Here is a 230,686-nt window from a genome sequence, read left to right on the forward strand (position 1 = left end):
ACAAGCTTCCAAAGTATACTCCAGTACTGCCGGTAACAGCATGGCATTGGACACCCCGTGGGGAACATGAAACAAAGCGCCTATGGGACGGGACATACCATGCACCAGACAGACTGAGGCATTGGAAAAAGCAATGCCTGCTTGCATATCCTGTCTCTGGCTTCCAAGTCCTCTCCCTGCTGATATGCACGGCGAATGGATGAGCTGATCAGACGGATTGCCTCCAAGGACAATGTGTCTGTCAGCGGCTGAGCCCTTCTGGAGAGATAGGCTTCTATGGCGTGACACAAGGCATCTACCCCGGTAGCTGCAGTCACCTTGGGAGGTGAAGTCACAGTCAAGAGCGGATCAACAATGGCAACAGCAGGAATAAAGGCCGGATGCTTGATCATCATTTTGACATCAGCAGTGGTGTTGGTGATAACCGTGACACTGGTCACTTCCGATCCGGTACCAGCTGTAGTCGGAATGGCAATAAACGGAACAGGGTCCTTTGTAATCGGTTTTTGCCCTCCCACATACTCACCAATATATCCGCCGTTTGTAGCCACCACAGCAACCGCTTTGGCAGTGTCTATGCAGCTTCCCCCACCAACCGCCACAATGAGGTCACAGTTCTGTTCCTGCAGCATCTGCAGTGCTTCATCCACATACACATCTGTTGGTTCTGTGTTGACACCCATATAAGTGACATGGGCTGCTCCAGCTTTTTGCACATAAGTGACACAACGCTCCACATGGCCTATTTTTTCCATCACTTCATCACTAATAATGAGCACTTTGGAACCAAGACAGGGCACAACATCCTTTAATGTGGACAAAGCCCCTTGTCCGTAGTACACCTCTGGCGGCAGGCGAAACTCGGCAAAGGTACTGAGCTTTAGGTCCTTTTTGGACACCACATTCCCCTCTCCTTCCAGTTTGTAATGCCGTTATTCACTTGGTTCTCTTAAAAAATTCCTTTTATGAACACAGCAGATCAAGACTTTCCTGGTTAATCCCGCTTGACGACATAGCCAGCTTTCTCCCTGTCCCAGGCATTGCCGATCCCCATTTCCTTCAGTTTAAATTTTTGGATCCGTTCCGTGGCCGTTTTGGGAAAGGCGTTGGTGAACTCAACATAGCGGGGGACCATAAAATAAGCCATCCGTTCCTGGCACCAATCTAATAATTCTTCAGGTGAAAGCTGTTCTCCTTCCCTGACAATCACAAAAATTTTGACATCTTCTTCGCCCAATTCAGAAGGAACACCGACCGCTGCCGATTCCAGTACTTTGGGGTGCGTATTCACTACTTTTTCAATCTCCCAGGAAGAAATGTTCTCCCCGCGGCGGCGAATACATTGTTTGATCCGGTCGACGAAGTAGAAGTAGCCTTCTTCATCTTGATATCCCCGATCTCCAGAGTGAAACCATCCTCCCGCCATAGCCTCACAGGTGGCCTCAGGATTCTTGTAATAGCCCTCCATTAGTGTATGAGGTTGGTCTGAGCGGATGAGAATTTCCCCGACTTCTCCCGGAGCGGCCTTTTCTCCCTGGTCATTGACCACCTGCATCTCGATATAGGAGAGAGGCCGGCCGATTGAAGGAGGCCTGTTGGCCTGAAGAGGATTGGCCATACAAAATCCAGCCGTTTCAGTCAAACCATAGCCCTCAACGATACGTAAATCAAACCTCTTCTCAAAATAGGACCAAAATTCTTTTGGGGTGGCGGCACAGGCGGCCAACCGGACCGGATTGTCCCGGTCGTCTTCATTCTCCGGCTGCTTACACAAAATGGTGATCATGGAACCCAAGGCATTAAACATTGTGGCCTGGTGGTAACGGATATCCTGCCAAAAACGGGAGGCGCTGAACCGTTTTTCCAAGGCAATGGTGGCGTTAACGGAGATAGAGCCCAGCACTGTGGTGGTGTGGGCATTGACATGGAAAAGGGGCAAGTTGGTAAACAAAATGTCCCCAGGCCGCGCACCTATCATTTCCCGGGCAAATGCTTCTCCAGCATTAACATAGGCATGGTGGCTTAACATCACTCCTTTGGGCAAACCGGTCGTGCCCGATGTATAGAGGATGCTGTTCACATCCTGACCACGAACAGCACAGGTTCGTTGCGGCTGGAGATCCGTTGCGGTTAGCTCCTGCCACTCCAGGACAGGACAAGCATTGTTAGACTGAGTGGAAAGCAATTTTTGCCCCTGTTCATCTGCACCAGCCAGCACGATTTTAACCCCTCTTAAACTTTCAGGCAACTTGTCTAAGATTTTAGCCTGATACTGGGGATGGGCGATGATCAGCTTGCAATCGGAATGATCAAGGATGTAGCGCAACCCTTCTCCCTTAAGGTGCACATTAAGGGGCACTTTGACTGCCCCAAGGGAAGACAGTGCAAACCAGATATCCAAGTACTCCGGACAGTTGTCCAGCATCAGACACACCGTATCCCCTTCTTGTATCCCTACTCTCTCCAACCCTGCTGCCATCCGGTTTACCCGGTCATATAATGAGGCATAAGTGATCTGTTGATCTTTAAAGCGGAGATAGATTTTATCCGGACTTTTTTCAATCTGTTGGAGCAAAAATTGATAAAGATTCATTTCCACAACCTCCTCCCTGCCTGTAACGATGTATACGCTTGGTCACTTTGGTTCATACCAAGGTTTCTTAGTTTTTCAACACATCGGGCAGCCACAAAATCAACTCAGGGAAGATGATCGCCACTGCCAGCACCAGCAGGATAATGACGACAAACGGCAAAACCCCTTTGTAAATGGTGGAGAGTTTGACCGACGGTGGCACAATGCCTTTAATGTAAAACAACGAATAGCCGAAAGGAGGAGTTAAGAACGAGGTTTGAAGCATTAAAGCAATACAGGTGACCACCCATAGCATATTAAAGTCGTACGCATGCAACAGAGGTAAAAAGATGGGAAAAACAATCATCACAATGCCGATCCAGTCGATGAACATGCCCAGTACAAAGGTGACCATCAGCATCAGGATAAAAACGCCCCAGGCGTTTAACCCGAAGGCCTCCACCAGTCCCTGAATCAGCTGATCACCACTGAGGGCCAGAAACATGGAAGCAAAAGCATTGGCTCCAACTAAGATAATGAGCACCATAGCTGTCGTCTTGGCTGTATCATATACAGCCTCGCTCAACATGTTAAAACTAAATTTGCGGTACACCATGGTCATCAATAGGGCGACGAAGGCACCCACACCAGAGGCTTCAGTCGGGGTAGCCACACCGGAAAAGACGGAACCCAACACTGCCACCACCAAAATAATAGGCGGGATCATGTTGACCAGACTGCCCTTGATCCTTTGCTTGATTGGGACGGCTGCCGCTTCTTCGGCGGATAATGCCGGTCCATATTCCGGTTTGCGCCAGCAAATAAACAGAACATACAGGCAATAGGCAAAAGCCAGAAGCAGTCCGGGGATTAACGATGCTTTAAACAGATCACCAACGGAAACTTGAGACTGAGCTCCCATTATAACCAGCATGATACTGGGCGGAATGAGGATCCCCAACGTCCCTCCAGCTGCCACCACCCCTGTTGAAAGGCGTTGGTCATAACTGTATTTAAGCAACACATGAATACCTAATAAGCCCATGGTGACGACTGAAGCACCAACCACGCCAGTGGTCGCGGCAAAAATAGTAGAAACCAAAATTACGGCCAAGGCGATTCCCCCTCTCACCCTGCCCAGCAAGTAGCGCAGTGATTCAAACAGTCCCTCAGCTATATAGGAGCGGGCCAGCAGATTGGCCATCAATGTAAACAAGGGAATGGCCACCAACGTATAATTGTTCATGGCACCAAATACACCATTAACAAACACATTAAGGGTTTGTGGGCCCCAGCCGATCAAACCAAATATCACGGCCAGCCCTCCCAATACAAAAGCAAGGGGATGACCGGTTGCTAAACCCACCATTAATCCAATAAACATGAAGATGAGAAAAAGGATCTCCAGACTCATACTGTTTCCCCCTTGACCAGGATAACGATCCGCTTTAATACCTCAGAGATGCCTTGTAAGAGCAGCAAACCGAAAGCAACAGGAATCACCGTTTTGAGCGGATAGACGGGAGGGGAAAACAATGAACTGGAAGTCTCTTTGATCGCCCAGGATTTGGCGGCATAATCCATGCCGATCCAAAAAATACCGACCACAAACGGGAAGAAAAACAGCACATAGGTGCACAAATCCAGCCAGGCCCTTGTTTTAAGTGGAAATTTTTCATATATAATATCTACGGATACCATACTCTTGTGCAGCAGGGCGTAAGCTGCCACAATCATGAAATGGAAGCCGTAAACCATGGTAATGGTTTCGTAGGTCCAAATCGTGGGCGAATTTAACACCCGGCGGCTGATCACTTCAAATACAACCAGGAACGTTAAGACAAGTACAGACCAGGCACCTATTTTTCCAATCCAGTCATTAACCGTGTCGATGATGTGTATCACCTTTTTGATCCCATTCATGTCACTCTCTCCTGACTTGTAATGTCTTTTCAAGTGATTCATGTGGAAGAGACGGGCCCAAAATAGCCCGTCAATCTTATCACATTTAATCGTTATTCAGCATGGAGCCGTAATTGCTGCCAAAGCCCCATGGTCCTTGGAATTCACGGTAGTTGGCATATGTTCTCAAATATGCTCGCTGGCTTTCCAACACCCTGGAAAAATCAGGGTTTTCAGCAGCCAGTTCCTCATATATACGTTGAACAGCCTCTTCCACACGCGCCAAATCTTCCTCCGGATATTGGTTAACTGTGATGCCGTGTTCTTCGATCATCTCGTTGGTTTTCACTGCATCCATATAGATCGCTTTCATCGAACGTTCCAACATGGTTGTTTTAGCTGCTATCTGAACAATCTCTTTCAAATCATCAGGCAGTGAGTCCCATGCATCCTTATTGATCATCACGCCAAACACCGCTGCTGTTTGATGCCACCCTGGTGCCGCCCAGTACTCTGTCACCTCATGAAGATTAGCAATATTGTCCGCCCATGGTGTGGCAAACTCTGCTGCATCAACTACCCCTCTCTGCAGGGACTCATAGATTTCATGGGCTGGAAGATTGACAGGATTGCCTCCAAATTCCTGTAACAAACGCTGCTGAATCAAGCCAACAAAACGGATGTTCATACCGGCGATATCATCAAGACTTTCAACAGGCACGTTAGAGCGGATACCTGACTCCATGCCATGGACTGTGTGAGGAAAGTAAATGGTATTATGCTGACCATAGATGTCATGATACATGTCCAGTCCCCCTGCCTCATAGATCCATACCATGAAGTCAATGCCGTTTAATCCCACAGCATGAGAGCCAAGAAGATCAAAGGCGGTGTTCCGGCCGGACCAGTAGTTAGGCCAGTCTCCTCCCATCTCTACAGTGCCATCACTGACCATATCCAACACCTGATTGGCTTGGGCCAGCTCACCCACTTGATGGAGGTTGATATTGATCCGGCCGTTACTCAGCTTGTGAACCAAATCAACAAAATGCTGGTCCTGTTCATAGTGCACAGATCCTGCCGCCCAGGTGGTGATCATTCTCCAGTTAAATGTTTCACCACCGTTATGGTCCTTCTCCTCAGAATTTGTTGGATTAGTACTCGCCGATTCGGACTGCTCCAAGCAGCCTGTGGTCAACGCCATCACTGCTAATAACAGGATAATCAGGTAAGCCAATCGTTTGATCATAAATATCCCCCTTTTGGCATTTTGTTAGTTCAATATTAACCAATATTTAGAATTAACAGAAATTTATAGATGCACCTCCCCGTGGTTATGAGTTTATTGAAAGGGGGCAAGGACGGCTCTACTGAGCCGTATAACCCCCGTCAATCACCACCGTCTGACCGGTTATTCCTTGTGCTTTTGAGCTGGCCAGAAAGAGGGCATGATGGGCAATCTCCTCCACCTGTAACAGCCTTTTTTGAGGAACGAGAGGATAAATCACTTCCTCCAGCACTTCATCCAGGGAAACCTGACGCGTCCGGGCCAAGTCTTCCAATTGGTTGCGGACCAGTGGCGTATCCACATATCCTGGACACAACGCATTGACCGTTATGCCGTGTTCGGCCCCTTCCAGGGCAGCCACTTTGGTCAGTCCGATCACACCATGTTTGGCACTGTTGTAGGCCGCCTTTCCAGCGAATCCAATCAGCCCGTTAATCGAGGCAATATTAATAATGCGGCCAAACTGTTGTTTTTTCATCATGGGAAACACATATTTGATGGCCATAAACGGTGCAGTTAACATCAACCGGACCATTTTTTCGAATGTCTCTGTGGGGAACGATTCAATGAAGGAGACGTGCTGCATCCCCGCATTGTTGATCAGAATATCGACTTGTCCATACGTTTCTACTGTATGTTCAAGCGCCGCCTTTAATTCGTGCTCTTCACACACATTGCAAGTGATACCGAGGACTGAGCAACCTTCTTTGGCCAGCCGGGCTGCTTCTTCCTGCGCTTTTGCCCCGTTAATATCACTGATCATGACACGGGCCCCGTGACGGGCAAAAGCTTCAGCAATAGCCAAGCCGATACCACTTGCCGCTCCTGTAATAAATAAAACTTTGCCTTTCACATCACTCAACATCTTTTCCCCTCTCTTCTATATGGAATATGCACTTAGTGTCATCACATGTCTATAAACCCAATGAGAATAAGAGGATGGCCAAGATCACTCCTAAGAGCGGTGTAATGACCGTCACAGCTGCAACTGCCGGATAAGCCTCTTTATGAGTCTCCTCACAGATGGCCCGGATCGTGGTGACCACATAACCGTTGTGGGGCAGTGAATCCAAGGCGCCGGAGGAGATCGCCACTACGCGGTGCAGCTGATCAGGATTAACGCCCATGTCCAAGTAAGTGGGCGCCAAGATGGGCAAAGCAATGGCCTGGCCGCCGGAAGCAGATCCGGTCAGTCCGGCAATGACACTGATGGCAATGGCCGCACCAATGAGCGGGTCGCCGGGCAGGTGGGTGATGGCATCTACCGCTATCTGAAACGCTGCCGACTCCCTGGCCACCGAACCAAAACCGACCACAGCTGCCGTATTGGCAATGGCCACCAAAGCACCGAGCGTACCCGCCGAAGCTGATTCCCATACGTTTTTTAAGTAGCGGCGGTTACATAGCCAAGTGGCGATCACACCGCTCAATAAGGCCAGAATGAGCGCTGAATGTTCCAGGGAATCATGAAAGATAAAGGCGACGACCAGGACCACAAGCAGAGGTATGAGTCCCATCACAGGCTTGGGAAGGTGATCTTGATCGACCTTGGGATCATTAGGCCGTTCTTCAAAACTTTCTCCCCTAGCCACTGCTTTAGCTATCATTTTCTTCAGCCACCAGTAGCCAAAAACAGCCATGAACACAGCTACAATTAAACTGACTTCCCAGGCAGCATAAGGGCTGGTCCCCAAGTAAGGAATAGGGATCCAGTTTTGAATCTCCGGTGAACCAGCCGATGTCATCGTAAACGTGACGGATCCGAAAGCAAGAGCAGCAGGGATAAACCGCCTAGGCAAATTGGCCTGTTTAAATAATCCCAAGGCCATAGGGTAGACGGAAAAAGCCACTACGAACAAACTGACTCCGCCATAGGTTAAAATCGCGCAGGCCGTTACAACTGCTAAAACGGCATACTTCACGCCTAAGCGGTCAACCACCCATTTGGCGACACTGTCGGCTGCTCCCGCATCTTCCATCACCTTCCCAAAAATAGAACCCAGCAAAAACATAAGAAACCATGAAGCAACAAATCCAGAAAAGCCTTGCATATAACTGCCAACCAGACTTGCCTCTCCCTCCTCCGCCAATTGGGGAAACAAAGGGATACCGCTGAACACGGCCAGAAATAAGGCACACAACGGGGCTGCGATGAGCAGATTCATTCCCCGCATCGTTAACAAAATAAGTAAAGCTAATCCGCCAATCAGGCCAATCATACTCAGCATGAGTTCAACCTCCTACTATCATCTACTATCATGACCGAAACCGTTTACAAAACATAAAGCAAAGTTGGTGCCAATTCTAATCAATTTGCGGTCAAATCTTAGAAATATACTGACAATACCAGTAACGCCTTAGATCTGAACATACGGACTGAGGTTTTATACAGACGATTTTAAGTTTGTCCACCGGATAAAAATTCCGATATTTTATACTATTTGTCTAATTTTTTGGAATGAACGCTGAACAGCATAAAAATATCCACCCTCACAATCTACATGACAGGTGGATATGAGCTGGCAAGAACAGCCAATGCTAGTTTACATCTGTTGTTAGTTTGGACCGGGTCACTCCCTGTTGTACTTATTCAATTTTGCATATATACTTGATTTACTTATACCAAGTCGTTGGGCCGTGGCCAGTTTATCATTCCCCTCCTCAGCCAGTACACGCTGAATAATTTCCGCCTCCTTCTCTTCCAACAGTTCCTTTAAGGTTTTGGGAGCCACATGCTGACCGGAGGAAGGACCAGACTGTTTAAGCAATAAAGGCGGAAGGTCCATTTCTGTGATCTGCTCTCCCTTCTTCACATATAGAGCTCGCTCCAGTACGTTGCGCAACTCGCGGACATTCCCCGGCCAGTCGTAAGCCATCAACAAGCGTTCCGCCTTTTCTGATATGCCTGTTACTTTAATGCCCGTTTCTTTTCTCAGCTCCTGCAAAATATGTTTTACCATGAGCGGAATATCCTCTTTCCGCTCCCGTAAAGGCGGAATCTCCAAGGTGATCACATTTAAACGGTAATAGAGATCTTGACGAAACTTCCCTTGGGCCACAAGTTCCTCCAGATTTTTGTTCGTGGCGGCAATCACCCGTACATCGACAGGCTCAGGCACGTCTGCTCCCACTGGCTCAATTTCTTTCTCCTGCAAAACCCGCAGCAATTTGACCTGCATGTTTAACGGCATTTCACTGATTTCATCCAAAAAAATTGTTCCTTTATGTGCTAAAGCAAACTTTCCTTTTTTCCCCGTTTTCCGGGCGCCGGTAAAGGAGCCTTCTTTGTAGCCAAACAGCTCCGATTCAAACAATGTTTCAGGAATGGCGGCACAGTTGACCCGGATAAAAGGGCCATAAGCTCTCTTGCTCTCCTGATGAATGGCATGGGCAAAGAGCTCCTTCCCTGTTCCGCTTTCCCCCACAAGCAAAACTGTGGCCGGGCTGCTGGACACATTGCGGGCCAATTCCTTTACCTCATTCAGTTGGGGACTTTGGCCAATAATTTGGTTAAAGGAATATTTGGCCCCAACTCGCCGGTTTAATTCCCTTTTATAGTGTTCCAGTTCAGTTTTCAGTTTTTCAAATTTAGCATTCATGGTAAACAAATCATCCACATCTTGAAACAATACTTTACCTACGGCGGCCACCACTTCCCCTTTGTTGTTTTTGATCGGAATGCGATGGGCAATCATCTGTCCGCCTTTGATATGTTGGACTTCAGTCAGTTCGGGAACACCTGTTTTGACTACGATATGCATCCTTGTATTTTCGATTACTTCAGTGACATGCTTGCCAATGACCTCATCGATAGTTGTGCCCAGGAATGAGGCATACGTTTCATTGATAGAGGTAATATAACCTTCTTTGTCCACCATGACCACACCTTCATAGGCATGTTCCAGGGCGGTCTTGTACAAATCCAGCTCTTTTTCTGCTTCTTTTACTCTATTGGTCAGCTTAATAAGTAGACGGTGAATCCATCCGTAACGTTTGATGTGCATAGGGTCACCCCCACTCAATCTCCCAATGGTTTATCTTGTCAAACCATACGAAAATGCGCAAAACTCAGTAAAATATTATATCATGATCCGAGACCACCAACTACCTGCCCCCATCCATACAATGCTATGTCTCAATCCATAAATAAACGGCGCTCATCTCTCCAGATTGCACTGAGAGATATACGCCGTTATGAGTTCCAATGGTTATAAGCTAAAAACTGTCTATCCCTCCAACAGCAGCGTTTCGGGATCTTCCAGCAACTCTTTCACCTTGACCAAGAAGCTGACCGCTTCTTTTCCGTCCACAATGCGATGGTCATAAGAGAGGGCAATATACATCATGGGGCGGTTTTCCATGTGCTCATCATCAACAGTGACAGGACGGGTTTGGATTTTGTGCATGCCCAAAATACCCACCTGCGGGGGATTGAGAATCGGGGTGGACAGAAGAGAGCCGAACACCCCGCCATTGGTAATGGTAAATGTCCCTCCCTGCAAGTCCTTAATGCTCAGTTTGTTTTGACGGGCCTTATCTGCGAGCGAGGCAATCTCCCGTTCGATTTCCGCGAAGCTGAGTTTGTCGGCATTGCGCACTACAGGAACCACCAGACCCTCATCGGTGGAAACAGCGACACCGATGTCATAATATTTTTTGACCAAGATCTCGTCCCCTTGAATCTCTGCATTTAACAAGGGGAATTTTTTCAAGGCACCGATGACTGCTTTGGTGAAGAAAGACATAAAACCCAATCTGACCCCGTGTTCTTTATAAAAGGATTCCTTGCGCCGTTTACGCAGTTCCAGAATGGCGGTCATATCCACTTCATTAAAGGTGGTGAGCATGGCAGCTGTTTGTTGCGCTTCAACCAAACGCTTGGCAATAGTCTGCCTGCGGCGGGACATACGGATCCGTTCCACCGGTTTGGCTTCATCTGTTACCAGTTCTGTGAATGGTACGCTTTCCGGTTGAATCGGTTTTTGAGCCGGTTTCTCTGTTCCGGCCCTCTCCTGTCCGTCCTCTGCTCTGGCTGATGCTTTCTCTTGGTTGTTAATATCTGCTGCATGGATCCGGCCTAAGGGATCAAGGCTTTCAACTTGTCCCAGATCAATACCCTGCTGGCGTGCCCACCGGCGGGCAGCAGGCGTGGCCAGACGCTTCCTGCCGAGGGTTCCCTCCCGGTCTTCAGGCTTCATTCTTCCGACCTCTTCTTTTACAGCTGGTCCTTCTTCAACCTGAGCTTCTTCCGGTACGCCATCCGGGCCTTGATCCTCTCCAGCTGCTCCTCTATCCAGGCGGGCAATCACTTCGCCCACCGTGACTGTATCACCTTCTTGTTTGAGACGCTCCCGCAAGATACCATCATGCTCAGCGTTGATTTCCAAATTGACTTTATCTGTTTCCAGCTCAAGCAGGATATCTCCCTGCTTGACCGGATCCCCTTCTGTTTTGAGCCACTTAACTATGGTTCCCTCACTGATTGATTCGGCCAGTTCAGGCACTTTGACCTCCATTATCCCGGATACCTCCCTCAGTTTGAATAAACAGGTTGATCTGTGCTTGTTTGCTCTTGCCGTTTGTTTAGCGTTTCAAGGCCTGTTGTACAATCCGTTCCTGCTCTTTCTTGTGGGCTTCATGTAAACCTTCTGACGTGCTGGAGCGGTCCGGACGCCCGATGTAAAGGACAGGAATCTCCCCCGCCAACTCCAAGAGATGAGGCTCCATATAACGCCAAGCCCCCATATTGCGCGGTTCTTCCTGCACCCAGACGATCTCTTGCAATCCCTGGTAACGTTGAATGATCTTTTGGATGTCTTGTTTGGGAAAAGGATAGAGCTCCTCTACACGCACAATATGCAGCCAATCCATGTTATCCTCTGCTTTCTCCAACTTTTCCTCTAACTCCACCGCAATTTTGCCGCTGCACAAAATGAGGCGCTCGACACGGTCAGGACGTTGACCCAAGCCTGGCTGTTCTAGTACGGGGTAAAACCTGCCCCCACTGAAGAACTTGGGGAGAGAGGCCGCCCGCGGGTTGCGAATCAGGCTCTTGGGAGTCATAATGACCAGCGGCCGCTCTTCTTCACGCCCTGATAACAGGGCTTGACGGCGCAAAAGGTGGAAGTATTGGGCCGCTTTGGTCACGTTAGCGACAAACCAGTTATTTTCGGCGGCCAATTGCAAGAAACGTTCCAGCCGGGCGCTGGAATGTTCCGGACCCTGCCCTTCATAGCCGTGCGGCAAAAGCATGACCAGATTGGATCGTTCACCCCATTTGGCCCGGCCAGCCGATATAAATTGGTCAACTATCACTTGGGCTACATTGGCAAAGTCACCAAATTGGGCTTCCCACAGGACCAAGGTATCTTGGGTAAATACACTGTAGCCATACTCAAAGCCCAGCACCGCTGTTTCAGTAAGTGGACTGTTATAAATGGCAAACGAAGCGCGGGCTTGGGGTATAACATGGAGAGGAGAAAGGGATTCTCCCGTTTTGCTGTCATGCAAAACCAAATGGCGGTGGGCAAACGTGCCCCGTTCCGTATCCTGACCGGTTAGCCGGATCGGAATACCGTCATGCAGGATCGTGGCAAAAGCCAGCGTCTCAGCCAGTGCCCAATCCACTTTGCCGTCATCAGCCAGGGCATTGGCCCTCCGTTCCAGAATCCGTCTTAATTTCGGATAAACCGTAAATCCTTCGGGCCAGTTCAGCAAATCACGGTTAATCGTCCTAAGTGTATCCAGCGGGACACTGGTGTTAATATCAGGCAGGGATCCGCTCAACACTTCCGGTGGATCCAAATCAAGAGGTTCAGCTTCCTTCTTATACTTAGCCCGTTGATAAGCCGCTTCTAATCTCTCCACAGCCTTGTTTTCCTTTGCTTTGATAAGATCTTCTGTGACCAATCCTTCCTTGATCAAGGTCTGTGCGTATTGCACACGGACGCTGGGATGGTGCTGAATTTTAGCATACATTTTGGGCTGGGTCACCGCCGGATCGTCAGCCTCATTGTGTCCAAAACGGCGGTAACCGATCAAGTCAATCAGAAAATCCTTGTGAAAACGCTGGCGGTAGGCGTAAGCCAGCCGGACAGCAGCCAAACACGCTTCAGGATCATCAGCATTAACATGGACAATGGGAATCTCAAATCCCTTGGCCAGGTCACTGGCATACTTGGTGGACCGGGCATCCCGTTCTTCGGTGGTGAAGCCCAGACGGTTGTTGGCAATAATGTGAATCGTGCCACCTGTATGATAGCCGCGCAGCTGACTTAAATTTAGAGTCTCCGCCACAATCCCTTCGCCCGGAAAAGCCGCGTCGCCGTGAATCAGAATAGCAAACGCTTTGTTGACATCCTGCTCGGGGTAGCCCCTCTTTGTCCGTTCTTCCTGTGCAGCCCTGGTGAAGCCTTCAACCACTGGGTTCACAAACTCTAAATGACTGGGATTATTAGCCAAGGTCAACCGTGTCCAAACCACATTATCCTCCCGGATGGCCCGTTTTCCTCCCAGATGGTATTTCACGTCTCCGGTCCAGCCGTAGTTTATGCCGACCGAACCCTCAGACGGCACCAAATCTTTGTTGGGGGAATGATGAAACTCGGAAAAAATCAGCTCATAAGGTTTGCCCAGTACATGGGCCAGCACGTTCAGCCGCCCGCGGTGGGCCATACCGATCATGACGTGCTCAATACCGCTGTGCACGCCTTGGCTGATCAGCTCATCCAACATGGGCACCAGCGCATCCAACCCTTCAATGGAAAAGCGCTTTTGCCCTACAAATTTGCGGTGCAAAAATTGTTCAAACACTTCCACTTCAATCAATCTGTTCAGCAGCGCCACCTTTTCTTCACCAGTCAGTGTCTCATGTGCCCGGCCCGTTTCCACCCAGCGGCAAAGCCACTTGCGTTCTTCAGGATCATGAACATGGGTAAATTGGTAAGCCAGGGATTCAGTATAGACTTGCTTCAAGTGGTTAAGGGCATCCCAAGCTGTTTCCATCCTGTCCGGCGCTTCTGGCCATACGGCGGCTGCGGGCAACGCGCGCAGATCTTCTTCAGTCAGGCCGTAAGCAGATGGATCAAGCAGGGAAACGTGCTCCGTCTCTCCCTCGTGCAACGGGTCAATTTTGGCTTCCAAGTGGCCGTATGTACGAATATGCTGGGCCAACTGCATGGCAGCTACCGCTTTTTCCATTTGGTATGCACTTGTTTGTGGCGACCCTCTTTCTCTTTTCCTATCCCGTACGGGCTGATGACCGTGGTCAACCGAAGGTGGCGGTCCCCACTGTTCAAATAAGGTTCTCAGCTCTGGTTCAGCTGAGTCAGGATCATCAACGTACTGTTCATATCGATCGTAAATATAACCCAGATTCACCCCAAATGCCCGTTCCCAACGGCGTCGATTCTCCATATCCTCAGCAGGCATCCCTAACACCCTCCGCTATTTCAGTTTCTTACAATAAGATACCCTTATCCTGTTTGGTGTAAACAGCCGTTTTAAGTTTATACACCTTGTTTAGCCCACTCCGATTCCTAAAATACAAAGATTAAGACACATAAACTCCGGCAAAGCATGACATATTAATATAAGCTTCACTTTTCTAGAAGGTGTTCAATGAACATGAAAAAAATCATTTTCTTAATGGTTGACTCACTGATGCCTGCTATCCTGGAAAAAGGCTTTCAAAAACGAATCATTCCCGCCCTTCAGTTTTTAAGGGAGCGTGGGCAATACCGTGCCGATTGTGTCACTGTTTTTCCCACCATGACCGCCTCTGTGGACAGCTCCCTGGCCACAGGCGTGTACCCCAATGTACATAAAGTGCCAAGTTTAATTTGGTATGATCCTGTACAAAAAGAGATTATTAATTACATCAATGGTTATAAGTGTGTGTCCAGATTGGGCTTGGGCAAATGTGCTCGAAATGTACTGCTCAATTTAAATGAAAAGCATTTGAGCCGCAGCGTAAAAACCATTTTTGAAGAACTGGCCGGACTGGGATTAACCTCAGCCAGTATTAACCTGATTATTCACCGCGGCTTAGCCAGTCACAAACTGCACCTGCCTGTTTATATGAAATGGATCTCAGGAATTAAAGGTGAACCAACCGTAAGCGGGCCCGAGATTTTGACGCTTGGTGCAATCGCTTACCCTGCCCTCTTGCAACATAAGCTAAAAAGCTATGCCATTGGTTTGACCAAATTATGCGGAATCAATGACGACTTTGCCATTGATGTCAGTGCCGAGCTGATCAAGCAAGGAAAACAGCCTGATTTTATGCTGATTTATCTTCCTGATAACGATCATAAAATTCACAAAAAAAGCCCTCAACATGGTGAACTGCCGCTGATTCAAGTTGACCAGCAGTTACAAAAACTGTTAAATGCGTACGGATCATGGGAGAAAGCTTTGCAAGAGAATATTATCATCGTCAGCAGTGACCATGGTCAAACACATGTGGGTACAGAGGAAGATTACAATATTGATATGGATCACCTGTTACATGATTATCGTGTTTTGCAACTTGGAGAAGAGGTAAGCGACGATCACCATCTGGTGGTCTGCAACAATGAACGGATGGCCTACCTTTACCCCTTGCAACCCGGGATTGATAAAAAAATTGTCGCGTTATTGAAAGCAGAAGCCCGTATCGATCTCATCGCCTGGAAAGAAGACAATCAAGTTGTTGTCATGGAAGGCGGTTCAGGAAGAGAAATGAGCTTTAAGCCCAATGGGCCTTTTGTTGATCCTTATGGGAGCACTTGGACTCTAACGGGGGATTTGGCCGTGATGGACATAAGCTTAAAAGGACAAAAGATCGAATACGGCGACTATCCCGATGGACTGGCCCGGCTATACGGTGCTCTGTTCTCACAGGATTTTCCGCTGATTGTCATTACCGCCCGGCCGAGATTTGAATTTAAAAGCCGATACTATCCCACGCATAATAACGGCGGCAGCCATGGCTCCCTGCACAAATGGGACTCCCTCATACCCTTGATTGTTGCCGGAGATGAATCAGGGAGTTCGCTTCCCTCCAGACTTGTCGATTTCAAAGGATACATTCTCAACTTGTTCAAATCCCATTATTTTCAATAAGAAAAAGCACACCTGAGGGGGTGTGCTTACATCGGTCTGCCTGTTATAATTTAACCCGTTGCAACCTCAAGGCATTCAACACAACGGAAACGGAGCTGAAAGCCATCGCCGCCCCGGCCATCCAAGGTTGCAAAAGACCGGCTGCAGCCACAGGGATAGCTGCGGTATTATAGCAAAAAGCCCAGAATAAGTTTTGTTTGATGTTGCGCATCGTTTTGCGGCTCATGAGCAAAGCATCAACCACGCTGTTCAAATCCCCCCGCATCAGGGTAATGTCCGCTGTTTCCATGGCGATATCTGTACCGGTACCGATGGCCATGCCGATATCCGCCACAGCCAAGGCAGGAGCATCGTTAATTCCATCGCCCACCATGGCCACTTTCTTCCCTTGTTGTTGCAGTTTTTTAACTTCATCAGCCTTGCCTTCGGGCAACACTTCGGCCAGCACACGGTCAATGCCCACTTGTCTGGCAATGGCACGGGCCGTCCGTTCATTGTCTCCCGTGATCATCAGCACTTCCAGGCCCATCGCCTTCATGCGGGCCACGGCCTCTCGAGATGTTTCTTTCACTCTGTCGGCAACGGCGACAATCCCGGCATAGGTGCCATCAACGGCCACCAGCATGGCGGTTTTCCCTTCCTGTTCAAGCTGTTCCAGCTGCCCTAAGGCCGGGGAGACGTCAATATTATGTTTAGCCATCAGGCGGCGGGTACCGGCTAACACCTGATGCTGGTCTACTTCCGCCGTTATTCCGTATCCGGGAACCGCTTCAAAAGCTTTAGGATGGGTTAACTTAATATTTCTGTCCATAATGCCTTGCACAAGGGCCTGGGCCAGAGGATGTTCGGAGGGTTTTTCCGCCGAACCGACCAGCCTTAACAGCTCCTCCTCACTGAGTCCGGCATCATGGTTCACCAGTACATCCGTCATTTCCGGTTCACCCTTGGTCACGGTGCCCGTTTTATCCAGGACGACAGTCGTAATGGTTTGGGTTTTCTCCAGATGTTCACCGCCCTTGAACAAGATGCCGTGTTCCGCTGAACGGCCCGAACCGGCCATAATGGAAGTCGGAGTGGCCAGCCCCAGGGCACAGGGACAAGCGATCACCAGGATAGAAATGGTGGAAATCAGGGCGCTGCCCAGCTGGCCGGGTGTCAGGATCAAGTACCAGAACCAGAACGTGAGAAAGGCAAAGATCACCACAATGGGCACGAAGATGCCGGAGACCTTATCCACCATGCGCTGAATGGGCGCTTTGGAACCTTGCGCCTCTTCCACGACCCGCACAATTTGGGCCAAGGCCGTATCTTTACCCACTTTGGTGGCCTTGATTTTTAGCGTGCCGTTTTTGTTGATCGTGGCCCCGATCACTTCGTCTCCCTCTTCTTTGTCCACCGGGATGCTTTCTCCAGTCAGCATCGATTCATCCACTGCGGAACGGCCAGCAATCACTTCCCCGTCTACCGGAATTTTTTGACCGGGTTTAACCAAAATGATGTCACCCACAACGACTTCGTCCACCGGAATCTCAATCTCCTGCCCGTTACTGATCACCAACGCCGTTTTGGGCTTAAGGCCCATCAGCTTTTTGATGGCCTGGGAGGTGCGGCCTTTGGCTTTTGCTTCAAAATATTTTCCGAGTAAAATCAACGTAATAATGATGGCTGAGGCTTCGTAATAAAGGTCCACATGATGAGCCCCTGTCCTCAGCCAATCGATGGATAAATACAGGCTGTAAAAATAGGCGGCAGATGTCCCCAAGGCCACCAGCACATCCATATTGGCACTTTTGTTGCGCAGCGCTTTATACGCCCCCTTGTAAAACTGCCAGCCGATCACAAACTGTACCGGAGTGGCCAAAGCCCATTGCACCCACGGGTTCAAGAGCACATCCGGCACCCAGATAAAAGCTGTCCATTCCCAATGGCTCACCATCGACCATAAGAGGGGGAGTGAGAAAACAGCCGCCCAGACAAACTTGCGAAATTGACGGCCGGTCTCCCGGTCCTGTGCTTGGTCCGCACCAGTCCGATCTTCTTTTAAGCTCAGCTTAAAGCCAAGCTGATCAATGCGTTTGATCATCTCCTCCGGGGTAACCTCAGCGGGGTTGTAGGCCACAGCAGCCCTCTTCAGGGCAAAGTTTACGTTGGCTTGAAAAACGCCTGCCATTTTGTTTAACGTTTTTTCAATGCGGTTGGCACAAGCGGCACAAGACATGCCTTCGACCTCAAATTCAACCTTTTCTTTTACTATAGCGTATCCCAGCTGTTCAAGGCGTGCTTCCAGACGGGACAGGTTGACATGTTGTGGATCATACTCTACTGTCGCCTTTTCCAAAGCCAAATTCACATGGGCAGTTTGTACCCCGTCAAGTTTGTATAATGCTTTTTCAATCCGGTTGGCACAAGCGGCACAGGACATGCCTGTCACTTTAAAACTGGTCTGCCGTGTTTGGGTCACAGCTGCCACCCCCGTTTCTTTACTCTGTTTATACCCTTATAGGGTATCATTCAACCCAAAAGGAATCGTGCTACCTTTTCCGTAACACGATTTGCCCGAAGCCGAAAACAGTCCAGCTTTTCTATTAGACTCTCCTACGATACCACATCATATCCCTGGTCATCGATGGTTTGCTTAATTTTTTCCACACTGACGACGCTGTCGTCAAATTTAACCTCAACCAGACCCTGATCCAGATTGACTTTTACCCCAGAAACGCCCTCTAACGCCCCGACACTCTTTTCTACAGCAGATACACAATGGGAACAAGACATACCTTCTACTTTGAGTGTGACTTCTTTCATCATTGTCTCCTCCAAAGTTTGGTTTGGTGTTAGTGTCGATTGTATGGAATCCAATCATTCACCATTAATATAGAATACCCCTGTATTGTATTCAAGAAAAACCGAAATCACACTTATTGATCCCCTTGTTATTTGATTAACTTGGAGATGGTTTTCATAAATTCTCCGGTCACTTCTTGATCGCCTTCTTTGAGCCGCTCCATCACACAGGTTTTGATATGGCTTTCCAGCAGCAATTTGGACACCGAATGGAGAGCCGATTGGACGGCAGCCATTTGATTCAGAATGTCATCACAATACACATCCCGCTCAATCATGCCTTTGATACCCCGGACCTGCCCTTCAATCCGGTTCAGGCGGCGGATCAGGTTTTCTTTCAATTCAGCCGGTGCCCGTCCCTGGCGCCCGCTCTCATGGCAGTCTGACACTTCGTGATTGTGTTTTAAATCCGTCATCTTTCTCACCTCACTAATACTATACCCATGTATGATGAAAATCACAAGGGCAAGCGCCGTAAAAGTTAAGCACTATACCCCCTCGACAATTCTTGCCACCCTTTTGTGGGCCTCACGTATAACCTCTCTTTCGTCAATGGTTAAGAGTTTCCTGTTCTTCATTAAAATTTTTCCATTCACAATGGTCGTATCCACATCCGAACCGTTGGCAGAATAGGCCAGCAAAGAAGGAATATGGTGATGTGGGACAAGATGAGGCTGGTTCATATTAATCAAAATGATGTCCGCTTTTTTACCCGGCTCCAATGTTCCAACCTCTTTGTCAATGCCCAGCAGCTTTGCTCCCTCAAGCGTGGCCATTTTTAACACCGTCTGGGCATCCAGCACAGTGGGGTCAAAATGTTCGGTCTTTTGCAATCCAGCTGCTATTTTCATTTCTTTAAACAAAAGGTTGGTTATCCCCCCTCTATTGGGGGGATCAGTTCGATCCGGTCCCCATCATGCACCTGTTCATCCCAGTCCATAAATTCTCCATTGCGGACCAGAAAGCAAACCTCCTGTTCGGGAATGCCCAGCGAACGGATGATGCTTTTGATGCCATGACTGTCTGTTTTCAGCTTTACCCACCGCTTATCATCCCCAAAAGGCTCCCCTTGCTGCAGATAATGTTCCAAATGCCCATAGGCTCTGAGATAAATAAGCATCCCGATCCCTTCTTTGCCAATGACTCTGTTCATGTTTTACCTCACATCGCACGCTCTGTCACGGTGGTAAATACATCAGCCTTGCTCAATGGAGGTGACTTCCCTGGCAGCGCTATCCCGTGCCCATAAAATACCCAATTCGGTCAGTTTGCCGTTTGTGGGTACACCTTGTTCATCCCAGCCCATCATCTGGTAATAATAGCGGATGGCCTGCCGGAAGTCCTCTTCCGAGGGGGCTTTGCCTTTAATATACCCTGCCTTAAACGGCTTGAAAAACCGCTTGGGCAGACGGTCATCCTCCGCTGTAAATCCTTCCCGTAAATTAAAGAGACGCGTTAGCGTAGCGGCCCGTTCGCCTACTTTCATCAATTCCCACACATTGGTGTCCCAGCCCGTGACGCCATTGGTCAACTCCACAAGATGATCAATGGTCCAGGGTAAAAACTGGCACACCACCGCACTGTTCATATAATGGCGCCAATTGGTAAAATACACCAGCATGCGCATCTTCTCCGGGCCGATATCATCGGCAGGAACTGGCTTAAAGGCACCTAACGGTTTGAAAAAGTCCACGTTTTTGGCTGTTCCCGTATCGTGCAGGTTGTGGCAATGATCGGCTCCAGTCGGGGAAATGGCGTAGCCGACACCCATCCCCTGCTTCAAGCGGGGTTCATGCATGGGTAACTCCAGACCTTTGATATGCAGAGCAAACTCCCCTGTCCCGCCGCCAATCTCATCAGCAAAGCGCATGCTGCCTTCAGCCAAGAGATCGCCAACACCTTCCCTCCGGCATATTTTCTCGCTCAGGGTCAACAGGGCTTCGGCATTGCCCCAGGTCAGCTCAATCCCGTCGGTATCCGCTGTGGTGATGATGCCTCTCTCATAGGCTTCCATGGCACAGGCAATGGTCACACCCAGCGAAATGACATCCACTCCGTAAGCATTGCACCGCTCCGTCGCTTTCATCAGAGCAGCCAGATCGCTAATGCCCAGGTTAGAACCGATCGCACTCAAATGTTCATACTCTGCTCCACCAAATCGGCCGTCCACCTGATGTTCCTCCGACTCCACCACCCGTTTGCAACGGATGGGACAGGCGTTACAGGTATCGTCCTTCACTTTAAACTGGCTGTGCATCGCCTCGCCGGAAATCTGTTCAGCATATTCAAAGGAAGGATCCCTGAAATTGCGGGTAGGCAAGCCGCTGACCCGGTTTAACGGTTGTACAACCCCTGAGGTGCCCATCTTGTGAAAGCCCTTGGTCAGCTCGGCATGGTTCTTGCCCATCCAGGCCGCCAGCTCCTTCACCCTCTGAGGATTGCTCATCTTGGGCATTTGCTTGCCCTTGACCACAATGGCTTTCAGTTTTTTGGAGCCCATCACAGCCCCCATTCCGGTCCGTCCCACCATGCGGTTGATGTCATTGACCACTGTGGCATAGCGGACCAGGTTTTCCCCGGCAATACCGCATTGGCATACTTTAGCCCCCCGGCCATGCTTTGCTTTTAAGTATTGATCTACATAAGCCGTGTCTTTACCCCAAAGGTCGCTGGCATCATGAATCGTCACCTGTCCATCCTCAATGGCAATATAGACAGGTTGCTCTGCCTTGCCTTCCACAATCACGGCATCGTACCCTGCCCGCTTTAAAAAGGAGCCCCAAAACCCGCCTGCTTCACCGTCACCATACGCTCCTGTCAAAGGGGACTTGGCCCCCACACTGTTGCGTCCCGCTCCGCCAAACGGTTCACCGGTCAGCGGTCCGGCGGCAAAAATCAGCTTGTTGTCCGGTCCCAATGGATCAATCCCAGGCTCCAACTCCTTGTACAAGTAATAGGCAATCAGGCCTCTGCCGCCGTGATACATCCGGTACCAGGCCTCATCCGGCCGGTCGATGGAATGAGTCCCCTGCGTTAAATTGACCCGTAATATTTGACCGTTAATTCCTAAACTCATACCCTGCCCTCCCTTTGCTTTCTTGTTATATGTATTCGCAACCATACACCCTTTTTCCTTTTTTTCGCCTAACTAAAGTTTTTAATAGTTGATTTTAAGTAAAATTATGTTAAAATAAACACGGTTTGTGGTAAATACGAACTTTTTAAACAACCCGTCTTTTTATTGTTCGTCTTTATCTTTAACGTGAGGTGATTGCCCATGTATGATGTCATTATTGTCGGGGCCGGACCGGCCGGGATCTTTGCAGCCTATGAGCTCACCTTGAAAGCACCAGGAGCCAAAGTGCTGCTTATTGATAAAGGACTGGATATTTATGCCCGGCGCTGTCCGATTTTGGAGCGCAAAATTAAAAAATGCCCGCCAGCTACAGCGAAAAAAGACTATGCCGGCTGTTTGCCCGCCTGTTCCATCACCAATGGATTCGGAGGGGCTGGCGCATATTCAGATGGAAAGTTTAATATCACCACTGAATTTGGCGGTTGGTTAACCGATTATTTAGATAAACGTATCGTATATGACCTCATCACCTATGTGGATGAAATTAACCTGAAGCATGGTGCAACCACATCCATAACAGACCCAACCAGTGAAGCTGTCAAGGAAATTGAGAAAAAAGGATTGGCAGCAGGCTTAAAATTATTAAGGGCCAACGTTCGTCATTTGGGAACGGAACAAAACCTGGAAATACTGAAGAGTATCTTTGAGTATTTAAGCGATAAAATTGAGATGCGTTTCAAAACAGAAGTGGCAGACTTGCTGACTGAAGAAGAAAACGGCAAGCTGAAAGTGAACGGCATCATTTTGAAAAAGAACGGCGAGGAAATCAGAGGCAGACACGTGCTCATTGCCCCAGGGCGGGACGGATCAGCCTGGCTGGCTGACCTGCTCCGCAAACGGAATATCAGGATGAAAAATAATCAGGTAGATATTGGCGTACGAGTGGAAACCTTAAACACCATTATGGAAGAGGTCAACACCCACCTGTATGAAGGTAAGTTTATCTATAACAGCTCAGTGGGCACAAGAGTGAGAACGTTCTGCAGCAACCCTTCCGGCCATGTGGTGGTAGAGAACCACAGCGGTGTCATGCTGGCTAATGGACACAGCTACAGAGATGAAGCGCTTGGTTCAGAGAACACCAACTTCGCTCTCTTGGTTTCCCATGAGTTCTCTGAACCGTTTGACAGACCAAACGAATATGCCCGACGTATTGGAACATTAGCCAATGAGTTATCTGGAGGATCCATCCTGGTGCAAACCTTTGGAGATATCATGCGAGGCAGACGCTCCACTGAGAAACGGATCAAAGAAGGTTTTGTGGAACCTACACTGAAAGAGGCTGTTCCCGGTGATCTGACCAAAGTACTGCCTTATGCCACAATGAAGAGCATTATTGAAATGATTGAAGCGTTAAACCATGTCACTCCGGGACTGGCCACTGAGCACACCTTGTTGTACGGTGTGGAGGCCAAATTTTACTCAGCCCGTCCCTATTTAACTGAGCACCTGGAAGTGGAAGAAGTTAGCAACCTGTATGCTGCTGGAGACGGCGCAGGGTTGACCCGGGGACTGGCCCAAGCATCTGCTTCAGGGGTTTGGGTTGCCCGCCATATCGTAGAGAAGCTCAATACTTCCTCCTCAGTACACATTGTTGCTACAAATTAACACCCTTATTCTACTGGGAAATGGTCATACTAAGTGACGGATGAGCTTTACCAACCTGGTTAGCTCATCTATTCCAACGGCGAAAAGGAGTGCATCCCGGTGGCTAAAAACCGTAACAACCAGCGGAACAGAAACGAGCGAAACATCAACATTCGTGACGTTGTTCCGGTGGAAGAGTTTGCTGGAGAATATGAGGGTGCTGAAGCAGTAACCAATCGCAGAAAAAATGAGCCAGAAGATTACAACTTAAACGAGTACTGCTAAATTCGCCGTTATATTGAGGGGGCGGCCTTTTATAGGCCGTCCCCAAGTTATTAATTAGCTATCTGAGTAAATCTCTCACTCCCTTTCACGAATATACTCAGTCATGCTAAAATATTTAGTAAGACGAAAAAACTTCAACAACAAAACTGTGTAAAGGAATGTGAGGCGATGAACATGCTGTTTAGCCCCTATACCATTAAGAACGTGACCTTTAAAAACCGGATCGTCATGTCTCCGATGTGCATGTATTCTTGCATGAAAGGGGATGGAAAAGTAACGGACTGGCATCGTGTCCATTATACCAGCCGAGCAGTGGGCCAGGTTGGCCTGATTATTGTGGAAGCCTCTGCCGTTACCCCCCAAGGGCGTATTTCTGTGCATGACTTGGGGGTCTGGAGTGACGAGCATATTGAGGGTTTGGAGGAATTGGTCCGCTTGAGCCATGAGCACGGCGCCAAAATTGGCATCCAGTTGGCCCATGCCGGACGCAAAGCTACCGTTGATGGTCCGATTATCGCTCCGTCAGCTATTCCGTTTAATGATAAGTTGGAAACCCCTCAAGCAATGACGGCGGAACAAATCAAAGAAACCATTACCGCATTTCAACATGCTGCACGCCGGGCCAAAGCAGCTGGGTTTGACGTTGTGGAAATCCATGCTGCTCATGGATATTTGATCAATGAATTCCTCTCTCCTTTGAGCAATAAGCGCAATGATACATATGGGGGTGACCGTGACTGCCGTTACCGTTTCCTGCAAGAGGTGATTGAAGCGGTTAAACAGGAGTGGGAAGGTCCACTGTTTGTGCGCATTTCGGCTAGTGATTATCATCCGGATGGATTAGATATTGAGGATTACGTTTATTATGCCCAAAAAATGAAAGCACAAGGCGTGGACCTGATTGATTGCAGTTCCGGTGGGGTTGTGCCGGCTAAAATTAATGTTTACCCGGGATATCAGGTGCCTTTTGCAGAAAGAATCAAAAAAGAGGCAGGGGTAGCCACCGGAGCGGTAGGCCTGATCACCAGTGCTTTACAGGCAGAGGAAATTTTACAAAATGAACGGGCCGACCTAGTTTTTCTGGCTCGTGAACTGTTACGTGATCCCTATTGGCCAAGACGGGCCGCACAGGAATTAAACGTGGATATTGAAGCCCCCCGTCAATATGAACGGGGCTGGTAAAACTCACAAGCCATACTTTAATCTATTTTGGGTACCTTATGAAAGGGGGAATTCTGAAGGGAGGATCATCATGCCTTACGGTGCCCATGAAGCGATGGAAGCCCATGAAATACTAAGCGATACGATCAACATGATTGACCACTTCGCCATGTATGCCACTCAATGTCAAGATGCTGAACTGGTACAAATCCTGAACCGGCACATTGACCAAGCCATTCAGCATTATAACAACCTGGTGGAATATACCCATGATTATTCACAGGTACCTAATACAGCCACGCACACCCGATCACCTGTCCAGCCAGGTCAAATTCACTATGGATTGACCAACCCTCAACAAAAAGCACCACAGCTGCGGATGAGTACCATGTCCACCCAGCAAATCGCCCATGCCGTTTTATCTGCGCATAAAAATTCGGCTAAAAATCACATGAGTGCCGCTCTGGAATGTGCCGATCCCAATGTCCGCCAGCTGATGGTCGACGGGGCTGTAGCCTGCGAGCAAGCCGCTTATGAAATTTTCCGCTATATGAACCAAAAAGGATGGTACCAAGTGCCCACCCTTGACAATCATACGGCCAAAACGATGCTGCACAGTTACAAGGCTGTTCAGCAGCCGCAGCCTCAAATGTAATCATCCCCCATCCCCCAACAACAACTGTTGGGGGATTTTCAGGTGGTAGTCCGCTGGATCAACCCACTTTTGAAATGGCCAGTCTACTTGCCACTGGTTTGTCAATTTTTTCAGCTTTTGGCGTACGGAGTCAGGCAGTGGGAGTGCAATAAACAGACGTTTTGTAACCCTTGTCTTTTTTCCAAGTGACTCAATGCTTCTTATCATCATGTGACAACTCTCTTTTCTGCCCAAGCTTCTACCCAAGTGACAAATTGTCTAAAATGGTTCACATATGTTGCAGGGATTACTCCTTGCTCACGCATACGTTCTTCATCCCCTTTGTAGGCCACGAAATCGATACCTGCTGATTGAGCCGCTTTACCATCAATCCATGAATCTCCCAGCATAACCCAGCTTTTTACCTCAGGAAAACGTTGCTTCACGACTAGAAGACCGCTTGGTGCCGGTTTTAGCACCTCCATTTGATCCCTCCCTATAACAGTGTCCATATATGGGAGGATACCGGTTCCTTCTAAAGCTAAGGAAGCAGAAGCATAGGCATTATTGGTTACGACTGTCAAGATGATCTTTTTCTTTTTCAATTTAGCAAGCCCCTGCTTAACTCCCTGTTCCAATTGCACATTCTTCATCCCTAATGTTTCATGCTTAGTCACAATATTAAATATTTCCTGTGTTAACCGGTCTTTTTCGTCCGGGTTTTCGACCAGGCTTTTGCCCCTTTCAATCACCTGAGCCGGTGTGATTTCCCGTTCATAAATCGCTCTTGTGCCAATCTTGTTCTCCAGCAGAAAGCTAACGATTTCCTCTCTCATCGCTTTGAAGTTAATGCGGGATTGCAAAAGCGTATTATCCATATCAAACATAATGCCCAATTGCACGTTTATCTCCCTCCGCCACTCCTCTTTTCCACATGCCATCCTCTCCTTTTACTATAACAAATCTCCATCAAAATACCCATATCTTTCCTTAAGACTATCTTTTTTGCTGAAAGAGTGATATACTATAAATACTAGTGTCAGAATTTTTATGATTCATATTTTGATTGGAGGAGATCATATGCCATTAGAAGGAAGAGCTCTGTTATTTGTGGGACCGGACGGATCAGGACGTTTTACACTAGCTAATGCCATCGGTGTCACGTTAAATATACCAATGGTCACCTCCTATACGACCCGGCCTAAGCGGCCCCGTGAGACGGATGGAAAGGAATATCACTTTGTATCTGAGGACAAATTTAAAGCCATGCAGGAAGCGAATGAATTTATTGAAGTGGTCCAATCGGACGATTTTTACTACGGGATTCGTAAAGAAGATTGCCAGCAACTCTTGGAAAAAGCGGGCAGTTTCTTCGCTATCCTGAGTCCTGAGGGCTGTGAGATTTTCAAACGGGAATTTACCAATACCTTAACCATATTCGTCTATGCTGACCGGGACACTGTTGTGCAACGGCAAATTGAGCGGGGAGATGACCCGGAAACGATCAAGCGTCACTTAAGCCACTATGAAGAAATTATGGCCTATAAAGACAAATGCGACATTGCTATTCCCAACTATGACTTGGCCAGCACCGCCCAGGAACTGACCAACCGGATTGAAAAGTTTCTGGGCATTGAACACCATCCTGACAGCAAGTATTAAGCCAGCAAATACTACACAGCCAATTACGAACAGCGGATGCGGGAGAGTGGTTCTCAGCCATTCTCCTTTTGTGTGTACGACATAATTAAGGAGCTGAAGCACAAGATGTCTCTCCAACCTATCTCACCGCATGAACGCATTAAAACATTAGATATCATCCGTGGTTTTGCCTTACTAGGGATCCTGGTTGCTAACATGGCTTTTTTTGCTTCTCCCATTATCTATATACACATGGCTGCCGTTGATTGGTGGGAAAAAGCATGGGATAAATGGGTACTGTGGGTGATTCAATTTTGTGCTGAAGCGAAGTTTTTCACCATGTTTTCATTATTGTTTGGGTTAGGTTTTATTTTATTTATGGAAAGGACCGAGGCGAAAGGCTATTCAGTTGTACCTTTGTTTAGCCGGCGCCTGGTCATTCTGCTGTCAATCGGGATGATCCACGCTTTTTTCATTTGGGCGGGCGATATTCTCCTGCTTTATGCCGTCCTTGGTTTTGCCCTGCTGCCCTTTCGTCATATGTCTTCTAAGCAGGTGCTCACTTGGGCCATTGGTTTGTGGGCTGTGCCGTTGATTTTGATCACCTTGCTTTTTGCCCCCGGTTTGGGTGATGAGTTCGCTGATCCCCTGTGGGAAGAAACGGCCTACCGTTATATTGAACGTTCCATCGATGTTTATAGCAGCGGCAGCTTTTTAGACATCACTGCTCAGCGTTTTTTTGACTATCTGTTTCTGGGCATCAATTCTTTCCTCATCATTCCCCTTGTCCTGGCCATGTTTCTGATCGGTGCCTATGTGGGTAAGCGGCACATTCACCACAAGCTGGATCAACACCAGGGGCTTATCCAACGCACTTGGTGGTATAGTTTGCTCATTGGCGTGCCTTCTGCCTTGTTACAAGTTTACAGTTCTGAGCAAATGCTGACCACCGGACTGATGGTCTATCAATGGCTCTCTGTTGTCAGTGTGTTTATAGCTGGGCCAGCCTTGTGTTTTTTCTACATCACATCACTGATATTACTTTCCCAACATCGGTCATGGCAGCTGCGCTTAGCCTTTTTGGCGCCCGTAGGCCGTATGGCACTCAGCAATTACTTGTTGCAATCCATTGTATGTACCACTCTGTTTTATAGCTATGGATTTGGCCTCTATAACCAAGTCGATCCGGTCTTGTGGGTTGTCATTGTGGCTGTTCTCTATCCCCTGCAAGTGTGGTTTAGTCATGTATGGTTAAGCCGCTTCCGGTATGGACCGGTGGAGTGGTTGTGGCGTTCTCTCACATACCGCTCGTGGCAGCCTCTTAAGCAGCCTTCTAATAAGTAAAATCGATAGGTTGTGGTACATGAGATCGGGATCTGCCAGGCAGGTCTCGTTTTTTTATGACTATAGCCACATTTTACAAAAAGTCTGTTATATATCAAAAATTAATATTGCATTTTTGTAATATAACACATATAATAAAAACAACACAGGAAATCATGACACCTCAGAGGAGAGGAGGAGAGAAACCAGATGATCAAGTTTGAGCGCAACATCTCTGCCAAAACTTGTCCACACTGTCGTCAAGAATTTCATGAACTGTATGATTCTTATACCGAAGCTTGTCCTGAATGTCAGGTTGAGCACAAAGGCGTTTTAGTTCAAACCGAAGGTGGATGGGTGTGGCAGTTATAACTCCCATTGTCACACTGGTTGTTACTTAACCATGGAATGATGTGTATCACCTCAATTGTTTACTCATACTTTCACCTTTTTGTATGGATCAGGCTTTAAACAGAGCCTGTTTTTTTTTGGTAAAAAAACACTTTCCCGCAGCAAGGAAAGTGATGTCAGGTTTTGTTAAATATATGCTTCACTAATCTTGGCGGATACCAGCCGACAAACAGACAGCCGACCAGGGCAATGCCCATCGTAACAATTAATGGATAGCCAGTAATCATGATGGGGCACCACATGATCACAGCTTGAATACCAAGCAAAACACGCAACAACCACAGAAAGCTGCTTAATGCAAGATCCTGGGAAAGAGGAAACAGCTGATGCCAAAACTGATGTTGATGGTGACCCCATACAGCCTGCAACTGGGTTGCTGTGGCAAACAAAAACAAAGCGTAAACCACCCCCAGCACCCATCCTTCACTTAAAACATAGATAAACAGTATTCCAACGGCTGTCAAACGCACGTAAATTCCCAAATAGTCTTGGGCCCTGATGAACGTTTTCAGATATAAATAGCGGAAGGCATTGTTTTGCTGAAAGGGCAGCCATGCCGTGACATCACTTAACCAGGGCCGTTTCTTGACCCGTGTTCCCATATGCGGGACATCCACAAAAGACTGACAGAAGGCATAAAAGCGGCTCTTTTGTTTCTTCTCCAGTTCCAACAGGCGCATCCACTGATAGCCAAAGCTGTGAACCACCTGCCGTTCGTACAGAAAAAAAACAATCACCACGAGACCAAAGAGCAACAGCAACCCATACGGTCCCTGGTAAAACCACCATAGCAGAAAACCAAAGCTAAACAAGACCCTCAATCCCCGGTGCAAGGCCACCTTCCGCTCGTCAACATGACGTAAGAGAGCCCAATGGGATCCGAAATTCCACCCTTTTAAAATAAAAGGAATCAGAAAGTAAGCCCAAACCGGCTGCCCGGGCAGAGCCACAGTATCCCGCCAGATGGGGTAAAGCAAGATGGCGGCCACAATGACGGCAGCGAGTTGCAAAATCAGATTATAACGATAAGTATGCCGAAAATAGCCATCCATCTGTGTCTGGACAGGGGTTAAAAAAATCAGATCAGCCTCATGCAAAAAATGGCGTTGCGGAGCCCGGGTTACAAGCCAGCCAAATAGCAAAGCATAGATTAAACCCATGGGCAGCCAGTCCGGGATCCAAGCCACAATCTGGTCATAGTAAATCATGCCGATGATTAACAGCACAATGACCGTAAACAAGAGGCCGCTAGAAGCGATCAACTGCCAATAGCGGATCGCTTCGGTAATAAATGCTTGAATCCTTTCTCTCGCTATTTTTCCGACATCAAGTGACATCGCCTGCTCCTGATCCGGTCTCGATGGTGTGCTGCCAGTGTTTTGGGAAAAAACTCTTGTTTTGCTCATACTTGATCAACCTCAGTCAGTACAAGATAGATATCATCAAGGCTTGCCGTGGGCATGCCGCTGATTTGACGCAAGTTGTCCAGCGTGCCTTGGGCCCGGATGCGCCCCTCATGAATAATCACAAACCGGTCACAGTAACGCTCGGCCGTAGCTAAGATATGGGTGGACATCAGGATCCCTGCTCCCTCCTGCTTGCAAGCGACCAGCCACTCCAGCAAAGACCGGATGCCCAAAGGGTCCAGTCCCAGCAAAGGCTCATCGACAATATAAAGTTTAGGCTGAACGAGAAAGGCCATCATAATCATGAGCTTCTGTTTCATGCCCTTGGAGAATTGTGTGGGAAACTGATGCTTTTTCCTCTCCATGCGGAATTCTTGCAATAAAGGCTCCACACGCTTTACAAATGTGGAGCGCTCCAAACCATAGGTCATCGCGGCCAGCTCCAAATGCTCCCATAGAGTCAGCTCTTCATAATAGATCGGCGACTCGGGGATATAACTGTATAACGAGCGGTAACGATCAGGATCATCCCGCAACTGACAGCCATCAATCACAATGGTTCCCTGGTGAGGGGTTAGTAACCCCAGGATATGTTTGATCGTGGTACTCTTTCCTGCTCCGTTCAGCCCGATAAGGGCCACAATTTCCCCTGCATTAATGTCAAAGCTGATATCATGTATCACGGGTTTCGTTGCTGTGTACCCTCCTGTGACGTGATCCACTTGTAAAAGAGGACGCATGCTTCATCAACCTTTCCCTGAAGTTCCTACCCTCTATTGTTTCTTATTTTTGCCATATTGACAAGTCACCATGTTGAGGCCAAGTCATTTATCATCCCCTTATGTATATATAGCAAAAAAAAAGCCGCAATTCCGTTGAGAGCAGGTTTATTTACGGAACCGCGGCTTAATTAATCAATGATTAACAACAGGAGACCCTTTAGCGTCAGGAAATCTTAATTTCCTGCATCAATTTGTGGTAATCCACCGGGCCATCTTCCAGCAGGTGACAAGCAGCCTGGTGCTGTCCGTTTAAGTTGTGCATCGGCGGCGCTTCTGTTTTGCAGCGGTCCATCACAAATGGACAGCGGGTGTGGAAGCGGCAGCCCTGGGGCGGATCGATAGGGGAAGGCACGTCTCCTTTCAGGATGATACGCTCTTTTTTAACTTTCGGATCAGCTACCGGAATGGCAGATAACAACGCCCGGGTATAGGGATGCTGCGGATTGTCAAACAGCGATTGCTTATCTCCCATCTCCACAATTTTACCCAGGTACATGACAATGATACGGTCAGAGATATGACGGACCACACCCATATCATGGGAAATAAACAGATAGGTCAAATTAAATTCACGCTGCAATTTTTTTAACAGATTAAGAACCTGAGCCTGTACGGACACGTCTAAGGCAGAGACAGCTTCATCACAGATAATCAGCTTAGGTTCAACGGACAAGGCACGGGCAATGCCAATACGTTGTCTTTGACCGCCGCTAAATTCATGGGGATAACGATCAATTTGATCAGCATTTAAGCCCACCATTTCCATTAATTCGACGACACGCTGGCGCCGCTGGCTGCGCGGCACTACATTTTGGATGGCCAACGCTTCTTCCAGAATTTGACGCACCGTCTGCCGTGGATTAAGGGAAGCGAACGGGTCTTGGAAAATGATTTGCATGTCCTTGCGTTTTTTGCGCATCTCTGCTTTGCTTAGTTGTAGCAAATCCTGTCCCTGAAACAACACTTTCCCTGCAGTTGGTTCTTCCAGGCGAAGGATGGCCCGCCCTGTAGTCGATTTGCCACATCCTGATTCTCCGACCACACTGACTGTCTCACCCTCATTGACATGGAAGCTGATGTCATCTACCGCTTTCACATAGTTCACGGTGCGGCCGAAAATACCACCTTTGATGGGAAAATATTGCTTCAGATGTTCAACTTGAAGTAATGGTCTCTTCGTCATCACTTGGCCACCTCCTCCTGTTTATCCCACTTCTCCGTATACATCCAGCAGCGCACCAGATTGCCGTCTTCCATGGTTTTTAATTCGGGCAGATGATCGAAACACATCGATTTGGCATGGGGACAGCGGGGGGCAAAGCGGCAGCCCTTGGGCATATTGAACGGACTGGGTACAGAACCTTTAATAACAGTCAGTTCCTCCTGGTCCTCATCATGCCGGGGCAAAGCGTTGAGCAATCCGACGGTGTAAGGATGCTTTGGATTTTCAAACAATGATTCCACATCGGCATACTCTACCACTTTACCAGCATACATGACGGCCACTTTATCGCACATCTCAGCCACAACCCCAAGGTCATGGGTGATCATCATAATCGTTGTGCCCAGTTCCTCCTGCAGTTTCTTCATCAGTTCCAGGATTTGAGCTTGAATGGTGACGTCCAATGCCGTGGTTGGTTCATCAGCGATCAATAGCTCGGGACTGCAAGCCAAAGCAATGGCGATCATCACCCGCTGGCGCATCCCACCGGACAATTCAAAGGGATATTGCTTAGCACGCTTTTCGGGAGAGGGAATGCCGACCAGTTTCAGCATCTCAATCGCTTTTTCCCACGCCGCTTTTTTGCTTTTCTTTTCGTGGATGCGGATTGTCTCCGCAATCTGATCTCCTACGGTATACACAGGGTTCAGAGATGTCATCGGTTCCTGGAAGATCATGGAGATATTTTTCCCCCGGATATGCCGATACTCCTTATCCGATTTCTCAAGCAGATTTTCCCCTTTAAACCAGATTTCCCCGCCCACGATTTTGCCGACTGGCTGAGGTAACAGACGCATAATAGACAAAGAGGTAATACTTTTACCACAGCCGGATTCCCCGACGATCCCCAATGTTTTTCCTTTTTCAATGGAAAAACTGACACCGTCAACGGCTTTTACTTCTCCTTCGTCCGTAAAGAAGGAGGTCTGCAAATTCTTCACTTCCAAAATGGGGGTTCCATTATTGACGCTCATCCCTGTTCACCGTCCTTTACTAGTTCAATTCCACGCGTTTATTCAACAGGCGATAGGTGATGTCTACCAGCAAGTTAACGGCCACAAACAAGACTGAGGCAACCAACACTGTTCCCTGCACCACCGGGAAATCACGTGCCCCTATGGCATCAATCATTAAACGCCCCATACCGTTTATGGCAAAGACAACCTCAGTTAGAACAGCCCCTCCCAGTAATGTGCCAAACTGCAGACCGACAACCGTCACAACGGGTATTAGGGCGTTGCGCAAGGCGTGTTTATAAATGACAACCGCTTCTTTTACCCCTTTGGCCCGGGCCGTGCGGATATAGTCCTGGTTAATCACTTCCAGCATGCTGGAACGGGTCATGCGGGCAATGATGGCCGCGCCACCTGTTCCTAAAGTAATAGCAGGCAGAACCATATGCTTCCAGGTCCCCCAGCCGGCAACAGGGAACCAATTGGTTGTAATTCCAAATATATCGATTCCGATTCCAAACCAAATAATCAACATGATACCAAGCCAGAAGTTAGGCATAGACAAACCGAATAAGGCAATCAACATCACCGAGACATCCCAAATGGAATAACGTTTCACAGCTGAGATAATACCGGCAATGAGTCCGATAAAAATACTTATGGCCATACTGACTACAGCAAGTTCAACAGTGATTCTGAACCGGGAGTTGAAAATCTCCTCCGTCACCGGCCGGCCGGAACGGATTGATGCGCCCAAATCACCTTGAATGGCATTACCCAGATACTTAAAATATTGGATATGCAAAGGATCATTTAATCCCAGACGCTCCCTCATTTGCTCTACCCGCTCAGGAGAAGCACTTTCTCCGGCCATAATCTGAGCGGGATCCCCAGGAATGAGGTGCATCAGCAGCAAAACAATCAAGACAACACCCATCAAAACTGGTATGGTTTGTAAAATCCTGCGGACAATATAGATAAACATTTTGTACACCTCGTTACTCAGTTTTTCATTCTGGGATCAAGGGCATCTCTCAAACCATCGCCTAACAGGTTAAAAGCCAGCACAGAGACTAAGATAGCAATTCCAGGGAAAGTTGAAACATGAGGGGCATCCCAAATATAGTTTCTTCCTCCGGACAACATGGCTCCCCATTCAGGTTTGGGCGGCTGGGCTCCTAAACCAAGGAAGGACAGGCCGCTGGCAACCAAAATAGCTGTAGCAATATACAGGGTAGCCTGAACGATAATCGGGGACATCACGTTGGGCATAATATGCTGGAAAATAATCTTTCCATCTCTGGCTCCCAGGGCCTTAATGGCATCAATATACTCCAGTTTGCGCACGGCCAATGTAGAGCCCCGTACAATCCGTGCAAAAGTGGGCACCGCAAATATTCCCACGGCAATGATGACATTGATCAAATCAGGTCCCAAAGCACTGACAATAGCCAGAGCCAAAAGAATACCGGGAAAAGCAAGCAGCACATCCATAATGCGCATAATCAAGGAATCAATCCAGCCGCCGTAATACCCGGCAACAATACCTAAGATCACACCGAAAAAGGCCCCGATGAGTACGGAGACAAAGCCCACATACAAAGTGATTTGCGTGCCATAAATAATCCGGCTGTAAATATCCCGGCCTAAATGGTCGGTGCCCAGCCAATGCTCAGCAGAGGGTTTGGCCAATTTATTTTGCAAATTTTGTTCCAAAGGATTGTGGGTGGCAAAAAATGAAGGGAATAAAGCAATAATGACCAGAATCATGATCATAATGCCTCCGACCACAGCGGCTTTATTTTTACTTAATTTTTTGAAAAACACTTTCCAACTCCTGAATGTGGTATGTCCAACTTTAGGAGGGTGGGGACTTTGGGCTGCCGTGCCGTTTGCCGAACCAAGCTTTGGTTGACTCATGCGTGTTTCACCCTTTCTTGAATTTAAGTATGACACATCGTAGATATATTCGATTATTTTTCCTGTCTGCACTGGTTTACCCCTATACATGATAAAAAGGGTTGCACTTTTATAAGATACAACCCTTTTTATCTTTTATTGGGTTTATGCAAGTATTATCTGCTTGTTAAGATATTATTCTTCAATGGTTACTTCTCTCAGTTGCATGATATTGTCAGGGGAATGCCAGTAACCTTTGACATTCGGAGCTAATCCAATCAACCACTCCGGATGATAGAGATAGATCATTGGTGCTTCATCAACCAGGTACTCCTGAATATGTCTATACAGCTCTATACGGGTATCCGGGTCTGTTTCTTGGCGGGCTTGGTCAAGCATGGCATCCACTTCTTCGTTAGTGTAGAAAGATCTGTTACCAGGTTCCCCATGATTGTTGGAGTGGAACAAAGCATAAGTACCATAGTCCGCATCATAGGTGACAGTGCCCCAGCCCAGAATGAACATATCATGTTCACCATTCGCTGTTTTTTCCAAGTAAGCACCCCATTCTAACACTTCGATTTCAGCATCGACACCAATTTCTTTTAACTGGGCTTGAACCACTTCCGCAATGTCTTCCCTGACTTGGTTATCGTTAGTCCAAATAGTCGTTTTAAATCCATCCGGATAACCGGCTTCAGCCAGCAATTCCTTCGCTTGTTCAGGATTGTATTCCAGCTGGCTTACACCATCATGGTAGCCAAAAACATCTGGTGCAAGGGGGCCTACAGCCGGAATGCCGGCTCCTCCAACAATCCCGTTAATGATTTCCTCTTTGTTGATCGCCATGGAAATAGCTTTACGCACACGCACATCATTGAAAGGTTCTTTTTGCGTGTTAAAGCTGATATAGGTTAAGCTTACGCTGTCAACATGATAGAGTTCCATGTTAGGAGAAGCTTCTACACGGGAAACATCACTCGGTTGTACAGGTTCGGCAATATGTATCTCTCCTGTTTCTAACATAGCCAGACGGGTGGAGTCTTCTGGTACAACCATAAAGGTGATGCTGTCTAGCTTAGGTGGTTCACCCCAGTAATTTTCGTTCTTCTTCAGGACGATTTCCTGACCAGGCTCCCAGCGCTCCAGGACAAACGGACCGGTACCAACCGGGTTGGTGGCAATGGTGGTTTCACCGTTTTTCTCGGCTTCAATAGCCGCAGGGCTGATCATTTGTCCTGCAGAATGTGTAAAGTGAGCCAGCATAGGTGAATATGGATACCATGTTTTAATTTCAACCGTGTATTCATCAACCACGTTTACACTCTCAAGCCATCCATTTTTTTCAGGATTATTTTCGAAAATAAAGGCACGCGGAGAGCCCAGGTCTTCATCCAGAAGGCGCTCCAGGTTGACTTTTACAGCTTCAGCATTAAACGGTGTTCCGTCACTAAAAGTAACGCCTTCACGCAGTTTGATATGCCAGGTCACCTCGTCTACCTGCTCATAGTCCTCGGCAAGCAAGGGTTGAATTTCCCCATTTTTGTCCCGGTAGAACAACGTTTCATAGATGTTATGGGCTACGTTGCTGGATGGATTGTCAGTGGCTCCATGCGGATCCAAAGACACAGCGTCAGACAAAATGGCAATCTTCAAATCTCCGCCAGCTGCCGGTGTTTCAGAGGCTTGATCTTCACCTGTTCCTTCGGTGTCCTCAGGAGCAGGCTCCTCACCGCCGCCACAGGCAGCCAACACTGTACTTACAGCAAGGACAAGCACAGCAAGCAACAGCCATTTACGCTTAAAATTCATTAAATTACCCCCCTAAAATTTTTGTTTATAATTTTGTGTACATTTGACACAAACAACTATAATTGATATCAACCCAATTTGCAAGCGTTTTTTTTCGGTTAATTTTGACAATGTCTACATAAATAGCACAATTCGACAATATTATTGTTTTGAAAAAGTTATAAAAACGGGCCTTCTGTTTATAGGCCCGTTTGTTGCATCTGGGGTGGAAAGACGTTTTCTTGTTGCATTATTTTTTCGATGATAGGGTAATAGGCTGTATAAGTATTCCTATCAAAGTAGGCATCACCGGTTCGACGCACTAAGAAGTCCTCAGCGTAAACCACCATTTCATGATGTACGGCATAGTACAGTTCGGCCCAGAGTAAGGGGGGAATATGGGACTGATCCTGCAGCTGAGTTTCTCGTTCTGCATTTTTTATATACTGAAAAATATGTCCGATATTGCTGCCGTAACGCCGAACAAGCTTTTCCGCCTGCTCTTTTTCGACATGATGTTTGGTGAGCTCCTGGATATGCTGGTCAACAAAGTCCGGCCAGCTTTCCGGTCCCCCCACCTTCCCGCCAGACAGCACCTGGGAATCCGTTTGGCAAGGGGCAAACGAGCGCCCTGTTTCCTGTTCAAGTTCCCGGACAACCAAGTCAACGACCCGTTCCGCCATTTTGCGAAACCCGGTCAGTTTGCCTCCCGCAATGGTAATCAGACCAGATTCGGAACGGAAGATTTCATCCTTGCGGGATAGCTCCGACGGGGACTTGCCTTCTTCGTGTATGAGTGGCCTGAGTCCGGCCCAATGGGATTCCACATCGTCCCTGGTAAGCCCGATGGTGGGAAACATGGCATTGGCCGCCTCCAGCAAATAAGTGATATCTTCCTCACTAGTGGGCGGGTCAGCCAAATCACCTTGATAATCGGTGTCTGTCGTGCCAATATAGGTTTTGCCATCCCGTGGAATGGCAAACACCATGCGCCCGTCAGGCACATCGAAGTAAACCGCTTGGCGTAAGGGGAAGCGGCTTTGGTCAACCACGATATGCACCCCTTTTGTCAGGTGCAAGCGTTTCCCTTTGAGAGAGTTGTCTTTTTGGCGGAGATGATCGACCCAAGGCCCCGTGGCATTGACAATTTTTGAAGAATGGATGATGTAAGCCTTTTCCTCGACTCGGTCCGTCACGGTGACACCAATGAGCTGGCCTTGATCATAGATAAACTCTGTGGCCTCAGCATAGTTGACCGCCAGCGCCCCCTGTTCCACTGCGGTCTTAATCACTTCCAGCGTCAGGCGGGCATCATCTGTGCGGTACTCCACATATAAGCCGCTGCCCTTCAGGCCGTCTTTTTTCAACAGCGGCTCCCGCTCCAAGGTCTCTTCCTTGGTCAACATGACTCTCCGTTCACTTTTCTTAACTCCGGCCAGCCTGTCATACAGCCACAGGCCGAATGAAGTGGCTAAACGGCCATATGTCCCCCCTTCAACCAAGGGCAACAGCATCGGCTCCGGAATCACCACATGGGGTGCATTGTGATACAAAATGGCTCTCTCTCTGCCCACTTCCCTGACAAGTTTGACCTCCCCCTGCTTTAGGTAACGCAAGCCTCCATGGATCAGTTTGGTGGAACGGCTGCTTGTTCCAGCCGCAAAATCCTGCATCTCGATAAGCCCTACTCTAAGTCCACGCAAAGTTGCATCCAAAGCAATGCCACAGCCGGTAATTCCCCCGCCAATGACCAACAGGTCTAACGGTTCCCCAGCCATGCGCTTCAATATAGCAAAGCGGTTGTATTTGGAAAAAGCCAGTTTCTCTTTGCCCATGCTTGAACCACCTTTCTGTTTTTCTTGTCGGCAATTAAAAAAGACCGCAAAAACCACTACATATTCTGTAGTGATTTTGTGCGGTCTTCTCCAGTTCTCTGACCCTAATTATTAATATCAATATAAGTATAGCACAAATTTTGAGACACAAAAAGATACGCAATCACGCAGTTAAAAATATTACCATTAGAAGATTAGATCACTCACATCAAAATCTTACTGAGGAGAATCATCGTAAAATTTACGGATCCTCCCGTTTCTGTTATTGGCCAAGGGTATTGAGAGCCGTTACTTAAAGGTCTAAGTTCCATAACTTAGGATCACCAACGGAAGTAGCCAGTGCCCCGGCCCGCAAAGCTTCCAAAATCTCCTCTTTTTCTCTGATCAGGCCGCCTGCAATTAAGGGAATGGGCAGCTCTTCCGTTAATTCATAGATCACTCTGGGCATCAACCCGGGCAGTACCTCTATCGCATCCGGCTGACAGGCCCTGACCAGTTCAATCCCCCTCTTCAAAGCGCTGGAGTCAAGCAGAAAAATGCGCTGGATGGTCAGCAGTCCCTCTTCTTTGGCCGCTTTGATCAACTGATTGCGGGTGGTAATAATGCCATCCGGCTGCCATTCTCTGGCCACATATTGGATGGCACTTTTGTGATTGGACAGGCCTTCGATAAAATCCAGGTGAATAAATACTGGCATGCCAGCTGATTTCAGCCGGTCTACATAGTCCTTGATCGTCAGCAGATCACCGGTTAAGAGAAAGGCAATGTTGGCCTCGCTGTCCACCGCTTCTTCAATCAACTCCGGCTGATGAATGGAGGCAATCACTTGTGATTGAACCATATCCACAATAGGAGAATTCACGTCCATCCTCCTTTACAGTCCGATACCCCCTGTGCAGGGAGGCATTTTTCTCATTTCATCATACCCTATTCCTCATCTTTTTCCCAGTTCATGGTACGCTTAACCGCTTTTTGCCACTTTTTATACAGCGCATCTCTTTTTTCAGCGGACATGAGTGGTTGAAACGTCGTATCCGCTGGGGCATTGTGTATGATTTCAGCTTTGCTCCAAAAATCAACTTCAAGGCCGGCTAGATAAGCTGCTCCCAAAGCGGTTGTTTCGGTGACCTTTGGCCGCTCTACATTGACGCCCAATATATCGGCCTGAAACTGCATCAGGAAGTTATTGGTCACCGCACCGCCGTCCACTTTAAGGGCCTTTAGCTTCAAACCGGCATCTTTTTGCATGGCATCCAGTACATCTTTGGTTTGGTAGGCCAATGATTCCAACGTGGCCCGGATAATATGTTCCTTGCGCGTGCCCCTTGTTAAGCCAAAGATGGCCCCTCTGGCGTACATGTCCCAATAGGGGGCACCCAGTCCGGCAAAGGCTGGTACCACATACACCCCGTCCGTGTCATCCACTTTAGTGGCATAATACTCTGAATCCGGTGCTGAGTCAATAAGTCTAAGTCCGTCCCGCAGCCATTGGACCGCGGCGCCAGCAATGAAAATACTGCCCTCCAAAGCATACTCCACTTTCCCGGTAATGCCCCAGGCAATGGTCGTTAACAATCCCGATTGGGAAGTGACAGGGGTTTCACCGGTGTTCATTAGCATGAAGCATCCTGTGCCGTAGGTGTTTTTGGCCATCCCCTCTTCAAAGCAGGTTTGACCAAACAGTGCTGCCTGTTGGTCCCCCGCTACACCGGCAATAGGAATCTGGGCTCCGCCAAACGTAGACGGGTCTGTCACTCCATATACATGGCTGGACGGTTTCACTTCAGGTAAAATCGAGCGCGGGATGTCCAGTTCGTCCAACAACCGCTCATCCCAATTCAACTGCTTAATATTATACAACATGGTGCGGGAGGCATTGGAGTAATCAGTCACATGTGCCTCTCCCCCGGTCAGTTTCCAAATCAGCCAGGAATCGATAGTACCAAAGAGGAGATCCCCCGCCTGTGCTTTCTCTCTCGCTCCTTCCACATGATCCAGAATCCACTTCACTTTGGTTCCGGAAAAATAAGCATCGATAACAAGACCTGTATTTTGTTTAATATACTCTTCCAGCCCTTTTTGTTTTAGTTCATCACAGATATCGGCCGTCCGCCGGTCTTGCCAGACAATGGCATTGTAAATGGGTTTGCCGGTGTGTTTGTCCCACACCACTGTGGTTTCCCTTTGATTGGTAATGCCAATGGCAGCCACCTCGTAGGGTTTTATGCCTGTCTTTTCCAGTACCTCTCTGGCCACGCCGCTCTGCGTGCCCCAGATTTCCATGGCATCATGTTCTACCCAGCCTGGCCGGGGATAGATTTGTTCAAACTCTTTTTGGGCAATGTCCACAATTTGACCTTGTTTGTCAAACAGGATGGCCCGGGAGCTGGTGGTCCCTTGGTCAAGGGCTAAGATATACTTTTTTTCCATTTTATTCACTCCTCGCTAAAAATAGTTCCGTCTTCCACTATCATTTGCTTTCTATCTTCTTCACGTGAAGCAAGAAACCTTTTTACAACCTGTCTTTTTAGAAAATTTTATGTATGAGTACGAAAGTTCCATGTATCATAATCTCTATGGAAACTCCCCCTTCTGCCCCTATCAAACAAAAAAGAAGACCAAAAAACCACACTCTTCCCACCAAAGAGTAGTTGTTTTGGTCTTCTCCTTATCTCCAACCAGGTATAGATTTGTCTACAGTTTATGATAGGCGGACAAGTTTGTCAACATTTTTTGAAATTTGCATCTTACTGATTCGCCCGTCTGTAATTCTCCAGTTCCCGGTTGATCTCCTCATTGGCCCGGTTTAAAGCTTCCAAGGGGTCGTCCCCATTGTGTACACTTTCAATGGCGTTGACCACCCGTTCCCGGGCTTCCGGAAAGACCCCAATTAATGCGCCTTGAGTGGCCGGGGTCAGCTTGGTGTTTTGCAACTGCTCCACTGCGGTCAAAAATTGGGGATATTGCTCATAGACCTCCTGCAACACCGACTCATTATGAGCTGCTTTGGTGATAGGGAAATAACCTGTGCTGGCTGCCCACTGAGCCTGCACATCAGGCTGGGCTGCATATTTGATAAACTCCCAAGCCGCTTCCTGTACCTCTTCAGGAATGTCAGCCATCATCCACAGGGAGGCACCTCCAACCACTACCCCATGAGGCTCTACTCCGTCAGGTACTGGCAAAAATGCCGTCCCCACTTCAAAGTCAGCGTTATTGACGTTTCCGGATGTAGAAGCGGTAGAATCCAAATACATGGCCACCGTCTGAGCCAGGAAAGCGGCGCGGTGATCATCCCAATCCCGCCCATAATTGCCCAGTGTGCCGTCTTCTCTTAAGTCAGCCAGCCATTGAAACCAGCGCTGCCCCTCTTCCTGATTAATCAGGGCCTGGGTTGGCTCCCCGCTGCGCCCATTATCATTATCCACATATAGACCTCCTTGATTGGCAATCATTTGCTCCGTAAACCAGCCATGGCTAATCACCGAAAAACCATCCACCCGGCCGCCGAAATGCTCTTTAATCACCTTGGCCGCCTCTCTCACCTCATTGTACGTCCGTGGCGGGTTCTCAGGGTCAAGCCCTGCTTCCCTGAACATATCCTTGTTAAAAAACATAATCGGGTTGGAGGTGTTAAAGGGCATGGAGTATAGCTTGCCATCCACCTGATAATAAGCCAAAATGTTTTCCTCAAACTGGCTGACATCAAAATTGTCCCGGTCAATAAATGTTTGCATCGGCTCAATATAGCCACTCTCAATCATATATTTGGTGCCCACTTCAAACACTTGCACCAGAGCAGGAGCTTCAGAGGTACCGACCACTTGCCTTAATTGGGTTAAAGATTCCTCATAACTTCCCTGATAGACGGCATTAACATAGACTTCATCCTGGCTCTCGTTAAAGCCAGCCACTACCGCTTCCACTGCTTCACCCAGGTTGCCTCCCAAAGCGTACCAGAAATCAACAACGATGCGGCCATCATCCGTTGTTTTCAGCTGACCGGTTGACGAACTGCACCCGGACATGACCAGCACCAATGCCAACGCCAGTAATAAGAAGGCTGATGCCCTCTTGTGTTTTAACATTTCCTTCACCTTTTCTTCCCCCTTGTGCATTTTTGAAAAAAATGTATAAGCTCACCATCTATCCTTTTAATGCCCCTGACATCAATCCACGGCGGATGTGTTTGATGCCCAGGAACAATAAAAGCAAAGTAGGCAATAAAATGATCACCACGCCGGCCATGACCATATTCCAGGCTGTAGAAGCTTCTTGGGAAATCATCATGCGGATGCCGATCTGGACCGTGCGCACATTTTCATTGCTGGTCACCAACAGCGGCCATAAATACATGTTCCATGTGGTCAAAAAGGCATATATAGCCAAGGCACTCAACATAGGTTTGGACAATGGCAAGGCAAATGACCAATAAAAACGGAAACGGCTGCAGCCATCAATTTGCGCTGACTCATAGAGCTCCTTGGGCAAGGTCATAAAATGCTGGCGCAACAAAAAGATGCCAAAAGCCGTCGTTAGAAACGGAACAGTCAGGGCCAGATACGTATTGAGCCAGCCCAGATTAAGGATCGTGACAAAGTTGGGAATCATAGCTGCCTCCCAGGGTATGAGCAGGGTGGAAATAAATAGAAAGAAGAAAAAGTTGCGCCCTTTGAAGGGAATAAAGACGATGGCATAGGCAGCCAGACTGCACAACAGTAACTGCCCTAGAGTGACTATGGACGATACAATAAAGCTGTTAACCAAAAACTTAAACAGCGGGATGGTGCCAAAGGCCTGAAGATAACTGTCAAGGCTAAACCGGGACGGGATATAATGTCCGCTGTACAGCTCAGCCGTACTTAACAAACTGGCCAGTAAAGCAAACAGGATAGGAAAAAAGAGCACGAAAGCCGATATGCTGAGTAAAATATAAACAATGACTTTTCGTATCATTGATAATGCACCTTCTTTTCACCCACTTTAAACTGCAGTACTGTAAATACCAGGATGATGAAAAACAGGAGAATCGCCTGGGCACTGGCAAAGCCAAAGCGGGAAAACTCAAACGCCTCTTTGTAAATCGAGTATACAATGATATTGGTGGCCTCATTGGGGCCCCCGCCTGTTAAAATATGAATCTGCCCAAAAGACTGAAAAGCATTAATAAGCGTCACCGTCACCACAAAGAAAAGCGTCGGTGACAAGAGAGGAAGCGTAATTTTAAACAACTGGGCAAAATAACCGGCTCCGTCTATGCGTGCACTTTCATACAACTCTTCTGATATATTTTGCAAGCCGCCGAGCAGGATAATAAAGTTAAAGCCTACATTCATCCATACCGTGGTCACGGCAACCGAGAGCAGTGCCCATTCCCCGGATGTCAGCCATGGAACCGGAGCCAGTCCTAGGAAAGCAAGTATATTATTAAACACACCAATGCTGGGATGGAACATAAACAGCCAGATGGTTGCTCCTGCAGCCACGGATACACCAAGTGTAGACGAAAATATGACTCTGAAAAATTCAACCCCCTTTAACCTTTCATTGGCGATAACCGCTAAAAACAGAGCGAGCAGCACACCGGTAGGAACCGTATACAAGACGAACTTCAGAGTTTGGATCATGCTGTGTTGGAAATTGGGGGACTGGATCAAGTGCATATAATTTTCCAGCCCGATAAAAGCCACTGTCTCCCCGCGGGGATTGGTGATGAAAAAACTGTAGTACAACGTTTTAAACATAGGGTAGAACAAAAACACGCCCAAAATAATAAGTGCTGGAGACAGGTACATGAGTCCCTCAGCGAAAAGCCGCCACTCTTGTGTGTGCATTTTCCTATGCTCCACAGCGGGATGTCTCAGTTTAGGCTGAGGAGACTGAAAGAAACGAAACGTCACTGACTCACCTCCCCATTTGGCTTATCCCATCGGGACTTGTTTTCAGTACATAGGTATTCTACAGCGCAAATATTAAGAACATTTTAATTTCCGGTTAAAGCCCTGTTAATTTTTCCTGCATTGGATAAAAATAAAAAAGACCAGGCCACACATGTGAAGGTCATGTGATCTCCTGGTTTTCCCGGCGGTTGAACAGGTTGTTCACGTTGACCGCTAATTGACAAGCCAGTTCCCTTGGCGTCAGGCGCTTTATGTCAGCCACTTTTTCAACCACAGGCTGCAAAAGCAAGGGCGTTGTTTCCTGCCCCTCAAACGGTCCGGCAAAAGGCCATGGACCGTCCGTTTCCACTACCAGATTCTTTTTTGGCACAAGCTCAACCAGCCGCTGATCCCGCTTTCGATAGCACACCTCAGGCGTCACAGAAACATAGTAGCCGGCTTTGACAATTTTCTGAATCATCTCTTGCGGCGCTTTAAGCCAGTGAAAGTGTGCCTTTGACACGTTTTCCTCTTGTAACAGCTCAAAGACAGGTTGCACCTTATCATGGACCGCGTGCAAAAGCACAGGAAGATCGAACATTTGGCTGTGTTGCAAAAAAAGCCTAAGCAGCTCCGTATACCCTTCCAGCAGCGGATGCCCCATCTTGTTCAAAGTGTAATGGGGCAAGCCAACTTCACCAAAGGCTGCTACCCACCTTCGCTCTTGGCGGACCAAGCTAAACAGCTCACACAGTTCCTTCTCGGTGGGAAGAGGCTGTTCAGGATGATAGCCAACTGCCGCAAAGACAAAGTCCGGATAGGAGTGCTTCAGTTCCAGCGTACGGTAAGCGGAGGCCAGGTCAGTAGAGACAGCAACTACACTTCTAACACCGGCTAACTGCCAGTGGTTAATCATATCATGGAGCTTCTCTTTTCCGTAACGAAGCAAATATTGATCCAAATGCAGATGGGCATCAATGTACTTGCTTCCCATCCCTGTTCACCTCAAGCTTTGGTGCTATGTTTTGGTTGGGAACTAATATCCCCGTTTGACATCAATGACATTGCGCATGGCTTCCGTATCTGGATAGCGCTTTAAATTTTCTTCAAAGATAGCCAGGGCCCGGCGCATGTAATGGGGGGAGCGGCCCGACACGTGAGGCGTTACGATGATGTTTTTCTCCGACCAGAACGGATGATGATCAGGTAAAGGTTCCTCACTAAACACATCCAGGACAGCCCCGGCTATTTTGTTACTGCGCACCGCCTGAAGCAACGCCTCTTCATCCACCACTTTCCCCCTGGCAATATTAATCAGATAAGCGCTGGGCTTCATCCAGTCCAATTCAGTATGACCTACAGCATGCTCCGTCTCCGGGGTAAGGGGCAGCAAGGCAACAACAAAGTCACTTTCCCTAAACAAGATCTCCCTTTCCGCCATGGTGAGCAGTTGATCCACATAGCCGGGACAGGGGGCTTGGGAACGGCGTACAGCAAGCACACGCATACCGAACGCTTTGGCCCGCTTGGCAATTTCCTCTCCAATCGCCCCCAAACCGAGAATACCGATCGTTTTGCCATAGGCCTCATCCACCCGGACCGACCTGCCCCACTTTCGCTCTTTCTGTAAGTCATATAATTGATAATGGCGCCGGACAAGGGTTAAAATCATGGCCATGGTATACTCGGCCATCTGAATGCCGTGGATTCCCCGGGCGTTGGTCACCAGGATGTTCCGCTCCCCAATCCGTTCAAAAGGCATCTTTTCCAGCCCCGCACTAAGCACCTGGATCCATTTCAAGGCTGGCAGCTCGTCAATCAGCACCGGTGTCAAGTCCTCTCCGTATGTAAGCAGCACTTCGGCCTCCTGTTTCGCTTCAGCTGTAACTTGATCCATTCTGTCAAAGAATGTGAACTGGTGCTGGGAAAAGACAGATTGCAAGCGTTCTTGGTGCTTGGAGCTGATCTTGGCGCTGGAGACGATTCTCATGGCGTTCCCTCCCAAGTTTGGAGTCAATATAAAATATCAATCATTTGCCAAATTATTGACTAATCAGTCGCATTCCTCTATTCTCTTGATTCCTAAAGTGGCTGCCAAATGATTTAACTCTGCATACACCTCCGGTGATAGGGGGATACCTTCTTTGATTCGCCGGGTAGCAGTGATCCTTTTTCTCTCCCCTGGAATATAGATTTGGTCTGCTCCTTCTCTTAACGGGATAGCCTTAATTTCATCGCTCATTTGGGAGATGCGCTTCAGGTACTCATTATAGTGTAAATAATGGCTCACGTTGGAAAGGAGGATAAAATGACCCACATTGGCCTCACCAGCATGTTGTTCATAGATAGACTGTACATAGGGGCCAAAGGCAGCTCCGGTCAAAATGCCAGCCAATATTTCCATGGATAAGGCCAAGGCGTAACCTTTTGCTCCCCCGAATGGCAGCACAGCCCCTTTTAGTGCTTCAGCTGGGTTGGTTGTCTCTCGACCCTGCTGGTCAATCGCCCATCCTGTGGGGATTGTTTCTTTGTTTTTGTTGGCCAGGATGATCTTACCCCTGGCCACTATACTGGAGGACATGTCAACGATGACAGGAGGGCCGTCAGTTGGAAAACCGAAGGCGATGGGATTGGTTCCAAAATACGGTTCCCGGCCACCCCAAGGGGGGATACCCTTGGGCGAGTTAGTCGTCAGCATGCAGAAGAGGTGGTGCTGGGTTGCCAATTTGCAGTAATAACCGGCTTGCCCAAAATGATTACTATGCCGAATAGCAATGGCCACCAACCCGTGCTCCTTGGCCTGAGGCCATCCGGTCTCTACCGCCTTGTAAGTCACCACCTGTCCCAATCCGTTATCTCCATCGACTAACATCACATTTCCGTTATGGTGAATCGTTACCTCCGGATGCGGATTGATGCGACCCTCTTTTAAGCGTTGAATGTAAATAGGAAGGCGTGAGATACCGTGGCTATCCAGCCCGTCTAAGTTAGCGTCAACGATAATCTCACTGGCAATACGGGCATCCTCTGGCTTAAAACCTACACTCATAAATGCGTCATGACAAAACTGCCTGGCTTGATCTGCGTCAATCAGGATCAAACTCATCCCTCCTTACCAACAAGCTTCCCCTCTACTCAGACGAACGGGGGCCTTTTAATGGTGGATCAAGTTCATTGTTTAATGTTTCTTCTACACTGTTTAAATGTTCATACATTAATCTTCGAGCCTCTGGTGGATCGCCTTTGTAAATGGCCTCTGCTATCAGTTGATGTTCTTTTAGCGATCGTAAGGGACGGCCAGGAATCTGTAAGGTGTGCATGCGCGCAGTTTTTAAAAGACCCATTAAATGCTTCATTACACTCAGATAAACGGCATTCCCGGTGCTTTCCGAAATGAGGTAGTGAAAGTTATGGTCAGCCTGCTCTAAGTAATCGATATCCACTTCTTCATAAATGACCGTGTCATAATTTTCCTTTGTTGTTTTTAAAATCTTCTCTTTCATCCGGGGTGTCGCCCGTTCAGCAGCCCAGTAAGCCGCTTGTGTCTCCAATACCTTGCGCATTTCAAACAGATCACTAACCGAATCCTGACTGTTAAAAAAGGTTTCGAAAATGTCTTGCATGCGGTCCTTGGGATCTTTGACAAAGACTCCCTGACCGTGCTTAATGTCCACAAATCCCAAACCGGACAAAATCTTAAACGATTCCCTGATCGTCGGCCGGCTAACATCCATGAGCTGGGCCAGTTCTCGTTCCGGCGGAAGCTTATCCCCTGGTTTTAACTGTCCGTCAAGGATTAACTGTTTAATGTGGTTGACCACTTTACCTGTATAATTCAATTTATCATTTTTAATTGATTTAAACATGTTCTCACCTGCTATCTTATTGAGCATATGGACGGCTGTCCCCTCAGCTCCTTCAACACCTCTTCTGCCACTAAGCGGGATGTTCTCTCCTGCGACTGTTCTGTTAACCCTGCCACGTGGGGGGTTAGGATCACGTTGTCTAAGGCAAAGAGGGGATGGTCCTGCTGTGGAGGCTCCTGTTCAAGTACATCAAGAATACCAAACGCCTGGTGATGATGATTTAAAAATGTACTTAAAGCTTGTTCATCGACCACCCCTCCCCTTGATGTGTTAATCATGGTTACCGTTGGTTTCATTTTACTAAACTCGGCATGTGAAATCATATCCCTTGTTTGGGGCGTAAGCGGCACATGAATACTAATAAAATCACTGTGAGCTAACACGTCCTCAAATGAAACTTTCTTAATTCCTGCTTCAGCGTAGGGGTAATCATAGGGACCAACAAAAGGATCATACCCCACTACCTTCAGCCCCAGCGCTTGCGCCCTGACCGCAATTCTTAGACCAATTTCACCGACACCAATCAGCCCCAGTGTCCGGCCGTAAATTTCGGAGCCTGTAAAGCACCGACGATTCCACTGGCCTTGTTTAACGGCTTCTGTGGCAGCTAGCAAAGGACGGCAGACCGTTAGCAAGCCAGCAATGACATATTCCGCGACTGATATGGCGTTGGCATTCTTAGCATAGACCACGGAAACATCCGCTTCCTTTGCCGCCCCGATATCAATATTGTCAAGGCCGACGCCAAGACGACCAACCACTTTTAGCCGGCTGGCATGGGCTAATAATTGACGGTCAACCTGCGTTTGATTGCGGACGATTAGCGCATCAGCATCCTTGATTTCACTGAATAATTTTTCCCGGTCCTTCCACAAATCAGGGTTATAAACCACTTTAGCTTCCTGACGCAATAATCGAATGCCTTCCGGCCAATTGAGCTCCGCAATGACAACCTTCATAACATCCCCCTTTTTTTACCATTGGACCACATACCTCAGGATAGATAACAGGGAGCTAATGGTTGCATTAGCTCCCTCTTGCCGCATCAGCCCCTTGAATTTGAAACTTAGATGCTGACCCCTGTACGGTGAATAGCAAACCCGGTATACTCTTTCAAGATTTCTGATTTGGTCAATTTTCCGTTGCAGGTCTCTAACACCTCGTCGTAGATGAGATCACCTGCCGCTTCTAAGCTGAGATCACCGTTGAAAATATCGCTTAGATCGAGTTCGAGGGTATCCTGCATGGCTTGATAGGAGTTCACATTACTGGTAATGCGTATCGTAGGCATGATCGGGTGATTAATGACGTGACCGCCTCCTGTACTGAAAACGAGCACCTGGGCCCCAGCAGCAGCGATGCCAGTGATCGATTCACTGCCATGTCCCGGGGTATACATGACATACAATCCAGGGTCTTTGGCCGGCGCCTCAGCATAATCAATCAGATCCATAATAGTGGCTGACCCGCTCTTTTGATAAGCTCCCAGGGACTTCTCCTCAATTGAACTCAACCCTCCCACGATATTATCCCCAGTCGGCTGTGAACCGCGAATATCCTCTCCGCTCTCCAAAGCCCGCCGTTCAAAGTGCTGAATAGCGGCAACGATTCTCTCGCCCACTTCCGGGGTGACTGCCCGCTCCCGTATGTAGTCCTCAGCTCCCATCAGTTCTGTAACTTCGGCTAATATTGAGCGTCCCCCCTGAGCGATGATTTTGTCTGAACAAAAACCAAGGGATGGATTGGATCCTAAACCAGATGTAGTATCGGATGTACCGCAGTTGAGGCCGAAAAGAAGGTTGGAGATGGGAACAGGTTCCCGTCTTAACCTGGAGATCTGTCTCTTGATCAGCATCGCTTTTCTGGTGGCTTCCGCAGTGGCCGCAATCGCTCCTCCAGCATGGCGTATATTGACTACTTCGACTGGCTTGCCAGTCTGGCTGATTTCATGGGCGATTTCTTCTGCCGTACACCCTTCTTCCCGGAAATGATCAATGACCACAACACCGCCCACATTGGGGTTTTTACCCATACCCACCAGTGTTTTAAAGGTGGTTCTCAAGTCGGGCTTCACTTGACAGCGGCCCAAGGGGTGGGTGATGGCAATGGCGCCTTCAATGGTATTAGCCACCCTTTCTGCTGTTGAATTGGCGTAAACCGTCCCCGATAAAATGAGCAGATAATTACGAATACCGGCACTGCCATCAGGTCTGACATAACCAAAAAATTGATCCATTATTGGGATACCTCCTTTTCTTTCTCGCTCTTATACCGGTCTCCTCTTCCCCGGTTACTCTCCATGTTGTGAATATGCACGTGTGCCCCTTGTTGAATATCTTCCGTTGCCGTCCCAATGCTCAATCCATACTTCAAAATCTGTTCCCCTTTTTTAATGTCTCTCACAGCGATTTTGTGTCCATAAGGGATATCGCTTTGAATTTTGATCAGTTCTGTCCGGTCACCAATACGAACCTCGATGCTTTGACCCGCCCGTACATTGTCGCTAATCACTGTACCCGTATTATCCTCAGGCTTAATCACATACACTTTTTTCCCCATATTATCCCTCCTACACCGTTTCTCTTAGTGGTCTTACCTCTTACCAAGGTGTTTTAAATGTAGCAGAGAATACACCATTTCGTCAATATATTTATTTTAAATTTTTATAACATTTTGTTATTATGTTTATTAATAAATGGGATAAAAATAGATCATATTTAACGGCTTAAGGGGCTGATCTGATTGAACTATGAACATATAAAAACGTTTCTTATTGTGGCTGAAAAGAAAAGCTTTACCAAAACAGCCCAACTTTTACACTTGTCCCAACCTACCGTCACCGCTCATATCAAGGCACTGGAGCGACACCTGAATACAACACTGTTTGAACGAAACACCAAATCAGTGGCGCTCACACCCGCTGCAAAAATCTTATACCGCTATGCCAAAGAGATTATTAAACTATGTGAACTGGCTGAAAATGAGATCCTCAACATGAGTCAAACCATACAAGGCAGATTAACCATTGCTTGCAGTCTGACGATTGGAGAAAATATTCTGCCGCTTGTGTTAAAGGAACTCAAACAAAACTTTCCCTATCTCCAACTCAATGTAGACATCACCAATACCACCCAGATTATACAAAGAATTAAAGCTCATACATTGGATATTGGTTTAATTGAAGCGCCTGTGGACGATCCCTCGCTGATTCTAGAGCCTTTTATGGAGGATAAATTGGTCCTTATCTCTAGCCCGAACTATTTTGAAATAGCTAAATGTTATGTCACCAAAGATGAGATGACCCAGCTCCCCCTTATTTTACGTGAGCAAGGGTCCGGTACCAGAACTGTAATGGAAAAACACCTGGCCCAAGCCGGTGTGGAGCTTGAAGATTTAAACATCATCTTGGAATTGGGCAGCACAGAGTCGGTCAAGTCAGCTGTAGAATCCAATCTGGGCGTGTCAATCTTATCAAGAACTGCGATTAAGAAAGAATTAAAATTAAATCTGTTAAAAGCCTACCCAATTAAAGACCTTTCCTTCTCTCGCCATTTCTATATCGTTTATCATCGGGATACGGTACTGAAACCAACGGATCAAGCCTTGATCCAAACCGTGAAGGCCCTAAACAAAATAGAGGAAGATGCCTCTCCCTCTAAATCACCAACCCCTTAGGCACGGGGACGCGTAAAAAGATGCTAAAGGCAAGATAAATAATAAACATGACTGTACTTGACACGATAACAGGATAGAGCAAGGCCTTCATATTGACCCTTAAGCCGTTAAGATACCAGCTGATCAGGATCAGAAAGAGGGCACTGGTTGTATAGAAACCGATTTGGGGCATGAGGACAACATAGGCGATAAGGGCACTCATACTGATCCATCCTTTTTTTATGTTTCCTTTCTCATCTGTTGCTCCCGGGTCGTCTGGCTCGTCGTGGTAGTATCTGTTAAAGAACAATGCTTTGGCAAGCAAGATACTCCCTAGCACAAACAGAATAAGGATAACAGCTTTTGGGAAAATATCCGCAGGGGGTGTCAATGTTTTGGTATTGATATAAAAAGCGATGGACAAACCTAACACAATGAGCGCAACGATCATATCCTTCTTCCGTTCTCGATCATGCATGGCTATCCTCCTTTACGAACTCCTTACTAAGCACCCATTCGGGTCCCCTCTTCCCCCTGTGCTTTACGTTGAACCCGATTGACGAAGATGGGGGCAAAGATAGATAGAATAGTGAGAATAATAAGGAGAATGGAGATCGGGCGTGTGAGGAAGAGTTTAAAGGCACCGCTCACTGAGTCTGCAATAATCACCGATAACACAAACCCTTGCTCGGCAATCACACCTAAGATCAGCCCTAATACTATAGGACCGGCCGAAATACCTACCTTAAAAGCAAAATAACCTAGTATGCCGCAAGCCAGCATCACATAGACGTCTAATACACTATTCCGAATCGAGTATGAACCAATGACGGCTAAGACAACAATAATCGGAGCCAAATAATGAACCGGAACGGTCAAGGCGCGCACAAAATAGCGGGTTCCCCACAAACCGATCATTAAGAGAAGGAGATTGGCAGTAATTAAACCCAACATAAAGGTGTAGGCAATGGTTCCTGCTTCTTCAAACAACGCCGCCCCTGGCTTTAAGCCATGGATAAGCAGTCCCCCTAATAGGACGGCCGCCACTGGACTTCCAGGAATCCCTAGGGTTAGCAACGGAATGAGAGAAGAACTAACAGTAGCATTATTAGCCGACTCACTCGTCACCACGCCATCCACATTACCTTTACCAAAAGATTGTGGCTCTTTTGAGAAACGTTTGGTCTCGTTATAAGCAACAAATGAGGCCACATTTCCCCCGGCTCCCGGCAGCATGCCGATGAACGTTCCGATAAGGGAACTCCGCAATAAGATCACTGGCTTCTTGAGCGTCTCCACAATCGTTCGTTTATAGATCCCTTTTTTAGGCTGATATTGAGTGATGTACTTATCATCTTTTATAATTAAGCGAATCACTTGCGGAATGGAGAAAAATCCGATCATAGCCGGCAAAAGATTAATGCCTTCGATCAAGTTGCGTATGCCAAAGGTAAAGCGGGGATAACCTGAAACAGGGTCTATGCCGATTAGGGCCAGCAACAATCCCAGTGCACCGCCGATCAACCCTTTTAGTAAGGACTTGCCTGCTAAGCTCCCTATGATGGTCAACCCAAAAATAGCCAACCAAAAATTCTCCGGTGGTCCAAAACTTAAAGCAAATGTAGCCAGTGGTTGGGATAAAAAGATAAGAAATAACGTGCCGATAATACCTCCTATCACAGAAGCCACCAACGCTGTAACTAGGGCACGGTCGGGTTCTCCTTTTAACGTCATGGGATAGCCGTCAAACGTCGTGGCGACAGCAGCAGGTGTTCCAGGGGTATTGATGAGGATTGCTGAATTAGCTCCACCAAACATGGCTGCAGTATAAAGTGCCCCTAAGGCTAAAAGTCCGGTAGCCGGGTCCATCCCGAACGTCAAGGGGACGAGCAGGGCCACGCCCATCGTTGCTGAGAGCCCTGGCAGAGTTCCGATGATGATCCCCCCGACCACTGCTAGAGACATGACGAACAAATTACCAATAGAGAGGCTGTTAAGCAGACCTTGAATGATGCTATCGATCATCAACTTTCCTCCCTTCTGAAACCATGTGATCTGTGATGTGTTATTTCATTTAAAGCCGGTCAGCCAAACACATGCGACCGGCTTATGAATGATCCTCAAAAATTAGACGTCAAACTCTTGCTATTAATTGATTTCGTTAAATTGTTCAAGAATACTCTCCGCTTCTTGCTTCTGTTCTTCTATTAATTTGGCCCATTCATCTCCAGACAGAAAAGCAGGAGGCAATCCGGCATTCTCCATTCCTTCCAAATATTCTGGCAAGTCAGTGATCTTCTCTAATGCCTCATACAATTTCTCGTAGGCTTCCCTTGGGCTTCCTTTCGGCATGGCTAAGCCGCGGTCAATGGCAGCGACAAGATCAATACCCTGTTCTTTAAACGTTGGCGCATCCGGCAGCCACTCGTGGCGCTCTTCAGTTGCGACTGCCAATACTTTGAATTGCTGAGGTTCCTTGGCTACATCCCCTACATTGCCCATGATGGCATCTACATGTCCCCCCAGAAGAGCAGCCACCTGGTCAGCCGCACCCTGGAAAGGAGTGGGATTTACTTCAACTCCTGCCCTGTCCATGAACATTAATGTGGTTAAATGGTCCCCTGTTAATGTTCCGGTCATTCCTACAGTTAAACTGCGCGGATTTTGTTTGAGGTGGTCAATGAACTGATCTAACCTATCAAATTCACTATCGGCCCGAACAGCCAAAACTTGAGGATCAGAGACAAGACGAACCAGAATGTCGAAGCTGTCTGTGTCAAACTCTGTTGGTCTTCCCAAAGGCTGCAAAATGATATGTGGTGTATTAATAGCCCCGATCGTATATCCGTCCGGTTTGGCTTTGGCCAGCTCGGTAAAGCCAACCTCCCCTCCTGCTCCTGTTTTGTATTCAATGACCATGTTGGTTTCAAAGTAGTCCGTCCACAAACTTTCGATCAACCTTAAATTAACATCCGTGGTTCCACCAGCAGAAAAGGGATTGATCGTGATGATATTACGGTTCGGATAATCTTCAACAGATGTGGATGAACTACACGCAGACAAGAACAAAGCCATCATCAATGTGATAGAGAGCAAAACAGAACACTTTTTCATAAGAACCCCCCATTTTCTTCATTGATCACTTTTAATACCCAACTCTGCCAGCACATGCTCCATATTTTTCTTTGCTTGAGCTTTGATGTTTCGATATAAGTTATTACCATGGCAATCGATGGACACGATCAGCGGGCCAAAATTTTTAACTCTAAACTTCCAGATGGCTTCAGGCATCAGATCTTCCCACCACACCTCCTCAATATCTTCAATCTGCAATGTTTCCAAAGCAGCTGCTCCTCCAATGACGGTCAAATAACACCCTTTTAAATCGACGCAAGCCTGACATCCGTCTTCCAAGAGGCCTCCTTTTCCAGCAATGGCCTTTAATCCGTATGTTTTGAACAAGCCTCTTGTAAAGCGATCCATCCTGTAACTGGTGGTGGTGCCAACACAAATTTTTTTATATTTACCGTTTTCTAATTTTTTGACGTTAGGAGCTGTGTGCAAGCCAATGGCACCTTTTAATTGAGCAATGAGATCTGGAGGCAGTTCTACTTTTTGATCAAATAAGCGGATCAAGTTGGCATCCCGAATACCGAAAATATGACCATCGATGCTGACTGTGTCACCCGCCCGTAATGTTTCAATCAGTTCATCCGCAAGGGGAGACTGGATATGATAGTGAGCCATTTTGTGGCACCTTCCTTATTCTTAATAGGTAATAGACACTGCTTCTCCCGGACTAAATGTCGCCCTTCTTCTCCTCGCCGGCCAGCACATCATATTAACGGCCACAGGATTCATGGTCATATGGGTGTGAGCCTCTTCAATATGAACGGCAAGCGCGGTGGTACTCCCGCCCAATCCGTGGGCTCCAATGCCCAGTTGGTTGATTGCCTCATATAATTCATCTTCTAACGCCCTGACATGAGGATCGGGATTTTGGGAGCCTACTTCACGCACGGACGCTTTTTTGGCCAAAGCGACGCACAGGTCAGCCGAGCCACCTATGCCGATCCCCACAATAGTGGGGGGACAGGGATTGGCACCTGATTCAAACACACATTCCAACACAAACTTTTTAATTCCGTCGCTCCCTTCAGCCGGAGTCAAGCATTTTAAGTAGCTCATGTTTTCCGATCCCGATCCTTTAGGGACGTTTAAAATCTCGACTTGATTTCCCTGGACAAACTCATAATGAATAACGGGAATCCGGTAGCCGGTAGAAGTGCCCGTATTTTTACGGGTGAGGGTATGACAAATGCTGCTTCGCAACGGATGCTCTAATGTGGCCCGTTCGGTCCCCCGACGAATCGCCTGCTCCAAACGCCTGCCATCGAAGCGAACTTCACTTCCAATTTTGACAAAGTAGATAGGGATGCCAGTGTCTTGGCAAATGAGCATATGATGTTCGTCGGCCTTATCAACATTCTCAATCAGTGTCTTCAGGATTCTTTTGCCGCTATCCAATTCCTCCCGTTTGTACGCATTCTGCAAGGCTTCTCTCACATCCGGCGGTAAATCTTTTAAAGATTCAATATATAACGTTTTGCATACTTCCTCCACATTTTGATAAAATGAATCGTCAACATCCCAAACCTCACTGTAATCTTGCTGGTCGGCTAAGATCATCCTGTCAGTCACCCCTCCTCACCTCAAGGTTATTCAATGATATATTCTCCATTCCCAATTCGCATTCTGTTTTGCTTTACTTCTCTTATCTCGTATCGTGGCTCCCCGTCATCTCCTTGTTGAACAAAAATATTTTTTAGCCAGTTCTGATCATCCATTTCAGGAAAATCCTCACGATAATGAGATCCTCTGCTTTCTGTCCGCAGCAGTGCACTGGTGGTGACCATCTTGGCAATCGTGATCAAATTTTGGACATTGAGCGCTTCTTGCCAAGCCAGATTGTATGCCCTCGGACCTCTGATAGAGATTCGCCGTACTCTCTCTTCTAATTCCAGCAATTCTCTCTGTGCATCCTGCAAATCTTTTTTGGTGCGCACCAGTCCAACTTTTGTCCACATTAAGTCCTTTAATTGGTGTTTGAGTTTAAAAGGATTCTCGCCATTCTTTCTATTGAAGGAAGAGAGTACCTCTTTTTCCGTATCTCTGACCTGTCCTGCCCATACTCTTGCCGTTTTGTTCAGGTTAAGAACATAATCAGCCGCCGCATCTCCTGCTCGGGCACCGAACACAATGGAATCAGCAACTCCATTGCCTCCCAAACGATTGGCACCATGTACGCCCCCTGCATCCTCTCCAGCCACAAATAAGCCAGGGAGATGAGTTTCACAGTTAATGGTGATCTGAACACCTCCCATATGATAATGAGCAGACGGGGATATTTCTACGGGCTCCGTGCTCAAATCACGTCCAACATCTTTACACCTTTCAACCATCCCAGGGAACATCTTTAGTACATTTTCTCTACCCAAATGAGAAACATCGATATATACGCCTCCCAAAGGGGTTCCCCGACCCGCCATGATCTCCATGTAACAGGCTCTGGAGACACGATCCCGGGTGGAACGTTCCATTCGTTCCGGATCGTAGCGATTCATAAACCGTTCTCCCAAGGCGTTATACAAATATCCTCCCGCCCCTCGGAGCCCTTCTTCCAAAACCCCGCCATTTAATCTTGAATTTTCAGCTAATAATCCGGTCGGATGAAACTGCATCATTTCCATATCTAAAAAAACAGCTCCTGCTCTGTAGCACATGGCCATCCCATCACCTGATTTTTCCATACTCGGTGTGGCCATCCTATACATGGTTGCTGCTCCACCCGTTCCGACAATCACGGCTTTGCTGCGGACGACCAACAACTCACCCGAGCGGATATCCAGCATCAGGCACCCCGCAATACAACCACTATCTACATCGACTAGCAACTCAAGGGCTCTTACTTCATCCCATGTTGCCACATTGGCTTTGGCAAAGAGCTGATCTCTCAAGCGGGAGGTAATCTCAATCCCAGTTAAATCCCCCCGGTGGACGGTGCGGTCAAATGATTGGCCAGCAAAAGGTTTTTGGTGAATGGTGCCATCCTCATTTCTGTCGAAAAAACACCCCATTTTGTTTTCTAATTCGAGGATACGCTTAGGTGCATCCTCGACCAAGACCCAAGCCAAATCTTGATTGTTAATCCCTGCCCCTCCTTTAATCGTATCGGTGAAATGTTTATCCAGGGAATCATCGGGATGGAGAACAGCATTGTATCCCCCCTGAACCATACGCGTGCATCCGCTTTTGCCGATCAACCCCTTTGCAGCCATAATGATCTTTAACTTGGGAGAGACATCAGCCGCATGATGGGCGGCAAACAACCCCGCCCCTCCACTTCCTAGAATTAAAATGTCCGTCTCAACATGCTCCACACACCATCACCACCTTTCCAACAACGGATTATAACACCATGAAAAAGAAGGAGAGGGCAAACAGAAAGGTGCCAATGATTGTAAAACTCATAAAAACGTCACGATTATCTTTGACCCACCCTATGTCAATGCACATCACTCTAATCCCGTACAGGGCATGAAAGATCACCGCAAATAACAAGATGGCATCGATCAAGGGACTGATGTGTAGAGCAGCGATAACGCTCCCGCCAGGAAGTTTACCGATCATGGCATAGCCGCTGTAAATTTTTAAAGGAAGTAAGATGAGCAGCATTAAAGCGGTGATCCTTTGAATAAGCCAAGCAATGTATCCCACAAAAGGTTTCTGACTGATTTTGAACTCCCTACCCGTCTCAACAGATGTCCTCGATCTGGGTGACACCATCGAACCCTGATTCCTCCTTTCACCTAGATTAAGACCCTTACCATTTTAGACCCAAAAAACGACGGATCTGTTTTTCCTTTAACTTTTGAATGGTTACCATCGGTTTGATCCCTTTAGGACACACTTCCACGCATCCCCCAAAAACATGGCAGCCAAAGGCTCCATCGTCTCCACTAACCAGATTGAGCCGTTCTTCTCTGGCCCCGTCACGTTCATCTGCAATGAGATTATAGGCTCTGCTGAGAGCGGCAGGACCGATATAGTCCTCTCCCCGCATGGTAATGACGTCACAAGACTGGTAACACAACCCGCACGTAATACAATCCTGATTCTCATCAATGATCTCTCTCCGACCGGATGAAGGCAGAATAATGGCAAAATCATTTCTCTCTTCCTTAGGAACAAAATAAGGCATAATTTTCTGCCAACTTTTAAAAAACGGATCCATATCAACTGCCAAATCTTTAATGACAGGCATGTGACGAAGAGGGGCAACAACGGTTTCCGTTCCCAAATGTTCAATCTTTGTCCGGCAGGCTAGACGCCCACGTCCATTAATCATCATGCCACATGTTCCACACATCCCCAATCTGCAAGCGCACCTGAATGATAACGTTGGATCATGTTCCTCCACAATGACAAACAGAGCATCAAGGACCGTCATGTTTTTCTTTACGTCAACCATAAATTGGTCATAATATGGAGCCTGCTCTTCCTGTTCAGGATTGTAGCGCCTGATGCGAATGGTGGCTTGAAACAATGGTATCACCCACCTCAGAAAAGGTATGACCTCTATCCTTTTTTTACTTTGATCCTATTGATATTTTAATAAGTTGTCAAGGAAAATATGTAAAATTAAGATTTTTCTATTATTTGTTTTCGTAATAAATAGGATAGTAATAATGAAATTCTAATTCGTTCTATTCACTGCTAAAATGAGGTATGACCAATCTGATATGAAGGAGCCGCTCATCTTGTCTCTAACCTTATTTCTCATCGGTTTGATCAGTGGCGTTGTCACTGGTTTACTTTCTATTGGGGGAGGCATTATCCTGATCTCATTTCTGATCATCATTCCCCCCTTAATACTTAAAGAAACGTTTACCATGCAAACGATCGCCGGGTTTGCGATGCTGCTCGCTTTTTTTTCCACTCTTTCCGGATCGATTTATTATTGGCGAGCACGACTGATTGAGCGAAATGTGGTCCTTTTCCTGGGTGTTCCCTCTTTTTTTGGGGCGATGCTTGGGTCCTTTCTGTCCGAATATACACCAGAGAAAATCTTAAAAATCATCTTCATCATCCTCGCTGTGGGAGCAGTGATCATTTTACAGATTTCCCAGAATCCAAATCATGCTGATCAGCGTTTCCGTTTTCAACCCTATTCGGCTGTACTGACCGTTGGGGCAGGCATCGTGATCGGGGGGATCGGGGGGTTAATCGGACTAGCAGCCGGGTTTATCTATGTCCCTTTCATGACCTATTTTTTTAAATTCCCTATTAAAAAAGCTATCGGCTCCAGTCTGAACACCTGTTTTCTGTTGGCTTGTGGTGGTTTAGCCATTAAATTTGGCGTTCATTCCATCGCCCTTGGGTTAGGATTCAGTCTCGTTTTGGGCGGCATCATCGGTGCCCAGCTGGGAGGCATTATTGGAAAATTTCTCTCCCCTCTGATCTTGAAAGAAGTGGCCACATTACTTATTTCCTTAATCTGTATCAAGCTCATCTATGATTTATTCCAATTATAGACAATCAAGGAGTGAATACTGTTGACCTTCTCTTATAGAATTCTACCGGGCGTTGTATTATGTTTGCTTATCATGACCGTGGGAGAATTATTCTCCCGCTGGATCGGATATGGATTAAATCTCTTACAAGGACTAACCACCGACAATCCCAGCCCTGTATCCGGCATCTTCATCGCCATTTTATTAGGATTGGTGGTTCGAAATGTCCTCGGCCTACACGAGTTTTTCAGAGATGGAGTCCTATTCTCAATCAGATATATTTTAAGACTTGGCATCATACTACTAGGTATTCGCTTAAGTTTCTACGATGTAGTCAAATTAGGAATCTGGGGCATTCCTATTATTGTCTCTTGTGTGGGGGTGGCTTTGTTCATCACATTGTGGATGACCCACAAGATGAATCAATCCAGCCGTTTGGGCACCTTGATTGCGGTAGGAACAGGTATTTGTGGCGTAACGGCTATTGTAGGAACCTCGCCGGGGATACGCGCCAATGATCGTGAAGTCGCTTATGCCATTGCCAATATTACACTGTTCGGGATTATTGCTATGTTTATATATCCTTATGTTGCTTATATACTCTTCCAAAATGATCCAATTAAAGCAGGTCTTTTCTTGGGAACGGCGATTCATGAAACTGCTCAGGTTGCAGGGGCAGCTTTAATCTACAACCAAATGTTTGCCCAATCTCTGGTCATCGACGCCGCCACCATTACCAAACTGACTCGAAATTTTCTGTTGCTTGCGGTTGTACCATTGATGAGCTTCTACTATGTAAAAAAATTAAAAGACCGAAGAGAATCAGAAGGAACTGAGACTAAATGGTATCAGCTCATTCCTCTGTTCGTCCTCGGTTTTTTGGCCATGGCCATTGTGCGGAGCATTGGGGATGCGGGAGCAGCAGCCAATGGTTTAGCCTTCGGTCTCTTGAACGAGAACCGGTGGGTCACGCTGTGGACCACCTTAAGCACGCTGGGGTCCAAGTATCTGTTGGGCATTGCCATGGCAGGCATTGGCCTTTCCACCAGCGTCCATGTTTTTAAAGGACTGGGAATTAAACCTTTTTATATCGGTATGATCGCAGCTCTCACTGTCAGCATCATCAGTGCTGTCCTGATCTATTTCCTTGGTGACTTTATCCGCCTCTAAGCGATATTTTAACGCTTCAAATATTGATCCAAATGCAGATGGGCATCTACATATCGGGCTTGCACAAGTGTTTTCCTTCCTTTCAGGCTGTTTTAAAACGGAGGAACAGATAAATGCCGGACAAGATCATCATTCCGCCCCCTATTTGGGTTACGCTTAGCGTTTCTCCCAGGATGAGATAAGCCAGGATAGAGGCACCAATCGGCTCAAAAAGTACCGTCACTGAAATGACAGAGGCGCCTACCCATTTTACGGCCCAATTGAAAATAGAGTGGCCCAGCAAGGTAGGAAACAGGGCCAAGGCCAGAAACAGCCACCAGTCGCCAGCAGGATAATCAAGGAAGGGACTGTTCTGGGCCATAACATAGGCCAGGATAAACAGAGCTGCTGCCCCATAAACTACATAAGTATAAGCCATAATAGACAAACACTGCCGCAAATGCTGCCCACACAGCCAGTAACCTGAGACCATAGCAGCTGCCAATAACGCAAGGGCATTGCCCACAATTGCTTCCCCACCAAAGCGGAAGTCTCCCCAAAAGATCAGCACACTGCCACCAATGGCCAAAATTCCTGCGGCCAAAGCCTTGATCGTCATTCGTTCCCTAAACAGTACATAAGCCCCTGCAAAAGTGAACAAAGGTTGTAAGGTGACCAGCACCACCGAACTGGCCACCGAAGTGTAATTCAAAGATTCAAACCACAACACGAAATGCAAGGCTAAAAACAAACCGCTGACAAGCAGATAGACCCATTGCCGCCTCTCTAATCTTTTCAATTCCTTAAAATAAGGGAACACAAATGGGGTCATCAACACCACAGCTAAAAACAAGCGGTAAAAGGCCACAACCTCAGCCGGTGCAGAGGACAGCTTAACCAAAACAGCTGCGGTCGAGACAAACACAGCCCCCACGATTAATCCAAAATAGGGCGGAAATACTGGTCGCTGTTGGTCCATTGTTCTCTCTCCTACCATGTGTACCTGTTTAAATATTCAGCCTAATGTTAGTCTTTAGACTAGACTAGGATCGTTGTGTATGCCGCCATTGTTTCCACTGAAAGTAGATAGTGCAACCGATACAATAACCGGCCAAGGCAAATGCGGCGGCCACCATTACCATACCGGCCGGGATCCAGCCACTCCAGTGACCAGTGGTCCATAGAATACCTACGGCCAGCCCCAGAAGGATAGTGGCGATGCTCTGGTTAAAACGCTGCAATTCCGCCGCTTCCTGTTCAGCAGCCGCCAATCGGTTCTTAAGCAGCGGTTTGGTCAAGACGAAGACTACATTGCCCTTGGGACCAAACAGCAAGGCCAGCAATGATATGATGAACAATAGCGTCAACAGGAGCTGGGATTGCAACAGGATAGCCAACAAAATTCCTCCGACCATCACCCACTGATTGGCTCGGACCAATGGAACCGGAATGCCTTGTTTCATGAAACTCCCTCCTTATGGATATGATATTAGATTCACTTTATCATCATTATAACAGGAAACTTAAAAACTCTCTCGGCAACGGCCGAAAGAGCTTTTTCACACACCCCTTTTGTTAGATTAATTTGTATTTACCTTCTCATGTCCCTCTAATTGGTCTAAAGCCTGTTCAACTTTGGTGACCATTTCCGCTACACGAGCTTCGGAGAGATCAAACGTAATCCCAGCTTGCTGATAAATCTCTGGCAGGGGTTTGGAACTGCCCAAACCCAGCGCCTGTTTAAAGCGGGTTAAGGTGGCTTGGGGATCCTGCTGATAATCAGCCCACAATTCCAGCGCTCCCAGTTGGGCGATGACATATTCAATATAGTAAAACGGCACCTCGAAGATATGTGGCTGTAACATCCAGCGCACTTCCAGAATCTCCTCCAACCCTCTAGTATCCACCCCGTGGTAGCTCATTTCCTGAGCCAGCTCCCGAAACTTGAGCTTGCGTTCCTCAGGGGTATGTTCCGGGTGTTCATACATCCAGTGCTGAAACTGGTCCACCACCATGGCCCACGGAAAAAACGAGATAATGTTCTCTAAATGTTCCCGTTGAGCCTTGTGCAACTGTTCCGGATCCTTATAAAACACATCCCATTCATTCATCGTCAACAGTTCCATGCCCATGCTGGCCAATTCAGCTACTTCCTTGTCAGCTGAACGGTAACTGTCCAAAGGCTGTCTCTGCATCAGATAGTTGTGCACGGCGTGGCCACCCTCATGAATCATGGTGGTCACATCCCGCCCTGAGCCTGTGGCATGCATAAAGATAAAAGACAAACCAGTCACAGGCAGCTGGGAGCAAAAGCCTCCGGGAGATTTTCCTTTCCGGTTTTCCAGATCTAGCAATCCTTCTTCATCCATTTTTTTCAGTACAAAGGAAAACTGTGGATCCAAGCGTTCAAAAATCTTAATGGTCCCCTCAATCAGCTGGTCCACATCTTCAAAAGGCTTAAGCGGCTGATGGCCCGGCACCATGGCCGGAATATCCCAGGGCTTGTAGTCCGCCAAACCAAGTGCTGATTGATGCTCCTGCTGCAAGCGGCTGACAGTGGGTACCACATGTTTTTTAATGGCCTCATACAGACGGTGGCTATCTTCCGGGGTATAATCAAAACGTTCATATTTGCGGTAGATGTAGTCTCGGTAGTTGTCAAAACCGGCATTTTTGGCAATTTGCTGGCGTAGCTCGATCAGTTCACTCATTAACCCATTCAATTTCCCTTCTTCCTTTAATACCGCCTCCCACATCGCCCGCCAAGCTTTTTCCCTTATGTCTCTTGGGGCATGCTGCAGAAGGGTCTGCATCTGTTGAAAGGTACGCTCTTCACCCTCCCACTCCACAGTCAGACTGCCAATAATTTCATTATACTGCTTAACCAACTGGCGTTCTTTCACTTCCAAAGGAATGTTTTCTTCTTTAAAAAGTTGGACTGAATTTTGGCGGGAGCGAATCAGCTCTCCATAGCGCTCCTTGTCCAACTGATTGAGATAAGGACTGCCCACAAACTTTTCATCCAGCAAAAAGCTGTAGCGTTTAATCATGGGTAGCAGTGTTTCATTTAAATAATCATATTGCTCTTTGGCTTCGGCATCGCTATGGTCACGCTTAAAACTGATGTGAATTCTTGCAGCCAGTTCCCCGACTTCTTCACTTAAGGCGCTCTCCTCTTGCAGCCACGCTTCCAGTTCTTCCACCGAGTTGATGTTTTTCTGCAACAATCCTTTTAACTTCTGTTCCAGGCGGTGTTTGTCCAACAGGGGATGCTGTTCATCCGCTTTTAGTTCCAAGGCTAACATATGGTCCATCATCTCGACAGGCAAGACATATTCGATGGCCGGCTGATCATCAATGAACATCGTATCCACTCCTTTATCAGCAAAAAAAGCCGCACTGGGCGACTCTTGGTTTCTTGTTATTTTTCCTCCACAGGAAACTTTTATACAATTTAAAGTTAAAAATGAGTAATACCCGCGGGAACTAATATCCGCGGGTCACATCAATCACATCCTATTAAGGCTCTTTGTAAAATTCTTTGGTGGGCTCCATGACGATTTTCATCACATCTTCCAGCATGACGTTCAGCCGCTGTTCCGCTTCCAATAATTTGGAAATCGTTGGATTGAGTTGAACTGTATTAAACAGCTGTTGAATCTGTTGCTTTTCCTGTTCGGTAATTTGCTGTCCTTGCATCTGTTTCATATGTAATTCAAGTTGTTTTTGGCGAAAGTTTTCGAACATACGTTTGATTGTTTCTTCTGCGTTCACCTGTGCCTGCAAAGATTTTAAGGTTTGAAATTCATTGCTTTCCTTTACAGCTTGGGCAAGCTGATGGGCCTGATCATAAACAACAGTCATCATTAATACCTCCTATAAAGATGTTACTAACCATCATATCAAACTTTTTTTAATGATGCATGAAATGAGATCATCTCTTTTTGTTGGGACCCAGTGGCCCAGTTCATCTACCAGTATCTCTTCCAGTCCGGGATAAAAACAGGTTTAGCGTCACATTAATAAGGTTAATCATTACTTGTCGGCCTCAGAACCGTAGTCAAACGTCTCAGTTGAATAAAGGAGTGAAAGAATGAGTCAATCTAAACCGCGATTAGGCTATGTCTTTTATATCTCAGTTATTATCGTTACTATTTTTGTAGCCTGGGGATTTATCCGCCCCAGTCATTTGGCGGAAACGGCCGGTAACGCCCTTGCTTTTGTGACACGGACCTTTGGCTGGTTTTATTTGTTTGCCACCTTTATCTTTCTTGTCTTTGCCCTATACCTGGCTTTTGGACCGTACGGACGAATAAAGTTAGGCAAAAAGGATGAAGATCCGGAATATAACTATTGGACATGGTTAGGCATGCTGTTCTCAGCCGGGATGGGTATCGGCCTGGTCTTTTGGGGTGTAGCTGAACCAATGTATCATTATATGTCCCCTCCGGAAGGGATTGAGGGTGAAAGCATAGAAGCGGCTAAGGCCGCCATGCGTTATTCTTTCTTCCATTGGGGATTACACCCGTGGGCCATCTATACCATTGTGGCTCTGGCCTTGGCCTATGCCCAGTTCAGAAAAGGGGAATCTGGTTTAATCAGTTCCACCTTCCGTCCTCTTATCGGTGACCGGGTGGACGGCCCCCTTGGCAAAGGGATCGACACTTTGGCGGCCATCGCCACTGCGTTTGGGGTAGCTACTTCACTCGGTTTGGGAACATTGCAGATCAACGGTGGTTTAAGCCATGTTTTTGGACTGCCCAACAACACGACCGTGCATTTATTAATCATTTTGGTGGTCACCGTTTTATATATGATTTCCGCCTCTACTGGCCTGAACCGGGGAATCAAATATTTAAGTAATGTGAACATTTCTCTGGCCGCATTATTACTTTTGTTTGTCTTGCTTGTCGGCCCCAGTATCTTTATTTTGGAAACGTTCACGACCACAACCGGAAACTATCTGGGCAGCATCATTCCCATGAGTTTCAGACTGACTCCCTTTACTCAGGGGGAATGGGTTGGTGCCTGGACGCTTTTTTACTGGGCCTGGTGGATCGCCTGGGCACCTTTTGTCGGTACCTTTATCGCCCGTGTTTCGCGGGGACGGACCATTAAAGAATTTGTATCGGGGGTGCTCTTGGTGCCAACGCTAATCGGAGCGCTATGGTTTGCCACTTTTGGGGGATCCGCCCTTCATTTGGAAATGTTTGAAGGGGTGAGCATCACACAAGCCGTCTCCCAAAGTGTAGAAGGCGCCCTGTTTTTTACCTTGGAACAGTTCCCTCTGGGATTATGGCTCAGTATCTTGGCCACTTTGCTGATTATTACTTTCTTTGTCACATCAGCTGATTCTGCTACTTTCGTCTTGGGCATGCTCACCTCAAAGGGAGCACTTAACCCCAAAGTTTCAACCAAGCTCATTTGGGGAATCTTGCAGTCTGGCATTGCCGCTGTCCTGTTACTCAGCGGCGGCTTAAATGGTTTGCAAACCGCATCAATTGTGGCTGCCTTGCCTTTTGCCGTTATCATGCTGTTCATGGTTCTCTCCCTGAACAAGGCTCTGAAGGCCGAATTGCGTGAAGAACGACGTCGCGAAAAAATGCGTATTCGCAAGTTAGAACAGCTGATCGAGGAAGAACTGGGTATAGGTCCCACCGATATAGACACCTATAAAAAAGACAAATAAAATCTATAAATCAGGGATCCCGCCCAAAGGGGATCCCTTTTTTGAACGGTGTAACCGGATTAGATTTAATCCTCATCTGTCTTTTATTCTCTTTCGCAGGTGTCATCATCTCGAGACTCCCGCGACTGTTGCTCCGTTTCCTCCTCGCTTCTGTCCGGTGTGTAGAAATATTCATTTACTTCCCAGGACTCCACAATGTGCCAGGCCCGGTGAGGCGGATAGCCGCGGCCCACCAAATAAGCGATGGCTGCCACTTCCCGCATGGCATGGGCCACTGATGTGACTTTCGCCTCCTTTAACCCGTATTGAACCAATGGTTCCACTGTACTTAGAACATGATGTTTCATATCATATGGATCATATGGAGCCGGCAATACTTCTGGTGGATGCATCACTCCATCTGGAGGCATATACCCCGGATAAAAGGCGGGATACAAATAAGGACTGGGGACTTGGGGAAAATGATGTAAAACATGCTCATGATATGGATTTTGATACAGATCGTTCACATCTGCACTTCCTTTCCTCATTTAAAATGACACTGTCATTCTATGCATCAACCCACGTTCAAGGTTCCAATTTCTCTTTCCTTTCATTCCCCTCTGGGCAAGATATGATAAAATAAGATAAACAAAGCATGGAAACAAATCAGACAGGAGGATGCAACCATGACCAAAACACTTCCCCCTGGTCAAATGGAAACAAAGAAGTGGCCGATCCTGCATGAAGGAGACGTATATCAATTTAATGAAGAGACATGGCGCTTCAAATTATTTGGTGAGATAAGAGAAGACGTGATCCTTACCTTTAAAGATGTGATGGATCTGCCCAAAGTGATCACCACTGTTGACATGCATTGTGTCACCACTTGGTCCAAATTCGACACCACCTTTGAGGGGATTCCCTTCCGTGAATTTGTGAAGTTAGCCGACTTGAAGCCCCATGTGCGCTATGTGCGTATTTATGGATACTTAAATGGTGATCCTCTCGGTTATTCGGCCAATCTGCCCCTTGAAGCCTTGCAAGGAGATGATGCCCTGTTTGTTTACCGTTGGAAAGATGCAAAAAATGATTGGCAAGACATTTCTCCCAAGCATGGCTATCCTTTACGCTTTATTCCACCCGCCCAGTTTTATCTGTGGAAAGGCTCCAAGTGGGCTACGGGCATTGAGTTTATGACAGAGAACAAGCCTGGTTACTGGGAAATCAGAGGGTACCACATGAACGGCAATCCATTTAAAGAGGAGCGTTTTGCTGATCCTGCCAGCCTGCCTAGCGGTTATGGCGGAGCCAATGAATGGCAAGATCAATAAGTAGGGGGATTTCGCACGGTGGACATCCTGACGGTCACCCTTTTGGAACGCATCGGCATGCTGCTGATCGCCGCTTTTATTATTACTCGCATGCCTTCCATTAAGTATCTCCTGGAACGGGAGCTAAATTGGAAAACAGCTGCTACCTACTCCCTCTTTTTCGGTTTGTTCGGCATCGGAGGCGTCTTGGCCGGGGTCTCCATTTATGACGGACAGATTATTCGTCCCTTGTGGTTACCCACGTTTGATCAACATGTGGCCTTGGCTCACTCAGGAACTGTGGGCGTCGTGATGGCCGGTTTGCTGGGTGGCCCGGTTGTCGGTCTGGGAGCAGGGGCTCTGACCGGCTTATTCCTCCTCTTGATGGGAGGAATAAGCGGTCAAGCCTACGCCATTGCTGCCCCTTTTGTTGGTTTGTTGGCCGGAGGGGCCGCCCGCTTTTTCTCTGAAGAGCGGATCATCTCCCCGGCCAAGTCACTTTTTATCGGGATGTTCGCTATCATTTTAACCATGTGTTTTATTTTGGCGTTTACCACACCCAGTGATCAGGCCATCAGCCTCGTCAATCAAATCGGGATCCCTATGGTTATTGTCAACAGCTTGGCCATCGCTGTTTTCACCATCATGATACGTGCTGTCTTAAACGAGAAAGAGCAGGCCCAGGCCATAGAAACGGAACGGGCATTAAAAATTGCTGACAAAGTGCTGCCTTATTTGAAACGGGGACTGAACTATGAAACGGCGCACACCACAGCACATCTGTTGATGAATGAACTGGAGCCTGCAGCCGTTGCCGTGGCTAACGATCACAAAATATTGGCCCATATCGGGCTCGGTGCTGATCATCATACCCCCAATTCTCCTTTGAGCACGGCTGGGGACAAAATGGCTTTATATAACGGCCATGTCCAGGTGATTTCGAACCAGGCTGAGATCAATTGCACGCACCCGCGCTGTCCTTTGAAAGCTGCCATTTTAATCCCCTTTCATCAATCAGGAAAGATGGCCGGCTTAATCAAGTTGTACTACAAACGCCCCCAACAGATCCGTGCCGTGGATATTGTCCTTGCCCAGGGACTGGGAAGATTGATTTCCAATCAATTGCATCTAGCCGAAGCAGAACGAATGAAAGAGTTGATCAGGGATGCTGAACTGAGACAGTTGCAGGCCCAAATTAACCCCCATTTTTTGTTTAACACACTGAACACCATTGTTTCTCTCATCCGTATCAACCCAGCTCAAGCTAGAACAGTCACACGGCAGTTGGCCCAATATATGCGCATCAATTTAAACATCTTATCCCAGTCCCTCATTCCTATTGAGCAGGAACTGGAGCACTTGCAAACTTATCTGGACATCATCCTTGTCCGTTTTTCCGATCAACTGCAAATTGAAGTCAATACTGATCCGAACTTGTCCCATGTCTATCTGCCCCCCTCCACCTTGCAACCCCTAGTTGAAAACAGTATTCGACACGGATTGAAGAATAAAAGGACTGGGGGAAAGATCATGATCCAAATTAAAGAGCAACAGGATCATGTCTATGTCTGTGTTGAAGATAATGGGACTGGTATTCCCCATGATGTGATTGACCGTTTGGGAAAGGTGCCCATGTCCACCGGTACGGGCAACGGGATCGGTATTTATAATGTCAACCAGCGGCTGATCACCTTGCTGGGTGAGGGGTCTGCTCTCTGTATTCGCAATAAACCGGATGAAGGATGCCAAATCTCGTTTGCCATTCCCCATAGCATTGAAAAGACTGCAGACCCAAAACTGGTCAGGACTGGAGGTGTAAAGCATGTCCATTAAGGTGATGATCGCCGAAGATGAGAAGCTTGCCCGGGAAGAGCTGGAGTATTTGCTCAGCTCATACAATGATCTAGAGCTTATACCGAGCGTGACCAATGGCAAAGATTTGCTTGAAAAATATGAAGAGTACTGCCCAGACGTGATATTTCTAGATATTCAAATGCCTGAATTAGAAGGTATGTTTGTCGCCAAACAACTGCGGGCCCGTGAACATCCTCCGCTTATTGTCTTTACCACAGCATATGAACATTATGCTGTTGAAGCTTTCCGCCTGAAGGCAATCGATTATTTGCTGAAACCCTATAGTGAACAACGCTTGGAAGAGGCCATCAATCGCATCCGGACCGAAATTAAGCGCTTGAGGGAACAAGCAAAAAAGGAAGCCACAGCGCCAGAAACCAAAACCTCTCCATCTAGAGAGATCCAGCGGATAGGCAAGCTGTTAATTGATGATGGTGAGCGCTTATCGGTGGTGGATCCCGCCTCCATCCTGTATGTGGTCCGGGAAGACCGCTTGTTAAAAATTCATACGGCCACCAAAATATACACCTCTAAACTGACATTGCAGGAACTTGAGGAAAAATTAGCTCCCTACAACTTTTTCCGGCCCCACCGCAGTTATCTGGTCAATCTTAACTTTGTGGAAGAAATTACACCCTGGTTTAACGGGGCCTACAACCTGACCCTGCAGCACCGCCAGAAAACCAAAATTCCGGTTAGTCGCACTGCAGCAAAAGAGCTGTTACAACGCTTGCAGATGTAATATTGGCCTGCCTTAGCCCAACCGTTTCCATTCGGAAACGGTTTTTTGCATTTCAGGCGACTAGCCAAACATTTCAGACCACAACCTCCACGTTATTCGAAAATTCCCAATAAAATAAGAACAACAACATCGGAAAACGCTTTCATTGTACACCTTTTTACGGAGGGAGGACCATGATCTATCTGTTTTTGATGATTACCGCCACCTGCTTGTTCCTTACCTTTAAATTAAAAAAACCATTGCTCTTAACTGTTCCATTTTTGACGATCTTCATCTATGTTACGGTTCAAATTGCCATGGTACCACTAGGCTTTTTTGAAACGCTGAAATTTATCATGAGTTTGCGTTAATCATTCATTGTAGGGAGGTGCTGTATGTGAGAAAAATGGATAAAGCCGTAGCCGATGCCTATTTCCGTAAAAGAACCCGGCATATTCTCATCTATTTGGCCATCTGGTTTATCGTCTCCTTCGGCGTCGTGCTGTTTGCTGAACATTTGACTCACTTTACGTTTAACGGTATGCCCTTTCATTACTTTATGGGAGCACAGGGGTCCATCCTGGTGTTTATTCTCTTGCTCTTTGTCAATGCCATTGTCAGCGACAAGGTGGACAAGGATTTTGGCATTGATGAAACAGAAAACAAACGCATTAGTGCTGGCAAAACATTAGATCATTAATTGAACCGCCAAAAGGGGGGAATGTTTCATATGGACGCGCAATTTTGGGTCTCGCTTGCTCTTATTTTAGCTTCATTTGCCCTGTATATCGGTATTGCTGTTTACAACCGTTCACGCCAAACATCTGACTTTTATGTCGCCAATCGCGGGGTACCACCTGTATGGAACGGGATGGCTATTGCTGGGGACTGGATGAGCGCCGCTTCGTTTATCGGCATGGCCGGTACGGTGATGATCCTGGGTTACGACGGTTTGGCTTATATCATGGGCTGGACCGGAGGATATTTGCTGCTGACTTTCCTTCTGGCTCCCCAATTGCGTAAGTACGGTCGTTACACGGTGCCCGAATTTATTGGTGATCGCTTTGACAGTCATACGGCACGTATTATTGCTGCTGTGGGCACGATGATTATCAGTTTTGTTTATATCATTGGGCAACTGTCCGGGGCCGGAGTGGTCATCGGCCGTCTGTTCGAGATTAACACCGCCATCGGCACCATCATCGGGGTGATCGTCATCACGATTTACGCCACTTTTGGCGGAATGAAAGGCATTACCTGGACCCAGGTGGCCCAATACATCGTGCTTATTGTTGCTTACCTGATCCCGATTATTTTTATTTCACTGCAAATGACTGGCAACCCTTTGCCCTGGATGACTTACGGTGAGATTGTCTCCAAATTGGGCGAATTGGACCGGGAGCTGGGTTTGAGTGAATACTTTGCTCCCTTCAAGGAAACAAACAAAATGCAATTTGTTGCTCTTTTGTTCTGTTTGATGGCCGGAACAGCCGCCCTTCCCCACGTCATTGTTCGGTTCTATACGGTTTCAACCATGAAAGCCGCCCGGTGGAGCGGGGCTTGGGCTTTGGTGTTTATCGGTTTGTTGTACTTGTCCGCGCCGGCTTACGCTGCCTTTTCTCGCTTTATCCTGATGACACAAGTTGCCGGACGGCCGATCGATGATTTGCCGGCTTGGACCCAGTCCTGGATTGACACTGGCCTCTTGCAACTGATTGATACAAACGGAGACGGGATTTTGTACTGGGAAGAAATTGTGATTAGCAATGACATGGTGGTGATGGCCACACCTGAAATTGCCAATTTGGGTGTCTTCGTCATCGGTCTGGTCGCCGCAGGGGCCATGGCAGCTGCCCTGTCGACAGCTGGAGGACTGTTGATTGCCATTTCTTCCTCCTTTGCCCATGATATTTATTATCGCTTAATTAACCCGCAAGCCAGTGACAAAAAGCGCTTGTTTGTAGCACGCTTGTCTATCGCCATTGCCACCATTGTGGCTGGTTTGGTTGCTCTTGACCCACCGGGAGTCATCACCCAAATTGTGGCTTGGGCCTTCTCCCTGGCGGCAGGGACGTTCTTCCCCGTACTGCTCCTGGGCGTATGGTGGAAACGGGCCAATGCTAAAGGGGCGATCGCCGGCATGCTCTCCGGATTGATTATCACCTTGAGTTATATCATCGCCGCTCGTTATTTCGGGTTTAGCCTGTTTGGTGTCATTGACACGGGGGCAGGGATTTTCGGTGTCCCGGTTAACTTGCTGGTCACCTACTTCGTCTCTAAAATGACAGCCGAACCGTCCAAGAAGATTCAGGAAGAGGTTATGGATTTACGTTATCCTGAGCAAATGACCTATAAAGATGGTGAAGTGTGGATCCATGACAGCGCCAAATAACCAACATCACACCCTTGCGGCCGCCCATGTTCGTCACCACCCCCTGTTCAAGGGGGTGGATGACGCTGCTTTTGAACAATTATACAGCCGCTGCCAGCTATTATCCTTTGAGACACATGAGATCATCCTTCATTCCAAGACCGAGCGGGAAAGCTTACTCTTGATTTTAAACGGCACAGTTGAGGTCTTCGTCCAAGGGGCTGCTGTAGGGAAAGAGGAAGTTTTGGAAATTTTGCAGACCGGAGATCTGATCGGCCTTTCCTCCATTGCTGATTTTCTTGGTGAGCCGGTCCATATCCAAACTCAGCACAATGTGGGAGTACGGAGCATTGAGCCCACCCAATGTTTGGACATTCCTTTTGATGTTCTGGAGCAGTGTTGGGAAGATGAAGAGATTCGCAATTACATGTTACGGCAGCTGGCCGTGCGCTTAAAAGATGTGTACGCCTCCCTGGCTGAACAAGTGTATTTGGCTCAGCGCTGGGGAGAAAGCGAACCCTTTGTCAGAAGAGTACATGACCTGATGTCCTCTCCCGTGATTTGCGCCCAATCGAGTGATACCATTCAACATGTGGCCCGGAAAATGATCGACAACAACGTCAGTTCGGTCGTTGTTTTGGAAGAGACACGTCTGGCAGGAATTATCACCGAAAGTGATCTGGTGAGGCAAATGGGCACGGAGATAGGTAACACACAGACACAGCCATCAGCCAGATCATGGATGACCCCCAACCCTGTCACTGTAAACAGTGATGACTACTACTACGAAGCACTGGCCTTGTTTTTAACCGAAAACATTAAACATCTTCCTGTGATCAAAGATGGCCAGGTTGTGGGCATGCTCACCTTGTCCGATCTGATGCGCAAGAAAAACCGCGGCTTATTTGATTCCATACAAACGATTGAAAAAGCGGATATTGCCCATCTTGGTCGCATTAAAGAGGCTATTTACTCCGTGTTTGCCAACTTACTACGAGATGACTTGCCGGTTACCCATATTCTGGAGGTTCTGACCACCTTATATGACCGGCTTGTCCAACATTGCCTCCAACTAGCAAGTGAAACATTAAAACAAAAAGGCTTAGGAGGGCCCCCTGTCCCCTATTGTTGGCTGCACATGGGCAGTTCGGGGCGAGCCGAACAGTTTATGTTGACGGACCAGGATCATTTTCTGGTCTATGCTTCCGTTGATCATCTCGATGAAAACGACCGCCATCAAGCCGCCAACTATTTTTCCCACTTGGCAGAAACCGTTGTCGATTATTTGCAACGGGCTGGCTTTGCCAAATGCAAAGGAAATATGATGGCTACCAACCCTGATTGGAGAGGTCCCCTTTCATACTGGCAACAAACCTTGCGCCAATGGGCATTGCGAGCAACTAACAACACCTTAATGCAGGCCCATAACTTCCTAGCATTCCGTATGGTACAAGGAGATCAACACCTTTATGAACAATTTTTGCAGTTAATCAAAGAGGAGTTAAAACCTTCTAGCATTTTTCTCTACCGTATGGCGGTATTGGAAAAAGAACACTCTGTACCCACCTTGGATCATCCTCTCCGTTCTCTGTTACGTCTGGGCAAAAAAGAGATTGATTTAAAAAAAGAAGCTTTATTTCCTTTCCATCATGCTTTGCAAATTTTGGCCCTTCATCATGGCCTGTATGAAGGAACACCGTTAGACAAGATGGAACATCTGGTTGGCAAAAAAGTCTTCACCCCTTCTTTTAAAGAGGAATTGCTTTATGCTTATACCGGAGTGATGAAGATCCGCATGGAGCATGCCTGGCACCAGTTTAACCAAAAGCAACCGGTTAGTTCCAGACTTCCTGTGAGCCAACTAAACTATCGGGAAAAAGAAGACTTACGCCGCGCGTTAAAAACAATTCGTTCCTTACAACAACAAATGTTTATCCATTTCGGGATGTGAGCATATGTTTTGGAAGCGAAAAAAATTACCCTTCAACTTCATACAGCCCATTCCCCTGTCCACTCCTATTGACCAGCTTTCCTTTGTTGTTCTGGATACGGAAACGACCGGGTTGGACGTTCACCGTCACGATCGCTTGATTGAACTGGGAGCCGTCTTGGTGAAGCACAATCAGGTGACGGATCGTGTGTTCCACCGCTTTGTCAATCCTGAGCGGGAGATTCCACCCACTGTGCAGCAGCTGACGGGAATTAAGCCCGAAGTGGTGCAAGGTGCTCTCCGTTCCATCGAGGCCATTGAACAGTTTTTCCGTTTCCTTGAACAGTACGGAGGTGCAGGCTGGGTGGGGTTTCACCTTCGTTTTGATTTGACGGTGCTGAGGCATGAACTGAAACGGCATCACTGTACGTTTGAAACCCCGCAAGCCATTGATTTGCTACACCTTATCCGTTTATTACACCCCACAGCCGTCAAACAATCGCTGGAAGATTATGCCCGGGATTGGCAGGTTCCTCTCTTTGCGCGGCACACCGCTGTGGGAGATGCCTTGACCAGCGCCCACCTTTTTACCCGGCTGATGCAACAATTACCCCAGCGCGGCATTCAAACCTGGGGTGACTTAATCCGAGCTGTTGAACGGGGGCAGGAACAGTTTGCTTTATAAAACTGTTCATACAGTCGGTTTTGAATCATACACTGAATTAAGACAAAATAGTCAAGCTTGCCAAGCTGCTTCCAGGGAGAGGAACAAGGAGAATGGAAATTGTAAGAACATACACTATGCTAACAATCGGTGGCCTGCTGCAGGGGATTGCCATGGCCATTTTTTTGTTCCCCCACGCCATTCCCTCCGGTGGAGCAGCAGCCATTGCCGTTCTAATGCAATACTTGCTGCACATTCCGTTTGAATTTACCCTCTGGCTGGTCAATTTTTCTTTACTGTCTGTGGCAATCAAATGGCTGGGCTATACCAGTGCTATTCGTACCATGTATGCGGTCTCTGTTGCTTCAATCACCATTAATCTGTCCTATGCCTATCTCCATTGGGCTAATGGCTATGTTTGGCTGGACTTGCTGTGGGGAAGCATGATCTTTGGTTTGGGTGTCGGCCTGTTACTACGTCAGCGGGCTTCCAACGGCGGCATGGTGATTTTGGCCCTGATTATTTCAGTTTATAAGGGCTATCCGCCTGGCAAGGTCATGTTTTGGATCAACTCTACCATATTTTTGATTACCGCTGTGGTCATTGAATGGAAGATCATTGTTTTAGCTCTCCTGTGCCAATGGCTGTCCACCCGTATCATCGACTTCATTTACAAAGCCGATATGATCAGGCGCTTAATGGCCTTTCTCACCGTTCTCGCCTGGCGAAGGCGATAGGCAAGTGGTCTGATTCAACTGACCTCTCCTAATTATTTTTCCTCCCACAAGGGACAATATATATTCCCCTTCTGTTCTGCATATCTTCAAACAGAGGAGGGGGAAGCATGATGAAAAAGCTCATCTTGTTCGTGTTGCTCAGCACATGTCTAATGGTCAATTTGACGGGCTGTACAAGGGAAACTGACGTAGAAGCATACCCGAACAAACCCATTCAATTGATTGTCTCCTATTCTGCCGGGGCAGCCACGGATACACAAGCCCGGATTGTAGCCAAATATGCCAGCCAGTATCTGGGTCAAGAGCTGGTGATTGTCAACCGACCGGGCGGTGGTGGCCAAGTAGGATGGAACTATTTTGCATCTGTGGAGCCGGATGGATATATACTGACTGCCTATAATTTGCCCCATATCATTACGCAACCCATGATTGGCGAAACATCTTTCCAGCTGGACACGTTTGAGCCTATTGTGAACTGGGGGTGGGACCCAACTGTTTTTGCCGTCAGACATGACAGCCCTTACCAAACATTAGATGCTTTGCTTGAAGCTGTCCGCCAATCTCCCGGCACGATCACGATCGGACATGCGGGAAAGTTTGTCGGTCAACACCTGGCTATTTTATTACTGGAGCAGGAGGCAGCGATCCATTTTGAAGATGTAGCCTATAACGGAGCAGCCGATGCCTTGGCAGCTTTATTGGGCGGTCATATACAAGTCGTGGCTGGCAATTTGTCCGATATGTACCGTCAGGGTGATGAGGTGCGCATTCTGGCCATTGCCACGGAAGAACGTCACCCGTACGCCCCAGATGTGCCCACCTTTACTGAACTAGGGTATCCAAGTGTAAAAATGAGCACGGACCGGGGGATCGCAGCCAAAGCAGGCACACCTGCTGAGGTGATTAACAGACTGGAAGAGAGTTTCCTGCAACTGCTCCATGATGAAGATTTCCAAGAAGAAATGGCCCAGGCGGGGGCCGACTTGCTGATTATGAACCGTAACGACCTTCTGCAAGAGTTTAAACAGCGCCAAGCGTTATATACAGATCTGTTGGAAGGCATCACCACCCGCTAAACACGCCTGCAGGCAGCGGTACACGAATGAAAGCGCCAAAAACCAGATAAAGAACAAGAGTAAACGAGGCAGAGACAACCATAATCCTTAGAGAGTTGGCCTTTCTATTTTTATTTTTGCGCAGATAAACAAACAGCGGGACAGAGACCATTAACAACAGCACTTGCATATAAAAGCCCAGCACTGGGGTTAAGAGGCACACCAAGCTAATAAACATTGTAAATATGACAAAAGTCAACTGATGCTGCCTGCGTGGTTTTTGCCCTACCAGTTCTGTTTGACCAGTTGTTTCCCTCATGCTTTTTGCACACTCACATCCCGCCAAAATGAATAACGCCAAAAGTGTCATCATAGGCAATAGGGACAATTCTTTGGGCAAACGGATCACATACAAGAGACTAACCAGGATCAATATCAGAGCAACAGCCCATCCTATTCCCCTTCCCCGCCGCAAGCTTCTTTTGGCCGTCTCAACCGTCCAGGATACCGGAACAGCCCGGACAGCGTGGGTGACGGGCCTTTTATTTTGCCGTGCTTTCCAGACGGACAAGGCAATGGTCAGTACGATGAGGCTGATCAGAAGGACATTCCACATTCCGCTGACAAAATACAAGAAAGCCGACCCTTCCGCCCTGCCAATTTGCAAGCCTTGTAACAGGCCCACTTCGGCAATAGGGCCCAGAATAAACCCCAAGGCAATAGGGGCTGGAGAAAAGCCATATTTGGCCAGCACATACATGACCAGGCCAATGATGACCATGGCATACACATCAAAGAGGTTGTTTTGCGTGGCATAGGCCCCAATGATGCTGAAGGATAAAATGACTGGCGCCATAAAATAATGGGGAATGCGCACCAATTTACTCACTACGCCTATGGTAAGCAAGCCCAGCGCAAGCAACACCGCTTGGGCCAGAAGCATGCCATACAGGAACGAATAGGCTACCGGCGCGTGTTCCACAAATAAACTTTGTCCAGGCCAAATGCCGTGAATCAGCAAGCCGCCCAAAAAAATAGCCGCTGTGGGAGAGCCGGGAATACCCAAAATAAGCAAGGGAACGAGTGATCCACCCACCATGGCATTATTGGCACTTTCGGCACTGATCAAACCTTCCTTGTGCCCTGTACCAAAGCGCTCACTGTTACGGGAAAAACGCCGGGCTTCGTTATAAGCCACCAGACTGGCCACATTGCCTCCCGCTCCGGGCAAAATGCCCACAAAGGCACCGATGGTACTGCCAATTCCCAGTGCCTTTGGATGGCGCCACACCGCTTTGAAAGATTGCCACACAGAAGACGGCCCCGTTTTCACCTTATCCTTTACTTGTTCCCCATACCTTATCAATCCTTCAATCAGACGTAGTGCTTGGGGAAAAGCAAACAACCCAATGAGCATGGTCACCACATGAATGCCCCCCACAAGTGCATCCATACCAAATGTAAAACGGGGTGTTCCGGTAAACACACTGATCCCGATCAAGGATAGCAAAATCCCAATCCCTCCGCCGATTAATCCCTTGCTCAGGGAGCCTGGAGAGATGGCTGCAATCACCGTAATACCAAACACGGCTAGCCAAAAACTTTGTGTCGGCCCAAACTGCAAAGAAAATACAGCCAGTTTAGGTGCAAACAAGAGGAGCAACACCATCCCAAACATCCCGCCAATGGCAGAAGAGATGGTAGCCAGCTCTAAAGCTTGCCTGGCCTTGCCAGCTTTGGCCAGCGGATAACCGTCCAAGGTAGTGGCAATGGAAGCCGGTGCACCTGGAACATTAAACAAAATGGAAGGGATGGCCCCGCCATAGACACTGCCGCAATAAATGCCTCCCAAAAGCAGCAAGCCATAAGCAGGCGGCAGAGAAAACGTAAACGGGATACACAAGGCAACCCCCATTGTCGGGGTTAAACCGGGCAAAGCCCCAACTAATATCCCCAACAAGACACCCAGTCCAAGGATGAGGATAGATTCCACTTCCAGAATGTACAGGAGATACTCCATTGTCACCAATCGCCTCTTTCTGTATCATTCTGGAATAAAGTATTCCGTCATACCGGGAAAGGTGCCTATTCATTGCTCACTTTCTTCCAAGTTAATTTCTTTTCCCCCAACAAATAAAGTCACATATACATCCAAATCGGGCTTGAGTTTGGACATTCCTTTAATATACGGTTTAATGACATCTTTAAAGTCTTCCCTAACCCCTTCGGTTTGGCATTGTCCCAACACATACATTTTCTTCTCATCAACAACAAAGGTCAAATACCCCACTGCTTCATTTTTGTGATTGACCACATTTAAGATGTGGACATCTTCCTTAACCAGCTCCGGTGAAAGGTAAATTTCCATAGCGTTTTTTCTCCTTTCGCCCTTACTCTACAGGCTGCATTTTTTTAAACAATGAGTCCTTGGTTTCCCCAGCGGGATCTGGGGCTGCCACGCGGACCGTAAGTAAAATCAGCAAGGCTGTCAACAAAGTCAAACCAGCTGTTGTCAAAAACATGCCTGTCCGTGACCAGCCCATTAACCATCCGAAAACAGGGGGACCTGAAGCAACCCCCAGAAAGCGGACGGATCCGTACAATGAAGTGACGAATCCCCGTCGGGCCTTACCTACCGCACCGGTAATAAAGCTGTTGAGACAAGGCAAGACCAGTCCCGTGCCCACACTGGAGAGCAGCAAAATCCCGATAAAGGCATACAAATTGGTAAAAAAAACGAGCAAGGCAAAGGATATCGTCATCAAGACAAGTCCGGCCACAATCAAATTTTTCATGAGCTGCTGGTTTTTCTTAATCAAACTTCCGGTGATATACGCCGTGGTTAGCATAACTAAAAGCGGAATGGCCAATACGCCTCCTTTTAACACCCCATTAACCTGATACGTCTTTTCCAATACATCGGATAAGTAAAAGAGAATACCGAACAAAGTAAACAAACAGACAGCCCCGGCCAGGTAGGCACTGAGCAGCCAGCGTCCCTCATGTTTAAAGATGGTGAGCAATCCTTTCAGATACTGACCGAAGGGAAGGGCCGCAGCCTTTTTGGCCTGTTCTTGCACAAAAATCCAGGTTAAGACCAGGGAGATTAAGCCGAATGCAGGATAGGCAAAAAAAACGGCATACCAGAAGATAAGCGCCAACGACGCGCCCAGGATGGGGGAAATAACTTTTCCAAAAGCATTGGAAGCCTCAACTAAACCCAATACTTTGCTTTCCTGCCCTCCTTTAAACAAATCCCCTGTCAAGGCCATAGCAATCGGCGTGGTTCCTGCTGCGCCAATGCCCTGCATAATCCGTCCGGCCAAAATCCAGGTGTAAGCTTGCTCCGAAAACAACACTGGGGCCATTCCAGCCACAACGCCTCCCAAGGCATACAAAATTAAAGCAGGAATAATGACTGCTTTGCGCGAAAAATAATCAGACAAATATCCAAAAAAGGGGATGAAGATGGCTCCCGCTACGGAAAATACCGTAATGGTCAGGCTCACTTCAAATTGGGTGAGATCTAATGCTGAACGCATCTGTGGTAAAATAGGTATTAACATGGAATTGCCAAGGGTCATGATCATTGGAATGGATGCAATGGCCAAGGTGGTCCATCCAGTCGGTTTTTGCTTAGCCAAAAGAGGATGCTCCTCCCTGTATCATTGTTAGACCTCCATATTTTTCGCTAAGACCATGATCCCTATTCGTCAGGTGGGGATTGTTCACTTGAAGGGGGTTATGCGGTGTGATTGAACAGAAAAAACGGTGGCAAATAGGCTTAACCTTATTTTTCTTTTTCTATTTTATCTCCCTGCCCATGTTAACCTCCCTGGCCCCGACCGTGATGAACATCACGGTTGTGGGACCACTGACCCTGGCCTGGCTCTTGGCTTTATCCCAATTTATTATGATTGGGAGCGTGGCTGTTGTGTATTACTGCCTGATGAAACGTTTGGAAAGAGAAGTGGATCGCCCATGACGCTAAGTACCTTTGTCTTTTTCCTGGCCATTATTGTTGGCACACTGCTCATTACCTATTGGGCTGCCAGGCAGACATCGTCCACCCATGACTATTACGCAGCAGGCGGTCAGTTAACCGGGGTGCAAAACGGGCTGGCTATCGCCGGTGATTATATCAGTGCCGCCTCCTTTCTGGGCATCTCAGGTGCCATTGCTTTATACGGCTTTGACGGATTTTTTTATTCCCTTGGTTTTTTAGTTTCTTACCTTGTCTTGCTCATCTTAATCGCAGAACCGATCCGTCATCTGGGGAAATTTACATTGGGAGACGTGATTGCTGCCCGGTTTCCAGAGCCGTCTTTACGGGCCTTAACAGCCATGAACACCTTATTTATCTCCATCCTGTACATGGTGGCCCAACTGGTGGCGGCTGGTGCCCTCCTGCAACTGCTCCTGGGCCTCGAATACACTTCTGCTGTGATTATTGTGGGCGTGCTGATGACCATCTACGTGGTCTTCGGCGGTATGATGGCCACCTCTTGGGTGCAAATTGTAAAAACTGTTTTGCTTGTTACCGGAACTTTGATGTTCTGTCTTATTATTTTGTCCCGCTTTGAGTGGGACATGCTGAGGATGTTCATCCTGGTGACAGAGGCCACCCCGCTGGGAGAGCAATTTCTGCACCCGGGGAATATGTTTACCGATCCCATTGACATGCTCTCCTTAAATCTCGCTTTAATCTTCGGTACCGCTGGCTTGCCTCATATTTTGATCCGCTGTTTAACTGTTAAAGACGCCCCTGCTGTGCGCCAATCTGTCATTTCAGCCACGTTGGTGATGGGCTGCTTTTATTTGATGACCATTGTACTGGGATTGGGTGCTGTCCTGGTGGTTGGCTATGAACAACTGGTCAGCATTGATCCTTCGGGCAATATGGCCGCACCCTTGTTGGCCTATGCCTTAGGCGGCGATTTCCTGATGGCCTTTATTGCGGCCATTGCCTTTGCCACCATCCTGGCTGTGGTGTGCGGCGTGGTCATTGCTGCTTCAACGGCGTTTGCCCATGATTTTTACCGGCATGTCTTGTGCAAGGGGTATGCAACCGAACAAACACAAATGTGGGTGGCCAAATGTGCCGCCATCGGCGTGGCCACCCTCTCTATTGTGCTATCAATTGGCTTGCAAAGTCTAAATGTGGCTGTTATCGTCTCACTCATTTTTTGCATCGCTGCTTCGGTTAACTTTCCCGTGTTGCTGCTAACCATTTTTTGGCGTAAATTTACGGTCGTTGGTGCTGTTAGCGCTATTGTTACCGGGCTGATCTCTTCCGTAGGACTGATGCTGTTAAGTCCCAATTTTAGTGACCTCTATGGCGGACTAGGCAGCAGAAGTTTGATGCCCCTGAACAACCCGGGGATTATAACCATCCCGTTAAGCTTTGTTGCTGCCTATATGGGTTCTAAACTGTCACCCCATTTGGCTGATGAGGACCGTTTTGAATCGATCGCTTATCTGGCCCAAACCGGTGTCAAACAGAATCGTTCTTAACCCCATGATTCTCACCGTGTAGGGAAGCCTGATCCTTAAAGTACAGCGAGTCCTTGTTCCGTCCCGGCGCCGACAGGCTTACGAGCTTTAATTTTTCATCCACATAGCCGGTACCCAATAAAACACCTGCTACAATAAAAATAAAGCCAAACAGTTGACTGGCAAAAATGGGCTCGCCTAGAAACAGAAAAGCGCTGATCAAAGCAAAAAAAGGCACCAAATTGTTAAAAATCGCTGCCTGACCAGCCCCGATTTTGTCAATCGCTGCATTAAATAACATGTGGCCCAGACCGGTGGCAATAATGGCCGAGGCAAAAAAGATCAGCCAAATCCACCATGATCCTTGGTTGAAGGTGCTCAAGCCTTGCGGTTCCACCCAGAAGCTTAAGGCCAATAACATCACAGAACCCACTAATAACATGACAGCTGTCATTTCCTTGGCCGAGAGGGTGGCCGTCACTTTTTTGATTAAAATAAAGCTGAACGCCTGGGAGACCATCGCCAGCAAAACCAACAGATCTCCAGTGGCAATCGAGCCCATCCCGCCATTGTTGTGCAACACCACGCAGGCCACCCCAATAAATCCGCAAACAATACCTAACAGCCTCAACAAGGTTAACCGGTCGTGCAGAAAGATCATGGCCAGAACAGATGTGGTCAGGGGAAGCAATCCCAAAATAAGGGCAGCATTGGAGGCGGAAGTTTGGGCCAATCCCACAGCAAGGAGCGCATGATGGACCACAACCCCCAGTACAGTGGCCAGCAAGGTATAACCCCATTCCTTGTGGTTTAACCGACGTAACTCTTTAAGAAAATAGAGCACTATCACTAAGGAAACGCCAGCCACAAAAATGCGCCCAGCCTGCATCGTGACCGGAGCAAAGGTTTCCACCAATAGCTTGAGGCCCACAACATTAAGTCCCCAAATCAGCATCACCACAACTAAAAAAACGTATGTGAACACCCGTGACAGTGTAATCCCTTCTTTCACTTATAGTTTGAGACGATAAGCACCCCGCCAATGATAAAGATGGCACCAATCAATTGCACCAGCGTATAGGTTTCACCAATCAACACGGCAAAGATCCCAGCAAAAACAACAATAAGATGCAAATAATTGGACGCCCGGCTGGGACCGACACGGATGACGCCTTCATTCCAGCAGGTGAAGGCGACCAGTGTCGGGAAAATGGAAATATACACAATCCCCAGCCACATGTCAAAGGTGAGTGATCCCCACTGAAAAGGGGAGCGAAGTGTTTCCCACACATAGAAGGGACTCAAGATCAAAAGTCCAATGACCATCGTCACCATAAAGGTGGCCTGTTTGGGCAAATCAGCACCCCATTTTTTCATTAACACGGAATAGATGGACCAGGACAAAACCGCCGCTAAAACAAATAAATCGCCCATGTTAAACTCCAAGGACACAAGGCGTTCCAACTGCCCACCGGAAATCACCCACACCACGCCAGCAAAAGAGAGCACAACACCAACATATTGCCATGCTGACAGACGGTCCCGCAGAAACAAGACAGACAGCAAGACAATGAGAAGCGGTGCCGTTGAATTAACCAGTGTGGCATTGATCGATGTGGTATACTGCAGGGCGATGTACAACAGGGTATTAAACCCAGCAATGCCTGTCAAAGACAGACAGAACATCAGCAGCCAATGCTGCTGGAACAACCGGTAATGCCGCCTGAGCTCTCGCCAGGCAAACGGCAAGAAAATCATAAAGGCCAGCAGCCAGCGGACCATAGAAAAATGAAAAGGAGGGACGGTCTGTACGATGACCCGTCCCAACACAAAATTGCTGCCCCAAAATAGCGGGGCCAAAACCAGCAGCACATAAGGATGATGTTCCAAATAGGCAACAGATTGGCGGACTACCTGTCTCATCGTGCCTCAGTCCTTGGGAAACACGTCGCTGATCATATCCCATTCATGAATTTCACAATCCCGGGCACCGTGAAGTACGTACGGGTCGTTTTCCGCATAGCTTTTCGCTTCCTCTAATGACGCTGCTTTGTAGATGACCAATCCTCCGGCACCATCGGTAAAGCGGCCCATGGCTATGATTTTACCCTCTTCTCTTAATTTTTGCAGATAAGCCAAATGTTCAGGGCGGTAAGTTTGGCTTTTTTCTTGATCTTTCATCGGCAAAAAGACAGCAAAATATTTCATGGCAGCTTTCACTCCTTATGATAACAGATTATTTTTTCCCTGGATAAATTTATACATGCTGGACATATCTTCTTTGGCATAGCCGCTCTCTTTGGCTTCCCTGAGCAGCTCATTGACCTGCTGGCCAACGGGCAAGGTGAGGCCCTTTTTCTGGGCGAGCTCTTGTACCAGATTAGTGTCCTTTTGGAGAAGCTCCAGGGCAAAACCTGGATCGTAATGATCCTTCTCAATAAATTGGGTATAGTGACGTTCAAAAATGCGGCTTTGGGCATAACTGTTATGTAGGATGTCAAACACCTTTTGCTGATCTAACCCTACCGCTTTAGCCAAGACCAATGCTTCACTGACAGCTTGGGTATGGATGCCCACCACAAGCTGGTTAATCAGTTTGACGGCGGAACCGGAGCCGCTTGGGCCCAAATAATAAATGTGTTGACCCATCACCTCAAGCACAGGCTTTACTTTATTAAAAACCTCTTCTTTGCCACCCACCATAATGCTTAACGTTCCCGCTTCTGCACCCCAAGGTCCCCCGCTAACAGGGGCATCCAAAAAGTCGATCTCTTTCTCTAAAGCTGCCTCATAGATGTTCTGGCTTAGATCCGGAGATACGGTGCTGAAATCAATGGCCACCAATCCTGGATGACCGTTGGCCAGGATACCATCTTCGCCAAAGTACACCTTTTCCACATCAGCCGGCAAAGGCAGGCAAGTCATGATCACATCCACTGTTTGGGCCAGTTCGGCCAGGGAAAGGCCCACCTTGCCTCCTGCCTGGGCAAACAGTTCTTCCTTTCCTTTGCTGCGGTTCAAACCATACACGGTGTCATACACTTTGGCCAAATTTTTGGCCATAGGCAAACCCATATTGCCTAACCCTACATACGCCAGTTTCACGAGCATCCCCCCTTAAAGACAAAGTATCTTGCTGCAATTTCATCTTAAATCTTTCGACAAAGGTTTCGTAAAATCCTTCCTGGACTTACTAGATATGCAGCGCCTTTCTATTGAGCTTAAAAACAGAAATATCGTGCTTTGTTTTTCCTTTTACCGTTATTTCACTTAAGATTTCTCCTACGACACTGCTGAACTTAAATCCGTGACCAGAAAAACCGGCAGCAATCATAACATGATCATGTTCAGGGTGTTGGTCAATAATAAAATGCTCATCAGGTGTTTTCGTATAGATACAGATTTTCCCGTCAATGAGAGCGCCTGATGCATGGGGCATAAATGTTTCCAGAAAACTTCTCAGGTCACTTTCATCACTATCATCAGCACCGAAAGTCCGGTTTATTTGATCGGGGTCAACGCTTTGGCCACCATCATGTCGACCTAGTTTTACGCCTGAACCGTCAATGCTTGGGAAACCATAATAAAGTTTATCGGGAAGTGCAAAGAAAAATGCTGGAAACCTCTTGGAATCATAAAAAGATTCATCCGCCTTAAACCACCCAAAAGCTTTGCGTACCGGTTGCAAAGGTAATTCTAACTCAGGAAGCAATTTTCCTGTCCAGGCTCCAGCAGTAACAATGAGTTTGTCACTATGAAATGTGCCGTTATCCGTCATGACGGTCACACCGTCTTTGTACATTTTTATATCGTGGACAGCGGTATCGCACAATAAGCTGCCCTTGTTTTCCAACGTCAAATCACGATAGGCTTGTATACATTTCTCACTGTACAAAATACCTGAAGTCGTTTCCAAACAACCGACATAGTGCTCCGGAATTTGTATACCGGGCCACCTCTTTTGCACTTCGTTCGCTTTCAAAATTTCCAGGGGCAAGTTGTACGTTTGGGCACTCTCAATCGTTTCCTTGATGAATGGGGAGAATACTTCTCCTATACCTAATACACCTGTATTAATAAACAACTCCTGTTGACTTTCCTGTTCGAGTGCATACCATAGCTCCTGTGCTCTTAATGCCAGGGCGACATATTGTCGTCCTTCACCATATGCGTGACGTATGATTCTTGTACTGCCATGATGACTACCTTGATGATGGGGAGGATTAAAAGAATCAATGAGTAATGTTTTTATACCTTGTTTTGTTAAATAGTAACCAGCAGCTATTCCCATAGATCCTGCCCCAACAATGATGACATCGTATAATTTCACAGTTTGTGCCCTCCCTTACCAAATGAATGTAGCTGTGTCACGCTATGAGCTTCAGGTCTTGATAGACTTGATGCTCTCCAAGATATCAAGACTCTGACATTTTCTATCTCAGCCTCTTTTTCCCGCCTATCCTTATCCTGTATGTGATCTATTTTTCTATTATACCAAATAATCGTACAGTTTCTAAGAGACAGAAGGCAGGATGATGAGGTACTTAACGGCAATTGTTAGCTCTCAATTTTTCTGTTGAGGTACTCTTCCGGTGACCCCACATACTTACCTTTGTTCATGTTGATCATGAAGTAGATCCCCAAGAACCACCAACAGACAATGATTAACCACTCGTAGGGCCACACTAAAGCGGAAGGCATGCCAGGCAAATAGAGCACAATAAACCCGAAGCTCAACACAAGGGCAATCCAGCCAATCACTGTAGAACGGCCGGCTTTAAACGGGCGCTCCATGTCCGGTTCTTTCTTGCGCAAGGCTAGAAAAGCCAGCGCCACCATGAAATAGGCCATAACAATGGCTAATCCGCCCGCATCCACCAGCCAGGCCGGAAGCATACCCGACTTAGCCATAGCATAAATGACGCGGCTCCCCCCAATGATAAACGCATTCCGGCTGGCCATAATGCCGGCTATACCACCCAGGATCATGATTTTGGCAAACAGTTCAGAAGCGAACACTGACCCCATGGCATCAGCAGTGGCCAGCGATGCATTTTCCAAGCTGGCTGGACTTAAGGCCATACCGACCCCGAAAATAATGGCTAAATACCACACAACAGCACACAATACTGCCACAATTAAAATTTTACCAATCGACTTAAAAGGAATATTCATTTCTTCAGCCGCTTGCGGGATCACGTCAAAACCGACAAACATGAACGGGGTCATAATGGCCACGGCCATGATTCCGGCCGCTCCTCCCACAAACAGAGGCTGCAAGTTAGCAACATCCCCGCTGACCGAGGAACCAAAAATGAGCATCAATCCAACCACAGCTAAAATTAAAGTGAGCACCATCTGCACGATGGCTGCCGGCTTAATGCCCATGTAGTTTATTACGGTTACAAAAACAGAGCCGGCCATTCCCACAATGACCCAGGAAAAATAAACATCCCAGCCTGTAATAGCCCACCTGATAATTCGGAAAAAGATACTCCACTACGGTGGGCAAGGCCACTGCTTCAAAGGATGGCCCCCAGGGTTCCCCCGGAAAGGATCCAGGTTCCCGACAGAACCACCCAGCCCTAGCCAATCATGGCCCCAAAGGCCAGAAACAACACATCAGCCCGTGTCAGCACACGGTTAGACTGAGCAGTTTGTTTAGACATACTGCTTCCCCCCTGCAGCCGCGGCAATACTCTCCTCCAGAATCGACAGCCCTTCCTGCAGCTCATGTTCTCCGGGAGCCACCTGACACAGTTTCTCTGCCAAAGCAATATAAGGCTCATACATCATCACATTGAATCCGGTATGGATATACCGGTCCACTTGGGCATGGAGCGCTTCATTCACCTTCGGGTGACAGTGGCCTACATTTAAGGTGCCAATTGCACCGAGGCAAACTTGTACCAGTACAACCGGTCAATCCAGTAAGGATGGCAATTTTTCCAATATTGGCATCATTTTTGCTAGTTAGTGAATAGAAAATTTCCGTCAGGAGGGATAGCATGAACCGTTATACCCAAATAATTAATCCGATTCCGGGTCCTAAAGCAAAAGAATTGTTAGATAAGCGCAACCGCTATGTAGCCAGGGGTGTAAGCAACAGTGCGGTCACCTTTGCAGCCCAGGCCGAAGGGGATTTAATTACCGATGTGGACGGCAACCGGTTTATCAATTTTGCTAAATTTATTAAAAAGTGCCCTTAAGAACTTTCCTTTTTATCTTTCATCTTCTCTTCACCGGATCAATTTCCATTTATAATCAACTGTTCTTCTCTTACTAATATTAGGGGTTAGTAACAGATATGTCTATTTTTATTCGCCATTCCACGTCAATGTATATAAATCAGTTCTCCGATCATCTGACATACTGTAAAAAGAAAACCGAAGCTTTTGTTGTTCTGCAAGATTAATACTAGAAACAATAATGCTCCCATCCTGATCATCAGCTTGGTGTAATAGAGTCCCATCAGGATAGAAAATAGCTGATTTGCCAAAAAAACGAAGACCGCTTGATTCACCCACATGATTACATGTGATGAGGTATGCCGTATTGTCTATTGCTCTGGCCATGGAAAATCTATAATAGGCTTGGTCATAAGGAAGCTCCCATGCACTGGGAGCTAACAACACATTAGCCCCCTTTTGTACAAGCAGCCGAGCTAATTCCGGGAAAGCCAAGTCCCAACAAATCATAAGCCCAAGGTTTCCTATTTCGGTTTTAATGGTGACAAGACGTTGTCCCGGGTCAAAAAAATCTTTCTCTAACGGAGTCAAATGTATTTTTTGATAGGTGGCCAACCTTTCACCGTTGGGACTAATCACATTAAATGAATTATAGATCTGTTTTTTATCCCCTCTGGGATCGTCTCCCCTCTCAACAAATCCATAACCTAAATAAACATGGTGTTTCCTGGATAAATCTGCCATAAAATCATAAGCCGGTCCTTCTGCATTCTCTGCAAGCTCATGTAACCTTGGTGATAAAAAATATCCGGTTACAGCTAATTCGGGAAACAAAATGAAATGGACATGAGGATATTTTTGTTGACAACGACGGACTAAAAGTCGCATCTTGTTTAAATTTGCTTGGATATATCCATTGGTAAACTCAGTTTGAATTGCAGCGATATTGGTTAATACTTGCATTCATCATCACTCTTCCCTGTCTATACAATATTAGACATGCTTATCCATAGGTTGATCAAACTGCTTTTCACTTGAATAGCCGAGCTTCATTAATCCCCAATAGGCCAGTCCAGACACAAAGAACGTTAAAATGGTTGAGCCGATATTCAACGGCTGAATATATGTGAAAAATAAAGCAAACAAAGCACCAATCACATATGCAATGTAAGAATAAACATTAAACCCTTTAGTATAACGATAAATTCCTTGTGCGTCCGAAGCAATATCCCTAGCATGATAATTTCCTTTCTTAATAATAAAGAAATCAACCAACACAATGGAAAAAATTGGGATATACATAGTAGCAATAAACAATACAAAATCAAAGAAATGGGTCATTAATAACTCCTTCAACAAAGCACCTAAAACAGTGATAACTCCTAAAAAGATAGCTGGCTTCCAAAATATCATGTTAGGGAAAATGTTTAGAAATGACATATTAGCACTATACAAAGCCATAACATTGGTCGAGACAACGGAGAGAAAGACAACAATTGCGGCAATAAGCCCAAACCCGTGTGCAGCCAACAAAACGGTTGGATCATACGTTTGTTCCAAGCCTTGTAAAATACTAAAACCACCAACAGTGGCACCAAGTCCCATGGCAATGATAGAAGATAACAAATAACCTACATATGTGGCAACCATGGCACGAGTTTCCGAGTTGGCATTACGGGTATAGTCACAAACAGAAGACATCCAAGAAAAGGCAGTAGCAACAACAATATCAAAGGCTATAATGGCTGTGATCTCGGGGTGCTTACTCACTTGCATTTGAATTAACGAATGCACGTCATATGTTGTAAATAATTTATAAAAGACTGAAAATGATAGCATTAACATGGCAATGGATATCAATCGTTGAGTAGTATCAACACCACGAATACCGTAAATGGTAATAAGAACGACCACTACCTGTGTTATGATCGTAAACAGGTTGACGTTGCTGTAACCCGTTAAAGAATTGATGGCATAATTTAAACTCAACCCAGCCATATAGGCTTGAATCCAGCTCCATCCTACTAAGACTACGGTGTTTGCTAACGCAGGTAAAAGCGCCCCTTTTTGGCCGAATGCTGCACGGGTAATCACCATGGTAGGCAGACCTGTTTTGGTACCGACGAATGTTACCTGTTGAATGAATACCAACCTGGTGCCGTCAGGTTTGAATTGGTATTAACGTGTTTATATTCAACATAACAGGCCAGACCATGGGGACCCAGTTCCCTTCCTAATCCACTATGTTTGAAACCTCCCCAAGGCGCTTCCACGTACGGAGTGTGATAACCATTAATCCAAATCGTCCCTGCCTGGAGCTGTTGAGCAATTTTTTTCGCTTTCTTTAGATCTTGGGTCAAAATGCCTGCTGCAAGCCCATAGCGAGTCCCATTCGCCAAACAAACCCCTTCCTCCTCAGTGTTAAAGGCTTGAACAGTACAAACGGGACCAAAAATTTCTTCCTGGACTACTCTCATATTTTGGGACACACCCACAAAAACAGCAGGTCTAAGATAATATCCAGGCAAGTCATTAATGCCTTCCCCACCAGTTAAAAGAGTTGCTCCTTCTTTTCGGCCCCACTCTATAAAGTTTTGTACATGATTGAAATGAGCTTGGCTGATCACAGGTCCCAATTCGGTTTGTTCCTCTAGCGGAGACCCAATGCGAATGGCTTTGGTTTTTTCCACAAATTTTTTAATGAATGAACCAAAGATTTGGTGGTGAACAAGAATACGTGATGCTGCCACACAAACTTGTCCTTGATTAAAAAATGCGCCAAATATGGCCCACTCTACAGCATCATCCACATTAACATCATCGAAGATAAGGAGCGGTGACTTCCCTCCTAATTCCAAAGAAATGCGCTTCAATGATTGTGCGCACTCCGCATAAACTCTTTTTCCTGTTTCTACACCTCCGGTAAAAGAAATTTTTCTTACGAGGGGGTCTTGCACAATAGCCCTGCCTACCTCTTCGCCACCAAGAACAAGGTTAAAAACGCCATTCGGAAGGCCAGATTCATCTAAAAGTTGGGTGAATTTCAAAATACTCAACGGTGTGATTTCGGCGGGCTTAAAAATAACTGTATTCCCAGCAGCCAATGCTGGAGCGATTTTCCATATACCCAATAATAATGGAAAATTCCATGGAACGATCAATCCACAAACTCCAATTGGTTCTTCAGTAATTTTGCTTACAGTGCCATCATCCATTTCTTTCGTCCACACTTGACGTTCCTTAACAAGATTTGCATAATAACGCAAACATTTAATCGAATCCTCAACATCCAAGCGAGATTCTCGTATTGGCTTCCCTGTATTTTCTGTTTCAAGCCGGGCAACTTCCTCTGCATCTCGTTCCAACTTGTTGGCCACATCTTCCAAAATGGCCACTCGACAGGACATATCTCTGGCCCACATGCTGTCATAAAAGGCTGAATGAGCAGATCGGACTGCTTCATTAACCTGTTCACGTGATGCTTCATGTACATGGGTCAATACTTTTTTTGTAGCTGGATTGATCAATGTTCGTCTTGGGCCCAGCCCATGCAGCCATGTCCCATTTATATATAGATCTAACATTTTTTGACTTTCACTACCTTTATCCCTTATTCTTCTCATCTTATATTGCTTTTTGCTTCTGTTTTTGAACCGCAGTATCAGCTTTAAGCCGGCGATTAATGGCCACCAGGGTGATCATTTCATACATCACATTGGCGGCTGCTGCAGCGGTAATTTGGCTGGGATCAAAAGCCGGCAGCACTTCCACACAATCAAAACCGACAATGTTTAAACCTTTCAAGCCCCGGATTAAGTGCAGCCCATCCCGGACAGAAGGCCCTGCCACTTCTGGGGTTCCTGTTCCCGGTGCATACACGGGATCAAAAAAATCAATATCAAAGGTGACGAAAACAGGACGATCCTTCACCCGTTCATGAATAATGTCCACCATCTGCCCGACACCCAGTTCAAACAATTCTTCACTGGAGTACACAGCGAAGCCCAACTCGCGGGCGACCTCCAAATCAGTGGAATCATATAAGGGACCGCGGATCCCGATCTGGATGGAAGCTGAGGGATCAATAATCTCTTCTTCCACAGCACGCTTAAAAGGTGTACCGTGCATATACTTTTCACCGAAATAGCTGTCCCAAGTATCACTGTGGGCATCAAACTGGATCAAAGCCAATGGGCCATACACTTGAGCTGCGGCGCGCAACTCAGCCAAGGTAATGGAATGATCACCTCCCATGGCAATGGGGATAATGCCTCTGTTGAAAATGGGCAGCATCTGCTCCACAATACGCTCATAGGATTGTTTAATGTACCCTGGAGCAACGACAAGGTCTCCGTAATCCACTCCGGAAACAAGATCAAAGATGGCCGTGTTTTGCTCTACGTTAAAGGGCCTGAGCAAGATGGAAAAATCCCGGATGGCCTGCGGACCGAACCGGGCCCCAACCCGAAACGAAGCACCGGTATCAAAGGGAATGCCGGTTACAACAAAATCCATATTATCGTCCAGCTCTTCTTTGTAAGGCAGGCGCATAAAGGTGCGCGGTCCTGTAAAGCGGGGGGATTGGGATGAATCTTTTGGTTCATATAAAGCCATGAACAGTTCCTCCTTTCAGCTCTTAAACATGCAAATTACGTGCCAAAATCATTTCCTTATGCCATACTTTTTTAATTTTCTTACTACAGAAGGCTGGCTTATGCCCAGTACACGGGCCATTTCTACCGTTGTACGGCAGGTTTGGCTGGCCTTTAACAACAGTTGCTTTTCCACTTCTTCCAAAATAGCCGGCAAGGGTTTGTGCTCAGCCAGCATATGCTCAACACCCATGAGAACAGGATCGGTCTGAGGACGCCGGTAATTTTCCGGCAGGTCTTCTAGCTTAATAATAGAGGAAGAGGAGGTTACCACCAGCCGTTCAATCAGATTCTCAAGTTCGCGCACATTACCTTTCCAAGGGTGATCCAACAGTTGTTGGACTACTTTTTCATCCACTTGGCGATAACGGCCGTGCTTACGACTATACTTATCCACAAAAAAACGGATCAAAGCTAAAACATCCTCTGGACGTTCACGCAACGGGGGGATATGAATAGGCACAACATTAAGACGGAAAAAGAGGTCCTGCCGGAACTGTTTTTCTTTCACAGCCTGCTCCAGATCCCGGTTAGTGGCCGCAATCAGGCGAATGTCTACGGAGATTGGCTTACGCCCACCTACTCTGTAAAATTTTTGCTCCTGAATAAATTTAAGCAGCTTTACTTGTAATAAAGATGGAAGCTCTCCCACTTCATCCAGAAACAAGGTTCCACCATGAGCCAGCTCGGCAAAACCGGGTTTCCCTTTACTTTTGGCTCCCGTAAATGCACCTCCTTCATAGCCAAAGAACTCCGCCTCAAACAAAGACTCTGGAATGGCGCTGCAGTTTACTTCAATAAACGGGCCGTCTTTACGCGTACTGTGTTTATGAATCCAACGGGCAATAGCAGATTTGCCCACACCCGACTCCCCTAGCAACAAAACCGTAACATCTACTTCGGCCACTTTCTTCGCTGCTTTTAGCACTTGCATCATGGCTGTGCTTTCCGCCACCAAACCATTTACTCGCAGCGTTTGATCCCTTAACAGGGCCAGCTCACTTTTCACCCTGGCCATTTCTTCTTCCATTTCATCCAGATGTTCCTTAATTTTGATCAGTTCCGTCACATCATAGGAATAGCTGACCACGTAAACAATCTCACCGGTGGGATGAAAGACTGGAATGCCTGTCACAAGCAGCTTCTTGCCGGTGCGGCTGGTTTGCACCAGCGTCACTTTTTCCTTTCTTTTCAACACTTCCGGTGTGATTGCCGGCCTGAACACCCCTTCTTTCTCCAGATCATACACATTGCGGCCAATCAACCGTTCCGAATCGATTCCGTACTGGGCTCCGCATGCTTGACTCACTTTTACGATTTTGCCAGTCGTATCTGTCACCAATAAATCTTCCTGCAATGAATGCAAAATAGCTTCTTCCATATTCCACTTCTCCAGTCCCCTATCCTTAAACTCCTCTTTCAGCTCCATGGGCCGCCCCCCTTTTATTCAAAATTGAATAAGATTAATCTCTGGAGTGTTATTAGACTTATTTTAGCATTTATAACACTTTTTATTCATTATTAAATAATTATTTATTTCTGAATAAAATTAATAACAGTATTTTTCATTTAAATACAAACCATGATAACAGTATTAATAGATACAAAAAACTGTCCCGTCACATATGCAGAGGGACAGTTCCTTTTTGGCTTGTAAGGTCTTTCAACACATCTAGGCAGGTTGGATTTGTATTTGAGTTTTCATTGCCAAGTAAAGGATCATCGCTTGCTCAAAATGGCTTGGGCCAAGTGTAGTGAGCGCTTTAATTTTTTCTATTTCCAGAGGGGCGGAATGAAAGGTATTAAGTCGGTTCAAATCTGTCGAACCGATAAACCACACTCATGGGGCCACTTTCTGACGGAGATCAGCGATAGTCAAGTTAACTGAGATTTGCTCGGGATCGGTACGGATATCGACAACGGACGGATAATCCGAAGCTAAAGCTTCTAGCAAACTCTGTTCAAATTCCTCAAGCGTCGTCACAGTAAAACCTTTTGCACCAAGCGCCATCCCCAGTTCTGCAAAATTGATCATGTTTAATGAAGTCCCTATCACCCGTTTGGGATAGTGTAATTCTTGATGCATGCGGATAGTCCCATACATGCCGTTGTTAAAGACTAAACTGATGACCGGAATGTGATAACGCACCGCTGTTTCCAATTCCTGCACCGTCATCATCATCCCGCCATCCCCTGATAATGAGACCACTGTTCGGTTGGGGTGAGCGAGCTTGGCGCCAATGGCTGCTGGCAAGCCGTAGCCCATTGCGCCGGATGTGGGGCCAATATATGTTTTTTTCCTTTTAAATTGATAAAAACGATGCAACCATCCGGCAAAGTTACCCGCATCATTGGTCAGAATCGCATCAGGGGGCAGATGAGTTTGCAGCACTTCCATTATGCGCTCATTGGTCAACGTCCCCTGTGGTGAAGAGGAAGGGAAAGCTGCAACTTGCTCGTAACCGGTTCTCAGTCGGCGTGCCCAATCACTGTAATCATTGAGCACCTCCAATTCAAGGAAGGCATTTAACGCTTCCCTAGCATCAGCCGCAATCCCCAAATCAGGGGGATATACCTTGCCCAGTGTCTCTGCCGATATGTCCACATGAATCAACAACTGCTCTGCTGAGATCAGGGTATAATCCTGGGTGGTCACCTCCGACAGCCTGGTGCCCACGGCGATGATCAGATCCGCTTCTTTCACCCTTTGCAAGATGACCGTTGGTGTACCCAGCCCCAGATGCCCTGCATACAATTCATGTTGGTTGGGAAACACATCATGACGTCTAAAAGCAGCCATCACAGGAATGTGCTGCTTTTCGGCGAAATGTTGTAAAGCCTCCTCTGCATTGGCACGAATCACGCCTCCACCGGCAATGATCAGCGGCTTTTTGGCGTCCGCCAACATCCTGCCCACTTGTTCAACTTCCACAGCGGAAGGAGCCGGGCGAGGGCAAGTGACCCTCGGAAAAGTTGCTAGCTGGATTTCTGCCATTAGGATATTTTCCGGGAGTGAGACCACTACCGGCCCTGGCCTGCCTGTTTGTGCAACACGAAAGGCCCGGCCCACGAGCTCTGGTACACGCTTAGGATCCGTAATTTCCACCGTCCATTTGGCAATATGCTTGAAAAACTGGTCTAAATCCACTTCCTGAAATCCTTCTCTGCCTCGGAAGCGGCTGTCTACCTGTCCGAGAAAAACAACAAGTGGCGTGGAATCCTGGAAAGCCGTATGGACACCAATGGCCAGATTGGATCCGCCTACACCCCGGGTGGCCATCACCACCCCCGGTTTGCCGGACGCTTTGGCCCATCCTTCAGCCATAAATGAGGCCCCTCCCTCATGGCGGGCCGCAATCAGCTCTATAGCTTCCTCATCATAGATGGCATCCAAAACAGGCAAATAGCTTTCTCCCGGAACACAAAACACTTTAACAATCCCTTCATTTTTGATCATCTTGACAATCGCTTGCGCTGCTGTTATTCTATGTTGGGTCTTTGATTTCACTGGTTTACATCCTCCTTTCCTAATTGCTTAATGCGCTGGGCAGCTTCACGTAACCGGTCTGTGGGTACAGAGAGCGAGAGGCGGAAGAATCCTTCCCCCCGTGGCCCAAAAGCATTTCCCGGCGTGACGACGACACCTGCTTCTTCCAGTAATCTTGTCGCAAATTCTGTTGACGTGAATCCTTCAGGCACCTGGGCCCAAATAAAAAATGTGGCTTGTGGTTTGACCGCTTGAATACTAACCTCCTTTAATGCGGTTAACATTTCTTCCATACGCCTCTCATAGATAGCGTTATTTTCCTTAACCACGGAACGGTCACTTCTAAGAGCGAGCGCAGCCGCTTTTTGAATGGGGATAAACTGGCTTGTGTCCGTATTGCTTTTAATTACCGCCAGAGCTTGAATCATGTCTTTGTTGCCGACGACATAGCCAATGCGCCAACCCGTCATATTAAAACTTTTGGACAACGAGCCAAATTCAACAGCAACCTCTTTGGCCCCTTCAGCCTGCATGATGCTCGGTGCCCGATAGCCAGCAAAAGTGACCAATGAATAAGCGCTGTCATGGGCAATGGCCACTTGCTGCTCCGTGGCAAAGTTGACCGCTTCTCTGAACACGTCCAATCCAGCCACAGCAGCTGTAGGATTGCTGGGATAGTTAAGAAACATTAGTTTGGCTCTGTGCAGCTTCTCTTTGTCAAGCATCCAAAATTGGGGCCGGTAACCGTTTGCGTGATCTAAAGGCAATGACAGACATTGTCCGCCTGCCAGATAAGCGGCCGTGCGATACACCGGGTAGCCCGGATCCGGAACGAGCACTACATCTCCCGGATCAATCACAGCCGGCAAGAGATGGGCGATCCCCTCCTTGGAACCAATTAAAGCAAGCACTTCCGTTTCAGGATCAAGCATCACCCCGTACTCCTCTTCATAGAAGGCTGCGACAGCCTCGCGGAACTCAGGCAAACCTTTATAAGGCGAATACTTAAAGTTTTGAGCGTCGGTCAATTCCTTCTTTAATTTATCGATGACAAATGCAGGCGTAGGCAGATCTGGGGCCCCAATGCCTAGATCAATCACATCAACGCCCTGCCTGAGTAAGCGCTCTTTTTTCTCTTGAAAAACGGAAAACAGATACGGCGGTAACTGACGCACTCTTTGCGAAACCACCTTGCGCAAATGCCTCTTCCTTCCCGTTTTATTATTTAAAATAATATTCTAATAGCTAATGTAATTTAGATTATATAGCATTAGCAGGTTAATTTTAACTATATTCAATATAATAATTTTTTATACAAATCACGCAGGTTCTCGTTTCATTTAGGAAATCAACCAAACAATTAAACGTGGCTCTTGTTATTATTATTCTCCAAGCAAATAAGTTGTTCTCTTGGCAAGAGTGTGATAATTTAAACAAAAGACTAGAAGGTAAGGAGGATGCCAGATGGCAGAAGTGACTTTTAAAGGCCAACCGGTCACGTTGTTGGGCAACCAAGTGAAAGTGGGGGATCAAGCACCCGATTTTACCGTACTAGATAATAATCTTAATGAAGTGACACTTGCTGACTCACAGGGCCTGATTATGTGCAAGCCCTGCAAGCCGTGCGGAGTTTGTTGTAGATAACCGTGTGCTGAAAAATGATTAGTAGAATAGAGAATTGAAATTTTCTGGCGACCGCAAGGTCGCCGCATTTCTTTCAGCTCCCCGATCACTGTAGCCATCAACATCCATCCACACTGAAAGGCGGGGATCTATGCCCCGCCTTGTCAAGTGAAAGGAGACTATCTTCCATACTTTAAAGTCCACAAGGTATCTTTTTTTGAATAGGCAGGTTTTCAAACGGCACCCTGCTGTTTAGGTGTGTGAATAGAACGCTGAAAGAGAATGACAATCACCACCAAAGCAATGGCAATTAGGTCCAGTTTCACATTGGCCGTGATCAAGAGCAATGAAGCGGCAAATAACAACAGGCGTCCATACCAAGCCACGTTGCCGCCAAAGAACCAGGCTTGAACAGCGGCAGACAGGAGATAAACCCCTGCTGTAGCTGTCAGGGCAATAAAGAGTGTCTCCACCCACGACTCACTTTGCAAGAGCAGTTGAGGGCTGTAGAAGAACATAAACGGTACAATAAACGCAGCCAGTCCCAGTTTAAAGGCTTGAACGCCCGTTTTAAAGGGATCCGTTCCCGAGATGCCTGCTGCCGCATAGGCTGCCAATGCAACTGGGGGTGTGATTGCCGATATGACAGCGTAGTAAAAGACAAACATATGGGCAAACAACGGATCGATTCCAATGCGAATCAAGCCTGGTGCGACCACAGAGGCAGCCACCGCATAAGCAGCTGTGGTGGGCATGCCCATACCCAGCAGAATAGAAATACCCATGGCAAAGATTAACGCCAGGAAAATATTATTATCGGCAATAGACAACAGCACTGAACTGAAACGCAAGCCCACACCGGTTAGTGCGATCACTCCGACAATAACACCGGCACAAGCAACAACGGCAATCAATTGAATGGCATTTTTCATGCCCAATTCAAGTGCATGCAACACCTTTTTCAGTCCCATACGGGTCGAAGGATGCAACCAACTGACCACAAAACAGGACAGAATGCCAACGGAGCCTGACAAAATAACGGAATAACCCTTGACCAGCATATAGATGAGAATAAGTACCGGGGCAAAAAGATACGCTTTCTTGGCTATCTCCTTTATTTTGGGCAGCTGATGGCGGGGCAAGCCAGTCATGCCCTGCTTCCGTGCTTCGAAATCTACCATAAAGTAAACAGAGATGAAGTAAAGCAGAGCCGGTATGGTAGCAGCCAGAATGACTTCCGAATAGCGGATGCCAAGGATCTCTGCCATCAAGAATGCACCGGCGCCCATAATTGGGGGCAAGAGCTGCCCTCCCGCTGATGCCGTTGCCTCCGTGGCTGCGGCAAACTTGGGTTGGTAACCCACCCGTTTCATCAAAGGGATGGTGAGTGACCCCGTCGCAACAGCATTACCAGCGGAGGTACCGTTCATCATGCCCATTAAACCAGAAGAGAACACGGCCACTTTGGCCGGCCCACCACGCAATCCTCCGGCAACGGCAAAGGCCACATCCATGAAGTAATTGCCAACACGGGACATTTGCAAAAATGCACCAAAAATAATGAATAAGACAATATATTTGGAAGAGACGTCCAATGTTACGCCAAATACACCGTCGAGGCCATAGACATAGGTGACAAAACGGTCAAAGCGATAACCCGAATGATTGAGAATGCCAGGTAACCAAGGACCGATCAACACATATAAGACAAAGAGGCCAGCTAAGAGGGGCAACATCCAGCCACTGGTCCGCCGTGTCAACTCAAACACCAGTAACAGACCAGTTAAAGCAACAATAAAATCCATCGTTGTCGGTGCTACCCCGAACCTGAACAAAATTTGATTTAAATTGGCAAAAATATAGTAACCAACAAAGATCGTGGCCAGAATCAACACCCAGTCCACCGGATGCACTTTATTTTTTGCTCCCCGCCATCCGGGAAACAGCAAGAAACCTAATACCGCTCCAAACACCAGGTGAGTGCTGCGGAATACCCATGGATCAATGGGATGAAAGTTTAAAATATAAAGATGAAATAAAGCCCCGGCGACAGCAATGGTAAGGAAAAGGTAACGCACCCAGCCCGTAAGCTGCCTCCCGTTAGACGGTCCTTCTGTTTCTTCCACTTGGTCCGTGTTGATTTTGCCCTGCCCATCCAGAAGCTCATCATGTGGTTGCTTCTTGTTATCCATCTGTCACACCTCTTCATTAGTCTTTCAACGCATGGTTTAGTAAATAACCTACCCCGCAGCAGGGTAGGTTGTATTTTTGTTACTCATTCCATTCAGGTGGATAAACCGACTCTGGCAAGTCAATGCCAATTTCTTCGTAGTAGCGGATGGCACCCACATGAAGGGGCACCTCAGTGTTCAACAAAATCGCTTCTTCTACCGCTTCTTGGGCTGCAGAGTGCGTTTGCGCCAATTGTTCTATATTCTCATGATAGGCCTTAACAAAATCATAGATAAAATCGGCATTCATCTCTTTGTGGGCAATACCAAAATTATACATGGCAATTGTCTCAACATCCTGGTCTAAGCTGTCATAAGTATCTGCAGGAATGCTATATTCATAGAAGTAAGGAAATGCCTCAATCACAAGGTCACGTTTTTCTCCATCAATTCCAAAAATGGTGATATCTCTCTGGGCTTCAATCTCAGTTACAGCTGCAATAGGGATACCCGCAGCAAAACCGATAATATCCAATTGACCGTCAAGCATTTGGGAAGCCATATCGTTGGCACCAGCCTGTACATTCTGGGTATCCAGTCCCAGCAAGTCATGGATCATTGGCAAGTATGTACCGGAAGTTCCTCCAGCAGGTCCTACACCCACGCGCTGTCCCTTAATATCATCCAATTGTTCCACACCTGCATCAGCCAATGCCCACCAATGGAACGGTGTGGAGTACATCGGGAAGATGATGCGAACGTCTTCATGTTGCTGTCCGCCTGTCCATTCTCCAGTTCCGGTATACCCTTCATAGGCAGGTCCTAAGGTCACTAAGCCTATTTCCTGGTCTTTAGCTTGGACCAGCTGCATGTTGTGTACCGGACCACCGGTCACTTCCACATTGGCTGTCACACCCAAATGCTCTTCAAGTAAAGTAGCCAGGCCGCCACCGTAAATAAAATAGGTTCCCCCTTGAGAGGCTGTCCCAATAATGACCGAAGAAGGATAGTCCTTTTCTTGTATTTCACCTTCTTGGGCCCCCTCATCAGGGTTCGTATCCGCACCACAGGCTGCTAAGACAATAAACACAAGTCCCATGATGCCAACAAACCACCATTTCTTGTACATTCTTTTTTCCCCCTTTTACTTCTCTAAACATTTTTATTGATCCGCGTTTTTGAAACGCGGGAGTGAAACCACATATTGTTTTCCATACTTGTCTTCATAGTACTGGTAGACAGGCTGCAGATGTTGCCGCCAAAGTTCTCTGTCTTCTTCATCCAAATAGGTGATCTGAATACATTGACACGCTTCGATTTCCTGCAGATTCTGCTCATTCATTTCTTTGGCCACCTGATGCTGCCATTCAGTGACCTCTTCCAGCGTTGTCAGGATCACATCTTGGACCTCTTCAGGCAACCCCTCCCAGAACGCACGGTTAATCAACACAAGATAACCAAGATAGCCATGGTTGCTAATCGTGATATAGTTCTGTAAATAATGGAGATTGCGGCTTATAATATTTGACAAAGTGTTTTCCTGACCATCAATGTGTTCATGCTCCAGCAATTGAAACACTTCATTAAAAGCATAATTTTCAGCCTCCGCACCTATCTGGCGAAACTGTTGGTAAAGCACCTCGCTGGGCATGATGCGAAAGCGCAACCCGGCCATATCTTCAGGTGCCTGAATAGGACGCTGGCTGTTAGTGATGTGCTTAAAACCGTTATCCCAAACAGCTAGTGTCTTTATTCCCTTCGCTTCTAATCGGGCAAAAAGCTCTTGTCCAACAGGGCCTTGAACATAGTCAAATACCTCCTCCACCTGGTCAAAGGCGAAAGGAAGATCAAGCACTTGCCATTCGGGAACCAGTTCACTCAGTTTTGAGATGGCCGGCGCAATGATTTGCACATCTCCTTGGAGCAGTGCATCGATCTCTTCTCCATCCTTATACAAATAACTATTGGAAAAGACCTGCACCTCTACATACCCGCCAGTGCGTTCCTTAATCAGTTCAGCAAAACGTCTGGCCGCTAGTCCCTTGGGTGTTTCTTCCCCCACCACATGGGAAAAACGAATAACCAAGCGTTCTTCTTCACTTAACTGTTCATGATCCTCAGGATACTGCTCACTGGCACAAGCATCCAGTATCAAAATGAGGCAGATAAGCACACAGACCGTAAGCGTCCGTTTACGAACATTCAGCCGGGATTGTAACAGATTTGTCATAATATCACGCTTTCTTGTTGAGTATTATAACGCTTACATGTCGGAAAACAATAAATTGTTCATATTGGTTATTTTGGCCTTTTTGATCTTTCGGTGGCTGGCTGTTTTTTAAAAGTGTAGTAATGACTGGGACGTCCAATATTGCCATAATGGATGTGCACCTCAGCTTGTCCTTCCTGTACCAGGAAATCAAGGTAGCGGCGCACTGTTACTCTGGCCATCCCTAATTGATTACCTATATCGGTGGCTTTGACAGGAACATTTTGTTTCTCTAAAACAGACACAATTTGTTTCAATGTCACTTCACTTAATCCTTTAGGGATTTCCTCCAGTCCGGTGGCCGTCATTTCCCCTTTTGTGGGTTGAGCCGGTTTCAAAGCGTCAATCTCTTCTTGACTCAGGTCTGTGACTTGATTTAGTTTAAGCCACATGTTGCGGTAAGTCTCAAGCGCTGCCTTGAACCGTTCAAAGCGGAACGGCTTGACTAAATAGTCGATAACCCCATAGCGGAACATCTCTTTCACAGTAGAGACATCTCTGGCAGCTGTAATCATAATCACATCGGCAGCAAGATTTTCCTGGCGCATCCAGGTTAAAACCTCTTTCCCGGGAAGGTCAGGCAAATAGTAGTCCAACAGAACCAGATCCACACTGAGATGTTTCAACCTATCCATCGCTTCTTCCCCTGTGGTGGCACTATCAACCAGCCTGAAGTTCTCCACTCTTTCCAAAAACCCCTTATTCACTTCCAATACCATAGGATCATCTTCTACAATAAAAACCTTAATCATGCCACTCACCTTCTGTCCGCTTAATCTCAACCTTGACCGCTGTCCCCTCTCCCACTTGGGTATCAACAGTGATGCTGCCCTGGTGTGCATCAACAATTTGTTTGACTAAGGCCAAGCCTATCCCTCGGCCCGTCGCTGCCTTGGTGCTGTATCCGTACTCAAACATGGACTGCTGCTCTGCCTCAGACATCCCTTTTCCTGTATCGCTAACCTCAACCACTAGCTGCTCTCGGTCTCCACTAACCTGGCACCATACTCTCTTTTCCCCCTCGCGTCCCGCACAGGATTCAATGGCATTATCCAGCAGGTTGCCTAAAATGGTGATCACCTCTCCTGCCTTTAATCCTCGGACAAGTTCTTTTAAATGGCTGGCCGGGTCAAGTTCAAAGGTGACACCGGCTTCCCTGGCCTTGGAACGTTTGCCCAGCAACAGGCCTGAAATGGCGTAGTTGCTGATATGATTTCGAATCAAACGGGCAAGATGTTCCTCATCTTCCGTTTCATCTAAGATGATATTGAGCGCTTCCTCCGTACGTCCCAGCTGAATCAGGCCGGCTATGCTGTGCAAACGGTTCATATACTCATGATTTTGGGCACGCAGGTCATCCACCAGGGATTTGATGCCTGTCAATTCTTCAGCCAGGCGATGGGCTTCAGTATGATCAGTCATGGTCAGCACCGCTCCGGCAAATTGATCTCGCACATAGATAGGGTGCAAAGAGACGAGATACATTGTCCCCTGCACCATCGCCGGCTTATGAATAAAAGAGCGGTTCAAGTGATCCAAAGTCCCCAGCCAGTTATGCCGAAACAATTCCCTTAGCTGGCCCGTAGACGTCTGCTCTGGCACACCCGTATACTCCTTGGCTAGTTTGTTCATAAACTGTATTTGCCCTGTCTCATCAGTAGCAATGATGCCCATATCCATCGCCTGCATCACCGCAGAACGCTCCTCAAATAACTTGGCAATTTCATACGGTTCCAGGTTATAGGTTTGCTTTTTGATATTGTGGGCAAGTAAAAAAGAGCCGGCCAGTCCGATAAGCAGCCCCCAAACCAGCGACCACAGTAAGTCTCCTTGATACTGTTTGAGCAACGACTGAAAGGTTGGGGTTAAAATACCGACCACGGCAACCCCAACCTGGCGAATGCCTTCCTCATCCATAATAGGCACAAAGGCGCGTATGGCATAACCCTGTACCCCTTGTGCCTTGGATGTATATTCATGTTCAGACAGTGCCGCCCGTTCATCTCCGCCCTCAAAGACAGTACCGATCAAACTTTCTGAGGGGTGGGAATAACGGATGCGGTTCATATCGATGATCACGATGTAGTTTACATTGGTGGCCAGCCTGACCCGCTCGGCAATGGGCTGGATGATCTCTTCGCCCCCCGGCTGCCCCACGTTGTCCCTGATATCAGGAAGTTGGGCCACCGTCCGGGCGATGGCAATGGCACGTTGTCCCAGTTCCTTTTCAAAAGCAGAAGAAACACTGAATAACATAAACAATCCGCTGGCCAGTACGGAGAATAAAACAAGCGAAAATGACAAAATCAACATTTTGGTCCGCAGTGAAATGTTCTTTTCCATATAACACCACATCCATCAGATACTGGAACCAGCTAAGGATTGCGCACCATAGACTCCCATTCAGCATACAGCCTCTGGTAATAGCGTAAGTTCTCAGGATCCTTGGCCCTGTCTTTCAAACGTTGTTCATGTTTAAGAGCATTCTTTCTCATCCGCTTCAAAATACGTTTCACCTTTTTCAGGTGCTTTTTCCACTGTTTATCAGGCTTATGCTCCTTCAAGCAAACGGCAAATTGATCAGAGAGAGGGATCGATTGATACTGAACATAATATTGTTTAAACAGGGTATGTTCAAACTGGGTGATGATCCGTTCCACTTCCTGATCGATTTCAGGATCAATAAACTGCTGTTCCCGCTTTTTTTTGCCCAGATCAATGGCTTCCAGATCAAGCTGATAGATTTGATCCTGACAATCAAGAACCTGACGAACGGCTGCCTGGGCTTGATCGATCATCTCTCTCAAGCTATGATCCTCCGGTTGGAACATTTCCAGGGCCTCAAAGTGCTCGATCACGCCATTAAACTTACACATATCCTGTTCGACCACGTCTCCCCATTCTCCCTGAAACCGTTTAAACAACAGATTATACCTGTTAAAAGCCCGGTTAATCCGTACCGCATCCTCACGGTGGATGGCCCTGCCTTCATCATCAATGACCAAAAATCCGCTGACATGGGCTGCCCCCTTTCTGCGGGGAAAAAAATAGGCCGTTCGGAAAGCTTTGCCCTTTTCCTTATACTCATAGCTGAAGAAGCGGTACTCCTCATTCTCTTGCCTATATTGATCCACTGTGGGATGGTTAGCATCTTTGAGCATGCTCACTGTCTGACACCTCAACTTTTTTAGTACCCTTGTTCTTGGCGCTGGTGATTCACTTCATTTTTCTTCTTATAAGCCTGTTCAATTTCTTCCCAGGAAAAACCTAACCGCTGCCCTAAATCAATGACCGATTGAAAGAGCGCCTGATAGGCTTGTCCATCCTCTGTTTGCGCAAAGCGTGTGATACAATCGAATACCTGGTGAAATGCTTCCACCTCAGTCACAGCGATGTTTCTCTTTTCGATGCGGACCAGTTGGTCAAACCCTTTCTCCAGCCCGATCGACAAAACAAAGTGCAGGGCATCCACATACTCTTCCAGGATGATGTCTCGTGGCGAAGGGGGTTTGATGCTCCAAAATTTAAAGCAACGGGTTTCATTAGCCAGCTCCCCCAGCTCCACTTCCAGGGCTAGAATTTTTTTGGGAATCAAATTTTGGTGAAAAAGACCATGTTTTGCTATGATTTTGTCATCCAATTCTTTCTGAATCTCAAATAATGGCTGCAAGTTGACCACGGTCAGTGCCTCCCGTTTTTGATCTTCATTTTAACATACAACAAACCACGGCTGTACTGCTTGAGGCGTTCTTATCATGCCAAACTCTTTCCAGCTCTTTTGGACACAACAGGCAAAATAATATCAACTGTCGTACCTTCATTCACTTTGCTACAAATTTCCAGACGCCCTTCATGCACTTCGATAATTTTGTGACTCACCATTAAACCCAGGCCGGTCCCTTTTTCTTTAGTAGAATAGAAAGGCTCGCCAAGCATGGCCATACGCTCTTCCGGAATGCCGCAGCCTTGATCTTTGACACTTATCAAAATGTGGTTGTCATCATAACGCTGGATGTCTACGATCACTTGCCCACCATCCGGCATTGCTTCAATGGCGTTTTTCAAGATGTTGATAAACACTTGCTTGAGTTGATTTTCTTCACAATATATGAGGGGAATATCATTTTCTGATCGGGTTAAAATTTCAACGTTGCTCAATATCGCTTGGGTATTTAATAAGGTGATGACGTGATCGAGCAACCCTTTTACATTTTTTGGTTGAAAGTTTAAAGCTTGGGGTTTTTTCGCTAATAACAAAAATTCACTGACAATCAAGTTAATCCGGTCCAGTTCTGAAAGCATGATAGAATAATATTCTTCTTTTTTACCATACCCCGATTGTAACAATTGTACAAAGCCCTTGAGCGACGTTAACGGATTACGGATTTCGTGGGCTACCCCAGCGGCTAGCTCCCCCACAACGGCCAGCTTTTCAGATTTAAGCAGCCATTCCTCTGATTTTTTGCGCTCTGTAATATCATTGGCCACAATAAGCGTAGCAGGCTTTCCTTTATAACTGATCCGTGTGGAAGTGATTTCCGTAAAGATCACCTGTCCGTCAAGTCTTTTCACCTTGCGTTCACGCTGGTGACTGGTCACCCCTTCATTCAGTACCTTGTACCTGATTCTTTTCACGTCCCTCTTATTGTCGGGATGTACAAACTCATAAATGGATTTGCCAATAATCTCTTTAGGATGTGAGCCTCCCAACAAGTTCACACCAGCATCATTAAGAAATACGATCTTGTCATCCACGGTAACGCCAATCCCAACCGGACAGACATCCAGTAATAACTGCAAGCGCTCTTTGGTCTCTGTAAGCTCTTTTGCGGCCTTCTTTCTTTCTGTTATATCCCGGCCGATCACCACAAGCCCCTTGCGACTACCATCCGGATTAAATAAAGGGACTCTAATAACATCGAAGATTTTGGCCGGCCCATCAGGCTGGGGGATCACTTCTTCACAGCGGACGATGCTTTTTGTGCGCCATGCCTGTTCATCTGATGCTTCACAACCCAACAGCACTTCTTTGAAAAAAGGACTGTACTCAGCCAGCTCAGTATCTTTTTTACCCTTATAAGGGGTGTCTTTAAGTTGGAAAAGCTCCAGGCCAAATTGATTCACTTCAAGCCATCTTCCTTCTCCATCTTTAAAGTTAACAAAGTCAGGCATAGCGTTAATCAAGGTACGTAACTGCTGTTCATTCTGTTCAAGCTGCTGCCTTAGAGGGTCTTTTGTGATCCTGAAATGGGTCAGGGTTATGATGACTAACCAGTTTAACATGGTCGACAGCACCAAGCCAGGCAGATGCCCCTCAGGCCATTCTGTTTTTAATAGCACCAGCTCCACACCATATTTCAAAACACTAAAAGACAAAGCGGTTAACACAGCCACTTTCCAACTGGGATAACTGATGACGATAGCAATAGCGGGTATAACCAACAGCGTCCATAAAAAAGGCTGGTGCCATACCAGGTTAAAAATAATGGTGGACAGCAAAGTAATGCCGACAAATAAGTGGGTATAGGCTTGATTTACCATACTATAATAACTCCTATCTCTTTTTCCTGCGTGGTCTCCACTCATATTAAAGATAACATATTGGCCCTGATTTGTAGCGCTGTGTGATTTGAACAAATATTATGTGAAGCATTCCCCATCATAGAACTACGATTCATTTGAGTCACCTTCTTTACTATACGACTAAATGTACCCATGGTACAATATAATAGAACATTTGTTCAGGAAGGTGGAGAAAGAGATGAAACCGATTATTACCGTGCAGGTGCAGGCCTTTCTGAATCAGTACAAAAATAAGGACTTATTTCTCCATTTGGAGACCACTAGCGGTACATATGCCGCTCAACAATATGAAAAGCGAGTGGTACCAGGGGCTTATATCCGTAACGGACTGATCCGGTATCAGCAAGGAAAAATTAAGGGGAACGGCCCATACCGGGTAGGATTAAAGATGAAGCTGGGCTGGATCTATGCCGAAGGTCTAACTCACTTCGAGATTAACCACCAGGGACGTTTACTGCTTGCCGGCTACGATTCTGTGGGAAACCTGACTGTTGCTCTGCAATTGAGCGAAGAACCGTTTGAATTGTGATTTTTGGAAGGGAGGTCTAGTTTTGGCCCAAGGTGAATTACATAAGGAACGTCATGTGGCTGTCATTTTCCCACACCCTGATGATGAGTCCTTTGTGGCTGCCGGAACCATTGCTTTACTGAGCCAAAATGGCATACCTATCACTTATATTTGCGGCACCCTTGGAGAAATGGGGCGCAGAATGGGCAATCCCATTTTAGCCAATCGTGAAACATTGCCTCAACTCCGCAAAAAAGAATTGGATAAAGCGTGTGCGATTTTGGGCATTGAAGATGTGAGACTATTAGGATTACGGGACAAGACCCTTGAATTTGAGGATGAAACATGGCTGATCAGTAAAATCAGCAACCTGTTGAAGGAGATACAACCCTCTTTGGTGATTACCTTTTATCCGGGTCATGCCATACATCCCGATCATGATGCACTAGCTTACGCTGTGGTCAAAGCACTCGCCCGGTTTCCGGCTGAAACTCGTCCGGGCGTATGGTGCCAGGCCATTTCGCACCAGCGGATTGAAGCGCTTGGCCAACCTGATGTCGTGATTGATATTAGAGCTGTGGCAGATAAAAAGATCGCAGCGATGAAGGCTCACTTATCCCAGACCAAGGAGATGATGAAAGAGTTGGAACAAAAGATCGCAGCGGAGGAACCTGAAGCTTTGCGCTGGGTCCAGTACGAGGAGTTTTGGACGTATCGAGTTTAGATTACGTTCTATGGTGTGCTTCTAAGTAGAGCACACTTTTTTTAATAATCTTGTCAAGTGATGCTGAGTATACATCCTGATCTAAACCAAGTGAATAATCTGCAGCGGAAGATTAATACTAAGAAAAGCTGCTATCGCAGCCTTAACAGATGCCTGTTAAATGAATGGAGGTGAGAAACATGGCTAAAATCGCGGTGGAAGATAGTTTGGGCAATGTTAAGCAGATTCTCCAAGAAAATGGACATGAAGTTGTCTCTTTAAACGGAGGGAATGTCCCTGACTGTGACTGTTGCGTTGTATCCGGGCAGGACGACAACGTCATGGGCATGGAGGAACTAGCAACCGAAGTTTCCGTCATCAATGCAGAGGGATTAACAGCTGAGGAAGTATTGTCAGCTGTCAGTGAACGATTGAACCGGAAATAAGTTGTTGAACCGGCCCAAGAGGATGTCTCAGCGATATCCTCTTTTTTATGATGGTCACTGTTTAAGTGTAGAGGCAGAGTCGTTTTCCAATACCATTTTTACAGTATCGATCAGTTTCTCAACTGCTTTGGTCAACACCATTTCCTTACGATAAACAAAACAGGTCGTCACTTTGCCATACTCAATAGGTATGGCGTGGCAAACCAATGTTTTAGGAGCAGTGATACGCTGAATGACCGATTTAGGCAAGAGGGAGACACCTAATCCAGCATGAACACAACCTATAATCGCTTCCAATGAACCAAACTCCATGATCTTGTGAGGCATAATATTTTCCGCATGCAACCATTGCTCCAGCTTTTTTCGATAAGAGCAACCTTGCTTAAAAACAAGAAGCGTGTTTTTTTCCAGACTACTATATGCATAACGATCTTCATCCGTAGAAACGGTATCTGTGGATCTTGGGCTGATCAGAACCAATTCTTCTTCAATGATTGCTTGTTGGGCAAGATCAGGATGACGGATCGGGCCCGCCACAAATGCCCCATCCAGTTCATAGTGCAACACTTTTCTAACGAGCTCTTCAGTTGGACCGGTGGCTAACAACAAATCAACCTCTGGGTAGCGGGAATGAAAAACTGATAGAGCGTCTGGTAAACGGACCGCAGCCGTTGTCTCCATGGAGCCGATCGTAATAGAGCCCCGGGGGACATCTGAATCGGTGACTACTTTCTCCGCTTCATGAACTAAATTCAGAATTCTCTCCGCATAGTTAACCAGCTGTTTACCTGACAGGGTTAACGTCACTCCATGGCGATGACGGTAAAAAAGAGGCGTTTTAAAATGAGACTCCAGCCTTTGTATTTTGGAGGTCACTGTGGATTGAACATAGCCCAACTCCTGAGCAGCCCGGGAAATGCTCCCCTGTTTTGCCACAGTTTTAAAGACAATAAGGTCTTGAATATCCATTTTTCCCCTCCTTCCATGCACATGGTGGCTTTTATAATGTTTATATCGATATTATCGATATAAAAGATTTTATATTATCATTTTACTTAATATATTATCATTTGTTATGTTGGAAATGAAGTGAATATTTCTACTCTTTTGTAACAGGAGAGAGATGATCATGAACAATAAAGCACCTCCTCTATTGATACTGGCCGGGGGAATGGCCGCTCTTATGATCGCCATGGGGATTGGGCGTTTTGCTTATACTGCCATTCTACCACCGATGCAGTCCGGTACCGGACTGACGGATGACATGGCAGGCTATCTGGCCTCAAGTAATTACTTAGGTTACCTTCTAGGTGCATTGGCAGCCGGATTATTAGCTGGAAGACGTCAGACCTTTTTTTACTTACTTTTTCTTCTGGTCAACATTGCGACGACTATAGCGATGGGTATGACAAGCCATTATGGATTGTGGCTGTTTATCCGTTTTCTGTCAGGGCTGACCAGTGGCATCGTCTTTGTTATAGCTTCCAGTCTTGTTTTGGATTTTCTGACTCAGAACCAGCGTTTGTCTTGGTCAGGGCTGTTTTACAGCGGTGTAGGCATGGGGATTGTGCTCAGTGGATTATTGGTTCCTGTGCTTGACCTCTATTTTGGATGGCAGGGCGCTTGGATCGGCTTAGGTGTCTTGGCCCTCGCCTTGAGCAGCTTAACTGTGACAGCACTGCGAGGAACAGTGTCTGCCAAAAGGGAAGGGACAGGGAGACAACTTCAAACACCTGCCAAACACCCAACCAAGATAATCCTGCCCTGGCTGATTGCCGCTTACGGATGTGAGGGCGCTGGTTATATTGTCAGCGGCACGTTTCTGGTTGCCCTGGTTCAGAGCATGCCTGAACTTTCCTCTTTTTCTGCTTTAATCTGGGTGTTTGTAGGGATTGCCGCCATCCCGTCTTGCTACATTTGGGCCTTCTTGGCAACAAAATGGGGCAATCTCAACACAGTGCAACTCGCTTTCTTCACCCAGATGATCGGTGTTGCCTTGCCCGTTTATGTCCCCACCTTTTTTGGTATCCTTAGCGGTGCCTGCTTGTTTGGCGCAACATTTATGGGCATTACCACGCTAGCGATATCAGAAGCCAGAAGACTTGCACCAAGCCAAAGCGGCAAAGTGATTGGAATCATGACCGGTGTATATGGGATTGGCCAGATGATTGCTCCTGCTGTGGCCGGCATTTTAATCAGCCACAATGGACATTATGACTCTGCTCTGTTATTGGCAGCCATGATTTTGCTTTGTGGCATGGTTGTCTTAGGGGTCGGACAACGGCTAACCAACAGAGTAAAGCCCGGCCTTACTGACACCCCGGCGAAAGACATCTGCTAAGTGGTGCTAATTTCCACATAACGAAGTGAGAATCCATTACTCAGAATCTATGACACGTTAGAAAGGATGATACAGATGCCTTATGTCAACATTAAGATCACGAAAGAAAAAACGCCTGTGACGGTGGAACAGAAACAACAATTAATTGCTGGAGTCACAAACTTGCTTAAAGATGTCCTCGGGAAGAATCCAAAAACGACGGTGGTTGTCATTGATGAGGTGGCAACCGATAATTGGGGAATCGGGGGCGAAACAGTGACCGAGCGCCGTAAACGAGGGGAATAAACACGGACTTTAACCATCACAAAAAGGAGACTGCTCCAAGTAAGGAATCAGTCTCCTTTTCACTTCACATTGTGGTCGAAGACGTTTTTTATTTAGACGTATATTGCAAGCTTTGTACTACCTAAATATAGCGTTGGACAGCAAACGGAACAGATAGTCAGTGTGATTACGGAATCCGGCCTCCAGACCGATCAGCGTTACATCTTTGTCCCGGTGCTCAATGATAACCGGTTGGCCTTGGGCTTGCTCCTTGCCTTTCCAGTGCCCGGACATAAAGAAGTCAGGCGTATCAGCAAACGTTGAAATGATCTTTACTTTTTCCTCATCAATATCAGTATACCAGACAGGGCGGTAGATAAAGCCGATATCTTCGGAGCCATAACCCACAGTTAGCTGAGATTCGTTATGAATCACCTTGACGATACCGTTACTGTTTCCACCGCCTGTTTCTACGGTAACGTCCGTCAGGCCAAGAGATTTAGCAGCACGGGAACCACCTGCTCCCACTGCAATGAATTTTCCTCCGTTGTCCACAAACTGACCAACATTCTCTCTGAGAGCATCAAGTTGGGCTTGATTTTCCAAGCCAAATTCCCGGTTTGCCTCACTTAGATTCAAGCTAAGTAATTGATCTGTGGCACTATAGATAAATACATCGTAATTCTCCAGTCCTTCATTGGCTACTTCCCTGGGGTGGAGCTCTGTCACTTCAAATCCTAAACGTTCCAAGGCTAATCGTGTGCCGGCATGGGATTGCTGTTTATTCATCCCTCCGTCTTTCAAAATGGCAACCTTAACATGCTGCAACTCCTTGGCTTCTTCGGGAATCACGGCTGACTGTAAGGTTAGCCCGGAATCCTTGACCAATGCTTTCAATGTGTTGCCCTTTTGGGCTTCAACATAAAAGTTGCCATCGGAAGCTCTTTGAACTTTAATGCCGGAAAACAGGAGCTTGTTAACCAGTTCAACCGCTTTGACTGATGTGTTTGGAATCAGGTAAGGTCCTTGGCCAACCAATTGACCGTGCTCCTGCACATGATTCACCTTGGAAGTCACAACCTCAATCTCAGTATGGGTTGGCATCGCTTCAAAGCCCCACAACAGCGGCAAGCTCCAGGAGGAGATGTCATACATAGCAGGAATAATATCGGTAATGTCTTCTCCTTCCCACAACATGGTGTTGATTAATCCTGCTTTGGCCTGATCCAATTTAACGATAAACGTGCCAGCAGGGTAAGTTTTTCCGTCCACGGTAAACGCTTGTCTGGCCTGTTCCACTTCGATATCATTAACCTGCAGATGACGAACAGCTTTAAGGGGCACCGTTGGATCTGTTTCATCTACCGGTAAAATATAAGCTTTGGGAAAGAACCCTTCTTGATGATAAGGATGATCAAAATTGATGCCGCGTTTGAACATTTCGATCTGGTCTCTCAGCATCTCATTTCGGTTTTCAGTGACAAACTTTAAGGCCCCAATTACGGCATCATAGGTCCAGCGCACACCGTCCCAGTCATTTGTGGGTGCCTCCAGGGTATAAGCGTAAGCCCCGTGATACATGGCATACATAGGGGTAAAGATCGGGGGATAATCGTCCCATCCGGCCGTATCGTCACGATAGGGGATATAGGTGCCTGTCATATTTCGATACACTTCGGCTTCATAATTGTCCCGATTGCTGACAATCTCTTGTTCCATGGCTTCTGCTTGATTTAATGCCCATTTGATAAACAAATCGTATTGATAGTTCGGATTATGAGGAGGGGTGCATGGTTCGATTAGACCCGGTTTGTTTTTGACCCAGTTCACATAACCATGCAAGTCAAGTAAGACCAGAGGATGCCATGTGGTGATCAGTTCTACAGTTTGTCTTGTTTCAGGCTGAGATTGGGTGATAAAATCCCGGTTAAGGTCAATTCCGGCTCCGTTAAAACGGGTGGCTTTGACCCGCCCGTCCGGATTGGCCACCACATTGATAATCAGAATGTTACTTTCCAAGATGCTCTTTGTTCCCTCATCGTTGTCAAAGGCAAAACGTTCGATCAGCTGAAGAGCAGCATCGGTGCCGACAAATTCTGTTCCATGGATGGAAGCATTGATCATGATGGGCACTTTAAAATCCTTATTTCGGTCAATCCAATCCTGTGCTTTTTCCGGATTCTTGAACATTTGCCTTCTCAAGCTTTGATGCTTGCCGTAGCGTCCTTTTTCAGCCGGATCGGAAATCGTAACCACATAAAGGGCACGGCCGTTCGCCGACTGGCCTGTTACCTCCACCTGCACACGGTTGCTTTGCTTCTCAATCTCTTTCAGTTTGGCCCCGATTTTTGAATATTTAACAAAGTCATAGTGCTCGCTGTTAAATAAACTTTTCTCCTCTTCCTGCTCCTCATTAACATTAACATTGATCCATCTTTCAGGGGGGCTGGCTAAAGCAGCTGAAAAGGAAGAGCCGAGCAAAAGTAAGGCCAGTGCCCCAGCGACCAGTTGTTTTATCATTGGTGGAACCCCTTTCTATTAAACTTAATCTATTAGTTTTATTCTAGTATGTTGACAAGAGATATTTTGGCGAAACTTGTCAGGGTTCCTCAAAATGGTCGTTAGACCTGGGCCTTAAGACACGTCATGATCTGCCTTACTGTGACCTTCTGTCTTTTTACTGTTGTTTCTCATACCCCTTTTCCTCCAATATCTATAAAAGGGCGTGTTCCACTTTGATACATCGGTCCATTTGAATTGGAAAAGTTGTTAATGGAGAAAAAGATGCTTACGGTTACGAGGGAGAAACAGAAGCCGCGCTGATTGATCAGACGTTTTGTCTCATCCGTTCCCACCTAGTCGCAACTAACCCCCTACCACTGAACTGCGCCGCTCCATCAGAATAATGTCTTTCCACACTCCATTCAGTTGTCCGATCCTTTCCCGTCTCCCCACTTCTCTAAACCCACACTTGCTATGTAAGGCAAGACTGGATTCATTCTCCGGAAAAATGCCCGATTGCAAAGTCCAAATGCCCTTATCTTCAGATTCTTTAATCAATGCTTGTAACAATGCTGTTCCGATTCCCCTCCCACGGTACCTTTGCCCAATATAGATGCTGACCTCAGCGACCCCGGCATACACACAACGCCCTGATACTGGACTCAAGGCTGCCCACCCCAGGACAGTCTCCCCGTCTTTGGCCACCAGCCGGCAATGCCGAAGATGGGATTGATCCCATGCGTACCATGAGGGAGCCTCCGTCTCAAACGTGGCCATCCCTGTCTTAATCCCCTCTAAGTATATTTCCCGGACCTGTTCCCAATGTTCACTTGTCATCGCTTGAATGGTATAGCCCATAAAGCGCACCCTTTCTGCTTCTCTGTTTCTGCTACGGTTTCCATCTCTTAAAGAAACAATGCATTACTTACCAGTTCGAGATAAAAATATAAATTCCTTCTCCACTGATAGCAACATGATTTTAACCATAGACAGATATTGACGTTCCTGGGGAATTGCTTTATATTGCTTTTAAAGCGTTATGAATAAAAAATAAAATCATTCATACATTCATATAAAGGGTGTTGACCCATGGCCAGAAAATTTACCGAGAGTGAAAAAGAAGTCATCCGGACTAAACTGATTGAACATGGTAAAAAACTGTTTAGTCAGTATGGGCTTAAGAAAACGAGTATCGCTGAATTAGCAGCAGCAGCTGGTATCGCCCAGGGATCATTTTATAAGTTTTTTCAATCGAAAGAAGAACTCTATTTTGCCATTGTTGAGCAAGAAGAGGCCGCTATTCACGAGGCATTACTGAAACACAATCATGTCTTACAAAATCTAACGAAAGAAGGGTTGAAACAATTCCTCACAGATGCGATAGCCCTTATCGAAAGCAATCCTTTTTTCCAGCACATGTTTGAGGAAGATGTAGTCGGCCATCTCGTTAGAAAATTACCGCCTGAAACCATAAACGAGCATTTGAACAAAGATGCTCATTTGTTTCTCCCTCTCATCAAGCAGTGGCAAGCCGACAAGCGTATAGTCGACCTGGATCCCCAGCTCGTTCTCAGCATCTTCCGTGCCTTAATATTATTAACCGGTCAAAAACGATTGATAGGGGAAGATCTGTATGAACAAACCATGGATCTCCTTATCACTTTTATAGCCGACGGATTAATAAGAGAGGGGGATGCTGACAATGATTGAGGTCAACCGCTTGGCATACCGTTACCCAGGTAACACGGACTACACCATAAAAGGGATCGACTTTGAGGTCAATAAAGGGGAAATATTTGGTTTCTTAGGCCCCTCCGGTGCAGGAAAGAGCACCATCCTCAAAATTTTGATCGGCATCCTGAAAAATTACGAGGGCAAAGTGAAGGTAGCGGGTCAAGAAGTGAAGCAGACCGGTGCTGATTTTTTCGAACAGATTGGTGTCGCTTTTGAGTTTCCAAACTTTTATACCCGCTTCACCGCACTGGAAAATCTCACATTTTTCGGTTCCCTGTACTCAGTGGAAAAAGAGGATCCGCTGGCTCTGCTTGCCCGCGTTGGACTCAGAGATGTCTCTCACACGAAAGTAGCCCACTTTTCTAAAGGGATGAAAATGCGCCTCAATCTGTGCCGTGCTTTGCTCCACAAACCACAATTGATCTTTCTGGATGAACCAACCTCAGGCCTCGATCCGCAAAATAAAAAAATGGTCAGAGACTTGGTTTTAGACAAAAAGTACCAGGGAAAAACGATCATCATTTCCACCCACGATATGAACTTTGCTGAACAGATTTGTGACCGGGTGGCCTTTATTGTGGAGGGGAAGATCAGCCTCATTGATTCTCCCCGCCGGCTTAAGATTGAAAGAGGCCACAAGGTGTTACGGGTGGAGTACAGAGCGAATGGAACCACTCAACAAGCGGACTTTAAGCTGCGACATATCGGCAGCAATCAAAAATTCCTTAAGCTGATTAAGGAGAAAGAGATTGAAACCATGCATACCCAAGAAACAACGTTAGAGGAAATCTTTATTGATGTAACGGGGAGATCATTATCATGAGCACAATGATGGCGCTTGTAAAGCAAGATATCAAATTTCAAGTCCGGCATGGATTTTATCTGGCCTACGCTGTGATCACGATGATGTATATTGCCTCGCTTTCCTTTCTGCCAGAACAAGCGAAACCTCTGGCTGCCAGTTTGATAATTTTTTCTGACCCAAGTGCTCTGGGCTATTTCTTTATCGGCGGAATCATCTTGTTGGAGAAGGGACAGAACATCTTCGACAACTTGTTTGTCACCCCGGTTCAAATCCGGGATTATATCATGTCGAAAGTATTGTCGCTGGGGTTGATTTCTTTGATAACCAGTGTGATTATACACGGCACAGTTTTTGGTTTCGCACACCTGACTTTTCTATTCATCTCAGGTGTATTATTGACATCCGTTTTATTTACGTTAATCGGCATGGCAGTGGCTGTACGCTGCCAATCACTCAATGGATTTTTTCTCCTGTCACCGCTATATAGTGTTTGGTTCTGTCTTCCTTTGCTTGGCTTTTTGAACATCTATGATTCGCCGCTATACTACGTGCTTCCTACGCAAGCATCTTTATTATTGATCAGCTCACCTTTTTCTCCGCTGGAAAAAAGCCTGATCCTGCTCCTTTTCTTCACTCTGTTCAGCTGGATCGGACTGGCCTATATGTGGGCGTTCCGTTCATTCCGCCACCATATCGTGTTTAAAATGGGAGGATCAATGGTATGAAACCCTGTTTGCAACTCGCCCTTGCTGATCTGAAAAACATTTGCCGCGACCCCATGCTGGTCCTGGCTCTGCTGGGAAGCATATTATTAGCCATCGTGTTCAGATATGTTCCTCCCATGCTGAGCGAGTGGCTGGAGCTCACATTAGGGTTTGATTTGACGGACTACTATGACTTGATACTGATCATAATCTTGCAGCTGGTCCCTTTAATGGTGGGTATGACGAGCGGCTTTATGATGCTTGATGAACGGGACGAGCAGCTTATTCAGTATTTTGCCGCCACACCGTTGCAAAAATCAGGGTATCTAGTGGTTCGGCTGGGCATTCCGTTTTTCCTGACGATCCTGCTTTGTCTCTTTGTCCTTTATTTTACCCGGTTAGCATCCATAAGCGCGGTCCAATTATGGAACCTGCTCCTCTTGTTAGCTTTCTTAACGCCGGTGTTTGCCTTGTTTTTAGCTGCTTTTGCTGCTAATAAGGTGGAGGGGCTGGCTTTGGCTAAAGGAGCAGGTGTGATGATCATCGCTCCGCTCGCCGTTTTCTTCTTGCCGTGGCAGTGGCAAGTGCTGGTAAGCCTGTTCCCAACATTTTGGTCGGCTAAAATAATGTTTGGTGGAGACCATCTATTTCATATCATGGGATACTCGACTATGGGAATATTTGTCCATGGTGCCTTCCTATGGGTATTTTATAAACAATTTCAAAGAAGAGTGGACTAGCGTTACAAATTGGCCCATCTACTCTCTGTCCGCTCGCCAATGTTTCTTTATAAACTCGTCCCGTCCTGAGCCAAGGCGGTACAGCTTGTAGCGGAAAGGGTTTTTCTTGTGATAATCTTGATGGTACTCCTCCGCTGGATAAAATGGAGCAGCAGGGAGAATTTGGGTCACGATCGGTTTATCAAAAATGCCCCTCTCCTCTAGTGCCTGCTTGGAGGCCTCTGCTTTCTGCCGTTGCTCTTCGTCATGGCAAAAGATAGCCGTACGGTAAGAATCCCCCCGGTCATAAAATTGACCTCCAGGGTCAGTCGGGTCGATTTGCCGCCAAAAGATATCTAACAGTTGATCGTAGGTGATGCGTTCCGGATCATAGGTGATTTGGACCGCTTCATAATGGCCCGTTGTGCCCACACACACTTCCTCATAGGTGGGATGAGGTTGATGACCGCCAGTATAGCCGGAGACAATGCGGATCACCCCCTCTTGCTCCTCAAACGGAGGAACCATACACCAGAAGCATCCCCCGGCAAATGTGGCTAACTTGTATTGCTTATCTGTCATGCTGCACCTCCTCCTTCTTTTCTGCCAGTATCTTCAACAGGTAATTAAACTATTCCCTCATGCTTTGACCGCCAAACATTCCAGTTCAGCGAACTCTTGGACAAAAGTGGCCTCAGGATCCCGTTCAATCTCTGCTTTCATCTGCTCCAGGCCTCTGAAGTACTCTTCGTCACTGATCAGGGTCAGAATAGAGATGTCCCTGTTCTCCACGTAGGGCAGAAAATCAGCCACCCGGCTTTCTTCCATCCGGTAGTGAACGTGCAGCTGCACCGTAAACCCCCGTGCCGACAGCTCCAGAAACAGGCGCTCCTTCTCCCAGAAACGCTGCAGGTCTTCTTCAAAAGTAGAAGGGAAATACTGATAGATCCACCACCTGGGCATGTCATGGGCCACGTAATTGCGCAACTTAAACACACCGTTTGGCTTGATGACACGAGCCACCTCATCCAGGGCTTCCGTTTTATACAGGAAGTGATGAAAGGCAAAGTTGTTGACGATATAGTCAAACATTTGATAATCATAAGGCATCTCTTCAGCCACTTCGATCCAGCCGGCCCGCTCCTTGGCGGTTAAAGTGCCGCTTAAGGTGTGAAACGCTATAGCATGCTCTGGAAGAACGCTTTTTTTCTCCCATAAAATGTGAGCCGCAGCTAATGTGGCGTGCCCGCAGAGATCCACCTCCACTTCAGGCGTAAACCATCTTAATGAGAAGCCATCTTCCTTTTTCATCACAAAAGCCGTTTCAGACAGGTTCATTTCTGCAGCCACCTGTTGCATCCACATCTCACTCTGGGAGGCATCGAGCAGGCAGACGGCCGCAGGATTGCCTGCAAAAGGACGGTCAGTAAACGAATCGACAATATATATACGCATCAATGTGCCTCCTTTGGTAAGCTTATCCTGATCTCATGACAGCCCGGATACAAATTGTTCCAGTCGCTTGCAACCCTCTTCCAAAGTGTCCATCCCATACGCATAGGAGAGGCGGATAAATCCTTCCCCGTAGGATGAAAACGCATCTCCCGGAACAACAGCCAGCTTCTCTTGTTCAAGCAGTTTCAGGGCAAATTCAAGCGAGGATAAGCCATATTTTTTGATGGATGGGAACAAATAAAAGGCTCCCGCAGGTTTAACCACATCTATCCCCATGGCAGTCAACCGGTCATACACATAATCCCGGCGCTGCCGGTATTCCTCACGCATCACATGAGCGTCATCTTTACCATTGGTCAAGGCTTCTACAGCTGCATACTGGGAGATGGAACTGGCGCAACTCACATTGTATTGATGCACCTTTAGCATATGCTCAACCACATAGGCGGGAGCAAAGGCGAAGCCAATCCGCCAGCCGGTCATGGCATGGGATTTGGACAGACCGTTGATCACAATGGTTTTTTCCCGCATGCCAGGTATAGAAGCAATGGAAACATGGGGCTGATCGTAAGTTAATTCGCTGTAGATTTCATCTGAGAGAACAAAGACGTCCCGCTCTTGTAATACTTCAGCGATCGCTTTCACTTCAGAGAAATCCAACACACATCCTGTCGGATTAGAGGGGTAGGGCAGAATCACGCAGCGGGTCCGCTCAGAGAGTTTCTCTTGCAAACGATCGGCCCGGATTTTAAAGTTCGTGTCACTGGTATCCACATAAACCGGCTCTGCTCCACATAAGCGAATAATGGGTTCATAGGCGGGATAAACCGGTCCGGGCAAAATGACCTCTGTCCCCGGCTCCAGAATGGTTCTTAGGGTCATATCAATGGCTTGACTGGCGCCAATAGTGGTCACTACCTCAGTGGCAGGATCGTAACGCAAACCGTACTTTTGCTCCACAAATTGGGCCGCTGCTTCCCGTAATTGGGGTAAACCGGCATTGGGCGTATAAGTAGTCTGATTAGTCTCAATCGCTTGCCGGCCGACACGTTTAATATGCTCCGGTGTGGGAAAGTCTGGCTGGCCGATGGTAAGCTGGACCGCATCCGGATATTCAGCCACCTTGTTAAAAAACTGGCGAATCCCTGATATTTGAATATTTCTTACCTTGGCATTAATGAGATGTTCCATTGGACCTTTCCTTTCTAGGTTTAATGTGCGAGGTAGATTGAGAGAGACGTTAACAATTAAAGCCTGGCTCAAGCCAAGCTTCAAAGATGAGTCTATGGATAGCAGTTAAGGACTTAATTTTTGTAATGAATCTTAATATAGCCAAAACCTTCTAGAAACTTATAGCCTAAACCTTTTAATTCATTGATTTTTTCAATCTTCTCTTCAGGCTTGTTCCGATACTCCATGTGTAGCCTGTTCAAATGAATGACTTCAAAATTGACCTGATGATCTGGATGGAACATTAAATTTAAAATTTCAAGGTCCGGGCGGCTCAATTCTAAATTGTTGGCCAGCTTGTTACGGAAGTATCTGGATAAATCACGTCGGTTGAAAAGGTAGGATAATTCCTTACGAGCAATGGAATGGTCACTTCGTCCTTTATTCTGTTTCATTAGCTTATAAATATGAGCATTTAGCTTTTTATATTGCTTATGTAAGAGTCCAGCAATAAACAGCTTATCGTTTTGGCTTAATTTCTGAAAAGAGTCTAGCGGAAACATGGCCTCAATCTTCTTATTTATCACTTTCCGGCTTAAATGGAATATAGCAGGCAGAAGAATGGAATTTATGGCTAAGCCATACAACATGACAGAAACAGTGGTTCTGCTTAAACTCAAACCTATCAATTGAGCAACCGCGTGCAAACCAAGACCGGAAAGGTAAGAGATGATTAGCAGCCCGCTTCCCACTATGAAAACAAAGAATACTTTACTCATATCGATCACGCTTCCCTCTCCCTTAACCTTGGAGTCATGCTGAAACCTGGATGATCTGACCAGAGAGAGTCATCCTTTTTTCCTATTGTACAACGAAATTAATATTGATGCATCGATTACCATTCTAAATTTTTTCCTACATCACTCACATTCTGGTCATAGATTGATTACATTTTGTTCAAAAATGGCCTCTATAATACAAACTAACAAGCCGGACAGCTCTCGCTTACCGGCTTGAATCTAAAGGGAGGGTTAACAGATGTTTAAAAAACTTTTTCTGGTAACCGCTTTGACTTCTGCTCTGTTAGTCGGTTGTGCAGACGGTGAAGAAGCTCCGATGCTGGAGGACCAGCCGGAAATGAATGGTCCAGAGGAAGCACCATTGAATGAACCAGAAGAGGCACCGGTGAATGAGCCAGAGGAATCTCCTCTCGATGATACTAAAGAAGATCCTTTTAGTGAGACCGAAGATGCACCCGCAGACGAAGGGTTTGACGAAGCAGAAGAAGATGATGAGGCAGTCACTGAGTAAGACAATAGACATAACCCTTACTGTATTTCCCCCTTTTTCACATCAATCACAAATGTGCACCCGCGCAGGGTGCCTTATATTTTTAATAGCAACACGGTGATACGCTTCACAACTTCTGCCCTCATTGGCTTTGTTGCCACCGTAATATCATTGCACCTGAATTGGATTGGGATGACGAAAGTAAGTTTACAAAAAACAAATATACTCACGCAGACCACGGCGATCACAAGACCGATTAAAGCTCCATTATCGAGCTTCATCATCACATTTCCCCATTGCCGGTTCTTTCATCAGAGCATTCCTGATACACCATTTGTGTTGATAATGTAATTAATTATTATGTGTTACTATGAAACTAAACCAAGCGGAGAGACAAAATAGGAGAGGAAGTATTTTAATACCGTCTCAACAACTAAAAGGGGATCAGAGGTATTGTTTCCCCATCCAACTTTTGATTGACTAATGCCATTGGTGCAGCTATAAAATAATTTTGACTAAAATTAATATTTAATTTCGTGTACTAGGGGGAATTTTCCGACATGACTACGTTGTTATATGAAATCAGAGACTCGATTCGAAAATTAATCGAAACGACAAAATCGTTAATTGATTTCGATTTCTCAGTTGTAGACGAAAATCTACTTCGCATTGTAGGAACGGGGCGTTATGAAAAATATATAGGATTAAATCTACCTGCGAATACGGCAACTGATTATGTTATGAAAACAGGGAAGCCATTGATTATGTATAATCCGCTGGAACATACGGTTTGTATATCTTGTCCTGTTCGAAACATCTGCTTGAAAGACACGATGATGATTTATCCGATCAAAAAAAATGATAAAGTCATCGGAGCCATTACAATTGGAGCCTTTACTGATGAATTGAAAGAAAAACAACAACAGATGGAGCAAAATTTAAGCTCATTTTTAGAAAATTTAGCTGATTTCATTGCGTCAAAAGCTAGTGAAAGAGAAACGGCAAAAAGAATATCTACTATCCTTAATACGGTTGATTCGGGCATTATTTTAACTGATTATACTGGGAGAATTACAGTATTTAATGAAGTGATAAGAAATTTGTTCCATGATGATATTCATCAGCATGATAATATTCGTACATTCCTTCCGGATCATGATGTTGAAAAAATACTTAAGAAAAGAGAGACATTCGAAAATCGAGAATGTAATCTCGGCCGATTTTATGGGGATAAACGAGTATTTGTAACAGCAAAACCGATACACCCAAATCAGGATAAAACAGAGATTCTATATATCTTTAAAGACCATAACGATATGGGCAATATAGCCTATAAATTGCTAGCGGATTATTCGTATTTCTCGATCGGCTTAGACCATATTAAAAGCTCAAGCAAGTTAATGGAGGAAGTAAAAAATATTTCTATCCGTGCATCTCGTACAGATTCGAATGTTTTGATTCAAGGGGAGAGTGGAACAGGAAAAGAATTGTTTGCAAGATTGATTCATCAAATGAGTGATCGAAAAAATGGACCATTTATTGCCGTGAATTGTGCTGCTATTCCTGAGAACTTAATCGAGAGCGAACTTTTCGGATATGAAGATGGCGCTTTTACGGGAGCCAAAAAGGGAGGAAAACCCGGAAAGTTTGAACTGGCGAATAACGGAACGTTGTTTTTAGATGAAATCGGTGATCTACCGTTACATCTGCAACCCAAACTTTTAAGAGCGATTGAATACGGGTATGTCGAAAGGGTAGGTGGTGTGAAACCGATTAACCTAAACACGAGAATTATCGCGGCAACAAATAGGGATTTGGAAAAAATGATTGAAGAAGATGAGTTTAGAGAAGATCTGTACTATCGGTTAAATGTCATTCCTATCCATATTCCTCCACTAAGAAAACGCCGTGAAGATATATTAGTGTTGGCAAATCATTTTTTGTCCACCTATAGCAGAAAATTTTCCAAACAGATTACGGGTTTTTCCGAAGAAGTGGAAAAAGTGCTATTAATTTATCATTGGCCCGGTAACGTACGGGAACTTGAGAATACCATCGAATATGCAATTCATGTAGAGAGTTCTGATGTTATTCAATATGAAAGCCTTCCTGCAAAACTAAAGAATGTTTCTATTGCGGAGAAGGATTCAAAAAACTGTAATTTAAAACAACTGGAGCAGAAAATGATTGAGGGGTTATTACAACAGTATGGAACGACTCTAAAAGGTAAAACGAAAATTGCCGAGGAGTTAGGCATTAGCTTGTCTACTTTATATCGGAGAATACGACGAATGGATACATAATAATTATCAAAAGAAGAAACTTGTTGTCATTTTGACAACAAGTTTCTTTCTTTTATTTATAAATATTTATTTGGTCATTGTCATTTTGACTTGTCAAAATGACAATGACCTTTTCGTGTATTCCTTCATTTTGCTTGTATTCGACGGGTGATAAAGTTGGCATATGTTTTGCAGTGTTTAGTTTCAAGGAAGGAGGGAGTATTCATGTTTTCGATGTAAATGAACAGGGCGAATAGCGAAACAAACAAATTTACAGGTATTTGGTCACAGCAGAGGAGGCAGTCAATGATGAAACCGATTATTGGTATATGTGCAAACTACTCAAAAGATGAAAAACTAGGGTTAATAACTGGTTTAGGGTTGCCCGGACAAGAATGGCAACTTTTGGCGGATGATTATATTAAAGCTATTGAAAGGGCAGGCGGATCACCCATTATTTTACCTATAACGAAGCATATCGATAGTCTATCCGGAATTCTACATTTGTTAGATGGGATTTTATTTTCCGGTGGTACCGATATTGACCCACTACATTACGGGGAATTGCCGAGATACGGATTAGGTTTGATTGACCCTGAGAGAGATGCTCATGAATTGCAACTGGCAAAGAAAGTGTTATATGAAATGGAAATTCCTGTATTAGGAATTTGTCGGGGTATCCAAGTGTTAAATGTAGCTGCTGGTGGCACCCTTTATCAGGATCTGCAGCGGCAAAGACCCGAAGGATTTAATCATACGGTCAAAGAAGCGCCCAAATATCACCCCACTCATATCGTGCACATCAAAGAACGGTCTAGACTACACTCCATTTTTAAAAAAGATACGATAGGGGTAAATAGTTTTAACCACCAAGCCATTTGTCAGGTAGGCGACGGGTTTGATGTGACGATGACTGCTCCCGATGGTTTGATAGAGGGGATTGAATGGACAGGAGATCGGTTTGCTGTTGCAGTTCAATGGCATCCTGAAATGATGATTGATCGTTATCCGGAGTATATGTGTTTGTTTGAAGAATTTGTAAATCACTGTAAAAGAAAGGGATGAAACAGAAATGGAACAGTTTCAACAGATCATCGGTACATTGACAGGGTACATATGGGGTCCTTGGATGATCATATCATTGGTCGGAATCGGAGTTTATTTTACAATAGGAACAAAATTCCTTCAAATAAGAAAATTTCCTTTTATTATAAAGCAAACCTTAGGGAGATTTTTTGATAAAGAATCCGAAATCGAAGGGGAAGGAACACTAATACCCCGCCAAGCTGCTTCAGCGGCCTTATCGTCAACAGTAGGTGTCGGAAATATTGTTGGTGTTGCTACGGCGCTGGTGTTAGGTGGTCCGGGTGCTATTTTTTGGATGTGGTTTTCAGCTTTATTCGGCATGTGTACAAAATACGCAGAGATCGTTTTAAGTATTGCATATCGGAAAAAGGACAAAGAAGGCAACTTTTTGGGTGGCCCTGCTTGGTATATGAAAGAAGGGTTAAAATCTCCTTTCTTGGCGACAATATTTACGGTTTCATTAGCCATTGTTTGTCTGGGCGGAAACATGGTCCAATCGAATGCCATCGCAGAGACCGTTGATGAACTTTTCGGTATTTCTCCAGGAGTTATTGGTGTTATTCTTCTCATTGGAGTAGGTATTGTATCGATAGGTGGTGTTAAACGGTTAGGAAAAGTAACGGAGAAACTGGTTCCCGCGATGACCCTTCTTTATATAGGTGGAGGTATTATCGTTATTTTGGCCAATATTTCTAATCTACCAAGTGCCATTTCTTCCATTTTTACAGGGGCATTTTCATCCTCGGCAGTTGGCGGTGGTGTCGCCGGATTTGCTGTCATGGAAGCGATTAAGTATGGAATAGCAAGAGGACTTTACTCTAATGAGGCGGGAATGGGAACAGCCCCAATCGCGCATGCTACTGCCAAAACGGATCATCCGGCACGACAAGGGATGTGGGGAGTAACAGAAGTATTTATCGATACATTTATCATAGGCACCCTTACAGCCTTGACAATTTTAACAAGTGGTGTCTTGGGATCTGATGCATCCCCCGCCGTTTTAGCAAGCTTGGCCTATGGAACCGTTTTTCCAGGTTTAAAATATATTGTGGGAATCAGTTTAATTTTGTTTGCGTATTCAACCATCATTACCATTTCGTATTATGGCGAATCTTTAGCCAGGTATATTGGCGGAGAAAAATTAGGGAAGTTCTATCGTTATTTCTTTTTACCTTTTACATTAATTGGATCTATTGGCGGATTGCAAATGATTTGGTCTATTGTTGATTTGTTAATGGGAATAGGTGTGATTCCAAACTTAATCGCCATTTTACTTTTAAGTCCAAAAGTGTTTAAACTGACTAATGAATTTTTTGGTTCAGGCCAAAAAAATAAGCCCGAAAGATCTGTTCCTATCTCATAAAATCTTAAAGGCTACCACAGGCAGGTATCGGCCCCATTGCAAAAAGAACGGATTTCCGGGAAGTCCGGTAATCCGGTGATGAGAAGATCCTCTGTGCATCCCCGTCACCCATGACGGGGATTTTTTAATTGGTTCAGTCGGGGGCATCCTCGATTCCGTAAGCGGAAGGTTAGAAGGTTGATTCGCTTTTTCATTATATCGCATCGAACAATTAGTACAAATTGTCGTTTTTGTGTTGGCAACGTAATTATTATGTATTACTATAGAATTATCACAAGCGGAGGGACAAGAACAAAATAAAAGAGGTTGATTCAATGTAAGAAATCCCCAACTTCCAAGTAGAACTGAAAACATACGGAGAACAGGGAGTGCCACAGAAAAAGTCACATCGCTATCAGTCGCCGCTTAAATCCTGAAATGGACTTCTGTCAATAGAATGGACACACAGAATCGAGAAAATTACGCAGTCTGATCGGCTTCGCGGGCTTATGCACCGACCGACCCGGTTGCTTTGACGATGTGGCACGGCTTGCATCATGCTCATTCTTCGTAGCCATACTTCATGTATTACCCGCCCGTGCCCTTGTGGTAATCCGTTGTTAGGCGACGGACCATGCCCCATGATTCAGAGTGGGCCACGGAAGGCACACCCCAGGATAATACCTTGCAGAGCCACTGATGCACAAAATATAAAGATGCAAACCAATTTAACTTCGTATTATGCTTATAATGCACCAATTGTTAATTATCCTTTTTTTCCTCCCAAAGTCGTGTGCGTTCTTCAAAACTCACTTCTTTGTGTATTTGATGCAGCATCCATTGATAGCCGAAAGGGTCAATAAATATAGCATTTGACACTCCATAATCAGGCATTTCAGTCACCGATTGCACCTCAGTACAGCCCGCACTGATCGCCTTTGAAAATGTTTCCTTGATGTCAGGGACAAGGATGTTAAACCAAATCGTTTTAGGTTCATCCGGGTTTGGTGCTTTCAAATCGAATTTTGGGTTTTCATCCAACATGTGAAAGCGTACTCCGTATAGGGCAAAAATGACTTCATTTTCACCTTTAGGAAAATCTGAAACCTCAACACGCTCGATATCAAATACTTTTTCGTATAATTCCAATGCTTTCAAGCTGTCTGTTACAACCATATCAATTTCTACTCCAACCATTATGAACACACTCCTTTTATAGATTTGTCTTATTTCTGGCTCATCCCTGGACACCTCGATTTTGTTAGAATTTATTGTAGCATTCTCGATTCTCGGTGTCCATTTTTCAGTCTAGCATCAAACTTCCGTTATATGAGAAGCCGATTGAAGCCCAATTAAATGCCTCGTTGGAGGAACTACGTTCCTGTGTACCTTTGACCCCAAAATGGAGAGTGAAAAAGAACAGTAAGGGCAAGAACGAGTTTTGGTTTGGCTTCAAAGGTCCTTTTGCTGTAGGAACACAAAGTCAGTACATTTTTCAATCCATCCTTTCATCAGGAAACCTGAATGATGGCAAAGCAGCGATTCCCCTTCTTAAAGGTGTTCAAAAGCGGTTCACTCCGTTGTCCATTCAATATGTCACCATGGATGCAGGATACGACTATTTGCCGATTTATGAACAAATTCATCACATGGGGGCCCAATCGATCATTGCCTACAATAAACGGAATGAACCTGAACCCGTAGGGTTCGATCACCATTTTGCGCCAACATGCGTCCGTGAATACTCTTATCGGTATGACAGTTTTGACTCAAAGTACCAAACATTGAAGTTTACACGTCCTAAGGAGTGCAAAGACTGTCCGCTTGCACATGATTCCCTTTGCCAAAAAGTGTATAACGGAACATTAGAAGAATGGTTTGAGGTGGTTACGTGGGCACAATTAGGTTATCATAGCAAGTTGCCCCAAATGAATTTGGGATGGGGACCACCCGCGCAGGGGTGCCCATCTATGGTCAAGTTTTAGACGGCAACCAAGACGATAAATTTCTAATATTTTCCTCCAATTAATATTTAATATAGGGTTCAGTAACTCTATTTATACCCCAGAGTAAGCCATAAAACCACCATCAACAGGAATTGTAATTCCTGTTACGAATCCGGAAAGATTTTCGTCTACCAACCATAATAATGTGCCTAGTAGGTCCTCAGGTTTACCAAATCTTCTCATGGGAGTATGAGACAAAATTTTTTGAGACCTTTCAGTTAATGAGCCATCTTCATTCGTTAAGAGCTTTCTATTCTGATCTGTTAAAAAGAATCCCGGTGCAATCGCATTCACTCTAATACCTGTCTCAGCCAGGTAAACTGCTAACCATTTTGTGAAGTTTTCTACAGCCGCTTTTGCCGCACTATAGGCCGGAACTTTGGTCATAGGAGACGGAGCACTCATTGAAGATATATTAATGATTACAGCCCCTTTCCTATTGATCATTTTTGGGGCAAATATTTGAGTTGGAATGATGGTTCCAAGTAAATTCAAATCAAATACATACTTGATTCCCTCAATATCTAGATCAAAGAATGTAGTGACATCCTTTTTCTCAAGATCTTCTGCCTCAAAAATTTCATGTGTTGTTATCGCTTTCGGATGATTACCTCCTGCGCCATTAATTAAAATGTCACAGCCTCCAAATTCCTTGGTAATTACTTTTTCAGCCTCTTTTACACTTTGTGCATCCAAAACATTACAGGGGATTGCAATAGCTTCACCTCCCAACGCCCTGATATCTTTTTCAACAATTTGTCCCTTATTTTTATTTAAATTTAAAATAGCCACTTTCACTTGATGTCTACCTAACTCCCTTGCCATTGCTCCGCAGAGAACACCGCTTCCCCCTGTGATAACAGCTACTTTGCCTTTTAGGTTTTGATTAACCGGGATCATTTGTATTCCTCCTCCATGCTATAAATTTTTATTTAGCCCTGTTCAAGCGCATCCCAAATTCCCCATAAATACATCACGCCTAGTGCTCGGTCGTACAAACCATAGCCCGGCCTGCATTCCTCGTCCCAGATATGCCTTCCATGATCCGGTCTGACATAGCCAGTAAAGCCGATGTCATGATAAGCTTTCACAATATCACAAATATCCAATGAACCATCTGACGTTCGATGCGATGTTTCTATAAAGTCACCATGTTTAAAAATCTTGACATTCCTTATGTGGGCAAAATGAATTCGACCAGCAAACTCTCTAACCATTTCTGCCACGTTATTAGTGGGATTAGCACCTAGAGAACCACTGCACAGCGTTAAACCGTTATAAGGACTGTCAACCAATTTTAAAAATCGGCTTATATTTTCCTTATTCGTAATAATTCTTGGCAGTCCAAAAACAGACCAGGGAGGATCGTCAGGATGTATGGCCATTTTTATATCATGCTTCTCAGCTACGGGTATAATCTCTTCCAAAAAATACTGCAGGTTATGCCATAAATCTTCTTCTGTCACATTTGAATAGGCTTCAAATAACTTTGAGAGATCTTCTAATCTTTCAGGTTCCCATCCCGGCATTGAAAATTGAGGGTTTTTGGCAATTTTTTCAACTAACTCCATCGGGTTAATATCTCTAATCTTTGAGTCTTCATAATATAAAGCTGTTGATCCATCTTCAAGCTCTTTATAGAGATCTGTCCTTAGCCAATCAAAGACAGGCATAAAATTATAGCAAATAACTTTTACGCCAACTTTGGCCACATTCTCGATTGTTTTTTTATAGTTTTCAATATAATAATCTCGAGTGGGGAGTCCCAACTTAATATCCTCATGAACATTGACACTTTCAACCACGTCAATGTTTAAACCGTACTCATCAGCTTGCTGCTTCACTTTCTCAATCTTATCCATAGGCCAAACTTCTCCGGGAGGCATATCATGAAGCGCCCAGACTATACCCTCAACTCCTGGAATTTGCCTGATATATTTTAAAGGAACACTGTCATTCCCTTCACCAAACCATCTAAATACCATTCTCATCCTAATCAATCCTCCAGCAACTTTAATCGTTCATTGTTTTGACTTAAAGTTCTATAATCCCAATTATTTTGTTTATTGTAGCTAGTCAAATGATATAACCACTTTCCTTACTTGATGAGGATAACCTTCAATAAGTTCAATGGCTTGCTTAATATTTTCGACCGGGAATTGATGAGTAACCATTCCATCGACACGTAATGACTGATTTTGAAACAACTTGATTACCTCTGGAAATTTATTTGTTTGTAATCGAGAGCCACAAATTGTCAACTCTTTTTTTGTAATCGGCAGCTGGACGATTTTTGAAAAACCAGTATTGAAGCCAAGAATAACAATATGTCCTGCAACAGAGGCAAGATCAACAGCATTTTCAAAGGTTTGTGGTGTACAAACTGCGTCAATAACGACATTTGCACCCTCACGGCCTGTAATGCTCATCACTTCATTAATAACATTGGTTCTGCTTGCATTGATGATATAATCTGCTCCCCACATTTTTGCAAATTCCAGACGTTCATCTCTTAAGTCTGTGACTATACACTTTGCACCTCGTAGTTTGGCCATTTGCAAACAACAAAGCCCTATTGGTCCAGCCCCCATAATGAGCACAACATCTCCAGCCTGTACGTTCCCCCTCCACACCGCTTGGGCACCAATGGTAAATGGCTCTACAAGAACCGCTGTTGACCAATCCATATTTTGATCAACTTTGTAAACTAAATCCTCGGGAATGACCAGATATTCTTGCATACCACCATCACGGTGAACCCCTAGCACTTCTAAATTTGTGCAGACATTTTTTCTTCCCTTACGACAGGCATAACACTGACCACAAGTGATAATGGGTTCGATAACTACTTTGTCTCCAACTAAACATCGGCTAACATGCTTACCCACTTCAACTATTTCTCCTGTTACTTCATGTCCGATAACTCTTGGCAAAGTTGCAAGCGGGTTACTTCCGTGGTATATGTGCATGTCAGATCCGCATATTCCAACCATTTTTACCTTGACTAATACTTCATTTTCATTTAGTATGCGTGGTTTATCTTTCTCGATAATGTCAATTTGTCTTTTTTGTGTAACCTGAACAGCTCTCATGCATAAACTCCTCTCTATTAATCAAACAAACCAGGTAAGAATAGTGTTAATTCAGGTATAAAAGCAACAAGCAGCAGCACGACAAGACTGACCAACAAAAATGGAATAAGCGCGCGCGTTGTTTGCCATATGGAAACTTTACCAATACTTGAGGCTACGTATAAACAAACCCCAACTGGCGGTGTAGACAGGCCAATAATTAAATTCAATACCATCATCACACCAAAATGAATGGGGTCCATACCTACACTTGTAGCCACTGGTAATAAGACAGGGAATAAGATGACAAGAGCCGCTATTGTTTCCATAAACGCTCCAACAAATAACAGCAGTAAATTAATAAGTAAGATAACGATAATTTTATTTTCTGAAATGCCTAATATCGCGTTAGCAACTAACTGTGGAATATGTTCACTAACCAAAATCCATCCAAATAAGTTAGCTAAGCCAACTAGAATCATGATTGAAGCGGTACTTCTCATTGACCTTAGTAAGATTGAAGGAAGATCTCTAATTTTGAGTTCTTTGTATATAAACATACCTACAACAAAGGCATAAATAACAGCGACTATGGATGCCTCGGTTGGGGTAAAATATCCGCCTAAAATACCATAAAGAATAATAAATACCATCATAATGGCCCAAAATGCATCAACAAACGATTTTCCAATTACAGACCATGGTTGTTTTGATCCTTTTGGGTAATTCCGCTTAATGGATATAAAGTAGGTCATTAACATTAAACTAACCCCTAAAAGAAGACCTGGGATTGCACCTGCAAGAAATAAGTCTCCAATTGAGACACTGGCCAATGTTCCTACAATGATCATTGGCAATGACGGTGGAATAATAGGGCCTACAGTTGATGACGAAGATGTAAGTGCTGCAGAAAAATCTGCATCATACCCTTGCTTTTTCATTGCTGGGATTAAGACAGAACCAATACTAGCTGTATCCGCTAAGGCTGTTCCAGAAATACCTGCAAATCCCATTGACGATCCGACATTTGCCAAACCCAGGCCTCCGCGAATATGGCCAAAAAGGTTATTGGTAAAAGCAATAATTCGTTCAGTAATACCGCTGGCGTTCATTAAATTGCCTGCTAAAATAAATCCAGGAATACATAGAAGGACAAAAGAATTTATTCCCGCAAACATTTTTTGAGGAACAATTGACAAAGGAATATCTGCTAACATGAGATATAATATTGAAGAAATCCCTAAACTAAAGGCGATCGGAACACCAAGAAAGATCAATATAATAAATGATAGAAACAATATTAGCGCAAGCATTCTCTAAACCCCCTTTCCATTCTTGCTTTGGGTCCCTTTAAAATGATCTAACATGTGAAAAAAGGCATAAAGGGCAACAAAAACCATGGATATACCAATACTTGAATGAATGATAGACATATCAATCGCCATCGTTGCAGAGCTTTGACCCAATCCTATCTTGGCAAATGTGTACCCTTGAAAAGCTATAACAGAACATAAAATCACAATCAAAAGATAGATAAATCCATAATAAAAATTTCTTACCTTATAAGGTAATAAGTTAATAATAATGTCAAGATTAATGTATTCCTTTTTCTTTAAGGCCAGTGGGGCTGCAAAGGATACCGAATAAATGAACAAAAACCGGGTCAGTTCTTCTGTCCAAACAGCTGAATACGGTAAATAACGGGAAAGAATTTGAATCATAACCGAGATAATAATTCCAACAAATGTTATTATCGTCAATGTCTCTAAAGTTCGATCCACTATTTTCAGTGCTTTCATAACGATTGTGCCTCCCTATGACACTACGTTGTTGCATCAAGTAAAAAGTATATGCTGATGCACGTAAGTGTGCATCAGCTATTATGCTTATTCAACCTCTAATATTCTTTCATATAATTCATACTGCTCGTCTGATAAATTTTGTTTAATAGCAGGGAGCATGGCTTCACGAAAAGCATCTTGATCCACTTCGTTAAAAATCATGCCTTTATCTTTCAAGTTAGAAATATAACCCTCAGTCTCTGTAGCAAACAATTCTTGTCCATATGCTTGGGCTTCTTCAGCAGCAGCTAACACCGCCTGTTTTTGTTCCTCAGTTAAAGATTCAAATTGCTCGTTTCCTACTAAAACATAGATCCATGAATAGACGTGCTCAGTTTCATTCACATATTTTTGGACTTCGTAAAATCCTGCGCTGTGAATAAGATCTACAGGGTTTTCCTGACCATCAATGACGCCTTGCTGCAGTCCTGTAAACACTTCGTTAAAATCCATCACTTGAGGATTCGCACCTGCTGCTTCCCAGACACTTAAGAATAGGGGCACATTGGGAACACGCATTCTAAATCCTTTTAAATCTTCCGGTGTATTAATGGGATCATTGGAAGTTAAGTTTCGTGGAGCACGCTGATGATAATATAATGGTGTTAAGCCCACTTTTTCTTTGATTTCAGCTTCAATTTCCTTACCAATTTCCCCCTCTATCACACGTTTTAAATGTTCTTCGTCTCTAAATGCGTATGGAACTGCCATTAATGCGGCCTTGGGTGCCCAGTTTGCCATTGTCTCACCTGAAATAACCAAGTCTACAGTTCCAGCTTTTATACTGTTAATAACATCAGTTTCTCCACCCAGTACACTATTAGGAAATATTGTTATTTCAATTTGTCCTCCGGTTTTTTCGTTGACCAAGTCAGCAAACTTTAAAGCTGTTTTGTGCCAAATATGGTTTTCATCCGCAAGGTGAGCAAGTTTCCACTGTATAGTTTCAACAGAACCATCATTATTATTTGGCTCTTCTGAAGTAGTTGACGTTTCATTGTCAGCACCACATGCAGAGAGAATGGTTATTAAAACACATACAATTGACACCCATATCAGTTTTTTCATTTTTCTATCCCCCTTATATTTCCATAAATTTTATTGCGATAATCTTCCTTATTTGGAATTCCTCCCATTAGTGCAAGCTTACAAAAACTGATCCCCCCTTTCACAAAACATATATCAAATTTAATATCCTAAATTTCTAATCACCACTTTTCTAACATTTTTACAATTGGCATCGTTTTCAAATCAGAGCAAAGAGCCCTTAGATTCAACTGTCATATCAGAACATCATTTAAAATAATTCGGATATTTCTGTTTAAGCTCTTCTTGATCAATATCAACAAGATTTAAATGTTCCCGTATAACTTTCTCGGCTAATAACTGCTTATTATTTTGGATAGCCTCTACAACTTCATAATGTTAGGATATTATTGTTTCCCAATTAAACTTTTCATATAAACTGAGTAACCGAACACGATCAAAGTTAATACTCATCATATTTTTAATCACATTCCATATGCGTGATTTGTTGCAGCCTGAAAAAATAAGGGAATGAAATTCATCATCCAACCCAAGAAATTGCTTGTAATTTTTTTCCTTGATGACAATCTCTTGTTCCTGTATATTTTTTTTAAGCTTTGACAGATCATGATTCGAAAACGTTTCACATGCTAACTTAACAGTTTCAACCTCCAGGTGTTCTCTCATAAACCTTGTTTCTTCGAGATGATCCAGATCAATTAATGACACAATTGAGCCTTTTTGAGGATAAACACTAATCAAATTTTCTTGAGATAGCCTTAAAAACGCTTCCCTCACAGGAGTACGACTGACATTTAACTTTTCGGCTATTTCATTTTCACTAATAGATAAACCTGGGGGTAAAGACAAATTAAGAATTTCTTCTTTCAAATAATCATAAACCATGGTTCCAATTGAATTTTTATCTTTACTCGTTAATTGGTTTAATATCACAAACCATTCCCTCCATTAGACACAATTACCATACTTGTATACTAGTATAATTTTAAAAATAAAGTCAACACCCTCCACCTACCTCATTGACTATAAGTATGGGTATGATTTCTATGTTAATCTTGCAATCAAATTTCCGTTATTCGGAATTTAGTTCCGAATGCTTTATTTTTATGATTTCATTATAAAAATATATTTTAAAAAGTCAAGAAGAATATAGATGTTTAAACGAAGCTTAAGTAACACTACTTACCTATTGAAGGACTTCCTCACCATGCTCGATAATGCAAGCAGGGTTCAAGTCATGAATGGCAAAGGTGGTAGCAGCCATTAGTCTAGTAATCATCAAGATTAAAATGGTCCAAAGAGAATTAAGCAAAAATTAAGGATCTCTTTTCATAATACAGGCAGAGGAATATGGTTCTTTAATGTGAAGAGTGAAGAACTGCTGGTGGCCCAGGCACAGACCGTGGAGGTACAGCGTGGGACCTTGGAAATGAAAGTTGCCGGTTCAGGAAGTATTGAGGCTGTGACAAGTGTTGATGTGAAAGCTTTAGTGAATGATGAAATCGATGAGGTGCTTGTGTCTTCAGGAGAGGAGGTAAAAGAAGGACAAGAATTAATCACATTTGTCGAAGAGGATGAAGAGATTGTAGCTCCGGCCTCCGGAATTGTTACGTCGCTTGATGTCATCAAAGGGGAACGCGTAACGCCAGGTCAAGTCGTCATGCATATTACCAATTACGATGATTTACAAGTAACATTACAAGTGGATGAACTGGATATTTCTAACATTAAAGAAGGACAGGAAGCGATCATAAACGTAAATGCCTTTCCTGACCAAGAGTATACGGGGACAGTGACGTCAATTGCTCGAGAAGGGACGGTCACCAATGGGATTTCAACGTTTGATGTGACTATACATATCGAAGAACCGGACCATTTGAAAGTGGGCATGACGGCTGAGGCACATATTTTAATCGAGCGTAAGGACGATGTGTTATATGTACCGATTGAAGCGGTTCGTTCAATGAATGATGAAAAATTTGTGCTGGTTGAAGAAGCATCATCTGATGGGGAAGAGCCTACATTCCGCAGACAAGTCGTGACCACAGGAATCTATAATGAAGATTATATTGAAATTGTGGACGGATTGACTGAAGGGATGACCGTTCAACTGCCAATGGCTCAGATCTCTCAAACAAACCGCCCCTCCTTCGGCGAAGGCATGATGATAAGAATGCCGAATGGGGGGAGATAACCGTGTCAGAGACGATCATTAATATCCAAAACTTAACTAAAACGTATCAAGTGGGTGGCGAAGTTGTTCATGCCTTGAGAGATGTTTCCCTACAGGTCAAAACCGGAGAGTTTCTGGCCATTATGGGTCCATCAGGTTCCGGGAAATCAACGCTGATGAACATCATAGGTTGTCTTGATCGCCCCGACTCGGGCCAATATATTCTGGATGGAAAAGAGATTGACAAACTGTCGGAAAACGAACTGGCTATTGTTCGCAATAAGAAGATCGGCTTTGTTTTTCAGAACTTTAATTTGTTAAGTCATATGACGGCGTTAGAAAATGTTGAGCTTCCTTTACTTTACCGGGGAATGAGGACCAAGGAGAGGAAAATGGTTGCCTATGAATGTTTACAAAAGGTGGGACTGGAGGAACGTGCCCATCACTTGCCCAACCAGTTATCCGGCGGACAACAGCAGAGGGTGGCCATTGCCCGGGCCTTAGTGGGTCATCCGCCGATTTTACTTGCTGATGAACCGACCGGTGTGCTGGATAGTAAAACCGGCTTAGAAATCATTGCAGTAATAAAATCGCTTAACGAACAGGGACACACCATCATCGTGATTACACATGATCCTTCAGTTGCCGAGCACTCAAAAAGAGTGGTTTATCTTCGAGACGGACAGCTGTTTCAAGAAAGAGGTGATCTCATTGGGTCTCTTCCAGTCCATTAAAACAGCGATTCGTAACATTCGCAGGAACAAACTTCGTTCGTTTTTAACGATGTTAGGGATTATTATTGGAGTCTCTTCCGTGATTATCCTTGTTGCCATTGGTCAGGGTTCAAGTCAGGACATCACCAGCTAAATCAACCGGCTGGGTACCAATGTATTAACAGTAAATATCATCAACGCTAATCAAGTGAAGTTGACAGAAAATCATCTTGACCGTTTTAGTCAGATTAACGGAGTTCAGGATATCGCACCTGTCGTCTCTGGACGTGTCAATGTCAAAAATGGAAATCAATCGATTCAGGTTTCCCTCACGGGAGTCACAGCATCCTATCAAACCGTTCGTGATACCCAACCGGCGCAGGGGAGATTTATCACCGATATGGACCATGAATATCTTTTGGAACAGAATCTTCCGTTGGGCAATACGTACAAGTGAATGGAATGTCCTATAAGGTGATTGGTGTGTTGGCTTCAGAAGGATCTGCATTAGGGGAAAGCGGCGACGATGTGATTTTAATGCCTCTCTCTACAGCGCAGCGTGTACTGAGAAACAACAGTATTCAAACGTTATGTGTTCAATCAACAGGATTTAATGGAAACGGTAAGTTCTGTTTCCAATACCATGGCCATGATGCTTGGCGGCATCGCAGGGATTTCTCTATTGGTTGGCGGGATTGGGATTATGAATATTATGCTTGTTTCTATTTCCGAGCGAACAAGGGAGATCGGGATATGTAAAGCGGTTGGTGCCAAGCGGTGGGATATTCTGGTTCAGTTTTTAATTGAAGCCGTTGTTCTCAGTACGCTGGGTGGAATGATTGGGGTAGGCTTAGGCTTTATTGTGGGCCAAGTTTTGGAATCTGTCACAGACATTTCGGTGTCCTACTCCATGCTTGTTTCGCTTGTTGCATTTTGCTTCTCTCTGATTGTAGGCATTGTTTTTGGTGTATTTCCGGCAAATAAAGCGGCAAAGCTTGATCCAATCCAAGCTTTAAGAACGGAGTAAATAAATGTTGTCCTTGTTTTATCATCAAATGCGGTTTGACAGAGGATTCAAAAGCGACAGACAATCCTTCTCAAGCCAGCAGTCATGTGGCAACCCAGGTCCAGCAAACATCAGTTGAAGTAACCTCAGATATTACCGAAGTGGTCGAAAAAGTGTCTGAAGCGATTGTCGGCGTGGTGAATATTCAGCAGACCACCGATTTTTTCCAACAGAATATCCGTGATGTGGAACGGGGAACAGGCTCAGGAGTGGTATTCGAAAAGAAAGATGGCCGAGCCTATATTGTGACGAACTACCATGTGATTGAAGGAGCCAAGGAAGTGGAAATATCTCTGGGTGACGGAGAACGCGTGTCGGCTGAACTGGTCGGGGCTGACGCCTTAACCGACTTGGCTGTGTTAAGCATAGACGGCCATGTCACTACGGTGGCCCAGTTTGGTAATTCTGATGCGATTCGCACCGGGGAGCCGGCCATTGCCATTGGCAATCCGCTGGGACTTGAGTTTTCCCGGACGGTGACCATGGGGATTATCAGCGCTAAAGAGCGTTCCATTGAGGTGCAAAACGGCTGGGAACTTAACGTCATTCAGACTGATGCAGCCATCAATCCGGGCAATAGCGGCGGAGCACTGGTTAATATTGCCGGGCAAGTCATCGGCATCAACAGCTTGAAGATTGCCGAATATGGCTTGCAATCCGGTTCACTTGGCTTCTCAGGCACACCGATTGAAGGCATGGGGTTTCCCATTCCCATTAATGATGCCGTCCCCGTTATTGAAAATCTGATGGCCTATGGTAAAGTCTTGCGGCCCTATATGGGTATTCAGTTGCTTGATCTAGCCAGCATTGACAGCTATCACTGGCAGGAAACATTGAAATTGCCTAGTGATGTCAACCAAGGAGTAGTCGTCACCGCAGTAGAGCCTTTGTCTCCGGCTGACAAGGCGGGACTCAAGGAGCGGGACGTGATTGTGGCCATCAATGGTGAACAGATTGGCAACAGCATTGATCTGCGTAAATATCTCAAACCAAAATCGGGGACACTATTGAAGTGAAAGCGTATCGCGACGGCTTGCCACTTGAAGTGGAGCTGACCTTAGAACAGGCCGTCCAGCCGGATGAGTAAGCGAAATTTTTCGCTTTGGAGCTGGCCATAACTTTTGTGAAACGCATAGCTGAAAAAAAACTGAAATGAAAAAGAGACCAGACGTCTCATGGCAGGCAAGCAAGCGTTGCCTGCCACCTTTATACCCTTGTGCAGCCCAGCCTGTGTTTAAATTAAAATAGTAACTGTTTATGATCCTATATAAGGAGAAATGTTGATGCGTCTGTTAGTCGTTGAAGATCATCAGGATTTGCTGGACTCCATTATTGAGATCCTTTCCGATGAGTATGTCCTGGACAGTGCAACAGATGGAGAGGAAGCATTATTTTTAGCAATGCAAGCAATTTATGATGCGATTATACTTGATGTGATGTTACCCGGGTTAGATGGGTTTGAAATTGTACAGAAATTAAGAAGTGCGGAAATAGATACTCCAGTGTTGTTTCTGACCGCTAAGGATTCACTGGAAGACCGGGTCAAAGGATTGGATTTAGGCGGAGATGATTATATTGTCAAACCTTTCCAAGGGCCGGAATTAAAAGCGCGTCTTCGTGCCTTATTGCGACGAAGCGGGGCTTTGACCACCAAACAGACGGTACGTTACCGGGGGATTGAACTTTTTGGAAAAGATAAACAGGTTTTGGTTGATGGCCATCCCATCAAACTCACCGCAAAACAATATGAGTTGCTAGAGTATCTGATCCATAACAAAAAGGTGATTTTGACTAAAGAACAGATTTATGATCGGGTTTGGGGCTTTAATTCGGATACTACGATTGCCATTGTCGAGGTGTTTATTCATCACTTGCGTAAAAAATTGGAACCGTTTGGTTATCATACGGATATCAAAACTGTTCGGGGTGTTGGCTATATTTTAACAGATGATTAGGAGAGAACATGTATGTTTTGGCGGACCCGTATTCGGCTCACACTTTTAAACGCACCGCGGTGGGTTTGAATGGCCTCCTTGATGCCAATCTCTCTCAGTTTCTTGCGCACCCGTGTCACATTGACAGTCAAGGTGTTGTCATCGACAAACGTGTGATCATCCCACAATGCTGAGAGTAACGCTTCTCTGGAGACAATGCGGTCATAGTGTTCCAGCAGCATTTGCAAGAGTATGGTCTCATTATGTGTCAAATCAACTCTTTTCCCCTTCCACTCCACTTGATGCTTGTCAACATAAAGACATAGGCCCTGTACCTGAATCATATGCCGCGGTTGCTGATGGTCGCTGTACTCCCCGTATGTTCTCCGTAGTACGCTATTAATTTTGGCCATCACCACATCCATGTGAAAAGGTTTGGTAATATAATCGTCTCCCCCATTTTCAATGGCCAACACTTGATCCATTTCCCCCACTCTGGCCGAAATGAAAATAACCGGGGCCAAAGAAAACGTCCGGATGATCCGGCACCAGTAAAAACCGTCATAATAGGGGAGGTTGATATCCAGCAAGATAAGATCAGGGGACAGTTGCTGAACGATTTCTTTAATCCGCCGGAAATCTTCCACGGTGTTCACCCTAAAGTCGTACTTGTGCAAGTATGAGGCAAGCAGATCCCGAATTTTATGGTCGTCTTCTATGATGAGGATGCTATACATTTCATCATCATCCTTTATTCAATCACCACAGCTGTGCCATAGGCAATGATCTCGGAAGCCCCGCTCATCACTGTTGAACTGTGCAGACGAAACCCGACAATGGCATTGGCGCCTTTTGCTTCTGCCTCTTGAACCATCCGGCTGATAGCCACTTGCCTGGCCCGGTTTAACAACTCATCATACTGCTTAATTTCACCGCCCACAATGCCTTTCAGTGCAGCCATAATGTCACTGCCGATGTGTCTGGCTTGAATAGTATTGCCCTTCACATAGCCAATCACTTCTTTAATTTGTCTATTAGGCACTGTATCAGTAGTCACGATTAACATAGGCATCCTCCTCTAAAAAATGCCACATCTTCGCTTCACTGTCCCTTTGATTGATTATAAAGCACCTGAGGGCTCTAAGCCACAACAGGTGCTTTGCTGTCCTGATACCTTCTGTTATCCCCCCACAAGGGGCACCAGCAAATCAATGCGATCCCCATCTTGCAAGACGTAGTTTTCCTCTGCAATCTGCTCATTGACAACAATCAAAACATCCCTGTTCCAGGCAATGTTTAAATTTTCAACGAAAGTTTTAATGGTCACCGGTTCCTGTAGTTCATGTTCTCCGCTTAATTCAGGGCGCCAATGCAAGTGGGACCTTACCTGAACCTTCACGAGACGCGCCCCTCGGTACCGATGGCCAGCAATTCCTCTTCTGGGACATCAAACACCGTTTGACTGGCCGGATTAATCTCCTCATAAAAATGCTCTGGCAGGCGGTCGTGGGCTTTGGTCATACCCGCTCCACGGTTAAAAGCGTGTTCCATGCGTAACGTTTCCTGGGCCAAACCAACAATATCATCTGCGGTGATCTCTCGGCCAATATAGCCGGATACCATGTCAGCCAGAAGGTCAAACCGGCCAGCTACCGCAGAGGAGGCAAAGTAACAAATACCTAGAATATCAAAAATGGTATTCACTTTCTGAGCCTCCCTGGAAACCTCCACTTGTCCGCTGGCGTCATGATGGTTCACCTGGGCCCGTACCGTCTGGCCTGCAGTATGATCTGCCCCTTGGGGAGAAGTGGCAAAGGTGACTCCCAAACCTTTGATGGACCGCGGGTCGTAAGCCGGCATGGCTTGCCCCTTAACCACCGGCACTTTGCGTACACCGTAAATTTTGCCCACCAGCTCAGCTCCCCCACCGATAATACGCCCCAGCGGCGTTCCTTCACCTAGCTCCTTCAAGAGGTTGATGGCCCCTTCTTTGTCCCCGAAGTTCAATAGCCCTGCTTCCATAGCCACCCCAATCGCTGCTCCCGTTTCAATGGTGTCCACACCATACTCATTGCACAACCGGTTAAGCTCGACGACCGCATCCAAATCATCAATGCCCAGATTGGAGCCTAATAAGCCAATGTTTTCGTATTCAATGGGCGATGTGATACGCTTTCCGTTTACATCGGCATATATATTGGAACAGCGGATGGCACAGCCCGGCATACAGGCATGGGTCGGTGTGCCTTCTCCTCCCCGGGCTAAGATGGTTTCCCGTAATGTTTCCCCGCTAATGGCTTCATGCCCTTCAAAGCTGCCTGTTGAAAAATTACGGGTCGGTAAAGCCCCCAATTTATTGGTGGTTTTCACCATGGCGGCAGTCCCTAGCTCAGGGAAAATTTTACCCGTTCCAGGTGCTTCTCTTAACCATTGGGCGTATATTTTCATCGCCGATCTGAATCTTTGGGGATCTTTGGGCTTGTTGCGTTCCACACCTGTGTCATCCAAAATGACGGCTTTGATCCCTTTGGCTCCAGCCACAGCCCCCAAACCACCACGGCCGTAGAAACGGGTGGGGCTTTTATCCTTATCCATGTTAGCAATCGCCGCCGTAAGCATTTTCCGTTCTCCAGCCACACCAATCATGTACAGGCCCACATCTTCACCATAGCGCTGCCGGATTTTTGCTGCTGCCTCGCTAATTGGCTGATCCAAGAGGTCTCTGGCAGGCTCAAATTCTACACCATCCTTGTGAATACGGATAATTTGAAAATCATCCCGGATACCCTCAAAGATAATTGCTCTTAAACCCAGCCGGCCCAGCTTTAGTCCGGCTGTCCCCCCTGCATTGCTCTCCTTAATGCCTCCCGTGAGCGGGCTTTTCCCACCCATGGAACTGCGTTCGGCACTGGAGGCCAGAGAGCCGGTCAAAACACCATTAGCCAGCACCAGTTTGTTGTGAGGACCCAATGGATGGGCGGTAGGAGGCACCTCATCATGAACGATTTTGGAGGTTAAAGCCCTTCCTCCCCACAACAGCTCACTATCCGGGAGATCTTCATAACGATAGGTCAAATTCTCCATATTGATGCGCAACAGTTTCACAGTCGCTCCTCCCCTTTCTATATAACACTTTTGTGCATCGATAACTTTTGAAAAATATTTATTTTTTTATTATAGCAAAATACATAAGCCCATTTCATCAATCAAGCTCTACAACCGCACCACCTGGCGTCCTCGCAGCTTGCCTTGCAAAATCTGGGACAAGGTTTGCGGGAGCTGGTCAAAAGTGATCTCGGTCGTGATCACATCCAATCGATCCGGCTTTAAATCACTGGCTAAGCGCTCCCAAAGCATCCGACGCAGCTCCATGGGGCAGTAGACTGAATCAATGCCTAACAAGTTGACACCCCTTAATATGAAGGGAAAGACGGTGGTGTTTACTTCAGTTCCGCCCGTTAATCCGCTAACAGCAACCGTTCCTCCATAATCCATTGCGCTAAGCACATAGGCCAGTGTTTTTCCACCGACAGGATCAACAGCCCCTGCCCAACGGCGCTGGTCAAGAGGGCGAATCTTCTCAGGGGTTAACTCCTGGCGATGAATGATCTCCTTTGCGCCTAATTGACGCAGGTAATCATGTTCCGCTTCTTTTCCTGTGCTGGCCACCACATCATAGCCTCTCTTCGACAGCATAGCCACAGCCAGGCTGCCCACTCCTCCGGTGGCTCCAGTCACTAGCACTGGACCCTTATCGGGAGTTACCCCATGGCCTTCCAAACCATGAACAGAAAGAGCTGCTGTAATCCCGGCCGTGCCCAAAGCCATTGCTTCTTTCAGGGTAAGACCTTGAGGTAAGGGAACAACCCAATCGGCCTTAACCCGTGCATACTCGCTGAAGCCACCTTCATGGGATACACCGATGTCATAACTGGTGGCTATGACCTTATCCCCTTCTTTAAAACGGGAATCTGTGGAACGGACCACCGTCCCCGCCAAATCAATGCCCGGTATCATGGGATAGCGGGTCAAAATTCTGCCGTTGGGAATGGCAGCGAGTCCATCTTTATAGTTCACACTGGAATAGGCCACGCGTACAGTAACTTCACCCTCAGGAAGATCATCAAGAGACAGAGATTCAATCCCCACAGTGAACGATTGGTCTGTCTTGTTGACCAGGAGAGCTCGGAATGTGCTCATCATCAGATGCCCCTTTCTTGTCATTTTTAAATTCAAAAACATTAAAATAATCTATCTCTTATTATAACAAATTTAGATTCTAACTCATGTGTCTATGGGAACTGCATCACCTGTTTTTCCAAACAAAAGGTACTTTACAGCATAGGATAAATAGACTAGAATAATTCCATATAAAACAGACAAATTCAATAGGGATTAGAGGTGAAATCTGAGAATGCAAACAACAACATCCCAGCAACAAGAGCAATCACAAGTCAGATTGGAAGCACCTGCGCTTCCTGCCAGTCAGACAACACTGGTTGCCCTTGGGCTGGCAGGAGCGTTTCTATTAAGCTACGTGACCTATCAGATCGCTGATCTGCAAATGGCAATCCTGTTATGGGTTGGACTATTGCTAGGGTTTACCCTTTTCCATGCCCGCTTTGGGTTTACCTCCGCTTTCCGCCGGTTTATGGCGGTTGGAAACGGTGAAGCTTTACGAGCCCATATGCTCATGCTAGCCGCAGCAAGCACCTTGTTTGCCCTTATTTTTTCTACTGGGACAGGCTTGTTTGGTACTGAACCGGCTGGCTTTGTTTCCCCGATTGGTGTCAGTGTTGTGGTGGGTGCCTTCCTGTTTGGTATTGGCATGCAATTGGGCAGCGGATGAGCTTCTGGAACCTTGTATGCCGTCGGTGGCGGCCGTTCATCCATGTTTTTGACCTTATTGGCTTTCATTGTTGGTTCTGTGATTGGTGCTGCCCATTTTGATTTCTGGGTGAATCAGATGCCCTCTTTGCCACCCATCTCACTAGCCGAAATCACGCCTCTTGGCTATTTAGGCGGCTGGCTGATCCAAATGGCCATCTTTGGCGGAATTATTGCTCTGACCTTGTATATTGAAAGGAAGAAAAACCCGCCTAAAATGGCTGCCTTGCCTACTACTCAGGGCTGGGTACGCATCTTCCGCGGGGCATGGCCATTATGGGTCGGTGCCTTGTTGTTAGCCGCTTTAAATGCCCTGACTTTGTTGGTGAGAGGACAGCCCTGGGGCGTTACCTCGGCCTTCGCTTTGTGGGGATCAAAAGCCGCCATGGCCTTAGGTGTCGATGTCACCCAGTGGGTCTACTGGCAAGGACCAAGAGCAGAAGGTTTATATCAGTCGGTCTTCCTTGACACAACCAGTGTGCTTAACTTTGGGGTCATCACAGGGGCTTTCCTCGCTTCTGCCGCAGGCGGCTTGTTCGTTTTGAAAAAAATCCCCCTTAAAACAGCAGCGGCTTCTATTATTGGGGGCCTGCTTATGGGTTACGGTGCCCGCTTGGCCTTTGGTTGTAACGTTGGTGCCTATTTCAGCGGCATTGCCTCTTTTAGCGTGCACGGCTGGGTGTGGGCAGTGATGGCTTTGGCAGGAACCTATGTGGCTCTTTATCTGCGGCCTTTGTTTGGACTTTCCATCCCCAAACAAACCGATTCTTCATGCTGAAATGATCATGATGTGCCGGTCGGCTTCATAGCCGGCCGGCTTTTTGCTTTATTTTTTTCTGATTATTATCACCATTGCTTCATAAAAATGATAATAGCCCGCTGAAAATATCCATTTTGCGTAAGGGGGAAACAATATGGGAAAACGTGAACAAATCTTCACCTATCGCAATTACATTAACGGGGAGTGGGTGGTGCCGGACAATGCCTCTGTGGCGGATAATATCAACCCGGCCAACGGAGAAGTGTTGGGGCAGGTGGTGCAATCAACAACCAAAGATGTGCATGCCGCTGTCAAGGCCGCTAAAGAAGCTCAAAAAAACTGGCGTTTGGTTCCTGCTCCAGAACGCGGGGAATTATTATATGCCATTGGGCAACTGTTGAAGGAACGAAAAGAGCACCTGGCCCGCACGTTAACCCAAGAGATGGGCAAGGTCCTGACCGAAGCTAGGGGCGAAGTGCAGGAGGCCATTGACATGGCCTTTTACATGGCTGGTGAAGGCCGCCGCCTTGCAGGGCAAACTGTCCCCGCTGAGATGCCCAATAAGCATGCTATGAGTGTTCGGTCCCCGGTTGGGGTCGTAGGCATTATTACACCATGGAATTTTCCCATTGCCATTGCCACATGGAAAATGTTCCCTGCCTTGGTTGCAGGTAATACAGTGGTGTGGAAACCGGCTACCGACACGCCTGCCATGGCCTATGAAACGGTTAAGATTTTGGAGGAGGCCGGTGTGCCCAAAGGAGTGGTCAATCTGGTCTATGGCTCAGGAGCGGCCGTAGGAGATGCTTTGGTAGAGCACCCCGATGTGAATGTGATCTCCTTTACTGGTTCTACTGAGGTTGGAAAACACATTGCCGGCAAAGCGGGCAGTCTGTTAAAAAAAGTATCTCTGGAAATGGGGGGCAAAAACGCCATCATAGTCATGGATGATGCCGACCTGAATCTGGCTGTTGATGGCATCATTTGGAGTGCATTCGGTACCAGCGGCCAACGCTGCACGGCCTGCAGCCGGGTGATCGTTCACCGCCATATCCGTGATGAACTGGAAGAGCGCCTGCTAGAGCGCACCAAGCAACTGACCCTTGGTAACGGACTGGACGAAACGGTTGATGTGGGACCTGTTATCACCCAATTTGCCCTGCAACGCATCCATGAATATGTGAAAATCGGCATTTTAGAAGGGGCTAATCCCTTATGCGGGGGGAAAATAGCCAACGACGGAGAACTTAGCAAAGGATACTATTATCAACCGACGATTTTTACCGATGTGAACCCGTCTATGCGGATTGCCCAAGAAGAGATTTTTGGTCCGGTCTTGTCCATCATCCCTGTGGAATCATTTGACGAAGCGATCCAGGTGAACAACAATGTGGCTTACGGCTTATCCAGCGCCATTTTCACACAAGATGTGAACCGTGTATTTAAGGCTATGCGCGACCTGGATTCCGGTCTTGTCTATATCAATGCGGGGACGATCGGAGCCGAAATCCATCTCCCCTTCGGAGGGATCAAGCAAACCGGCAATGGCCACCGTGACTCAGGTTTAGCCTCCCTGGACGTATTCACAGAGTGGAAAAGCATCTACGTGGACTATAGCGGGAAATTGCAACGGGCCCAGATTGATAACCGTTAAGTGACCAGCAAACACCACCGAGGGAGTGAGGATGATGAAGGTCGCTGTGTTAGGTGCCGGGTTAATGGGCAGGGAAGTAGCCAGGGATCTGGTTCAGAGCCCAAATGTCGCCTGTGTTGTACTGGCGGATGTCAATCCAGCAAAGGCACAAAATGCATGTCAACAAATTGATTCACCCAAGCTTACCTCCGCTCATGTTGATGCTTCCCAACATCAACAATTGGTTCAGTTTCTCTATAAATATGATGTGGCGGTAAATGCGCTGTTTTATACATTTAATGAAAAGGTAGCCAAAGCGGCCATCGAGTCAGACACACACCTCTGCGATCTGGGCGGTCATATTGGTGAGGAAACGAATAAGGTGCTGCAGTTACATGACCTGGCTCACAAAGCGGGGGTCACTCTGATCCCAGATCTTGGCGTAGCACCGGGTATGACCAATATCCTGGCGGGATATGGGGTCAGCAAACTGGATGAAGCCTCTGCCATTCACCTGCGAGTGGGTGGGCTTCCACTTCGTCCCGAGCCTCCATTGGGCTACAATCTGGTTTTTTCATTGGAAGGTGTATTTGATCACTATACTGACCCTTCTCTTGTGATCCGTCATGGCACCACTTATCAGGTTCCCTCTTTATCTGAGGTAGAAACAATCTACTTTGAGCGCTTCGGCCCTCTGGAAGCATTCCATACGGCCGGCGGAACCTCAACCCTTTCCCGTTCATTTCCTCACCTGAAAGAGTTGGACTACAAAACAATTCGTTATCCAGGACATGCAGAAAAAATGAAGCTCCTGGTGGATTTAAATCTGACCAAACGAGATTATGTTGTGACGGTGAACGGTGTACAGATAAAACCCCGTGATGTTCTGCGCGAAGTGCTTACCCCAATTGTCACACTGGGAGACAAAGATGATGTGGTCCTGTTAAGAGTGCAAGTCAAAGGACTTAAAGCAGGCCGCCAAGCCACTTACCAATACGAGATGATCACCTATAACGACCGGAATTTGAATGTAACAGCCATGGCTAAATGTACCGCTTATACTGTGTCAGTGGTTGCTCAAATGATTGGGGTTAATGCCATCTGTAAACGGGGCGTCTTCCCTCCGGAAGTCATTGTCCCTGGCGACCTGTATATTAAAGAAATGGAGAAGCGCGGTGTACACATTTTCGAATCATGTCTAACGCAATAGGAACTCATTAAAATGGGAAGTACTCCCGCTCGCTTCTTCCTAATATAAATTTAAACGAATCCGTTGTCGAATACAGGCACAAAAAACATGAGAACCACTTCTTTTGCTGAATTGGCACTACCTTTGTCAAGCAGGCAGGGACTTGCCTTTTTCCCTCGAATATAAAACACAAAATATCACGAGGGGGAATGGGCATGGGCAAAGCTTTGAAAACGAAAGAAGTGGCCAAAAGGTTAGGTGTCAGCTCCCGTACAATCCAACGCTGGGTACGCAACTTCAATCTGCCTTATCAAACCAATGCACGGGGACATTACACTTTTGAAGAACAGCATATTAAACTACTGCAACAGATCAGGGATCAACTGCATGCCGGGGTGCCTCTGGAAAAAGTAGCACCTACAGAAAAATCAAATGAAGGCGGGGCAGGAAGCAACCTGTCAGTCACTGACCCCACCTCGCCCAAACAGGACACAGAACCAAACCAAACCGCTGCAACTTCTCTCTATGATTCCTCTGTGAAACAGGCTCTAACCAAAGTTGAAGCTCAGCTTGAAAACTTGGAAAAAAGTATTTCCACTAAAGCTGACGAAGTCGTTTATGAGCAAATGATCATCCACCGCCGGGAACTGGACCGCCTGACAGCTACCGTTTCTCAGTTGGAATACAAACTGGATGAACTTGAACACAAGATCACAGAACTTAAAGCCTTATTGCAAGTCAAGGAGGAACATCAACCTAAAAAAAGATTTTCTTTCTTTTCTTTTGCCAGACAGGCTTAAAATGCACATGGGTCTGACAACCACAGCCAACCCAATCACTATTTTAGTAGATAAGAACCGTCTCCCGGGGGCAAGCCCAACACGAAAAAGGCAGTCCCAGACCGACTGCCTTTTTCTAGTGCCCAACGTGCATTTAATGCTCCACCAAATCTTTTTCTTCTTCAAACGGCCAGGCGGGCAACATTTTTCTGAGCGGTTTGTCCTGACGGTAGCCCAACACATAGTCGGCTTGCATCAAAGTATGGATTTCCCGTGTTCCTTCATAGATGACCGGTGCTTTGGCATTGCGCAAGTGCCGCTCCACCGGATATTCGTTGGAATAACCGTAAGCCCCATGAATCTGCACCGCATCGTTGGCCGCTTCGAAAGCAAAATCACACGCTTTCCACTTGGCCAGGGATGTTTCACGGGTGTTGCGGATACCTTGGTTTTTAAGCCAGCCGGCTTTATACACCAGCAACCTGGCCATTTGTAGTTTGGCTTCCATATTGGCAATCATCTGCTTAACAAGTTGATGCTGGCCAATCTCTTTCCCAAACGTTTTGCGTTCATGGCAATATTGTACGCTGGCTTCCAGGCAAGCCATGATCAAGCCGCAGGCCCCAGCTGCCACGGAGAACCGTCCGTTATCCAGAGCAGACATGGCGATTTTAAATCCTTCTCCTTCTTCGCCCAACAAATTCTCCTTGGGTACTTTGATGTTGTCAAAAAAGATCTCCCCTGTGTTACCGGCACGAATACCCAGCTTGCCTTTAATCGCTTTGGAGGAGAAGCCGGGCATGGTCCGCTCCACAATAAAGGCTGAGATTCCCTTATGACCTTTGCTTTTGTCTGTGTAGGCAAAAACGATAAAATGATCGGCCATATCACACAAGGAAATCCATGTTTTTTGGCCATTGAGAATGTAATAGTCTCCTTCTTTTACCGCTGTAGAGTTCATGGCCTTCACGTCAGAACCGGCGTTGGGTTCAGTTAAGCCGAAAGCTCCAATTTTTTCTCCTTTGGCCTGCGGCACAAGATATTTCTGTTTTTGTTCTTCATTTCCCCATTGTAACAAGGTCATGCTGTTCAAAGCCGTATGCACTGACACGGCCGTGCGGAAGGCGGTATCCCCGCGCTCAAGCTCTTCACATACAATAGCAAGCGAATTGTAATCCATGCCGCTTCCACCGTATTTTTCCGGAATGCAGACTCCCATCAGATTCAGCTCACCCAACCGCTTTAAAATGTTGGGATCAAACTTTCCTTGCTCATCCCACTCTTTGATGTAAGGCATAATTTCCTTGTCCACAAACTGGCGGACCATTTTGCGCAACATGTCTTGTTCTTCAGTAAAAGCAAAATTCATCATGATTTAACCCCTCCTAAAGTTTTGATCAGATTATAAAATGCCTTTTTCTTTTAAGGCTTCAATCCCTTTGGCATCCATCCCCAGTTCTCTCAATACTTCCTCCGTATGTTCGCCCACCAGCGGCGGCGGATAACGAAACTGAACCGGGGTGCGGGACAGCTTTAACGGACTGCCTACCACACGTATCTCACCGGCAGTCGGATGTTCTATGGGAACGACCATCTGACGCGCCGCCACCTGAGGATCATTAAACACTTCAGCCATGTTGTTGATCGGTCCGCAGGGAATGCCATGCTGATTGAATAGATCTTGCCATTCGGCTGACGTTTTCAGTTTAAACACTGCAGAGAGAAGATCCGCAAGCTCATAGCGGTGCTCCACCCGCTGATCGTTAGTAGCAAAACGTTGATCATCAGCCCATTCTTCTTTATCAATCAGCCTGCACAGTTTCTTAAATTGCCTGTCATTGCCCACGGCCAACACCATCTCCCCATCTTTGGTGGGGAAAGTTTGGTAAGGCACTATATTGGGATGATGATTGCCCAGTAACTTAGGCAACTGGCCGGAAATTAAATAGTTGCTGGCTACGTTGACCAGGGCACTGATGGCAGCGTCAAACAGGGCCAGATCAAGACTTTGCCCTTCTCCGGACTGTTCCCTTTCGTACAGGGCAGCCGTGATGCCGATCACCGCATACAATCCGGTCATAACGTCCGTAATGGCCACTCCCACTTTCAGTGGTCCCGATTCCTCACTGCCTGTGATGCTCATCAGTCCGCTCATAGCCTGGATAATGTAATCATAGCCGGCCAATGCTTTATATGGCCCCGCTCTGCCAAATCCTGTGATCGAGCAGTAGATAAGGCGGGGGTTCAGTTTTTTCAAATCCTCATAGCCCAATTGCCATTTTTCCATGGTGCCATGCTTGAAGTTATGAATAAGGACATCACTTTGCCGGACCAGTTGTTTCAAGACAGCCTTCCCCTCTTCTGTTTTCAGATTAAGGGTCAGCGCCTTTTTGTTGCGGTTGGTACACAGGTAGTAAGCACTCTCCCCAGCTTTAAATGGGGGACCCCAGGCACGGGTATCATCGCTTCCGCCGGGTGCTTCCACTTTAATCACTTCCGCTCCCAAATCACCTAATATCATGGTGCTGAACGGACCAGCCAATACCCGGCTTAAATCCAGCACACGCACACCGCTTAATGCACCTCTCATCTACTCACCTCCGCTATGTTAATCTATGAGCAAATCAGTTTCTAAAAGAACACAAAAAGCCAGTTATCCCCCTTTATCTGCTGGCCTAAAAGGGGTGATAACCGGCTCCTTAGTCTGGGAAAACAATCCGGGCGGTGGATTGCAACCAAACTTTCGCCTTGTATTCTGTTACGTTATTTTGACGGAGAAGATGGCTAGCCTGTTGTGTTTCTGTTTTTAATTTATACTGTTTTACACTCATTGTCAACAGATAATTCGTACTTTTTGTTCATTTTCTCAGATCAGTATCCAGGAACTTGCACCACATCAGATCCGCTCCCGATAGTGAAGATACTGACGGTGCAAGTCCTTCACCGCTGCGATGAGAGCTTGCTGTGCTTTGCCGTGGTAATAGGTCTGTATTCTCGTTACCAACTCCTCCACACCGTCTTGCAGACTACACCCGCGCAACAGCCGTCCCAAATATTCTTGGGCATGTTCCGTAGCTAAAGTGCAAGACGCATCGACAATGACACCGTATTTTTCCTCAATCTCCGCTGTGATGGTCAATGTTTCATACACGCTCTTCGCTGCCATCCCTTGGGGCAGCTTGGCGTGTCCAGCTAATAGAATAATTTTGGCCATCATGCATAGCTCCTTTGTGTCACTTTTTTTGCCTATATTATATTTTAGCTGTTTATCTTGTATATGTCTTTGGTTTGCCAGACAGGAGCCGAACAGACATAAACAACGCTACATTTAACAAGGTCCAGACAATCACAAACAATCCCAACACTCCCTTATAACGGATATTATTTGTACTCTTTTTATCGGCATCTTTTATTCCTGCTTTAAATAGCCAGTGTCTTTTAAAAACATTTTCCAAAAGTAGACAAAACCAGGTGTTAAGATCAGAAAGCCGATGATAAAAGACAAGAATAGAGCGCGAAACGTATTGGGATGGGTAAAGCCCGATTCCAGAGTGACCACCGGATAAACGAGATAGGGTAAATGAGCCATTCCGTAGGTAGCACTGGCCAGTAAAAATTGCACCGCCGTACTGATCACCGCCAGTCGCGGACGTCCTAGGAGGGAAGATTCTTTAGTATGGGGCAAAAACAGTGCCCCATAGCCAATCACAAAGAAAAGCAGCGACAGGATCAACAAGATACCATTAGCTTCCAAATTGGCATAAAACCACTCAGCCTCCCGCCTGACAGCTCCCACAATAGAAAGGGCGGCCAGCACCAAGACCGGTCCAAGAAATAGAGCATTGCGGCGGAAGATGCGATATGCTTCTTTCTCTCCTGCTTCGTTGGCGTAATCACTTAAAAATAAGGCTGACAAATACAAGGAGCTGACCACAGCCAAGAAACTAAAGGCATAGGTACGGGTACTGGTCAACAACGCTCTGAAATCGAGGCGCTCCAGTCCCTCCACCACCTCAATCAATCCCCCTTGGGCAATGGGTAATACAAGAACCAGAATCGCTGGGATCAGCAATCCTGTCACCCCGGATGTCACCGTTAACAATGCTTTATATTTCTGGACGGAATGGGCAAAAACCAGAAAAGCGCTGCGCACCAAAAGCAAAAGCAAGACCAGGCTGCCTGGGATCAACAGCACGGTGCCCAGCGTAAACGTAGCCCCTGGAAAAAAGCTGAACAACGCCACAACGATCAAGACCACAAACACATTGGTCACTTCCCAGGAAGGGGACAGAAAACGGTTGACCATTGTGGTCGCTCTATTCCTTTTGCGCTTCATGTAAAACATGGCCCAAAATCCGGCACCAAAATCGATTGCAGCTGCAACGGCGTAAATCATGACAAAAATCCAAAGCATGGTAATTGCCAATAAGGCATCAGTCATTTTATTCTTCCTCTCTGACAAAGAATGACCTTGTCTATTAAACGGGGATTTCTTCGGCCAACGGGTGACGTTTGAAGTAGAAATAAAGAACAAGGACAGTAATAATCCCCAACACCACATACAAACCAGTAAACAAAACAAAGAGCGGCGCAATATGACCGGCGGTGGTCGCCGCATCAGCTGTAGACAGGACCCGGTAGATGGCCCACGGTTGCCGACCTATGCAGGCAAAAATCCAACCTAGTTCAATAGCGAGCATGGCTAGTGGGCCACTGACAACAAAACAGCTCATCATCCACTTGGGAAAGACGTCCCGTTTGAGAATATGCCGCCAAATAAAACCGATAATAGAAAGAACAATCAGCAGCATGCCGATACCCACCATTCCATTAAACAAAACCCGAACAAATAATGGTGGCCAATACTCCTTTGGAAAGTCATTCAGCCCTCTCACTACCTCATCGAAGGAATATCCCGCTAAAAAACTAAGTAAGCCTGGAATTTCGATGGCGTACTTTACCTCTTGTGTTTCCGGATCAGTCCACCCGCCAATTTTTAGTGGAGCATGGCTTCTGGTTTCAAACAATCCTTCAGCTGCAGCCAGCTTCTCAGGATTGTAGTGATGGAGATGAATGGCTGATTCATGACCAGTGACAGCAGAGAAAATGGAAAAGAGACCACCTATAATCAACCCCAGCATTAAAGCTTTGCGGTAATAAACAAAATGGGAACTGCCAGGTGATGCTTTTAACATTTTAAAGGCAGCCACCGACGCAAGCATAAAAGCCCCGGTCATGTAGGCGGTGACCAATACATGAGAAGCAGCCACGATAAAGTTGGGATTAAAGAAAGCCGCCCACGGGTCAACGTCTACAATTTGTCCCTCCACGATTCTGAACCCCACCGGCGTATTTTGAAAAGCGTGGGCATTAGTAATCAGCACAGCTGAAGCTGCTGCACCAAAGGCCACCAGACTGACACTGACAATCCGCATCAAAGGTGACAAACGGTCAGCCGCATAAACATAAATAGATAAGAACAGTGCTTCAATAAAGAAAGCAAATATTTCTATTTGAAAGGGAAGCGGAACCACTTCCCCAATAATTTTCATATAACCGGGCCACAGTAAGGAGAGTTGAACACCGGCTATGGTACCTGAAGGGATAGCAACGGCCAGCAAAATGGCAAACCCTTTAATCCACCGCTTGGCCATCACAGCATAATCTTTATCCTTAGTTTTCTGATACAAGATTTCAGCTGACAGAATCATTAAGGGCAAGGCCACACCCATAGTGGCAAAAATAATATGAAAGGCCATTGTCGTTCCAAATAATGCACGGGTGAGCAAGATTTCGTCCATCACATTTCCACCTCAGGCCAATTAGATTTAACATGCTTCCTTATTTTGTTAGATTTCCCATCTTTCTATACACAGACTTGAAACTGACAGACATTTACTAATAAAATAAATAATATGTGTACTTATCTGATCTTAGGAGGGGAGTTACCTTGATCGACCTGCGCAGTGATACGGTCACTAAACCAACTGAAGCCATGCGCAAAGCGATGCTTGAAGCTGAAGTGGGGGATGATGTCTATCGTGAGGACCCTACCGTTAATCGTTTAGAGGAGCTGGCCGCAGAAATCCTGGGCAAAGAGGCGGCTTTGTTTGTCACCAGTGGTACCCAGGGCAATCAGATTGCTGTTTTGACATATACCCGTCCCGGGGACGAGGTGATTTTAGAGGCTGAATCCCATATCTTTTATTATGAAGCCGGGGCAGTCAGTGCTTTGGCGGGGGTACAAACACGAACCTTAAGTGGACCCAAAGGACAAATGCCCATCGAAGCGATTCGCGAAGCTATTCGCGGCAATGATATTCACCTTCCCCGGACAGCTATGATTGGACTGGAAAATACCCATAACAGAGCTGGAGGAGCGGTGCTGCCCCTGCACTATATGAAACAAGTTTATCAATTAGCCCAGGCACACCAAATACCCGTTCATTTGGACGGGGCCCGCTTATGGAATGCTGCTGTTGCCCTTGGTGTGGATGTTAAAGCCATTACTCAGTATACCGACACCGTCCAAGTCTGTCTGTCCAAAGGGTTAAGTGCGCCGGTGGGATCTATTCTTGCTGGACCAAAACCTTGGATTGAAGAAGCACGTAAATGGCGCAAACGTTTGGGCGGAGGCATGCGCCAAGCCGGTGTGATCGCCGCTCCGGGAATTATCGCCCTGACTGACATGATGAACCGGTTGGCAGATGATCACCGCCGCGCCAAAGCATTAGCCACTGGTCTTGCCCAGATTAAGGGGTTAAACGTGGACCCGGACAGTGTAGAAACCAATATCGTCATGGTTGATGTCTCCCCTTGGGGTGTATCTGCCCAACATGTACTGGCTCTCTTGAAAGAAAGACATCACATTTTTGGCAACGCTTTCGGACCGTTTCTGATTCGCCTGATGACCCACCGCCATATTAGTGATCAAGATATTGAAAAAACAGTTGATGCTTTCCTACAAATCAGCCGCAACGTCAAATAGTCGTTTCGTTTCAAAACATAGATCATTTTTAATGGACCAAGAGACTATTTTCGCTTGCCTTTTCCCGGTTTGGAAATACCGATGGCTGATCCTTCTCTGCGTGAGTCAGCTACGCCGTAATACAGGCCTTGTTCATGATCAATGAAAATACTTTGGACATTGCCTATGGAACTGGGATTAGTCTCTAAACGATGTCCCCATTCAATTAAGGCATTGCGGACCTCTTCGGGCATGCCTTCCTCCCATCGCGTGGCAGAGGTATGATTGTTATAGATGCGGGGTTCTGCTATTGCTTTTCTTAAGCCCATATCATAGTCAAAAACATTGAGAAACACTTGTAAAACAGAAGCAATAATTGTCGGCCCCCCTGGCGAACCCAATGTTAAGACCGGTTTGCCATCCTTGAACACTATCGTCGGGGTCATGCTGCTTAACGGCCGCTTATGGGGCTGAACCTCGTTGGCACCTCCTGGCCGGGCATCGAAGTCGGTTAACTCGTTATTCAACATAAAGCCGTAACCTGGTACCATGATACCTGTTCCGAAAATCTGTTCAATGGTACTCGTATAGGACACCACGTTTCCCCAGCGGTCAGCCACCGTAAAATGTGTTGTTTCCCCTATTATCCTGTCCTCTTCCTGGTCAACTACAGCATAGCTTGGTTCAGCTTCCTCATAAGCCCAGGGATCTCCGGGCTGGACGTCAGGATTGACGCTCCCCATCTCAATTACTTCTTGACGCTCTTTAATATAGTCCGGATGGAGCAACCCGCGCATGGGAACTTCCACAAATTCGGGGTCCCCGGCATAGGCGGCCCGGTCTGCATAAGCCAGGCGCATCACTTCAGAGAGAAGATGATACTTTTCTACCGAACGGGGATCATATTGACCAATGTCAAACCCTTCAAGGAGCTTTATCATTTGCAATAAAAACAGGCCTCCTGAACTTGGCGGGGGCATGCTGGCAATTTGCAAGCCCTTGTATTCCCCGTATACCGGCTGATCGATCGTCACATCATAGCTTTTTAAGTCATCAATTGTCATACTTCCCCCAAATGCTTGGACGGTTTCGGCAATGGCCTCCCCGATCTCTCCATCGTAAAAGATGGCCGCTCCATGTTTACGAATGAGTTTCAACGTATGAGCCAGATCACGCTGAATGAGCCAATCCCCTTCTTGTAAAGGCTCACCATCAGGCAAGAAAACATCTTTAGCTGCAGTGCGGGACAACTTCTCCTTGTTTTCCTCAATGGCAAGTGCCAGTTGACGGTCCACTTCAAAGCCCTTTTCGGCCAAACGGATGGACGGGGTGATGAGTTGCTCCAATGACCGGCTTCCCCATTTTTCCAATGCCGTTTCCAGTCCTTTTAAGGTTCCCGGAACTCCGACGGCGTTCCCATGGGTCGATCTGACGGCAAACGGAATGATCCTTCCGTTTTCATCCAGAAACATATAAGGGGTAGCCCCCGCCGGCGCTCTCTCCCGACTGTTAACGATGGTAACTTCTTGTGAACCCGCATCATACACCATCATAAATCCGCCGCCCCCGATTCCAGACATCATGGGCTCCACAACATTGAGGGCAAACTGGATGGCCACAGCGGCATCGATGGCATTACCGCCTCTTTCTAAGATATCGGCTCCAACTTGGGAGGCCAAAGGGTGGGAAGTGGATACCATGCCATGGGTTCCTGTGGCCTCAGCTCCTTCCTTTTTGGACCAGGCAGCCGTTTCTTTGGCCACCGGGACCATGGTGATTAAAGTTAGCATCAGCAGAACAGCAACGTATTTCCCCCACAGGCCAGTTTTCATTATCTCTCCTCCTTGCCAAAGTTTGAAATAATTACAATTATTAAAAAAATATTCAAACGAATGGCGAGATAGAAGAGACAGATGATCCTGTTTTTTTAGGAACTAAGTATCAATTGATTCCATTGTCAAATTTCTTTTCATAAAAAAGAATGCCCCCATAACAAAGGGCACCCTTCCCTTTTCTATAGTAAGTCTTTATACATAACCATACGGCCGACCGGCTCGCCCATTTTGACCCGGTCCCCCTCCGTCAATCCATGTATAAACTGGAACGATTCCTCCCTAATGAGCAACACTACCGTCGAACCAAATTCAAAATAGGCCAGTTCATCACCTTTTTCTACCCGTTTGGACTGCAACCGTTCACTCCACTGGATACTGGCTACATTCATGGCCCCCACTTTGACGATGGCCACCTCAGTATACTCGTTTTGCAGGTAGGTAATCAGCCGCCGGTTGCGGCTCAACACCCGTTTCATATGCTGCATGCCAAAACGGTTGACAGGATACACTTTCCCTTTAATCGAGCGGGTGTGAATAATTTCACCGCTAATGGGGGCATGGATGCGGTGATAATCGGTCGGACTCAGATAAAGAACCAGATAATAGCCGTTACGATATTTTTTTTCCCGCTCAGTATCCTGCAGCATCTCAGCCAAAGTATAACGCTGGCCTTTCACGTTCAGGATAGTGCCTTCTCTGATCTCTCCAATTCCCGTCACTATCGCATCCACAGGACTGACCACCGTATCTGGTTCAGGATGAATGGGGCGCACCCCCTCTTTTAAACGCCGGGTAAAAAAAGCATTTAAGTGGGGATATTCCTCAGGCCGTTTCTCTGCTTCTTCCACATTGATACGGTACACTTTAATAAAATGGGGGATCCAGCGTTTGCTCCACTTCGATTTGGCCAGACGACCGGCCAGATAAGATATGGATCTGCGGGATGAAAGCTGGGTCAACAAACGGAAAATCGTTTTCATGAGCGTTCCTTTCTCTCCAGTGATGTCTAACTTTAACATATTTCTACGTATCTTATTTTAGCATGTCTCTATGCAAAGATAAGTACCAAAATCGCTGTCAGAGAGAAGATTACGCTAACATAAGCCTGAGCCGCCATGACGTAAACGCTTACAAAATCTTAACATTTTCTTAACATCTTCTTAACAATTTCTTAACACTAAACCTGTACGCTACACTCGGTAACCACAAATCATTTCTAGAATATTAACCATCACATCGTCTTGAGGGGGCCAATCTAGGATGAACTGGCAAGAAATGATTTTTTATTTCATCGGCGGACTGGGCATTTTTCTGTTTGGCATTAAATTTATGTCTGACGGTCTGCAAAAAACGGCCGGCGATAAAATGAGAGGCTTACTGGCCAAATATACCTCCAATCCGGTGATGGGAGTACTGGTAGGTATCGTAGTCACCATTCTGTTGCAAACATCAACCGGAACAACCGTGATGTCCATTGGTCTGGTTAATGCCGGTTTAATGACCTTAAAACAGGCCATTGGCGTCATTATGGGCGCCAACATCGGCACCACCATGACGGCCTTTATTATCGGGATCAAAATTGAAAAATACGCCTTGCCCATTATAGCTGTTGGCGCTTTCTTCCTCTTTTTTGTGCGCAAAAAAAATTATCAATATATAGGACAAGTTATTTTTGGCTTTGGCATGCTTTTTTTGGGCCTGCGCACGATGGGTGAAGGTTTGAAGCCACTCAGGGAATTGCCTGTTTTCGTTGATTTAACCGTTGAGCTTTCACACAATCCCGTGCTGGGTGTGCTGGTCGGCACGGTGTTCACCATGATTGTCCAAAGTTCCAGCGCCACCATCGGTATATTGCAAACCATCGCGGATGAAGGCATGATTGAGCTCAGAGCAGCCCTTCCCGTCTTATTTGGTGACAACATCGGAACCACTATCACGGCTGTCCTGGCTGCCATCGGAGCCAGCATTGCCGCGAAACGTGCAGCGCTGGTGCACGTCACCTTTAACATCATTGGTACCATTATCTTTGTCATTGCCCTGCCATTGGTTTACAATCTGGTGCTATGGTTAGGCTCTGACGTTAATATTCGAATGCAAATTGCCTATGCTCACGGCTTGTTCAACGTGACCAATACCCTCATCTTCTTACCATTTGTATCACTCCTGGCTTTATTAGTCAGCAAGATCATCCCGGGTCAAATGGAGGAGCTGGAATTTAAGCCCAAATACCTGGATTCCCGTTTGTTAGCCACTCCTTCTGTGGCCTTGGGACAGGCTCAGCATGAAATTTTACGCATGGGCAGCTACGCCAGGGAGACCCTTGCCGATGCTGTCAACTATTTCTTTAAAAAAGATGAGAAAGTAAGGAACTTGGCCTTGCAAAAGGAAGAACTGGTCAATGAGCTGGACCGAAAAATCACGGAATACATGGTCAAAATTCAGCAAAATGCATTAAACGCCAAAGAATCGGGGAAAGCATCAATCTTAATGCAAACCATCAATGACCTGGAACGCATTGGCGACCATGCTGAAAACATTGTGGAATTGGCTGAGTATACCATTGCCAACAAAGTGGAATTTTCCAAGGAAGCACTGGGAGAACTGGAGCAGATGATCAATCTGACGGATGAGACCATTGCCCAGGCTTTACAAGCTTTGGAACACGATGATCATCAAGCAGCTAAAAAAGTACTGGAAAACGAACGGGAACTGGATCAGATGGAGCGACGCTTCCGTAAAAACCATATTGCCCGCTTGAACAACAACCTGTGTAACGGAAACGCTGGAGCTGTGTTTTTGGATATTTTGAGTAACCTGGAACGCATTGGCGACCACTCAAAAAACATTGCCCAATATGTCTTATATGGTGAATAAAAACGGACCCCCCGGCCTGCCTGTGGCTGGGGGCTCTTTTTGTCTCCCACAGCCCAACCTTTCTCAAAGTTTCACCCCGTCTCTTGCCCTTTCATAATCTATACTATCCAGCAGGCGATGAGAGGAAGAGTGTCATGGAGCACTTACGAATCACGAGTGATCATCAAGTACAACCTCACTCTGTCTTTAACAAACTTGACCGTGCCAGCGGCATGAGCAGCCTGCCTGTTGTCAGTGATGCCCATATCCTTCCCGTCAGTGAGCCACCTTCCTCTCAGATTCTTCAATCCCAGCCTGTGCTGGCCGTCCTCGTCAGTTCGACCGTCAAAACCGAGCCGCCCTTTGGAGAAATGAATCTGTTCTTTCAAGAAGTCATTTACTTTGCAGAAAGACGCCGCATGATGGCCTATATTGTGACCTTGCAGGATTTAGCCCCACTCTCTCTGCCCATATTGGGCTGGACATACCACAATGGCAAATGGCACAGGCGGTATTTTCCTGTTCCAGATGTGGTGTATAATCGCATTCCGTCACGAAAAATAGAGCGAAGCAGCATGTATCAACGATTGAAACAGGAACTGGAGGAACGAAACATCCCCCTTTTTAATCAAACCTTTTTAAATAAATGGACCGTCCATCACCATTTATCTAAGGTGGACCAACTTAAACCTTTTTTACCGGAAACCCATCGTTTTGATGGCAAAGCATCATTAGCCATGATGTTATCAAAATATCCCACCGTTTTTCTAAAGCCTGTTCATGGTTCCTTAGGCCGGGGGATCTACAAAATCAAACGGCTGCGGACCGGTTTCACGTCGGAATACAGCACCCTTAACGGGGAAATCGTTAAATCCTTTCCCCGCTTTAAAACGCTTGTTATTTACCTGAGCAAGCGCATTAACAAACACCATTATATGATTCAGGAAGGCATTCCTATCCTTCATGTAGAGGGGCGCCCGGTCGATTTCAGGGCCTTGATGCAAAAAAACGGCCAGGGCCAATGGTCAGTCACGTCCATGGTGGCACGAATCGGATCCGCAAATCGTTTTGTCTCCAATATCTCCCGGGGAGGGGAAGTAGCCAAAGTATTGGAGACACTCCGTAAATGCCAGATTCCCCAAGTCAAAGAAACGCGGCGCAACCTGACCGCCCTTGCCAAACGGGTCTGCCAGGTGATCGATCAAACTCAGGATGGTCACTTCGGTGAGCTGGGTGTGGATCTGGCCCTGACACATACCGGACGCATCTATATTCTAGAAGTCAATTCCAAACCGTCAAAAACCGATAACACCTTACCGGACAAAGGCCTTAAGAGTAAAGGACGCCCTTCCGTGCATCGTTTACTTGACTATACCCTTTTTCTCATCATGTCCAAAAAATGAGGTGGGCCTATGGTTAAACAACCCCATCTTGGCATACTGGTTGAATTTGTTTTACCCTCGGATCCCCCGTTTCCTGAAAAAGTGTTTTTCAAGCACCTTTCCCAACATGCCAAAACATTAGGCATACAGGTGACAGTCTTCTCCCCGCGCTCGATTGATTGGACCAACCGTTTGATCTGGGGCTACCGCTATGATGAAAACAAGGCAAGGTGGAAAAAAGGAACCTATCCTTTTCCCACGATGATCTATGATCGCATTTTTTACCAGAGTCGCCAACATGTACGTGATGTGGCTCCGGTGATCAAACGTTTACAACAAAACTATAGTGTTCTTTTACTAGGCAAGGGATTGCCTGGAAAATGGAAGGTTTACAACATGCTGAAGGATGATGAGAACCTAGCCCCCTTTTTGCCGGAAACATTTCTTTTTCGCCCGGGTTCATTGTGGAGAAAGAAACTGGTGCAACATGAAGCACTTTTTTTTAAGCCGTCTTCCGGTACACATGGCAAAGGTGTCCTCAAAGTGATAATAGCTGAGGGCCGCATCCATGTTCAGGGACGGACATGGCACAATCACTTGCTGCAAACCAGCTTTCCCTCCTTTACGCCCTGCGAAATGTGGTTAAAAAAATATGTTGGACAGCGCCAATATATTGTCCAGCCTTATCTGCAACTGACCACTCCCGACGAGACCCCATTTGATATGCGTATTTTGTTGCAAAAAAACGACAAGGGAGAATGGACAGAAACGGGAAAAGTGATTCGTGCAGGTCAAAAAGGAAAGCTGACATCCAATTTGCATGGCGGAGGAACGGCAGTAGAGGTCAGTCCCTTTTTAAACAAGTATTATCGACCTGAACAAGTGAAAGATATTTATGCACAGTTAAAGCTTTTAACCAAACGCCTTCCTTACCAATTGGAAATGAAACACGGTCCCTTGCTGGAGTTGGGCATCGATGTGGGCATTGAGCGTACAGGTAAAGTGTGGTTATTGGAAGTCAACTCCAAACCCGGACGGCGCTCCTTCCGTCTCAGTCGTGATTATGAAGCGTTGGCTAACGCCATCTATGCACCGGCTAAATATGCAAGCTATGTTTTTCATGCTTTGAAGGGAGTTTAAAACGATGGGAATACTCATCACTGGCCGCATCCACAAGCACACCTCATCACAACGTACTGTCTTCTTAAGTCCGGAACTGTTCTCCACGGTTCAAGGCACAAGGGAGATCACACTCGTTTACGGACAACAAAAAGTGAAAGCCCGTGTCAGAAGATCACCTTATCCATCTCGCGTTTTTGTTTCTGCTAATTTGTGGCGCACCCTAAAGATCCCTTTTCCCGGAAAGCTCCATTTTCATCTTCAATCCGGTCAGCTGTCTATTGGTCCATTGGTTGGCATCTTAACCACCGGTGTCACCCATTATGACGCTTCCCCCATCGGCGGACGCACCAACTTTATGCGCCGCTTTTTAATGGCCAGCCAGGATGTACCGGCCTCCTATTTTGTCTTTTCACCGCAAGATATTTCTTACTTAAGAAAAGAAATCAACGGATACTTTTTGATCAAAGACAAAACCGGCAAACTCAGTTTCCGCCGCTTTCGGGTCCCGTTTCCCCATGTGGTTTATAACCGGGTGCCCAACCGGGTGCAGGAACGGTCAGCGGCGGTCTCTTGGGCTAAAACAGCCCTTGAAAAAGAAGGTGTGCGCATCTTTAATCCCGCTTTTTTTAACAAGTGGACGATCCATGAAAAGATTCATCATGTGGAGGAGGTGCAGCACTACATTCCTGAAACGATTTTTAACCCTGATACCGGCCAGATCGCCCGGATGTTGAATACCTATCACATGGTGTACCTCAAACCGTCCTCGGGCAGCTTAGGCCTGGGCATCGCCCAGTTCTACCACTTGCCGGGCAGAGGTTATTTCCTCCGCTACCGGCGCAGAAATGAAAACAAACTATTTCGTTTTAAAAACCTCTCTAAAGCCATTCAACACTTTATGCGGCACAAATCATCCAAAACCTACATCGTTCAGCAAGGGATCCCCTTAATGACCTTAGACGGGCGGCAGATCGATTTTCGGGTGCATACCAACAAGAACAGACATGGGCAGTGGGAGGTGACAGCCATTGCCGCCAAACTGGCTGGCAAAGGAAGTGTGACCACCCATATGCGTACGGGAGGCAAGGTACTGTCACCCCATGCAGCCATAAAAAAATGCTTTCCCCTGCACCAGCAACAACGCGTTCTTTTAGAGCTTGAAGAGGCTGCACTGGCCTTATCCCGTGCCATCGACCAGGAAATTGAAGGATATATCGGCGAACTCGGCTTTGATATCGGCATTGACCAAAGCGGTCATCCATGGATGTTTGAAGCCAACTCCAAGCCGGGGCGCCATGTATTCACCCATGCCAGCTTAAAAGAGAGTGAGGTATTGACCCGGCAAAAGATTTTAGAATACGCCCTCTACTTGGCGGAGTTTACCACTGAGGATGTGAGACCATGATGGGCATGAAGAAAGCAACAATCGCCTATTCCCCTGCCAATCAAACATGGTATTTGTTAACCAAAACAAAGTCGGGACAAACAAGAAACCGTTTCATCTATTGGGGAGCCAACCGCATGCCCCTCAAGCTGCGCTTGACCCGGCCCCCTCTCTATTTCTACCCCAAGCCCCTCACCATCAATGCTTTTATTCACATTGAAAAAGGAAAGCCTCTGCTTGGTCCCTTGGTGGGCATCCTAACTGTTCGGGGAGAACACGGCTCGTTTATCGGTTCGAAGCCTAACTTTATTGATGTGATCAAAACCGGACGGTACAAAGGGGGGATTGTCTTTGTCTTTACCCCTGAAAATGTGAACTGGCTCACAGAAGAAGTCAAGGGCTATCTGTACCATCCGCAGCTAAAAAAATGGCTGTCCTGTCAATTTCCTTTGCCCAATGTGGTGTACAACCGTATTCCCTTGCGCTCGTTTGAGCGTAAAAGTGAAGTTCGGGCATGCCTGCAGTCCCTGGAGAAACATCCCAAAATCACCTTGTTTAACCCTTGTTTTTTTGATAAAGAAGAGCTGTTCCGGCTGCTCAAAGACGAATCTGAGGCAGCCGCCTATCTCCCCCGCACACAGCCTTTAGATGACAAGGAGCGTTTGTCTGAGATGATCCACGAGCACCGGAATGTGTATTTGAAACCAACCAGAGGCAAAGCAGGAAAAGGTATTTTTAAAGCATGTTATGACGATGCCCATGGGCGCTATGTGCTGTTCTTCCATCAAGGCTTGAAAACCAAACGGCTATGGACAACTTCTTTCCAGAGGTTGTGGAGCGGATTCCAAAAATTAAAGATCGATTCCCCGTATATCATCCAGCAAGCCATTGATCTGGCCCAGGTGGAAGGATGTCCATTTGATATACGCACACTGATCCAAAAAAACAAATACGGGAAATGGGGTGTCACTGGCATCGGTGTCCGTGTGGCCGGCACAAACCGCATTACCACCCATGTGCCCCAAGGTGGGAGAATAGAAGATCCAGATCAGGTCCTGCCCCAGGTGTTCACCCGGGAACAGACGGAAAAGATCAAAACTGAAGTTAAACATTTGGCTTTACTGGTGGCCACAGAGTTGGAACAACATTATCATCATCTTGGTGAGATGTCTCTGGATATTGGCGTTGACAGCCAAGGCCAGTTGTGGCTGTTTGAAGCCAATGCCAAACCCATGAAATTTGATGAACCGCATATCCGGCGTAAATCTCTGGAGAATTTGATCGAATATGCCCAATACCTTACCTTTAAAACATACCGTAAAGGGGTTAGTACTAATGAAACTGCACAAGCTAACTAGTGCGCAAGTGGAGAAATACCGCCGTGCCTTAATCACCTTTCTTAAACGGCATGGAGACCGGCGGATTACGCGTACTGGGATCAACTGGCTGGAACAAGCGGACGCTACCCAGCTTTCCTCTGCAGGAACGCTTGTTTTATGTGCACTCAAAGAAAAAAAATTGATTGGTTTATTAATTGTATCCAATTATGGGATTGATGAATCGTATATAGCCGTTCATCAGCACTACCGCGATAAGGACATTGCCAAACAAATAGTTCAATACGCGATCCATTCCCTGGGTAAATTATACGGACGGGTAGCCCTGGATAATATCCCCAGTTTAAAGGTTTGCCTGGCCAATGACATGGTGGCCTTTCACCTGTTTACCGGTCCAACCGGCAAACTCACACTGTGGGTTGGGGGAGGAGATTGGACAAAAGAAGATGTCCTTCCGTACAGCTGAAGCACTTTCTTACAGTTGATCACATTTTTTGATAGAATAAGAGAAACAGAAATTAACGCAATTTTTGCTTAGGGGACGGAGTGATCAGATGCGAAATGATTTTGTAGCTACAGGCGTTGTCTTTAACCGGCAAAAGGACAAAGTTTTACTCGTCTATCACAATAAGCTTAAAAAATGGCTGCCTCCCGGAGGTCATTTGGAACCTAATGAACTCCCCCATGAAGGCGCGTTACGAGAAGTGTGGGAGGAAACGGGAGTGAAGGCAAGCTTGATTCTGTCTGGAGAGCAGTTTGAGATAGAGGAAGAGGTGGAATCACAGCTGCCCACTCCCTACTTGATCTTACACGAGTATATTCCCTCAACCCCCACCGAAGAAGCCCACATGCACGTGGATTTCATCTATCTGATGGAGGTTGAGGAGGAAGCACAGCTGGATATCCACCCCAGGGAGGTAAAAGAAGCAAGATGGATGACGCTGGATGAGGTTCAGCGCTGTGATACCTTTGACAGTGTCATCAAAATTTGCCAGCGCCTAATGAAATGACCAAAATCTGATGAAATCAATGCAATCCTGAGCTTAACGAATGACACGCTTGGCACCCATATAGGTTTCCCGCCAGGTGCGGTCTGTAATGCGGTCATAAGTGACACCAGGGCTGCCCCAGGTATGAATGATCTTGCCATCACCGGCATAAATGGCCACGTGGCCAACATTCCCTTCACCAGTTGACCGGGTCCAGAAGAATAACAGGTCCCCTTTCTCCCATTCTCCCCAGCGTACATAAGTGCCTACCTGGGACTGTTGTCGTGAAGAACGGGGAAGCTGGATACCGTTTTCAGCAAAAACGGTTTGAGTAAACAGGGAGCAGTCAAAGTAGCCTGATCCTGGTTTGGCCCCATACCGATAGGGCGTTCCCAAATATTTTTCGGCGGTTCTAATGATGTTATCGGCTAGATTGGACGCTTTATCGTGTGCAGCAGGCACTTCCCTGGATGGGGATTGGTCTTGAACGGCCGGATTGTTGATATAGCGTTTAGCAACCAGGAAATCCGGGCCCATTTGGTATTAACAGAATGGAGACGGACGCCATTTGTTGAAGGCAGAGAGGCAATGGCTTGCATATTTCCCATGTATAGCGCACTGATTGAAGGATTGCCGCGGGAATCTTTGAATATAAGCACATCCCCGGGCTGCAAGTTGGAGACACTAATGGTCTGGCCGCCACGAGCCTGATCCTTGACGGTGCGGGGGATGGTTATCCCTTGCTGCTGGTGCAGGTAATAAATCAAGCCTGAAGCATCAAACCCTTGACTGGGATTTGTCCCCCCAAACTGATAGGGTGTTCCTATTAATGTTTTGGCCTCGCGGGCCATCGCATCACCGACAGACTGTGCCTCACCTGTTGGTACATTAACAATAAGGGAGACTGCCAGCAATACAACAAAACTCCAGAAGAACGTTGGCCTCCTGACGTTGATCATTGTACCCCTCCGTCTCTTGTATGGTGTCAGAATTAACAGATTTACAACTACTATCTTACTAGATTCACCGGAACAAAAGGCTTAGTAATTGTTGCCAAGGTGATATGTGCCAATGAGACCGAGGAGTGCTGCCCGAACCCGGCTTTGAGCCGTTTGTTTTGGTTACAATGGAAAGAGAGCCCAGTACTCAGGAGGGAACTAACGTGAACAAGCAACTGAAAAAGGTCTTGCAAAGCAAAAGGGACCAGCATTTGGAAGAACTGAAAGCATTTCTGCGCATCCCCAGTATCAGTGCCTTGTCGGAACATAAACGAGATGTGCAACAGGCAGCAGAATGGTTGGCCCAGTCCTTGAAAAAAGCTGGCTTGGAAAATGTACGCGTCATGGCCACCAAGGGGCATCCTGTGGTTTACGGGGACTGGCTGCATGCCGAAGGTAAGCCAACGGTATTGATTTATGGCCACTATGATGTGCAGCCTGTTGATCCCCTTGATTTATGGGAAACGCCTCCTTTCGAACCTGACATCAGAGATAACAAAATTTATGCCCGTGGGGCCAGTGATGATAAAGGACAAACCTTCATGCATATAAAAGCCGTGGAGACTCTTTTACAAATTGAAGGCCGCCTGCCGGTCAATATCAAGTTTTGTATTGAAGGAGAAGAGGAGATTGGCAGTCCTAACCTGGATCCCTTTGTTGCTGAACATCGGGAATTGCTGCAGGCTGATGTACTTGTTGTGTCCGATACGCCCATGCTTGAAAAAGGGAAACCCACCGTTTGCTATGGATTAAGGGGGTTGTGTGGTTTACAGATTGATGTGCAAGGCCCAAAAAGGGATTTACATTCAGGACTCTTTGGCGGGGGCGTGCAGAATCCGATTCATGCTCTGGTACACATCTTGGATTCTATGCGTAATGAAAAGGGAGAAATCACCATTGAAGGTTTCTACGACCGGGTGCAGCCAATAACAGACGAAGAAAGAGAAGCGTATCGCGCTTTACAGTTTAATGAAGAAGAGGTGCGCCAAGAGTTGGACGTCCCCGAGCTGTTTGGAGAACAAGGATACTCCTTCCTGGAGCGGACTTGGGTCAGACCAACGTTAGAGGTAAACGGTATCTATGGTGGATTCCAAGGTGAGGGGATCAAAACCGTTCTGCCGGCCCAGGCCCATGCCAAAATCACTTGCCGTCTTGTCCCTGATCAAGACCCGGAAGAGATCACCCGTTTAATTCAGCGGCACATTGAAAAACATACCCCCCCTGGTGTCAAAGTATCCACCCAGCTGTTTGACAAAGGTAAGCCCTTCTTGACACCCTTTGACCACCCAGCCATTCAAGCCGCTGGACGGGTACTGGAAAAAGCCTATGGGGTCTCCCCGGCCTATACGCGGATGGGAGGTTCGATTCCGATTGTGGAAACATTCCACAGTTTGTTAAATTTACCAGCCGTGCTGATGGGCTTTGGTCTGCCCAGCGAAAACTTCCATGCCCCTAACGAACATTTCCATCTGGAAAATTTTGATCAAGGGTTGGTTGCTTTATGCTACTATTGGTTTGAACTGGAGAAAGCGCTTGGCCAACAATAGCGTTTAATGTAACAAGGGGGAGCATCGTGCTCCCCCGAATCTTTGTTGTTACCCCATGCTTGCTGTGTGTTTTCACATATCCCTTTTGATCGATCTTGCAGTGTTTTTGCAATTTCAGCTTTTTTTCCGTCGATAATCTGGATCCTGATCCTGTTCCGGCTCATCCTCATTCACTACATCAATAAGACCACTATCTTCTACTACAGAGGTAACGCCGTGTTCATCCAGGTATGTTTCATACACCTCATGTTCCTCGTTAACGCCAATATAGTTTCCTTCCATGTCGGTTATCAGAAACTCTTCCACATCCTCTGCGGCACCCACCCGTTCATCAGATTCAGCAAACATCTCTTCATACTCTTTGGCTGGATCATAAAAGTCCGAGGGAGTGTCAGATGATCCATGGGCCGCTGCGCTTTGCCAGGCATCCTCCGCATCGAAAACAACCACATCCTGGTCATCATATTCAAAACGGCCAAACGGGGGTTCTAAAATATCTTCCTCAGCCGGCCTTTTTTTTGAGACGAAGGTATCGGCTGCATGGGCTTTACAACGGGTTGTTGCTGGCACGGCTTGCAAACGCTCGAAGGGAATCTCCCTGCCGCACACCTCACATATCCCGTAAGTACCTTCATCCATGGCCCGTAAAGCCCGTTCCACATCGGCCAATTCTTGCTCCGCATGTTCATTAAGAGCCACATCCTTGGCCCGCTCATATTCTTCTGTCCCCAGATCACCGGGATGGTTATCATAATTGGAAAGTTCCCCCACCGATTCCTTGACCAATTCCTGTTCCTGCCCAAAATGCTCATTATAAGCCAGCTGGTGCCGTAATTCACGCAAACGGGTCAACAGGATTGTATGCAGTTCACGCTTTTGATCTTCCGTTAACATATGATGCACCTCTCTGTGCCAGTTAGGTTTTGTCCATAGTATGACCCTAATTGGTTTGATTAGTGCACCGAATTTTGGAAAAGGGATTGCTCAAAGGGTATGAAGCATGCCGTTTCCGCTCATACTAAAGCCAGTTCAATCACTATGTGATGATCAAAGATAGGAATAGCAGCTCATCCAACATGAACCATTGAATCAATTGTGTCATGGTCAGCAGTAAATGAAAATTTCTTTTCAATAAAAATCTGATGCCAGATCATAAACACCAGCACGGCCCACAAATATCGGCTGAGATCTCCTTTTCCTTTGTGACTGACCCAGCGCTGCCGGACAGATTGGTCAAAGCTGCCTTCCCGGTGGGTTTCAAGTTGCTTTAAGACATATTCTTTGTTAAGGAGATGATCTGTTTCACTCTCCCTGATGAGCGACCATGCCCAATCAAACAACTCATCCTTGAGCCAGTGTCTGAGAGGAACCGGGAAGCCCAATTTGGGACGGTGCAAAATATGTTCAGGTACAATCCCCTTCATCGCTTCCCGCAGCAGATGTTTTGTCGTTTGTCTGGTCACTTTCAACTCAGCGTGCAACTTGGCAGCAACCATAAACACTTGCCTGTCTAGAAAGGGAACCCTTAATTCTAAGGAATGGGCCATGGACATCCTGTCCGCCTTGGCCAGAATGTCCCCCCTTAACCAGGTGTGTAAATCAATATACTGCATTTGAGTCACAGGATCGTAACCAGCGACCTGCTGATACAGGGGGTTGGTCAAGCGGGAATACACATACTCTGCACAGTAACGTTTCAGCAACTCCCTTTTTTCCGTTTCCTCAAAGAGTTTGGCATTGCCGATATAACGCTCTTCCTGTGGTGTACAGCCTCTGAGAATATAATTTTTTCCTTTGATCTGGTCAGGCAAGGACAAAGCAATGTGTTTAAGGATCCGCCTCATAGCAGCCGGGAGAGCGGATATATACCTCAGGGAAAGAGGTTCACGGTAGATCCCATAACCCCCGAACAGTTCATCAGCCCCCTCCCCGGACAAAACCACTTTAACCTGTTTGCTGGCTTCCCGGGCAACAAAATAAAGGGGAATGGCAGCCGGATCAGCGACAGGATCATCCATGTGCCAGATAATCCTGGGCAATTCCTGCACAAATTCCTCCGGGCTGATCACATAAGTGTGATGTTCAACCCCCAGGGCTTCTGCCGTTTGGGCGGCAACATCCACTTCACTGAATCCTGGCTGTTCAAAGCCGACGGTAAAGGTTTTTAAGTGAGGATTAATCTCCTTGGCCAAAGCGGTAATACAGGTTGAATCAATCCCCCCGGATAAAAAGGCGCCAACTGGTACATCACTGCGCATATGCACCGCGACAGAGTCCTGCAACACCTTTCTTATATCATGGGCCAGCTGATCTTGAGATTTTTTAACCGGAGAAAAAATCGGCTTCCAGTACTCGTGCATCACCAGCGGTTGTCCTGTTTTTTTCCAAAAGAAATGACCAGGTTGCAACTTCCTTATGTTGGGCACCATGCTCATTGGTTCTGGCACATACTGATAGGTCAGATAGTCTTGCAAGGCCTCCTGATTTAATGCCGCTTCTTGTACGGATGCCAACAAACTTTTCGCTTCCGAAGCAACATAAAAGACATTCTCAGTTTCCAAGTAATAAAACGGCTTGATGCCAAAGGGATCTCTGGCTCCAAACAGGGTTTGAGTCTGTCTGTCATAGATGACAAAGGCAAACATGCCCCTCAGGTCATGAACCGCCTTTTCTTGCTTTTCTTTAAACAAAGCCAGAATCACTTCTGTATCGGATGAAGTCTGAAAGTGGTGGCCCCTGTCCCGTAAACGCTCCCTTAATTCAATATAGTTGTAAATTTCTCCGTTAAACACAATCCAGTACCGCCCGTCGGCATCGCTCAAGGGCTGGTGTCCCTGTTCAATATCGATAATGCTGAGCCGTCTGAAACCCAGCATGACGGTCTCATCTGTATAATATCCTACATCATCGGGCCCGCGGTGCCTGATCACATCCACCATGCTGTGCAAGTCCGCCTCACTGCTATCTGCCCCATGATGATCGCGCATCAGTCCTACAAATCCACACATGGCTGTTGCCTCCTTTTAGCAGCTTTTATTTGCTTTGCAAGGGCTCGCCCGTATTCCAGAACCACTCAGCCAAGATGACATCCGTTCTGGGTCCCCAGCCGTCCCCAGCCTCATCTATAAATTCACTATGCACATAAAACAACTGATCCTGATATCTGCCAAGGTGAACCTCACCTGTTTGGTCCTGAGGATAAAACAAGTAAGAATGAACTGCCCACTCCGGCAAATATTGTCTCTCCTCCTCATCACGGGGCAATGTTTCAAACTGACGACCTTGGATCACGTGCTGTACAATATACTCCTCTGCTTGTTCCCGAGTTGTGTGGGGTGGGAAAAACATGACTTTCATCATGCCGTAGTCATTTCCTGCTGGAGCTAAACGCACACCGTATAAGTCGTTCTCCTCCAGATACTCGGCTTGCCAGTCTTCTGGTATATACGTGGTGAAAGGAATGCGATTATACTGAACAAGGTGGAATGTCTGGAGTTCTTCCATCCCTTCAATTTCCATAATGATTTCCTGCGTTGGAGGACGGTCAGTAGCAACGGATGACTCCTCAGAAGGTTCTTGGAAGTTAGGCTGTCCATCAGCAGGATTCTCCGCCTGATACTCTTCAGGTTGAGCCATCGGCTCCGTGGTGCCCGGCCCCTGATCAGCTTGATGGGGAAATTGACCCTGATCATCAGATTGGATAAGGAATTGAAACACCAGGAAAACAGCCGCAGCGGTCACAGCGGCATAAGCTAAGGCGTCACGTACCCAGCGAACCACACGTTTTCTTTTGGCCTTTTTCCGGGCTTGTTCAATGCCGGCTAACGCAAACTGAAAACTTCTTTCCTTAAATTCCTCCGTTGGCTCCACTTTAAGTTCACGCATCAGCTTTTCAAGCGTCCTTTCCTCTAAATGTCTTTTTCGCTTTCCGTTATGTCTAAGGTTGTTCATCTTCTTCGTTCACCTCACTTCTGATCAGCGCGGCCAGTTTCTTCTTGGCCCGGTTTTGCAACGATTTTATGGCCAATGTGGTTCTTGACATAATCTTTGCGGTCTCATCGATCGAAAACCCTTCCACAAAGCGCAAGTAGATGACAGTCCTGTCATCAACGGACAATTGTTGAAGTCCGCGCAAAATCTGTTCCCGCAACGAGTGGCGCAGCACTTCGCCTTCCACCGAACGCTGTTCGGGAACCTGCAGCACTTGTTCCTCGTTGAGCCAGATCTTTTCATTGTCTTTTTTATATTTACGGTGGTAGTCAATCACCACCCGCCGGCCGATGGCAAACAGCCAGGTTTTAAAACTGGATTTCCCCTGAAAGCTGGCCAAATTGACGGCCATCTTATACATCACGTCTTGGGCCACTTCTTCAGCCCGGTGATAATCACCTGTTTGCGTGTAAGCATATTGAAAAACCTGACCAATATACCGGTCATGCAATTGGCGCAAGGCATCATCATCCCCTTGCAAAGCCAGTTCGACCAACATTTCATCCCTCAATGACGATGCACCTCGCTTTCTCGTACCCCATTAGACGTAATAAGTCAAAAAAAGTTTCGCACCCGTAACACAGAGAATAAAAAAACTATCATGAGGATGGCCTGCCTATATTTGCCATCACGCTCATGATAGTATTCGTGATTTTTAAACGGATGTCCTTCCTATCATAGGAAATTTTTTCAAACTATTAGCAACAAGATGTTTGAGACTTCTCCGCATTAGTTGGGCAACAAGCTGAATTCTGGGTGATCTGGTGGTCATTCATATCCGTTTTAGTATAGAAAAATTCCCATTCATTTCCGTCCGGATCAGTCACCCAAAACTTATCCTGCCGGGCGTAACAACATGTGGTGTCATACTCTTCCCTTACCTCTAACCCCAAGGAGCAAATCCTCTCCAATTCAGCTTGCAGCTCTTCTTGGCTGCTGACCTGCAGGCCGAAATGGCCCACTTGGTTGCCCTCAACGCGGTCTCTCAGGTTCAGCGTAAAATTCAATTTAAGATGTTGCGGAAGAAACTTGGCATAATCTTGTTTCACTTTAACCGGCTGCTCCCCAAACAGCTGCTGATAAAAGTGAATCGATTTTGCTAAATCAGTCACATTTAAACCAATATGAACGTTCAATGGGTATCCTCCTTATATCAAAAAAATTTGATTTAAAAAAGTGAAAAGAAAGACCTCTTGATACTTATCCCGGTTAACAACAGGGGCGGAACAGACAACATAATTCCTCAGACAAGAGATGCTTGATGGCCTCCGTATTGATGCCGTAATAGCTCCATGTTCCTTTGGTTTCTTTGTCAATCAAGCCGGCATCAAGCAAAATTTTTAGATGGTATGAGAGTTTGGACTGGGGCATGTCAAACAGTTCACACATATCACAAACGCAAATTTTACCTTTCTTACACAGTTGATACAATATTTCCAACCGTTTGCGGTCAGCCAATGCTTTAAATTTTTTTTCATAAGCTAATGTTTGTTCTAAGGGGGGCTCAATTAAAACTGACTTGCTCATTCCCCTCCCTCCTTTAATCAAATTTTCTTGATTTAATCTTATTTTAATCCACGGCTTAACTTTTAACAACCCCTTAAATCAAAAAAAATTGATATAGATGTTAAAAAAGAGCCTGATACAGCAGGCGTCCTAAGCAAGAATAACCGGTTTTGTTTTTCTCGATTTTCCACACCTTGTTAATGAAATCCCTGTTAGAGAAAACGCCGGTGTGTTCGTTCGCCATCATAACTGAATATGGCGTGTTTTTTGTCGACCACGGTTTGTAAATGGACAGGCCTGCCCCACAATTGATACACATAGGGCAGTGTTTTGTCCAGATACTTCAGATCCAGTTCGATGCCTTCGTAGTAATGTTTGAGAAACAATTCCCCTTTGCGGCCATAATCGGCATCTTCCACCATGATATAGGGAAAGCCCCCGTTGACCCGCATGCTTACTAGCTGGTCTCGTACATGCTCCCAATCTTTATCTGTGATGGTGTACTCATTCCCCTTCTTCTGAAACACATACAGGTCCAGTTCTTCCACCAGTTCTTTGGTCAAATAGTTGCGCAAAAAGGAAATATCCGAGTCCAGTTCCCGCACTTCAAATAGTTTGTTGCGCCCCTGCCCCGGTTTCCGTCCGTACCGCTCCTGCTCTTCCTTGGTCGGATTGTCCCAGCGTTTTTCAATATCTTCAAACATTTTGTACCCCAGGTAATAGGGATTGATACTGGTACGGGAAGGGGCCAGCACCGATGCATTCAGTTTTGCGAATTCGATCGCTTCTTCTTCGGACAAATCAAGTTCACGCAAAATGCGCACATGCCAGTAGGAAGCCCAGCCTTCATTCATGATTTTGGTTTCAAGCTGGGGCCAAAAATAGAGCATTTCCTCTCTGAGCATGGTCATGATATCACGCTGCCAGTCTTCCAGCTCAGGACTGTGTTCCTCCAGAAATAAAATCAAATCTTTTTCAGGTTCCTCCGGAAAGCGTTTGTATCTTGTAAAACGGGGTTTAGGTTCCGGTTTTTTGTTCAGTTCATCCAACGCCCACAAATCATCATAAGGCCCTTGCTTTTTGGGCACTGATTTCTGTTCCTTTTCCTCTTTGTTCTGGTTCAAACGGAGACGCGGACGCAACAGAGACGGGTCAATATGTTCCTGAATGGCCAGTACGGCATCCAAAAATTTCTCCACTTCATCTTTTCCATACTCAATCTCATAGGCTCTGATCCGTTCCGCACTGGCCGCCATGCTTTCGACCATGTCCCGGGAGGTATTGGAAAAGCGGATATTATTTTTAAAAAAGTCACAATGAGCCAGCACATGGGCCACAATTAATTTATTTTGGATCAGACTGTTGCCTTCTAATAAAAAAGCGTAGCAGGGATTGGAGTTGATGACCAGTTCATAAATTTTGCTTAACCCAAGATCATACTGCATCTTCATTTTATGAAAGGCTTTGCCAAAGCTCCAGTGAGAATAACGGGTGGGCATGCCATAAGCACCAAAGGTATAGATAATATCAGCGGGACAAATTTCATAACGCATAGGGTAAAAGTCCAAGCCGAATCCTTCGGCAATCTCAGTAATCTCCGCTATGGCTCTTTCAAGCTCTCTCTTTTCTTCCGGGGTCATTCAGACCACCTCTTCTTCACGTTTGGCAAATATGGTTTTCAGGGCGCTGTACACATCGCTTTTATCCCGAATAATGGCGTAGCGAAAGCGTGGATCACGGATATTCTGATAAGCCGACATGAGCGTGGAGCGCCGCTGGTATTGGTTGACCTCCCCATACCCGAACATATTGGAACGCTCCATCAGTTTGTGCACCAGTTTCAGACAACGTTCATTATCTGAGGTTAAATTGTCCCCATCTGAAAAGTGGATGGGATAAATATTGAACCTCTGGGGATCAAAGCGTTTTTCAATCACGTCCAGGGCTTTACTGTAGGCGGACGAACAAATGGTTCCACCACTCTCTCCTTTGGTGAAAAACTCTTCTTCCGTCACCTCTTTAGCCTCAGTATGATGAGCGATATACACCATCTCCACTTTTTCATACTTGCGGCGCAAGAAACGTACCATCCAGAAAAAGAAGCTGCGTGCACAAAACTTTTCAAACAGGCCCATTGACCCGCTCGTATCCATCATGGCAATGATCACTGCATTGGAATGAGGCTGGATAATCTCTTCCCATGTTTTGAAGCGCAAATCATCAACAGAGATTTTAAACAGGTTTTTCTTTCCTTGCAAGGCGTTGCGCCGGATGGCGGCCAAGATGGTGCGTTTTTTGTCGATGTTGCCCATCAGTCCTTTTTTACGAATATCATTGAAGCGGATATCTTCCACCGTAATTTGATCCTGTTCTTTAGGCTTCAGATGAGGAAGTTCCAACTCCTCAAAAAGAATTTGTTCCAATTGGTCCACATCGACTTCAGCCTCATAATAATCAACACCGGGCACATCGCCAGCTCCACTGCCTTGACCCTGCCCCGCCTGGTCCGGATTTCCGTCGCGGGCAATCACATCACCAACCTGGCTTTTCCCATCCCCCTGGCCTACATGTTTTTGTTTATTATGGTTATACCGAAACCGGTACTCATCCAGTGAGCGGATCGGGATTTTGACCACTTCCCGGCCGTTGGACATAATGATGCTTTCTTCAGTGACCAAATCGGCCAGATTTTTTTTGATCGCTTCCTTCACTTTCTCCTGATGGCGGTGCTGGTCCTCATAACCCTTGCGGTGCAAAGACCAGTCATCTTGTGAGACAATAAACTGACGGGAGCGGCTCATCATCATCCCTCCTTTCCGGTGTGATCAAAAACGCCGATGACTTTACACCACACTTGTCGTGGCGTTTAACGGTTGAGCAAGCTGCCCACATAGCGCAGCAGATCGTTGGCCGAAGCGGTGGTATAGCCGTGTTCTTCCACCAGACGCTTAATCACTTCATTGATTTTTTTCAACTGATTTTCATCCGGGGTTTTGGATGAGGTGGTAATTTTAACAACATCCTTCAAATCAGCAAACAACTTTTTCTGAATGGCCTCGCGCAGGCGTTCGTGGGAATTGTAATCAAATTTTTTCCCTTTTCTGGCATAAGCGGAAATGCGGATCAGAATCTCTTCGCGGAACGCTTTCTTGGCATTTTCAGAGATGCCGATTTGCTCTTCGATGGAACGCATCAACTTTTCATCGGGATCCAGTTCTTCACCGGTAATAGGGTCACGGATTTTTTGCCAGTTACAGTAAGCCTCGACGTTGTCCAGATAGTTATCAAGCAAGGTTTTGGCCGACTCTTCATACGAATAAACAAATGCTTTTTGCACTTCTTTTTTGGCCAATTCATCGTATTCTTTACGGGCTACAGAAATGAAATTAAGATATTTTTCACGCTGTTCCTTAGTGATCGACGGATGGGTATCCAACCCTTCTTTCAAAGAACGCAACACATCCAGAGCGTTGATATAACCTTTATCGGTGCTGATCAAGGCGCTGGAGATCCGGTTGATCACATAGCGAGGATCAATGCCGCTCATGCCCTCATCCGGATGTTCATTGCGCAGTTCTTCCAGATCGGCTTCTTTAAAGCCGTCCACTGCCTTCCCGTCGTACAATTTGAGTTTTTTCAACAGATCAACACCGTGCTTCTTTGATTCTTTCAAGCGGGTCAAAATGGAGAAGATGGCGGCGGCACGCAAGGTGTGAGGGGCGATGTGTTTGTCTACGACGTCACTTTGCTTAATCAGTTTTTCGTAAATTCGTTCTTCTTGTGTTACAGACAGGTTATAGGGAATAGGCATAACGATCATGCGGGATTGTAAGGCTTCATTTTTCTTGTTGCTGATAAAGGCCCGGTACTCCGCTTCGTTGGTGTGGGCCACAATCAGTTCGTCTGCGCTAATGAGGGCAAAACGGCCGGCTTTGAAATTCCCTTCCTGAGTCAGTGACAGCAAATTCCACAGGAATTTTTCGTCACATTTTAACATCTCCTGAAACTCCATCAGCCCCCGGTTGGCTTTGTTCAGCTCGCCGTCAAAGCGATAAGCCCTGGGATCTGATTCCGATCCATATTCCGTAATGGTGGAGAAGTCGATGCTTCCGGTCAAGTCGGCTATATCCTGGGATTTGGGATCTGAAGGGCTGAAGGTACCAATTCCTACCCGCTTGGATTCCGATAAGAATACGCGTTCGACGATGACGTCTTCCACTCGGCCGTGATACTCTTCTTCCAGTCTCAACTGACAAGCTGGACACAACTCGCCTTCGATTTTAACACCATATTCCTGTTCAAATTCAGGCCTTAGCTCAGGAGGAATCAGGTGCAGGGGTTCTTCATGCATAGGACACCCCTTGATTCCGTATAAGGCCCCTTCATCAGTACGTGAAAACTGTTCCAGCCCTTTTTTCAACAGCGTCACAATGGTAGATTTCCCCCCGCTGACAGGTCCCATCAGCAGCAAAATCCGCTTCCTGACATCCAAGCGCTTGGCAGCTGAATGAAAATACTCTTCCACCAAACGCTGAATCGCTTTTTCCAATCCATATATTTCACGGCTGAAGAAAAGATACTCTTTCGTACCATCTTCTTTTTCTTCCATTCCGGCATGTTTGATCATGTTATATACCCTGGCATGGGCTGTACAGGCTACATGAGGCCGTTTTTTGACAATTTCCAAATACTCCGCAAATGTCCCTTCCCAACGCAGCTTTTCCTCTCTCTCGCGCTGAGCCGCAATCCGTTTTAAAATATCCATAAAGGACCTCCCCTCCCTGTAGTCATAAGTGTCCCTGCCCCTAAAAAGGTTTATTATCACTATATTCAGGTATCAGCGAAAAATGATTACGCAGGTTTTTAGAGTAAGGTTAATACTAATCTATGCAGTGCATAGACATGTAGCTACTTGTATAAAGTTTATTTTTGTCCAAAAAAAAAAGACAGCACGGCTCTTGGGCCGTGCCACCTTGTGACTGACTGTCCGGTTGTACCAGACAAAATGATTTTCAGGCTTTGACTTCCTCTTTGGATGATGCATCCTGACGAAGATAGTCGCCGTCAAAAAACTCCTTGACCAGACGGAAAAACTCTTTTCTTAGCAGGAGCAAGGCCAGCAGGTTGGGGATGGCCATGACGGCCAGGGCAATAGAGCCTAAAGTCCAGACCACGTTCAGCTCCAGTCCGACAGCAAAGATAATGGGAATCACATATACCCAGCGGGAAATCTGTACGCCTTTCTCACCAAACAAATAGGTGACAGCCGTTTCCCAATAAAAGGCCCAGCCAATAATGGAGGTGTAGGCAAACAACAAAATGGAAATAGAGATCAGAACTGAACCAAACATGCCGAAGCTTTCCGCAAAGGCCATGTTGGTCAGAGCGATACCGTTCTCTCCTGTTTCAAAGACACCAGTAGTCAGAATCACCAATGCGGTCATGGAACAAATCACGATGGTATCAAAGAACGTTTCAAACGCCCCCCACAATCCCTGGCGCGTGGGATGGTCGGTTTGAGCCACCGCATGTGCCATGGGGGCACTCCCTTGCCCCGCTTCATTGGAGAACATGCCGCGGGCCATACCGTACTGAATAGCAGCTGCAACGGCTGAACCGGCAAAACCACCCATGACCGGTGCCGGTTGGAAAGCATAGGTAAAAATCATGGCAAAGGCTTGCGGCACTGCAGTAATGTTCATAAAAATAATAATTAAGGAAGCAATGATATAAATCGTGGCCATCAGGGGAACCAGTTTGGCGGCCACAGCCCCGATACGTTTAATTCCGCCGATAATCACCAGACCGGCAAAAAAGGCAACTACCACCCCAGTAACAATAGTCGGAATGCCATAAGTTTGATGCATGGCATCAGCAATGGTATGGGGCTGAATGAGCGGTGCAATGCCGATCGCCCCAAACAAAGCACAGACGGCGAATAATACAGCTAACGGTTTCCAATTCTGACCGAGCCCTCGCTCAATATAGTACATTGGACCACCGTAATAGGCACCCTGCTCCGTTTTCTGACGGTACCGGACGGCTAACGTCACTTCGGCCATTTTGGTCATCATGCCCAAGAAAGCGACCACCCACATCCAAAACACAGCACCTGGACCACCTAAGGCAATGGCGGTCGCTACCCCGGCCATATTACCCGTTCCAACAGTACTGGCCAACGCCGTGCTCAACGACTCAAAAGGTGAGAGTACACCATCTTTTGTAAGCGGTTTCTTTCTTTTGAATACAGAGCCAACGGTTTCTTGCCAGATAACTGGAAATTTGCGGACTTGAAAGAAACCGCTGCGCAAAGTGAGATAGAGGCCTGTCCCCAGCAACATGACCATCATGGGGATGCCCCACAGAAAGTCTTCAACCTTACCTAATAATAATAAGATAAAGTCCATGCTTCTTTTTCCCCTCTCTGGTGTAATGTCCACTTTGTACATTAGTAAGTTTACACATTTTTCGACATGCGATCAATGTAAAATTTTGAAAATCAACAAAAAAGGTAACCGATCAAAAAATAAAAAAGGAAGCAGTAGAAAGCGCTTCCCATTTAACTTCATTTAAGCCATTGGTTGACAAGGTCTACCCTCGCTCATATGAAATGCTTCATCGATCTACCCTCTTTTTTAAATCATGAACCGGATTAACCAATTTTTCAAAGCCTTCGATATGACATTCCACCACATCACCATCACTAATGGGCACCGCACCCGGAGTACCTGTGGAAATAATATCTCCCGGAAGCAAACTCATCACTTTGGAATGGAAGGAAACAAGGTACCAAGGACCAAAGGTCATGTTGGAGACCACATTTTGCCGGTGAACTTGGCCATTAATCACAGTGGCAACCGAGAGCTTGTGAACATCCTCCACCTCATCAGGCGTGACCAGGTGAGGTCCGAAACTGAAGAAGGTATCAAAGCTTTTGGAACGTGTCAAATATCTAGGATTTCTCTGCAAAATATCTTCAGCTGTCATATCAATGATCGTGGTAAAACCCGCAATCACATTGGGGGCTTCTTCCTCAGAGACATCCTTGCAAGGCTTGCCAATGATAATGCCCAACTCGGCTTCAGCTGTTGTACGCTCTGATTGGTGAGGAATTTTGATCGTATCATAAGGACCGATAATGGTTGTATCAGGCTTCATAAAGCTGGCCGGTTCTGTATCGGGGGCTTTTTCACTTAAGTCGGCAGCATGCTCCACATAGTTAAGCCCAATCCCCCAGATTTTGTGCGGATGACGGTACAAAGGCTCATACTTCACCTCATCCGGAGAGAGGAGATGTTCACTGTCGCTTTCAATCAGCTCTTTTCCTTCCTGGCGATACCATTGATTCATCTCTTCCAGCTGCTGTTCTTGAATAATATCAAACATTTGGGTGGCCCAATTTTTATTCCATTTTTCATTCACTTTTTCCAGCGTATACAGCCCTTTACGAGTGGCAATGGCAGCACAGGTATGGCCGGTCTTTTTCACTGTAATCGTTGCTAAACGCATGTCAATTCCCCCTCAATAAATTGCAGTTTCCTTATTGTGAAATTGGAGTACGCAGTTGGGTAATGCCGTTGACACTATATTGAAAATGGTGCTCGTTTTCTGCGGCCTGTATATTATTGAAAGCGGTGGCCAATACCCTTTTTAATGTATCAATTGTTCCCGCCCCAATATGTGGCGAGGCAATCACATTCTCCAATTGCAACAACGGATGATCAGCATGGACAGGTTCAGATTCCCATACATCAATCCCTGCCCCGGCAATCACCCCGTCTTTGAGGGCATGGTATAAGGCCTGCTCATGGACTACGCCACCTCTGGAGACATTGATCAGTACAGCACTTTTCTTCATCAATTGTAGTGTCTTTGCATTGATCAGCCCTCTGGTTTCCGGTAAAAGCGGGATATGCAGACTGACAATATCCGCCGTTTGTAATAATTCCTCCAGTGAAACAAAACGGGCATCAAGTTGTTCTTCTACCTCTGCAGGAGCCCGAAATTTATCATAATAGATAATCTGAGTGCCAAATGCCCGGGAACGTTTGGCGGTTTCCTGGCCGATTTGGCCAAATCCGATCAAACCGTGTGTCTTCCCCTGCATTTCGTAAGAAGAACTGCGAAATTCCCACATCAGCCATTTTCCTTCTTTCATAGATTGATGTAGAACAGGCAGTTTGCGATACAACGCCAAGATGAGTAAAATCGTCAGCTCAGCTACTGCCGGTGCATTTGCTCCGGGGGTGTTGGCGATCGGTAAAGCCAGTTCAGTGGCCTTAGGCAAGTCAATATTATCCACTCCAACCCCCGTCTTTTGAACCAGCTTAGCTTGTGTGGCTTTCGCCAAAATGTGTTGATCAAGTGGATAAGTGGCCGCCATTAAATAGTCGGCTTGAGGGAGTCTCGCATTTCTTTCATCTTCATCTAAATCATGCCAAAACCATAATTCAAATCCTTCCGGTTTAAGACGCTTTAATAGGGCTCTCATTTGGTCATTCACTTGATCAAAGTATAGAATGCTGGGTTTAGACATGTCAGCACCTCCTGTTGTAAACCAGTAGCCGATGAACCAGCTCCTTATGCTGGTCAAAAGCAAGGTTGCATGTCTTGATCACCTTATACTCCCTGCGCGCTCTCTCCATTTCTTCCACAACAGGTTTGGAGACTAATACCCGTTTGAGATGCAATGTGTTGGGGATTTGCACCACTTTTAAAGTTTGCAGACTCACATCAGGCCCCAAACTCTTAACCGCCGTTTCAATCGCTTCTTTCTCAGTGGGATAAATGAACGGAATCATGGCTCGCTGCAAGGAAGTGCTGGTTAAGGCATTGGTGTACGTGGCATGCAAGTTGATCTTGTCGAATAATTTGCGGGTCGTAAAATCAGCCAGCCCAACCCCTTGAGCATTACCGAATGATTGGTGGTCCAGGTCCAAAACGACAATGCGCTTCACATCAGGCACTTCAGGATCGGGCATATCATCCATTCGCCACCGACCGATAATATTGGGATCCATCCCCGCTCCGCTGTAGATTTTACCCATCGCTTCAACGATAAGGATATCAATTTGATCCACTGGCAAGCTGGGCATCATGGCTTTAGCTTCTTTGAGCAGTTCTGCTTCTTTGTCATGCCACTCATCTCTAGCCACGCCAACAATGTCAGCCGTTTCGTCGTAAGCGTTTTCCACGATAGCCAAACCCATTAAAATGTTGGCGTTCTCAATGGCGCATTTCGATACCTTTTCAATATTGCGGGCCATATGTTGTGCACCATTGCTATGGACAAAACTGGCCCCTTTTATTTTGCCCAGCCCAATCGTCACCATTTTGCTCAAACCGCTCTCAATCTTTCCCCGAAAGTTGGTATGAGTCTTCACCCGATTAACCACTACAATGCCGTCTGCATGGTAAGCGTGTTTGTCCATATATACTGGGACACCATCTTCTGTATGAGCAATCAACTCCACCTCCATTGAAGAACGAATTTCTGCGCCTACAGCTTCCTCTGTAATCCCCAGATGTTTCAAAACTTCCCTTTGTCCTTCCGCTGTAGCACCTCCGTGACTGCCCATAGCCGGGACCAAAAATGGTCGGTACCCCAGTGCTTTAAGTGCAGAGACAGTGTCCCGTAAGATCTGGACGATGTTAGCAATCCCGCGGCTGCCAGCTGTAATGGCAATTTCTGCCCCTTCGGCTAGGCCCTGTATCTCCGGATTTTTTTTGATCTCCTCATACACTTTTGCCTTGATGCCGGTCAACCTTTTAGCTGGAAACACTTGCTCAATTTCAATCATCTCCAACACAGCCATCCCCCCTTGTATCATTAAATATTATATTTCTATTGCACAAAATCCTGCGGATTATGCTTTTTCTTATTTCGTTGCGTTATTTTAATAAACAAAGGGGAAAATACGAGCAGACAAACGAAGATGAACAGGAGCAGTGAAACGGGACGGGTCAGAAAGATGGACAGACTCCCTCCTGAGATAATGAGCGACTGTCTTAATGTTTCTTCTGCCATTGACCCTAGCACCAAAGCCAAAACAAGGGCAGCCGGAGAATAGCCATACATCTTCATAAAAAAGCCAACCAAACCAAAGATCAGCAGAATCCACGTTTCAATAATGCTGCCATGTAAACTAAAGGTACCCACTGCACACAAGACAATAATGACGGGCACCAGAAGCCTGTATGGCACTTGCATCACTTTAATAAACAAGGGAATGGCCACGATGTTAACCACAAGCAGGATCACATTTCCTAAATACATACTTGATATTAGACCCCAGGCAAACTCAGGGTTTTCTGACATGAGCAGCGGTCCAGGCCGCAATCCCCACATGAGAAAGGCACCCAACAACACAGCGGTTGCTCCCGAGCCGGGGATCCCAAGAGTTAACAATGGAATCATGGCACCGGAAGAAGCCGCGTTATTGGCTGTTTCCGGGGCCACAAGCCCAGGCATATGTCCCTTTCCAAATTCCTGTGGCTGTTTTGACACTTTCTTCTCAAAGGAGTAAGAAAGCAGGGAGGCGATGGTTGCTCCTGCCCCTGGTAGAACGCCTGTAAAAAACCCGATGATCGAGCCCCTCACAAATGTGAACTTGCTCTGTATCCAATCGGTTGCAGCAGGCCAAAACTGACTTCCTCTAAAGTTGACCTTGATCATCTCTTTTTCCAGTTCTTTGTGAGTTCCTTTATATATAGAGTATAAGGCTTCCCCAATCCCAAATACCCCGATTGCCACGGGAAGAAAGTAGATCCCATTCATCAACTCCGGAGAGCCAAAAGTAAACCTCGGCACACCCGAAACGACATCCACTCCTACCATGGCAATGGCCAGACCCACTAAAGCCGAAATCACTCCGTATCTCTTTCTCTCCCCCATCATGAGAACCAGAGTACAAAGCCCAAATAACATGAGCATGAAATATTCTGGTGGTCCAAATGACCGGGCAATCTTGCTGAACACAGGAGCAAAAGCGCTGATCAAAATAACACCGATCGTTCCTCCGATGAAGGAGGCAAATGCTTGCATGACAAGGGCGGGACCAACACGCCCTTTTTGGGCCAGCGGATAACCATCAAATGTACTGGCCACCGTAGCGGATTCCCCTGGGGTGTTAATTAAGATAGAGGTTATGGTCCCGCCATACATGGAGCCATAATAGATTCCGGCGAGCATAATGATCGCTGTAGTCGGATCAAGAGTAAAGGTTAACGACAGAAGAATAGCAATGCCGGCTGTTGGACCAAATCCTGGGATAATCCCAACCACCATGCCCACAAAGGCCCCCACCATAAGAAAAAAGAGATTCGTCGGGGTTAAGACAACCGAAAGACCCAACATGAGGTTGGATATGATATCCAATTCTCTTCACCTACTTTCCTTTTTACTATGCTCCGTCACGTAAAATCTTCAAACACCATTCGCCACGTCTGGCCGAAAAGCGAAAACCAAGCAGTACGCCAGACGGTTATCTCCCGCCTCTAAGCGTTAGCGTAGGCAATGAGAGTGTTCAAAGAAAGGAGAGAATCCCTTTAGGCAAACCACCATTCAACCAGACATTTAAGACAAAATAAATTCCAATAGGCACAGCAAGACTAAAGACTAAATTAAAAGCAACACGTTGACGATTAAACATAAGTAATATGGAAAAAATATATATCATCATTGCTAATAAAGCTCCCATCGGTCTTAACAGCATAACAAAGAGAGCCGTTAAGAGAATCACCCCTACCATGGTTCTGCCATAAGTTTGCTCAGATTCTTGTTCCACTTCTTTCGCTTGGATTTCTTTGAAATCTCGATACAAATTATAGATGGTCACCAGGATGAGCAAGCCTCCAATCCAGCGCGGGAAAAAACCGGGACCGACTTGCTCTCCAGTGGTGAAATAAGGATAATTTAAGCCCTGATAGAAAAATAAGACTGAAAAAATAAGCAAAATCACGGAAAACAATATCTTCATAGCTTTCCTCCTCGCCAAATTAAGGGATAAAAGGCAACCTGGGACATGTCTGTCCAGGTCACCTTCTTTATACATGTTCCTCCCAATACCGTTCAGGCCCTATTCTATAATCTCCAGGTCTCTCATCATCACCTCAAATACAGCGTTTGTTTCTTCCAGGTACTTCGTAAAGTCATCACCATACAAGATAGATTCAGTAAGCATATTGTCGTCAATATACGCTTGCCACTCTGGCGTTTCTGCCACTTTTTTCATGGTTTCTATCCACCAGTTGCGAACTTCCTCAGAAACACCACCGGGCATGATCACCCCTCTGGGCATGGAAATATTCACATCATAACCTTCTTCGGTAAAAGTGGGAACATCAGGATATTGGTCCAGACGCTGCTGGCCGGAGAAAGCCAAAGGTTTTAATTCCCCGGCGTCAATTTGACCCACTACCTCGGCAGGATTTCCCATAATAGCATCCAAACTCCCGGATAAGATAGCCGTTACCAGCTCCCCTTGACCATTAAAGGAGACATACTCAAAATCAAATCCAGCCTCCTGTGCAAAAGTGGCGGGCACTAAGCGATCCACATTGGCAGCCCCTATCCCTCCGATTTTCATATTGTTGGCTTGAGCTGCCTCCACAAAATCAGCCAATGTTGCATACGGGGCATCTCCTGGAACCAAAAAGAGCAGATCGTCAGTCGCCATCAAAGCGATATGGGTGAAATGCTCATAGTTAAACCCTGGTTCAGACAACAATGGAGTGGTGATAAAGCTGCCGCTGGTGGTGGAAATGTGATAAGGATTACCATGTTGGTTATTCAAAAATCCCCAGCCCACTGCGCCGCTTCCGCCCTCTCGGTTTTCCGGGACAATAGGATGACCATACAGATCATATTTCTCCAAGATTTCAATGAGGGTACGGGCCATGATATCATTGCCACCGCCAGGTCCAAAAGCAATGGTCCAGTTTAATGTTTCAGTGGGATAGTCTAATGCCGCCTCCGGTGAAGCGCTTTCATTTTGTTTATTTGAAATTTCCGTCTCGTTTTCTTGAGTATCCGCCGGTGCCTGGCCACAAGCTGTCAACCCGATTGTCAAAACCACAATCAGCAATCCCATGATCACCTTTTTCATCATCGTCAACCCTCCACAAAACTTTTTGGCATCATAACATTTACCAAATTTTTAATTATTCTGAATAAATAGTCCCAAAAGAGAGACAGCCTTATAGGCGGTGCCATGTTGAAGTGGCCACCGCTACAGGCGCATCATCGGCATTAAACATCCGGGCCTCTAACACCACCACCGTTTTTCCCTTCTTGATGAAACGGGACTCGCAGTAAATATTCTCTCTAAAGACCGGTTTCAAAAAGTTTATTTTCATTTCAAGTGTAACGGCTGGGCCAAGAAACTTTTTGCAAAGGTGTCCCATGGCGACGTCAAGAATAAAAGAAATGACACCGCCATGTAAGGAGCCTTGCGGGTTAAACATATAATCGGCCACTTGAACATCGACCCGGCATGTCTCTTCACCATAACTGAATTGGAGGTCAAAAAACTTGGCTAAGAAAAATTGTTCAAAATCGGGCTGGTGTTCAGCTAAAGCTTTTTCAAACCGCTGTTTGGCCATCTCATAGTCCACGATCTCATCATCCTTCTCTCGATTAAACTACGAGTAGGTAAAGCGAGGCTTCCGTTTTTCCAAAAAGGCTCTCACCCCTTCTTGATAATCCTCTGTGTCAAATGATCCATTGCGCAAAGCTTCTGTCTCCTCATTATCGTTGGTTTGTCCGCCCAAAATTAAACCAATAATATGCTTCATGCTGCGGACTGAGAACTGAGCCTTGTGACAGATTTCTTGCGCAAATTGATACACCTTTTCTTCAATCTCGTCCGCTGCGAAAATCCCATTGACCAAACCAATTTCATACGCACGTTGGGCATCGATGTGACGACCTGAAAGTAAGATATATTTGGCATTAGCAGGACCAACGAGATCAACCAGTTGTTTTGTGGCCGTCAAGCTATACACAATGCCCAAATTGGCAGGTGTAATACCAAACCGGCCGGTGGGATCACTAAATCGGAAATCACAGGCTAGGGCAATCTCACAGCCCCCGCCGATGCAGTACCCTTGCACTAGGGCAATGCTGGGTTTAGTCATCGTGGCAATGGTCCGCTCGGCATGGTGCGTGGCCTCGTTGTAGATCTTTGCGCCTTTGGAATCGGCGCGCAGTGTCCGAAATTCACTGATGTCCGCTCCTGCGGCGAAGGCCGTCTGATCAACCCCACGCACCACCAAAACTTTAATGGAGCGGTCCTCTTCTACCTCTTGAATAAGGTCTGGGATCGTTTTCCACATGTCATAGGTCAGTGCATTGCGCTTATGGGGACGATTAAAAATGAGGGTAGCAATTTCTCTTTTTTTTTCAAGCACCAGATCGTTTGGGGTCATGATTTTTCCTCCTTCACATATTCTCCGTATTTGGCATATACCACTTCTTCCTGATACAAGCGTTCAATTTCCTCTTCTGACAGCCCGATTTCCTTTAACTTTTCCGTCGTATGTTGACCCAGTAACGGAGCCGGCTCCCTAATCGCCAGCGGCGTTTTAGAAAACTTGATCGGGATCCCAATCGTTTTGATCCGTCCTAGTTTGGGATGATCAAGTTCAACCACCATCTCTCTCGCCTCAACATGAGGATCATTTAAAGCTTGATCATATGTGTACACAGGACCGCCCGGTATGCCCGCTTCATCCAGCTTTTGGACCCAATAAGACGTTGTTTCCTGCCTTAAGATATGTTCGATCTCCTGTTCCAGAATATCGATGTTCTCCATTCGTGTTGCTAAATCGATAAAGCGGGGATCTTCTATCCATTCCGGCCGCTTTAAAACCTGTTGACACAAACGTTCCCATAGCCGTTGATTTCCTGCACCGATCGTCACGAACCCATCCTTTGTTTTATAAGCTTGATACGGAGTTGACCGCCTATGTCTAGTTCCGGTGGGTTCGGGGATTTCTCCAGCACCAAAGTAAGCTGCAGATTCCCATACCGTCCAGGCCAGACCGGCATCCACTAGTGACGTATCAAGATACTGCCCTTCCCCTGTTTTCATCTTGTGAATATAAGCTCCTAAAATGCCGTAAATGGCTGTCGCTCCTGCGGCGATATCATTGATGGCGATGCCCACCTTGACCGGACGCCCGTCCGGTTCCCCGGTCATGCGCATAAACCCTGTAAACCCTTGGGCAATGATATCAAATCCTCCTTTATGACTATAAGGGCCATATTGTCCAAAGCCGGAAATGGAACAGTAAATGATGCCAGGGTTAACCTTGGCCACCTGCTCATAATCAATGCCTAACTTCTGGGTGACACCGGGCCGGAAATTTTCAATAACAACATCGGCTTCCTTGGCCAGCTTTAGAAAAATTTCCCGACCTTTTGCTGACTTCAAATTCAAGGCCAGACTTTTCTTATTCCGGTTCGGCATGGCAAAGCAGTAGCCTTCCCCATTTATAAAAGGGCCTAGCCGCCTTGAATCATCCCCTTGAGGAAATTTTTCGACCTTTGTCACTTCGGCCCCCATATCGGCCAGCACCATCGTACAGTAAGGGCCAGCTAAAAATTGGGTCAAATCCAGTACTTTCATGCCTTGAAGCGGCAGCATCATTTCACTCCTTCCACAACTTTATTTTGTATACATAACACATTATAATGAATTAACATTTCCCGGTCAATAACATTATGAATTTTTTAATGATTACCGCAGCATTGTCATCAATTTATTTGTTTTGTATAATGTATAATGTGCAAAGAATAAAATTTTTTCTATATTTTTGGTCATTGCTTCATAAAAAATGATCGTTTAGTATGTGCACTTTTGAAAAGAAGGGGAGGAAAAAATCATATGTCAAAAACTAATTTTGCTGCTGGTCTAGAAGATGTCATAGCTGGCACGTCCGGCATTTGTTTCATTGATGGAAAGGAAGGGAAGCTGATCTACTCCGGGTATAGTGTAGAAGATCTGGTCAAGCACGACGCTTCCTTTGAAGAAGTCGTTTATTTGCTTCATCACCAGCAATTGCCAACCCTAGAACAACTTAACGCATTTAAACAAGCTCTTGTTGAGGAATTATCGTTGTCTAACAATATGATTGAGCTCATGCGATCATTCGTTCCCCATGTCAGTCCTATGGTGGCCTTGCGCTCGGCCGTTTCATTATTGCAAACAGAAGACCGGCCGGTGCGGGAAATGGATCAAGAAGACCTGCGCTCCATCGCCTTACGTTTGGTCGCCAAAATGCCTTCCTTAGTGGCGGCAATCCATCGTATCCGTGAAGGACAGGATGTCTTACAGCCGGACAAAAAATTATCCTTAGCTGCCAACTTTTTGTATATGCTCAGCGGACAGGTCCCGGAACCTTTAGAGGAAAAGACAATGAATATCGCACTGATCTTACATGCCGATCATGAATTTAATGCTTCCACCTTTGCAGCCCGAGTGACAGCGGCCACTGAGTCGGATCTGTATTCTGCTGTCACCTCCGCCATTGGTACATTAAAAGGCCCTCTCCACGGGGGAGCAAATGAGGCCGTAATGAAACTGCTGTTCGAAATTGGAGACGTGGACAATGTTGAAGCTGTGATTCAACGCAAACTGGAGAATAAGGTCAAAATTAGCGGCTTTGGTCACCGTGTCTATAAAACGATGGACCCTCGGGCCAGCATCCTCAAACGCATGTCCAAAGAAATAGGAGAAAAGAAGGGTAACACAAAGTGGTATGAGTTAACTGAAGCGGTGGAAAGGGTGGTTTTTGAGAAGAAAGGATTATATCCCAATGTAGATCTTTATTCTGCTTCCACTTATTATGTCCTGGGGATTAAAATGGATCTGTTTACCCCCATTTTTGCTGTCAGCCGTATAGGAGGTTGGACAGCACACATTCTTGAACAGTACGCTAACAACCGGCTAATCCGACCACTGTCTGTCTACACAGGCCACCAACGTCGTGAATATGTTCCTCCAGAACAGCGTTGATATATAACCGGGACTAGTATCTGCAATGGATACCATAATCAAAGATATGTTCCACAAATTGAAGCCGAACGGGTAAAATATAACTATAATATTTTTACTAATAAAAGGGGTTTGGTCCTATGAGCAAAATACAGCCAAAAACGGTTACCGATGCTGTTTATGAACAAATAAAATCCGATATTATTGCTGGTGTCTATCGTCCCGGTCAGCGGTTAATGGAAACAGAATTGGCCCAAAAACTGCAAGTAAGCCGTACCCCTGTAAGAGATGCAATGATTCGCCTGGAACAGGAAGGTTTGACAACAATCCGCCCTCATCGTGGCATTTATGTGCGGAAATTATCCAAAAAAGATATTCAGGATTACTATCAACTACGGGCTGTACTGGAAGGGCTGGGGGCCAAATTGGCCGCGGTCAACGGAACGGAAGAAGATCATCAGGAATTGAAGAACATGTTAATAAAAATGCGTGAGATTTTAGATGCTTATCAGCACTCCCAAGATTTTAAGGAAATGGCTCTCTGTAATAACCAGTTTCATGAGTTAATCTTTAAAATTGGAGGCAATCAAGTTCTAGCCCAGACACAAGCTACCTTGGCCAACCCCATCGCCCTGGTTCGCTCCATTTCCTGGTTCAATACGAAAAGAATCGCCGAAGTTTGGTTGGAGCATAAAAACATCGTGGAGGCCATTGTTGCCCGGGATGCAGAACTGGCTCAGAAAAGAGCAGAAGAACATATTTATCAAGCATGGAAGTCAGCAGAGTCCAAGTTGGACCAACTGGAAGATGAGGGGGAAAAATAATAAAATGATGAGACAATACAAACATGAGTGTTATGTTGCAGGTCAATCGTAAAATCACGATCTTCTTTCTGCTTAATATTAGTTCTTTTCTTCTTTTCTTTCTTATCCCAACAGAGCATGCCAAGATGCTCGTCGTACTCGTCTTTGCTCTCACCGGTTGGGGAATGAGAGCACTTCCTCAACCGCTCATCTCCCTCTCTATCATACTTTACATTGCTATAATGGGGATCCATTCCTTTAACGATGCTTTGACAGGCTTTGGTCAGCCCTTTGTTTGGTTACTCCTATCCACATTTGTGTTAGCCGCCGCATTTGAAAAAACAGGATTAGGCAAACGGATCGCTTTATTTTTACTCAGACAAGTAGGAGGCAGATTGCCATCTGCCCTCTTGTCGGTATTTTTGGCCATGATCATTTTGAGTTTTTTTATCCCAACAGCGGCGGGAAGAGTAGCCATGCTGATCCCCGTCTGCCTGGGATTGATCCAAGTTGTACATGCCTACGAACGCTCGTCCAATTTTGCCAAAACGATGCTAATGGGGGTAGCCTTCACCTCAAGCTTTATGTCTTGGGCCATCATCACCGGCTCAAGTTCAACGATTTATGCCGCTTCCACCCTGCATATGATGACAGGCTTTCAATGGACCTATTTTTATTGGTTTGTTCTTAATTTTCCCATTGTAGTGATTCTTACATTAACTTTATGGTTCATTGGGAGTCTTTTATATCCCGTTAATAAGCATGCGATTCCGGAAAGTGCGGCTTATATTGAAGCAGAGTGGAAAAAGATGGGAGGCATCAAAGGAGAAGAGTTTAAGATTCTTGTCATGCTTGTTGTCACTCTCTCGGGCTGGATGACAGAGTCTTACCACGGATTTTCCGTTCCGATGGTGGCCATGCTCTCTGCTATTGTGACTTGCTTACCCAAGTTGGGGGTTCAGACATGGAAAGAAGCATCCCACCATATCGATTGGGACGTACTCATTCTGTTTGGTGCAGCGTATACATTGGCTGAAGCCTTGCAAAGCAATGGCACAGCTGCCTGGATTGCTGTTACAATAGGAGAGTCTCTAAGCGAAGTATCTCCTCTGGGAGCAGCCTTGCTCCTGATTAGTTTGACAGGGTTATTTCGTCTCGGTTTTGCCAACATGTTGGGGATTACAGCCGTTTTTTTACCGATCACAATCAGTTTAGCGGAATTGTGGAGAATCAATCCCGTTTGGCTTTCCCAGCTGGTCATCATCGCCTGTTCCTTCAGCTACTTTTTGCCAACTCAAAGCCCAGGCAATTTAATTACCTTCAGTTATGGTTATTATCGTGAGTCAGATTTAGCCAAAATGGGCCTTGTTTTATTCAGTGTTATCGTTCCAGTACTGCTTTTGTCTGCTTTTCTATACTGGCCTTTAATGGGACTTAAACCATAACGCCAGCATGGGAGGGTATAAATTAAAACGGTTCAGCCTGGTGTCGGACAGGGCACCAGGCTGAATGGCTACTTACGCAGAAAATCAAAATCGCAGCCTTTATCGGCCTGTAATACATGATCTTGGAACAAACGGATATAACCGCGCTCAGCCTTTTTGACTTTTGGTTTCCACTCTTTTTTACGTCGGTCCATCTCTTCATCGGAAACCAAGAGCTGAAGTCTTCGTTGCTTAACATCCAGTTCTATCCAGTCCCCAGTCCGTACCAGGGCTAATGGGCCCCCTATCGCCGCTTCGGGAGCCACATGCAGGATCACCGTGCCGAAAGCGGTTCCACTCATACGACAGTCGGAAATCCTAACCATATCGCGGACACCTTGTGTTAACAACTTTTTAGGAATGGGGATCATGCCCGCCTCCGGCATGCCTGGAGCACCAACTGGGCCTGCATTTTGTAAAATGAGGACGTCATCTTCCCTCACGTCCAAAGTCGGATCATTCACTTTCTGTTCCATATCTTCCAGGGAAGCAAACACGATGGCACGCCCTTTATGCTTAAGCAGATGTTCCGAAGCTGCCCTTGGCTTGATAATAGCCCCATCAGGCGCCAGATTTCCTTTAAGGACGGCAATTCCTTCTCCGGCATATAAAGGCCGGTCAAAGGGATATATGACATCCCGGTAATGTTCCAATATTTTGACATTTTGTAGATTTTCCCCGACCGTTTTGCCTGTGACCGTTAATTCATCTACATGCAAGACGGGTTCCAATTCTTTCATGACTGCAGGAGCACCTCCGGCATGAAAAAACTCCTCCATCTGGTATTTCCCGGCCGGTCTAAGGTTGGCGATAAACGGTGTTTCCTTGCCCAGCTGATCAAACAACTCCAGTGGTAGTTCAATGCCGAGACGCCCGGCAACGGCAACAAGATGGATAACCGCATTGGTTGAACCTCCAACAGCCATCAGCATTCGTATAGCATTCTCAAATGCACGAGGCGTCATTATATCCGCTGGCCTGATGTTTTGTTCGACCAGTTTGACAATCTGCTTGCCCGTTTCCTGTGCTAGAGCCAGCCGTCTGTTATCTGTGGCAGGAATGGCGGCGGCACCAGGCAACATCATCCCCAATGCCTCGCAAATGACTGCCATCGTACTGGCTGTCCCCATCACCATGCAATGGCCCGCTGTCGGCGCCAGCGATTCATTGATTTTTTCCAATTCGGCTTCATCAATATTTCCTCCGCGATACTCCTGCCAAAAATAGCGGCAATCGGAACAGGCTCCTAAGGTTCGTCCCTCATATTCCCCATTAGCCATTGGCCCACCTGTAAACATAATGGCAGGAATATTGGCGCTGGCAGCGGCCATTAATTGAGCAGGAGTCATCTTGTCACAACCACCGATTAAGACCACACCATCCAAAGGCTGGGCCGAAATCATTTCCTCTGTATCCATGGCTGCCAAGTTTCGATATAGCATGGTGGTCGGACTAACAAAACTTTCCCCTAATGAAATAGTGGGAAACTCCAAAGGGATTCCTCCTGCCATCAGTACTCCCCGCTTGATCGCTTCAACTATGGGTCCAAAATGGGTATGACAGCGATTAATTTCACTTCGGGTATTGCAGATGCCAATAATAGGCTTATCAAAATCCTGTGGATTATGCCCCAAGTGTCGGGCAAAAGCTTTTCTTAAAAACCGGCTAAATCCTTCATCACCATAGGCAGCAACCTTTTGTGCTTTTAGCAATGCTTATTCACTCCCATTAGTGCTAGTTATCAATTACATTTTATCAGAAAGTTATGCTTTATCTTTTAAGTTTCTGCAGATCCCACATTTTTAAGATTTCTATGACTTGTCGGCGATCTTCCTCACTTAAAGGGTTGACCGGTTCGCGGGTTACGCCTGATTTTAACCCGATTTGCGCCATGGCTTCTTTAACAACAACAACATTATTGCCATTGTTGTACTTGGCCCGTAAGTTTTCAAAACGCAGCGTTTCCCTCCATACTTCCCACACTTTGAATTGATCATTGTTTTGTAAAGCATGTAACATGTCGAAAGATTTTTGCGGAGCTACATTGATTAAACCGGAGGTAAAACCTTTGGCACCTGCAAAATAGAAGAATGGTGCCCATTTTTCTGCTGTTCCACAAATCCAGGTAATATTATGATGGTTGGGCACCTCTTGAACCAGCTTAGCAAACCGTGGAAGATCATTGATCGCATACTTAACCCCAACAATCCTTTCACAATGAGCCAATTGTTTAAGTACGTCATCACTTAGGGATGGATCTTTCCAGTAAACGATAGACGGAATATTGACGGCATCTATGATTTGTTGATAATACGACAATACTCCTTCATTGGTCACAAAGGGGTGAATGGGTTGATGAATCATCACACAGTCTGCTCCAACTTCTTCAGCATACTTTCCCAATTCAATGGCAGTTTTGAGAGAGTAACCAATCCCAGCGACAACAAGCGCCCTGCCATTTACAATTTCCACCGTTCGCTTTATTTCCTCTTTTGCTTCATCCAATGTTAAAGCATAAAATTCACTTGTATTACCGCAAGGAACAATCACTTTTACACCATTATTCACTAGAAAATTAATATTTTCTCGAACACCTTCCCAGTTAATTTCTTTTGTCTTGGAGTCAAAAGGGGTGATGGTGATCGCGGCAATTGTTTCCAATTGTTTACTAAAAGATTTAAAATCCATTTTTCTCCCTCCTAAAAGTGTTAATCCTGCTACTCCTTGTCATGTTTATCAAGGTGACGCAAGACATTGTCTAAGGTACGCAAAATATGCTTTTTCATCCGAAACTCGGCAAGGTCAGGGTTCTTAGACTTTATAGCTTCAAAAATTCCCTTGTGTTCGTTTAATCCTTCATGCGCTTCGATTTGGTATTTTAAAGCCCTCTTTCTAAATGCCTTATCAAATGTAGAAACATTTTCAAGGATTTTAATGATCATTGGATTTTTGCTAATTTGCCGTATCAGGACATGAAATGCTGTATTCTCTTCAGCCAGTTTCTCTATATTGTTACTCTTCAAAAGTGACTCCATTTTTTTCACTTGCTCTTCGAGTAATTCAAGTTCATGATCCGTTGCCTTCATGGCGGCCAGGCGAGCACATAATCCTTCTAGGTAAGCTTTGAGCATCAAAATTTCTTCAATTGATGTATTGACCAATTCTGATACAAATGTTCCTTTACGTGGAATGGTTCTAACTAACCCTTCATTACCCAAAATGCGTAAAGCTTCTTTAATAGGGGTGGTACTGATCCCCATCATTTCTGACAGTTCTCTTTCTTTTAGGTGATCCCCAGGCTTAAATCGTCCACTTACAATCGCCTCTTTAATAGCTTCCAAGGCAATATCCCTTAAAGATTTGATTTGCCCATGGTCAATCGTTAAAAACGAATCACTTTTTTTCTCTTGTTTGTCTAACATTTGTCATCACCTTTAAGCTTTTGATATCTGATATATCATATTTATATCATCAATACTCCTCTTTATCAATAAGTCTTTCTACTAGAACTACTAGAAAGAATCTTAATGTTTAACCCACTCATCCTCATTCCTTGGTCGATCATTTATTGTGTAGGGATTCTCAGCTCTTCAATTGTTTTAGATACAGTAATTTGGTGTGTCCCCATCATAACTCTGGTCTAGTTTTTCCTTTAGAAGATTCCTAAACAAATCTACATCCCCTTTCCATTAAATACATGGTCCCCAAATTTTTTCTCATCTCGATAGGTTATTAATTTGTTGCCTCAAGATAGCTCCCTGATCGGCGGAGGATACCATCTCTGCATATCGCAGTAAAACTCCGTTACTCACTTTGAGAGCTTTAGGTTGCCACTGTTCTTTTCTTTTTTGCAACTCACTTGGCTCAACCATTAGATCAATAGTACGTTGATCAATATCAATGGAAATCATATCCCCATCTTGAACAAAAGCGATAGGCCCTCCTGCCGCAGCTTCAGGGGAAACATGACCAATGCAAGGTCCCCTTGTTGAACCGGAAAAACGTCCGTCTGTCACAAGAGCCACACTGTCCCCAAGTCCAGAACCCATTAAAACAGCGGTGGCAGTAAGCATTTCACGCATTCCCGGACCGCCTTTAGGTCCTTCATAGCGGATGATAATCACATCCCCTTCTTTGATTTCTCCATTATTCATTGCCTCGATCGCCTCTTCCTGACTGTCAAACACCCGTGCAGGACCTGTATGTTTTCTCATCTTGCCAACGACAGCTCCTTGCTTGACCACACAACCATTTGGGGCTAGAGAGCCTTTTAATACCGCTAAACTGCCTTGCTCAGCATATGCATTGCTTATAGGTCGGATCACATCCGGGTTCAAATTCTGGGTTTCCCGCACCGATTCTTCCAGTGTGGTTCCGAAGGCTGTTTTTTCTTGCATATGCAGTAGAGGAACAAGTTCCTTAATAATGGCGGGTACTCCCCCTGCCTGTTCCACGTCCCACAAAGTATGCTTACCGGAAGGTTTCGCTTTAATAGTAAGCGGTGTTGTGCGGCTTGCTTCTTCAAAGTCTTCAGGTGTGATAGTTATACCCTGTTCGGCAGCCATGGCAGGTAAGTGCAGCATGGTGTTGGTTGATTCTCCTATGGCCATGGACACACGGAGTGCATTTTGGAAAGAGCGTTCCGTAATAATAGATGTTGGTTTTAAATCCTCGTGCACCATCTGGACAATGCGCTTTCCGCTTTGCTTAGCTATATAGACTTTCGTTTCTGCTACAGCGTGGGAAGTACCACATCCTGGAAGAGAAGCTCCCATCACTTCGGACAAGATGGACATTGTATTGGCCGTCCCCATCATCGCACAAGACCCAGGCCCCCTTGTGACACTTTGCTCCATTTCCTCAAACTGTTTTTGGTTTATCACTCCTTTACGAAACAGACCCGCGGCTTCCCTAACCTCATAGATGGCCCTACTCTCCCCATTGTATAAACCTGGCATCATGGGCCCCCCGGTTACGAGCAAGGAAGGAATGTCTAAACGGTACATCGCCATTAACATTCCCGGTACAATTTTTTCACAACTTCCCAGCATTACCAAACCGTCGAGACGATGGGCCTGCGCTGTAATTTCAATAGAGTCGGCAATACTCTCCCGACTAGGCAACACGTAATGCATGCCTTTATGTCCTTGGGCAATTCCGTCACATAAGGCAATGACACCAAATTCAAATGGAAGTCCTCCCGCTTCCTTGATCCCCTCCATTACCATCTCAGCCAGCCCATTAAGATGGACATGCCCTGCATGCATGCCGTTATAGGAATTGGCCACACCGATAAACGGCTTCGACAAGTCCTTTTTAGCCACACCTGCTGATTTCAAAAGTGCTCGCTGTCCCCCACGATCAACACCCTCGACAACCTCTCTGCTTCTCCACCACTTTGAAGCCATTACTGTTTGACCTCCTTACTGAGTATAAATTTTTCAATATCTACACCGTACCTTGAACCAGTTTCTTTTAATTCCAGATAAATCTCTTTTGGAAGGGGAATCCCTTTTTCTAAACGCACCTTTTTTCTGCTCAATTCAATTTCACCGGGCATATATACGCGGTCAAAACCTTCCATTGGTGCACTGTTTACAGTTTCTTGTACTTTTTCTTGCATGCGCTGATAAAAAAGCGTTTTATCCATGAATGCTTCGATATGAATGACTCCAAAAAAGTGACCAAGTTGTTGGGAAGATTGATCCCCATACATTTTGGGAATTTGCTTGCCAAACAACGCTCCTGTTAAGACACCCGATAAAATGTCAATCATGATAGCTAAGCCTGATCCTTTAGGACCTAAGGGTAAAACAAAGCCTTCCAAAGCTTTAACCGGATCGGTTGTTGGTTCACCGTTGACAGTAATAGCCCAGTGAGCAGGAATGGTCTCCCCTTTTTTCTTGGCTAATATGATCTTACCCCTGGCCACTTGACTCGTAGCCATATCTAGAACAACAGGATTCCGCCCCTCCCCTGTTGGTACAGCAATACTAATGGGATTGGTTCCGAGAGAAGGCTCTTTGGAACCAAACGGCACCATAATCGCTGAAGCGTTAGTCATGGCCAATCCGATACAATCTTTTTCAGTAGCCATTCTGGTAAAGTAGGAGGCTGTGCCAAAATGGTTTGAATTTTTGACACCGACAAACCCGGTTCCATATTGTAATGCTTTTTCAATCGCTGTTTCCAAAGCTTTCACCGCAGCCACCTGCCCCCACCCATTAGCAGCATCAAATAAAGCTGTGGTTGGGGTTTCTCGGACAAGTGTCAGCCGGGTTTTCCTTTCAATAAGCCCATCCTCCATCCGCTTTAAATAGCCTGCCAATCGGCTAACACCATGTGATTCAACTCCCAGCAAATCTGCATCTACGAGAGTTTCAGCAATGATTTCCGCTTCGTCTTCAGGTAATGATTGACCTAATACTTGAGAGGTAAATCTAATCAATTGACTAGCGGGAACTATGATATCACCCATCAGATCACCTCTTTATTAGATAGTTTAAGGTTAATTCTTTTAAACCCAGCGACAATAAGTATGGTTTAAATGATGAGTTGAGATAATCAAATCAGACTTTAAATAAGGACAAACAAGCCGAGGTTGTACTCACCCCGGCGTAATCCGGTAATTCTGATAAAAGTTGCACCGATGTGACTATTAGATCTTGTGTTGGGCAAGATCTTCAATAAGAGTTAATACCGCAGAATGGTCCTTAGAACCATCACCTCTGGCCACCAAAGATGACATCATTTGGTCGACAACAGCGGAAAGTGGCAAAGAAACTCCGTAATCTCTTCCTGTTTCAAGTGCGATCCTTAGATCTTTGTGGTGCAAATCAATTTTAAAACCCGGTTTGAAGTCATGCTCCAGGAAGTTGGATCTGCGTACTTCCATGACCTTATTCCCGGCGAGACCACCGGAAAGAACATCGAGAATTTTAGCAGGGTTAACTCCTGCTTTGGATCCGAGAACAAGTGCTTCCGACACAGCGCCAATGGTTAAAGCTACTACTATCTGATTGCAAGCTTTGACAATCTGCCCTGCACCCGCTTCACCAACTAAAGTAATCGTTTTTCCCATCACCTCAAAAAGTGGTTTTGCCCTTTCGAAATCTTCAGTTGAGCCACCAACCATGATAGAGAGTGTTCCCTGTATGGCACCCGGTTCACCGCCGCTGACCGGCGCATCAAGCATACTAGCACCATACTTGCGAGCCTCTTCCGACAAATTTCTGGCCACAACCGGGGAAATCGTGCTCATATCTATGATTAATGAACCTTTCTTTACTCCATCAAAGACCCCATCCGGTCCTGTTAATACTTCTTCGACTTGTGGGGAGTCGGGGAGCATGGTAATAATCACGCTACTTTTTTCAGCTACCTCTCGTGGACTTCCCGCTGCTTCCGCTCCTTTGGCAACCAATTCGTCAACCTTTGGCTTACTACGGTTATAAACCACCAACTGATACTCTGCCTTTAACAAGTTAATGGCCATAGGTTTTCCCATGATTCCAAGCCCGATAAATCCTATCCTTTCCATTTATATCCTCCTTTCAAGTTTTAGGTCTCTAATATCAGCAAGATCAACCTCTCCACCACGCAAGGAACGAGGCAACCATACAAGACTGGTCTCTGTTATTCGAGCGGAGGGGTTATACTCTAGCCCGATGTATCCCTTGTAACCTGACTCTTTCAACACACTTAGCACATAGCGGTAATTAATCTCTCCTGTTCCAGGCTCCCCTCTATTAGGGGAGTCAGCAATCTGGACGTGGGCGATGTATGATAGATAATGTTGAATTGTATAAACAATGTTCCCTTCCATTCGTTGCATATGATAAACATCATATTGAAGCTTTAGGTTGTCACGCCCGACGCTATCAATTAAATCAACTGCCTGGCGGGTTGTACTCAGCAAATAGGGGCCGTTTTCAAATGTGTTAACCGCTTCAACAAGGACTTCAATACCAAACTTCCTGGCTTGATCAGCTGCAAACCCGAGGTTTTTGCGGGCTAATTCTAATTGTTCCTCTCGGTTTATTCCTGGAATTTCATGTCCAATCAGTGCATTCAATCTTTTACAGCCCAGACTTTACCGTCATAAGTATTAAACGACAAATTTTTGATGGATCTGTTTAACAGCACTAGCAGTTTGATCGACCAGCATGTTGACATCGCTACTGAACGAGAGGTACCTTACTCCTAGGTTCACTAATTCCCTTGCTTGTTCAATATCGAACGACTGAATTCCTACAGCAACGCCTCTTTGTTTGCAAGCGGAAATAATATCTGAATAAATTTGACGGAGGGATTTGTCCCATATTTTCCCTGGTATTCCCATATCAACGGAAAGGTCAAAAGGACCAATGAATAAGGCATCGACCCCTTCTACCTGGGCAAGTTCAGGGGCGCAATGAACTGCCTCCATTGTCTCGACTTGTAGAAGAACTGCAATCTCTTCATTTGCTTGCTTCATATAGTCTGCAGCGGAGACAGCTCGATAATCACTGTGTCCGCGGCGCAGGGCAGCTCCACGCTTTCCATCGGGAGGGTATTTCACATGTTGTATGACCTCCTTCGCTTCTTCGACACTGTTAACCATGGGGACTAATATGCCTGCCGCACCTGCATCAAGGGGCTTAAGAATAGTTTCCCTCCTAATTTCTGGAATGCGTACAACAGGTGCCACACCTGCCCCCTTGGCGACGGTAATCATCGCTGACATTTCCGGCCAGCTAAAGGTCCCATGTTCCATATCAATGATAATGGAATCAAGGCCGGCTGTAGCGAGCATACGGGCCAGATTCGGATTTCTTACCTCTGAGATCATTGTTGATAAGATTAATTCATCAATGGCCAAACGCTTTTTGAGCATATCCATCTCTTCCTTTCTATGAGTCATATTTGAATTAAATACATCTTACTATCTATTGGTTTTCCATGGATCACCATCTCCCGAGATATTGTACACTTGTTTTTCTCCACTGGTTGAAACCCGTTCAGTAACTCTGTAGACTAAATCAGATCGGCTAAATACCTCCGGTCTCAATTCAACCCCTAGTCCAGGCTCTTGTGGCGGCTTAATATAACCATTAACGACAAGTGGTGCATTCGTTACAATCTCTGAATAGTATGTTTCATAACATAGATTGGGAATATTGTAACAAATATGTGTACAAACCGCATGTAATACCGGCCCCCCACAATTGTGGGGGGCAAAGGGGAGACCAGCTATATCCGCAAGTGAAGCAATTTTTTTCACCTCAGAAATGCCACCCGCCCAGGCAGGATCTGCAATGACAATGTCTGCAGCGGGTTCCTGCAAGAGATCGTTATACTCGTATCGAGTAAACAACCGTTCACTTGCCGCAATTGGAATCGTGGTAGATTCCTTTAACTTAACGATTGTTTTTACATTGTTAACAGGCATCAAGTCTTCCAACCAAAGCAACTTGTATTCCTCTAATGCTTTTGCAATCCGAATTGCACTTGTTAAATTCCAACGACCGTGACCTTCAAGTGCCAGTTCAATCTCATTACCAAATGCTTTACGTATTTTTCGAAATGGCTCTATCCCCTTTTCAATCAACTTCGGGGAGATGTAATTTCCTTGAAAATCACGACTCAGTTCATCAAAGGGCCATATTTTCATCACTGAAATTCCCTTTTTTAACAACTCTTCTGCTAATTTCTCCGGCTCTTTTAAAAATCGGTCACGATCGTTGTATCGCATGTAGCCAACACATGTATTGTAGACTTTTATCTTTTCTCGGGAAGCTCCTCCAAGCAAACGGTAAACAGGTTGCCCTAATACCTTCCCCAAAATATCCCATAAAGCGATATCAATGGCGCTAAGAGCTCTCATTTCAGCTCCGGAACTGCCGTGATGATTAAATACTCGGTAAAAAGTATGCCAAATATGGTCAATATTCCGTGGATCTTGCCCCAATAACAGCTCAGCACATAAACTGTGAATGAGCTCTTGAACAGGAGCCGGTTTAGCATTTGTTTCCCCTAATCCCACAATCCCTTCATCAGTATGAATTTGTACCCAAAGTTCGCGAGGATGCTCTTTAAGTTGTAATGTTTCAATTTTTGTTATGCGCATTTATACTAAACTCTCCTCCTCAAAACGAAGCAGACTGGGAAATCCTTTTCGTAAGCTATCCTAATCAGGATCTAACACATTAGTAATTTTGTAGGTTTTATTGCTCTATCGCTTCCAGCAATCCTTCGTAATATTGGAAAGTTTCTTGCATATATTGAGATGTTTCTTCAGGGGTCATGTATGTGGGAGATACAAAAAATTTTTCCGCCTCACTGCGATATTCTTCATTCTCTTCCACCACGGCTTTTAACGCATTAGTGAATTGATTGACAACCTCTTGCGGTGTTCCTGGTGGAAAGGCATAGAAATAGAACTTTTCAAAAGAAATATCAACACCTTGTTCTTTAAAAGTTGGAATCTTAGGCATTAATGGCACACTTTCTTCTGCAAGAATGCCAAGTGTCCTAAAATCACCCGAATCAATATACTGTTTGACTAACCCGTATTGAGTGGGCATAATATTCAATGTGCCCTCCCTGCAAGGCAACAATTTTATCCGCGGCACCGCCCGCATCGACAATATTAAGTTCTGTTCCAGTATTCTCTTGAAAAGCTAGTAACTGAAGATGAGTAAATGAACCGACTTCTGTACCGATCGATATTTTTCCCGGATTTGCTTTCGCTGCCTCAATTAAATCACTCAAATCTTCATACTCCGATTCAGCGTTTACAAAAAATCCATTTCCTTCATCCAATACTGCAATACCTGCAACTTCAAAGTCACTATGAGTGTAATCGGCAAGTCCTAAAATATTGTTAAGTAGAAAGCCATTGTGATGAAACAATACTTTGGAGCCATCTGGATCAGCTTTTAATACTTCTTGAGCCCCTGTAGTCCCCCCCGCTCCAGAGATATTGCTTACAACCATGTTTACTCCCAATTCTTCCGATAAATATTTAGCTAACGTTCTGGCGTTTATGTCGGTGTCACCACCGGGACCCGCAGGTACAACGACTTCAATCGTATCAGTAGGATAATTATTATCATCAGTTGTCGATTCCCTTGCGCTTTTTGTGATGTCTTCCGTACTGTTTTCATCTGATACATTCGTTTCTGTCTGACTACATCCTGTAACAATCAAGGCGATGAAAATAAACGCAACTCCCAACAACAGAGTAGTTTTGAAAGTTTTTTTCATGCACAATCCCTCCAATGTTTGATTTTTTAAATAATTTAATTTATTTTTATAGGATTTCTCCTATAAAAAAACACATTAAACCCTATAATTTTTACCATGAATTAAATAAAATCTTCTTAAGAAGAAACCGTTAGATCTTTTTCCTTTTTCTTTATAATGTTTTTCCTAGCACTCAATATAACTGAAACAACAGCTAAGATTAAAAAGAAGGCAGCTATCGGCGAAGTAAGGAATGGAATAAATTCTCCTTGGGTATACATCAATCCTCTGCGCAAATTGGTTTCGGCAATAGGACCTAATATAAATCCTAAAATGAGAGGAGTGAGCGGAAAATCAAACTTATACATCGCATAGCCTAAAATTCCAAAAAAGAGTAGTGCTCCTGCATCAAACAGTCGATTGTTTTCCCCAAATGCGCCCACTACACATAAGACGATAATGATAGGTAATAAAATGTGCTGGGGAATGCTTAGAATCCTTACGAAAACTCTCATCCCTAAATACAATGAAACCAACATGACCAAATTAGCCACAAGAAGAGCAGCAAAAATGACATAAACAACTCCACCATTTTGCTCAAAAAGCAAGGGACCGGGTGTTATACCGTGTAGAACTAATCCACCGAGTAACAACGCAGTCACAGTATCTCCAGGAATACCTAGTGACAATAAAGGTACCAGGGCACCCCCAATAGCTGCATTATTCGACGTTTCAGAAGCGACAAGACCATCAGGAACACCTTTTCCAAATTTTTCTGGATACTTGGATTGGTTTTTGGCCACCGCATAGGAAACAAGGTTTGCCGTCCCCCCTCCAATTCCTGGCAGTATCCCAATTCCTACACCAATCAAGGCTGACCTCAATCCATTCCAACCTTGTTTAACAAACTCAGCAAGGGAAAAACCCAATCCTTTCATTCTATAATCTGGAGTCTCTTTTTGATCAATGGTTTTAATTTTACTCTCAGATGTTTTTAATATTTCGGAAATGGCAAATAGTCCAATCATAACAGGTAATAAGGCAAAGCCAGCATCGAGTGCATCAAAACCAAAAGTAAATCTGGGATAGGCATCGATAGGTGCTGAACCGACTAAAGCCAAACTCATCCCTATTAAGCCACTTAAAAGTCCTTTGATGATTGAATTGCCTGATACACTTGAGATCATAGTTAGAGCAAACATTGTCACGGCAAAATATTCAAAAGGACCGAATTTTATCGCAAGTTGTGCTAAAGGAGGAGAAACAAACATTAAAATCAGAATGCTAAAAAGACCACCAAGAAATGAAAATGAGATGGCTATTCCAAAAGCTTTGCCCGCCTGTCCTTTTTTGGCCATGGGATAACCGTCAAAGGTAGCTGCAATACTGGACGGTGTACCCGGCAAATTTAATAAAATAGCCGGTATTAATCCACCTGAAACCCCACCGATATATAATCCCATTAATAATGCCATCCCGTCAGTCGCTTCCATCCCAAAGGTGATGGGGAGACATATGGCAATTGCCATTGTTGCCGTTAATCCAGGTATAGAACCGAAAACGAGTCCCAAAACAACCCCTACTAACACCAATAGCAACGTATTTAAGGTAAAAACTGTTGCAAATCCTTCCAGAAGCATTTCTAACATTTAGCTCAACCCCTCCCCTCATCCTAAAATTCCTGCTGGTAACAACAAATTAAATCCATAACGAAAAACGTAGTAAACGGTTACAGATACTGCTATAGAGAGCACTAAAAATAATGGAAGGTTTCTTTTAGACTTACCAGCTAACACATAGAACTGGGCAAACAAATAAACAACGGTCATTAAAAGAAACCCTATTTCACGCATTAAGGCAATATAAACGGCTATTAAAACTATTGTTGCGATAACTGTAAAATAACGGAATGATGGACGCTCACTTTGGTGGTTATTGTCTGACTTCATCCGCTTGATTCCTTTGATCAACAGAGAAATGCTTAAAATAAAAATTCCGATAGAAGTGAGTTGCGGTACAAATTCTGATCCAATTCTGCTCACTGTTAATCGTTCAAATGTAAACGTTGCCAAATACATGATTACGGAAAAGATAATCAAAAATATACTTGCATATATATCCCCATATTTTTTGATCATTGTCTCACCCCAAACATTGAACAATAACAATTTGAAGTTTAAGATATGGGATATGATATATCACAAATTTATTTTTTCTTTAGGTTTATGCCTGTAAAATCGCTCCTTTGTCAGCTGAAGATACGTTAGATGCATAGCGTCGCAACATACCGTCTTTAATTTTGGGTTCTTTTGGTACCCAGTTTTGTTTTCTTTTTTTCAACTCCTCATCCTCGACATGCAATGTTATCGACCTGTTTACAATGTCGATTGTAATTAAGTCGCCATCTTCTACTAAGGCGATAGGTCCTCCGGCCGCTGCTTCTGGTGAGACGTGGCCAATGCATGGCCCTCTTGTGGATCCAGAAAACCTCCCATCTGTGACTAGTGCGACACTGTCACCAAGACCGGCTCCCATCAATACAGAAGTAGCTCCGAGCATTTCTCTCATTCCGGGTCCTCCACGAGGTCCCTCATACCTTATTACAATGACATCTCCTTTTCTAATCTCTTCATTCATAATAGCGTCAATAGCTTCTTCCTGATTATCAAAAACACGTGCGGGACCAGTGTGCAGTTTCATTGCATCCACAACTGCCCCTTGTTTGACCACACACCCGTTCGGAGCCAAATTTCCCTTTAAGATCGCTAAACTTCCTTGATCACTGTAAGCATCCTTTAAGGGTCTAATTACTTCGGGATTTAAATTTTCAACATTTTGAACGGACTCCTCTAGAGTTGTTCCGTTAGCTGTTTTTTGAGTCATATCAAGTAATGGGGCTAATTCTTTCAATATAACTGGCACCCCGCCTGCTGCATCCACATCATATAAGGTATGCGGTCCAGAAGGTTTAGCTTTTATGATTAATGGTGTTTTCTTACTAGCTTCTTCAAAGTCATCAGGGGTAATCTTAATTCCGGATTCCGCTGCGATGGCTGGTAAATGTAATAATGTGTTAGTTGACCCACCAATAGCCATGCAAACAGTGAGCGCATTTTGAAACGCTTTTTCAGTCATTAAATCTCTTGGTTTTAAATCTTCATGGACCATTTCCACTATACGCTTACCACTTTCTCTAGCAATGAACGCTTTAGTTTCATCTACAGCATGTGCTGTCGCACAACCTGGGAGTGATAACCCCAACACTTCTGTTAATATGCACATCGTATTTGCCGTACCCATCATGGCACAAGAGCCCGGTCCTTGTGTGACTTTTTTCTCAAAATCTTCAAATTGCGTTTCTGTCATCTTTCCCCTTTTTAGTTGCGCAGCTGCTTCACGCAATTCATAAAGCGCTCTGCTCTTCCCATCATATTTACCTGGTTTCATAGGCCCCCCTGTCACTAGTAAAGAAGGAATATTCAATCGATTGGCTGCCATGAGCATTCCAGGAACAATTTTATCACAACTGCCTAACATGACTAGTCCATCCAAACGATGGGCTTGCGCGGTTAATTCAATGGAGTCAGCGATAATTTCCCGGCTGGGTAGAACATAGTGCATTCCTACGTGACCTTGTGCAATTCCGTCACATAAGGCTATTGTACCGAATTCAAAGGGCAACCCTCCTGCTGCATTGATTCCCTCAATGACTAGTTCTGCTAATCCATTGAGATGGACATGGCCGGCATGCATGCCATTGTACGTGTTGACAACGCCAATAAAGGGTTTAGATAAGTTCTTTTTTGACACACCCACTGAGGCTAATAGAGCTCTTTGGGCTCCTCTCTCTGCTCCCTCAACAACTTCCCTGCTTCTTAACTTTCTTTCAGACAACTTGTAGATCGCCTCCTTAATCTAACACTTCAAATTAACCCCACACATTCTATTTTTTATGGTTTGCTAAAATTCTTTTACGTACGAAATCCATATGTGTATACATGTGTCTAAAAGCCTCTATAGGAGAACGCTCTTTAAGAGCTTGATAAATCTTTTTATGATGTTCCAATGTTACACTATGTTCTTTCTCTTTTAGTTCAGAAATCGTTCGATCAAAGGCCGTGAGTATAGCGTCAACCATTCCTTCAAATATTGTACGACTCCCACTTAAAGCGATAATTCGGTGAAATTCACGGTCATATTTAGAATAGTCTTCTCGGTCATTGGCCATTTCTGTAATCGTCAATTTTAGCTTTTCTAGTTCATCATCAGTGATATCTTCAGCCGCTAATGCAACCAAACCTAATTCCAAGGCCATTCTGGATTCAACAATTTCCACAATGTTACCCGCTGATAGGGCAAGCATAATTGAAAAGGGCCTGCTGCTTATTTTTTGGGCAAAATAAGTCCCTCCACGTGTTTTTCGATCAATGACTCCCAATGAACCTAATGAACTCATCGCTTCACGCAATACAGGCCTACTTACCGAAAGCATTTCGGCTAACTCTATTTCTGAGGGCAATTTATCCCCTGGCTTTAGGGTTCCATCAATGAGTAACTGAATGACCTGGTCAATCACCTCCTCAGAAAGTGTCTTCCTTTTCACACTTGCTATTAAAGGTTTTTCATTTTCTTTCATGCTCTTACTCCTAATTCATGGTATTTAATTTATCTATATTGTATGACAAATTAATTAATAATTCAACACTAATATTGAGAATAATCATTCATTTTTAAAAATTGCTTATTGGCATTTTATATAATTTGTCTTACAATTTATACTAATAATAACTTATGTGAAAGGAGATGTCATGATGACACATCTAGATCAAAAAAATAACCAATCTAGTACACCAGTGATTACCGAGATGCTTGTCATTCCAGTTGCGGGTCACGACAGCATGCTACTTAATCTTAGCGGTGCCCATAGCCCCTTTTTTACCCGAAATGTGGTTATCCTGAAAGATAACTCGGGCCACACTGGAGTTGGAGAAGTTCCAGGGGGCGAAGGCATTCGCCAAACGCTGGAAGATGCAAAGCCCCTGGTCATAGGGCAACCTATAGGGACTTATAACAGTATTCTCAAGGATGTGCATCAAAGCTTCGCCGATAGGGATGCTGGTGGACGTGGTTTACAAACCTTTGATTCGCGGGTGACGATTCATGCCGTTACGGCCCTGGAGGCTGCACTACTCGATCTCATGGGACAATTCCTTAATGTACCGGTTGCTGCGCTACTTGGTGAAGGCCAGCAGCGTGAGACGGTAGAGGTGCTAGGCTACCTGTTCTACATCGGTGACCGAAACAAGACAGATCTACCTTATCTGAGTGCTTCCGATGCCAAGGATGATTGGCTTCGTTTGCGACACGAAGAAGCACTCACGCCCGAGGAGATTGTGCTCCTTGCCGAAGCTGCACATGCACGCTATGGCTTTAAGCATTTTAAGTTGAAGGGGGGCGTGTTGCATGGTACAGAGGAGATTGAAACTGTTACCGCATTAGCCCAATGTTTCCCTGATGCTCGAATTACCCTTGATCCCAATGGCGCTTGGTCATTGGAAGAAGCTATTAACCTTTGCCAAAATCTGAATCATATACTGGCTTATGCAGAAGATCCTTGCGGGGCCGAAAATGGCTACTCCTCACGTGAAGTGATGGCTGAATTCCGACGAGCAACTGGTCTGCCAACCGCCACAAATATGATTGCTACGGATTGGCGCCAATTGGGACACGCCATCCAACTAAACGCCGTGGATATTCCCCTGGCAGACCCGCATTTTTGGACAATGCGAGGCTCGGTACGTGTTGCACAAATGTGCCATGAATGGGGCCTAACGTGGGGTTCCCACTCCAATACTCACTTCGACATTTCCTTAGCTATGTTTACCCATGTCGCAGCCTCCGCCCCAGGGGAGATAACTGCCATTGACACTCACTGGATTTGGCAGGATGGACAGCGTTTGACCAAAGAACCGTTTAAGATCGTCAATGGAACAGTGACTCTCCCTGATAAACCCGGGCTTGGGGTTGAAGTAGATATGATACAAATTGAAAAAGCAAACCAACTTTACAATAAGATGAAGATGGGTGACCGTGACGACACCAAAGCTATGCAGTATCTCATTCCAGGCTGGACGTTTGATCATAAACGCCCCTGCCTAGTACGTTAAATACGACTACTACTTTAGTCCATGAAACTATGAAAAAAGGACTCTTAACAGAGTCCTCTTCCTCCTATAACGCCTTGGTAAGCAGCTGCTCAAATCCTTCCTGTGTCGGAATACGGGGATTGTTCCGAATTAAGCGTTCAATGGTTAACGCTTTCTTCGCAATCTCTGGCAGTTGCTCTTTATGTATCCCAATTTCCGATAATTTCGTTGGCAAACCTATAGATTTAAGCAGATCAAACAAGGCAGCCACTAAACGATCCTTTACCTCTTTAGTACTTATTCCTTCTGAAGGTAGTCCAAAGGCTTGTGCAATGTTCCTCACTTTTTCCTTAGCAGCGTGGGCATTAAATTCCACCACATAAGGTAATAGAAGCCCAGTTAACTCGCCATGTGGTGCTTTGATCAAACCACCGATGGGATAGGCTAAGGCATGGGCAGCAGCCGTACCTGCATTGGAGAAGGCCATACCTGCGAGCAAACTCCCCAATAGCATTTGGGAACGGGCTTCCAATTTGCTTCCCTGTTGAACGGCTACGACAAGATGGTCAGCAATGAGTTTGATAGCCTGGATGGCCAACGCATCACTAATTGGATTGGCCCCCTGAAACAACAGCTCCCCATCAGCTTCAATGTACTGAAATGGTTTGGCCATGTAAGCCTCAATCGCATGGGCCAGGGCATCAATGCCTGAACAGGCGGTCACATAAGGAGGCAGCTTTAACGTCAAGGTAGGATCTAACAGTGCTACAGCCGGACGCAAATGATTATCTGATATTCCGGTTTTTAGATTATTTTCAGTATCTGTCAGGACTGTAATTGACGTCACTTCAGACCCTGTGCCTGCTGTTGTTGGTATGGCTATTAATGGTGCAACCGGACCGGGAACTTTGTTTTCACCAAAATAATCTCTGGGATGGCCCCCATGAGCCATCAATAAGGCAACAACTTTGGCCAAATCAATACTGCTTCCTCCACCGAGGCCAATAATCACATCGGTTTGTTGGACAGATCTGGCATGTTCATAACACTCCAAAGCTGATTGAATGGGTGGTTCGGGAACAGCCTGATCGTAAACCATAACATGATAACCTTGCAACAGACTGGCCACACGCTCTAAAATGCCTGCTTGTCTGATACCCTGATCAGTAATGATCAAAACATTCCTGGCATTGAATCGCTGCAGAATGTGATCCAATTTTTCGACAGACCCATAGCCAAACACAATATTTTTTGTGGAAACAAATTCCCATGTTGCTCTCATCCATCGTCCCTCCTGTATGGATTTTTTGTTAAAACTATTGGTCTTAAGAACGGCACAAGCTCTCCTTCAACTTCCCATCGCCAGATAATCCAGCACTGCCGTAATAAACAACTGCCCCGTGACCAGCATGGCCCGCTCATCCACATCAAATTTGGGGTGATGATGAGGATAGACGGCGTCTATTTCCGGATTGCCTCCACCGACAAAGAAGAAAGTTCCGGGTACTTTCTGCAGATAGTAGGCAAAATCTTCACCGCCCATCATCGGCTCCATCTTCGTTACTTTACCTGCCCCAAACAGTTGCTGGGCCAGCAGCTCTACCCGCCTGGTTTCCTCCACATGATTATACAAAGCAGGATAACCCCGGCGATACTCGTAAGTGGCCGTTGCTCCCATCTGCTCACACGTACCCCTAACCACCTGGCCGATCCATTCCTCAATCATGCTTCTCACATCTTCATCAAACGTTCGTACTGTTCCCTTCAAATGAGCGGAATGAGCAATGACGTTAAAAGCCTCACCGGCATGGAAGGAACCAACCGTAACCACCGCAGATTTCAGCGGATCAACCCGCCGACTGACAATATTTTGCAAGTTGACCACCAGCTGGCTGGCTGTCACCAGGGGGTCAACGGTGAGATGGGGCTGTGCCCCATGCCCGCCCCGTCCGGTCACTTCAATCTCGAAAGCATCAGCTGCCGCCATGGCATAACCCTCACAAAAACCCACGGTTCCATAGGGCAAACCGGACCAGACATGAGCTCCATAAATCACATCTACCCCATCAAGGCAGCCATCCTCAATCATCGGTTTGGCTCCTCCAGGGGCCAATTCTTCAGCAAACTGATGGATAAACACCACGGTCCCTGCCAGCTGCTCTTTAACCTCACTCAGTACGGCTGCCACACCCAGCAAAGCGGCGGTGTGCACATCATGACCGCAAGCATGCATCTTCCCTGGTATTCTGGAACGGTAGGGCACCTCTTTTTCATCCTGAATAGGCAAAGCATCAAAGTCGGCTCTTAGCGCCACTGTTTTACCCGGTTTTCCGCCCCGTAAAATACCCACAACGCCCCGTCCACCTATGCCGGTTTTCACCTCAAGCCCCAGTTCGGTTAAAAATTGAGCGATTTTCTTGGGCGTTTCTACCTCTTCAAAAGAGATTTCCGGATACATATGCAAATCACGGCGGAAGTCAACCAAACGGGGATAGATGTTGTGCAAACGTTCAAATAACGGTTGTAACATACCGGTCTCTCCTCTCTTCAATCGCTGTCACACCAATACCAAAATTCACTCAATTCAAGGCTGGGGTCTCCCCAGACGGGAGCCTGATCGATAATCAATGAATTTATTTTGCCAGGGCAGCGATAACCACCAATATCCAACCGATCAAAAATGCCACTCCCCCAATCGGGGTGATTGCCCCCAACTTAGTGACTCCTGTCATGCTTAAAGCATACAAACTTCCGGAGAAAATGATAATACCCACTGCCAATAACCACCCCGCCCAGTTAAGCAGGTGAGAAGGCATGACATAAATCAAGAGACCAATCAGAATCAAACCTAAGGCATGTATAAGATGATACTGCACTCCGGTCTGATAAATCTCCAGCATTTCCGGTGTAATTTTTCCCTTCAGACCATGGGCGCCAAAAGCGCCTAAGGCCACACCCAGAAAGGCGAGAGCCGCTCCAAGAGCCACAAACAGATTAGCCAAACTGCTTACCTCCCTGCTGCAGACTATAGTTATAGCATACCGTTTTTTGAAGTGATTTTCCATTCCTAGCATGATTCATTCTGGGACACAAACGAGGCAATCTTTGAAAACACCTTAAAGTGCTGTACCTCGAACAGACACTCTCTTATGGCACAGGTGGGCACCCCATCAGTTGGGCGCCCACTGCATTGTTTTAAAAAAAACGATGATAAGTATAGAACTCTTGCTTGCATTTTTCAACCAACTGATCCATATGATCATGATCATTAAGCGATTGAACAACTCTTTTTTGTGCTTTCTTGACCTTAATCTCAATGACAAAGGAAAAAAAGGGAATTACCATCCTTTGACACCCCTTTCCTGTTTAGTTTCGTTTCAGGTGTCTTCCAGCACCTTAAGACGTATGGCTAAACGCAATAAATAAGCAAAATTACCCATCAAAAACACTCCTTTCCATAAATAAAAAAAAGAACCATTTTACCTTATGGTTCTTTATCTATATAAATGCTTAAAAAAGCATTTATACCATACAAAAAACCATAGGTTGTGTCTGGCACAGCCTATGGTTCGTTTGGCTTTATGTGTAAATTAAACAGGAAAACACGACAGAAGGAGTCAGGTCAAGTTCACACTAGGAAACCAAGCTGACCATTCTGCCTGTTATTCAATGCTTGAAGTTCAATCTCAGTGGTCAACTCCTTCTAACCCACACGAGGCTGTGCCCATATTCGATTGTTGTTTGACAGTAGGGCTTAGAACGCCTGGAAATACGCCGAATGTCACTTTTGTCATCAACATGGGTCACAACCTCCTTTACCAAAATTTGATATGGATATTATACCCTGCACCTTCTTATTGTGTAAAGCACAAATTTGCCCAAGTGTAGAAATTTTTTAAAGACAGGCTCAACAAGCACTCATGTTTTGCATTCCCAAGCTTGACAAAGTATAATAAAGGAAGAATTTAATCTAGGAGGGCCTAACATGGGATTGATCATTACCATTTTAGTTGCAGCTGGATTTTTGGCCGCGATCCTCACCGGCGGATACAACGATAAACCGGATACAGGCCGTTAAAAACAAGAAGCAGGGACCTCACTGATGAAGCCCCTGCTTTTTTCTATAAAATTAGTGCGTAACATTGGTAATGGCATGCACTATGTCAGCCTTTAAAAGCCCCTCACTCTAAGAGGAAAAAATACCTTCCCTCTTTTTCAGTTTATGATACAAATCAGTCAAAGTGCCCCGGTCATGAACGGAATACTGGGGTTGGCCCCTGTCAATCACATGCCCTTCCACCAAAAACGTCTTCATGCCCAGTTGACTGGCCGACATATCTTCCTGCATATCGTTGCCAACCATCACGCACTGCTCGGGCTGCACCTGAAGCGCCTCACAGATCCATTCATAGTATTGTCGATGCGGTTTGGTAAAACGGCTTTCTTCGTAAACCGTGATCAACTCAAAGGGGACATGTTCTACCCCAGCCCAGGTGAGACGGTGTTCAATGGCCTGACGGGGAAAAACAGGATTAGTGGCTACAGCCACACGATAGCCCTGCTCCAACGCTTCCTCTACGACCATTTTTGCCAGGGGTGTGGGCTGGCACAGATGGGATAAGGTGGGAAAAATCTGGTCATAAAACTCATCAAAAATAGGCCAGATCTTCTCTTTCTGAAGCTGAGTCATTTTTAAAAACGTGGTTGTGAACACCTGCTCGTTTGTCTTGTCCGGATCCAAATTGGTGATCATCGCTTCCGTTGCTGCCCATAAAGCTTTGATAAATGTTTGGGGCTCAAGGTGCGGCGACACCTTCTCGGCCAATAGTTTTAAATAGTTGTTGACAAACTGCTCCGTATCCATTGGCAGTAATGTTCCGTCAAGGTCAAATAGAATAACTTTGCTCATGCTCTGAACTCCTTTATGTTACCATTTTTCACCCAAAACCCCGAGAACTTGTCTATTCCAGTCCAAAAAAAGAAACCTGCCGTAAGGCTTCATAAACCATAATGGCAGCTGTGTTGGACAAATTAAGGGAGCGGACATGCTCCATACTCATGGGGATACGCACCCAGGTATCTTTATGCTGCTCCAGTATCTCCGGCGGAATACCTGTCGTTTCCTTGCCAAAGACAAAAAAGTCCCCATCCTGATACTGCACCTCAGTATATACACGTGGTGCTCTTGTTTCTACAAAGAAGAAGCGATGGCCAGCGTATTTAGCCAGCAGCTCATCCATGGAATCATAATAGTGGATCTCAACGGAATGCCAGTAATCACACCCCGCCCGTTTCAACATCCTGTCATCGGTAGAAAACCCCATAGGCCGGATAATATGTAATGGTGTCTGAGTAGCCGCGCAAGTACGGGCAATGTTACCTGTATTGTAAGGAATCTCTGGCTGGTATAGCACAATGTGAAAACTCAAGCTTTGTCACCTCTCCTGTCACATCCCATTATACACCATCCTTGTTTCCGTAATCACACGATAATATGGAAAAATTTATACTGAATGTTGGGGGTCCAGGCGTAAGAATCACGGTAAGCCCAATAACGGTTTTGGCTGTTAGTGGTATGAGCGTTGACCAGGGGCTCATTGTTGGCATCTTTGGCTACAACAATGGTATTATGCTGCCAGCGGCCATCCCCGTTAAAGTCATAGCAAATCACATCACCTGGCTCCAGTTCACGGGCTGATTGTACTTCCCGGGCTCTGAGCCCCGATGTACTTCCAGCCAAATACCAACGCAAGGAATGGGCAACGGCCCAACTGAAACTCCAGTTTGGCTGTGTTTCAAATCGGTACCACCATCCTTTGCTCCGGTTCTGTGAGTAGGTCATGGGTGCACCGCCAGCCCATAAGCACTGGGAGACATAATTAGTGCAGTCCACATCAAAGTGTTTAAATTTAGGGTTGTAACTGTTCCACCAACGATGAGCATATCCTACTGCTTGCTGGCGGTTATATCCTCTATATGTTTCACCTTGTTCAGCAGTTTGATTCCTGCTTAACTGTCCCTCAGCCGGCCAGGGATCCCCATCTACTTCGGCTGGCAGGTCTAGTACTCCTTTCCCCTCTTCCTCAACCAGCTTATCCTCCATCACCCACCAGCCGTGATGATTTTTTAACAAGCACGTTCTATGCTCCACCCATGATTGACGAAAGTGCTGCTCCCTTTGAACCAAGTCCCAGTTGATACTTATTCTGTACCACACATTGACATAAGGATCCTCTTCGACCACATTCAATACATCAATTTGACTTGTGGAGCGCTTCAGTTCCACTTTTCTGTCCCGAAAGTCGTCTCTGATGCGCTCCCAGCGTACTTTTTCCCTTTTTTGAAAGATATCTTTTGCTACAGCATGATCTATCGGCTGTAAGTCTACATAGTGCCTGTTGCGTTCCTCCCAGAAGGTTTGAAATGCTTGTTTCCAATTGTTCATAAACGGTCCTCCTTCACCATCGGCCATCTCCGCTCCCGTTGGTGCCTTGACGTCGCCTTTTGTCGTTATCTATATATATGCGTCACAAACAAAGATAGCCGTGATTTGACAAAAGAAGTGTTTTTTCATCGAAGGATACGACAAAGGCAAGACCGAATATACATGGCAAAGCAACTTGCTTATAACGAGACGTGTGATTCAACCACGTTTATAGTGACAGAAGGAGGAGAACAAGATGAAGGATAAATTCGTGAAAAGCCCGATGAAAACCGTCAGCGCCCGTTTACCGGAGGATGATGTGGAGTTGTTTCAACTGATTTGTGAGGAATACCACTTAACGCAAAGCGAAGTGATTCGTCAATTGATTCAAACGTTTATCTCGCAAACCTTTGAGGTAGAGCCGCAATCCAAAGAATACAGTGTGCATGATTTTGAGGCTTATCAAAAGCAAAAGGAGATTGAAAAGTTTTACGAAAGCTTTAGGAAGATGAACAAAGAGAAAATCAGAGGTACGATGTTGAAGATTGGGAATATGTAGGGATAGACCTGTTTACACTTATTGATTGGGGCTGCCTAAAACGTGCCTTAGGGCAGCCCGTAATTCTGTAGCGGTTCACTCTTATACATAATAACGGCCGGCCGGCCTCCCTAGAGTGCCAGCCATGTGTTAAATAAGGAAAATATTAGCGGTGGTTTGCATATTCTCCAAGTTTATGTATCACATGACATGTGCATTTGATACCATCTAAAAAGTTATTAACACCTATATTTTCATTGGGGGAGTGATTTGCTTCGTCAAAATTTGCATAAGGTACCACGATCGAAGGCAGTCCTAGGATTTTCGTCCATACATAGTCTGGTAGGCTCCCCCCCAAGCTAGGCAGCAGCACCGGTACCTGATTATATGATTCATATACCGCCTCAGTTACTACCTTTACAATTTCCTGGTCAGCCGGTGTTCTGGAAGGTTTCATCTGCCCCAGTTGCTTCACTTCCACATCGGGAGCATGCTTTTTCACATGAGCATAGAATTTCTCATAGATATCATCCGGGTCTTGATCAACAACAAGGCGTATATCCATTTTTAACGTCGCTTTGGATGGTATGATTGTTTTCGATCCTTCTCCGCCATATCCGCTGTTAAAGCCAGCAATATTGAACGTTGGTTCCATTGTTAGCTTACGATAATATGTTTCTCCATCCATGTCAAGATCCTTATATCCTACTTGTTTGGCTACCTGTTCACGATCAAATGGCAGGTTTTTGATCAGCTCCAGTTCTACTTCCGAAGGCTGGCGTATGTTGTCATAGAACCCTTCAATAAGTACACGGCCATTTTCATCGCGCATCGTCCTTAACAAGTCAATCAGTTTCCAGGCCGGGTTGGGTACAATATTTCCCTTGTTACCGGAATGGTTGTCCCACTCCGCTCCCTTAGCCGTAAGTTCAACGTACAACATCCCTCTTACCCCAAGTAAAACCAGTGGAGCACCACTGTCATGCATTGGACCGTCGGAAGTATAAACCAAGTCGGCTTTTAGCAATTCTTTATTTTCTTCTACAAATGAAGCAAGATGATTACTTCCACTCTCTTCTTCCCCTTCAAACACCAGTTTGATATTGACAGGCAGTTCTCCAAAAACATCCAAATAGGTCTTTACAGCGAGAACCTGCGCCATAAGTTGCCCTTTGTTATCCCCTGCACCACGACAGTAGATCTTGCCATCACGAATAGTCGGTTCAAAGGGAGGCGACAGCCATTCTTCCAATGGATCAGGCGGCTGTACGTCATAATGCCCATAGATTAACAACGTAAAAGCCTCAGGATCTCTGACGATTTCACCATAAACCACAGGATGACCTTTCGTCGGTAACTGACGAGTGCTTATTCCTATTTCCTCCATCATCCCTTGCAACAGATCAGCGCATTCCGCAATCCCTATATTTTGGGCGCTAATACTTTTCTGGCGTAAAAGCTTAAATAACTGTTCCAAATACTGTGTCTTTCTTTCATCAATTAAATTTGAGATCTGGGATAGACTCATTACGCTTCTCCTCTCTTCCCATAACGATAATAAATAACAGCCATTAATTTGATTCCATTGAGGTAATCTTCTACGCCAATATTTTCATTGGGAGCATGCGTATTAGCAAAAGCAAATGGTGCCCCAAGTCCGATAATGATGGCAGGTGCGTCTAGAATTTCCCCAAACAATCCCATCGGACCAGCCCCATCCAGCATTGGCCATACTACAGGATCCTGCTTATATACTTCTTTGGCAGCTTCAATTGAGACTTGTACAATTTCCGCTTTCGCCGATACTTTTGATGGGGTACGAACATCCCCCAGATCAATTTCAATTTCTCCGTTATATTGATCTTGTAAATACTGACGGATCATCTCGGCGCACTTCACCGGATCTTGATTTTTGACAAAGCGAAAATCTAATTTTACCGACGCCTCATTCGGTACGATCGTCTTATTCCCTTTCCCCTGATAACCCGCTGTAAGCCCATTGATGGTCGCTGTTGGCGTAAAGAGCAGTGAAGTTAACGCATCCACTCCATCGTTGCCCGGCAAGATATCCCTAATCCCATAAATGTCGCAGTACTCGTGCTTATCAAACGGGATCTTTTCCATCAACGCAATATCTTCAGCGGAAGGTTCCAATACATCATCATAATATCCGGGAATCATAATTTGCTCATTCTCATTTTTCAGTTTGTTCAACAACCAAACCAGCTGCCAAGCGGCATTAGGAATAAATGGGGCCTGACCGGAATGGACGTCTCTTTTGGCACCTTTTACTTTCACTTCCGCTGACATAATACCTTTATGCCCAAGATACATCTGCGGCCTGCCGGACTCATGAATACCCCGGTCACACAAAATTGTATAATTAGCAGACAACAGCTCTTTATTTTCTTCCATGTAGGCTTTAAAATTAGGACTGCCGATCTCTTCTTCTCCTTCAAAGAAAAACTTGAGGTTAATAGGGATCTCTACTTCGTTATCCCGCAGGCTTTTGACAGCCATGATGGTAGCCCATAAGTTCCCCTTGTCATCCGTCGCTCCCCTTGCATAAATTTTCCCATCACGAATTACCGGTTCAAACGGATCACTGTCCCACAATTCGATAGGTTCAGGGGGCTGCACGTCATAATGCCCATAGATGAGCAGTGTTTTGGTCGCTGAGGGATTCTTTAGTTCTCCATAGACAACAGGAAAGGCCCCTTCCCGCCGTAATATTTTTGTTTCTATCCCCAAACTTTTCATGGTATCACTTAAAAACAAAGCACACTCTTCCATACCGATATTTTGGGCAGAAATACTTTTATGGCGTAAAAATTGCTGGAGACTTGCTATGAAACTATCTTTTCTCTCTTCTACATAGCGTTCGAGTGTTGCAACTAATTGCTCTGACATAAGTCCACTCCTTCATTATTCATATAAGTGACATTCGATCCATCGGCCGTCAACAAATCTGCCAATAGGTTCAACTTCTTTACATTTTTCTGTAGCAACCGGGCACCGTGGATGAAAACGGCAACCTCGAGGAATATTGATCGGGTTCGGCGGTTCCCCATCCAAAGGGACATTTAACCCGTTAGGATTCGGTTCCGGAACAGGTACAGCTGAAAGCAGTGCCTGCGAATAAGGATGTGCCGGTTCTCTGATGACTTCCTCCGTGGGTCCCATTTCCACAATACGTCCCAAATACATAATGGCTGTCTTGTCACATACATAACGAATTAGGGACAGATCATGGGAGATATAGATACTTGCCAAGTTTAGTTCTTCTACTAAATCCTTAAGGAGATTTAGAATACTGGCACGAATCGATACATCCAGCATAGAGACTGGCTCGTCGGCCACCATGAACTTTGGTTTAATCACCAAAGCCCGTGCAATCGCCACTCTTTGCCGCTGACCACCGCTCATTTGGTGAGGGTACCGATTGATGTACGTTTGCGCTGGCCTAAGACCAACCTTTTCCAAGGTTTCTAATATACGATCCAACCGTTCTTTCGGATTTTTTATACCATGGATGATCAGAGGTTCTTCCAATGTTTGTTTGACAGTAAAACGGGGATTCAAAGATTCATATGGATCTTGGAAAACCATTTGTGCTTCCTTGCGAAATTTCTTTAATTCCTTTCCTTTAAACGATGTAATATCTTGTCCATTGAATTCCACTTTGCCTGAAGTGGGTTCGACCAATTTCACCATAGTTTTGGCGGTGGTTGTTTTGCCGCATCCTGATTCACCTGCCAAACCGATGGTCTCTCCTTCTCTAACCGTTAAGCTGACACCATCAACAGCCTTCACGACCTTTTGCTCAGAATCTTTCTTCACTAATGATTCCAAAAAACGCTGGCTAACAGGAAAATGAACCTTCAAGTCTTGAATATTAAATACGATATTTCTCTGGTCCTGTTGTCTTTCGGAATGATTTGACTGGTTTTCTTGAATGTCTGACTGTCTTAAAACTTCCATCATGACACCTCCTTAGCCAGGTTACTCCATGTCTCCCGGAGGGCTGCCTTTTCCCGCATCTCTTCTACCTTGTCCACGTGATGACAGGCAGCGGTGTGATTCTCTCCGATGTGTACCGGTTCTGGCACCTCTTCTCTGCATATATCTGTGGCAAACGGACAACGGTCAGCAAAACGGCAGCCCGAAGGAGGGTGAAGCAGATCTGGCGGATAACCTGGAATCGAAATTAATTCATATTTTTCTCCTTTTACACTGGGAAAAGCGTTTTTCAAGCCCATCGTATAGGGATGACACGGTTGCTTAAATATGGCTTCTACAGGACCGGACTCTACCACTTTTCCAGCATACATGACTACAACCTTTTGGCAGGTTTCCGCCACCACTGACATATCATGAGTGACCATAATCATCGAACTGTGTAACTCTTTTTGCAGATTTTGAATTCGTTTCAGAATTTGCGCTTGTACGATAACGTCCAATGCTGTGGTAGGCTCGTCTGCGACAACGATACTGGGATCAAGCGCCAAAGCCATGGCAATGATCGCCCGCTGTCTCATGCCACCGCTAAATTGATGAGGATAATCTCTGAGCCGTATTTTATCTAAGCCGACAAGATTAAATAATTGTTCCGCACGAGACCATGCTTCGTCCTTGGAAACCTTGCGATGGATACGAATCGCCTCCACAATCTGATCACCCACTCGATACACCGGATCAAGCGCATTCATGGCACTTTGTGAAATGATAGAAATATCGTTCCAACGAACTTTGCGCATTTCTGACATCGATAGTTCGAGTAGATTTTTCCCCTTAAACAGCACTTCTCCTTCGGAATGGGCCTGTTTTGGCAGTAATCGAAGTATGGACTTGATAATTGTTGTTTTACCGCAACCGGACTCACCAACCAACCCCAGATTCTCTCCAGGTGACAGGGAGATATCTACACCATCTACGGCCCATACCTCACCTTCATGGACTTTATAACAGGTACGCAGTTTTCTAATTTCCAATAACTTATCGCTCATAATTTTCTCAACCTCGGATTTAAAATTTGTTCCAAACTACGACTAACAAAGAATCCAGACATGACCAGCAGGGTAATGGCCAACCCCGGGGGAACAACCCACCACCAAGCTTCATTGATGGCCTGGGCGACATAGGCATCAAACAAAATTTTTCCCCAGCTGATTAAAAGGGGGTCGCCGTAACCCAGGAAACTTACACTTGCTTCGGTAATAATGGCCCAGCCCATCGCCAAAGAGCTGAAAACTAGTGACAAGGGGATAACATTGGGAGCCAAATGGCGGAAAATGATACGTGCATGACTGGCCCCAGTCAGCTTTGCTGCCTGAATAAATGTTCTTTCCTTTAGGGTAAGTACCTCAGAACGGATGACCCGCGCCGTCGTTCGCCATGATATGAGTACGATGGCAATAATGATGTTCCAGATACTTGGACCAAGTACTGCCACCATGATCATGGCAAAAGGGAGAAACGGTATACCATATACAATGTCGGTAAAGCGCATAAGTAAATCATCGATCCAACCACCGAAATATCCAGCCACTAATCCGATTGTTGTCCCTACGACCGTAACCATGATACCTGAAACGATCCCAACAAACAGGGCCACCCTTGTGCCAGCTATGACCTGGCTAAAAATATCGCGTCCCATGCGGTTAGTACCAAACCAGTGCTCCTTACTTGGCGGATCCATTCTCGCAAACGATCCATCAGACCGATAATGCTCTTCCATCGGGTCATAAGGAATAATTTGCGGGGCAAGTATCGCAACAAGGATGAAAAATAAAAGGATAGCGATTCCAGCCAATCCTAATTTATCTTGCATTAGAAGGCGTAAAACTTCTCTTGTTGTCATTCCATTAACCTCCCAACACCTATTTGTAGGTTACCCGTGGATCAAGATATGCGTAAAGCACATCTGCCACCAGATTTAAAAACACCACAAGTACACCCATTAAGAAAAAGCTGGCCTGGGCGACCGGATAATCATTCATTTGAATGGCATGAACAATTTCACGCCCCAATCCTGGCCAATTAAACACCGTCTCTACCAGAACCTGCCCTCCGATAGCAAATCCGATCAAAAGTGTAATTTCTGTCACAACAGGCAGCAGGGCATTCCTCATGGCGTGCTTGAACAGAACCGAACGTTCTCGCAATCCTTTAGCCCGGCTCATTTCAATGAAGTCTTCTTCCATCACCTCTATCATGGAATTACGCATGATCAGCATTGGACTGGCAATGTAATACGCAGCACCAACAAGAGAGGGAAGAATCAGATGATGTAGAAATTCAAAATTGATATATTTGTCAACAAATCCGCTAAACTGTTGCCCCGGCTCATGCATTCCACCTGTCGGAAACCAACCTGCTTTATAAGAAAACAAAGCAAGTGCCACCATTCCTATCCAAAAAACCGGAGCGGAACGAAAAAAAAGCGCAATCGAAACGGTAACAGCTTCAAACTTGGTGCCACGATACCAAGCGACGAGAGCACCCAATAAAATGCCAAAAATAAGGGCAAGTCCAATTGTAAAACCCATCAAAAAAATCGTGTTCCACAATTTATCTGCTATCACGTTGACAACCGGCTCACGGGAATTAAACGAGATACCGAATTCTCCTTGAACGAGATTTTTCATATAAATCCAATATTGTTCCATCAAAGGTTTATCCAGTCCAAACTGCTCCAAAACCGCTTGCTGAGCCTCTACAGGTAATGCCGCATCCACAAAACTAGTCGTGGGATCACCCGGTAGTACCCGGAACATAAAGAATAGTACGCTCATAAGGATGAACAAGGTAATTACAGATTGAATGAGTCGCCGGATGATAAATCCCCTTAGTCCTTGCACGCAAAATCCTCCTTCTTTTGTTAAAGGGGGAAAGGAGCTCTTTCCCCCACCATGTTATTCAACCGGACGTATAATCCCCTTCTCTTTGTCGGCGTCACTCTTGCCTTCCGGGTAATAAATCTTTCCGTTTTCATCCCACTGGTAACCCGCTTCTGCCAGAATTTCACGGGCCTTATCAGGATCATAACTGAATCCTTGAACATTTGGATTATGCCAGAATTCATTAGCAGGTCCGATGATTGAGTTGGCTACTTCACCGTATCCCTCCAAAAGTCTATCAACAATCTGTTCTTTGGGGATGACATATGACATGGCAAGGCGAACCGCTTTGTCATCAAACGGCATCCGGCGCATGTTAAAGTTAATATGATAAAATCCGTGATCAGGAACATCGATCACTTCTATATTTGGATTATTTTCCAGGTTTTGTACCTGAATGGGTTCAATCCACCAACCGGTCATGTCAGCTTCCCCTTGCTCAAGTGCTGCCACCATGCCCTGCACATTAGCATAAGGGATTTTTAAGATGCCTTCCAATTTCGGTTGTTCAAAGTATTCATCGTTTCGTACTAATTTCATCTCTTCATCTTTGCGCCAGTAGTCCAGTTTAAATGGGCCGCTTCCGATAATCTCTGTGTTTTGATGTTCAAGAACAGCTAAGGGGCCTTCTTCCTCTAAGATGGGTTTCCAATAATGCTCAGGAAAGATATACATCTGAGCCAGAGTGTTACTAATAAACGGAGCAAATGGCTGGTTCAAATTAAATTGAATCGTAAGCTCATCTTTAACCTCTACCGATTCGATTGGTTCAACCATACCTAGGAAATAAGGGGATTCAATCTCCTTGACTAAATCAAATGAGAATTTTACGTCCTGGGCTGTAACAGGCTCCCCATCATGAAATTTCATCCCAGAACGCAGTTTAACTTCATATGCCGTGCCATCTCCGTTTACATCGGTAATGCTTTCTGCCGCCCAGTTCTGGGGTTCACCAGTTGGAGAGATGCGCACAAGCCGGTCGTAAATTAAGCGGGTCACCTGAAAATCGTGTGTATTAGTAGAAGATAACGGGTTAAGAGAATCAATATCGCTCGGGTAACCCCACCGAATCACTTTTCTATCCCCTGTAGGTGTGGCATCCATAAACGTCCAAAAGCTGTTTAATCCTTCACCCATCATGTATTCTACATTTGTAAAATCTTTTTTGTTGTATGCCATCAGCTGATTACGATGAACAACCGGTGCATAAGGGAGATCCTCTAAAAACATCTCCTGTGCTTTAAAAACCAATTCTTTTCGTTTCTCCACATCACTTGTCGCACGCTGTTGTTCAGCAATCTCGTCATACTCAGGGTTATCATAGCCCACAATATTATAGGCCCCTGGTCCAGCATTGGAAGAGTGCAGTGTTAAATATACAAAATGGTCTGGGTCAATTCGTTCTGCACGGCCGCCCCAGGCAAGCGTAAAGGCATCGAAATCTTTTTGCCTCATACCTAGTTCAGAAAGACGATTCCATGCCAGAGGAGTCACCGTCACATCAAATCCAAGTTTTTTCCATTCCTCTGCAATCATCAATCCCATCTCATAGCGTACCGGGTCGTAGTCTGCCGTAGTTACATACAGTTCAATTTCACGAACCTTTCGCTCTTCTGGAAGATTTTCTGCCACCCCTGCTTCTTTGGGGTCATCACTGTCAGATTCTTTAGTGACCTGCATCGAACAAGCAGAAAGAACCAATGAATACGCAAGTAACAACAGCAAAAATTTTCTTTTTAACATATGTACCCTCCCCTTCATATTTTGTTTTTCTGCAGTGTCATTAATTTTTTCTCTTCTTCTTCATTTTGCAGTAATTGATCTCCCCCCTTTGGAATATATACAGCAATTTTCGTGCCAATATAACAGATGGTGAATTTTCAGTCATAACAGCGAATTCTGATTAGAATTGGACTTGCAAAACTTTCATTAGGGTCTATTAGGTTTAGTTAAAAACAACCTATCTTTTACGTTTGACAAGAAGCGGAAATATGCTCAAGCTTAGTTTTAATTACATCCAGGATCAGAGAGCCAATAGTTGTAATTCGGCTGCCTTGTCCTCTCGTCCCGGAATGAATCAATCCTAGTTCACGTAAAATTTCCATTCTCCTTCTAACCTGCTGGTCTGTTAAG

211 protein-coding genes and 8 pseudogenes (2 of these 219 cut by a window edge) are annotated in these 230,686 nt (G+C 46.0%); 65 read left to right on the top strand and 154 right to left on the bottom strand.

What is annotated here, in order from left to right:
* The 10 genes and pseudogenes from J2S00_RS03425 to J2S00_RS03470 all read right to left on the bottom strand — a co-directional run.
* Nucleotides 1–902, bottom strand: a pseudogene (locus J2S00_RS03425) (iron-containing alcohol dehydrogenase); it reaches 285 nt to the left of the window's first position.
* Between the two features lie 92 nt (nucleotides 903–994).
* A complete protein-coding gene (locus J2S00_RS03430) occupies nucleotides 995–2,593 on the bottom strand; it encodes an ATP-dependent acyl-CoA ligase (RefSeq protein ID WP_307335421.1) in 1,599 nt (532 codons plus the stop codon).
* A gap of 67 nt (nucleotides 2,594–2,660) precedes the next feature.
* The gene (locus tag J2S00_RS03435) at nucleotides 2,661–3,986 is read right to left on the bottom strand and encodes a TRAP transporter large permease (RefSeq protein ID WP_307335424.1); all 1,326 of its coding nucleotides are present in this window, start codon (nucleotides 3,984–3,986) and stop codon (nucleotides 2,661–2,663) included.
* The gene (locus tag J2S00_RS03440) at nucleotides 3,983–4,495 is read right to left on the bottom strand and encodes a TRAP transporter small permease subunit (protein ID WP_307335427.1); all 513 of its coding nucleotides are present in this window, start codon (nucleotides 4,493–4,495) and stop codon (nucleotides 3,983–3,985) included. Before J2S00_RS03440 ends, J2S00_RS03435 begins: the two co-directional genes overlap by 4 nt.
* An 85-nt stretch (nucleotides 4,496–4,580) precedes the next feature.
* Nucleotides 4,581–5,723 carry a TRAP transporter substrate-binding protein DctP gene (gene dctP, locus J2S00_RS03445; RefSeq protein ID WP_307335429.1) on the bottom strand — a complete coding sequence of 381 codons (1,143 nt, stop codon included), beginning with the start codon at nucleotides 5,721–5,723 and terminating at the stop codon, nucleotides 4,581–4,583.
* A 118-nt stretch (nucleotides 5,724–5,841) separates the two neighbouring features.
* Nucleotides 5,842–6,615 carry a 3-hydroxybutyrate dehydrogenase gene (locus J2S00_RS03450; protein WP_370875826.1) on the bottom strand — a complete coding sequence of 258 codons (774 nt, stop codon included), beginning with the start codon at nucleotides 6,613–6,615 and terminating at the stop codon, nucleotides 5,842–5,844.
* A gap of 61 nt (nucleotides 6,616–6,676) precedes the next feature.
* Nucleotides 6,677–7,990, bottom strand: a complete 1,314-nt coding sequence (locus J2S00_RS03455; RefSeq protein ID WP_307335436.1) for a GntP family permease — start codon at nucleotides 7,988–7,990, stop codon at nucleotides 6,677–6,679.
* Between the two features lie 342 nt (nucleotides 7,991–8,332).
* The gene (locus tag J2S00_RS03460) at nucleotides 8,333–9,766 is read right to left on the bottom strand and encodes a sigma-54 interaction domain-containing protein (RefSeq protein WP_307335439.1); all 1,434 of its coding nucleotides are present in this window, start codon (nucleotides 9,764–9,766) and stop codon (nucleotides 8,333–8,335) included.
* Nucleotides 9,767–9,988: 222 nt separating this feature from the next.
* Nucleotides 9,989–11,281 carry a 2-oxoglutarate dehydrogenase complex dihydrolipoyllysine-residue succinyltransferase gene (gene odhB, locus J2S00_RS03465; RefSeq protein WP_307336025.1) on the bottom strand — a complete coding sequence of 431 codons (1,293 nt, stop codon included), beginning with the start codon at nucleotides 11,279–11,281 and terminating at the stop codon, nucleotides 9,989–9,991.
* Between the two features lie 64 nt (nucleotides 11,282–11,345).
* Nucleotides 11,346–14,192, bottom strand: a complete 2,847-nt coding sequence (locus J2S00_RS03470) for a 2-oxoglutarate dehydrogenase E1 component (protein ID WP_307335442.1) — start codon at nucleotides 14,190–14,192, stop codon at nucleotides 11,346–11,348.
* 195 nt (nucleotides 14,193–14,387) lie between these two features.
* Between J2S00_RS03470 and J2S00_RS03475 the strand changes: the two genes are divergently transcribed.
* The gene (locus J2S00_RS03475; RefSeq protein ID WP_307335445.1) at nucleotides 14,388–15,866 is read left to right on the top strand and encodes an alkaline phosphatase family protein; all 1,479 of its coding nucleotides are present in this window, start codon (nucleotides 14,388–14,390) and stop codon (nucleotides 15,864–15,866) included.
* Between the two features lie 43 nt (nucleotides 15,867–15,909).
* On the opposite strand, the gene J2S00_RS03480 is transcribed toward J2S00_RS03475, so the two are convergent.
* The 6 genes from J2S00_RS03480 to J2S00_RS03505 all read right to left on the bottom strand — a co-directional run bounded on the left by J2S00_RS03480 (nucleotide 15,910) and on the right by J2S00_RS03505 (nucleotide 21,786).
* Entirely contained in the window at nucleotides 15,910–18,327 is a 2,418-nt protein-coding gene (locus tag J2S00_RS03480; RefSeq protein WP_307335448.1) for a heavy metal translocating P-type ATPase, read from the bottom strand.
* Between the two features lie 134 nt (nucleotides 18,328–18,461).
* Nucleotides 18,462–18,671 carry a copper chaperone CopZ gene (copZ, locus tag J2S00_RS03485; RefSeq protein ID WP_307335450.1) on the bottom strand — a complete coding sequence of 70 codons (210 nt, stop codon included), beginning with the start codon at nucleotides 18,669–18,671 and terminating at the stop codon, nucleotides 18,462–18,464.
* Between the two features lie 128 nt (nucleotides 18,672–18,799).
* On the bottom strand, nucleotides 18,800–19,126 hold the full coding sequence (locus tag J2S00_RS03490) for a metal-sensitive transcriptional regulator (protein WP_307335451.1): 327 nt from the start codon (nucleotides 19,124–19,126) through the stop codon (nucleotides 18,800–18,802).
* A 72-nt stretch (nucleotides 19,127–19,198) separates the two neighbouring features.
* Nucleotides 19,199–19,573: an amidohydrolase family protein gene (locus J2S00_RS03495; protein WP_307335454.1), complete on the bottom strand. Its 375-nt coding sequence runs from the start codon at nucleotides 19,571–19,573 to the stop codon at nucleotides 19,199–19,201.
* 8 nt (nucleotides 19,574–19,581) lie between these two features.
* The gene (locus J2S00_RS03500; protein WP_307335456.1) at nucleotides 19,582–19,863 is read right to left on the bottom strand and encodes a MoaD/ThiS family protein; all 282 of its coding nucleotides are present in this window, start codon (nucleotides 19,861–19,863) and stop codon (nucleotides 19,582–19,584) included.
* 42 nt (nucleotides 19,864–19,905) lie between these two features.
* Nucleotides 19,906–21,786 (bottom strand): aldehyde ferredoxin oxidoreductase family protein, encoded by a 1,881-nt coding sequence (locus tag J2S00_RS03505; protein WP_307335458.1) that lies wholly within the window; start codon nucleotides 21,784–21,786, stop codon nucleotides 19,906–19,908.
* Between the two features lie 201 nt (nucleotides 21,787–21,987).
* Between J2S00_RS03505 and J2S00_RS03510 the strand changes: the two genes are divergently transcribed.
* The 4 genes from J2S00_RS03510 to J2S00_RS03525 all read left to right on the top strand — a co-directional run bounded on the left by J2S00_RS03510 (nucleotide 21,988) and on the right by J2S00_RS03525 (nucleotide 25,534).
* A complete protein-coding gene (locus J2S00_RS03510; protein ID WP_307335460.1) occupies nucleotides 21,988–23,454 on the top strand; it encodes an NAD(P)/FAD-dependent oxidoreductase in 1,467 nt (488 codons plus the stop codon).
* A 99-nt stretch (nucleotides 23,455–23,553) separates the two neighbouring features.
* Nucleotides 23,554–23,718 (top strand): hypothetical protein, encoded by a 165-nt coding sequence (locus J2S00_RS03515; protein ID WP_307335462.1) that lies wholly within the window; start codon nucleotides 23,554–23,556, stop codon nucleotides 23,716–23,718.
* 174 nt (nucleotides 23,719–23,892) lie between these two features.
* Nucleotides 23,893–24,900: an NADPH dehydrogenase NamA gene (gene namA, locus J2S00_RS03520; RefSeq protein ID WP_307336027.1), complete on the top strand. Its 1,008-nt coding sequence runs from the start codon at nucleotides 23,893–23,895 to the stop codon at nucleotides 24,898–24,900.
* Between the two features lie 70 nt (nucleotides 24,901–24,970).
* On the top strand, nucleotides 24,971–25,534 hold the full coding sequence (locus tag J2S00_RS03525; RefSeq protein WP_307335465.1) for a spore coat protein: 564 nt from the start codon (nucleotides 24,971–24,973) through the stop codon (nucleotides 25,532–25,534).
* Here the strand turns inward: J2S00_RS03525 and J2S00_RS03530 are convergent, their stop codons facing one another.
* Nucleotides 25,535–25,744, bottom strand: coding sequence for a 2'-5' RNA ligase family protein (locus J2S00_RS03530; protein WP_307335468.1), 210 nt, complete (start codon nucleotides 25,742–25,744; stop codon nucleotides 25,535–25,537).
* Nucleotides 25,741–26,415: an HAD family hydrolase gene (locus J2S00_RS03535; protein ID WP_307335471.1), complete on the bottom strand. Its 675-nt coding sequence runs from the start codon at nucleotides 26,413–26,415 to the stop codon at nucleotides 25,741–25,743. Before J2S00_RS03535 ends, J2S00_RS03530 begins: the two co-directional genes overlap by 4 nt.
* Nucleotides 26,416–26,593: 178 nt before the next feature.
* Here J2S00_RS03535 and J2S00_RS03540 point away from each other — a divergent pair, with 178 nt between their 5' ends.
* The 3 genes from J2S00_RS03540 (at nucleotide 26,594) to yhfH (ending at nucleotide 28,849) form a co-directional block, all read left to right on the top strand.
* Nucleotides 26,594–27,175, top strand: coding sequence for a guanylate kinase (locus J2S00_RS03540; protein WP_307335475.1), 582 nt, complete (start codon nucleotides 26,594–26,596; stop codon nucleotides 27,173–27,175).
* Between the two features lie 105 nt (nucleotides 27,176–27,280).
* Nucleotides 27,281–28,498 (top strand): DUF418 domain-containing protein, encoded by a 1,218-nt coding sequence (locus J2S00_RS03545; RefSeq protein ID WP_307335477.1) that lies wholly within the window; start codon nucleotides 27,281–27,283, stop codon nucleotides 28,496–28,498.
* Nucleotides 28,499–28,687: 189 nt separating this feature from the next.
* Nucleotides 28,688–28,849, top strand: coding sequence for a protein YhfH (gene yhfH / locus J2S00_RS03550; protein ID WP_307335479.1), 162 nt, complete (start codon nucleotides 28,688–28,690; stop codon nucleotides 28,847–28,849).
* Nucleotides 28,850–29,004: 155 nt separating this feature from the next.
* Here yhfH and J2S00_RS03555 read toward each other — a convergent pair whose 3' ends face one another.
* The 20 genes from J2S00_RS03555 to J2S00_RS03650 form a co-directional block, all read right to left on the bottom strand.
* Nucleotides 29,005–30,294: an ABC transporter permease gene (locus J2S00_RS03555; RefSeq protein WP_307335481.1), complete on the bottom strand. Its 1,290-nt coding sequence runs from the start codon at nucleotides 30,292–30,294 to the stop codon at nucleotides 29,005–29,007.
* Nucleotides 30,291–31,034: an ABC transporter ATP-binding protein gene (locus tag J2S00_RS03560; protein WP_307335483.1), complete on the bottom strand. Its 744-nt coding sequence runs from the start codon at nucleotides 31,032–31,034 to the stop codon at nucleotides 30,291–30,293. Before J2S00_RS03560 ends, J2S00_RS03555 begins: the two co-directional genes overlap by 4 nt.
* 205 nt (nucleotides 31,035–31,239) lie before the next feature.
* The gene (locus J2S00_RS03565; protein ID WP_307335486.1) at nucleotides 31,240–32,259 is read right to left on the bottom strand and encodes an ABC transporter ATP-binding protein; all 1,020 of its coding nucleotides are present in this window, start codon (nucleotides 32,257–32,259) and stop codon (nucleotides 31,240–31,242) included.
* Nucleotides 32,259–33,272 carry an ABC transporter ATP-binding protein gene (locus tag J2S00_RS03570; protein ID WP_307335489.1) on the bottom strand — a complete coding sequence of 338 codons (1,014 nt, stop codon included), beginning with the start codon at nucleotides 33,270–33,272 and terminating at the stop codon, nucleotides 32,259–32,261. The genes J2S00_RS03565 and J2S00_RS03570 overlap by 1 nt, the downstream gene beginning before the upstream one ends.
* 19 nt (nucleotides 33,273–33,291) lie before the next feature.
* Entirely contained in the window at nucleotides 33,292–34,236 is a 945-nt protein-coding gene (locus J2S00_RS03575; protein ID WP_307335493.1) for an ABC transporter permease, read from the bottom strand.
* Nucleotides 34,237–34,253: 17 nt separating this feature from the next.
* Nucleotides 34,254–35,171 (bottom strand): nickel transporter permease, encoded by a 918-nt coding sequence (nikC, locus tag J2S00_RS03580; protein ID WP_307335495.1) that lies wholly within the window; start codon nucleotides 35,169–35,171, stop codon nucleotides 34,254–34,256.
* Between the two features lie 174 nt (nucleotides 35,172–35,345).
* A complete protein-coding gene (locus tag J2S00_RS03585) occupies nucleotides 35,346–36,962 on the bottom strand; it encodes a glutathione ABC transporter substrate-binding protein (protein ID WP_307335497.1) in 1,617 nt (538 codons plus the stop codon).
* Nucleotides 36,963–37,141: 179 nt separating this feature from the next.
* Complete coding sequence (locus J2S00_RS03590) at nucleotides 37,142–38,776, bottom strand: glycerol-3-phosphate dehydrogenase/oxidase (RefSeq protein ID WP_307335498.1); 1,635 nt, start codon at nucleotides 38,774–38,776, stop codon at nucleotides 37,142–37,144.
* 292 nt (nucleotides 38,777–39,068) lie between these two features.
* Nucleotides 39,069–39,638: a glycerol-3-phosphate responsive antiterminator gene (locus J2S00_RS03595; RefSeq protein WP_370875820.1), complete on the bottom strand. Its 570-nt coding sequence runs from the start codon at nucleotides 39,636–39,638 to the stop codon at nucleotides 39,069–39,071.
* A 65-nt stretch (nucleotides 39,639–39,703) separates the two neighbouring features.
* Entirely contained in the window at nucleotides 39,704–41,206 is a 1,503-nt protein-coding gene (gene glpK, locus J2S00_RS03600; protein WP_307335503.1) for a glycerol kinase GlpK, read from the bottom strand.
* Between the two features lie 317 nt (nucleotides 41,207–41,523).
* Nucleotides 41,524–42,864 carry an ABC transporter substrate-binding protein gene (locus J2S00_RS03605; protein WP_307336030.1) on the bottom strand — a complete coding sequence of 447 codons (1,341 nt, stop codon included), beginning with the start codon at nucleotides 42,862–42,864 and terminating at the stop codon, nucleotides 41,524–41,526.
* A gap of 58 nt (nucleotides 42,865–42,922) precedes the next feature.
* Nucleotides 42,923–43,732 carry a carbohydrate ABC transporter permease gene (locus J2S00_RS03610; protein WP_307335505.1) on the bottom strand — a complete coding sequence of 270 codons (810 nt, stop codon included), beginning with the start codon at nucleotides 43,730–43,732 and terminating at the stop codon, nucleotides 42,923–42,925.
* On the bottom strand, nucleotides 43,729–44,610 hold the full coding sequence (locus J2S00_RS03615) for a carbohydrate ABC transporter permease (protein ID WP_307336033.1): 882 nt from the start codon (nucleotides 44,608–44,610) through the stop codon (nucleotides 43,729–43,731). Before J2S00_RS03615 ends, J2S00_RS03610 begins: the two co-directional genes overlap by 4 nt.
* Nucleotides 44,611–44,836: 226 nt before the next feature.
* Complete coding sequence (locus J2S00_RS03620; RefSeq protein WP_307335507.1) at nucleotides 44,837–45,649, bottom strand: TatD family hydrolase; 813 nt, start codon at nucleotides 45,647–45,649, stop codon at nucleotides 44,837–44,839.
* Between the two features lie 42 nt (nucleotides 45,650–45,691).
* Entirely contained in the window at nucleotides 45,692–46,645 is a 954-nt protein-coding gene (locus tag J2S00_RS03625) for a D-2-hydroxyacid dehydrogenase (protein ID WP_307335509.1), read from the bottom strand.
* Nucleotides 46,646–46,708: 63 nt separating this feature from the next.
* Entirely contained in the window at nucleotides 46,709–47,755 is a 1,047-nt protein-coding gene (locus J2S00_RS03630) for an Ldh family oxidoreductase (RefSeq protein ID WP_307335512.1), read from the bottom strand.
* A 31-nt stretch (nucleotides 47,756–47,786) separates the two neighbouring features.
* Nucleotides 47,787–48,521, bottom strand: coding sequence for a FadR/GntR family transcriptional regulator (locus tag J2S00_RS03635; RefSeq protein WP_307335514.1), 735 nt, complete (start codon nucleotides 48,519–48,521; stop codon nucleotides 47,787–47,789).
* Nucleotides 48,522–48,532: 11 nt separating this feature from the next.
* A complete protein-coding gene (locus J2S00_RS03640) occupies nucleotides 48,533–49,480 on the bottom strand; it encodes a hydroxyacid dehydrogenase (protein WP_307335517.1) in 948 nt (315 codons plus the stop codon).
* Nucleotides 49,481–49,587: 107 nt separating this feature from the next.
* Complete coding sequence (locus J2S00_RS03645) at nucleotides 49,588–50,757, bottom strand: UxaA family hydrolase (protein WP_307335520.1); 1,170 nt, start codon at nucleotides 50,755–50,757, stop codon at nucleotides 49,588–49,590.
* On the bottom strand, nucleotides 50,757–51,080 hold the full coding sequence (locus J2S00_RS03650; RefSeq protein ID WP_307335523.1) for a UxaA family hydrolase: 324 nt from the start codon (nucleotides 51,078–51,080) through the stop codon (nucleotides 50,757–50,759). Before J2S00_RS03650 ends, J2S00_RS03645 begins: the two co-directional genes overlap by 1 nt.
* A 183-nt stretch (nucleotides 51,081–51,263) precedes the next feature.
* On the opposite strand from J2S00_RS03650, the gene J2S00_RS03655 reads away from it, so the two are divergent.
* Nucleotides 51,264–52,196 (top strand): selenium metabolism-associated LysR family transcriptional regulator, encoded by a 933-nt coding sequence (locus tag J2S00_RS03655; protein WP_307335526.1) that lies wholly within the window; start codon nucleotides 51,264–51,266, stop codon nucleotides 52,194–52,196.
* Here J2S00_RS03655 and J2S00_RS03660 read toward each other — a convergent pair.
* From J2S00_RS03660 to J2S00_RS03695, 8 genes are all read right to left on the bottom strand, one after another.
* Nucleotides 52,177–52,653 carry a tripartite tricarboxylate transporter TctB family protein gene (locus J2S00_RS03660; protein ID WP_307335528.1) on the bottom strand — a complete coding sequence of 159 codons (477 nt, stop codon included), beginning with the start codon at nucleotides 52,651–52,653 and terminating at the stop codon, nucleotides 52,177–52,179. The genes J2S00_RS03655 and J2S00_RS03660 overlap by 20 nt on opposite strands.
* Before the next feature lie 26 nt (nucleotides 52,654–52,679).
* On the bottom strand, nucleotides 52,680–54,200 hold the full coding sequence (locus J2S00_RS03665) for a tripartite tricarboxylate transporter permease (protein WP_307335532.1): 1,521 nt from the start codon (nucleotides 54,198–54,200) through the stop codon (nucleotides 52,680–52,682).
* Between the two features lie 123 nt (nucleotides 54,201–54,323).
* The gene (locus J2S00_RS03670) at nucleotides 54,324–55,289 is read right to left on the bottom strand and encodes a tripartite tricarboxylate transporter substrate binding protein (RefSeq protein ID WP_307335534.1); all 966 of its coding nucleotides are present in this window, start codon (nucleotides 55,287–55,289) and stop codon (nucleotides 54,324–54,326) included.
* 18 nt (nucleotides 55,290–55,307) lie between these two features.
* Complete coding sequence (locus J2S00_RS03675; RefSeq protein WP_307335537.1) at nucleotides 55,308–55,922, bottom strand: fumarate hydratase C-terminal domain-containing protein; 615 nt, start codon at nucleotides 55,920–55,922, stop codon at nucleotides 55,308–55,310.
* 21 nt (nucleotides 55,923–55,943) lie between these two features.
* Nucleotides 55,944–56,876, bottom strand: coding sequence for a fumarate hydratase (locus J2S00_RS03680; protein WP_307335540.1), 933 nt, complete (start codon nucleotides 56,874–56,876; stop codon nucleotides 55,944–55,946).
* Between the two features lie 17 nt (nucleotides 56,877–56,893).
* The gene (locus tag J2S00_RS03685) at nucleotides 56,894–58,615 is read right to left on the bottom strand and encodes an FAD-binding protein (protein ID WP_307335545.1); all 1,722 of its coding nucleotides are present in this window, start codon (nucleotides 58,613–58,615) and stop codon (nucleotides 56,894–56,896) included.
* A 28-nt stretch (nucleotides 58,616–58,643) separates the two neighbouring features.
* A complete protein-coding gene (locus J2S00_RS03690) occupies nucleotides 58,644–59,021 on the bottom strand; it encodes a succinate dehydrogenase/fumarate reductase transmembrane subunit (protein WP_307335548.1) in 378 nt (125 codons plus the stop codon).
* 37 nt (nucleotides 59,022–59,058) lie between these two features.
* On the bottom strand, nucleotides 59,059–59,781 hold the full coding sequence (locus J2S00_RS03695) for a succinate dehydrogenase/fumarate reductase iron-sulfur subunit (RefSeq protein ID WP_307335551.1): 723 nt from the start codon (nucleotides 59,779–59,781) through the stop codon (nucleotides 59,059–59,061).
* 214 nt (nucleotides 59,782–59,995) lie between these two features.
* Between J2S00_RS03695 and J2S00_RS03700 the strand changes: the two genes are divergently transcribed.
* Both J2S00_RS03700 and J2S00_RS03705 read left to right on the top strand, forming a co-directional pair.
* Nucleotides 59,996–60,769: a sulfite exporter TauE/SafE family protein gene (locus J2S00_RS03700; protein WP_307335553.1), complete on the top strand. Its 774-nt coding sequence runs from the start codon at nucleotides 59,996–59,998 to the stop codon at nucleotides 60,767–60,769.
* Nucleotides 60,770–60,790: 21 nt separating this feature from the next.
* Nucleotides 60,791–61,918: a YeiH family protein gene (locus J2S00_RS03705; protein ID WP_307335555.1), complete on the top strand. Its 1,128-nt coding sequence runs from the start codon at nucleotides 60,791–60,793 to the stop codon at nucleotides 61,916–61,918.
* 82 nt (nucleotides 61,919–62,000) lie between these two features.
* Here the strand turns inward: J2S00_RS03705 and J2S00_RS03710 are convergent, their stop codons facing one another.
* The 4 genes from J2S00_RS03710 to J2S00_RS03725 all read right to left on the bottom strand — a co-directional run bounded on the left by J2S00_RS03710 (nucleotide 62,001) and on the right by J2S00_RS03725 (nucleotide 65,761).
* Complete coding sequence (locus J2S00_RS03710; protein WP_307335556.1) at nucleotides 62,001–62,876, bottom strand: DMT family transporter; 876 nt, start codon at nucleotides 62,874–62,876, stop codon at nucleotides 62,001–62,003.
* Between the two features lie 64 nt (nucleotides 62,877–62,940).
* Nucleotides 62,941–63,360 carry a DUF4395 family protein gene (locus tag J2S00_RS03715; protein ID WP_188622652.1) on the bottom strand — a complete coding sequence of 140 codons (420 nt, stop codon included), beginning with the start codon at nucleotides 63,358–63,360 and terminating at the stop codon, nucleotides 62,941–62,943.
* A 117-nt stretch (nucleotides 63,361–63,477) separates the two neighbouring features.
* Nucleotides 63,478–65,262, bottom strand: a complete 1,785-nt coding sequence (locus J2S00_RS03720; protein ID WP_307335558.1) for a M3 family oligoendopeptidase — start codon at nucleotides 65,260–65,262, stop codon at nucleotides 63,478–63,480.
* 154 nt (nucleotides 65,263–65,416) lie between these two features.
* A complete protein-coding gene (locus J2S00_RS03725) occupies nucleotides 65,417–65,761 on the bottom strand; it encodes a YlbF family regulator (RefSeq protein WP_307335560.1) in 345 nt (114 codons plus the stop codon).
* A gap of 229 nt (nucleotides 65,762–65,990) precedes the next feature.
* Here J2S00_RS03725 and J2S00_RS03730 point away from each other — a divergent pair, with 229 nt between their 5' ends.
* Nucleotides 65,991–67,586 carry a glycine betaine uptake BCCT transporter gene (locus J2S00_RS03730; protein ID WP_307335562.1) on the top strand — a complete coding sequence of 532 codons (1,596 nt, stop codon included), beginning with the start codon at nucleotides 65,991–65,993 and terminating at the stop codon, nucleotides 67,584–67,586.
* Nucleotides 67,587–67,669: 83 nt separating this feature from the next.
* On the opposite strand, the gene J2S00_RS03735 is transcribed toward J2S00_RS03730, so the two are convergent.
* Nucleotides 67,670–68,095 (bottom strand): hypothetical protein, encoded by a 426-nt coding sequence (locus J2S00_RS03735; RefSeq protein ID WP_307335566.1) that lies wholly within the window; start codon nucleotides 68,093–68,095, stop codon nucleotides 67,670–67,672.
* Between the two features lie 159 nt (nucleotides 68,096–68,254).
* Here J2S00_RS03735 and J2S00_RS03740 point away from each other — a divergent pair, with 159 nt between their 5' ends.
* The 10 genes from J2S00_RS03740 to J2S00_RS03785 all read left to right on the top strand — a co-directional run bounded on the left by J2S00_RS03740 (nucleotide 68,255) and on the right by J2S00_RS03785 (nucleotide 78,231).
* Entirely contained in the window at nucleotides 68,255–68,899 is a 645-nt protein-coding gene (locus tag J2S00_RS03740) for a molybdopterin-dependent oxidoreductase (RefSeq protein WP_307335568.1), read from the top strand.
* Between the two features lie 18 nt (nucleotides 68,900–68,917).
* Entirely contained in the window at nucleotides 68,918–70,711 is a 1,794-nt protein-coding gene (locus J2S00_RS03745) for a LytS/YhcK type 5TM receptor domain-containing protein (protein WP_307335571.1), read from the top strand.
* Nucleotides 70,701–71,474 carry a LytR/AlgR family response regulator transcription factor gene (locus J2S00_RS03750; protein WP_307335574.1) on the top strand — a complete coding sequence of 258 codons (774 nt, stop codon included), beginning with the start codon at nucleotides 70,701–70,703 and terminating at the stop codon, nucleotides 71,472–71,474. The genes J2S00_RS03745 and J2S00_RS03750 overlap by 11 nt, the downstream gene beginning before the upstream one ends.
* A 173-nt stretch (nucleotides 71,475–71,647) precedes the next feature.
* Nucleotides 71,648–71,824, top strand: a complete 177-nt coding sequence (locus tag J2S00_RS03755; protein ID WP_307335576.1) for a hypothetical protein — start codon at nucleotides 71,648–71,650, stop codon at nucleotides 71,822–71,824.
* 26 nt (nucleotides 71,825–71,850) lie between these two features.
* Nucleotides 71,851–72,153 (top strand): DUF4212 domain-containing protein, encoded by a 303-nt coding sequence (locus J2S00_RS03760; RefSeq protein ID WP_307335579.1) that lies wholly within the window; start codon nucleotides 71,851–71,853, stop codon nucleotides 72,151–72,153.
* A 30-nt stretch (nucleotides 72,154–72,183) separates the two neighbouring features.
* Complete coding sequence (locus J2S00_RS03765; protein ID WP_307335582.1) at nucleotides 72,184–73,845, top strand: sodium:solute symporter family protein; 1,662 nt, start codon at nucleotides 72,184–72,186, stop codon at nucleotides 73,843–73,845.
* Nucleotides 73,829–75,775 carry a DUF294 nucleotidyltransferase-like domain-containing protein gene (locus J2S00_RS03770; RefSeq protein ID WP_307335586.1) on the top strand — a complete coding sequence of 649 codons (1,947 nt, stop codon included), beginning with the start codon at nucleotides 73,829–73,831 and terminating at the stop codon, nucleotides 75,773–75,775. The genes J2S00_RS03765 and J2S00_RS03770 overlap by 17 nt, the downstream gene beginning before the upstream one ends.
* Nucleotides 75,776–75,779: 4 nt before the next feature.
* Nucleotides 75,780–76,439, top strand: a complete 660-nt coding sequence (locus tag J2S00_RS03775; protein WP_307335588.1) for a 3'-5' exonuclease — start codon at nucleotides 75,780–75,782, stop codon at nucleotides 76,437–76,439.
* 92 nt (nucleotides 76,440–76,531) lie between these two features.
* Nucleotides 76,532–77,155: a YitT family protein gene (locus J2S00_RS03780; protein ID WP_307335589.1), complete on the top strand. Its 624-nt coding sequence runs from the start codon at nucleotides 76,532–76,534 to the stop codon at nucleotides 77,153–77,155.
* A 110-nt stretch (nucleotides 77,156–77,265) separates the two neighbouring features.
* A complete protein-coding gene (locus J2S00_RS03785; protein ID WP_307335626.1) occupies nucleotides 77,266–78,231 on the top strand; it encodes a tripartite tricarboxylate transporter substrate binding protein in 966 nt (321 codons plus the stop codon).
* Here the strand turns inward: J2S00_RS03785 and J2S00_RS03790 are convergent.
* The 3 genes from J2S00_RS03790 to J2S00_RS03800 all read right to left on the bottom strand — a co-directional run bounded on the left by J2S00_RS03790 (nucleotide 78,218) and on the right by J2S00_RS03800 (nucleotide 81,800).
* Nucleotides 78,218–80,230, bottom strand: coding sequence for a tripartite tricarboxylate transporter permease (locus J2S00_RS03790; protein WP_307336036.1), 2,013 nt, complete (start codon nucleotides 80,228–80,230; stop codon nucleotides 78,218–78,220). The genes J2S00_RS03785 and J2S00_RS03790 overlap by 14 nt on opposite strands.
* A gap of 69 nt (nucleotides 80,231–80,299) precedes the next feature.
* Nucleotides 80,300–80,578: a hypothetical protein gene (locus J2S00_RS03795; RefSeq protein WP_307335629.1), complete on the bottom strand. Its 279-nt coding sequence runs from the start codon at nucleotides 80,576–80,578 to the stop codon at nucleotides 80,300–80,302.
* Between the two features lie 22 nt (nucleotides 80,579–80,600).
* Nucleotides 80,601–81,800, bottom strand: coding sequence for an MFS transporter (locus J2S00_RS03800; protein ID WP_307336038.1), 1,200 nt, complete (start codon nucleotides 81,798–81,800; stop codon nucleotides 80,601–80,603).
* 161 nt (nucleotides 81,801–81,961) lie between these two features.
* Here J2S00_RS03800 and J2S00_RS03805 point away from each other — a divergent pair, with 161 nt between their 5' ends.
* A complete protein-coding gene (locus tag J2S00_RS03805; RefSeq protein WP_307335632.1) occupies nucleotides 81,962–82,195 on the top strand; it encodes a DUF485 domain-containing protein in 234 nt (77 codons plus the stop codon).
* On the top strand, nucleotides 82,192–83,724 hold the full coding sequence (locus J2S00_RS03810; RefSeq protein ID WP_307335635.1) for a solute symporter family protein: 1,533 nt from the start codon (nucleotides 82,192–82,194) through the stop codon (nucleotides 83,722–83,724). The genes J2S00_RS03805 and J2S00_RS03810 overlap by 4 nt, the downstream gene beginning before the upstream one ends.
* Here J2S00_RS03810 and J2S00_RS03815 read toward each other — a convergent pair.
* The 7 genes and pseudogenes from J2S00_RS03815 to J2S00_RS03845 form a co-directional block, all read right to left on the bottom strand.
* The gene (locus tag J2S00_RS03815; protein ID WP_307335638.1) at nucleotides 83,705–84,688 is read right to left on the bottom strand and encodes a DMT family transporter; all 984 of its coding nucleotides are present in this window, start codon (nucleotides 84,686–84,688) and stop codon (nucleotides 83,705–83,707) included. The genes J2S00_RS03810 and J2S00_RS03815 overlap by 20 nt on opposite strands.
* 23 nt (nucleotides 84,689–84,711) lie before the next feature.
* Entirely contained in the window at nucleotides 84,712–85,626 is a 915-nt protein-coding gene (locus J2S00_RS03820) for a DMT family transporter (RefSeq protein WP_307335641.1), read from the bottom strand.
* A 6-nt stretch (nucleotides 85,627–85,632) separates the two neighbouring features.
* Nucleotides 85,633–85,911, bottom strand: a complete 279-nt coding sequence (locus J2S00_RS03825) for a YciI family protein (protein WP_307335643.1) — start codon at nucleotides 85,909–85,911, stop codon at nucleotides 85,633–85,635.
* Nucleotides 85,912–85,926: 15 nt separating this feature from the next.
* Nucleotides 85,927–86,814, bottom strand: a complete 888-nt coding sequence (locus J2S00_RS03830; RefSeq protein ID WP_307335646.1) for an NAD(P)-dependent oxidoreductase — start codon at nucleotides 86,812–86,814, stop codon at nucleotides 85,927–85,929.
* 82 nt (nucleotides 86,815–86,896) lie between these two features.
* A complete protein-coding gene (gene solA, locus J2S00_RS03835) occupies nucleotides 86,897–88,033 on the bottom strand; it encodes an N-methyl-L-tryptophan oxidase (RefSeq protein ID WP_307335649.1) in 1,137 nt (378 codons plus the stop codon).
* A gap of 227 nt (nucleotides 88,034–88,260) precedes the next feature.
* Nucleotides 88,261–89,372, bottom strand: a pseudogene (locus J2S00_RS03840) (APC family permease).
* 70 nt (nucleotides 89,373–89,442) lie between these two features.
* Nucleotides 89,443–89,598: pseudogene (locus J2S00_RS03845) on the bottom strand (aminotransferase class III-fold pyridoxal phosphate-dependent enzyme); the annotation flags it as partial.
* 113 nt (nucleotides 89,599–89,711) lie between these two features.
* Here J2S00_RS03845 and J2S00_RS03850 point away from each other — a divergent pair.
* Nucleotides 89,712–89,912, top strand: coding sequence for a hypothetical protein (locus J2S00_RS03850; RefSeq protein ID WP_307335651.1), 201 nt, complete (start codon nucleotides 89,712–89,714; stop codon nucleotides 89,910–89,912).
* 108 nt (nucleotides 89,913–90,020) lie between these two features.
* Here J2S00_RS03850 and J2S00_RS03855 read toward each other — a convergent pair whose 3' ends face one another.
* From J2S00_RS03855 to J2S00_RS03885, 7 genes are all read right to left on the bottom strand, one after another.
* The gene (locus J2S00_RS03855; protein WP_307335654.1) at nucleotides 90,021–90,854 is read right to left on the bottom strand and encodes a carbon-nitrogen hydrolase family protein; all 834 of its coding nucleotides are present in this window, start codon (nucleotides 90,852–90,854) and stop codon (nucleotides 90,021–90,023) included.
* Between the two features lie 30 nt (nucleotides 90,855–90,884).
* Nucleotides 90,885–92,042 (bottom strand): purine-cytosine permease family protein, encoded by a 1,158-nt coding sequence (locus J2S00_RS03860; RefSeq protein WP_307335656.1) that lies wholly within the window; start codon nucleotides 92,040–92,042, stop codon nucleotides 90,885–90,887.
* Complete coding sequence (locus J2S00_RS03865; RefSeq protein WP_307336041.1) at nucleotides 92,021–93,475, bottom strand: aldehyde dehydrogenase family protein; 1,455 nt, start codon at nucleotides 93,473–93,475, stop codon at nucleotides 92,021–92,023. The genes J2S00_RS03860 and J2S00_RS03865 overlap by 22 nt, the downstream gene beginning before the upstream one ends.
* Before the next feature lie 40 nt (nucleotides 93,476–93,515).
* Nucleotides 93,516–94,505, bottom strand: coding sequence for an agmatinase (gene speB, locus J2S00_RS03870; RefSeq protein WP_307335659.1), 990 nt, complete (start codon nucleotides 94,503–94,505; stop codon nucleotides 93,516–93,518).
* Between the two features lie 48 nt (nucleotides 94,506–94,553).
* Nucleotides 94,554–95,972, bottom strand: a complete 1,419-nt coding sequence (locus J2S00_RS03875; protein ID WP_307335662.1) for a sigma-54 interaction domain-containing protein — start codon at nucleotides 95,970–95,972, stop codon at nucleotides 94,554–94,556.
* Nucleotides 95,973–96,383: 411 nt separating this feature from the next.
* Nucleotides 96,384–98,051 (bottom strand): thiamine pyrophosphate-binding protein, encoded by a 1,668-nt coding sequence (locus tag J2S00_RS03880; protein ID WP_307335665.1) that lies wholly within the window; start codon nucleotides 98,049–98,051, stop codon nucleotides 96,384–96,386.
* Entirely contained in the window at nucleotides 98,048–99,205 is a 1,158-nt protein-coding gene (locus J2S00_RS03885) for an LL-diaminopimelate aminotransferase (protein WP_307335668.1), read from the bottom strand. The genes J2S00_RS03880 and J2S00_RS03885 overlap by 4 nt, the downstream gene beginning before the upstream one ends.
* 289 nt (nucleotides 99,206–99,494) lie before the next feature.
* Here J2S00_RS03885 and J2S00_RS03890 point away from each other — a divergent pair.
* A pseudogene (locus J2S00_RS03890) lies at nucleotides 99,495–99,665 on the top strand (thiol peroxidase); the annotation flags it as partial.
* 221 nt (nucleotides 99,666–99,886) lie between these two features.
* Here J2S00_RS03890 and J2S00_RS03895 read toward each other — a convergent pair.
* The 8 genes from J2S00_RS03895 to J2S00_RS03930 form a co-directional block, all read right to left on the bottom strand.
* The gene (locus J2S00_RS03895; RefSeq protein WP_307335671.1) at nucleotides 99,887–101,845 is read right to left on the bottom strand and encodes a TRAP transporter permease; all 1,959 of its coding nucleotides are present in this window, start codon (nucleotides 101,843–101,845) and stop codon (nucleotides 99,887–99,889) included.
* A gap of 79 nt (nucleotides 101,846–101,924) precedes the next feature.
* Nucleotides 101,925–102,953, bottom strand: a complete 1,029-nt coding sequence (locus tag J2S00_RS03900; protein ID WP_307335673.1) for a TAXI family TRAP transporter solute-binding subunit — start codon at nucleotides 102,951–102,953, stop codon at nucleotides 101,925–101,927.
* A gap of 33 nt (nucleotides 102,954–102,986) precedes the next feature.
* Nucleotides 102,987–104,054, bottom strand: a complete 1,068-nt coding sequence (locus tag J2S00_RS03905) for a DctP family TRAP transporter solute-binding subunit (RefSeq protein WP_307335675.1) — start codon at nucleotides 104,052–104,054, stop codon at nucleotides 102,987–102,989.
* Nucleotides 104,055–104,122: 68 nt separating this feature from the next.
* A complete protein-coding gene (locus J2S00_RS03910; protein WP_307335678.1) occupies nucleotides 104,123–104,845 on the bottom strand; it encodes a response regulator in 723 nt (240 codons plus the stop codon).
* Nucleotides 104,838–106,436 (bottom strand): ATP-binding protein, encoded by a 1,599-nt coding sequence (locus J2S00_RS03915; RefSeq protein ID WP_307335681.1) that lies wholly within the window; start codon nucleotides 106,434–106,436, stop codon nucleotides 104,838–104,840. Before J2S00_RS03915 ends, J2S00_RS03910 begins: the two co-directional genes overlap by 8 nt.
* 32 nt (nucleotides 106,437–106,468) lie before the next feature.
* Nucleotides 106,469–107,260 carry a hypothetical protein gene (locus J2S00_RS03920; RefSeq protein ID WP_307335685.1) on the bottom strand — a complete coding sequence of 264 codons (792 nt, stop codon included), beginning with the start codon at nucleotides 107,258–107,260 and terminating at the stop codon, nucleotides 106,469–106,471.
* Nucleotides 107,261–107,280: 20 nt separating this feature from the next.
* A complete protein-coding gene (locus J2S00_RS03925; RefSeq protein ID WP_307335687.1) occupies nucleotides 107,281–107,772 on the bottom strand; it encodes a dUTP diphosphatase in 492 nt (163 codons plus the stop codon).
* A 74-nt stretch (nucleotides 107,773–107,846) separates the two neighbouring features.
* The gene (locus tag J2S00_RS03930) at nucleotides 107,847–109,634 is read right to left on the bottom strand and encodes a PAS domain-containing sensor histidine kinase (RefSeq protein WP_307335690.1); all 1,788 of its coding nucleotides are present in this window, start codon (nucleotides 109,632–109,634) and stop codon (nucleotides 107,847–107,849) included.
* A 220-nt stretch (nucleotides 109,635–109,854) separates the two neighbouring features.
* Here J2S00_RS03930 and J2S00_RS03935 point away from each other — a divergent pair, with 220 nt between their 5' ends.
* The 3 genes from J2S00_RS03935 (at nucleotide 109,855) to J2S00_RS03945 (ending at nucleotide 111,333) form a co-directional block, all read left to right on the top strand.
* On the top strand, nucleotides 109,855–110,205 hold the full coding sequence (locus J2S00_RS03935) for a YojF family protein (RefSeq protein WP_307335693.1): 351 nt from the start codon (nucleotides 109,855–109,857) through the stop codon (nucleotides 110,203–110,205).
* Nucleotides 110,206–110,227: 22 nt separating this feature from the next.
* Complete coding sequence (gene bshB2, locus J2S00_RS03940; protein ID WP_307335694.1) at nucleotides 110,228–110,908, top strand: bacillithiol biosynthesis deacetylase BshB2; 681 nt, start codon at nucleotides 110,228–110,230, stop codon at nucleotides 110,906–110,908.
* A 179-nt stretch (nucleotides 110,909–111,087) separates the two neighbouring features.
* Nucleotides 111,088–111,333, top strand: coding sequence for a YkuS family protein (locus tag J2S00_RS03945; RefSeq protein ID WP_307335697.1), 246 nt, complete (start codon nucleotides 111,088–111,090; stop codon nucleotides 111,331–111,333).
* 54 nt (nucleotides 111,334–111,387) lie between these two features.
* On the opposite strand, the gene J2S00_RS03950 is transcribed toward J2S00_RS03945, so the two are convergent.
* On the bottom strand, nucleotides 111,388–112,302 hold the full coding sequence (locus J2S00_RS03950) for a LysR family transcriptional regulator (protein WP_307335700.1): 915 nt from the start codon (nucleotides 112,300–112,302) through the stop codon (nucleotides 111,388–111,390).
* 160 nt (nucleotides 112,303–112,462) lie between these two features.
* Between J2S00_RS03950 and J2S00_RS03955 the strand changes: the two genes are divergently transcribed.
* Both J2S00_RS03955 and J2S00_RS03960 read left to right on the top strand, forming a co-directional pair.
* Nucleotides 112,463–113,674 (top strand): YbfB/YjiJ family MFS transporter, encoded by a 1,212-nt coding sequence (locus J2S00_RS03955; RefSeq protein ID WP_307335702.1) that lies wholly within the window; start codon nucleotides 112,463–112,465, stop codon nucleotides 113,672–113,674.
* 75 nt (nucleotides 113,675–113,749) lie between these two features.
* The gene (locus tag J2S00_RS03960) at nucleotides 113,750–113,959 is read left to right on the top strand and encodes a 2-hydroxymuconate tautomerase family protein (RefSeq protein WP_370875821.1); all 210 of its coding nucleotides are present in this window, start codon (nucleotides 113,750–113,752) and stop codon (nucleotides 113,957–113,959) included.
* A 117-nt stretch (nucleotides 113,960–114,076) separates the two neighbouring features.
* Here the strand turns inward: J2S00_RS03960 and J2S00_RS03965 are convergent, their stop codons facing one another.
* Nucleotides 114,077–116,458: a M14 family zinc carboxypeptidase gene (locus J2S00_RS03965; RefSeq protein ID WP_307335708.1), complete on the bottom strand. Its 2,382-nt coding sequence runs from the start codon at nucleotides 116,456–116,458 to the stop codon at nucleotides 114,077–114,079.
* 345 nt (nucleotides 116,459–116,803) lie between these two features.
* A complete protein-coding gene (locus J2S00_RS03970) occupies nucleotides 116,804–117,298 on the bottom strand; it encodes a GNAT family N-acetyltransferase (protein WP_307335712.1) in 495 nt (164 codons plus the stop codon).
* 231 nt (nucleotides 117,299–117,529) lie between these two features.
* On the opposite strand from J2S00_RS03970, the gene J2S00_RS03975 reads away from it, so the two are divergent.
* Genes J2S00_RS03975 through J2S00_RS03990 form a run of 4 tightly spaced genes read left to right on the top strand, consistent with a single transcriptional unit; the run spans nucleotide 117,530 to nucleotide 120,423 of the window.
* A complete protein-coding gene (locus J2S00_RS03975) occupies nucleotides 117,530–118,150 on the top strand; it encodes a TetR/AcrR family transcriptional regulator (protein ID WP_307335714.1) in 621 nt (206 codons plus the stop codon).
* On the top strand, nucleotides 118,143–118,997 hold the full coding sequence (locus J2S00_RS03980; RefSeq protein WP_307335717.1) for an ABC transporter ATP-binding protein: 855 nt from the start codon (nucleotides 118,143–118,145) through the stop codon (nucleotides 118,995–118,997). Before J2S00_RS03975 ends, J2S00_RS03980 begins: the two co-directional genes overlap by 8 nt.
* A complete protein-coding gene (locus tag J2S00_RS03985; RefSeq protein ID WP_307335720.1) occupies nucleotides 118,994–119,704 on the top strand; it encodes a fluoroquinolone export ABC transporter permease subunit in 711 nt (236 codons plus the stop codon). Before J2S00_RS03980 ends, J2S00_RS03985 begins: the two co-directional genes overlap by 4 nt.
* Nucleotides 119,701–120,423: an Rv2686c family ABC transporter permease subunit gene (locus J2S00_RS03990; RefSeq protein WP_307335721.1), complete on the top strand. Its 723-nt coding sequence runs from the start codon at nucleotides 119,701–119,703 to the stop codon at nucleotides 120,421–120,423. Before J2S00_RS03985 ends, J2S00_RS03990 begins: the two co-directional genes overlap by 4 nt.
* Before the next feature lie 18 nt (nucleotides 120,424–120,441).
* Here J2S00_RS03990 and msrA read toward each other — a convergent pair whose 3' ends face one another.
* The 4 genes from msrA to J2S00_RS04010 all read right to left on the bottom strand — a co-directional run bounded on the left by msrA (nucleotide 120,442) and on the right by J2S00_RS04010 (nucleotide 123,815).
* Complete coding sequence (gene msrA / locus J2S00_RS03995) at nucleotides 120,442–120,984, bottom strand: peptide-methionine (S)-S-oxide reductase MsrA (RefSeq protein WP_307335724.1); 543 nt, start codon at nucleotides 120,982–120,984, stop codon at nucleotides 120,442–120,444.
* 57 nt (nucleotides 120,985–121,041) lie between these two features.
* Nucleotides 121,042–121,857: a PhzF family phenazine biosynthesis isomerase gene (locus tag J2S00_RS04000; RefSeq protein WP_307335727.1), complete on the bottom strand. Its 816-nt coding sequence runs from the start codon at nucleotides 121,855–121,857 to the stop codon at nucleotides 121,042–121,044.
* Between the two features lie 33 nt (nucleotides 121,858–121,890).
* Nucleotides 121,891–123,048 carry an aminotransferase A gene (locus J2S00_RS04005; protein ID WP_307335730.1) on the bottom strand — a complete coding sequence of 386 codons (1,158 nt, stop codon included), beginning with the start codon at nucleotides 123,046–123,048 and terminating at the stop codon, nucleotides 121,891–121,893.
* Between the two features lie 113 nt (nucleotides 123,049–123,161).
* Entirely contained in the window at nucleotides 123,162–123,815 is a 654-nt protein-coding gene (locus tag J2S00_RS04010; protein ID WP_307335732.1) for a hypothetical protein, read from the bottom strand.
* 250 nt (nucleotides 123,816–124,065) lie between these two features.
* Here J2S00_RS04010 and J2S00_RS04015 point away from each other — a divergent pair, with 250 nt between their 5' ends.
* The 4 genes from J2S00_RS04015 (at nucleotide 124,066) to J2S00_RS04030 (ending at nucleotide 129,048) form a co-directional block, all read left to right on the top strand.
* Complete coding sequence (locus tag J2S00_RS04015; protein ID WP_307335735.1) at nucleotides 124,066–124,338, top strand: hypothetical protein; 273 nt, start codon at nucleotides 124,066–124,068, stop codon at nucleotides 124,336–124,338.
* 539 nt (nucleotides 124,339–124,877) lie between these two features.
* Nucleotides 124,878–126,620 (top strand): sigma 54-interacting transcriptional regulator, encoded by a 1,743-nt coding sequence (locus tag J2S00_RS04020; RefSeq protein WP_307335738.1) that lies wholly within the window; start codon nucleotides 124,878–124,880, stop codon nucleotides 126,618–126,620.
* Between the two features lie 288 nt (nucleotides 126,621–126,908).
* Nucleotides 126,909–127,664 carry a gamma-glutamyl-gamma-aminobutyrate hydrolase family protein gene (locus J2S00_RS04025; RefSeq protein ID WP_307335743.1) on the top strand — a complete coding sequence of 252 codons (756 nt, stop codon included), beginning with the start codon at nucleotides 126,909–126,911 and terminating at the stop codon, nucleotides 127,662–127,664.
* A 7-nt stretch (nucleotides 127,665–127,671) separates the two neighbouring features.
* Complete coding sequence (locus J2S00_RS04030; protein ID WP_307335745.1) at nucleotides 127,672–129,048, top strand: alanine/glycine:cation symporter family protein; 1,377 nt, start codon at nucleotides 127,672–127,674, stop codon at nucleotides 129,046–129,048.
* A gap of 741 nt (nucleotides 129,049–129,789) precedes the next feature.
* Here the strand turns inward: J2S00_RS04030 and J2S00_RS04035 are convergent.
* Entirely contained in the window at nucleotides 129,790–130,224 is a 435-nt protein-coding gene (locus tag J2S00_RS04035; protein ID WP_307335747.1) for a VOC family protein, read from the bottom strand.
* A gap of 122 nt (nucleotides 130,225–130,346) precedes the next feature.
* Here J2S00_RS04035 and J2S00_RS04040 point away from each other — a divergent pair.
* A pseudogene (locus J2S00_RS04040) lies at nucleotides 130,347–130,883 on the top strand (transposase); the annotation flags it as partial.
* A gap of 201 nt (nucleotides 130,884–131,084) precedes the next feature.
* On the opposite strand, the gene J2S00_RS04045 reads toward J2S00_RS04040, so the two are convergent.
* The 7 genes from J2S00_RS04045 to J2S00_RS04075 form a co-directional block, all read right to left on the bottom strand.
* The gene (locus tag J2S00_RS04045) at nucleotides 131,085–131,933 is read right to left on the bottom strand and encodes an SDR family oxidoreductase (protein ID WP_307335750.1); all 849 of its coding nucleotides are present in this window, start codon (nucleotides 131,931–131,933) and stop codon (nucleotides 131,085–131,087) included.
* A gap of 32 nt (nucleotides 131,934–131,965) precedes the next feature.
* Nucleotides 131,966–133,024 (bottom strand): mannonate dehydratase, encoded by a 1,059-nt coding sequence (uxuA, locus tag J2S00_RS04050; protein ID WP_307335753.1) that lies wholly within the window; start codon nucleotides 133,022–133,024, stop codon nucleotides 131,966–131,968.
* 81 nt (nucleotides 133,025–133,105) lie between these two features.
* Nucleotides 133,106–134,125: a zinc-binding alcohol dehydrogenase family protein gene (locus J2S00_RS04055; protein WP_307335756.1), complete on the bottom strand. Its 1,020-nt coding sequence runs from the start codon at nucleotides 134,123–134,125 to the stop codon at nucleotides 133,106–133,108.
* Nucleotides 134,126–134,142: 17 nt separating this feature from the next.
* Complete coding sequence (locus tag J2S00_RS04060) at nucleotides 134,143–135,417, bottom strand: TRAP transporter large permease (protein WP_307335759.1); 1,275 nt, start codon at nucleotides 135,415–135,417, stop codon at nucleotides 134,143–134,145.
* Between the two features lie 3 nt (nucleotides 135,418–135,420).
* Nucleotides 135,421–135,903 (bottom strand): TRAP transporter small permease, encoded by a 483-nt coding sequence (locus J2S00_RS04065; RefSeq protein WP_307335762.1) that lies wholly within the window; start codon nucleotides 135,901–135,903, stop codon nucleotides 135,421–135,423.
* Between the two features lie 87 nt (nucleotides 135,904–135,990).
* A complete protein-coding gene (locus J2S00_RS04070; RefSeq protein WP_307335765.1) occupies nucleotides 135,991–137,013 on the bottom strand; it encodes a TRAP transporter substrate-binding protein in 1,023 nt (340 codons plus the stop codon).
* Nucleotides 137,014–137,370: 357 nt separating this feature from the next.
* Nucleotides 137,371–137,925, bottom strand: a complete 555-nt coding sequence (locus J2S00_RS04075; RefSeq protein WP_307335768.1) for a GntR family transcriptional regulator — start codon at nucleotides 137,923–137,925, stop codon at nucleotides 137,371–137,373.
* 430 nt (nucleotides 137,926–138,355) lie between these two features.
* Between J2S00_RS04075 and J2S00_RS04080 the strand changes: the two genes are divergently transcribed.
* From J2S00_RS04080 to J2S00_RS04105, 7 genes and pseudogenes are all read left to right on the top strand, one after another.
* Nucleotides 138,356–139,186: an efflux RND transporter periplasmic adaptor subunit gene (locus J2S00_RS04080; RefSeq protein WP_307335771.1), complete on the top strand. Its 831-nt coding sequence runs from the start codon at nucleotides 138,356–138,358 to the stop codon at nucleotides 139,184–139,186.
* 2 nt (nucleotides 139,187–139,188) lie between these two features.
* A complete protein-coding gene (locus J2S00_RS04085; protein WP_307335773.1) occupies nucleotides 139,189–139,899 on the top strand; it encodes an ABC transporter ATP-binding protein in 711 nt (236 codons plus the stop codon).
* A gap of 49 nt (nucleotides 139,900–139,948) precedes the next feature.
* Nucleotides 139,949–140,335 (top strand): annotated as a pseudogene (locus J2S00_RS04090) (ABC transporter permease).
* A 5-nt stretch (nucleotides 140,336–140,340) separates the two neighbouring features.
* A pseudogene (locus tag J2S00_RS19875) lies at nucleotides 140,341–140,415 on the top strand (hypothetical protein); the annotation flags it as partial.
* A gap of 55 nt (nucleotides 140,416–140,470) precedes the next feature.
* Nucleotides 140,471–140,905, top strand: a complete 435-nt coding sequence (locus J2S00_RS04095; protein ID WP_307335775.1) for an ABC transporter permease — start codon at nucleotides 140,471–140,473, stop codon at nucleotides 140,903–140,905.
* Nucleotides 140,906–140,940: 35 nt separating this feature from the next.
* Nucleotides 140,941–141,960: a S1C family serine protease gene (locus J2S00_RS04100; RefSeq protein WP_307335778.1), complete on the top strand. Its 1,020-nt coding sequence runs from the start codon at nucleotides 140,941–140,943 to the stop codon at nucleotides 141,958–141,960.
* A 267-nt stretch (nucleotides 141,961–142,227) separates the two neighbouring features.
* Nucleotides 142,228–142,899, top strand: a complete 672-nt coding sequence (locus J2S00_RS04105; RefSeq protein WP_307335781.1) for a response regulator transcription factor — start codon at nucleotides 142,228–142,230, stop codon at nucleotides 142,897–142,899.
* On the opposite strand, the gene J2S00_RS04110 is transcribed toward J2S00_RS04105, so the two are convergent.
* From J2S00_RS04110 to J2S00_RS04130, 5 genes are all read right to left on the bottom strand, one after another.
* A complete protein-coding gene (locus J2S00_RS04110; protein ID WP_307335784.1) occupies nucleotides 142,896–143,615 on the bottom strand; it encodes a response regulator transcription factor in 720 nt (239 codons plus the stop codon). The two genes, J2S00_RS04105 and J2S00_RS04110, sit on opposite strands and share 4 nt — an antisense overlap.
* Nucleotides 143,616–143,629: 14 nt before the next feature.
* A complete protein-coding gene (locus tag J2S00_RS04115) occupies nucleotides 143,630–143,944 on the bottom strand; it encodes a YbjQ family protein (RefSeq protein WP_307335788.1) in 315 nt (104 codons plus the stop codon).
* Between the two features lie 114 nt (nucleotides 143,945–144,058).
* On the bottom strand, nucleotides 144,059–144,277 hold the full coding sequence (locus tag J2S00_RS04120; protein WP_307335790.1) for a MoaD/ThiS family protein: 219 nt from the start codon (nucleotides 144,275–144,277) through the stop codon (nucleotides 144,059–144,061).
* Nucleotides 144,274–145,983 (bottom strand): aldehyde ferredoxin oxidoreductase C-terminal domain-containing protein, encoded by a 1,710-nt coding sequence (locus J2S00_RS04125; RefSeq protein ID WP_307335792.1) that lies wholly within the window; start codon nucleotides 145,981–145,983, stop codon nucleotides 144,274–144,276. Before J2S00_RS04125 ends, J2S00_RS04120 begins: the two co-directional genes overlap by 4 nt.
* A gap of 108 nt (nucleotides 145,984–146,091) precedes the next feature.
* On the bottom strand, nucleotides 146,092–147,078 hold the full coding sequence (locus tag J2S00_RS04130; protein ID WP_307335796.1) for an NADPH:quinone oxidoreductase family protein: 987 nt from the start codon (nucleotides 147,076–147,078) through the stop codon (nucleotides 146,092–146,094).
* Nucleotides 147,079–147,442: 364 nt separating this feature from the next.
* Between J2S00_RS04130 and J2S00_RS04135 the strand changes: the two are divergent.
* From J2S00_RS04135 to J2S00_RS04150, 4 genes and pseudogenes are all read left to right on the top strand, one after another.
* A pseudogene (locus tag J2S00_RS04135) lies at nucleotides 147,443–148,543 on the top strand (YeeE/YedE family protein).
* Nucleotides 148,544–148,679: 136 nt separating this feature from the next.
* Nucleotides 148,680–150,179 carry an aldehyde dehydrogenase family protein gene (locus J2S00_RS04140; protein WP_307335799.1) on the top strand — a complete coding sequence of 500 codons (1,500 nt, stop codon included), beginning with the start codon at nucleotides 148,680–148,682 and terminating at the stop codon, nucleotides 150,177–150,179.
* A 34-nt stretch (nucleotides 150,180–150,213) separates the two neighbouring features.
* Nucleotides 150,214–151,368 carry a saccharopine dehydrogenase family protein gene (locus tag J2S00_RS04145; RefSeq protein ID WP_307335802.1) on the top strand — a complete coding sequence of 385 codons (1,155 nt, stop codon included), beginning with the start codon at nucleotides 150,214–150,216 and terminating at the stop codon, nucleotides 151,366–151,368.
* A 194-nt stretch (nucleotides 151,369–151,562) separates the two neighbouring features.
* Nucleotides 151,563–152,147, top strand: coding sequence for a MerR family transcriptional regulator (locus J2S00_RS04150; RefSeq protein WP_307335804.1), 585 nt, complete (start codon nucleotides 151,563–151,565; stop codon nucleotides 152,145–152,147).
* Between the two features lie 133 nt (nucleotides 152,148–152,280).
* Here the strand turns inward: J2S00_RS04150 and J2S00_RS04155 are convergent, their stop codons facing one another.
* The 5 genes from J2S00_RS04155 to J2S00_RS04175 all read right to left on the bottom strand — a co-directional run bounded on the left by J2S00_RS04155 (nucleotide 152,281) and on the right by J2S00_RS04175 (nucleotide 157,927).
* Entirely contained in the window at nucleotides 152,281–153,495 is a 1,215-nt protein-coding gene (locus tag J2S00_RS04155) for an acyl-CoA dehydrogenase family protein (RefSeq protein WP_307336044.1), read from the bottom strand.
* A gap of 33 nt (nucleotides 153,496–153,528) precedes the next feature.
* Nucleotides 153,529–154,716, bottom strand: a complete 1,188-nt coding sequence (locus J2S00_RS04160) for a CaiB/BaiF CoA transferase family protein (protein ID WP_307335807.1) — start codon at nucleotides 154,714–154,716, stop codon at nucleotides 153,529–153,531.
* A 306-nt stretch (nucleotides 154,717–155,022) separates the two neighbouring features.
* A complete protein-coding gene (locus J2S00_RS04165; protein ID WP_307335810.1) occupies nucleotides 155,023–155,340 on the bottom strand; it encodes a DUF3870 domain-containing protein in 318 nt (105 codons plus the stop codon).
* Between the two features lie 195 nt (nucleotides 155,341–155,535).
* Complete coding sequence (locus tag J2S00_RS04170) at nucleotides 155,536–156,567, bottom strand: cytochrome d ubiquinol oxidase subunit II (RefSeq protein ID WP_307335812.1); 1,032 nt, start codon at nucleotides 156,565–156,567, stop codon at nucleotides 155,536–155,538.
* A gap of 37 nt (nucleotides 156,568–156,604) precedes the next feature.
* Nucleotides 156,605–157,927, bottom strand: a complete 1,323-nt coding sequence (locus tag J2S00_RS04175; RefSeq protein WP_307335815.1) for a cytochrome ubiquinol oxidase subunit I — start codon at nucleotides 157,925–157,927, stop codon at nucleotides 156,605–156,607.
* A 194-nt stretch (nucleotides 157,928–158,121) separates the two neighbouring features.
* Here J2S00_RS04175 and J2S00_RS04180 point away from each other — a divergent pair, with 194 nt between their 5' ends.
* On the top strand, nucleotides 158,122–159,114 hold the full coding sequence (locus tag J2S00_RS04180) for a GntG family PLP-dependent aldolase (RefSeq protein ID WP_370875827.1): 993 nt from the start codon (nucleotides 158,122–158,124) through the stop codon (nucleotides 159,112–159,114).
* Nucleotides 159,115–159,158: 44 nt separating this feature from the next.
* Here the strand turns inward: J2S00_RS04180 and ggt are convergent, their stop codons facing one another.
* Nucleotides 159,159–160,865 (bottom strand): gamma-glutamyltransferase, encoded by a 1,707-nt coding sequence (gene ggt, locus J2S00_RS04185; protein WP_370875828.1) that lies wholly within the window; start codon nucleotides 160,863–160,865, stop codon nucleotides 159,159–159,161.
* A gap of 242 nt (nucleotides 160,866–161,107) precedes the next feature.
* Entirely contained in the window at nucleotides 161,108–161,947 is an 840-nt protein-coding gene (gene asd / locus J2S00_RS04190; RefSeq protein ID WP_370875822.1) for an archaetidylserine decarboxylase, read from the bottom strand.
* A 241-nt stretch (nucleotides 161,948–162,188) separates the two neighbouring features.
* Between asd and J2S00_RS04195 the strand changes: the two genes are divergently transcribed.
* From J2S00_RS04195 to J2S00_RS04225, 7 genes are all read left to right on the top strand, one after another.
* Complete coding sequence (locus J2S00_RS04195) at nucleotides 162,189–163,802, top strand: Na/Pi cotransporter family protein (protein ID WP_307335823.1); 1,614 nt, start codon at nucleotides 162,189–162,191, stop codon at nucleotides 163,800–163,802.
* 134 nt (nucleotides 163,803–163,936) lie between these two features.
* Nucleotides 163,937–165,184 carry a YheC/YheD family endospore coat-associated protein gene (locus tag J2S00_RS04200; protein ID WP_307335826.1) on the top strand — a complete coding sequence of 416 codons (1,248 nt, stop codon included), beginning with the start codon at nucleotides 163,937–163,939 and terminating at the stop codon, nucleotides 165,182–165,184.
* Nucleotides 165,185–165,193: 9 nt separating this feature from the next.
* Nucleotides 165,194–166,303 carry a YheC/YheD family endospore coat-associated protein gene (locus tag J2S00_RS04205; protein ID WP_307335829.1) on the top strand — a complete coding sequence of 370 codons (1,110 nt, stop codon included), beginning with the start codon at nucleotides 165,194–165,196 and terminating at the stop codon, nucleotides 166,301–166,303.
* A 4-nt stretch (nucleotides 166,304–166,307) separates the two neighbouring features.
* Complete coding sequence (locus J2S00_RS04210) at nucleotides 166,308–167,690, top strand: YheC/YheD family endospore coat-associated protein (protein ID WP_307335831.1); 1,383 nt, start codon at nucleotides 166,308–166,310, stop codon at nucleotides 167,688–167,690.
* A complete protein-coding gene (locus J2S00_RS04215) occupies nucleotides 167,687–169,027 on the top strand; it encodes a YheC/YheD family endospore coat-associated protein (protein ID WP_307335832.1) in 1,341 nt (446 codons plus the stop codon). Before J2S00_RS04210 ends, J2S00_RS04215 begins: the two co-directional genes overlap by 4 nt.
* Complete coding sequence (locus tag J2S00_RS04220) at nucleotides 169,005–169,472, top strand: GNAT family N-acetyltransferase (protein ID WP_307335835.1); 468 nt, start codon at nucleotides 169,005–169,007, stop codon at nucleotides 169,470–169,472. Before J2S00_RS04215 ends, J2S00_RS04220 begins: the two co-directional genes overlap by 23 nt.
* An 88-nt stretch (nucleotides 169,473–169,560) precedes the next feature.
* Complete coding sequence (locus J2S00_RS04225; RefSeq protein WP_307335839.1) at nucleotides 169,561–170,016, top strand: NUDIX hydrolase; 456 nt, start codon at nucleotides 169,561–169,563, stop codon at nucleotides 170,014–170,016.
* 33 nt (nucleotides 170,017–170,049) lie between these two features.
* On the opposite strand, the gene J2S00_RS04230 is transcribed toward J2S00_RS04225, so the two are convergent.
* Together J2S00_RS04230 and J2S00_RS04235 are read right to left on the bottom strand one after the other, a co-directional pair.
* A complete protein-coding gene (locus J2S00_RS04230; protein ID WP_307335841.1) occupies nucleotides 170,050–170,457 on the bottom strand; it encodes a C40 family peptidase in 408 nt (135 codons plus the stop codon).
* The gene (locus J2S00_RS04235; protein WP_307335844.1) at nucleotides 170,424–170,954 is read right to left on the bottom strand and encodes a C40 family peptidase; all 531 of its coding nucleotides are present in this window, start codon (nucleotides 170,952–170,954) and stop codon (nucleotides 170,424–170,426) included. The genes J2S00_RS04230 and J2S00_RS04235 overlap by 34 nt, the downstream gene beginning before the upstream one ends.
* A 203-nt stretch (nucleotides 170,955–171,157) precedes the next feature.
* Here J2S00_RS04235 and J2S00_RS04240 point away from each other — a divergent pair, with 203 nt between their 5' ends.
* A complete protein-coding gene (locus J2S00_RS04240) occupies nucleotides 171,158–172,540 on the top strand; it encodes a dipeptidase (protein ID WP_307335847.1) in 1,383 nt (460 codons plus the stop codon).
* Between the two features lie 114 nt (nucleotides 172,541–172,654).
* Here the strand turns inward: J2S00_RS04240 and J2S00_RS04245 are convergent, their stop codons facing one another.
* The 19 genes from J2S00_RS04245 to J2S00_RS04335 form a co-directional block, all read right to left on the bottom strand.
* Entirely contained in the window at nucleotides 172,655–173,434 is a 780-nt protein-coding gene (locus tag J2S00_RS04245; RefSeq protein WP_307335850.1) for a TraR/DksA C4-type zinc finger protein, read from the bottom strand.
* 173 nt (nucleotides 173,435–173,607) lie between these two features.
* Nucleotides 173,608–175,548 carry an asparagine synthase (glutamine-hydrolyzing) gene (asnB, locus tag J2S00_RS04250; RefSeq protein WP_307335853.1) on the bottom strand — a complete coding sequence of 647 codons (1,941 nt, stop codon included), beginning with the start codon at nucleotides 175,546–175,548 and terminating at the stop codon, nucleotides 173,608–173,610.
* A 25-nt stretch (nucleotides 175,549–175,573) separates the two neighbouring features.
* The gene (locus tag J2S00_RS04255; RefSeq protein ID WP_307335856.1) at nucleotides 175,574–176,491 is read right to left on the bottom strand and encodes a hypothetical protein; all 918 of its coding nucleotides are present in this window, start codon (nucleotides 176,489–176,491) and stop codon (nucleotides 175,574–175,576) included.
* Nucleotides 176,478–177,041: an RNA polymerase sigma factor gene (locus J2S00_RS04260; protein WP_307335859.1), complete on the bottom strand. Its 564-nt coding sequence runs from the start codon at nucleotides 177,039–177,041 to the stop codon at nucleotides 176,478–176,480. The genes J2S00_RS04255 and J2S00_RS04260 overlap by 14 nt, the downstream gene beginning before the upstream one ends.
* 187 nt (nucleotides 177,042–177,228) lie before the next feature.
* Nucleotides 177,229–177,666: an ArsI/CadI family heavy metal resistance metalloenzyme gene (locus J2S00_RS04265; protein WP_307335862.1), complete on the bottom strand. Its 438-nt coding sequence runs from the start codon at nucleotides 177,664–177,666 to the stop codon at nucleotides 177,229–177,231.
* Between the two features lie 73 nt (nucleotides 177,667–177,739).
* Nucleotides 177,740–178,057, bottom strand: a complete 318-nt coding sequence (locus J2S00_RS04270) for an ArsR/SmtB family transcription factor (RefSeq protein ID WP_307335865.1) — start codon at nucleotides 178,055–178,057, stop codon at nucleotides 177,740–177,742.
* Between the two features lie 191 nt (nucleotides 178,058–178,248).
* Nucleotides 178,249–179,676, bottom strand: a complete 1,428-nt coding sequence (locus J2S00_RS04275) for a SpoVR family protein (protein WP_307335868.1) — start codon at nucleotides 179,674–179,676, stop codon at nucleotides 178,249–178,251.
* Nucleotides 179,677–180,837 carry a sporulation protein YhbH gene (gene yhbH, locus J2S00_RS04280; RefSeq protein WP_307335871.1) on the bottom strand — a complete coding sequence of 387 codons (1,161 nt, stop codon included), beginning with the start codon at nucleotides 180,835–180,837 and terminating at the stop codon, nucleotides 179,677–179,679.
* A 65-nt stretch (nucleotides 180,838–180,902) separates the two neighbouring features.
* Complete coding sequence (locus J2S00_RS04285; protein WP_307335874.1) at nucleotides 180,903–182,801, bottom strand: PrkA family serine protein kinase; 1,899 nt, start codon at nucleotides 182,799–182,801, stop codon at nucleotides 180,903–180,905.
* 247 nt (nucleotides 182,802–183,048) lie between these two features.
* Complete coding sequence (locus J2S00_RS04290) at nucleotides 183,049–184,443, bottom strand: alanine/glycine:cation symporter family protein (protein WP_307335876.1); 1,395 nt, start codon at nucleotides 184,441–184,443, stop codon at nucleotides 183,049–183,051.
* Between the two features lie 208 nt (nucleotides 184,444–184,651).
* The gene (locus J2S00_RS04295) at nucleotides 184,652–185,545 is read right to left on the bottom strand and encodes a fumarylacetoacetate hydrolase family protein (RefSeq protein ID WP_307335879.1); all 894 of its coding nucleotides are present in this window, start codon (nucleotides 185,543–185,545) and stop codon (nucleotides 184,652–184,654) included.
* Nucleotides 185,546–185,576: 31 nt separating this feature from the next.
* Entirely contained in the window at nucleotides 185,577–186,572 is a 996-nt protein-coding gene (locus tag J2S00_RS04300) for a 2-hydroxyacid dehydrogenase (RefSeq protein ID WP_307335880.1), read from the bottom strand.
* Between the two features lies 1 nt (nucleotide 186,573).
* Nucleotides 186,574–187,851 (bottom strand): nickel pincer cofactor-dependent isomerase, group 22, encoded by a 1,278-nt coding sequence (locus J2S00_RS04305; protein WP_307335882.1) that lies wholly within the window; start codon nucleotides 187,849–187,851, stop codon nucleotides 186,574–186,576.
* Between the two features lie 29 nt (nucleotides 187,852–187,880).
* Entirely contained in the window at nucleotides 187,881–189,392 is a 1,512-nt protein-coding gene (locus J2S00_RS04310) for a tripartite tricarboxylate transporter permease (RefSeq protein ID WP_307335884.1), read from the bottom strand.
* Nucleotides 189,393–189,561: 169 nt separating this feature from the next.
* On the bottom strand, nucleotides 189,562–190,014 hold the full coding sequence (locus J2S00_RS04315) for a tripartite tricarboxylate transporter TctB family protein (RefSeq protein ID WP_307335885.1): 453 nt from the start codon (nucleotides 190,012–190,014) through the stop codon (nucleotides 189,562–189,564).
* Nucleotides 190,015–190,113: 99 nt separating this feature from the next.
* Complete coding sequence (locus tag J2S00_RS04320) at nucleotides 190,114–191,145, bottom strand: tripartite tricarboxylate transporter substrate binding protein (protein ID WP_307335889.1); 1,032 nt, start codon at nucleotides 191,143–191,145, stop codon at nucleotides 190,114–190,116.
* Nucleotides 191,146–191,233: 88 nt separating this feature from the next.
* Nucleotides 191,234–191,650 (bottom strand): PaaI family thioesterase, encoded by a 417-nt coding sequence (locus J2S00_RS04325; protein ID WP_307335891.1) that lies wholly within the window; start codon nucleotides 191,648–191,650, stop codon nucleotides 191,234–191,236.
* Between the two features lie 27 nt (nucleotides 191,651–191,677).
* Nucleotides 191,678–192,463, bottom strand: a complete 786-nt coding sequence (locus J2S00_RS04330; protein ID WP_307335893.1) for an enoyl-CoA hydratase/isomerase family protein — start codon at nucleotides 192,461–192,463, stop codon at nucleotides 191,678–191,680.
* Nucleotides 192,460–193,683: a CaiB/BaiF CoA transferase family protein gene (locus J2S00_RS04335; protein WP_307335896.1), complete on the bottom strand. Its 1,224-nt coding sequence runs from the start codon at nucleotides 193,681–193,683 to the stop codon at nucleotides 192,460–192,462. Before J2S00_RS04335 ends, J2S00_RS04330 begins: the two co-directional genes overlap by 4 nt.
* A 240-nt stretch (nucleotides 193,684–193,923) precedes the next feature.
* Here J2S00_RS04335 and J2S00_RS04340 point away from each other — a divergent pair, with 240 nt between their 5' ends.
* The 3 genes from J2S00_RS04340 (at nucleotide 193,924) to J2S00_RS04350 (ending at nucleotide 197,281) form a co-directional block, all read left to right on the top strand.
* Nucleotides 193,924–195,054: a citrate/2-methylcitrate synthase gene (locus tag J2S00_RS04340; RefSeq protein WP_307335899.1), complete on the top strand. Its 1,131-nt coding sequence runs from the start codon at nucleotides 193,924–193,926 to the stop codon at nucleotides 195,052–195,054.
* A 119-nt stretch (nucleotides 195,055–195,173) separates the two neighbouring features.
* Nucleotides 195,174–195,857, top strand: coding sequence for a GntR family transcriptional regulator (locus J2S00_RS04345; RefSeq protein ID WP_307335901.1), 684 nt, complete (start codon nucleotides 195,174–195,176; stop codon nucleotides 195,855–195,857).
* Nucleotides 195,858–195,880: 23 nt separating this feature from the next.
* The gene (locus J2S00_RS04350) at nucleotides 195,881–197,281 is read left to right on the top strand and encodes an SLC13 family permease (RefSeq protein WP_307335906.1); all 1,401 of its coding nucleotides are present in this window, start codon (nucleotides 195,881–195,883) and stop codon (nucleotides 197,279–197,281) included.
* 68 nt (nucleotides 197,282–197,349) lie between these two features.
* On the opposite strand, the gene J2S00_RS04355 is transcribed toward J2S00_RS04350, so the two are convergent.
* The 15 genes from J2S00_RS04355 to J2S00_RS04425 form a co-directional block, all read right to left on the bottom strand.
* On the bottom strand, nucleotides 197,350–199,032 hold the full coding sequence (locus J2S00_RS04355) for an IlvD/Edd family dehydratase (protein WP_307335909.1): 1,683 nt from the start codon (nucleotides 199,030–199,032) through the stop codon (nucleotides 197,350–197,352).
* 58 nt (nucleotides 199,033–199,090) lie between these two features.
* Nucleotides 199,091–200,008, bottom strand: a complete 918-nt coding sequence (locus tag J2S00_RS04360; protein ID WP_307335912.1) for a dihydrodipicolinate synthase family protein — start codon at nucleotides 200,006–200,008, stop codon at nucleotides 199,091–199,093.
* Nucleotides 200,009–200,037: 29 nt separating this feature from the next.
* On the bottom strand, nucleotides 200,038–200,742 hold the full coding sequence (locus J2S00_RS04365; protein WP_307335915.1) for a GntR family transcriptional regulator: 705 nt from the start codon (nucleotides 200,740–200,742) through the stop codon (nucleotides 200,038–200,040).
* Between the two features lie 294 nt (nucleotides 200,743–201,036).
* Nucleotides 201,037–202,728, bottom strand: a complete 1,692-nt coding sequence (gene ilvD, locus J2S00_RS04370) for a dihydroxy-acid dehydratase (RefSeq protein ID WP_307335917.1) — start codon at nucleotides 202,726–202,728, stop codon at nucleotides 201,037–201,039.
* Nucleotides 202,728–203,798 (bottom strand): Ldh family oxidoreductase, encoded by a 1,071-nt coding sequence (locus tag J2S00_RS04375; protein WP_307335920.1) that lies wholly within the window; start codon nucleotides 203,796–203,798, stop codon nucleotides 202,728–202,730. The genes ilvD (J2S00_RS04370) and J2S00_RS04375 overlap by 1 nt, the downstream gene beginning before the upstream one ends.
* Nucleotides 203,799–203,978: 180 nt before the next feature.
* Nucleotides 203,979–204,860, bottom strand: a complete 882-nt coding sequence (locus tag J2S00_RS04380) for a 2-hydroxy-3-oxopropionate reductase (protein WP_307335922.1) — start codon at nucleotides 204,858–204,860, stop codon at nucleotides 203,979–203,981.
* Complete coding sequence (locus J2S00_RS04385) at nucleotides 204,861–205,409, bottom strand: hydroxypyruvate isomerase family protein (protein ID WP_307336050.1); 549 nt, start codon at nucleotides 205,407–205,409, stop codon at nucleotides 204,861–204,863.
* 18 nt (nucleotides 205,410–205,427) lie between these two features.
* Nucleotides 205,428–206,195, bottom strand: coding sequence for an HpcH/HpaI aldolase family protein (locus tag J2S00_RS04390; protein ID WP_307335925.1), 768 nt, complete (start codon nucleotides 206,193–206,195; stop codon nucleotides 205,428–205,430).
* A gap of 48 nt (nucleotides 206,196–206,243) precedes the next feature.
* The gene (locus J2S00_RS04395; RefSeq protein WP_307335928.1) at nucleotides 206,244–207,428 is read right to left on the bottom strand and encodes a mandelate racemase/muconate lactonizing enzyme family protein; all 1,185 of its coding nucleotides are present in this window, start codon (nucleotides 207,426–207,428) and stop codon (nucleotides 206,244–206,246) included.
* Between the two features lie 97 nt (nucleotides 207,429–207,525).
* Nucleotides 207,526–207,885, bottom strand: a complete 360-nt coding sequence (locus tag J2S00_RS04400; RefSeq protein ID WP_307335932.1) for a tripartite tricarboxylate transporter substrate-binding protein — start codon at nucleotides 207,883–207,885, stop codon at nucleotides 207,526–207,528.
* Nucleotides 207,848–208,567: a tripartite tricarboxylate transporter substrate binding protein gene (locus J2S00_RS04405; protein ID WP_307335935.1), complete on the bottom strand. Its 720-nt coding sequence runs from the start codon at nucleotides 208,565–208,567 to the stop codon at nucleotides 207,848–207,850. Before J2S00_RS04405 ends, J2S00_RS04400 begins: the two co-directional genes overlap by 38 nt.
* Before the next feature lie 116 nt (nucleotides 208,568–208,683).
* Nucleotides 208,684–210,195: a tripartite tricarboxylate transporter permease gene (locus tag J2S00_RS04410; RefSeq protein ID WP_307335938.1), complete on the bottom strand. Its 1,512-nt coding sequence runs from the start codon at nucleotides 210,193–210,195 to the stop codon at nucleotides 208,684–208,686.
* A gap of 18 nt (nucleotides 210,196–210,213) precedes the next feature.
* A complete protein-coding gene (locus J2S00_RS04415; protein ID WP_307335941.1) occupies nucleotides 210,214–210,684 on the bottom strand; it encodes a tripartite tricarboxylate transporter TctB family protein in 471 nt (156 codons plus the stop codon).
* Between the two features lie 85 nt (nucleotides 210,685–210,769).
* A complete protein-coding gene (gene ilvD / locus J2S00_RS04420) occupies nucleotides 210,770–212,440 on the bottom strand; it encodes a dihydroxy-acid dehydratase (protein WP_307335943.1) in 1,671 nt (556 codons plus the stop codon).
* A gap of 49 nt (nucleotides 212,441–212,489) precedes the next feature.
* Nucleotides 212,490–213,182: a FadR/GntR family transcriptional regulator gene (locus J2S00_RS04425; RefSeq protein ID WP_307335946.1), complete on the bottom strand. Its 693-nt coding sequence runs from the start codon at nucleotides 213,180–213,182 to the stop codon at nucleotides 212,490–212,492.
* A gap of 175 nt (nucleotides 213,183–213,357) precedes the next feature.
* On the opposite strand from J2S00_RS04425, the gene gudD reads away from it, so the two are divergent.
* Entirely contained in the window at nucleotides 213,358–214,713 is a 1,356-nt protein-coding gene (gudD, locus tag J2S00_RS04430) for a glucarate dehydratase (RefSeq protein WP_370875823.1), read from the top strand.
* Nucleotides 214,714–214,777: 64 nt separating this feature from the next.
* Here the strand turns inward: gudD and J2S00_RS04435 are convergent, their stop codons facing one another.
* The 7 genes from J2S00_RS04435 to J2S00_RS04465 form a co-directional block, all read right to left on the bottom strand.
* Nucleotides 214,778–215,974, bottom strand: a complete 1,197-nt coding sequence (locus J2S00_RS04435) for a hydroxyacid-oxoacid transhydrogenase (protein ID WP_307335949.1) — start codon at nucleotides 215,972–215,974, stop codon at nucleotides 214,778–214,780.
* Nucleotides 215,975–216,040: 66 nt separating this feature from the next.
* Nucleotides 216,041–217,222: a M20 metallopeptidase family protein gene (locus J2S00_RS04440; RefSeq protein ID WP_307335952.1), complete on the bottom strand. Its 1,182-nt coding sequence runs from the start codon at nucleotides 217,220–217,222 to the stop codon at nucleotides 216,041–216,043.
* A gap of 103 nt (nucleotides 217,223–217,325) precedes the next feature.
* Nucleotides 217,326–217,694, bottom strand: a complete 369-nt coding sequence (locus tag J2S00_RS04445; RefSeq protein WP_307335954.1) for a DUF423 domain-containing protein — start codon at nucleotides 217,692–217,694, stop codon at nucleotides 217,326–217,328.
* 193 nt (nucleotides 217,695–217,887) lie between these two features.
* Nucleotides 217,888–218,037, bottom strand: a complete 150-nt coding sequence (locus J2S00_RS04450) for a hypothetical protein (protein ID WP_307335957.1) — start codon at nucleotides 218,035–218,037, stop codon at nucleotides 217,888–217,890.
* A gap of 841 nt (nucleotides 218,038–218,878) precedes the next feature.
* Complete coding sequence (locus J2S00_RS04455) at nucleotides 218,879–219,601, bottom strand: HAD family hydrolase (protein WP_307335959.1); 723 nt, start codon at nucleotides 219,599–219,601, stop codon at nucleotides 218,879–218,881.
* 52 nt (nucleotides 219,602–219,653) lie between these two features.
* Entirely contained in the window at nucleotides 219,654–220,121 is a 468-nt protein-coding gene (gene trmL / locus J2S00_RS04460) for a tRNA (uridine(34)/cytosine(34)/5-carboxymethylaminomethyluridine(34)-2'-O)-methyltransferase TrmL (protein ID WP_307335962.1), read from the bottom strand.
* Between the two features lie 53 nt (nucleotides 220,122–220,174).
* Nucleotides 220,175–221,137 carry an amidase domain-containing protein gene (locus J2S00_RS04465; RefSeq protein ID WP_307335965.1) on the bottom strand — a complete coding sequence of 321 codons (963 nt, stop codon included), beginning with the start codon at nucleotides 221,135–221,137 and terminating at the stop codon, nucleotides 220,175–220,177.
* A gap of 235 nt (nucleotides 221,138–221,372) precedes the next feature.
* Between J2S00_RS04465 and J2S00_RS04470 the strand changes: the two genes are divergently transcribed.
* Nucleotides 221,373–221,675, top strand: coding sequence for a ribbon-helix-helix domain-containing protein (locus J2S00_RS04470; protein WP_307335968.1), 303 nt, complete (start codon nucleotides 221,373–221,375; stop codon nucleotides 221,673–221,675).
* 145 nt (nucleotides 221,676–221,820) lie between these two features.
* Here J2S00_RS04470 and J2S00_RS04475 read toward each other — a convergent pair whose 3' ends face one another.
* The 8 genes from J2S00_RS04475 to J2S00_RS04510 all read right to left on the bottom strand — a co-directional run.
* Nucleotides 221,821–223,182, bottom strand: a complete 1,362-nt coding sequence (locus tag J2S00_RS04475) for a M20/M25/M40 family metallo-hydrolase (RefSeq protein WP_307335971.1) — start codon at nucleotides 223,180–223,182, stop codon at nucleotides 221,821–221,823.
* Entirely contained in the window at nucleotides 223,182–224,564 is a 1,383-nt protein-coding gene (locus J2S00_RS04480; RefSeq protein WP_307335973.1) for a M20/M25/M40 family metallo-hydrolase, read from the bottom strand. Before J2S00_RS04480 ends, J2S00_RS04475 begins: the two co-directional genes overlap by 1 nt.
* 15 nt (nucleotides 224,565–224,579) lie before the next feature.
* Nucleotides 224,580–225,635 carry an ABC transporter ATP-binding protein gene (locus J2S00_RS04485; RefSeq protein WP_307335976.1) on the bottom strand — a complete coding sequence of 352 codons (1,056 nt, stop codon included), beginning with the start codon at nucleotides 225,633–225,635 and terminating at the stop codon, nucleotides 224,580–224,582.
* Nucleotides 225,635–226,660 (bottom strand): ABC transporter ATP-binding protein, encoded by a 1,026-nt coding sequence (locus J2S00_RS04490; protein ID WP_307335978.1) that lies wholly within the window; start codon nucleotides 226,658–226,660, stop codon nucleotides 225,635–225,637. The genes J2S00_RS04485 and J2S00_RS04490 overlap by 1 nt, the downstream gene beginning before the upstream one ends.
* Nucleotides 226,657–227,514, bottom strand: a complete 858-nt coding sequence (locus J2S00_RS04495) for an ABC transporter permease (protein WP_307335981.1) — start codon at nucleotides 227,512–227,514, stop codon at nucleotides 226,657–226,659. Before J2S00_RS04495 ends, J2S00_RS04490 begins: the two co-directional genes overlap by 4 nt.
* Before the next feature lie 19 nt (nucleotides 227,515–227,533).
* On the bottom strand, nucleotides 227,534–228,514 hold the full coding sequence (locus J2S00_RS04500; RefSeq protein ID WP_307335984.1) for an ABC transporter permease: 981 nt from the start codon (nucleotides 228,512–228,514) through the stop codon (nucleotides 227,534–227,536).
* 54 nt (nucleotides 228,515–228,568) lie between these two features.
* Nucleotides 228,569–230,296, bottom strand: coding sequence for an ABC transporter substrate-binding protein (locus tag J2S00_RS04505; RefSeq protein WP_307335987.1), 1,728 nt, complete (start codon nucleotides 230,294–230,296; stop codon nucleotides 228,569–228,571).
* Between the two features lie 224 nt (nucleotides 230,297–230,520).
* Nucleotides 230,521–230,686 carry the final stretch of a sigma-54 interaction domain-containing protein gene (locus tag J2S00_RS04510; protein ID WP_307335990.1) on the bottom strand. It continues 1,913 nt past the right edge of the window, so 166 of the gene's 2,079 nt are visible here — the last part of the coding sequence; its start codon lies off the right edge, out of view; the stop codon is at nucleotides 230,521–230,523.

Origin of the sequence: Caldalkalibacillus uzonensis (assembly GCF_030814135.1) — a bacterium.
GTDB lineage: Bacteria > Bacillota > Bacilli > Caldalkalibacillales > Caldalkalibacillaceae > Caldalkalibacillus > Caldalkalibacillus uzonensis.

Bases quoted from the DNA above. Each gene is read 5' to 3' on its own strand.
- J2S00_RS03430 (WP_307335421.1), bottom strand. From the start codon at position 2,593: ATGAATCTTTATCAATTTTTGCTCCAACAGATTGAAAAAAGTCCGGAT.
- J2S00_RS03435 (WP_307335424.1), bottom strand. From the start codon at position 3,986: ATGAGTCTGGAGATCCTTTTTCTCATCTTCATGTTTATTGGATTAATG.
- J2S00_RS03440 (WP_307335427.1), bottom strand. From the start codon at position 4,495: ATGAATGGGATCAAAAAGGTGATACACATCATCGACACGGTTAATGAC.
- dctP (WP_307335429.1), bottom strand. From the start codon at position 5,723: ATGATCAAACGATTGGCTTACCTGATTATCCTGTTATTAGCAGTGATG.
- J2S00_RS03455 (WP_307335436.1), bottom strand. From the start codon at position 7,990: ATGCTGAGTATGATTGGCCTGATTGGCGGATTAGCTTTACTTATTTTG.
- J2S00_RS03460 (WP_307335439.1), bottom strand. From the start codon at position 9,766: ATGCACATCAAACGTTACGGATGGATTCACCGTCTACTTATTAAGCTG.
- J2S00_RS03470 (WP_307335442.1), bottom strand. From the start codon at position 14,192: ATGCCTGCTGAGGATATGGAGAATCGACGCCGTTGGGAACGGGCATTT.
- J2S00_RS03475 (WP_307335445.1), top strand. From the start codon at position 14,388: ATGAAAAAAATCATTTTCTTAATGGTTGACTCACTGATGCCTGCTATC.
- copZ (WP_307335450.1), bottom strand. From the start codon at position 18,671: ATGAAAGAAGTCACACTCAAAGTAGAAGGTATGTCTTGTTCCCATTGT.
- J2S00_RS03490 (WP_307335451.1), bottom strand. From the start codon at position 19,126: ATGACGGATTTAAAACACAATCACGAAGTGTCAGACTGCCATGAGAGC.
- J2S00_RS03500 (WP_307335456.1), bottom strand. From the start codon at position 19,863: ATGAACAGAGTCATTGGCAAAGAAGGGATCGGGATGCTTATTTATCTC.
- J2S00_RS03505 (WP_307335458.1), bottom strand. From the start codon at position 21,786: ATGAGTTTAGGAATTAACGGTCAAATATTACGGGTCAATTTAACGCAG.
- J2S00_RS03510 (WP_307335460.1), top strand. From the start codon at position 21,988: ATGTATGATGTCATTATTGTCGGGGCCGGACCGGCCGGGATCTTTGCA.
- namA (WP_307336027.1), top strand. From the start codon at position 23,893: ATGCTGTTTAGCCCCTATACCATTAAGAACGTGACCTTTAAAAACCGG.
- J2S00_RS03525 (WP_307335465.1), top strand. From the start codon at position 24,971: ATGCCTTACGGTGCCCATGAAGCGATGGAAGCCCATGAAATACTAAGC.
- J2S00_RS03530 (WP_307335468.1), bottom strand. From the start codon at position 25,744: ATGATGATAAGAAGCATTGAGTCACTTGGAAAAAAGACAAGGGTTACA.
- J2S00_RS03540 (WP_307335475.1), top strand. From the start codon at position 26,594: ATGCCATTAGAAGGAAGAGCTCTGTTATTTGTGGGACCGGACGGATCA.
- J2S00_RS03545 (WP_307335477.1), top strand. From the start codon at position 27,281: ATGTCTCTCCAACCTATCTCACCGCATGAACGCATTAAAACATTAGAT.
- yhfH (WP_307335479.1), top strand. From the start codon at position 28,688: ATGATCAAGTTTGAGCGCAACATCTCTGCCAAAACTTGTCCACACTGT.
- J2S00_RS03555 (WP_307335481.1), bottom strand. From the start codon at position 30,294: ATGAGCAAAACAAGAGTTTTTTCCCAAAACACTGGCAGCACACCATCG.
- J2S00_RS03560 (WP_307335483.1), bottom strand. From the start codon at position 31,034: ATGCGTCCTCTTTTACAAGTGGATCACGTCACAGGAGGGTACACAGCA.
- J2S00_RS03565 (WP_307335486.1), bottom strand. From the start codon at position 32,259: ATGACGAAGAGACCATTACTTCAAGTTGAACATCTGAAGCAATATTTT.
- J2S00_RS03570 (WP_307335489.1), bottom strand. From the start codon at position 33,272: ATGAGCGTCAATAATGGAACCCCCATTTTGGAAGTGAAGAATTTGCAG.
- J2S00_RS03575 (WP_307335493.1), bottom strand. From the start codon at position 34,236: ATGTTTATCTATATTGTCCGCAGGATTTTACAAACCATACCAGTTTTG.
- nikC (WP_307335495.1), bottom strand. From the start codon at position 35,171: ATGAGTCAACCAAAGCTTGGTTCGGCAAACGGCACGGCAGCCCAAAGT.
- J2S00_RS03585 (WP_307335497.1), bottom strand. From the start codon at position 36,962: ATGAATTTTAAGCGTAAATGGCTGTTGCTTGCTGTGCTTGTCCTTGCT.
- J2S00_RS03590 (WP_307335498.1), bottom strand. From the start codon at position 38,776: ATGGGCAAAGAGAAACTGGCTTTTTCCAAATACAACCGCTTTGCTATA.
- glpK (WP_307335503.1), bottom strand. From the start codon at position 41,206: ATGGAAAAAAAGTATATCTTAGCCCTTGACCAAGGGACCACCAGCTCC.
- J2S00_RS03605 (WP_307336030.1), bottom strand. From the start codon at position 42,864: ATGTTAAAACACAAGAGGGCATCAGCCTTCTTATTACTGGCGTTGGCA.
- J2S00_RS03610 (WP_307335505.1), bottom strand. From the start codon at position 43,732: ATGATACGAAAAGTCATTGTTTATATTTTACTCAGCATATCGGCTTTC.
- J2S00_RS03615 (WP_307336033.1), bottom strand. From the start codon at position 44,610: ATGCACACACAAGAGTGGCGGCTTTTCGCTGAGGGACTCATGTACCTG.
- J2S00_RS03620 (WP_307335507.1), bottom strand. From the start codon at position 45,649: ATGGGAAGCAAGTACATTGATGCCCATCTGCATTTGGATCAATATTTG.
- J2S00_RS03625 (WP_307335509.1), bottom strand. From the start codon at position 46,645: ATGAGAATCGTCTCCAGCGCCAAGATCAGCTCCAAGCACCAAGAACGC.
- J2S00_RS03635 (WP_307335514.1), bottom strand. From the start codon at position 48,521: ATGTTTAAATCAATTAAAAATGATAAATTGAATTATACAGGTAAAGTG.
- J2S00_RS03640 (WP_307335517.1), bottom strand. From the start codon at position 49,480: ATGAAGGTTGTCATTGCGGAGCTCAATTGGCCGGAAGGCATTCGATTA.
- J2S00_RS03645 (WP_307335520.1), bottom strand. From the start codon at position 50,757: ATGGATCAATTTTTTGGTTATGTCAGACCTGATGGCAGTGCCGGTATT.
- J2S00_RS03650 (WP_307335523.1), bottom strand. From the start codon at position 51,080: ATGGGGAAAAAAGTGTATGTGATTAAGCCTGAGGATAATACGGGTACA.
- J2S00_RS03660 (WP_307335528.1), bottom strand. From the start codon at position 52,653: ATGCATGATCGAGAACGGAAGAAGGATATGATCGTTGCGCTCATTGTG.
- J2S00_RS03665 (WP_307335532.1), bottom strand. From the start codon at position 54,200: ATGATCGATAGCATCATTCAAGGTCTGCTTAACAGCCTCTCTATTGGT.
- J2S00_RS03670 (WP_307335534.1), bottom strand. From the start codon at position 55,289: ATGAAAAAGTGTTCTGTTTTGCTCTCTATCACATTGATGATGGCTTTG.
- J2S00_RS03675 (WP_307335537.1), bottom strand. From the start codon at position 55,922: ATGGCTCACTATCATATCCAGTCTCCCCTTGCGGATGAACTGATTGAA.
- J2S00_RS03690 (WP_307335548.1), bottom strand. From the start codon at position 59,021: ATGGTGTCACCCAGATCGAGGACATCTGTTGAGACGGGTAGGGAGTTC.
- J2S00_RS03710 (WP_307335556.1), bottom strand. From the start codon at position 62,876: ATGGACCAACAGCGACCAGTATTTCCGCCCTATTTTGGATTAATCGTG.
- J2S00_RS03715 (WP_188622652.1), bottom strand. From the start codon at position 63,360: ATGAAACAAGGCATTCCGGTTCCATTGGTCCGAGCCAATCAGTGGGTG.
- J2S00_RS03720 (WP_307335558.1), bottom strand. From the start codon at position 65,262: ATGTTCATTGATGATCAGCCGGCCATCGAATATGTCTTGCCTGTCGAG.
- J2S00_RS03725 (WP_307335560.1), bottom strand. From the start codon at position 65,761: ATGACTGTTGTTTATGATCAGGCCCATCAGCTTGCCCAAGCTGTAAAG.
- J2S00_RS03730 (WP_307335562.1), top strand. From the start codon at position 65,991: ATGAGTCAATCTAAACCGCGATTAGGCTATGTCTTTTATATCTCAGTT.
- J2S00_RS03740 (WP_307335568.1), top strand. From the start codon at position 68,255: ATGACCAAAACACTTCCCCCTGGTCAAATGGAAACAAAGAAGTGGCCG.
- J2S00_RS03750 (WP_307335574.1), top strand. From the start codon at position 70,701: ATGTCCATTAAGGTGATGATCGCCGAAGATGAGAAGCTTGCCCGGGAA.
- J2S00_RS03755 (WP_307335576.1), top strand. From the start codon at position 71,648: ATGATCTATCTGTTTTTGATGATTACCGCCACCTGCTTGTTCCTTACC.
- J2S00_RS03765 (WP_307335582.1), top strand. From the start codon at position 72,184: ATGGACGCGCAATTTTGGGTCTCGCTTGCTCTTATTTTAGCTTCATTT.
- J2S00_RS03770 (WP_307335586.1), top strand. From the start codon at position 73,829: ATGACAGCGCCAAATAACCAACATCACACCCTTGCGGCCGCCCATGTT.
- J2S00_RS03775 (WP_307335588.1), top strand. From the start codon at position 75,780: ATGTTTTGGAAGCGAAAAAAATTACCCTTCAACTTCATACAGCCCATT.
- J2S00_RS03780 (WP_307335589.1), top strand. From the start codon at position 76,532: ATGGAAATTGTAAGAACATACACTATGCTAACAATCGGTGGCCTGCTG.
- J2S00_RS03785 (WP_307335626.1), top strand. From the start codon at position 77,266: ATGAAAAAGCTCATCTTGTTCGTGTTGCTCAGCACATGTCTAATGGTC.
- J2S00_RS03790 (WP_307336036.1), bottom strand. From the start codon at position 80,230: ATGGAGTATCTCCTGTACATTCTGGAAGTGGAATCTATCCTCATCCTT.
- J2S00_RS03795 (WP_307335629.1), bottom strand. From the start codon at position 80,578: ATGGAAATTTACCTTTCACCGGAGCTGGTTAAGGAAGATGTCCACATC.
- J2S00_RS03800 (WP_307336038.1), bottom strand. From the start codon at position 81,800: ATGATCATGACCCTTGGCAATTCCATGTTAATACCTATTTTACCACAG.
- J2S00_RS03810 (WP_307335635.1), top strand. From the start codon at position 82,192: ATGACGCTAAGTACCTTTGTCTTTTTCCTGGCCATTATTGTTGGCACA.
- J2S00_RS03820 (WP_307335641.1), bottom strand. From the start codon at position 85,626: ATGAGACAGGTAGTCCGCCAATCTGTTGCCTATTTGGAACATCATCCT.
- J2S00_RS03825 (WP_307335643.1), bottom strand. From the start codon at position 85,911: ATGAAATATTTTGCTGTCTTTTTGCCGATGAAAGATCAAGAAAAAAGC.
- J2S00_RS03830 (WP_307335646.1), bottom strand. From the start codon at position 86,814: ATGCTCGTGAAACTGGCGTATGTAGGGTTAGGCAATATGGGTTTGCCT.
- J2S00_RS03850 (WP_307335651.1), top strand. From the start codon at position 89,712: ATGAACCGTTATACCCAAATAATTAATCCGATTCCGGGTCCTAAAGCA.
- J2S00_RS03855 (WP_307335654.1), bottom strand. From the start codon at position 90,854: ATGCAAGTATTAACCAATATCGCTGCAATTCAAACTGAGTTTACCAAT.
- J2S00_RS03865 (WP_307336041.1), bottom strand. From the start codon at position 93,475: ATGTTAGATCTATATATAAATGGGACATGGCTGCATGGGCTGGGCCCA.
- speB (WP_307335659.1), bottom strand. From the start codon at position 94,505: ATGGCTTTATATGAACCAAAAGATTCATCCCAATCCCCCCGCTTTACA.
- J2S00_RS03875 (WP_307335662.1), bottom strand. From the start codon at position 95,972: ATGGAGCTGAAAGAGGAGTTTAAGGATAGGGGACTGGAGAAGTGGAAT.
- J2S00_RS03895 (WP_307335671.1), bottom strand. From the start codon at position 101,845: ATGGATAACAAGAAGCAACCACATGATGAGCTTCTGGATGGGCAGGGC.
- J2S00_RS03900 (WP_307335673.1), bottom strand. From the start codon at position 102,953: ATGTACAAGAAATGGTGGTTTGTTGGCATCATGGGACTTGTGTTTATT.
- J2S00_RS03905 (WP_307335675.1), bottom strand. From the start codon at position 104,054: ATGACAAATCTGTTACAATCCCGGCTGAATGTTCGTAAACGGACGCTT.
- J2S00_RS03910 (WP_307335678.1), bottom strand. From the start codon at position 104,845: ATGATTAAGGTTTTTATTGTAGAAGATGATCCTATGGTATTGGAAGTG.
- J2S00_RS03915 (WP_307335681.1), bottom strand. From the start codon at position 106,436: ATGGAAAAGAACATTTCACTGCGGACCAAAATGTTGATTTTGTCATTT.
- J2S00_RS03930 (WP_307335690.1), bottom strand. From the start codon at position 109,634: ATGGTAAATCAAGCCTATACCCACTTATTTGTCGGCATTACTTTGCTG.
- J2S00_RS03935 (WP_307335693.1), top strand. From the start codon at position 109,855: ATGAAACCGATTATTACCGTGCAGGTGCAGGCCTTTCTGAATCAGTAC.
- J2S00_RS03945 (WP_307335697.1), top strand. From the start codon at position 111,088: ATGGCTAAAATCGCGGTGGAAGATAGTTTGGGCAATGTTAAGCAGATT.
- J2S00_RS03950 (WP_307335700.1), bottom strand. From the start codon at position 112,302: ATGGATATTCAAGACCTTATTGTCTTTAAAACTGTGGCAAAACAGGGG.
- J2S00_RS03955 (WP_307335702.1), top strand. From the start codon at position 112,463: ATGAACAATAAAGCACCTCCTCTATTGATACTGGCCGGGGGAATGGCC.
- J2S00_RS03960 (WP_370875821.1), top strand. From the start codon at position 113,750: ATGCCTTATGTCAACATTAAGATCACGAAAGAAAAAACGCCTGTGACG.
- J2S00_RS03965 (WP_307335708.1), bottom strand. From the start codon at position 116,458: ATGATAAAACAACTGGTCGCTGGGGCACTGGCCTTACTTTTGCTCGGC.
- J2S00_RS03970 (WP_307335712.1), bottom strand. From the start codon at position 117,298: ATGGGCTATACCATTCAAGCGATGACAAGTGAACATTGGGAACAGGTC.
- J2S00_RS03975 (WP_307335714.1), top strand. From the start codon at position 117,530: ATGGCCAGAAAATTTACCGAGAGTGAAAAAGAAGTCATCCGGACTAAA.
- J2S00_RS03980 (WP_307335717.1), top strand. From the start codon at position 118,143: ATGATTGAGGTCAACCGCTTGGCATACCGTTACCCAGGTAACACGGAC.
- J2S00_RS03985 (WP_307335720.1), top strand. From the start codon at position 118,994: ATGAGCACAATGATGGCGCTTGTAAAGCAAGATATCAAATTTCAAGTC.
- J2S00_RS03990 (WP_307335721.1), top strand. From the start codon at position 119,701: ATGAAACCCTGTTTGCAACTCGCCCTTGCTGATCTGAAAAACATTTGC.
- msrA (WP_307335724.1), bottom strand. From the start codon at position 120,984: ATGACAGATAAGCAATACAAGTTAGCCACATTTGCCGGGGGATGCTTC.
- J2S00_RS04000 (WP_307335727.1), bottom strand. From the start codon at position 121,857: ATGCGTATATATATTGTCGATTCGTTTACTGACCGTCCTTTTGCAGGC.
- J2S00_RS04005 (WP_307335730.1), bottom strand. From the start codon at position 123,048: ATGGAACATCTCATTAATGCCAAGGTAAGAAATATTCAAATATCAGGG.
- J2S00_RS04015 (WP_307335735.1), top strand. From the start codon at position 124,066: ATGTTTAAAAAACTTTTTCTGGTAACCGCTTTGACTTCTGCTCTGTTA.
- J2S00_RS04020 (WP_307335738.1), top strand. From the start codon at position 124,878: ATGACTACGTTGTTATATGAAATCAGAGACTCGATTCGAAAATTAATC.
- J2S00_RS04025 (WP_307335743.1), top strand. From the start codon at position 126,909: ATGAAACCGATTATTGGTATATGTGCAAACTACTCAAAAGATGAAAAA.
- J2S00_RS04030 (WP_307335745.1), top strand. From the start codon at position 127,672: ATGGAACAGTTTCAACAGATCATCGGTACATTGACAGGGTACATATGG.
- J2S00_RS04035 (WP_307335747.1), bottom strand. From the start codon at position 130,224: ATGGTTGGAGTAGAAATTGATATGGTTGTAACAGACAGCTTGAAAGCA.
- J2S00_RS04045 (WP_307335750.1), bottom strand. From the start codon at position 131,933: ATGATCCCGGTTAATCAAAACCTAAAAGGCAAAGTAGCTGTTATCACA.
- uxuA (WP_307335753.1), bottom strand. From the start codon at position 133,024: ATGAGAATGGTATTTAGATGGTTTGGTGAAGGGAATGACAGTGTTCCT.
- J2S00_RS04055 (WP_307335756.1), bottom strand. From the start codon at position 134,125: ATGAGAGCTGTTCAGGTTACACAAAAAAGACAAATTGACATTATCGAG.
- J2S00_RS04060 (WP_307335759.1), bottom strand. From the start codon at position 135,417: ATGCTTGCGCTAATATTGTTTCTATCATTTATTATATTGATCTTTCTT.
- J2S00_RS04065 (WP_307335762.1), bottom strand. From the start codon at position 135,903: ATGAAAGCACTGAAAATAGTGGATCGAACTTTAGAGACATTGACGATA.
- J2S00_RS04070 (WP_307335765.1), bottom strand. From the start codon at position 137,013: ATGAAAAAACTGATATGGGTGTCAATTGTATGTGTTTTAATAACCATT.
- J2S00_RS04105 (WP_307335781.1), top strand. From the start codon at position 142,228: ATGCGTCTGTTAGTCGTTGAAGATCATCAGGATTTGCTGGACTCCATT.
- J2S00_RS04110 (WP_307335784.1), bottom strand. From the start codon at position 143,615: ATGTATAGCATCCTCATCATAGAAGACGACCATAAAATTCGGGATCTG.
- J2S00_RS04115 (WP_307335788.1), bottom strand. From the start codon at position 143,944: ATGTTAATCGTGACTACTGATACAGTGCCTAATAGACAAATTAAAGAA.
- J2S00_RS04130 (WP_307335796.1), bottom strand. From the start codon at position 147,078: ATGAGCACATTCCGAGCTCTCCTGGTCAACAAGACAGACCAATCGTTC.
- J2S00_RS04140 (WP_307335799.1), top strand. From the start codon at position 148,680: ATGGGAAAACGTGAACAAATCTTCACCTATCGCAATTACATTAACGGG.
- J2S00_RS04145 (WP_307335802.1), top strand. From the start codon at position 150,214: ATGAAGGTCGCTGTGTTAGGTGCCGGGTTAATGGGCAGGGAAGTAGCC.
- J2S00_RS04150 (WP_307335804.1), top strand. From the start codon at position 151,563: ATGGGCAAAGCTTTGAAAACGAAAGAAGTGGCCAAAAGGTTAGGTGTC.
- J2S00_RS04155 (WP_307336044.1), bottom strand. From the start codon at position 153,495: ATGAATTTTGCTTTTACTGAAGAACAAGACATGTTGCGCAAAATGGTC.
- J2S00_RS04160 (WP_307335807.1), bottom strand. From the start codon at position 154,716: ATGAGAGGTGCATTAAGCGGTGTGCGTGTGCTGGATTTAAGCCGGGTA.
- J2S00_RS04165 (WP_307335810.1), bottom strand. From the start codon at position 155,340: ATGGCCAAAATTATTCTATTAGCTGGACACGCCAAGCTGCCCCAAGGG.
- J2S00_RS04170 (WP_307335812.1), bottom strand. From the start codon at position 156,567: ATGACTGATGCCTTATTGGCAATTACCATGCTTTGGATTTTTGTCATG.
- J2S00_RS04175 (WP_307335815.1), bottom strand. From the start codon at position 157,927: ATGGACGAAATCTTGCTCACCCGTGCATTATTTGGAACGACAATGGCC.
- J2S00_RS04180 (WP_370875827.1), top strand. From the start codon at position 158,122: ATGCGCAAAGCGATGCTTGAAGCTGAAGTGGGGGATGATGTCTATCGT.
- ggt (WP_370875828.1), bottom strand. From the start codon at position 160,865: ATGGTCCCGGTGGCCAAAGAAACGGCTGCCTGGTCCAAAAAGGAAGGA.
- asd (WP_370875822.1), bottom strand. From the start codon at position 161,947: ATGTTAAAGTTAGACATCACTGGAGAGAAAGGAACGCTCATGAAAACG.
- J2S00_RS04195 (WP_307335823.1), top strand. From the start codon at position 162,189: ATGAACTGGCAAGAAATGATTTTTTATTTCATCGGCGGACTGGGCATT.
- J2S00_RS04200 (WP_307335826.1), top strand. From the start codon at position 163,937: ATGGAGCACTTACGAATCACGAGTGATCATCAAGTACAACCTCACTCT.
- J2S00_RS04205 (WP_307335829.1), top strand. From the start codon at position 165,194: ATGGTTAAACAACCCCATCTTGGCATACTGGTTGAATTTGTTTTACCC.
- J2S00_RS04210 (WP_307335831.1), top strand. From the start codon at position 166,308: ATGGGAATACTCATCACTGGCCGCATCCACAAGCACACCTCATCACAA.
- J2S00_RS04215 (WP_307335832.1), top strand. From the start codon at position 167,687: ATGATGGGCATGAAGAAAGCAACAATCGCCTATTCCCCTGCCAATCAA.
- J2S00_RS04220 (WP_307335835.1), top strand. From the start codon at position 169,005: ATGAAACTGCACAAGCTAACTAGTGCGCAAGTGGAGAAATACCGCCGT.
- J2S00_RS04225 (WP_307335839.1), top strand. From the start codon at position 169,561: ATGCGAAATGATTTTGTAGCTACAGGCGTTGTCTTTAACCGGCAAAAG.
- J2S00_RS04235 (WP_307335844.1), bottom strand. From the start codon at position 170,954: ATGATCAACGTCAGGAGGCCAACGTTCTTCTGGAGTTTTGTTGTATTG.
- J2S00_RS04245 (WP_307335850.1), bottom strand. From the start codon at position 173,434: ATGTTAACGGAAGATCAAAAGCGTGAACTGCATACAATCCTGTTGACC.
- asnB (WP_307335853.1), bottom strand. From the start codon at position 175,548: ATGTGTGGATTTGTAGGACTGATGCGCGATCATCATGGGGCAGATAGC.
- J2S00_RS04255 (WP_307335856.1), bottom strand. From the start codon at position 176,491: ATGAACAACCTTAGACATAACGGAAAGCGAAAAAGACATTTAGAGGAA.
- J2S00_RS04270 (WP_307335865.1), bottom strand. From the start codon at position 178,057: ATGAGCAAGTCAGTTTTAATTGAGCCCCCCTTAGAACAAACATTAGCT.
- J2S00_RS04275 (WP_307335868.1), bottom strand. From the start codon at position 179,676: ATGACCCCGGAAGAAAAGAGAGAGCTTGAAAGAGCCATAGCGGAGATT.
- yhbH (WP_307335871.1), bottom strand. From the start codon at position 180,837: ATGAGCCGCTCCCGTCAGTTTATTGTCTCACAAGATGACTGGTCTTTG.
- J2S00_RS04285 (WP_307335874.1), bottom strand. From the start codon at position 182,801: ATGGATATTTTAAAACGGATTGCGGCTCAGCGCGAGAGAGAGGAAAAG.
- J2S00_RS04290 (WP_307335876.1), bottom strand. From the start codon at position 184,443: ATGGACTTTATCTTATTATTATTAGGTAAGGTTGAAGACTTTCTGTGG.
- J2S00_RS04295 (WP_307335879.1), bottom strand. From the start codon at position 185,545: ATGCGTTTAGCAACGATTACAGTGAAAAAGACCGGCCATACCTGTGCT.
- J2S00_RS04300 (WP_307335880.1), bottom strand. From the start codon at position 186,572: ATGTCTAAACCCAGCATTCTATACTTTGATCAAGTGAATGACCAAATG.
- J2S00_RS04305 (WP_307335882.1), bottom strand. From the start codon at position 187,851: ATGGCTGTGTTGGAGATGATTGAAATTGAGCAAGTGTTTCCAGCTAAA.
- J2S00_RS04310 (WP_307335884.1), bottom strand. From the start codon at position 189,392: ATGTTGGGTCTTTCGGTTGTCTTAACCCCGACGAATCTCTTTTTTCTT.
- J2S00_RS04315 (WP_307335885.1), bottom strand. From the start codon at position 190,014: ATGAAGATATTGTTTTCCGTGATTTTGCTTATTTTTTCAGTCTTATTT.
- J2S00_RS04320 (WP_307335889.1), bottom strand. From the start codon at position 191,145: ATGATGAAAAAGGTGATCATGGGATTGCTGATTGTGGTTTTGACAATC.
- J2S00_RS04330 (WP_307335893.1), bottom strand. From the start codon at position 192,463: ATGACCCCAAACGATCTGGTGCTTGAAAAAAAAAGAGAAATTGCTACC.
- J2S00_RS04335 (WP_307335896.1), bottom strand. From the start codon at position 193,683: ATGCTGCCGCTTCAAGGCATGAAAGTACTGGATTTGACCCAATTTTTA.
- J2S00_RS04340 (WP_307335899.1), top strand. From the start codon at position 193,924: ATGTCAAAAACTAATTTTGCTGCTGGTCTAGAAGATGTCATAGCTGGC.
- J2S00_RS04345 (WP_307335901.1), top strand. From the start codon at position 195,174: ATGAGCAAAATACAGCCAAAAACGGTTACCGATGCTGTTTATGAACAA.
- J2S00_RS04350 (WP_307335906.1), top strand. From the start codon at position 195,881: ATGAGTGTTATGTTGCAGGTCAATCGTAAAATCACGATCTTCTTTCTG.
- J2S00_RS04360 (WP_307335912.1), bottom strand. From the start codon at position 200,008: ATGGATTTTAAATCTTTTAGTAAACAATTGGAAACAATTGCCGCGATC.
- J2S00_RS04365 (WP_307335915.1), bottom strand. From the start codon at position 200,742: ATGTTAGACAAACAAGAGAAAAAAAGTGATTCGTTTTTAACGATTGAC.
- ilvD (WP_307335917.1), bottom strand. From the start codon at position 202,728: ATGGCTTCAAAGTGGTGGAGAAGCAGAGAGGTTGTCGAGGGTGTTGAT.
- J2S00_RS04375 (WP_307335920.1), bottom strand. From the start codon at position 203,798: ATGGGTGATATCATAGTTCCCGCTAGTCAATTGATTAGATTTACCTCT.
- J2S00_RS04380 (WP_307335922.1), bottom strand. From the start codon at position 204,860: ATGGAAAGGATAGGATTTATCGGGCTTGGAATCATGGGAAAACCTATG.
- J2S00_RS04390 (WP_307335925.1), bottom strand. From the start codon at position 206,195: ATGCTCAAAAAGCGTTTGGCCATTGATGAATTAATCTTATCAACAATG.
- J2S00_RS04395 (WP_307335928.1), bottom strand. From the start codon at position 207,428: ATGCGCATAACAAAAATTGAAACATTACAACTTAAAGAGCATCCTCGC.
- J2S00_RS04400 (WP_307335932.1), bottom strand. From the start codon at position 207,885: ATGCCCACTCAATACGGGTTAGTCAAACAGTATATTGATTCGGGTGAT.
- J2S00_RS04405 (WP_307335935.1), bottom strand. From the start codon at position 208,567: ATGAAAAAAACTTTCAAAACTACTCTGTTGTTGGGAGTTGCGTTTATT.
- J2S00_RS04410 (WP_307335938.1), bottom strand. From the start codon at position 210,195: ATGTTAGAAATGCTTCTGGAAGGATTTGCAACAGTTTTTACCTTAAAT.
- J2S00_RS04415 (WP_307335941.1), bottom strand. From the start codon at position 210,684: ATGATCAAAAAATATGGGGATATATATGCAAGTATATTTTTGATTATC.
- J2S00_RS04425 (WP_307335946.1), bottom strand. From the start codon at position 213,182: ATGAAAGAAAATGAAAAACCTTTAATAGCAAGTGTGAAAAGGAAGACA.
- gudD (WP_370875823.1), top strand. From the start codon at position 213,358: ATGACACATCTAGATCAAAAAAATAACCAATCTAGTACACCAGTGATT.
- J2S00_RS04435 (WP_307335949.1), bottom strand. From the start codon at position 215,974: ATGAGAGCAACATGGGAATTTGTTTCCACAAAAAATATTGTGTTTGGC.
- J2S00_RS04440 (WP_307335952.1), bottom strand. From the start codon at position 217,222: ATGTTACAACCGTTATTTGAACGTTTGCACAACATCTATCCCCGTTTG.
- J2S00_RS04450 (WP_307335957.1), bottom strand. From the start codon at position 218,037: ATGGTAATTCCCTTTTTTTCCTTTGTCATTGAGATTAAGGTCAAGAAA.
- J2S00_RS04455 (WP_307335959.1), bottom strand. From the start codon at position 219,601: ATGAGCAAAGTTATTCTATTTGACCTTGACGGAACATTACTGCCAATG.
- J2S00_RS04465 (WP_307335965.1), bottom strand. From the start codon at position 221,137: ATGAACAATTGGAAACAAGCATTTCAAACCTTCTGGGAGGAACGCAAC.
- J2S00_RS04470 (WP_307335968.1), top strand. From the start codon at position 221,373: ATGAAGGATAAATTCGTGAAAAGCCCGATGAAAACCGTCAGCGCCCGT.
- J2S00_RS04475 (WP_307335971.1), bottom strand. From the start codon at position 223,182: ATGAGTCTATCCCAGATCTCAAATTTAATTGATGAAAGAAAGACACAG.
- J2S00_RS04480 (WP_307335973.1), bottom strand. From the start codon at position 224,564: ATGTCAGAGCAATTAGTTGCAACACTCGAACGCTATGTAGAAGAGAGA.
- J2S00_RS04485 (WP_307335976.1), bottom strand. From the start codon at position 225,635: ATGGAAGTTTTAAGACAGTCAGACATTCAAGAAAACCAGTCAAATCAT.
- J2S00_RS04490 (WP_307335978.1), bottom strand. From the start codon at position 226,660: ATGAGCGATAAGTTATTGGAAATTAGAAAACTGCGTACCTGTTATAAA.
- J2S00_RS04495 (WP_307335981.1), bottom strand. From the start codon at position 227,514: ATGACAACAAGAGAAGTTTTACGCCTTCTAATGCAAGATAAATTAGGA.
- J2S00_RS04505 (WP_307335987.1), bottom strand. From the start codon at position 230,296: ATGTTAAAAAGAAAATTTTTGCTGTTGTTACTTGCGTATTCATTGGTT.